The organism is Pseudomonas sp. W4I3 (assembly GCF_030816195.1).
GTDB lineage: Bacteria > Pseudomonadota > Gammaproteobacteria > Pseudomonadales > Pseudomonadaceae > Aquipseudomonas.
In genome coordinates, this window is record NZ_JAUSXS010000001.1 from 5,173,124 (window position 1) to 5,403,809 (window position 230,686).

The window sequence follows — 230,686 nt, forward strand, 5'->3', positions numbered from 1 at the left end:
CTTTGCGCCCGCCCATTTGCGCGGTCTGCACCACGAAGCTGACGAGGTCGCGCACCTGGTCGACCTTGATCGCTTTGTCTGCTTCTTCAGGTTCCAGCAGATAGTTGTCGGGGTGGCTGCCAGCCTTCAGCAGCAGGCAGGATTTGCATTCGCCGCACGCATCCAGATTGACCGGGCGCTGGCATAACAAGCTCGCCATCAAGCGCTCAGCCAGAGCGCGCTTGCCGATGCCTATCGGGCCATGCAGCAAATAGGCGTGGGCGTGCTGGGCACGGCCGGCCAGTTGCTGCCAGAGGCCGTCCTGCCACGGGTAGGCTTCAGCCACGGGCGCGCTCCAGAAGGGTGGGCAGCAGCGCATCGATGGCTTGTTGCACCTGAGCCAGCGGCTGGGCCGCGTCGAGCAGGTAGTAGCGCGCAGGCTCCGCCTTGGCACGCTCGAGGAACGCGCTGCGCACGGCGTCGAAGAAACCCTGGCCTTCCAGCTCGAAACGATCCAGGCGGCCGCGGGCGCTGGCGCGGGCCATCCCCACTTCCACCGGCAGGTCGAACAGCAGAGTCAGATCAGGACGCAGATCCGCCTGCACGAAGGTTTCCAGCGTCGCAATACGCTCCAGGCACAACCCACGGCCACCACCCTGGTAGGCGTAGGTGGAGTCAGTGAAACGGTCGCAGATCACCACGGCACCGCGTGCCAGGGCCGGTCGGATCACCTCGGCCAAATGCTGCGCACGGGCGGCGAATACCAGCAGCAGCTCGGTGTCCGGGTTCATCGGCTCGTCGCCCGGCGTCAGCAGTACCTCACGGATGCGCTCGGCCAGCGGCGTACCGCCGGGCTCGCGGGTCAACACCACTTCGACGCCCGCGGCACGCAGGCGCTCGGCCAGGTAATCGCGGTTGGTGCTTTTGCCGGCGCCTTCCGGGCCTTCCAGGGTTATAAACAAGCCAGTCACAGGCAGTCCTTAGTCAGAGTCATTGCGGGCTTTGCGGGGCGCTGGTGTCCGGCGTGGACTCTGCCGGTACGTCAACAGGTGGCACCGTGCCTTCCAGCGGTTTGGCTAACGGCGCCGGGCTGGAGCGGTAATCGGCGCGACGCTTGAGCTGGAATTCACGCACGGCGGCATTATGCGCATCCAGGTCGTCCGAGAAAATATGGCTGCCGTCGCCACGCGCAACAAAATACAGGCTGCTGCCCGGCACCGGGTTCAGCGCGGCATGAATCGCCTCGCGGCCGACCATGGCGATGGGGGTCGGCGGCAGGCCGGCGATCATGTAGGTGTTGTAGGGGTTGGCTTCCTTGAGATGGGCGCGGGTCAACTTGCCGTTGTAGCGCTCGCCCAGGCCATAGATCACCGTGGGATCGGTCTGCAGCATCATGCCCAGCTTCAGGCGACGCACAAACACGCCGGCAATTTGCCCGCGCTCTTCGGGCACACCGGTCTCTTTTTCTACCAGGGAGGCCATGATCAGGGCTTGATAAGGTTCGGTGTAAGGCGCATCAGCGGCGCGTTTGCTCCACTCCTGGGCCAGCACGTCATCGAGACGGTTGTAGGCTTTTTTCAGGAATTCGACATCGGTCATGCCCCGCACAAAGCGGTAGGTGTCGGGAAAGAACCGCCCTTCAGGGAACACACCAGGATGGCCGAGCTTGTCCATCACTTCGCTGTCACTGAGGCCCGCGAGGCTTTGCACGATCTTTTCATGCTTGGCCAGGGCCGAGCGCACCTGACGAAAATTCCACCCCTCCACCAGCGTCAGGCTGTATTGCACCACTTCCCCACGCTGCCACAGACCGATCAGGCCTTCGGCGGTCAGGCCAGGGGTCATGCGATATTCGCCGCTGTGCAATGGCTGGCCCTCGAGGTTGAAGCGCCAGTACAGACGCAGCCAGAAGGCACCGTCGAGCACACCATCAGCTTCCAGGCGATTGAAGGTGCCAGTGGGCGTTGCCCCTGCCGGCACATCGAGCAATTGCTCCTGGGTCAGATGCAACGGCTGTTTCAAGGCAGCGTTGTATTTCCAGGCAGAAAAGCCCAACACCAAAACCGCCGAGAACAGACCGATCAGCAGCAGTACAACCAATTTTCGTATCAACTCAAATATCCAATAGCGCGCGAACAATACCCTGCAGTTTACGGGTGAGCGGCCCAACCGACCAGCTCATCCCCGCGTACTCGCGTACCGGCCAGATGCCATAAACGCTGTTGCACACAAAGACTTCATCGGCTTGCTGCAATTGCTCAAGGCTGATGTCGGCCACGGCCAGCGGGATGCTCAGGACATCTGCCTGAGCGAGAATCTCGGCGCGCATCACGCCGGCAACGCCGCAACGCGTCAGATCAGCGGTTAGTAACAAGCCGTTGCGCACCAGGAACAGGTTGCTGAACACGCCTTCGATGACGCGACCGGACATATCCAGCATCAAGCCTTCGGCATGCTCGGCATCACGCCATTCGGCGCGGGCAATCACCTGCTCAAGACGATTGAGGTGCTTGAGCCCGGCCAGTAGCGGTTGTTCGGCCAAGCGCGTGGCGCACGCGAACAGGCGGATGCCGTCGGTGGCATGGGATTGGGGATAAGCGGCAGGCGGACTGCCCTGCAAGATACGGCGTAAAGCGGCATCGGGGTTGATGCCATAACCCCGCTGGCTGTCGCCACGGGTCAGAATCAACTTGAGCACGCCATCGCCAAGGGCGGCGGCATAGGCGAGCACCTCGCTACGCACCAGAGCGTGATCCCCCGCCAGTGCGAGGCGCCTGCAACCTTCCTGCAGACGCTGCAGGTGACGGTCAAGCAGCAGCGGCTGCCCAGCCTTGACCGCGATGGTTTCAAACACACCATCGCCGTACGCCAGGCCGCGATCTTTCAGGGGCACGCTGTCCGCTGGCTGACCGTCGACCCAGCTGTGCATCACTCGGCGAACCGGCGGAACACCAGCGAGCCGTTGGTGCCACCAAACCCGAACGAGTTGGAGATCACCACGTCAATCGGCATCGGTTGCGCTTCGTGCGGCACGAAGTTCAGGTCACACCCTTCGTCCGGCTCGTCAAGGTTGATGGTCGGCGGAGCGACCTGGTCCTTGATAGCCATCACGCTGAAGATCGCCTCGACCGCGCCCGCCGCACCCAGCAGATGGCCGGTCATGGACTTGGTGGAGCTGACCGCCAGCTTATAAGCGTGCTCGCCGAATACCGATTTGATGGCCTCGGCTTCCGCCAGGTCGCCGGTTGGCGTCGAAGTGCCATGGGCGTTGATGTACTGCACTTGGTCGGCGTTGACCTTCGCATCGCGCAGGGCGTTGGTGATGCAGCGCGCAGCACCCGCACCGTCGGCCGGTGGCGAGGTCATGTGGTAGGCGTCGCCGCTCATGCCAAACCCGATCAGCTCGGCATAGATGGTGGCGCCACGCGCCTTGGCGTGCTCCAGCTCTTCCAATACCAGGGCACCGGCACCGTCGGACAGCACGAAACCGTCACGGCCCTTGTCCCAGGGACGGCTGGCGCGGGTCGGCTCGTCGTTGCGGGTCGACAGCGCACGGGACGCGCCGAAGCCGCCCATACCCAGGCCGCAGGCGGCCATCTCGGCGCCACCGGCGATCATCACGTCGGCCTCATCGTAGGCGATGTTGCGCGCCGCCATGCCGATGCAGTGAGTGCCCGTGGTGCACGCCGTTGCGATGGCGTAGTTAGGCCCCTGTGCGCCCAAGTGGATGGACAGGAAACCGGAAATCATATTGATGATCGAGCCCGGCACGAAGAACGGTGAAATTCGACGGGGGCCGGAATCGTGCAGCGTGCGACTGGTTTCTTCGATATTGGTCAGACCACCAATGCCCGAACCCATGGCCACGCCGATACGGTCACGGTTGGCGTCGGTCACTTCAAGGCCGGCATTACGCACCGCCTGAAAACCGGCTGCCAGGCCGTACTGAATGAACAGGTCGAGCTTGCGGGATTCCTTGACCGAGAGATATTCCTCGACATTGAAGCCCTTTACCGAGCCGCCAAAACGGGTGGAATAGGCAGAAAGGTCCGTGTGTTCGATCAGACCAATACCACTGTGGCCAGCCAGAATGCCCTGCCAACTGCTTGGCACATCCGTGCCCAGAGGCGACAACATACCCATACCGGTGACTACGACGCGTCTACGCGACACAGCACTCTCCTTTTTCTAATGACGACACTTTGCTTCGCAGCGTACTTTTTCGTCACCGTTTAAAGAAAAAACCGCACGCCGTTACAGCAGTGCGGTTTTTCCCTTAAAGCAAGCGACGACTACAAACTATTACGCCTGGTGGGCAGTAACGTAGTCGATAGCAGCTTGAACAGTAGTGATTTTTTCAGCTTCTTCGTCCGGGATTTCGGTCTCGAATTCCTCTTCCAGAGCCATCACCAGCTCAACGGTGTCAAGGGAATCGGCACCCAGGTCTTCTACGAAGGAAGCAGAGTTGGTCACTTCTTCTTCTTTAACGCCCAGTTGCTCGGCAACGATTTTCTTGACGCGCTCTTCGATGGTGCTCATACCTTGTTTAACTCCTAATGGACAAATTCAGGCAGCTGGCCAGTGGGTAAGTGTATAGAAAGCCATTTCAGCTTTTCAACCGAAAGCTTTCACCCTGTACCCGCTCGGCCACCTGCCTATAAATTAAGTTGCAGCTTTATAACGGATTTTAGACAGCTCGTATGACATATTTTTGAAGCGATCCGTCACAATTTAACTCATGTACATCCCGCCGTTCACTGGGATTGTAGCCCCAGTCACGTATGCCGCACCGTCGGATGCCAGGAAAGTGACCACGTTCGCGATCTCTTGAGCCTGACCCAGACGGCCCAGCGGAATCTGCGTCAGCAAGGCTTCACGCTGCGCTTCCGGCAGTTCGCGAGTCATATCGGTATCGATGAACCCTGGGGCCACCGAGTTTACCGTAATCGACCGCGAACCGACTTCACGCGCCAGCGCACGACTGAAACCTTCCAAGCCGGCCTTGGCCGAAGCGTAGTTTACTTGGCCTGCGTTGCCCATGGCACCCACTACGGAGCCAATATTGATAATTCGACCCCAACGGGCCTTGGTCATGCCGCGCAAAACACCCTTGGACAGGCGAAACAGACTGTTCAGGTTGGTATCGACCACGTCGTACCACTCGTCGTCTTTCATGCGCATCATCAGGTTATCGCGGGTGATACCGGCGTTGTTCACCAGAATCGCCGGCGCACCGAACTGAGCGGTGATCTCGGCGAGTACGGCCGCTACGGACTCATCGCTGGTCACATTCAGCTCAAGACCAGTGCCCTGCACGCCGTTTTCCTTCAGGGTCGCGGCGATACGCTCGGCGCCCGAGGCGGAAGTGGCGGTGCCGATCACGACGGCGCCCTGACGGCCCAGTTCCAGGGCGATGGCCTGACCAATGCCACGGCTTGCGCCGGTAACCAGTGCAACTTTACCTTGCAGACTCATGCAGGCTTCTCCTAATTTCGGGGGGCTCAGGCCAGTGCCGCGCGAGCGGCAGCGAAGGCTTCAGGGGTATTGAGGTTGGCGGTCGACACGCCATCGGCGCAGCGCTTGTTCAGGCCGGCCAGGACTTTGCCCGGACCGCATTCGACCAGCTCGATGGCGCCATTGGCGGCCAGAGTCTGCACCGATTCAACCCAACGTACCGGCTTGTAGAGTTGCTCCAGCAGGTCGCGCTTGAGGGTGTCCAGGTCAGGGGCAACCGCCGCGCTGACGTTCTGCACCAGCGGGATCTGCGGCGCCTGCCAGTTGATGGCGGCGATAGACTCGGCAAAACGCTCGGCGGCCGGGCGCATCAGTTCGCAGTGCGACGGCACGCTCACCGGCAACGGCAGCGCACGCTTGGCGCCACGGGCCTTGCAGCCTTCAATGGCACGCTCGACCGCCGCCTTGGCGCCCGCGATGACCACCTGGCCCGGCGAGTTGAAGTTCACGGCGCTGACCACTTCGCCCTGTGCCGCTTCGGCGCACGCTTGGATCACCACGTTATCGTCCAGACCCAGAATGGCAGCCATACCGCCCTGCCCGGCCGGAACGGCCTCCTGCATCAACTGACCACGACGCTCGACCAGCTTGACCGCTTCACCGAGGGTCAGGCTGCCCGCTGCGACCAGTGCGCTGTATTCGCCCAGGCTGTGACCGGCGACGAATGCCGGGCGCGCGCCGCCTTCGGCCAGCCACAAGCGCCACAGGGCGATTGAAGCGGTCAGAATGGCGGGCTGGGTTTTATCGGTTTGATTGAGTTGCTCTTCCGGCCCCTGCTGGGTCAAGGCCCACAGGTCGTAACCCAGGGCATCGGAAGCTTCCTTGAAGGTATCCAGGACCAGCGGGTATTGCGCGCCCAGCTCGGCCAACATGCCGAGGGACTGCGAACCCTGCCCTGGAAAGACGAATGCGAGGGATGTAGACATGTAACAAGCCCCTAATGATCTGGTCGTCAAAAATGGTCACTCCTACGGTGGGAGCGCACGAAACTGACAGATTGGATGGTCAATTGAACTGGCCGGTCACATTTAAGCACTCCCGGACCAATTCGCCTAAGGCAACAGGTCCTCCAGACGACCGTGCAAGCGCTGCGGCAGGTTCTCCTGGATCTCGATCAGGGCCCGCGCAATCGCGCTTTGAAAGCCTTCCACGCCCGCCGAGCCATGGCTTTTTACCACAATGCCCTGCAAGCCCAGAAAACTTGCGCCATTATGCCGCGCCGGGGCCAGGTCGGCCTGCAGGCGGCGCATCAACGGCAGCGCCAGCGCGCCGACCAGGCGCGACGCCATGTTCTGCTTGAACAGTGCTTCGATGCGCGTGGCAATCATGGTCGCCAAGCCTTCGCTGGATTTGAGCAGGATATTGCCGACGAACCCGTCGCACACCACGACATCCGCTTCGCCACGGTACAAACCGTCACCTTCGACAAAGCCGATGTAGTTCAAGCCTGGCGCGCCTTGCAGCAAGGTGGCCGCCAGCTTGACCTGCTGATTGCCCTTGATGTCTTCGGTACCGATGTTCAACAGCGCCACCCGCGGGCGGACCACGCCGAGCGCTTCGGCGGCCACCGACCCCATCACAGCGAACTGCAACAGGTGCTCGGCACTGCAATCGACGTTTGCGCCCAGGTCCAGCAACTGGCAATAACCTTTCTGCGTCGGAATCGCGGCCACCATGGCGGGCCGATCAATGCCCGGCAGTGTCTTGAGCACATGCCGCGACAAAGCCATCAGCGCGCCAGTATTGCCTGCACTGACACAGGCCTGCACCTTGCCGTCGCGCAGCAACTCCAACGCCACCCGCATGGACGAGTCGGGCTTGCCGCGCAGGGCCGCCGCCGGCTTTTCATCCATGGTGATGGTTTCGCTGGCCGCTGTAACAGTCAGGCGCGCGCGATCCACCGCCGGATGGCTGGCAATCAGTTCTTCAAGAAGGGAGGCTTGACCGACGAGGGTCAGGTGCAGCGAGGGGGTTGCAGACAGGCTGGCAATGCAGGCCTGAACAATGCTGCGGGGACCGAAGTCCCCGCCCATTGCGTCAATCGCGATGACTTGAGCAGACAAGTGATTACTCGTCAGCGCCCTTGTCGATCACTTTACGGCCACGGTATACGCCTTCTGGCGATACGTGGTGACGCAGGTGAACTTCACCGGTGGTCTTTTCCACGGACAGGGTGCTTGCCTCGAGAGCGTCGTGCGAACGGCGCATGTCACGGGCGGAGCGGGATTTTTTGTTCTGCTGAACAGCCATAATTGATTAACTCCTAAACGTTTGGGTCACGCTTTAACTGCGCCAATACACTGAACGGGTTGGACCGCGTTACCTCGTCCTCGCTCGGTTCGGGCTCGTCATCGAGGCCCGCCGGCTGCTGGCATTCTTCCGGATGATGAGCAGGCACAATGGGCAAGGCGAGCAAAAGCTCCTCCTCGATCAGTGCATGCAGATCCAAAGGATCTTCGCCCAGTTCCAGCACGTCATAACCTTTCGGCAACGACTGGGTATTCGCACCCTCCTTCACCACAGCATAACTGCACTCGCTATGGATCGGCAGGGTGACCAGCTCAAGACAACGCTGGCAAACCATTTTGACTTCGGTGTCGATAACGCTGTGGATCACCACAGATTTACGTTCATCTCGTTCAAAAACGAATTTAGCCTGGACCGTACCGACAGTGTCGGAAAGCGGGTCGCAGAGTCTCTCCAAATCGGCCAGCAGCAACTCACCTTGAAGGGAGGTGCCACGATCAGCCAATTTGCGCGGGTCAACGTGAGGTGGAATCGGGTCATTCAACATAGGCGCAGCATTATAGGGATGCACCCAGCCATGTCAAAGGAAATTCAGCCCTGTGCGTCAGCCGGTCACGCCGCTAGAATCTGCGACTGTCCTGAGGAGACGTATATGCTGCCTTTATTACTGGCATCCAGCTCGGTTTATCGCCGGCAATTGCTGAGCCGCCTGCATCTGCCATTCACCTGCAGCTCGCCGGATATCGACGAAAGTCACCGCCCGGATGAATCCGCCGTGGCGCTGGTCAAGCGCCTGGCAGAACAGAAAGCCCGCGCACTGGCCGGCAACTATCCAGGGTACTTGATCATCGGCTCCGACCAGGTCGCAGCGCTCGAGGGCCGGATCATCGGCAAACCCCACACTTTCGAGAACGCCCGCGCGCAACTGCTGGCGGCGAGTGGCAAGCGGGTCAGCTTCCTCACCGGCCTGGCACTGCTCAACAGCCAGACCGGGCACTGCCAGGTCGACTGCATACCCTTTACCGTGCACATGCGCGAGCTGGATGCAGAACGCATCGAGCGTTACCTGCGCACCGAACAGCCGTACGACTGCGCGGGCAGTTTCAAGGCTGAGGGATTGGGCGTGAGCCTGTTCCAGAGCACCGAAGGGCCGGATGCCACCAGCCTTGTGGGCCTGCCGCTGATCCGCCTGGTGGACATGCTGCTGACTGAGGGTGTGCAAATTCCCTGAGCCCGTCGCAAAACCCAATGTGGGAGGGGGCTTGCCCCCGATAGCAGTGGATCAGCCAGCTTATCTGTGACTGACACACCGCCATCGGGAGCAAGCCCCCTCCCACATTTGGATCTGCACCCGGCTTGAGGTATCAGCGCAGGGTTGGGCCTTGGAAGCCCATGTACAAGGCTAATTTCTCCGCCACGCTGGCGCCGAGCTTCTTGGAGAAGCGGTCAAACGGCGATTCTTCGACGGTGAAATCCACCAGCTCTTTCTCGCCGACCACGTCTCGCGCCACTGAGCTGGCACTGCCCAGGCCGTCGATCAGGCCCAGCGGCAACGCCTGCTCGCCCGACCACACGAGTCCGGAGAACAGCTCCGGATGCTCCTTGTCTTTCAACCGATCGCCACGGCCCTGCTTGACGCTGGCAATGAACTGACGATGGGTGGTGTCGAGCACGCCCTGCCAGAACTGGGTTTCATCGGCCTTTTGCGGCTGGAACGGATCGAGGAATGCCTTATGCTCGCCGGACGTGTAGGTGCGACGCTCCACACCCAATTTCTCCATGGTGCCGACAAAGCCGTAGCCGGCCGCCGTCACGCCAATGGAGCCCACCAGGCTGGCCTTGTCCGCGTAGATCTGGTCGGCGGCGCTGGCAATGTAATAGGCACCCGAAGCCCCCAGATCCGAAATCACCGCATAAAGCTTGGTATCAGGATGCAGGGCGCGCAGACGACGAATCTCGTCATACACATAACCAGACTGCACTGGGCTGCCGCCCGGGCTATTGATGCGCAGGATCACCGCCTTGACTTTGGAATCTTCGAACGCGGCACGCAAGCTGCTGACAATATTGTCGGCGCTGGCGGGTTCCTTGTCGGCAATCACACCGCGCACTTCGATCAGTGCGGTGTAGTGGCTGCCACGGGTGGCGCTTTTTTCCATATCCATCAGCGGGCTGAACAACGCCAGCATGCCCAGCAGGTAAACAAAGGTCAGCAGCTTGAAGAAAATCCCCCAACGCCGCGAGCGACGCTGCTCCTGCACGCTGGCCAGCAAGGTCTTTTCCAGCAACTTCCAGCTCTTGTCGTCACTGCTATCGACCTTTTCAGGCGCTTTCCACTCGTCACTCATGCCATTAACCCCAGCAAAACTTATTGAGCCCGACCGAGCCAGGCCTGCAGTTCAGAAAAATGATTGATCGTCAGCCTGGGCTCATATTGCTGCAAGGCTTCGGCCGCCTGGGCGCCGTAACTGACGGCCACGCTGTCCATGCCAGCGTTGCGCGCCATCATCAGGTCGAAGGACGCATCCCCCACCATCAATGCCTGGCGCGGCGCTACACCGCAGTGAGCCAGGATCTGCTCCAGCATCAGAGGGTGAGGCTTGCTGGCGGTTTCATCCGCGGCACGGGTAATGTCGAAATAATCGTCCCAGCCATGCGCCTTGAGCACCCGGTCCAGCCCACGCCGGGCCTTGCCGGTGGCTACGGCGAGGTAATAGCCCTGGTCACGGAACGCCTCCAGGGATTGCCTCACACCGTCGAACAACGGCGAAGGCTCAGCTTCAAGGGCGATGTAGTGGTCCGCATAGTGCTGCCGAAACGCGATCAGTTGCGGGTCATCGATCTGCGGGTACAGGGTGCGGATGGCCTCAGGCAAGCCGAGGCCGATGATGCTCTTGACCGCCAGGTCACTGCACAGCTCGAAGCCGGAGCGGGTCGAGGCCATGTGCATCGATTCGACAATCCGCCCGATAGAGTTGGCCAGCGTCCCGTCCCAGTCGAAAATCAGCAGCTTGTAATCAAGGTGCGACACTCAAACGCTCCACGGTCTTGGCCCACATCTCATCGACTGGCGCCTGCAGCTTCAGCTCACCGCCATCGGGCAACGGCACGGTCAGCATGTAGGCGTGCAGGAACAGACGCTTGCCGCCCAGATCGCGGATTTCCTTGGAAAAATCTTCATCACCGTATTTGGTGTCACCGGCGATGCAGTGACCGGCATGCCGGGTGTGCACGCGAATCTGGTGGGTACGCCCAGTCACCGGCTTGGCTTCGACCATGGTGGCGAAGTCACCGAAGCGGCGCAGGACCTTGAACAGGGTCAGGGCTTCTTTACCCTCCTCATCGACCTCCACCATGCGTTCGCCGGAGCGCAGGTTGCTCTTCTGCAACGGCGCGCGAACGCTCTTGATGGAGCTGGCCCAGTTGCCACGCACCAGCGCCATGTAGCGCTTGTCCACACCGTCGCCACGCAGAGCGGTGTGCAGGTGGCGCAGCATGCTGCGTTTCTTGGCGATCATCAGCAGGCCGGAGGTGTCGCGGTCCAGTCGATGGACCAACTCGAGCTCCTTGGCATCCGGGCGCAATTGACGGAAGGCTTCGATCACACCGAAAGTCAAGCCGCTGCCGCCATGAACGGCGATGCCGCAAGGCTTGTTGATCACGATCAGCTTGTTGTCTTCAAAGACAATTGAGGCTTCCAGGCGCTGCAGCAGTCCCTGGGCCAGCGGCACCGGCTCGTCGCGCTCAGGCACGCGCACTGGCGGCACCCGGACGATATCGCCCGCCTGCAACTTGTACTCGGGCTTGATCCGGCCCTTGTTCACGCGCACTTCGCCTTTGCGCAAGATGCGGTAAATCAAGGTCTTGGGCACGCCTTTGAGCCTGGCCAGGAGAAAATTATCGATGCGTTGGCCGGCATATTCCGGCGAGACCTCGAGCAACTGGACGCTGGGGGTCTGGGGGGCGGTAGTCGTCATGGCGGCGATGATAACAATTTTTTATGGAATTGAAGCACTTAATCATTGCTGCTATAGTCGCGAACGCCGCCAAAAGCGGCCTGGACAGAGGACTTGCGGCAAACTGCCGGCCCTGACCATCGCAATTCATCAGGACGCGAGGCCGTCCTACGGGGTGTTCGCCACCTTGGAAGGCTTGGGATTGTAACAAGCGCAGGTGACATGAGGCCTGAAGCGAGTGCGCAAAGCAGAGTGAATACTCGCCTTGCGCGCCGATATTTACGGCCAGTTCACAAAGTGCAGTCAGTTTTGAGCCAGACCATGGCGAATGCTTCGGAAACAACGCCTGTTAAGAGCTGAGTGAGAGCGCAACCGCCCACACCTAGTCTTGTTTAGCCATGAGCGTGGACTCCCCATTGGAGAACACGGTAAATGCCAACCCGCTGCGGATTCTGCGCGCGGCAGCACCCGAATTATCAGGGATACGTGTAGGGTGGAGATGCACAACCGTCGGACCGTGTAGCACTAGGCTTATATTTAGACGCTTCATCTCGTCCACAGTCGCCGGTTGATTCCTCCTCCTGACCTTAGCTTTTGTTGAAGTGGTGCCTTTGTCACCGCCGCTAACAAGCAGGACGCGTCCGTCGCGATACCCGCCCAATTGGCAGGTTTTGCTGGACACTGGAGTGGCCAACCACTCTTGACGCACCTGACACCGACCGTGAGAAGTCGTGTGTGCCGAACGCCGTTTCCGGCAGCCCGGAAACCGACGGTACAACATGAAAAGAATGCTGATTAACGCAACTCAACCCGAAGAGTTGCGTGTTGCACTGGTAGATGGCCAACGCCTCTACGACCTGGACATCGAATCCGGTGCGCGCGAGCAAAAGAAAGCCAACATCTATAAAGGCCGTATTACTCGCATCGAACCAAGCCTTGAGGCTGCCTTTGTCGATTTCGGCTCCGAGCGCCACGGCTTCCTGCCCCTCAAAGAAATCTCCCGCGAATACTTCAAGAAAGCCCCCGAAGGCCGCGTGAACATCAAGGACGTCCTGAGCGAAGGCCAGGAAGTCATCGTTCAGGTCGAGAAAGAAGAACGTGGCAACAAGGGCGCCGCCCTGACCACCTTCATCAGCCTGGCTGGCCGTTACCTGGTGCTGATGCCGAACAACCCGCGTGCCGGCGGCATTTCCCGTCGCATCGAAGGCGAAGAGCGCAACGAACTGCGTGAAGCGCTGAACGGCCTGATCGCACCGGCCGACATGGGCCTGATCGTGCGCACTGCAGGCTTAGGCCGCAGCAGCGAAGAAATGCAGTGGGACCTCGACTACCTGCTGCAACTGTGGACCGCCATCAAAGAAGCCTCCCTGGATCGTTCCGCGCCGTTCCTGATCTACCAGGAAAGCAACGTGATCATCCGCGCCATCCGTGACTACCTGCGCCAGGACATCGGCGAAGTGCTGATCGACAGCGTTGAAGCCCAGGACGAAGCCCTGACCTTCATCCGCCAGGTAATGCCGCAGTACGCCAGCAAGATCAAGCTGTACGAAGACAGCGTTCCGCTGTTCAACCGCTTCCAGATCGAAAGCCAGATCGAGACCGCTTTCCAGCGCGTGGTCGAACTGCCTTCCGGCGGCTCCATCGTGATTGACCCGACCGAAGCCCTGGTGTCCATCGACATCAACTCGGCGCGCGCCACGAAAGGCAGCGACATCGAAGAAACCGCCCTGCAGACCAACCTGGAAGCGGCTGAAGAAATCGCCCGCCAGCTGCGCCTGCGTGACATCGGCGGCCTGATCGTGATCGACTTCATCGACATGACCCCTGCCAAGAACCAGCGCGCCGTGGAAGAGAAAGTCCGCGAATGCCTGGAAGCCGACCGTGCCCGCGTGCAAGTCGGCCGCATCTCGCGCTTCGGCCTGCTGGAAATGTCCCGTCAGCGCCTGCGTCCATCCCTGGGCGAGAGCAGCGGCATCGTCTGCCCGCGTTGCAACGGCACCGGCATCATCCGTGACGTTGAATCGCTGTCCCTGGCGATCCTGCGCCTGATCGAAGAAGAAGCCCTGAAAGACCGCACCGCCGAAGTTCGCGCACAAGTGCCGATCCCGGTGGCCGCCTTCCTGCTCAACGAAAAACGCAACTCGATCACCAAGATCGAACTGCGCACCCGTGCCCGTATCGTCATCCTGCCGAACGATCACCTCGAGACGCCGCACTTCGAAGTGCAGCGCCTGCGCGATGATAGCCCTGAAGCCCACAGCGGCCAGTCCAGCTACGAAATCGCCGCGGCGGCTGCCGAAGTCGAAGAAGTCCAGCCAGCCGCTGCGACCCGCACCCTGGTCCGCCAGGAAGCCGCCGTAAAGACCGCGCCGGCCCGCGCCAACGCACCGGTGCCGACCGAAGTTGCCGCTCCGGTTGCCGCGCCGGCCGCCATGCCTGAGCCAAGCCTGTTCAAAGGCCTGGTGAAATCGCTGGTCAGCCTGTTCGCCACCAAGGAAGAGCCGGTCGCTCCGGTTGTGGTTGAAAAAACCACCACCGAACGCCCTGCGCGCAACGAAGAGCGTCGCAACGGTCGTCAGCAGAGCCGTAACCGCAACGGTCGTCGCGACGAAGAGCGCAAGCCGCGCGAAGAACGTGCCCCGCGTGAAGAACGCGCGCCACGCGAAGAACGTGCTCCTCGCGAAGCCCGTGAAGAAACACCGACCGTAGCCCGTGAAGAACGCGCACCTCGCGAAGAGCGTGCACCGCGTACTCCACGCGCCCCGCGTGAAGATCGCAAGCCGCGTGGCGAGCGTGAAGAGCGTGTGCGTGAACTGCGCGAGCCGTTGGACGCCGCACCTGCCGTGGCCGCAGCCGCAGCCGCTACCACCGAAGAACGCCCGGCTCGCCAGCCGCGTGAAGAACGCGCGCCACGTGAGGAGCGTCAACCACGTGCCCCGCGTGAAGAGCGTCAACCGCGCGCCGAGCAAGCCGCTGCCGTCAGTGAAGAAGAAGAAGAAGTGCTGACCGGCGAAGAGCAACTGCAGGACGACGGTCAGGACAACGCCGAAGGCGATCGTCCACGCCGCCGTTCCCGTGGTCAGCGTCGTCGTAGCAACCGTCGCGAGCGTCAACGTGATGCCAACGGCAACGTGATCGAAGGCTCGGAAGAAGCCGGCGAGAACGCAGAAGCTGGCAACAACGAACCGACCGGCGACGAACTGGCCGCCGGCCTGGCCGTGACTGCCGCCGTGGCCAGCACGGTCATCAGCGCACCGGCTGAAGCCCAGGCTCATGAGCAGGCTGAGCGCGCTACCGCTGCTGTCGAGGAAACCGCCGCAGTAGAAGCGCCTGTCGCCGAAACAGCAGTGATTGAAGCGCCAGTGGTAGAAGCACCCGTGGTCGAAGCCACTACCCCGATCGAAACCCCAGTGGTTCCGGAAGTGGAAGTGGCACCGGTACGCGACGCTCAACCGGAAACCGCACCGGTTGCCGTTGAGCCTGCTCCGGTCATCGAGCCTGAGCCAGTGGTTGAAGCAGTCGTCGAAGCTCCGGCTGCCGAAGAAGCTGCCCCGGCCGTGCGTGAAGTTCGCGAAGAACAGACCGCCTTCCAGTGGACCGCCGAACCTGCCGCCCCGGTTGAAGCGCCTGCGCCTGCTCCGGTAGTCGAAGAAGCGCCGGCTCCGGTTGCCGAAGTCGCGGTTGAAGAAGCTGCCCCAGTGGTTGAGCCAACGCCGGTCGTGGAACCTGCGCCAGTGGTTGAAGCCCCTGTGGTCGCCGAAGAAGCTGCCCCAGTGGTCGAAGCCGCACCGGCAAGCGCACTGACCGAGAACGGCCGCGCGCCGAACGATCCACGTGAAGTGCGTCGTCGTCGCAAGGAAGCCGAGGCTGCCGCCGCCGCGGCAGTGGAGCACAAGGCCCTGGAAGCAGAGCACGAGCCTAAACCCCTCGTCTGATTCCATCAGCCATTAAAAAGCCCCGCCTGAGTGATCAGGCGGGGCTTTTTTATGGCCAATAGTCACAAGCAACGATGCTTCACTGTAGGAGCGAGCTTGCTCGCGAAAAACGTCCAGGCAACGCGTTCATTCTGGATTAACGCGAGCGCCCTGAGTTCTTCGCGAGCAAGCTCGCTCGCTCCTACAAAAAGCCATGGCAAGCCCTTCCTATCTTTCAGTGCGCATTGAAATTCAAGCGTTGTGGCACGTCCACATCCCAGAGAACGCCGCCATCCTCCAGCGGCACTTCACTCACCGAAGCACACGCAAACAGTCGTTTTGCACCGCGATCCCCGGTCAGCGCCATCAAATCTTCGCCCAACGCACGGTCAAAGGCCACGGGATGCCCATACTCACCCGCCTGCACCGGCACGCTGATGCCACCCGCCTCCAGCGCATCGATCACCCGCTCGATGCTGGTGGATCGAATAAACGGCATGTCTCCGAGCACCACCAACCACCCCTGGGCAGAACCACTGGCCGCAACCGCCGCTGCAATACTGTCGCCCATGCCGGCCGACTGCAGCAGCAAGACCTTGCAACCATATGCCTGAGCCAACCGAATGACGGGGTCACGATCCGGCGAGGTCACCACCCAGCGCTCCGTCACGCTGGCTGGCAGATTCACCAATACCTGCTCGATCACCGGCCGCGTCACGCCGTCCAGGCCGACGCACTCCGCCAGCAATTTATCCCGGTCCGCACCGGCCTCGGCGCGAAAGCGACTGCCCTGCCCCGCCGCCAGCACGATCGCCGTGATGGTCACTCGGCAATCACTGGCAGCGGCTTCTGCTGCAAAGGCACCACGCCGTTCTTGATCGCGACGATTTCCGCCATGAGCGACAGCGCGATTTCCGCCGGCGTATGGCTGCCGATGTGCAAGCCGATCGGCCCATGCAAGCGCGCGATCGCATCCGCCGACAACCCCAGCGCGGCCAGGTTTTCCCGGCGTTTCTGCGTGTTGACCCGCGATCCCAGTGCGCCAATGTAGAACGCGCTGGAATTCAACGCGGTGAGCAACGCCATGTCATCCAGGCGTGGGTCGTGGGTCAGGCAGACGATCGCCGTGCGTTCGTCGGTCTGGATATTGAGCACCGCTTCATCGGGCATGCCCGGCACGAAGCGGCCGTGCTGTTCCTCCCAACCATAGACAAACTCTTCACGCGGGTCGCAGATCAGCACTTCGAAGTCGAGCAGGCGCGCCATTTCCGCTACGTAGCGCGACAGCTGCCCAGCGCCGATCAACAGCAGGCGCCAGCGCGGCCCGTAAATCGCGCGCAGGCGTTGCTCGTCAAAGGTCACCCCATCGGTCTTGCTCGCGGCAGTCAGGGTCACTTTGCCAGTGGCCAGGTTCAGCTCCCGCGCAACGATCTGATGATCCTCGCAGCGCGCCAGCAATTGCTCGACCCACTCCCAGTCATCCACCCGCTCTTCGGTCAGGCGCAGGGTGCCGCCGCAGGGCAGGCCGAAACGCGCCGCCTCATCGCGGGTGACGCCGTAAGTCACCAATTGCACGGGCGGGCCGTCGTCGGGCAAGCGGCCATCCTGCAAGCGTGCGATCAAGTCATCTTCGATGCAGCCGCCGGATACCGAGCCTATCACCACCCCATCGCCGCGTAAGGCCAGCATCGCCCCCGGTGGGCGCGGCGCGCTGCCCCAGGTCTGCACCACGCTGTACAGAATCACGCGTTGCCCGGCGCGGCGCCATTGGAGCACGCTGCGCAAGACATTCAGGTCCACACTGTCCATCAGGCCTTCGCCTCCTGCCAACCCTGCAACTGATAGCGTACCGGCAGGCTACGGATACGTTGGCCGGTCGCCGCGAAGATCGCATTGCACAACGCCGGCGCAATCGGCGGTACGCCGGGTTCACCGACACCGCCGAGCGGCACTTCGCCTGCCGGCGTCACCAGGTGTACGGCGATTTCTTTGGGCGCCAGGGACATGCGCGCCACTTCGTACATATGGAAATTGTCTTGCTGGACCTTGCCGTCCTTGAAACTGATCTCGCCCAGCACCGCATTACCCAAGCCCATGACACACGCGCCCTCGAACTGCGAGCGGATGCGTTCCGGGTTGATCTGCGGGCCGCAGTCCACGGCGATATCGGCCTTGTGCACGATCAGCGTACCGTCATCTTTGACTTCCACCTCGATCACCGCCGCCACGTAGGTGACGAAGCTGTAGTGCACCGCCAGCCCCAAGCCACGCCCCTTGGGCAGCTTGCGCCCCCAGCCGGCGGCCTTGGCGGCGGTTTCCAGTACGCCACGCAGGCGTGCGGTGTCGATCGGGTAGCGCTCTGGGGATTCGCCGTAGTTCCACTCGTCGCTCAGGGTTTTCGGATCAATCTGACGGTCCGGGCCGAGCAGTTTGATCTGGTACTGCAACGGGTCCTGACCGGCCTTGTGCGCCAGCTCATCAACGAAACTCTGAATGGCGAAACCATGGGGAATGTTCGATACAGAACGGTACCACCCCACGCGCGTATGCGCCGACGCTTCAGGGTTTTCCAGACGCACGTTGGGAATGGCGTAGGCCATGTTGGTAAAGCCCATGCCCAGCTCGAACGCCGCTTCGTGATTCATGCCCGGTGCGAACAGCGCCGTGATGCTCGGCGCGACCGTACGGTGCAGCCAGGCGGCAGGCAGGCCGTCTTTGTTCAGGCCGGCCTTGAGGTATTCGGCGGACACGGTATGAAAATAGGAATTGTGGATGTCGTCTTCACGGGTCCACTGCACGCGCACGGCTTTGCCCGGAAACTGCTTGGCCAGTACGGCGGCTTCGATGACGAAATCCGGCTTGGACTTGCGCCCGAAACCGCCGCCCAGCAAGGTCACGTTCACCGTCACGCTATCGAAGGGCACACCCAGGCGCTCGGCAATGCGTTCGCGAGTAACTTGCGGAGCCTGGCTCGGCGCCCAGGCTTCGCACTGGCCCTTGTCGAAACGGGCGACCGCGACCATCGGCTCCATCGGCGACTGCGCCAGGTGCGGCAGGTAGTAGGCCGCCTCCAAGGTGCTGTCCGCCTCGCCCATGGCCTGGTCGAGGGTACCGGTGTTACGCACCACTTTACCGGGCTGCCGGGCAGCGGTTTCCAGTTCCTTGCGGTAATCCACCGAGTTGTAGCCGGCGTTGACGCCGTCGTCCCACACGATCTTCAGCGCGTCGCGCCCCTTGATCGCCGCCCAGGTATTGCTGGCCACCACGGCCACGCCACCCAGGGGCTGGAATTCGGACGGGATCGGCCGGCTTTCGATTTCCAGCACCTTGATCACGCCCGGGACTTTCAGCGCCGCACTGGCATCGAAGGATTTGACCTTGCCGCCATACACCTGCGGCCGTGCAATGGTGGCGTAGAGCATGCCGTCGAAATGCACGTCGGCCCCGTAGACGGCGCTGCCGTTGACGATATCGACGCCATCGATGGCCTTGACGCCTTCTTTGCCGATATAGCGAAACTCCGTCGGCGGCTTGAGGCGCAGGCTGTCACGTGCGGGTACGGCCAGCGCGCCGGCAGCGGTGGCCAACTCGCCATAGCCCAGCTCACGACCGCTCGGTTGGTGAATTACCTTGTGCAATTGCGCACGGCACTCGCTGACCGGGACCTTCCACTGCTCGGCAGCGGCCTGTTCCAGCATCGCCCGCACGCTGGCGCCGCAACGCCGCATCGGCTCATACCAATGACGCATGCTGCGCGAGCCGTCGGTGTCCTGGTTGCCATAACGCACCTCATCACCCGGCGCTTGCTGGACCTTCACCTTGGCCCAATCGGCTTCCAGCTCATCGGCTACCACCAGGCTAAGACTGGTGCGCACGCCCTGCCCCATCTCCGAACGGTTGCACATCACAGTCACCGTGCCGTCGGTGGCAATGCTGACGTAGACTTTGGGGTCGTCGATCAGCCCATTGGGCATCGCATCGCCGCCGTACGGTTTGACCGCATCGGCAGCGAACGCATCAGGCAAGCCCCAGCTGGCGGCGATGACCAGCGCACCGGTGGCGCCCGCACCTTTGAGAAAGCCGCGACGACTGAGGTTAGCGAGCACGAAATCGGCGGGTAACCGGCTCATGCCTTGGCTCCCAGGTGAGTGGCTGCCTGGCGGATCGCGGTCTTGATTCGGTTGTAGGTGCCGCAACGGCAAATGTTGCCGACCATGGCCTCCTCAATCTGTTCGTCACTGGGATTGGGGTTGGTTTTGAGCAGCGCGGTGGCCGACATGATCTGCCCACCCTGGCAGTAACCGCACTGGGCCACGGCGGTGTCCAGCCAGGCTTGCTGTACCACCTGGCCGACAGGATCGGTGTGCAGGTTGTCGATGGTGCTGATCGCCTGGCCTTTGACCGAGCCGATCGGGGTGATGCAACTGCGCGCGGGCGAACCGTCGATATGGATCGTGCAGGCACCGCACAGGCCCATGCCGCAACCGAACTTGGTGCCGTTGTAGCCCGCCACATCGCGGATCGCCCACAGCAGCGGCATATCCTCGGTGACGTCCAGTCGATGGTCTTGACCGTTAAGTTTCAGGGTAATCATGGGCACGCCCGCCTGTTCATTGCATAGTTAGGGGCGAGCAATCTGTTGCAAGAGGTCACGCGGTTCGGTGCGCACAGATTGGCTCAGGCTGAGGAGGCTCTCTTGTGAAGACAGGTCTTCACCGGGCCCTTGGTGGATCAATTACTTAATGTAAACCAAAAAGCTCGAAAGTCAGCGGGCAGAAACGCAAACGCCCCGAACAGGTCGGGGCGTTTGCGGATAACTGAGCGGCGCAGGTTCACGCCATCAGTGGCTTACTTGACCACAGGTGCAGGGCCTTCGGCCACGCCCAGGTCATCTTCCGGGCGGGTGTCGGAGATACCGGTACCGCCGGACGCCAGTTCGCTTTGCAGCTTGTCGGTGTCCAGTTCGTTGACCCACTTGGCCACAACGATGGTGGCAACGGCGTTACCCACCAGGTTGGTCAGCGCACGGGCTTCGGACATGAAGCGGTCGATGCCCAGGATCAGCGCCAGGCCGGCAACCGGCAGGTGGCCTACGGCCGACAGGGTGGCAGCCAGTACGATGAAACCACTGCCCGTCACACCCGCAGCGCCTTTGGAGGACAACAGCAGCACCAGCAGCAGAGTGATCTGGTGGGTGATGTCCATATGGGTGTCGGTCGCCTGGGCGATGAACACGGCCGCCATGGTCAGGTAGATCGACGTACCGTCCAGGTTGAACGAGTAGCCGGTTGGGATCACCAGACCGACCACGGATTTCTTCGCGCCCAGACGCTCCATCTTGATCAGCATGCGTGGCAGTGCGGACTCGGAAGACGACGTGCCGAGAACGATCAGCAGCTCTTCACGGATGTAGCGGATCAGCTTGACCACGCTGAAACCGTGGGCGCGGCAGATGGCGCCCAGCACCACCAGCACGAACAGCACGCACGTGATGTAGAAGCAGATCATCAACTGGCCCAACTGCACCAGCGAACCCACACCGTAGGCGCCGATGGTGAACGCCATGGCGCCCAGGGCACCGATTGGCGCGAGCTTCATGATCATGTTGATGATGTTGAACATCACGTGGGCGAAACGATCGATGAAGTCCAGCACCGGCTTGCCGTAGGCACCCAGGCGATGCAGGGCGAAACCGAAGATCACCGAGAACATCAGCACTTGCAGGATGTCGCCGTTGGCGAAGGCGCCGACGATGGTGTTAGGAATCACGTTGAGGATAAAGCCGACGATGCTCTGGTCTTTACCGGCAGTCACGTAGGCAGCGACTTTGGAAGCGTCCAGGGTTGCCACGTCGATGTGCATGCCAGCGCCCGGCTGCACAACGTTGACCACGACCAGGCCAATCAGCAGGGCGATGGTGGAAACGATTTCGAAATACAGCAGCGCGTAGCCGCCGGTTTTGCCGACCGATTTCATGCTTTGCATGCCAGCGATGCCGCTGACCACGGTGCAGAAGATAATCGGGGCGATGACCATTTTGATCAGCTTGATAAAGCCGTCACCCAGTGGCTTGAGGGCCACGCCGGTCTCTGGGTAGAAGTGACCGAGCAAGATACCGATAACGATTGCAACGATCACCTGGAAATACAGGGATTTGTAGATTGGCTGACGAGTCGTCATTGCAAAATTCCTCAATCGTCCCGTGTGGCAAATATCCGCCATTGCCCACGACACTTGAATTGCGAACCCTCCTGCACTGGAGGGATTTGTTGTTTGCGAGACCTGCAAAAACACGTCTGCGCTGTAATCCTTATCGCAAACGTCGTGCCACTTTGCTTTAAATACGCTGAAGGCCTTTAGACATCAGGCCCGAAGGTTTCCAGAGCCCGTCTCAGACCGCGGACAAGGTGGCGGTTTTCCGCCGAGCAGTCCAATCGCATCCTGGAATTTGGCGGATATCCGCCTTGTCGCTTCGCAGGGTGATGACTACCATCGGCCATTCCATGGATGAGGCCCTGTCATGCGTGAACGCACCATTGCCAGTCATTTCGCCCGCGCCGCCCTGGGCGGCGCGCGTCAAGCCGGTTACGACTACTGCGGCCTGCTGCAGCAGGCGGGCATCACCCCCGAATTGCTGAACGAACCCCGTGCGCGTATTGCTCCGGAGCAATTTACCCGGTTGCTGCAAATGCTCTGGCTGGCGCTGGATGACGAATACCTGGGCTTCGCCGACGGACCGAGCAAGCGCGGCACCTTCGCCATGATGTGTCATGCGCTGATCCATTGCCGCACGCTGGAGAAGGCGCTGGAACGCGGCTTATTATTTTATAGCCTATTCCCACACGGGCCGCGCTGGCAGCTGACAAGAGAAGACGACATGGTTCGATTGAGCCTGGACGACGCGACCTTGTGGGACCCGGACCACTTTCTCAGTGAATGCCTGCTGGTGATCTGGCATCGCCTGGGCAGTTGGTTGATCGGCCAGCGTATCCGGCTGCATCAGGTCACCTTCAGCTATTCGATGCCGACCCACGCCAGCGAATATGACCTGTTATTTCCCTGCCCCCTCATATTCGGCGCACCGAACAGCAGCCTGGTATTCCCCGCCCGCTACCTGAGCCTGCCGCTGTTGCAGGACGAACGCACCCTCAAGCACTTTCTCGAGCGCTCCCCCGCCGACCTGCTATCACGGCCGGACGAAGGCGACAGCTTGAGCAGCCAGTTGCGCCGCCTGCTGAGCCGCGACCACACACCCTGGCCGGACCTGGAAGCCGTCGCCCAGCATTTGCATATCAGCCCACAGACCCTGCGCCGGCATTTGCGTGAGGAAGGCACCAGTTTTCAGGCGTTGAAGGATGAGTTACGACGCGACATCGCCATTTATCACTTGGGGCGAGCGGACTTGTCGTTGCAGGAAATTGCAGAACAGCTGGGGTTTTCCGAGCCGTCGGCGTTTCATCGGGCGTTCAAGAAGTGGACGGGGCTGACGCCTGGGGCTTATCGGGCGCAAGAGAGTTAGAAGGGTGTTGCCGGTGAGGGCCTCATCGGGGGCAAGCCCCCTCCCACATTTGACTGGGTTCACACAGCGTGAATTGTGAATAATTTTAAAGTGTGGGAGGGGGCTTGCTCCCGATAGGGCCAGCCCAGCCACTACCGATCAAACGGCCGGAAAATGAATCTTGAACGCCGCGCCGCCCAGTTCCGAATCACCCAAGGTCAATTGCGCGTGATAGCTCTCTATGATGTCCTTGACCACCGCCAGCCCGATCCCCTGCCCCGGGTGCTGGCGGTCGAGCCGCTCGCCCCGCTGCAGAATCCGCGCGCGCTGGTCCGGTGGAACACCGGGGCCGTCGTCCTCGATACACAGCTCAGTGCCTTCAAGGTTCTCAACCAGGCTGATGCGCACCTCGCTCAGGCATAGGCGATAGGCGTTTTCCAACAGGTTACCGAGCATCTCGAGCAGGGCGCCTTTCTCGATGGGCACGTCGCACCCGTCCGGCAGTTCAAAGGTCACCGTGACGCGCTTGTCCCGGTAAACCTTGCCCAGCGTGTCGCACAGGCTTTGCAGCACCGGTTCCAGGCGTACCTGGTGGCGTACCAGGCCGCTCTTGCGCAGGCTGGCACGCTGCAATTGATAGCCGATCTGCTGGCTCATACGCTCGATCTGCGATTGCAGCACTCGCGCCTGACTGAGCTCTTCAGGGCGCTGGGCCATGTCTTCGCTCACACCCTGCAGCACCGCCAGCGGGGTTTTCAGGCTATGGGCCAGGTCATCCAGAGAGTCACGGTAGCGCGCCCGCTGCTCGCGCTCGCTGTGCAGCAAACGGTTGAGGGAGCCGGTGAGGCGCAGCAGTTCGCGCGGATGCTCTTCGCTGAGGCTCTCGCGGGTGCCGCCTTCGATCTGGTCCAGTTCCTGGCTCAGGCGCCGCAGGGCCTGCAGGCCCCAGGTCAGGCCAAGCCACAACAGCGTCAACAGCACCAGCAACGCCGCGCCGAACCCCAGGTAGAGATTCTCGCGCAGGCCTTCGAGGGTCAGCTGGTATTCGCGCACCGGCTGCAAGGCGACGATGCTGAAGGCCGCACTCTTGCCGCCCAGCAGCCGGACCTCGACGTCGTAGACGAAAAATTCCTGGCCGTTGGCTTCGCGAATGCGCGCAAATTCGTTGCCGCGCCCATCGTAGCGCGGCTTGTAGTTGATGTTTTCTTCTTGGGTAGCCCGCGAGCGCCACACCAGGTGGCCTTCGCGGTCGTAGATATAGCCGAGCAGGCGGCTGTCGGTCAGGTTGAAACGTTCATCGGGCAACTGCGCCGGCATCAGCAGCCGGTTGTTTTCCACGCGTGCCGCGGAGATCAGGGTGGTGACATCCGACGCCAGGCGCTGCTCGATGGAATCCTGCAACGCCAGGCTGAACGCCCCCTGCATGGCGGGCAACAAACCCAGCATGAACAGCACCGCCAGGGTGGCGGCGGCCAGCATCAGGCGCACGCGTAGCGAGCGAATCAACGGCAGCGCTCATTGAACAGGTAGCCCAGGCCGCGCACGGTGTCGATCGGCTTGAACCCGGCCGGGCCTTCCAGCTTGCGGCGCAGGCGACCGACCAGCACTTCGATGACGTTTGGATCGCGCTCGTCGTCGTCAGGATAGAGTTGCTCCATCAAGCGGTCCTTGGCCACCACCTGCTGATGATGGCGCATCAGGTATTCGAGGATCCGGTACTCGTAGGCGGTCAGCGCCAGCGGCTGTTCATCCAGCGATGCTTGCTTGCGGTTGAGGTCCAGCAGCAGCGGCCCGGCGACGATGGTGGACTGGGTAAAGCCACTGGAGCGGCGCAGCAAGGCGTTCATCCGCGCCTCCAGCTCTTCGAACTGGAACGGCTTGACCACGTAGTCGTCGGCTCCGGCAGCCAGGCCTTCGACTTTGTCCTGCCAGTTGCCGCGGGCGGTCAGGATCAGGATCGGAAAGGTCTTGGCCTGGGTGCGCAGTTGCCGGATCAGGTCCAGGCCCCCCATGCCGGGCAGGCCCAGGTCGACGATCGCCAGGTCATGGTTGAATTGGCCGGTCTGGTACAGGGCTTCCTCGGCATTGGCCACGGCCTCGACGACGTGCCCGCTGTCGGTCAGGCGGGTAAACAGGTGATGACGCAACAGCGCCTCATCTTCCACCACCAGCAATTTCATAAGGCTCTCCAAGGCAATTCAACAGTCCGAGCGAGGGATATCATAGCGGCCCAGCAGGTCTTGCGGGCGCAGTTTAATGCCATTGTAGTGGCCCGACACAGACGCGTAACCGCTGCGGTAGCCCGGTTGAGGGGCCGCGGCGTCCAGGGACTGGCCCCACGGCGCGGCCTGCACACTCACCTCTTCGAAGCTGACGCGGTGGATCAGGTTGCTGGGTTTGCGGGTCTTCTCGCGGTCAAATGCGGCAAAGGTGCTATCGCTGGCTTGCGCGCCGGCGGTGGCACTGAGCATGGTCAACGCCAACATCAGCTTCTTGATCGCAGTCATGGTCGTTACCTCGTACGCGTTTAGGCTGTGACGCTCACACTACGCAAACGCCCCTGAACTCCCCCTGAACAGGCTCTGAACCCAGGCTGAACCGCGACGGGCTATGCACTGGCGCGCCAACTCGGCAGAATGTCGCGCATGACGTCCCTACCCGCCTGTTGCACCCCATTCGATGCCCATTGGCCGCTGCCGGCTCCGTTGCCGGGCACGGTGTTCTTGAGCACGCAATTCGATCCGAACTTATTGAACCCCGGCGACTTCCAGCGCAGCGCCGTGCCGCCGCCCGCGAGCATTCAGCGCTCGGTGGCCAAGCGCCAGGCGGAGTTCCTCGCCGGCCGCTTGTGCGCCCGCGAAGCGCTGCAACGCCTCGACCATCTGGACTGCATCCCGGCCATCGGTGACGACCGCGCGCCGGTCTGGCCTGGGCACATCAGTGGCTCCATTACTCACAGCAACGGGCACGCCGCGGCGATTGTCGGGCATAAGGCGCAGTGGCGCGGTCTCGGAATGGACCTGGAAAACCTACTGACGCTGGAGCGGGCGGAACGCCTGGCCGGGGAGATTCTGACGCCGGATGAATTGCAACGAATGGCCACCGTGCCGCGAGAGCAGACTGCTCTGCTGGTGACGTTGACGTTTTCGGCCAAGGAGAGTTTGTTCAAGGCGCTCTACCCGATCGTGCAGAAGCGCTTTTACTTTGAGCATGCTGAGCTGGTGGAGTGGACCGAAGCCGGGCATGTACGGCTGAGGTTGCTGACCGAGTTGTCGGCTGAGTGGTGTCATGGCAAAGAGCTGGTTGGGCAGTTTGCGGTGGAGGGAGACCAGTTGTTGAGTCTGGTGGCTATCGGCGCTTGATCGACCGCTATCGGGAGCAAGCCCCCTCCCACAGGGGAACGCATTTCAAATGTGGGAGGGGGCTTGCCCCCGATGGCGATATCAGCCTTTCTCCTGGTCCCTGGGCCAACTCAGGCTGAAACACGCCCCGCCCAGGTTGTTGCTCTTGCTGATCAACGCCCGCCCGCCATGCCAATGGATAATCCGCCGCACGATCGACAAGCCCAAGCCATGCCCGCCCGAGGCGCGGGTGCGGCTGTCGTCCAGGCGCAGGAACGGCGTGAAGATACGCTCCCAGGCGCTCTGCGGCACGCCGGGGCCATCGTCTTCCACGTCGATACGGCAACGCACCTGCCCGACCTGATAACTGATCAGCACCTGGCCCTTGGCGTGGCGCATGGCATTGGTGACCAGGTTCTGCAGCGCGCGATGCAGGTAACGTGGCTCGGCATCGACCCAGGCGTCCTCCCAATCGGCCGATGACAAGCAGATACCCCGGGTCACGCTGACCTGCGGGCGCAGTGGCGATAATTCGCCGATCACCTGATCGAGCAACGCATCGAGGTCCACACGCTGGAAGTCCAACGCCGGCGCGCCCTGCTCCAGGCGCGCATAAGTGAGCATCTCGTCCACCAGGCCATCCAGGTCCTGGATATCGCCGTCCATGCCCTCCAGGTATTTGCGCCGCGCCTCGGGCGTGGTGGCGTCGCCGATCATCTCCAGGCCGAAGCGCAGGCGCGCGACCGGCGTGCGCAGCTCGTGGGACACCGCCCGCACCAGCTCGCGCTGAATCGCCAGCAATTGTTGCAAATGCTCGGCCATGCCGTTGAACGCTGCCGCCAGCCGCCCCACCGAATCGGCGCCACGGGCCGGTACGCGAACCTCCAGGTTGCCCTTGGCGATGCGCGTGGCCGCTGCCTCCAACCCCTTGAGCCGGCGCTCAAGCTGACGCACCAACAGGTAGACGATCAGACCGATCAGGGTCAGGCCTATCAGCGTGATCAGGATCAGCCATTGCGCGGGGTACGGGTTCATTTGGTACAGCGGACCGATCTCCAGCACCCATGGCGTACCGACCATGCCGGCAAACACGCGGATCGAGTCGCCGCCCTTGCCCAGGGCCATCACCGTATCGCCTTCCGCGACGCGACGGCGCTGGTCCTCGTCCATGTCGGCCTGATCGAGGGTCATCAGGTGCATTTCGAAACCAAAGCCCTTCGCGTGCTTGAGCTCAGCCAAACGTTGCGGTTGTTCGGCCACCGGAAATCGCACCAGTTCGTCGGCCAGCAAGTAGATAGTGGCGCGGGCCAGTTGCTCGCTGATCTGCTGCACTTCGCCCGTGAGCACCAGTTGTTCCTTTTCGCTGACCAGACGCAGCACTCGCGCGGCATGGGGGCCTGTCTGTTCCACCAGGACCTGGCCACGTTGCAGGCGCTTGCGCTGGCTCAGGTCCAACTGTGCGTCGGTGAAGGTGCGCAATTGCAGCGGAATGCCCAGCAATCGCTCCCACACCGCCAGGGCGCGCTGGCGCTCGATGGCGCTCATGGGCTGCAGATTGTCGCCCATCAGCGCGAAAGTGCCGTGGGCCAGGCGCTCGCGGTATTGGCCGCTGCGCACATCGTTGAGCAGGTGCAGCGCCAGCACCCCCAGCAGTGCGACCAGGACCAGCGCGGCGCACATGCCACCGTAGATGCGCAGAAAGATTGAATTCACAGCGGCATATCGGCGGCGGCTTCGGGAACGAACAGGTAGCCTTTGCTGCGGATGGTCTTGATCAGGCGGGGGTGGATCGGGTCATCGCCGATCTTTGGCCTGATACGTGAGATGCGCACATCAATCGAGCGATCCTGGCCGTCGTAGCCAACGCCGCGCAAGGCAATGAAGATTTCTTCGCGGGACAGGATGCGTCCAGCGTTCGCCACCAGCAGCCACAGCAGGTCGAATTCGGCACTGGTCAGTTCGATGCCACTTTCATGCAACCAGGCTTCGCGCAAGGCGCTGTCCACCACCAGCGGGCCGAACTGCAGGCGGCGCTGGTTTTCCACCATCACCGGTAACACCGGCTCGCTGCGCCGCAGCAGGGCCTGGATACGCGCCAGCAACAAGCGCGGGCGCACGGGTTTGCATACGTAGTCGTCGGCGCCCATGTCCAGGCCCAGTACCTGGTCCATGTCATCGGTACGCGCCGTCAGCATCAGGATCACGCCATCATAGCGTTCGCGCACCTTGCGGCAGATGCTCAGGCCGTCTTCGCCCGGCAGCATCAGGTCGAGAATCACCAGGTCCGGTTGCTCGGCGATGATGCGCGCGGCTGCCAGGGCACCGTCGTTCTCCACCGACACCCGCAGGCCGTTGCTCTCCAGGTATTCGCGGGTCAACTCGGCCAGCCGCTGGTCATCCTCGACGATCAATACCTGCCAGGCTTCCTGCTGCATGCGTGGTCCTCATTGTTATAAGAAGTGCTTCTGTCGGACACGGCTTGAATGTGTACAGACTTTTGATCTTCGCCACGCACACCCTGCTTGTCATGTCTGGAGGGCATAACGAAGCCCGATTGTAGCCATGCCGGGGGCCTCAAACACAAGCCGGGAAATCCATTCGGTAATGGCGTTTTTTTGTGATAGGGTTCGCGCCCTTCGAAAAGGGGCACGTTGTTTTGAGCCCGAAATATTTAATGACAAACGGCGCAATCCAGCAGCAGTGCGGCCTACACGCTGATTCCACCTTTCTTACACATTTTACCCACAGCGTTATCCACAGGTTACTGCGTTGCCAACCCCTCCAAAACGCATTATCTTGTACCTCGGCGTCGGAGAAGACCCTACATGTGGGGTTTTTGAAGAAAACGCTCAACCACACAAGTGGCTCGAAATTCAAGCGCTTTATTACTAGGCGCTGCGTGGAACCAACAGATTTTCAGTAGACCAAACCGCTCACGCGGATGGCAGCTGTTTCCCATCCCGATATGGAAAACGGTACGGGTGTTGCAGGAAGAGCCTGACACTCGCAATCAAATATAGAACGTGGAGACAACCCCCCATGCAAACCGACACAACTCGCGAGAACCCGCAGGGCTCCGTGCCGCAGGCCGCCGATTCGAATATGGATCTGTCCGCCACTGCACCTGGCCAACTGCGCGTGATCAAGCGTAACGGTACTGTCGTTCCTTACACCGATGACAAAATCACCGTCGCTATCACCAAAGCGTTTCTTGCAGTTGAAGGCGGCAACGCTGCCGCCTCGTCGCGCATCCACGACACCGTCGCACGCCTGACCGAACAAGTGACCGCGACCTTCAAGCGTCGCATGCCGTCGGGCGGCACGATCCACATCGAAGAAATCCAGGACCAGGTCGAACTGGCCCTGATGCGTGCCGGCGAGCAGAAAGTTGCCCGCGACTACGTGATCTACCGCGACTCGCGCGCCAAGGAACGTGCCGTACACGCACCGTCCGCCGAAGCCGTGCAAGCCCATCCGTCGATCCGCATCACCCTGGCCGATGGCAGCTTTGCGCCGCTGGACCTGGGCCGACTGAACACCATCATCACCGAGGCCTGCGAAGGCCTGGAAGAAGTTGATGGTGACCTGATCCAGCGCGAAACCCTGAAGAACCTCTACGACGGCGTGGCCCTGACCGACGTCAATACCGCCCTGGTGATGACCGCCCGTACCCTGGTTGAACGCGAGCCGAACTACTCGTTCGTGACCGCGCGCCTGCTGATGGACACCCTGCGCGCCGAAGGCCTGGGTTTCCTGGGCGTGGCCGACAGCGCCACCCACCACGAGATGGCTGACCTGTACGCCAAGGCGCTGCCTGCCTACATCACCAAGGGTATCGAATTCGAATTGCTGAACCCGATCCTGGCCACCTTCGACCTGGAAAAACTCGGCAAGGCCATCAACCACGAGCGCGACCAGCAGTTCACCTATCTGGGGCTGCAAACCCTGTACGACCGTTACTTCATCCACAAGGACGGTATCCGCTTCGAACTGCCGCAGGTGTTCTTCATGCGCGTGGCCATGGGCCTGGCGATCGAAGAGAAGCATAAAGAAGACCGTGCCATCGAGTTCTACAACCTGTTGTCGTCCTTCGACTACATGTCGTCGACCCCGACCCTGTTCAACGCCGGCACCCTGCGTCCACAGCTGTCGAGCTGCTACCTGACCACCGTGCCGGATGACCTGTCGGGCATCTACCACGCGATCCACGACAACGCCATGTTGTCCAAATTCGCCGGCGGCCTGGGCAACGACTGGACGCCTGTGCGTGCACTGGGTTCGTACATCAAGGGCACCAACGGTAAATCTCAGGGCGTCGTACCGTTCCTGAAGGTGGTGAACGACACCGCCGTCGCCGTCAACCAGGGTGGCAAGCGCAAAGGCGCTGTGTGTGCCTACCTGGAAACCTGGCACATGGACATCGAAGAGTTCATCGAGCTGCGCAAGAACACCGGTGATGATCGTCGTCGTACCCACGACATGAACACGGCCAACTGGATCCCTGACCTGTTCATGAAGCGTGTCTTCGATGACGGCCAGTGGACCCTGTTCTCGCCATCCGAAGTCCCGGACCTGCACGACCTGACCGGCAAGGCCTTCGAAGAGCGCTACGAGTACTACGAAGCCCTGGCTCAGTACCCTGGCAAGATCAAGCTGTTCAAGACCATTCAGGCCAAAGACTTGTGGCGCAAAATGCTGTCGATGCTGTTTGAAACCGGCCACCCATGGCTGACGTTCAAAGACCCCTGCAACCTGCGCAGCCCGCAGCAGCACGTTGGCGTGGTCCACAGCTCGAACCTGTGCACCGAGATCACCTTGAACACCAACAAGGACGAGATCGCCGTTTGCAACCTGGGCTCGATCAACCTGCCGAACCACATCGTCAACGGCAAGCTCGACACCGCCAAGTTGGAACGCACCGTCAACACCGCCGTACGCATGCTCGATAACGTGATCGACATCAACTACTACTCGGTGCCACAGGCGCAGAACTCCAACTTCAAGCACCGTCCGGTTGGCTTGGGCATCATGGGCTTCCAGGACGCGCTGTACCTGCAGCACATTCCTTACGGTTCCGATGCGGCCGTCGAGTTCGCCGACAAGTCCATGGAAGCGGTCAGCTACTACGCGATCCAGGCTTCCTGCGACCTGGCCGACGAGCGCGGCGCCTACGAGACATTCCAGGGTTCGCTGTGGTCCAAGGGCATCCTGCCGCTGGATTCGCAACAGATCCTGATCGAAGCCCGTGGCCAGAAGTACATCGACGTTGACCTGAACGAAACCCTGGACTGGGCGCCGGTACGTGCCCGTGTGCAGAAAGGTATTCGTAACTCCAACATCATGGCCATCGCACCGACCGCGACCATCGCCAACATCACCGGCGTATCGCAGTCGATCGAACCGACCTACCAGAACCTGTATGTGAAATCGAACCTGTCGGGCGAATTCACCGTGATCAACCCGTACCTGGTTCGTGACCTGAAAGCCCGTGGCCTGTGGGACTCGGTGATGATCAACGACCTCAAGTACTACGACGGTTCGGTGCAGCAGATCGAGCGCATCCCGCAAGAACTCAAAGAGCTCTACGCGACGGCGTTCGAAGTGGACACCAAGTGGATCGTTGACGCCGCCAGCCGTCGTCAGAAGTGGATCGACCAGGCTCAGTCCCTGAACCTCTACATTGCCGGCGCTTCGGGCAAGAAACTCGACGTGACCTACCGCATGGCTTGGTACCGTGGCCTGAAAACCACCTATTACCTCCGTGCCCTGGCCGCGACCAGCACCGAGAAGTCGACCATCAACACCGGTAAGCTCAACGCTGTTTCCAGCGGCAACCACGGTGATGACTCGGTACTCGCTGCGCCAGCCGGCCCGGCGCCAGTGCCGAAGGCCTGTGCGATTGACGAGCCGGATTGCGAAGCTTGCCAATAAGCTGAAGAGGTTCCGGGCTTGTATAGCCGGAACCGAAAAACCCCTGATAGACCCAGGCCGCAGTTGGGTGTATCAGGGGTTTTCTTTTGCCTGGCAGAAAACCAGCCTGTCGCTAGACCAGGACGGTTGCTATGCCCGAATTGGGCACACCACCACGCTGCCCCCACAACTCGACGCGGCCGTTGATCACAGCCATCGAGTGACCGCCGTATTCCACTGTACCGACGTTGCTGCTTCTCAAGTCGGCATCCGTCGCCGACCTGTAAAGCCCCCTCAGCCCCAAGCGATCCAGGCCTTCGCGGGAAACCTCTCCATCGTTGAGGCTGTTCATCGCTGCCATGAAACTGCGCCCTGCCGTGCCATCATTGTTTTCCATCTGGGCCCGCTTGGCACTCGCGGCATACATGAAATTGGCATCGGTCATCATCGCGGGGTCGTCGCCCTTGAAACGGGCGTGTGTGGCCGCCTCCCTCACCTCATCCTTGGTCAAAGACAGCTTGAAACCATCTCGCATGGTCACGTCATAACCTGCGCCCGTTTCCTTGACCGTCCTGAAGACATCCGTAGGTTTCTGGCCGTAGCGCATCATGGCGGCTTTTATGGCAGAAACGGTGACGCAATTGCCGTCAGGTCCCTGGCTGAAACCGCTCCATATATTGTCGGGCTTTTTCCCGGGATTACTGGTATCAGGCCTGTAGTTGAAATGTTTCGAGCCTTCGGTAATCGGCTTGTTGCTCATGGATTCACGGGGACCGAAATCCGCCGGGTTTACCCTGCTGCCGCGGCCACCTCCGCCACCTCTTGGCGATGGCGAGACAGGCGGAGCTATCTCATCGTCGGGAAACCACTCTTTCAGCAGTTGTTTTAAAAGCTCAAGGAATTGCCCAGAAGCGTCTTCTCTCAGCGTGTTAAGGATCGCCTTGAATTTCTCGTCTCCCAATTTCTCACGCAGCGCATTCAACTTGTCGCGCGCACCTTGAACCGCCTGCGTCTTGCCCGACTGCTTTGCCTCCAGCATGTCATTGAGCAAGGTTTTTACCGCTGCCTTGTCGGCATCTGGCGCGACCGGTATTGATTCAATTCGCGCCACGCCTGGCACAAATCCGGCACGTCTTGTATCGGACGCGAAAACCTCTGAACCCCACATACCCCGCCCTCATGATTGATGAACCTACCAGGCTCTGGTCCGATCAGTGGCAAGACGGGGGCGCCGCGTTCCTTCCTCTGGCGGTTAACGAGTAATCCGATGTGCCTGAGGCAACTTTCCTACACCCACAAAAAAGCCCCTCTTACGAGGGGCTTCCTGTGCAGCGCTGACGCATCAGGTCATCTGAATGATGGTCTGCATGATGGTGCTCTGGGTGGAAATCGTTTTGGCGTTCGCCTGGTAGTTGCTCTGGGCCTTGATCAGGTCCACCAACTCATTGGTCAGGTTGACGTTGGAGTTTTCCAGCGAGTTAGCCACGATCGAACCCAGGGTGCCGGCTTGCGGTGTGTCGTAACCAGGCTGACCCGACGCGAAGGTCTCTTTCCAGGTGGTGCTGCCGGCGGGCTGCAGGCCCTGTTCGTTGTTGAAGCTGGCCAGCGAAATCTGGCCGATGGCCTTGCTCTGCTGGTTGCTGAACGTGGCGAACAGCACGCCGCTGCCGTCGATCTTCAGGCCGGTGATCTGGCCGGTGGCATAGCCATCGGTAACCGGAGGGTTACGGTAGGTGGCCGAATTGTATTGGGTAATGTTGGCCATGTTGACGGCAATCCCCGTCGGGTTGGCATCCGCGCCGTTGGCCTTCCACACACCGTCAGTCACAGTGCCCGGTACCCAGCCTGTCACGGTGAGTGTCTTATCGGATACGCCACCGGTGACTACGCTGGTGAGCTTGCCGGCACCATCGAAGGTCAATGCCGAGGCGACAGGCGGGGTCGACGGGGTGCCTGTCGGTGCCGAGCCATCAGGATTGCGGCCGTCGATCAAGGTATAGGCATTCCATTTGTTGCCGTCGGTTTTCACCAGGTACTGCACCATTGGGTGCGCGTTGCCCTGGGAGTCGTACAAGGTTGTGCTGTATTGAGTGGTGAAGGTGTCGGTCTTGGTAGGATCGAACGGCTTGGCCGTTTGGTCGATCACCGGCTCCGAGGAGTTCAGGTTACTGGTGGAGTCGACCTTGGTGGACGCCTTGGGCGGCAGGTTAGTCAGGTTCAGTTGCAGGTCAGTGAGACCGCCCTTGATGATCTTGCCGTCATCATCCGCAGCGTAACCTTGCAGGCGCGAGGTACCGGTGTTGTTGGTGATGTAGCCGTCTTTGTCGGCACGGAAAGCACCGCTGCGGGTGTATTCCAGTGAACCGTCGCTGCCCTTCTGGACGAAGAAGCCACCGCCCTGGATCGCCATGTCCAAGGTTCCGCCGCTGCCGTTAACGTCACCTTGGGTGAATTGCTGGGACACCGCCGCCAGGTTCACGCCGTTACCGATGCTGTTCTGGCCGGTGCCCAGCTTGGACGCTGCGTAGATATCCGCGAACTCCGCACGAGACGACTTGAAGCCAGTGGTCGCGACGTTGGCGATGTTGTTGCCGGTCACGTCCAGTTGTTTGTTGGCCGCATAGAGGCCGCTAAGGCCGATATTAAAAGACATGTTTCTCTCCCTCTGCCGTATTTAGCCGGCTCTATGTACCGATAGTCTGGATTTGCGACAGCTTGACGCTGCCCATGCCGCCTGCAAGGTTCAGCAGCATTTCGCCGCCGGTCTTGCTCAGCGTTACGCTGGTCACCGTTGCCGGCAGCGAAGTGCTGAGGGCAACCGCGTCACCCTTGTCGTTCTTGGTGGAGGCCGCGAAGGTGTAAGTGCCGGCTGGGGCGACCTCACCCTTGTCGTTCTTGCCATCCCAGATGAAGTCCGAAGTGCCCGCCCCCTGGGCGCCCATATCAAGGGTGCGCACCACGTTGCCGTCTTTGTCGGTGATCTTGATCGAGACGTTGCCCGTCGCCGCCGTCACCGCCACCGAACCGGTCATGCTCTTGCTGGTATCGACCAGCGCCTTGTCGGTCTGGGTGATGATCGAACGTCCCACCAACGATGAAGCCTGCAGCGCCTGGGAAGAGCTGAAGTTGCTCGAGATGTTATTCACCGAGTCGTTCAGGGTGTTGATGCCTTCCAGGCTGCTGAACTGTGCCAGCTGGGCCACGAACGCACCGTTGTCCTGTGGCGACAGTGGATTCTGGTTCTTCAGCTGGGTCACCAGCAATTGCAGGAATGCATCCTTGCCCAACGCCTGGTTGCCGGTCGCTGCGCTGGAAACACTTCCTACATTATTTGAAGCGTCCTGAACCTTTGAGTTGAACAGGTTCTGGACGGCCGTATTGTTCGATGTATCAACGATGGCCATTATTTGGCGCCCCTTATCACTGACCCAGGGTCAGGACCTTCTGCATCATGGTTTTGGCGGTGTTCATCATTTCCGCGTTGGTCTGGAACGAGCGGCTGGCGGAAATCATGTCGGCCATTTCCTCGACCACGTTGACGTTGGGGTAGTAGACGTAACCCTTTTCGTTCGCGGCCGGATGGTTGGGTTCGTAGCGTGCTTCGAGGTTGCTCTGGTCTTCGACCACACCCAGCACCTGCACGCCTTGGCCGGCGGCATCCTGGTTCTGGAACAGCGAATCACTGCCGCCGCTCTGGCCGCCCTGGAACATGGTGGCGAACACCGGGTGGCGGGCGCGGTAAGTCTGGTCAATGCTCGAAGACACGGTCTCGGCGTTGGCGATGTTACTGGCGACGGTGTTCAAACGCGTGGTCTGCGCGCTCATGCCACTGCCGGCAATATTGAAAACACTGGACAGGGACATGGCTTATTCTCCACGCAGGGCTGACATCAGCCCTTTGAATTTGCTGTTGAGCAGGGTAAAGCTGGCCTGGAAATTCACCGAGTTTTCGGCGTAGTTCGATTGTTCCAGTTGAGCATCGACGGTGTTCTGGTCGATCGACGGCTGCATCGGCGTGCGATACAGCAGCGACTCGTCACCACTGCCAAGGCCTTGTGCTTCGATATGACGGCTGTTGGTCATGTTCAAGGCGAAGGTGCCGTTCTTGGTTTTGTCCTGCTGCGCGGCGAGCACGGCGGAGAAGTCCAGATCCCGAGCTTTGTAGTTCGGGGTGTCGGCGTTGGCAATGTTGTTGGCCAGGACTTCGGCACGCTGGGCGCGGAAGCCCAGGGCTTGTTCGTGGATACCGAGCGCTTTATCGAAGCTGATGCTCATGGCGGAAACCTTTAGGCTGACCTGCTGTTCGTTAACAGGGCTATAGCAAGGTGCATGCCAATGTTCGGGAGCCCCGTATATCTGGGGCTTGCGGGGAGGAGGCTTGCGGCAATGCCAGAAAAGCGGCAAGCCGTTTCCGCCTGGCGCCAGTAAAGCGGCAATGGGGAGTTGCCGCTTTCTTCGATTTCGCCGCAGATAAAAATGTGGGAGGGGGCAAGCCCCCTCCCACATTTTGACTGCGTGCTGCTTATTTGGCCTGGTAGATGATCCCGGGACTGCACTGCACCATCTGAAAGTGATCAGGCAGGCCGTTCAGTGCTTCGGAAGCACCGAGGAACAAATAGCCGCCACGCTTGAGCGTGCCATGGATACGCAACAGGATGTCTTTTTTCACTTCGGCCGAGAAATAAATCAGCACGTTGCGGCAGAACACCATGTCGAACTTGCCCAGGCTGGCGTAGCTGTCGAGCAGGTTGAACGAGCGGAACTCCACGCGATTCTTGATCGGCGCCTTGATCGCCCAACGCCCTGCCCCTTTGGGGTCAAAGTAGCGTTGCAGCCGCTCCTGGGACAAACCACGCCCCAGCGCCAGGCTGTCGTACTCACCGGTCTTGCAGTTGGTGAGCATGGTGCCCGACAAGTCCGTCGCCACAATTTGCGCGCCGGCTTTCAACTGACCCATGTTGGTCCGTTCGAATTCGTCGATGGACATCGAGATCGAATACGGTTCCTGCCCCGACGAGCATGCGGCCGACCAGATACGCAGGCGCTGGCCCGGGCTGGCCTTGATGGCTTCCGGCAGCACTTTGTTCTTGAGCACCTCGAAAGGGTAGGTATCGCGAAACCACAGGGTTTCGTTGGTGGTCATGGCATCGACCACCATCTCCTTGAGCCCACTGCGCGGCTGCCCCTGGATCCGCTGGACCAACTCACCCAGGGACTTTATGCCCTGCTGTTCCATCAGCTTGTTGAGACGGCTGGATACCAGGTATTGCTTGTTTTCACCGAGCAATATGCCACAGGCCTTTTCCAGGAAGACCCGGAACTGTTCGAAATCCAAATTACCCGTAGACAATGATACCGCCTCTTAAATCGTGTGACCGCCAGGAGGGAAAATCCCCCTAGCCGTGATCTGCTGCCTTGATCCGGTCGACTACCCGGGATGCGAGGTCATCAGGCCGGAATTTAGCCAGGAAGTCATCTGCACCGACCTTCTTGACCATTGCCTGATTGAATACCCCCGACAACGAAGTATGCAGGATGATATGTAATTTTTGCATGCGTGGATCGCTGCGTATCTCAGCCGTGAGGGTGTAGCCGTCCATTTCCGGCATCTCGATGTCGGAAATCATCATCAGGAATTCTTCTTCCGGCTTCTTGCCTTCATCCACCAACTTGCGCAGGTAATCCAAGGCCTGGCGCCCGTCATTGAGGGCAACTACGTCGACGCCGACTGTTTGCAGGCAACGCGTGACCTGCTTGCGAGCGACAGAGGAGTCGTCCACGGTCAACACACGCAGGGACACCGCTTTGTGGGCCGTCTCGGCATCCACCACGCCGACCGAAATGGTCTCCGAGGTCGGCGCCACTTCGGCGAGGATTTTCTCCACGTCGATGATTTCCACCAACTGGTTGTCGACTCGCGTCACGGCCGTCAGGTAGTGATCGCGCCCGGTGCCCTTGGGCGGCGGATGAATCTCTTCCCAGTTCATATTGACGATGCGTTCCACCGAGCGCACCAGGAACCCTTGGGTCTTGGTGTTGTACTCGGTAATGATGACGAACGGGCTCTGACGGTCCTGCAAACCAGAGGAGCCAGTGGCCATTGCCAAGTCAAGAATCGGAATGGTCGCGCCACGGATATTGGCGACGCCGCACACCACCGGACTGGATTTAGGCATGATCGTCAGCTTCGGACACTGCAACACTTCACGCACTTTAAACACGTTGATGCCGTACAGCTGCTTGCCGTCCAGGCGGAAAAGCAACAACTCCAGGCGATTCTGCCCTACCAGCTGTGTGCGCTGGTTTACTGAATCCATTACACCTGCCATGCCCAGACTCCTAAATCCCAGAGGTACGATGCGTACCCAACACTAAACGGCACGAGCTTTGCTAAGTTTTGCTATTTGATTGGCTATGGATATTAAAATGACAGTTTCCCGCCGCCCCCGCCGCCCAAAGTACCGCAGACTGCTCTGCGCCGCGATGGCGCTGCTTGTCTGGGGCGTGGGCGTCGCGGCTCGCGCCGATAACGTCACCCTGCCTGATCTCCTTATCGGCGTCACCCAGGGCTTTCTTGAGTTCACTGTAGAAGATTATCTGGCGACCACACAGACACCAGGGCGCTATGAGATCCAGGTCAACCAGTTGGACCCGCGCCTTCGCATGCCCATGTGTGACAAGGAATTGACAGCCACCCTGGAAAGCCCCGCCCAGCCCATCGGCCGCGTAACCGTTAAAGTACGCTGCGAAGGCGCGTCCCCGTGGACGGTGTTCGTGCCGGCCCAGGTCAAATTGTTTCGCGACGTTGTTGTGGTTGCGCGACCATTGAAGCGCACCGGGATTATTGGCTATGACGATGTTGCTTTGCGTGAGCGGGATATCAGCTTGATCAATCAGGGTTACCTTACCTCCCTGGACCAGGCGATCGGGCAGCGGCTTACCCGACCAATGGTCACCGATCAGGTCATCACGCTGGTTCATCTGGAGCAGGCTGAAGTGATTCGCAAGGGTGACCAGGTGGTAATTTCCGCCAGCAGCGGCGGGCTGAACGTAAAAATGCCGGGGGAAGCGCTGTCCAATGGGGGAATGAGCGAACAGATTCGAGTGAAGAACCTCAACTCGAACCGCGTGATCAAGGCGCGGGTGACGGCGCCGGGCCAAGTGGAGGTGGCGCTATAGATGACTGGAATCAGTTGCCCGCTTTTCCTACACTGTGGGTTGGATGCCGAGCCTTGCGAGTTAATTGTCACTCGCGGCTAAAGTTTGTCCGGGTATGGCCGAAAACATGGCAAGCGTCCAAATACCCAGAGGTTTTTTATCATGGTCATTGATTTCAATCGTTTGAACAGCACCCAGCCCTTACCGGGCACCACGCGCACCAACGGTGCCAAGGAAAGCGTAGAAGCCAAGTCTCAGCCCGTGAAAGCAGAGCAGGCAAGCGCGAGCCCGAGTGGGGAATCGGTACACCTGAGCAATGAGGCTCAACAATTGCAAAAGGTCACTGACTCGCTGCGCGATCAACCGATCGTCAATAAGGCCCGTGTGGCCGAATTGAAACAGGCAATCGCCGATGGTACTTATACCGTCGACAGCAACCGTGTAGCCAGCAAGCTGCTTAACTTCGAAGCCGAGCGCTAGGCAAAGGCCTGCGCTGGGCTTCTGGACGCTTAACACCCAAGGCCAGCCATGCACCACGACGAACATTTGCTTCAACTGATCATTGATGATCTGGCGCCGACGCAACAATTGCTCGAGCTGCTTAAAGAAGAGTCCCTGGCCCTGTATGGCCGGGATATGCCTTTGCTCGAAGAAATACTGGCGCGCAAACAGTCGCTGATTGTGCTGCTCGAGCAGCACGGCAAGAAGCGCAGCGAGATTCTGATCAGCCTGGGCTTGCCCGCCGATCACGACGGCCTGGCACAGCTGGCGAGCCATTCCTCGGTCGGCGAACAGTTACTGACGCAAAGCAAAGCGCTCAATCAGTTGCTCGCCCAGTGCCAGGAAGCCAACCTGCTCAACGGCCAGTCGATCCAGCTTCAGCAAGCCACCACCGCCAACCAGTTACGTATTCTTCATGGCGGCGAGCCCCCGGCGCTCTATAACGCCCAAGGTTCCACTTCACGCCTGGTCAAGCCAAGTACCCGCAGCCAAGCCTGACGCCGGTTTACAGCGCGACCTATCCAAGGTGCGCTACATACTGGCAAAATGCCGGTTCTTGCGTGTAGTCGTATTTTGCCTGGAGATGGAACAACCGTGTTCAACGCCCCTAATGCGGAAGATGCACCGCAGCCACCAAAGGTCCTCACCACACCTCTGGAAATCGCCAGCACTCTGCGAATGCTCCAAGAAAGCCATGATCCGCTGATCATCACTTTCCACGAACGCAGCCAGCGCTTCCAAAGTTATCTTGTGGACATCGATCGGGACAGCAAGACGCTGACCCTGGACGAGATGATTCCGCGTGATGGTGAGCGCTACCTGGAAAATGGCGAGCCCTTCCGCATCGAGGGTTTCCATGATGGGGTGCGGGTTGCCTGGGACAGTAACGGCACACTGAGCATCAGCGAAAAAGATGGGCACCGTATCTACACTGGCAGCATGCCCGGCGAGGTGGTCTACCATCAGCGTCGTAATGCGTTCCGCGCTGCACTTAAGCTGGCGCAGCTGGTGAATATTGAACTGGGTGGCGAAAAACTCAAGGCACCGGTCAGCGGCAAGCTGCTGGACATCTCGGCCACCGGGTGCAAATTGCGCTTTGAAGGGGACATTTCCGAACGCCTGCAGCTGGGCCAGGTGTATGACCGCTTTATCGCCGCGCTGCCGTTCGGCAGCATGACCACCTCTGTCGAGCTGCGCTATCTGCATTTCGAAGACAGGATCAACACAACCTTCGCGGGTGTGCGCTTCCATAACATGAGCGGCTTGGTGCAGCGCCAAGTGGAGCGTTTTGTGTATCAACTGCAGCGCGAAGCTCGACGCTTCGACAAGGATGACGACCTGTAAGCCTTGAAACGCGGATGAAAAAAAACGGGCAGATCCTGAGGGGATCTGCCCGTTTTTTCGTTCAGGGGCGCGCCCTGCTCAGGTCATGGGGATGTTCGTCCGGGTCTATCGGCTCTGAGGGAGCCTGCGCAGCCGGCTCCTGAACCGCTGGTTCAGGCTCAGGATCGGGATCAGGATCAGGAACCGTGTCCTGCATCTGTTCCTGTACCACCTGTTCATCCACCCGCGGATCCAGTGCAGCCACCAACGGCGAACTGGACATGCTGTCTGGCATGGCCACGTGGTGCAGCGGTGCGTCGTCGACTTGATGCAGGTTAGTCACGGCCTTCGGCCGAATGCGCCATACCAGGATCAACGCACATAGACTGAAGAATGCGTACAGCATCTGGCTGCCGAACAGCTTCATCATCACGCCCGCCAAAAGCGGCCCAATACTGGCACCCACTCCGTAAGTCACCAGCAACATAGCGGTCAGCGATACCCTGCGATCACCTTCCACATGGTCGTTGGAAAAAGCCACCGCCAGCGGATAAAGACAAAACTGCACGAGTGAACACAGAAACCCTGCCACGAACAGTACTTCCAAAGGCACATTGGTCATGATCGCCAAGGGCAACGCCGCCACCGCCAGGCAACAGGCAAAGCAGCGAATCAGCAGTGCGCGGTCATAACGGTCCGACAACCACCCCAACGGCCACTGCACGAGCAGTCCAGCGAAAATACAGGAACCCATGAACAGACCAACCTGCTCGGTCGTCAGCCCCTGCTGGGACGCGTAGAGAGGCGCCAAGCCGTAGAACGAGCCGACGATCAGACCAGCCCCCAACACAGTGCTGAGAGACTGTGGCACACGCTTGATAAAGAAACGCGGCTCCATTGGCGCCGGGTGTAATGGCGCCGGGTGAATACGTCGGGTCATTGCTACCGGTACCAGGCACAGGGCAAAGCACAGCGCGACCAGCATCAACAGTTCAAGGCCCAAGTGGGGATGCATGACCAATATCAACTGGCCCAGCACCAAGCCGAGGTAGGAGGCGATCATATAGCCGCTGAACACGACCCCTCGCTGCTTGGCGTCCGCTTGCTCGTTAAGCCAGCTTTCGATAACCATGTACTGGCACATCATACCCAGGCCAACGATTATCCGCAGTACGATCCAGGCCGGCAGCCAATCGATCAAGCCGTGCCCCAACACAGCCGCGCCGACGATCCCGGCGCAAGTAGCGTAAGCACGTATATGCCCGACACGGGCAATCAAACGGTGGCCAATCTTGCCACCCAGCACCAGGCCAAAGTAGTTGGCCGCCATCAGCGCACCGACCCACAGGCTGTCGACGTGGTCGGCCGCCAGGCGCAAGGCCAGATAAGTACTGAGCAGGCCGGAGCCGATCAGCATCATCAAAGAAGCGAAATAAAGGGCTCGAAAAGATTTCCAGATCTGGCGCATCGGCGTTCCGAGCGGCTCCTTGCAGTGAGGGGACAGGGCTATCGGAATGATAGTCCGCAGTGGTCAGGTCCGGACAGGCGGCATGAGCCATTGCCGGGATTATTTTGCTTAACAGCTCAGACGCTGCATTCGTGCCTGCGAGGTACATAGAATCCGAGATAAATAGGCAGCGCACCACCTGTGAACCTTGAACATCCGCAAGGTTCGACTGGTCTTTGGATATCGGCGCTAAAAAGCCTGAATAGAGCGATCCACAGCATGCTGAGCATGTCCGGCACTGTCGCGCCAGCAGGGGTGATTTTCGCGGATACGCTCGCGTCTGCCGGGGGGTGAGGTTTTCGACCGCCCAAAACAAAACCCCTGTCTGCGTGAGCAAACAGGGGTTCTGGAATTTAATCTTGACGATGACCTACTCTCACATGGGGAAACCCCACACTACCATCGGCGATGCATCGTTTCACTACTGAGTTCGGGATGGGATCAGGTGGTTCCAATGCTCTATGGTCGTCAAGAAATTCGGGTACTGAGTCGTGGCCAGCTGGCCTCGCTTCAGCAAATTGGGTATGTAATAGAATTTGGTGTTTTGTGAGCGTCGAACTTTCGGTTCATCTCGTCTTCACACACCGCAATCTGGTCTCTCTCGAGTCGCAAATTGCTTGGGTGTTATATGGTCAAGCCTCACGGGCAATTAGTATTGGTTAGCTCAACGCCTCACAGCGCTTACACACCCAACCTATCAACGTCGTAGTCTTCGACGGCCCTTCAGGGAACTCAAGGTTCCAGTGAGATCTCATCTTGAGGCTAGTTTCCCGCTTAGATGCTTTCAGCGGTTATCTATTCCGAACATAGCTACCCGGCAATGCCACTGGCGTGACAACCGGAACACCAGAGGTTCGTCCACTCCGGTCCTCTCGTACTAGGAGCAGCCCCTCTCAAATCTCAAACGTCCACGGCAGATAGGGACCGAACTGTCTCACGACGTTCTAAACCCAGCTCGCGTACCACTTTAAATGGCGAACAGCCATACCCTTGGGACCGGCTTCAGCCCCAGGATGTGATGAGCCGACATCGAGGTGCCAAACACCGCCGTCGATATGAACTCTTGGGCGGTATCAGCCTGTTATCCCCGGAGTACCTTTTATCCGTTGAGCGATGGCCCTTCCATACAGAACCACCGGATCACTAAGACCTACTTTCGTACCTGCTCGACGTGTCTGTCTCGCAGTCAAGCGCGCTTTTGCCTTTATACTCTACGACCGATTTCCGACCGGTCTGAGCGCACCTTCGTACTCCTCCGTTACTCTTTAGGAGGAGACCGCCCCAGTCAAACTACCCACCATACACTGTCCTCGATCCGGATAACGGACCTGAGTTAGAACCTCAAAGTTGCCAGGGTGGTATTTCAAGGTTGGCTCCACGCAGACTGGCGTCCACGCTTCAAAGCCTCCCACCTATCCTACACAAGCAAATTCAAAGTCCAGTGCAAAGCTATAGTAAAGGTTCACGGGGTCTTTCCGTCTAGCCGCGGATACACTGCATCTTCACAGCGATTTCAATTTCACTGAGTCTCGGGTGGAGACAGCGCCGCCATCGTTACGCCATTCGTGCAGGTCGGAACTTACCCGACAAGGAATTTCGCTACCTTAGGACCGTTATAGTTACGGCCGCCGTTTACCGGGGCTTCGATCAAGAGCTTCGCGTTAGCTAACCCCATCAATTAACCTTCCGGCACCGGGCAGGCGTCACACCCTATACGTCCACTTTCGTGTTTGCAGAGTGCTGTGTTTTTAATAAACAGTCGCAGCGGCCTGGTATCTTCGACCGGCATGAGCTTACGGAGCAAGTCCTTCACCCTCACCGGCGCACCTTCTCCCGAAGTTACGGTGCCATTTTGCCTAGTTCCTTCACCCGAGTTCTCTCAAGCGCCTTGGTATTCTCTACCCAACCACCTGTGTCGGTTTGGGGTACGGTTCCTGGTTACCTGAAGCTTAGAAGCTTTTCTTGGAAGCATGGCATCAACCACTTCGTCATCTAAAAGATGATCTCGTCATCAGCTCTCGGCCTTAGAATCCCGGATTTACCTAAGATTCCAGCCTACCACCTTAAACTTGGACAACCAACGCCAAGCTGGCCTAGCCTTCTCCGTCCCTCCATCGCAATAACCAGAAGTACAGGAATATTAACCTGTTTTCCATCGACTACGCTTTTCAGCCTCGCCTTAGGGACCGACTAACCCTGCGTCGATTAACGTTGCGCAGGAAACCTTGGTCTTTCGGCGTGGGTGTTTTTCACACCCATTGTCGTTACTCATGTCAGCATTCGCACTTCTGATACCTCCAGCAAGCTTCTCAACTCACCTTCACAGGCTTACAGAACGCTCCTCTACCGCATCACTTACGTGATACCCGTAGCTTCGGTGTATGGTTTGAGCCCCGTTACATCTTCCGCGCAGGCCGACTCGACTAGTGAGCTATTACGCTTTCTTTAAAGGGTGGCTGCTTCTAAGCCAACCTCCTAGCTGTCTAAGCCTTCCCACATCGTTTCCCACTTAACCATAACTTTGGGACCTTAGCTGACGGTCTGGGTTGTTTCCCTTTTCACGACGGACGTTAGCACCCGCCGTGTGTCTCCCATGCTCGGCACTTGTAGGTATTCGGAGTTTGCATCGGTTTGGTAAGTCGGGATGACCCCCTAGCCGAAACAGTGCTCTACCCCCTACAGTGATACATGAGGCGCTACCTAAATAGCTTTCGAGGAGAACCAGCTATCTCCGAGCTTGATTAGCCTTTCACTCCGATCCACAGGTCATCCGCTAACTTTTCAACGGTAGTCGGTTCGGTCCTCCAGTTAGTGTTACCCAACCTTCAACCTGCCCATGGATAGATCGCCCGGTTTCGGGTCTATTCCCAGCGACTAGACGCCCTATTAAGACTCGCTTTCGCTACGCCTCCCCTATTCGGTTAAGCTCGCCACTGAAAATAAGTCGCTGACCCATTATACAAAAGGTACGCAGTCACCCAACAAAGTGGGCTCCCACTGCTTGTACGCATACGGTTTCAGGATCTATTTCACTCCCCTCTCCGGGGTTCTTTTCGCCTTTCCCTCACGGTACTAGTTCACTATCGGTCAGTCAGTAGTATTTAGCCTTGGAGGATGGTCCCCCCATATTCAGACAAAGTTTCTCGTGCTCCGTCCTACTCGATTTCATGACTAAGAGATTTTCGCGTACAGGGCTATCACCCACTATGGCCGCACTTTCCAGAGCGTTCCGCTAATCTCAAAGCCACTTAAGGGCTAGTCCCCGTTCGCTCGCCACTACTAAGGGAATCTCGGTTGATTTCTTTTCCTCAGGGTACTTAGATGTTTCAGTTCCCCTGGTTCGCTCCATACACCTATGTATTCAGTGTAAGGTAACCATCTTATGATGGCTGGGTTCCCCCATTCAGACATCTCCGGATCAAAGTCTGTTTGCCGACTCCCCGAAGCTTTTCGCAGGCTACCACGTCTTTCATCGCCTCTGACTGCCAAGGCATCCACCGTATGCGCTTCTTCACTTGACCATATAACCCCAAGCAATCTGGTTATACTGTGAAGACAACATTCGCCGAAAATTCGAATTTCTCAGTTAAGAGAACTCACAAATTTTACCTTAGCCTGATCCGTTACCAGTGAAAGTAACGTTCAGTCTATCTTTCTATCACATACCCAAATTTTTAAAGAACGAACTAGTCAAAGACTAGAAATCAACATTCACCATCACAACAATGGAATGCTCATTTCTAAGCTTTATACCGACAGAAGCAGTAGTGGTGGAGCCAAACGGGATCGAACCGTTGACCTCCTGCGTGCAAGGCAGGCGCTCTCCCAGCTGAGCTATGGCCCCGTATTTCTACAGGCGTTTCCCACACAAAATTGGTGGGTCTGGGCAGATTCGAACTGCCGACCTCACCCTTATCAGGGGTGCGCTCTAACCAACTGAGCTACAGACCCAATTTCGAGCTGCTAAGGCCGACCTCACCCCGCTCTTTACCACAAAGCATGGGGTGCGCTCTAACCAACTAAGCTACAACCCTTTAGGCTGCTTCTTTCGTCTTCTTCAATGAATCAAGCAATTCGTGTGGGAACTTATGGAGCAGCTGATGTCGTCGATTAAGGAGGTGATCCAGCCGCAGGTTCCCCTACGGCTACCTTGTTACGACTTCACCCCAGTCATGAATCACACCGTGGTAACCGTCCTCCCGAAGGTTAGACTAGCTACTTCTGGTGCAACCCACTCCCATGGTGTGACGGGCGGTGTGTACAAGGCCCGGGAACGTATTCACCGCGACATTCTGATTCGCGATTACTAGCGATTCCGACTTCACGCAGTCGAGTTGCAGACTGCGATCCGGACTACGATCGGTTTTGTGGGATTAGCTCCACCTCGCGGCTTGGCAACCCTCTGTACCGACCATTGTAGCACGTGTGTAGCCCAGGCCGTAAGGGCCATGATGACTTGACGTCATCCCCACCTTCCTCCGGTTTGTCACCGGCAGTCTCCTTAGAGTGCCCACCATTACGTGCTGGTAACTAAGGACAAGGGTTGCGCTCGTTACGGGACTTAACCCAACATCTCACGACACGAGCTGACGACAGCCATGCAGCACCTGTCTCAATGTTCCCGAAGGCACCAATCTATCTCTAGAAAGTTCATTGGATGTCAAGGCCTGGTAAGGTTCTTCGCGTTGCTTCGAATTAAACCACATGCTCCACCGCTTGTGCGGGCCCCCGTCAATTCATTTGAGTTTTAACCTTGCGGCCGTACTCCCCAGGCGGTCAACTTAATGCGTTAGCTGCGCCACTAAGAGCTCAAGGCTCCCAACGGCTAGTTGACATCGTTTACGGCGTGGACTACCAGGGTATCTAATCCTGTTTGCTCCCCACGCTTTCGCACCTCAGTGTCAGTGTTGGTCCAGGTGGTCGCCTTCGCCACTGGTGTTCCTTCCTATATCTACGCATTTCACCGCTACACAGGAAATTCCACCACCCTCTACCACACTCTAGTCAGTCAGTTTTGAATGCAGTTCCCAGGTTGAGCCCGGGGATTTCACATCCAACTTAACAAACCACCTACGCGCGCTTTACGCCCAGTAATTCCGATTAACGCTTGCACCCTCTGTATTACCGCGGCTGCTGGCACAGAGTTAGCCGGTGCTTATTCTGTCGGTAACGTCAAAACAATCACGTATTAGGTAACTGCCCTTCCTCCCAACTTAAAGTGCTTTACAATCCGAAGACCTTCTTCACACACGCGGCATGGCTGGATCAGGCTTTCGCCCATTGTCCAATATTCCCCACTGCTGCCTCCCGTAGGAGTCTGGACCGTGTCTCAGTTCCAGTGTGACTGATCATCCTCTCAGACCAGTTACGGATCGTCGCCTTGGTGAGCCATTACCTCACCAACTAGCTAATCCGACCTAGGCTCATCTGATAGCGCAAGGCCCGAAGGTCCCCTGCTTTCTCCCGTAGGACGTATGCGGTATTAGCGTCCGTTTCCGAACGTTATCCCCCACTACCAGGCAGATTCCTAGGCATTACTCACCCGTCCGCCGCTCTCAAGAGAAGCAAGCTTCTCTCTACCGCTCGACTTGCATGTGTTAGGCCTGCCGCCAGCGTTCAATCTGAGCCATGATCAAACTCTTCAGTTCAAACATCTTTGGGTTTTTAAGAAACCCTAAACTTGGCTCAGCAATCGTTGGTTACATCTTTGATTTCTCGCGGAGTAACTTGTGATGCTGATAATCTTGTTGACTATCAGTCTGACTCCACAAGCACCCACACGAATTGCTTGATTCAGTTGTTAAAGAGCGGTTGGTTAAGACCTTTCGTCTCAACCGAGGCGCGCATTCTACAGCAGCCTCATTTGCTGTCAAGTGGTTATTTTCAGAAGTTTTCGAAGAATTCTTCAACAACTTCAACCACTTGCGCTTGCGATCTCTCGTAAGCGGGAGGCGAATTCTACAGCTTTCAACTAGAGCGTCAAGCCCCCGAATCAAAAACTTTTGAATTCCCTTCAGTCTCGCTGGCTTTCTATATAGATAGAAGAAACAGCGACCCAACCCCGACGGTCCGACTGCCCGCAGGCTGATGAACGACCCCCGTCTATTGAGAGCCATTGGCGGGTAAAGGAAGCGAAGATTTTTGATATCGGCGAACGCCAACAACATACAGCTGATGAAATGGTGTCCCAGGGCCGGTTCGAACGGCCAACCTTCCCCTTAGGAGGGGGATGCTCTATCCAATTGAGCTACTGGGACAAGTCGCAATCGATAAGCCTGGGGCTTAACGACGGACGGCGTGCATGTTAACGGCCAAGGTCGTCTTTGTCATGTCATCCCTTGGCTTTTTGATCGTAGGCCAATCCTTGTAAGCACCGAGTGCACTTGGCTCATTAAACGTAAACGCTTCCTGCCGCCGTGCAAATTGCACTACCCCAAACTGCCATCATTGCAAATTGCACTGAAAACCACCCTTTAAAATCACGTAACCCATTGAATATACTGATTTAATCAGTTGGCACGCCACCTGCAATATTTCTCCTACAAACCAACCTGGCCAAGGCACACGGAGAAGACGACTATGAACAGCGCCCTACTACTCGGCCTCAACGCAATGGCACTGGCCGCGCTGGCAACTTTTCATTTCGCACCGACGAATTCCTCGGACAGCGCCGAGATCGCTCAAGCCGTGCCCCACCATCTGCAGCAACGCCCGCAGCTGGCAGTGATGACAGGCGACCCTAAATCTCCTATCCGTCTAACCCAAGGCACCCAAGCCACCCCAACCTCCGAACATTGGGTTTTCTGAGAGCGCTATTCATGTCCAAACCTGCATGGGGTTTTCTATGCCTGACGATCGCGACCGCCCTAATGGGCCTGAGCAACGACGTGCAAGACGGCCGACCCGTGGCATTCATCGCCAGCGCTGTATTCGGATGCCTGCTGATCCTGACGCTTGTTGTGGGCAGGCGGATAAAATTCGATCCAGTGTTGCGCTAAGCTCCTTACCCCCGCCCCGCCCCCGCCCCTACCTTATGTCGCCTCGTGCTAGTAAATCAGCAAACTGCCACTACCCTTATACGTGAGGGCAAAAGGCCATGTTGCTCAGGGCGTGCGCTCTTCAACCAGACTTTGGGATAAGGCTTGCGCGAGGATCAGGAATATGCGATCCCACGCGAAAATTTTTCCAACCAGTCCGCAAAAATGCAAATCAGTGCTGGCATAAAGCCTTTAGGCGGTTCAATATTTGTCACAGAATTGACGCCAAGGAAATGTCAAATCTGAGGCATGATGCGGCCTCTTTGCAATTCGGGTTGAACTTTGGTCGTGAGTCTTGTCTTAACACTCATCTTGCGGCCAATTCCAGAAACCGCTCCCCTGAACTAACCGGTTAAATATATGCGCCCATTGAAACAGGCAATTTATTCCAGCCGTACGGCTGACAAGTTCGTCGTACGTCTGCCAGACGGAATGCGTGAACGCATTGCCGAGGTGGCTCGCAATCATCATCGCAGCATGAACTCCGAAATCATCGCCCGCCTGGAACAGAGCCTTATTCAGGAAGGTGCCTTGGGTGAAGAGTTGAGCATGCGCCTGGACAGCCCAGAGCTGTCACTGCATGAACGCGAACTGCTGCAGCGTTTTCGGCAGCTTTCCCACCGCCAGCAAAATGCTCTCGTCTCGCTTATCGCGCACGACGTAGAGGCGGCCGCAGAAGCCAATTGATTTACACTTGAAAGCCGAAGCCAGCCATGTGCTGGCTTTTTTTTGCGTGGGATTTGAGTAGGGAAGCAAAGCGAGGGCAGATTTGCCCTCGCATGACAGGTCAGAGCAGGAAGATTGTAGCCAAGCCCAGGAAGATGAAGAAGCCGCCACTGTCAGTCATGGCTGTAATCATCACGCTGGCACCCATCGCAGGGTCGCGCCCCAGACGCGCCAGGGTCATGGGAATCAAAACCCCCATCAAGGCGGCCAGAAGCAAATTCAGAGTCATGGCGGCGGTCATCACCACACCCAGCGACCAGCTGCCATATAGCAAGTAAGCCACCACCCCTATTACGCCGCCCCACACCAGGCCATTGATGAGGCCCACCGCCAACTCCTTGCGCAGCAGACGTGAAGAGTTGGCGGTGCTGACCTGGTCCAGCGCCATGGCACGCACAATCATCGTGATGGTCTGGTTACCGGAATTACCGCCGATGCCAGCCACAATCGGCATCAACGCCGCCAGAGCGACCAGCTTTTCGATGGAGCCCTCAAACAGCCCGATCACCCGGGACGCGATAAACGCGGTAATCAGATTGACGGCCAGCCAGGCCCAGCGGTTATGCAGCGAACGCCAGACCGACGCAAAAATATCTTCCTCTTCACGCAAACCCGCCATGTTGAGGACTTCGGTTTCACTCTCTTCGCGAATCAGATCGACGATTTCATCAATCGTCAGTCGACCAATCAGCTTGCCGTTCTTGTCGACTACCGGGGCAGAGATCAAGTCGTAACGTTCGAAAGCCTGGGCCGCATCGTAGGCATCTTCATCCGGGTGAAAGCTCACCGTATCGCTGGCCATCAGGTCAGCAACTTTCTTCTCCGGGTCATTTACCAGCAGGCGCTTGATGGGCAATACGCCCTTGAGGATGCCTTCGTAGTCGACGACGAACAGCTTGTCGGTATGGCCCGGCAGCTCTTTGAGCCGGCGCAGGTAGCGCAGCACCACTTCCAGGCTGACGTCTTCACGGATGGTGACCATCTCGAAGTCCATCAGCGCGCCGACCTGATCGTCATCGTAAGACAGTGCTGAACGCACACGCTCACGCTGCTGAGTGTCCAACGCCTCCATCAGCTCATGAACAACATCGCGCGGTAATTCGGGAGCCAGGTCAGCCAGCTCGTCCGCATCCATCTCCTTGGCCGCAGCCAGGAGTTCATGATCGTCCATGTCGGCGATCAGGGTTTCACGGACCGAATCAGATACTTCGAGGAGAATGTCGCCGTCGCGATCAGCCTTGACCAACTGCCAGAGCGTCAGTCGATCATCCAGCGGCAAGGCTTCGAGAATATAAGCAACGTCGGCGGAGTGCAGGTCATCGAGTTTACGTTGCAACTCGACGAGGTTTTGCCGATGAACCAGGTTTTCGACGCGGTCGTGGTGCGGACCTTCCTGGCGGTGCGTGAGGTCTTCGACCACACGCTGGCGCTGCAGTAGCTCGATAACTTGAGCCAGACGATCCTGCAGGCTTTCTTGTGTTTTCTTTACTTCTACTTCGGTCATAGGCGAACTCCACTCCCAGCAGCGGAGCGCGCCGGAAGGATCAATCAGTCAATTCATGATTGGTAAAGCGGGGTACTGAGTAACTACTGGGTAAGTCCATGGAGGCATTCCACAAGCCCCGGCGGGGCTGACCGGCGCATGATACACCGCTCGGCCACTTTTAACGTCAAAAAACTGGAAAGAACAAGCGCTTGCAAACCAAAGCTGAGTATTGGCTGCATCTATGAACTGCGACGACGCAGTCAGAAGGGAAAACACATGGAAAATAGAAAAAGGCACACGCCAGGATAAAACCTACACAAACCCCAGACGGCAAAAAGCCCGCACTTGGCGGGCTTTTTGTTTGTATGGTGCACTCGACAGGATTCGAACCTGTGACCGCTCGGTTCGTAGCCGAGTACTCTATCCAGCTGAGCTACGAGTGCAGATTGTGTTTTTAGACCAGATCACAACTGGTTGAAGCCGAGACACCTGCATTGCTGCAACTGACTCTTAAATGGTGCACTCGACAGGATTCGAACCTGTGACCGCTCGGTTCGTAGCCGAGTACTCTATCCAGCTGAGCTACGAGTGCATTTGTTGCCGCGCATTATAGGCCGTTCAATCTCTATGTAAAGCTATTTTTTCGAGTATTTTCAACAACTTACCGAAAAAACCAGATTGCAACGTACTAAGCAAATAATGGCGGAGAACGGGGGATTCGAACCCCCGACACCCTTTTGAGGTGTACTCCCTTAGCAGGGGAGCGCCTTCGGCCACTCGGCCAGCTCTCCGCAACACGGGGCGTATATTAACCACGTTCTTCCCCGTTTGCAAACATAAAAAACGATAAAAATTAAAGGCTTGGTTCTTCGTCCTTCTCTTTCTTGATCCGCAGGTAGATTTCCTCGCGATGGACCGCTACCTCTTTCGGAGCGTTAACCCCGATACGCACTTGATTGCCTTTAACGCCAAGCACCGTCACGGTGATTTCGCCATCACCGATAATCAGGCTTTCTGCGCAACGACGAGTCAGAATCAACATACCTTTCACCTCACGCAATTCAGTTCAGGAACAACAGTCTGCAAAAAAAAGGCATTCGACCTACAACCAAAAGGCCGCAGCCCTACCGCCTAAGTATTGTCGAGCCCACGCAAAAGAACATGCACTCAACAAAAAAATGAAAGGCGCGGTAAACCGCGCCTTCCTGGCATCGCCTCACTCGCCCTGTCGGGCCGGAGCGTCCAGCTCAAAAGCGGTATGCAGCGCGCGCACAGCCAGTTCCAGGTACTTCTCTTCAATCACCACCGAGACCTTGATTTCCGATGTGGAGATCATCTGGATGTTGATGCTTTCCTTGGCCAGCGCCTCGAACATGCGACTGGCAACACCCGCGTGAGAGCGCATGCCCACACCCACAATCGATACCTTGGCAATCTTGGTATCACCCACCACTTCACGGGCGCCGATCTCGCTGGCAGTGTTCTGCAGGATACGCTCGGCCGCATCGTACTCGTTGCGGTGCACGGTGAAGGTGAAATCGGTGGTGTTATCGTGCGAAACGTTCTGCACGATCATGTCGACTTCGATGTTCGCGCCGCTGATAGGACCGAGGATCTTGAAGGCCACACCCGGGGTGTCTGGCACGCCACGGATCGTCAGCTTGGCTTCATCGCGATTGAAAGCGATGCCGGAAATGATCGGCTGTTCCATGGATTCCTCTTCATCAATAGTAATGAGGGTGCCCGGACCCTCTTTGAAGCTGTGCAATACGCGCAGCGGAACGTTGTACTTGCCGGCGAACTCCACCGCGCGGATTTGCAGCACCTTGGAACCGAGGCTGGCCATTTCCAGCATCTCCTCAAAGGTGATCTTGTCCAGGCGCTGGGCCACGGACACGACGCGCGGGTCGGTGGTGTAGACGCCATCCACATCGGTATAGATCTGGCATTCGTCAGCCTTGAGAGCCGCTGCCAGCGCCACGCCAGTGGTGTCCGAACCACCACGACCCAGGGTGGTGATGTTGCCCTGCTCGTCCACCCCCTGAAAACCTGCTACCACTACCACGCGACCAGCCTTCAGATCAGTACGAATCTTCTGATCGTCGATCTGCAGGATGCGCGCCTTGGTATGTGCGCTGTCGGTAAGGATGCGCACCTGACTGCCAGTGTAGGACACCGCCGGCACACCACGCTTGTTCAGGGCCATGGCCAGCAGCGCAATCGTCACCTGCTCACCGGTGGACACAATCACATCCAGCTCACGCGGGAGCGGTTGTTGATCACCGCTGATGGCCTTGGCCAGGTCGATCAGGCGATTGGTCTCGCCGCTCATGGCCGACAGCACCACCACCAGGTCGTCGCCGGCATCACGGAACTTCTTAACCTTGTCAGCGACCTGCTCGATTCTTTCGACAGAACCGACCGAGGTGCCTCCGAATTTCTGTACGATCAAAGCCATTTCTAAGCCGCCTCAGCCCGTAAAGGGGCGCCCAATAAACGAATCTTCCAGCAACCGAGCGAGCCCATGACTAGACCATGGGCTCATTAACAGCGCCTTAAATACCTGCCTCGACAAACGGCACGGTCAAGGCCAGGGCCGCATCCAGGGCGCCGGCGTCAACACCACCGCCTTGCGCCATGTCCGGACGACCACCGCCCTTGCCGCCCACTGCCGCAGCGGCTTGCTTCATCAAATCACCGGCTTTGAGTTGGCCAGTCAGGTCCTTGGTTACACCCGCAACCAGAACGACCTTATCCTCATGGACACTGCCGAGCAGGATCACTGCGCGGCCGAGCTTGTTCTTCAACTGATCGACCAAGGCCAGCAACGCCTTGCCGTCCTGACCGTCCAGGCGCGCCGCCAGGACTTTTACGTCCTTGACGTCAACCGCCGAGGCCGACAGGTCGTCGCCCGCCGCACTGGCTGCCTTGGCTTGCAACTGCTCCAGCTGTTTCTCCAGCGCGCGGTTGCGCTCGAGGACGGCGGACAGCTTGTCGATCAGATTGTCACGGCTGCCCTTGACCAGGCCGGCCGCTTCCTTGAGTTGTTCTTCGGCTGCGTTGAGGTAGGCCAGCGCAGCAGCACCAGTCACCGCCTCGATACGACGCACGCCCGAGGCCACACCGCCTTCGCTGATGATTTTCAACAGGCCGATGTCACCGGTACGGTTGGCATGGATACCCCCACACAGTTCCACCGAGAAACTGCCGCCCATGCTCAGTACGCGCACTTCGTCGCCGTACTTCTCGCCAAACAGCGCCATAGCGCCCTTGTTCCGGGCGGTTTCGATATCCGTTTCCTCGGTTTCAACCGGGGTGTTCTTGCGGATTTCAGCGTTGACGATGTCTTCCAACGCCTTGATCTGCTCAGGCTTGATCGCTTCAAAATGGCTGAAGTCGAAACGCAGGCGCTGGCTGTCGACCAGCGAGCCCTTCTGCTGGACATGCTCGCCCAGCACTTGACGCAAGGCAGCGTGCAGCAAGTGAGTGGCCGAATGGTTCAGCGCGGTTGCATGCCGTACATCGGCATCAACTTGAGTGTCGACTGGCGCACCGACGACCAGGTTGCCCAACACCAACACACCGTGGTGCAGGAAAGCACCACCGGTCTTGGTGGTATCGCGCACGTCGAAACGGCCGGACGTCGAACTGAGGAAGCCACAGTCACCGATCTGGCCACCGGACTCAGCGTAGAACGGCGTCTGGTCCAGGACCACCACCGCTTCATCGCCCTCGTTCAGCACATCGACCGACTTGCCGTCTTTATAAATGGCCACGATCTTGGCCGAGCCGGCGGTAGCCTTGTAGCCGATGAACTCGGTGGGCACATCAACCTTGACCAGGGTGTTGTAGTCCAGGCCAAACGAACTGGCGGATCGCGCACGCACGCGCTGGGCCTCCATTTCACGCTCAAAACCGGCCTCATCGATGGTCAGCTCGCGCTCACGGGCGATGTCGGCGGTCAGGTCCATCGGGAAACCGTAGGTGTCGTAGAGCTTGAACACCACATCGCCCGGCACCACGGTACCTTTGAGTTCGGCCAGGTCCTGCTCGAGAATTTTCAGGCCGTGCTCCAGGGTTTTGGAAAATTGCTCTTCCTCGGCCTTGAGTACGCGCTCGATATTGGCTTGTTGCTGCTTCAGTTCCGGGAAGGCATCGCCCATCTCGGCAACCAGCGCCGCCACGATCTTGTAGAAAAAGCTGCCGGTAGCGCCCAGCTTGTTGCCGTGACGGCAGGCGCGACGGATGATGCGGCGCAGCACATAGCCACGGCCTTCGTTTGACGGCAGCACACCATCGGCAATCAGGAAACCGCAGGAACGGATGTGGTCCGATACGACCTTGAGCGAAGACTGGCCTTCGTTGGAGCAGCCAATGGCCGCAGCCGATGCACTCAGCAGATTGGTGAACAGGTCGATCTCATAGTTGGAATGCACGTGCTGCATGACCGCACTGATGCGCTCCAGGCCCATGCCGGTGTCCACCGACGGGGCCGGCAACGGGTGCAACACACCATCAGCGGTGCGGTTGAACTGCATGAACACGTTGTTCCAGATTTCGATGTAGCGGTCGCCGTCTTCATCCGGCGAGCCCGGCGGGCCACCCCAGATGTCGGCACCGTGATCGTAGAAAATCTCGGTGCAGGGGCCGCACGGGCCGGTATCGCCCATGGTCCAGAAGTTATCGGAGGCGTACGGCGCACCTTTGTTGTCGCCGATGCGAATCATGCGCTCGGCGGGCACGCCGATTTGCTGGGTCCAGATGTCGTACGCTTCGTCGTCCGTCGCGTAGACGGTGACCCAGAGTTTTTCCTTGGGCAGCTTCAGCACGCCGGTCAGAAAGGTCCAGGCGAAGGTGATCGCATCTTTCTTGAAATAATCGCCAAAACTGAAGTTACCCAGCATTTCGAAGAAGGTGTGGTGACGCGCGGTGTAACCCACGTTTTCCAGGTCGCTGTTCTTGCCGCCGGCGCGGACGCACTTCTGACTGCTGGTCGCGCGGGTGTAGGCGCGCTTTTCCTGGCCCAGGAAACAGTCCTTGAACTGGTTCATCCCCGCGTTAGTGAACAGCAGGGTGGGGTCGTTGCCTGGGATCAAGGAGCTTGAGGCTACACGGGTGTGGCCTTGCTCTTCGAAGAAGCGAAGGAAGGCTTCACGGATTTCTGCGCTTTTCATTAGGTTCTTCCACGGAGGCTGCGGCCAAAGGCCAGTGCGCAACATCATTAGACGAAGCGACGGCAAAGGGCCGCATTATATCGGCCCTTTGCCGGTGGTACAGCGTGTTTATGTGATAGAAACAGTCAATTAGACGGTCTGCGCTGTCATTTCTGCGAAAAGGCGACGAATGCCTGCACGACTTGCTCGATCTGCGCCCGGCTGACATCCAGGTGCGTGACCATGCGCAGACGCGGCGCGGCACTCAACTTGATCCCGCGCTCAGCGGCAAATGCCTTCAAAGCCTGCGCCCGGTCACCGACCTGCACATACACCATGTTGGTCTGTACCGGGTCCACCGTGTAGCCGGCCTTGCGCAGCTCATCCCCCAGCCACTGGGCATTGGCGTGGTCGTCGGCCAGGCGCTGCACCTGGTGATCCAGCGCATACAGGCCTGCCGCCGCGAGTGAGCCGGCCTGGCGCATGCCGCCGCCAACCATCTTGCGCAGGCGTCGGGCCTTGGCGATCAGCGCCGTGGAACCGCACAGCACCGAACCGACCGGCGCACCCAAGCCTTTGGACAGGCACACCGATACCGAGTCGAAATGCCGGGCAATCTCGCGTGCCTCTACGCCCAGCTTGACCGCTGCGTTGTACAGCCGCGCGCCATCCAGATGCAGCGCCAGGCCATGCTCACGGGTAAACGCACGCGCCTTGGCCAGATACTCCAACGGCAGCACCTTGCCCTGCATGGTGTTTTCCAGCGCCAACAAGCGCGTGCGGGCGAAGTGGAAGTCGTCGGGTTTGATCGCCGCCAGCACGTGGTCAAGGTCCAGGGACCCGTCGGGTTGCACTTCCAGTGGCTGCGGCTGGATCGAACCCAGCACGGCCGCCCCGCCTCCTTCGTATTTATAGGTGTGGGCCTGTTGCCCGACGATGTACTCCTCGCCGCGTTCACAGTGGGCCATCAACGCAAGCAGGTTGCTCATGGTACCGGTGGGCACGAACAGAGCAGCCGCAAAGCCCAGGCGCTCAGCGAGCACGGCCTCCAGTTTGTTGACGCTGGGGTCTTCACCGTAGACGTCATCACCACTGACGGCGCTGGCCATCGCGTCACGCATAGCGGGGGTGGGTTGAGTCACGGTGTCGCTGCGCAGGTCGATCACAGACATGGAACAGGCCTCTAAAGGGTGATGTGGGTTGGTTTTATGAATGATTACTGCGGGCAACGCTACGTAATATCAAGCCCCACGTCGTTTCAATCGAATACCCACCAAACAAACCGATATAGCTTATCGATACGGCAACCGTGCAGTTTTTGAAAAAGCATGATAAAAACTCTCCGCCGCCAGGGTTCTGGTGGCAACGTTCTCAGGGCGGGGTGTAATTCCCCACCGGCGGTAATTGCGCGCAATGTGCATAGCCCGCGAGCGCTTGGCGCCTCGAACTGCTCAGGCAGGACGGCGACAAGGTCAGCAGACCCGGTGTGATCCCGGGGCCGACGGTCATAGTCCGGATGAAGAGAGAACGGGATTGGCACCTAAGGGCCACATGCCTGCTTGGGCATGCGTACCCTTAAATCCCATTCGATTCATAACGCCCTGTTTTTTTCTTAAACAGGAGTCAGAACATGCAACCCACCGCAATCGACAGCAAAAGCAAAAACCACCACGGCGAGCGCGTCGCGTTTATCCAGGCCTGCTGGCACAAGGATATTGTCGACCAGTCGCGCAAAGGCTTCCTTGCCGAAATGATCGCCCAGGGCTACCAGGAATCGGATATCGATTTCTTCGAAGTCGGCGGTGCCTTTGAAATGCCCCTGCACGCCAAGCTGCTGGCCAAGACCGGCCGTTACGCCGGGATCGTCGCCGCGGCGCTGGTGGTGGATGGCGGGATCTACCGTCACGAATTCGTCGCGCAATCGGTAGTCAGCGGCCTGATGCAAGTACAGCTGGAAACCGAAGTGCCGGTGTTCTCGGTGTCCCTGACCCCTCACCACTTCCACGGGGGCAGCGAACACACCACCTTCTTCTACGAGCACTTCGTGCACAAAGGCCAGGAAGCGGCACGTACTTGCGCTGACACGCTGCACAAAGTCCGCGCGATCCGCCGCAGCGAGCCACGTGCCGTAGCGGTATAAGCAACACCGCAAAAACAATGTGGGAGGGGGCTTGCTCCCGATAACAGTGTGTCAGTCAGCTCATCTGTAACTGATACACCGCCATCGGGAGCAAGCCCCCTCCCACATTTGCATCTATGCCAGGCCAGCATCCGTGGTCGGCACAATCAATATTCCAGCGCGCAGACCATTCTTGACCTTCGGATTGGGGAAGATGATGCGTGCGCCCTCTTCCTCGATCACCCAACGGGTCTTGGCCACGTCTTCGGCCAGCAGATAGCCTTTTTCCAACTCGGAAAAGTTTTCCACGTCCGCCGGCAGGTGCATCAGGAAGGCGTCGCTGTGCTTGATCACTTCCCGCGCAACGGCGAACAGTTTCATGCCGTCGAGGCTATCAGTCTGGGGCTCAGTGCCTTCGATGATCTGCTTGAGGCGGGTTTCCAGACGCGATACATCCACGCCCTGGTTCTGCCCGAATGGCCGCGCCTTGCCCAGTTCCAGCGTAAAGGCTTCGGCCTCCAACTGCTCATAGGTAAACGCAGTAAAGGTGACCGATGTCTTGTTCTGCAACAGCACCGCGTCCATACCCGCAGCGCGCAGGCGCTCCAGCTCACGGCGCGAATGCTGACGCCCGTCTTTCCAGGGATACAGCGCGAACTGCTCGATCTTCGAGCCGCGAATGGCCGTGTGCAGGTCGTAATGCAGGCGCGAACGGCCAGGCTGGCTGAAAAAGCTGCGGGCCAATTGTTCAAGCTCGGCGGCGCGCATGGCTTCGGGGCCGATATTGCTTTCGTGGCGACCGTTGAACAGCCGGTTGACGTCCAGTTCCAGGTAACGCTCACCGCGACGCATGGCCTCGGGGTTGCCGAACAGGAACAGAATACGGGTGCGGGGTTTGATCTCCCCACGTGCGATGCCATGTAACAGACGGTCGAGCAATTCGATCGGCGCGGTTTCGTTGCCATGGACGCCGGACGACAGCAGCAGGTCGGTGCCGTTGTCCCGAGCTTCAGGAGGACGCACCTCGAGCGCGCCTTCACTGAGCCAGCGCATCTGCACGCCGTCGACAGTCAGTTGAATTTTTTGCGCCGGTTCGCGACCGGCGAGCGTCAGTTCAAGCAGTTTGCCGAGGGCGAGCATAAGCAGCTTCCTTAGTGGTTGCAGCCTGGGCCATGAACGTGATCGTCGTCGTCACCTTCAACGTCGGCCGGTTCCATTTCCAGCTGCAGGCTCATCAGGTTGGTCGCCAATGGGCGCATCAGCAGGTTGGCGTACTCGGCGTCGCCCTCCTCCACATCCACGCCGATCAACAGCTGGCCGCGGCCGTCGTGCTGGATCCAGATCTCCTTGCCCTGCCAGACCACGGCAACGCGGGTGCAGGACGTTTCCAGCTGGGTGCCGTCGGTGTCTTCAAGGATCAGCTTCAGGGTGTCGGTCATAAATAAAATATCTCAGCCATAGGGCGTTAATTGATCTGGAAAGGATAAACCGAGCCCAGTTTAAGGATTTGCGTCAGTTCATCCAGTGCCGTCCGGCACTCAAGCAGCAGTTGCGGGTCAGCCAGGTCGCTTTCGCGCAGGCTGTCGCGGTAGTGCTTGTTGACCCAATCGGTCAGGGTCTCGTACAGCGGCGCGGTCATGATAACGCCTGGATTCACCGCCGCCAGTTCAGTTTCGTTCAATGCCACACGCAGACGCAGGCAGGCCGGGCCGCCGCCGTTTTGCATGCTCTGCTTGAGGTCGAAGACTTTTATTTCGCGGATCAACCCGCCGGAAGCGGTGAGCTGTTGCAGGTACTGCCAGACGCGCTCGTTGGCGCGGCATTCTTCTGGCACGATCAGCAGCATCGAGCCGTCAGGGCGTGTCAGCAACTGGCTGTTGAACAAGTAGGAGCGCACCGCGTCCTCGACACTGACCTGGGCACGCGGCACGCAGACCGACTGGAAGTTGCCGCCCAACTTACCCAGTTTGCCTTGCAACTCGGCAAGCATCTGTTCGGTATTGAGGAACGCGTCCTCGTGATAAAACAGCACTTCGCCATTGCCCACCGCGATCACGTCGTTGTGGAACACACCGGCATCAATCACCGCAGGGTTCTGCTGGGCGTAAACCACGCCGTCATCCCTCAGGCCGTGCAGACGCGCAACCGCCTGGGACGCCTCGAGGGTCTGGCGCGCCGGGTATTTCTGCGGGGCCGGGTAACGGGCGTCGAACGCACTGCGACCGAACACAAAGAACTCCACGCCCGCCTCGCCGTAGTCACGGCAAAAACGCGTGTGGTTCGCCGCGCCTTCATCACCGAACTGCGCCACCGCCGGTAATGCAGCGTGATGAGCGAAGTGCTGCTGATCGGCGAACATCGCCCCCAGCACGCGGCTGGTGGTCGGGTGTTCGATGCTGCGGTGATACTTGCAGTTGAGGTTGGCAGCGGTGAAGTGCACGCGGCCATCGGCCGTATCGGCGCTGGGGCTGACGGTGGCGGCGTTGGCCACCCACATGCTCGACGCCGAGCAGCTCGCCACCAGCAACGGCATGGCCTGCTTGGCCGCCTGTTGAATGACCTGAGCGTCGGTGCCACTGAAACCCAGGGTGCGCAAGGCGGCTACGTCCGGACGTTCCTGGGGCGCAAGCACGCCTTGCACAAAGCCGATGTCCATCAGCGCTTTCATTTTCTGCAGGCCCTGCAACGCCGCTTCCTTGGGATTGGAATGTTGCTGGCTGTTGCTCTGGGACGCGACGTTGCCGAAGGACAAACCGCCGTAGTTATGGGTCGGCCCCACTAGACCGTCAAAATTGACTTCACAGGATTTCATCGGCGAGGCTCCACGAACATCTGTTTTTATAAGCAATCTTCAACACACCACATTCAGGCCAGCGTAACGCCTGGGGTCAGCACTGAAGGAACCACCAGGCTGGGTGTCTCCAGCGACGCCACCGGATACGCACAATAATCCGCCGCGTAATAGGCACTGGCGCGGTGATTGCCCGAAGCCCCTACCCCGCCGAACGGCGCGGTGCTGGCGGCGCCGGTCAGCTGCTTGTTCCAGTTGACGATGCCGGCGCGGCTTTCCAGCCAGAACTGCTGGTAACGCGCCTCGGAATCGGAGAGCAAACCCGCGGCCAAGCCGTACTGGGTGTTGTTGGCCTCGGTAATGGCCGCCGCAAAATCAGCGTAGCGAATCACCTGCAACAACGGGCCGAACAGCTCTTCGTCCTCGCGCTCGGTCACCGCCGTCACGTCGATGATGCCCGGCGTCAGCAAGGCGGCCTGATCCCGGGGCTGGGTCATTTCCAGCAGCGCGACGGCGCCGTTGGCCAACATCAGTTCCTGGGCGTCCATCAGGGCTTTGGCCGCCGCCAGGGAAATCACCGAGCCCATGAACGGCGCTGGCTGCTGGTCGAACGCACCGACTTCAATTGTTGCACTGACCGCCACCAGACGCGCCAGCAATGCATCACCCCAGGCGCCTTCCGGCACCAAGAGGCGACGGGCGCAGGTGCAGCGCTGGCCGGCGGAAATAAAGGCCGACTGGATGATGGTGTACACCGCCGCATCCACGTCGGCCACTTCGTCCACCACCAGCGGGTTGTTGCCACCCATTTCCAGGGCCAGGATCTTGTCCGGGCGCCCGGAGAACTGTTGATGCAGATGGTTGCCGGTGCGGCTGGAGCCGGTGAAGAACAGACCGTCGATGCCGGGGTTGGCCGCCAATGCGATACCGGTTTCCCGCGCACCTTGCAGCAGGTTCAGGACGCCCGCCGGCAAGCCCGCTTCGATCCAGCACTGCACGGTCAGCTCGGCAACTTTCGGCGTGAGCTCGCTCGGTTTGAACAGTACGGTGTTACCCGCCAGCAACGCCGGGACGATATGCCCGTTCGGCAAGTGACCGGGGAAGTTGTAAGGGCCGAACACCGCCACCACACCGTGGGGCTTGTGACGCAACACAGCGGTGGCATCGCCCAGGGGGCCGCTCTTCTCGCCGGTACGTTCGCGGTAGCTTTGCACCGAGATCGCGATCTTGTTGGCCATGCTGGTGACTTCGGTGGCCGATTCCCACAGTGGCTTACCGGTTTCCTCGCCGATGCAGCGGGCGATTTCATCGGCGCGGCTTTTCAGGGTACTGGCGAAGGTTTCCAGCACGCTGATGCGTTCTTCCAGCGAACGCCGCGCCCAGCCCGGAAATGCCTGACGTGCAGCCTGCACGGCGGACTCGACCTGCTCGGCCGTCGCACCGTTGCCGCTCCACAGCACTTGCTGGGTCACCGGGTTACGCGACTCAAACAGTTCACCCTGGCCGGCCAGCCAGCTACCTGCGATATACAACGAATTCATTATTTCGACTCCCGGGCTGCGGACAACGGTACGGCGCGCACTTGATCACCCACCACCAGTTGCAGGCGTTTGGCGGTCTGAGGATCGACCACCAACGTGCCCGCCGCCAGGCGAGCCGGTGCGGCGGTGATGCGGCAGTCTTCGCGTTTGCGGTTATGGATCAGGAACGGCGTGGCGTCGTCCCCCGGCGTGCCGATGGCCAGCACCAGCGACTGGCTGTCGCGCACCGCACGGATTTTGCTGGTTTCACATTCCACCGCCGGGCCCGCGTCGAAAATATCCACGTAGCCCTGGTAGCTGAAGCCTTCGCTCTTGAGCATGCTCAGTGCCGGTTCGGTATCCGGATGGACCTTGCCGATCACGTTGCGCGCGTCTTCGGAAAGAAAGCAGCTGTACAGCGGAAACTTGGGCATCAGCTCAGCGATAAATGCCTTGTTGCCCACACCGGTGAGGTAGTCGGCCTGGCTGAATTCCATCTTGAAGAAGTGCCGGCCCAGGCTCTCCCAGAACGGCGAGCGCCCCGCTTCGTTGGACACGCCGCGCATCTCGGCGATGATCTTGTTGCCGAACAGCTGCGGGAATTCAGCGATGAACAGCATGCGTGCCTTGGCCAGCATGCGGCCGTTGAGGCCGTTGCGGTAATCGGCGTGCAGGAACAACGAACACAGCTCGGAGTTGCCGGTGAGGTCGTTGGCCAAAAACAGCGTCGGGATTTCGCGGTAGATGTTCAGCTCCTGGGAGGCGCTGACCGTCAGGCCGACCCGGAAGTTGTACCACGGCTCGCGCAGGCCGACGGCGCCGGCAATGGCCGAGATGCCCACCACGCGGCCTTCGTCGTTTTCCAGCACGAACAGGTAGTCGGCATCGCCGCGCCCGGCTTCGCCGCGAAAGGTTTTTTCAGCCCAGCCCACGCGGTGGGTCAGGCGCTCTTCGTTGGCCGGCAAAGTGGTGAGGCCGGTGCCGGTGCTGCGCGCCAGATCAATCAGGGCCGGTAAATCGCTGCTGCGTACGGGACGAACGATCATGCTATCTCCTCGAACGGGCCGCTTTGCAGCCACCCGCGAAACTCTGTTTTATACCGGCTCTCACACTGCAACGAGACGCACACTTGCGCCTTCGCCGACGCCCAGGGCTTCGGCAGCCGCCAGGTCCAGGGTTACCGGTTTGCCGGGCGCATAGTCCAGTTCCAGCATCACCGCACGGTAATCCTGCAACTGTGCGTTGCTCACCAGGTACTGGCGGCCCACACCCTTGACCATCTCGCCGATCTTCACCGGCACCACGCGGCTCTGGGCGATCGAACGAATGCCGGAAACCCGCGCATGCAGGGTTGGGCCGCCGTCGAAGATGTCGATGTAGTGGTCGGTCTCGAAGCCTTCGCGCATCAGGATGTCGAAGGTAATCTGCGCCCTCGGGTGCACCTGGCCCATGGCTTCCTGGGCTTCATCCGGCAGCAGCGGCACGTAGATCGGGTAATGCGGCATCAGCTCGGCGAGAAAGGTGCGACTTTTCAGCCCGCACAGACGCTCGGCGGCGGCATAGTTGAGGTCGAAGAAGTTGCGGCCGATGGCGTCCCAGAAAGGCGAATCACCGTTCTCGTCGCTGTAGCCGACGATCTCGGTCACCACTGAATCGGCAAAGCGCTCAGGGTGGCTGGCAACGAACAGCAGGCGGCCACGGGAATTAAGTTCCGACCACGGCGAACCGACCAGATCCGGCACCACGTAGAAGCTGGTGAGCAGGCTGTTGCCGGTAAGGTCGTGGCACTGAGAAAGCACGTGGATCTTGTTGTGGATCTTCAGCTCGCGGGAAGCGTGCACGAAGGTCTCGTTACGAAAACTGTAGAAAGGTTCGGAGTAACCGGCCGAAGCGACGATGGCCGAGCAGCCGGCGAGCTTGCCGGTATCGGTGTCTTCGAGCACGAAGAAATAGCTTTCTTCCCCGTTGAAACTTACCTCGGCCGCGAAAGACGCTTCGCTGGCGGCGATCTTGTCGCTCAGGCGTTCCACATCATCGGGCAAGGAGGTGACACCAATCGGGCTGTCCGCAGCCAGACGCTGTACCTCGCCCAGATCAGCCATTTGCGCGGGGCGCATCACCAGCATGGGTGTCACTCCTTAACTCTAAAACTCATTGGGGAAAATTACCGGACACATCTGGAACAACCATATTCCAATGTGGGAGGGGGCTTGCCCCCGATAGCGGTGTATCAGTCACCGGATATATCAACTGACAGACTGCTATCGGGGGCAAGCCCCCTCCCACATTTTTGACCCAGTCCAGCCGGCAGAAGGTGTAGTTATCAGGCTTGCGTCAGCGCTTTTACCGCACGTTCGAAGCGGTCCAGGCCTTCCTTGATGTCGGCCTCTTCCACCACCAGACTCGGGGCGAAACGCACCACATCGGGGCCGGCTTGCAGGATCATCAGGTTTTCTTTCTCGGCCGCATTGAACACGTCCTTGGCCTTGCCTTTGAACGCATCGCTCAACACGCAACCGATCAGCAGGCCCAAGCCACGCACCTCGGTGAAGATGCCGTACTGCTTGCCGATCTGCTCCAGCCGCGCCTTGAACAGCGCGTGCTTGGCATTCACGCCGGCCAGCACTTGCGGGGTGTTGATCACGTCGATCACCGCTTCAGCCACTGCGCACGCCAGCGGGTTGCCGCCGTAAGTGGTGCCGTGGGTGCCGACCACCAAGTGCTTGGCCAGGTCTTCACGGGTGAGCATCGCGGCAATCGGGAACCCGCCGCCCAGGCTCTTGGCGCTGGTGAGGATGTCCGGCACCACGCCGTAGTGCTGGTAAGCGAACAGGTGGCCACTGCGGCCCATGCCGGTTTGCACTTCGTCGAACACCAGCAGCGCGTCATTGGCGTCGCACAGCTCGCGGGCACCTTGCAGGTAAGCCAGCTCGGCCGGCAGTACGCCGCCTTCGCCCTGAATCGGCTCCAGCACCACGGCGCAGGTCTTGTCCGACACGGCGGCTTTCAGCGCGGCCAGGTCGTTGTAAGGCACATGGGTGATGCCGGTGATTTTAGGCCCGAAACCGTCAGAGTACTTGGACTGGCCACCGACGTTCACGGTGAACAGCGTACGGCCGTGGAAGCTGTTCAGCGCGGCGATGATCTCGTACTTCTCGCTGCCAAAGCGATCGAACGCAACGCGACGGGCCAGCTTGAAGGCGGCCTCGTTGGCTTCGGCGCCGGAGTTGCAGAAGAACACACGCTCGGCAAAGGTGGCGTCGATCAGCTTGTGCGCCAGGCGCAACGCCGGCTCGTTGGTGAACACGTTGGAGACATGCCACAGCTTGTTGGCCTGCTCGGTCAGTGCGCCGACCAGCGCCGGGTGGGCGTGGCCCAGCACGTTGACCGCGATGCCGCCGGCAAAGTCGATCAGCTCGCGGCCGGCCTGGTCCCACACGCGCGAACCTTCGCCACGCACAGGGATAAACGCGGCAGGTGCATAGTTAGGCACCATCACCTGGTCGAAATCGGCACGTTGCACCGGGGCTTGCTCAACGGACATCGGAGTCTCCTGAAGAGGAACGCCTGCCTGGAACTGGCGGGCGATGCAGGGATTGTAAGGACAGTTTTCAGAGCGGCCTTGCCGCCAAGCGACAACTTCTTATAGCGCCAACCCGCGTTTTACGCGGGTTTACGCCAATGCGACAAATAGCGTCGCAATGGCGCAGTTTAAACCGATAGCGAAGATTTGCAGCAGGCCCGCGAACATATCAATGGCAATAGCTCGACGTGCGCAACGTATGCACCTCATCCCGAGCCCGGGATTTTGATTTGCTGGGGCGTCCTTATCCAAGAGCCTACCCGATGCCAATCTCCCAAGCGCCCGAACACTACACCCCGCTCATCAACCCGCTTCCCGACTGGTTGGGCCGGGCCTCATCCGCCCGGCGCGAGGCGTTGAAACGCAACGCAACCCTACTGCCCAACCGGATCAAAACCGCAACGGCGCCGCAGCATGAGCATTTGCAGACGCTGATTGACGGTTACATGACGGCGCAAAACAGCATCGACCAACGGCTCGAGAAGCTCCAAGACGCCAAGGCATTCGCCGAGCCGATCCTCAAGGACGCCATGAAAGCCCGCTTCGGCCAGGACCTGGATGTCAGGTCCACGTTCTTGCGTCTTTATATACCTGTCACGCCAGCGTTCTTTGCGATCAACACAGGCGCCCGAGTCTGGACAGTCTCGCTGCTGGACGCCGCCTTGCACAATTTCGAAGCACGAGAAACCGAGGCCACCGCCTTTGAGGCCGACTCGACTTTTATCACCCAACCCAACACTGCGGGCCATTTCGAGACCTTGCCACTGTTCACCGCCAGCATCGGCATCCCCGCTTTCACCCAGTTGTGCCGTGACCTGGATATTGGTGGCCTCTATAAAGCCTACCTGGAAGACAACCTCGGCGTTACCAACCCGCTCGTCGCGGGGATCTTGCCACTCAAAATCAAAGCCAGCCAGGAAGGCGCGTTGCGGGTCGCGCTGCAATTGGCGCGAATGAACGGTGATATCAGCGAGGACTACTGGCGCCTGATCGACGGCTGGCTCGACGGCCTTCAAGGTCTGCGGCTGGATGGCCAGCCCCTGCTGTTCCACGACTTCTCGATGATGTCGGCATCGCTGCCAGGCATTCTGGTGTTCGCCCCCAACCTTGAAAACGCCAGAAAGAGCGTCAGGGTTGTGGCCTACGTGCCGGACGACCCTGAACACCCCATCAAGGAATATGCATCGACCGACGACATGATGCTCGAATTGACGCGCCAGTTGCGCATGCCCGACTACCAGCGTTTTTTCAGTCGCTTCGTGGCCCATGAAGAGCGCGGCTACTTCTTTTCTGACCTCGGTCGACGCCTGTCCAAAGTAACCTGGCATCAAGCCGAGAAAGGCAGCGCTCTACCCACCTGGCGTGACACGCCTATTGATCGGCCAGATTTGCAATTTCGCGCAACGCCGATTACCGGCGATTTCTGGCCGCACCTCTACACCCGAAAACTCAACCGAATACTCAACGATGCCCGCGTCATCGCCGTCCCTACCGCCACGGTCGATCGTAACGCGCGGTGGGCGATCTGGGACTCGTTCGTCAAAGTGGTTTCATCGATTTTTGAGGTCGCCCTGTTCGTGGTGGCGCCGTTCGTGCCCTTTCTGGGCGAAATGCTGATGGCCTATATGGCGTATCAGATGCTCAACGAAGTGTTCGAAGGGGTCATCGAATGGGCCGAGGGCCAGACCACAGAAGCTGCCGAGCACTTGTGGGAGGCGCTTGAGTCGCTGATCCAAATGGGTGCATTCGGGGCGGGTAGCTCCATCGCCTTGGCCGAACTGCCCAACGTGCTGCCCGCTAAAGTATTGACGTTTATCGATCAATTTAAGCCGGTCAAGCTGCCCAACGGCAAAACGCTGTATTGGAAGCCCGATCTGGAGCGCTACAAACACCCGCCACCCGAAAACGGCCTGCGCACCGATCGGTTGGGCCTGGTTAAACACAACGGCAAACACCTGCTGCCCATCGACCAGGCGCATTTTTCAGTCAGCAAGTCACCCCTGCCGGGGCGCTACCAGATCGAGCACCCCACCCGGCCCGACGCCTACCAACCGACAGTTTTTCACAATGACGATGGCGCCTGGCACACCGAGCTTGAACAACCCTTGACGTGGGACGACGACAAAACGCTGCAACGGCTTGGACACCGCGTCGAGGGGTTCTCGATGGCCGAGCGCGATCAGATCCTCAGCGTCAGCGGTTCATCGGTAAATGCCCTACGCAAGATGCACGTAAACCACGAGCCGATGCCCCCATTGTTGGCTGACAGCATCACTCGCTTCCAAATCGACCACGACCTGCAGCGCTTTATTGATCAGTTGTCCAGCCCTCAATCCAGTCGATATTTGAAGGCAGATCCGTTGCTGCAACTGCAAGTGCTGCAGCGCGAGCGCCTCTGGCCACAGACCCGGCGGCTGCAGTTTGTCGGTGAACGCGGCGAGGTGCTATGGCAGTCCACCGCCGATGTTTCACTTCCCGTGACGGTGATCAAGCGCCATCGCCTGACTGGCGGTGACGTGCTCAAGAGCGTGTTGCAGGCACTCACAGAAAGCCAGATCAAGACCCTGATCGGCGAGGAGTTCGCCGTCACCCAGACCCTTGAAGCGCGGACCGGTCTGCTGCGCTCCAAACTGGTGCTTTTGGCCAAAGAGCACAGGCCCGCACTATTTGATGAGCGTTACCAGACACTTGAAAAAATCGATAACCCCTTGCAACGGCAACTCGCTGACCATGTGCCACAACTGCCCAGCAGCCTCACCCGTGAGCTGCTTGAGACAGCCACCGGTGAACAGTGGCTGGAAATCGGCCAGGGCCGCTGGCCGCAAGAGCAGCAGGAGCTGGCCGCCCACGCCGACCAGGAACTGCGCATCAGCCGTGCCTATGAAGGGCTGGAGCTGGACTCGGTGCGCAACCCGGAAACCGACACACTGGCCTTGCACAGCCTGACGCGCCTCTCGGGCTGGTCCAGGGACCTGCGTCTGGAAATCCATGATCAGACGTTTGGCGCAACGCTGCTCGACAGCTGCGGGCCTGTCGACGCACCGGTGAAGAAGGTACTGGTTCGAAAAGCGGTCGGCACGTACCAGCCCTATGACGGCGAGGGTCTCGAGCTGTACTCCCCCACCGATTTCTACACCAGCGTGCTGCAGGCCTTGCCGGACACCGAGCGACAGGCTGTGGGTATTCATATCGGTGAGGGTGCGAAACTCAAGCAGGCAATTCGGGATAACCCGCTGCCGCGAGATGACCTGCGGTTAGCGGTCGCCCAAGGCCCGGTCAAGCAGCCCGCCGTCGATACCTTGCGCCTGCTGGGCATGGACGGCTACCGGCGAGTCGCGCAGCAAGTACCGCCCACATTGGAGCAGCGCATCCGGGAAATTTACCCAAGCGTCTCTAACACGCAAATAGACAGGCTCGTCCAACAGCTGCAAAACCATCCCGATGGGCCGCTCGCGGAACTGGGCCGGCTGCGCGGCGAATATACGCGCCTGCGCGACGACCTGGCCTACTGGACAACCACCACCCCAAACATCGACCCCGCCAACGGCCTCGCACTGGCACCCGCCGACTATCTGGCCGCGCGTCACAACCGCGCCCTGTTCGCCCAGCGCGTAGAGCGCTGTTGGCGTCGCGAACCCAGCGGCACACACCTGCAAACGCTGAGCTTTCTGGAGCCGATACTGGGCGACCTTCCAGAGCTCAGCGCCGACTTCAGTCATGTGTCCGCCCTGGAACTCAACGGCAGCCCTGGCAGCCGTGGCGCCGAGCATTTCCTGCACCGGTTCGGCCAACTGGTGCGCCTTGACCTGCGCAACTTCCCCCTTCAAACGCTGCCGCAAGCCATCGCGTCAATGCCACGGTTGCGGCAACTAAGACTGCGCAATTGCACGCTGACGCTCACGCCAGCCGGCCAGGCGATACTGACTTCGATGACCCGTCTGACCACCCTGGACCTGGGGGGCAATCCGCTGGGGCTGGTCCCGGATGTTGAGCTGATGCACACGCTCACCCATCTGCAACTTGAAAAGACCGGCCTTTCAGAATTGCCCAATGGGGCGCTGCACCATCCGCGCCTGCGCAGCATTGACCTGAGCAACAATCAGTTCACTGAGCTGCCCAATGCCGTATTCCATCTCAGCTCCACTGATGCGCAAAGGCTGAATTTTGCGCAGAACCCCCTCACCGCGGCCGCCCGCGAGCGCATCAAGGCTTACTACACAGAGAAAAATTTCTACTTTGGGGTCCTGCCGGACCCCGCGGATATCGGCCGCGTGCGCACACTGTTTCCGGCGCTTGATCAACTCCAGGCAAGTTGGCTGATTTATGAGTTGCCAGGCACATTGCTCCTGGGACGGGTCCAGGTGACGCAATGGGAAAACGAAATAGGCCAGCTGACCTCGCAACTGTCGCGCTGGGCCAGGCAACTGCCGGCGCTCAATCCCTTGAACGGCGAGGCCTATACCGCTGCGGAGCAATTGGCGGAACTGACGGCGCGGGACGCATTTTCCACACAACTGGAAAACCTCTGGCGCGCTCGCGGGGTAACACAACCGTTTGCCTGGGCGGACAGCTTCGTGTCACACCCAAGGTTCATGGGCGACCTGCCGGAGCTGACGGTAAACTTTGAACATGTGACCAGCCTGACATTGTTCGGCAGCCGCACGGTCCGTGCAGCCGCACTTTTCTTCCAACGATTCCCACGTTTGCGCAGTCTGCAATTGGACAATTTCACTCTGGAGCAACTGCCGCAAACCCTCAGCCATCTGCCGCAACTGACCACACTCACGTTGAACCAGTGTGGCGTGGCGATTACCGAACAGTTCCAGGCCCGCTTGGCATCCCTGCACAACCTCGCATCACTGGCGCTGCCTAACAACCCGCTGGGCATCGCTCCCGACGTTGTCACTTTGCCACGCTTGGAAAAACTGGATCTTTCCAACACCAGCCTCTTCCAGGCACCCGCCGGCCTGGCAAGCCACCCACGCCTGAAAACGGTCATTGTCAGCAATAACCAGATCACCAGCCTGCCCGAAGAGCTGTTCGACCTGCCTGCGCAAACAAGCCAAGGCTACGATTTTTCAGGCAATCCACTCACGGCCAGCACCCGAGAACAGATCAAGACGTACTCCCGCGATACCGGGCAAGACTTCGGGGTGGCGGCGGACCCTGCGGACATCGAAGCCACTCAAATCTTGTTTCCGAGCCTGGACATGGAAGAAGCCAGTGACGTCTTCTACGCCTTGCCGGGATCCCTGGAGCAGAGCCGCAGCCAGCTCAGGCACTGGAAAGCCGAGACCCACCTGCTGAGCGAGACGCTGGCGACCTGGAGAGCCGATATTCCCGAATACCATCCGGTCACCGGGGCAAGCCTGACCGTCGCACAAAGGGTGGGGGAATACGCGATCAGAAACACCTTCGCCGAACAGTTGATCGCGCTGTGGCGTGCCCGCAATCCTGAGATGCCAAGGCAAAGAGCAAGGAGCCTGCTGACCACCGCTTACTTCACGGGAGACCTGCCCACGCTGTCAGTGGATTTCAGCCATATTTTCACCCTGGCGCTGCAAGGCAACCCCGGACTGCGCTCGGTCTCGACCTTTCTCGATGCGTTTAGCGGCTTGAAACACCTGGGTGTACAAAACACCCTGCTCCGTCAGATTCCACCGGCGATTACGCGCATGCGTTCACTGGAAAGCCTGAACCTGAACCTATGCGCCATTAGCCTTACATCCCCCGGCCAATCTGAGCTCCTCGCGCTGCCTCAGCTCGAGCTGCTGAACCTGAGTAACAATCCATTGGGGGTCGCGCCGGATATCAGTGCCCTGCCGGCACTAAAACGCCTGTTCTTGCCGAATACCGGCATTTCGGCACTACCCGACAGCCTGGCCAACAACCCAACCCTTGAAATCGCCCTGTTCAATAACAACCAGATCAGCGAACTGCCGGACAGCCTGTTCAATTCCGCGGATCGAGACCTGAGCGGCTTCAACTTCGCCGACAATCCACTTTCACTGGCCAGCCGCGAGAAAGTGAAAGCCTTATTTGCGCGCACCCGGCAGAACCTTGGCGTGCCGATGCCACAGGCCGATATCCAACGCGCCATCAACCTGTTCCCCTCACTCACCGAGCAGCATGCCAACACGCTGCTGTATCAGCTTCCCGGCACGCTCACGGAAGGACAAGCCCAGCTCACACGCTGGGAGACCGAACTGCGAACGCTATCCAGCGACCTGGAGCAATGGAGCACCGCCCTGCCTGAACAGAACCCGGCCACCGGCCAGCCGTTCAGCGCCAGTGAAAGAAGCGAGCAACTCAATGCCAGGCGGGAGTTTCGTGACAATCTGGAACACTTCTGGCGCAGCCGCAGCGAAGACAACCCGCTCGCCAGGCCCAACGAGCTGTCACTGAGCCTGCCGCCTATCGGCGACATGCCCGCGTTGAATGCGGATTTCAGTTTCCTGTTAGCACTGGTATTGCACAGTAACCGTCGTGTACAGATAAACGATCAGTTCCTCAAGTGCTTCACCGGCTTGGATATCCTCGACATGCATAACGTTGCGCTGGATCGGCTGCCCAATGCGCTCACCGAAATGCCCGGCCTTGAGCACCTGACGATCAACGATTGTGGCGTTGTGCTGGATGCCGAAAACCACAGCGTCCTTGCCTCGCTGCACAACCTCTTGAGCCTTGACCTGCGCCGCAATCCGCTGGGACGCACCCCCGACATCCAAGGCCTGCCCTATCTCACCTACCTCGACCTTTCCGAGGCCGACCTTACCGTCGTTCCCGCCAGCCTGGCGCGTCACGACAAGCTGGAAGTCGCCTTGTTCAACAACAACCGGATCAGTGAGCTACCCCGCGAGCTGTTCGACCTGCCCCCGCAAGTCGCTAAAAACTTCGTCTTTGACAATAACCCCCTGAGTGCCTTAACGCGCGAACGGATCAGAACCTACTATCGAAACACAGGGCAAAACTTTAGCGTACTGGCAGAGCCGCAAGACCTCGCCAGAGTGCGGACGCTGCATCCCAGCCTGGACGAGGTGACAGCCAGCACCTACTTCTATGACCTGCCTGGAACCATCGCCGAAGGCCGAATCGCTCTGACGCGAGAGGAGGCCGAACTCAGCGACTTGACCCGCGATCTCGTCCAATGGGCGAGCGCAATCCCCGATGACCCGCTTACCGGGCAGCCACTGGGCGCAGCAGAACGCAACACACAGGAAACCTACCGCGAAGTGTTCAAAGAAGAGCTGCTGACGGCGTGGCGTAAACGGCCTGTCGAAGGCTCGAATGTCGCCGACTTCGACCTGGCGTGGAACCTGCCGTTGCTGGGAGAGCTACCGACACTCGGGGAAAAACTTGAGCATGTACTCAGACTGATCCTGATCAACAACAGCCCCACCGCCCCCAGGCTTGGACGCTTCCTGGAGGCACTCCCCAACCTGCGCAGCCTGACCATTGAACGGTACGACCTGGGCGATCTGCCGCAAGCGATTTTCCGAATGAGCCAGCTCGATGAGTTGAACCTGCCGCAGTGCAATGTCCGCCTGACACCTGACACCGTCGCCAAACTCGGTGATATGACGCAGCTCAAGGTACTGAACCTGCAGAACAACACGTTGGGCATCACGCCCGACCTGCGGAACCTGCGCAATCTCAAAAGCCTGAACCTGTCCAGTACGGCAATTGCGCAAATCCCGGAGGGTGTGCTGGATAATTACCAGTGGCAAAACGTCTACTTGGTCGGCAACCGGATCACTGAAATGCCCGACGCCCTGATGCAAGTCCCAGCTGCAGTCGGCGCGCGCTACAACCTGGGCAACAATATGTTCTCGGAGCAAAGCCTGGACACCATACGGGCGTATTACCGTGCAACTCGCCAAACCCTGGGCGTACCGGGCATTGAAAACGCGCCGGGGGCGCCGACGGAGCCTGTCGAGGATTGACGACGCCGGCTCAGCCGCGCTCGGACGGCACCGACGACAGCTCGAACGGGCTGCTGCTGCGCCGCTGGTTGCGGTCTTCACGCGGGGTGGCGCCGAAAAAGTTGCGGTAGGCGCTGGAGAAGTGCGGCCCCGAGGAGAAGCCGCAGGACAGGCCGATCTGGATGATCGACTTGCTGGTTTGCATCAGCATCTGGCGCGCCTTGTTCAGGCGCAGTTCCAGGTAGTACTGGCTGGGGACACGGTTGAGGTACTGCTTGAAAATGCGCTCCAGCTGTCGTCGCGATACGCACACGTGCTGGGCGATTTCGTCGGTGGTCAGGGGCTCTTCGATATTGGCTTCCATCAGCAGCACCGCCTGGGTCAGCTTCGGATGGCTGGACCCCAGGCGGTTCTGCAGCGGAATGCGTTGGCGCTCGCCGCCTTCGCGGATGCGCTCCACCACCAATTCTTCGGAAACGGCGCCGGCCAGTTCGGCGCCATGGTCACGGGCCAGTACCGCCAGCAGCAGGTCGAGTACCGACATGCCGCCGCAGGCGGTCAGGCGATCACGGTCCCAGTCGAACAGGTGGCTGGTGGCGATGACCTTGGGGAAACGCTCGGCAAAATCGTCCTGCCAGCGCCAATGCACGGCGGCGCGGTAGCCATCGAGCAGGCCAAGCTGAGCCAAGGGATAGACACCGGCCGACAGGCCACCGATTACACAGCCTGCCCGTACCAGTTGTTTGAGCGCGCTGCTGAGCTGGGACGCGATAACGGTCGGCGGTTCATCGGCCAGCAGGAACAGCTTCTGGAAACCTTCCAGCTTGCCGGCCCACGGCTCGCCCGGCAGTTGCCACGCACCTTCGGTCGCAGGCTCGGCAAGCAAGAACGACAGTTCATAAACCACGTCCGGATGCACCCGCTGAGCAACGCGCAAGGCCTCCTCAGCCAGCGCAAGCGTGAGTGCTTTTGTGCTGGGCCAAATCAGGAAACCAATTTTATGGGCGGTCATGGAGTGCTATCCGAAGCGAGTAACGGTAATGAAGACAAAGGCCAATGCTAGCCGGTAAACGAACACAAATCTCAAAAACGATGTAGATCCCAATGTGGGAGGGGGGCTTGCTCCCGATAGCGGTGGATCAGTCAGCAAATGTGTATCTGATATACCGCTATCGGGAGCAAGCCCCCTCCCACATGAGCAGCATCCCCAGGAAGTGGTTATTTCAAACTGCCGGACAGGAACTGCTGCAACCGTTCCGATTGCGGGTTGACCAGCACTTCCCGCGGGTTGCCGCGCTCTTCGACGATGCCTTTGTGCAGAAACACCAACTGGTTCGACACTTCACGGGCAAAGCCCATTTCGTGGGTGACCACCACCATGGTGCGGCCTTCCTGGGCCAGGTCCTGCATCACCTTGAGCACTTCGCCGACCAGTTCCGGGTCCAGCGCCGAGGTGGGTTCGTCGAACAGCATCACCTCCGGCTCCATTGCCAGCGCACGGGCAATGGCCACGCGCTGCTGCTCGCCGCCGGACATGTGGCCGGGGAACGCATCCTTGCGATGACCCACGCCGACCTTGGCCAGGTAGTGCTCGGCCTTTTCACGGGCTTCTTTCTTCGACACGCCGAGTACATGCACCGGCGCTTCCATCACGTTTTCAATCGCGGTCATGTGCGACCACAGGTTGAAATGCTGGAATACCATGGACAGGCGCGAACGCATGCGCTGCAGCTGCTTGGGGTCGGCGGCCTTCATGGCGCCGTCCTTGTTCGCCACCAGTTTCAGCTCTTCGTTATTGAGCAGAATCTTGCCGGCATGGGGTTGCTCGAGCAGGTTGATGCAGCGCAAAAAGGTACTTTTGCCTGAACCGCTGGAACCGATGATGCTGATCACATCACCGGCCGCGGCGGCCAGGGACACGCCTTTGAGCACTTCATGACTGCCATAGCGTTTATGCAGGTCTTGGACTTCAAGCTTATACATGCGGTCGGTTCTCACAAAAACAGGTGGTCAGTCGTTGAGCAAGCGCCCGTGACGCAGCGCATCGCGCCCCGCCACCTTGGCCAGCCAGAAACCCGCTTGGGCATAACGTAGCCGTTCAACGGCAAACAACACCCCCGAGGTGCCCGCGCAAATAATGCTGACGCGGTCGGTCAAGGGGTCAATCACTTCAAAAATCGGTTCGCCGGTTTCAACCCAGTCACCGGCCTTACGCAGGTAACTGATCACCCCGGCGTGGGGCGCGAACAGCAACTCGGTGCCTTCAAAGGGCATGCCTTCACAGGGTTCGTGTTGCGGCGCGGGCCACTCGCCTGTAATCAGGCCTTGTTCAGCGAGGAACGCCAGGATGCCCTCGGCGTGGAAGATCGCCTCGTCGCGGCCGGTGTCGGCCTGGCCGCCCAGCTCCAGGGTAGTGGCCAAACACGCCAGCGGAATCTGCGCCTCGGGGAACGCGCGCGACAAACGCAGCCAGGGCAGCGAACACGCCTCGTCAAACGAACTGCCACCGGAATCTTCCGCCAGCAGGCCGACTTTCACATTCAGATGCGCCGACAGCGAACGCCACTGCGGCCAGTGCTGGGGCAGCGCGTACATGTGCAGCGCGGCTTCGGCGTCGCAATGCAGGTCGAGGACGATATCGGCGGTGCAGGCGTGGCTCAGCAACACCCGCTGCATGCCTTGCAGTTGGCTGCTCGGCGCGGGCAAGGCGTTGAGCGCATCGCTCATGGCCTGGCGGATCAGGCGCACATTGGCGTGCGGGTCATCGCCCAGCTTGCCTTGCAGGCGCTCGGCGACCGGCTCGCTCAACTCAACGAAATCGCGATTGAAATTCTTGCCGCTGCCAATCTCGAAGCGCCCCTGGTGGCTGCCTTGCAGCAGTTGGCCCAGGCCCATCGGGTTGGCCACCGGCACCAGCTCGATCACGCCGTTGAGCGCACCCTGGCGTTCCAGTTCAGCAAGGCGTTTCTTCAACTCCCAGGCGGCGCGCATGCCAGGCAACTCATCGGCGTGCAGGCTGGCCTGGATATAGGCCTTGCGCTCGCCACCGCCGAAACGAAACACGCTCAGTTGGCGCTCGCAACCCAGGTGGCCCCAAGGCAACAGGTGATCGATACGTTCCATATCAATGCTTCCGTGGAGCCAGGTAGCTCAGCCAGCGGCGCTCGGCCAATTTGAACAGGCGCACCAGGATGAACGTCAGGCACAGGTAGAACACACCGGCGGTGATATAGGCTTCGAACGGCAGGTAATACTGGGCGTTCACCGTGCGCGCGGCACCGGTGATGTCGATCAGGGTAACGATGGAGGCCAGGCTGGTGGTCTGCAGCATCATGATCACTTCGTTGCTGTACTGCGGCAGCGCGCGGCGCAGGGCCGACGGCAACAGGATGCGGCGGTACAGCTTGTAGCGCGACATGCCCATGGCCTTGGCCGCTTCGATCTCGCCATTGGGCGTGGCCTTGAGGCTGCCGGCGATGATCTCGGCGGTATAGGCGCTGGTGTTGATTGCAAATGCCAGGCACGCACAGAACGTGGCGCTGGACAGCAGCGGCCAGAGGAAGCTTTCACGCACGGCCTCGAACTGCGCCAGCCCGTAGTAGATCAGGAACAGCTGCACCAGCATCGGCGTGCCGCGAATCACATAGGTGTAGAGCCAGGCCACACCGTTGACGATCGGCTGCTTGGACACGCGCATCAAGCCCAGGGGCAAGGCGGCGAGCAGGCCGAAGAACAGCGAGATGGCGAGCAGTTTCAGGGTGGTCAGCAAGCCGCCAAGGTACAGCGGCATGGCCTCCCAGATGACGTTGTAGTCGAAGATCATAGATCAGCCGCCCTTACGCCTACCGAGTAGCGCTTCTCAAGATAGCGCAGGGCCAGCAACGACACGCTGGTGATCACCAGGTACATCGCCGCCACTGCGAGGAAGAAGGTAAAAGGCTCGCGGGTGGCGTCGGCCGCCTGCTTGGCCTTGAACATCATGTCTTGCAGGCCCACCACTGAAATCAGCGCGGTGGCCTTGGTGAGCACCAGCCAGTTATTGGTAAAACCGGGGATCGCCAGCCGAATCATCTGCGGCACCATCACCCGGAAAAATACCTGAAAGCTGCTCATGCCATACGCCAGGCCGGCCTCGGCCTGGCCCTTGGGAATGGCCATGAAGGCGCCGCGGAAAGTTTCCGACAGGTACGCGCCAAAGATGAAACCCAGGGTGCCGATACCGGCGGCCAAGGGGTTCAAGTCAATATAGTCGTCAAAGCCGAGCATCGGCGCGACGCGGTTAAGCAAGTCCTGGCCGCCGTAGAAGATCAACAGGATCAGCACCAGGTCGGGGATCCCGCGGATCACCGTGGAGTACAAGTCACCCAGCCAGGCCAACCAGCGCACCGGCGACAGGCGTAACGCGACCCCGATCAGACCCAGAACAATGGCCAAGGCCATGGACGACAAGGCGAGCTGAAGCGTCAACCATGCGCCATCGAGGATGACGGCCCCGTAGCCTTTCAACATGATTCAGGTCCTCGAAAAGGGGGATGAAAAAATGGCGCAAACTTCAGAGTGTTCTGTTGCTTGCGCCATTTCGGACAGACAGCTGCGACTATTTACTTGGCGTCAGCGCCGTAAATATCGAAGTCGAAGTACTTGTCCTGGATCTTCTTGTACTCACCGTTGGCACGGATCGCAGCGATAGCCGCGTTGATACGCTCCAGGTTTTCCTTGTCGCCCTTGCGAACCGCGATGCCTACGCCGTCGCCGAAGTATTTGACGTCGGTGAACGCAGGACCGGTGAACGCGTAGCCTTTGCCGGCGTCAGTCTTCAGGAAACCGTCCTGCAGCAGGGTGGCGTCGGCCACGGTGCCGTCAAGGCGACCAGCTTCCACGTCCAGGTAGATTTCGTTCTGGGTGCCGTAAGGAACGATAGTGGCGCCCTTCGGAGCCAGGACTTCCTTGGCGAAGCGGTCATGGATCGAACCGCGCTGCACGCCGATCTTCTTGCCCTTCAATTCATCCAGGCTGTCGCTGACGGCAGTGCCTTCCTTCATCACCAGGCGAGCTGGGGTCAGGTAGTAGCGGGTGGTGAAGTCCACCGACTTCTTGCGGTCTTCGGTGATGGACATCGAGGACAGGATGGCGTCGATCTTGCGCACTTTCAGTGCCGGGATCAGGCCGTCGAATTCCTGCTCGACCCACGTGCACTTCACGTCCATCTGTTTGCACAGCGCGTTGCCGATGTCGTAGTCAAAACCGACGATGCTGCCATCCGGCGCCTTGGAGGCAAACGGAGGGTAGGCTGCTTCGATACCAATTTTCAGTGGCTTGCCTTCGGCGAAAGCCTGCATGGACAGCACGGACAGCGCCAGGGCGCCCAACAGCACGAGTTTCTTCATCTTGGGACTCCATCGGTATAGGGCAAAACAGCAGTATGAGCCATGGCCCACGATGCGGCGAAGGTGAAACCGAATAGCGGTGCAGCGTCCTGCGCCAGTGAGTGCCAGCGACGACGAGCGAGTGATCGGCATTCTAACGACAGGCTGGAAGCCGATATTTCCTCAATGCGACAACAATTTACAGAAGCACCGAGAAAGCGGTTCCAGCACATTGACAGCCTCTGAATTTTGTGCAGAGACAAAAGATATTAAACCAGTTGATACTGCAAATAGCGGGCCTATTATTCGCAAACCCTTCTAGCACGGCAAGTGTGGCGTTTAATCTTATTTCCCAGAGGGTCTGGAATGGGGTTTTTCGGGGCATTGCCGTAGCACATTGCCTCAGGTTTGGGCCGAGGGTTACACATTCAGGCGTGACGGTAACATTCAGAAACGTCCTACGCGATAAACCGATATTTATTGATCTGAAATGCGCATCAAGTGTGGGAGGGGGCAAGCCAGCGAAAGAGGTTCACTGTAGGAGCGAGCTTGCTCGCGAAAAACGCCCAGGCAACGCGTTCATCCTGGATAAACGCAGTGGCCCTGAGTTCTTCGCGAGCAAGCTCGCTCCTACGAAAAGCCTGAACTGACTGGCATTAAGGCAAGCCCCCTCCCACATAGGGTCGTCAGTGTTTTTGAGAGATCACAAAAAAGCCCCACCCGGCTGACACCGGATAGGGCTTTGTCCTACCAAACCCGCCTTACGCGACGTTCATGGTCTTGTGCGTCTCGATCAGATGCGCCACCACCCCTGGGTCGGCCAGGGTGGAGATATCGCCCAGCCCGTCATACTCAGCCGTGGCAATCTTGCGCAGAATCCGCCGCATGATTTTACCCGAGCGCGTCTTCGGCAAGCCCGGCGCCCACTGGATCACGTCCGGCGAGGCAATCGGGCCGATTTCCTTGCGCACCCAGTTCTTCAGTTCCAGGCGCAGCGCTTCGCTCGGCTCTTCGCCATTCTTGAGGGTGACATACACATAGATGCCCTGGCCCTTGATGTCATGCGGCACACCGACCACCGCCGCTTCCGCGACTTTGGGGTGCGCCACCATGGCGCTTTCGATCTCGGCCGTGCCCATGCGGTGGCCGGACACGTTCAACACGTCATCCACCCGCCCGGTGATCCAGTAGTAGCCGTCCTCGTCACGCCGCGCACCGTCGCCGGTGAAGTACATGCCGCGGAAGGTCTTGAAGTAGGTGTCCACAAAACGATCATGGTCGCCGTACAGCGTACGCGCCTGGCCCGGCCACGAATCGAGGATCACCAGGTTGCCCTCGGCGACGCCTTCGATCAGGTTGCCGAGGTTGTCCACCAGCGCCGGCACCACACCGAAGAACGGCCGTGCCGCCGAACCCGGCTTGAGCGCATGAGCGCCCGGCAATGGGCTCATCATGTTGCCGCCGGTTTCGGTCTGCCACCAGGTATCAACAATCGGGCAACGGGATTGGCCGACATTCTTGTAGTACCAGTCCCAGGCTTCCGGGTTGATCGGTTCGCCCACCGAACCGAGCAGGCGCAGGCTGCTGCCATCGGCGCCTTCGCAGGCGGCGGTGCCCGAAGCCATCATGGCGCGGATCGCAGTCGGTGCGGTGTAGAGAATATTGACCTTGTGCTTGTCGACGATCTTCGCCACCCGAGTGATGTCCGGGTAGTTCGGCACGCCTTCGAACAGCACGGTGGTCGCGCCGTTCGACAGCGGGCCGTAGACAATATAGGTATGGCCGGTGACCCAGCCCACGTCCGCGGTGCACCAGTAGATTTCGCCTGGGCGGTAGTCGAACACGCGCTCGTGGGTCAGGCCCGCATACAGCAGGTAGCCGCCGGTGGTGTGCTGCACGCCCTTGGGCTTGCCGGTGGAACCGGAGGTGTAGAGGATAAACAGCGCTTCTTCAGCGCCCATCTCTTTGGGCGCACACACGGTGCCCGCCACCTTCATCAGGTCTTCGTACCAGATGTCGCGATGCTGGTTCCACTTGATCGCGCCATTGGTGCGCTTGCACACGATAACCTTCTGGATGCTGCTGGTTTCCGGGTTGGTCAGCGCATCGTCGACGTTGGCCTTCAGCGGAATTTTCTTACCGGCGCGGATGCCTTCGTCAGCAGTGATCACCACCTTCGACTTACAGTCGATGATGCGACCTGCCAGGGCTTCAGGCGAGAAACCGCCGAACACCACCGAGTGAATCGCACCGATGCGGGTACAGGCCAGCATGGCGACCACGGCTTCGGGGATCATCGGCATATAGATAGTCACCACGTCGCCGCGATGCACATCCTGGCCGCGCAGGGCGTTGGCGAACTTGCAGACTTCTTCATGCAGCTCGCGGTAGGTGATGTTGCGGCTCTCGGCAGGGTCATCGCCCTCCCAGATGATCGCGATCTGGTCGCCGCGCTCGGCGAGGTGACGGTCCAGGCAGTTGTAGGAAACGTTCAGGGTGCCATCGGCGAACCACTTGATGTCGACATGGTGATCGTCGAACGAGGTCTGCTTCACCGTGGTGAAAGGCTTGATCCAGTCAAGACGCTTGGCTTGCTCGCGCCAGAAACCATCGGGGTTGACCACCGACTGCTGGTACATCGCCTTGTAGGTCGCCTCGTCGGTCAGCGTGTTGGCTGCTACTTCGGGGCGAACGGGGTACAGGGAAGCCGCACTCATCTTTCTTACCTCGGTGACAATAGTTGTTGTTGTATGGCCCCTGTTGTAGCCGGGGTGGGCCTATAGAACCATTCGACGATGGTAGTAACAAGACCCTACAAACTGCCCAGCTATACCCGTTTGCCGCTCTGGCCCGCGCCCTGCGGCGCGCTGCGAGTTTCTGAAAATTCCTTCACCGAGGGATTGTTACAAAAACCGCCAAAAGTGTTTATCAAAACCACGGGTATATGAATATAACTCACAGGCTTAGAATCAACGCCGTCAACACGACACCGAGATTAACAACGCAACAGCCCCCACGAAGGCAACGTTAATCCGAACTTCCCAACTCTTAAGTTACACACGCGGCCTCACAAGGGCCCCGTGACCCCTTTCGCCCTGAAGAAGGTAAATAGAGAAATGAAAGCGTTATTAGTTTTGGCCCTCAGCAGCCTGTGCGCCACCGCCGCCCTTGCCGACGAAGCCCCGACCGAACTGGCCGGCCAGAACGCCCCCATCGTTGAAGACTATACCTACAGCACCCACTTGGACGTCGCAAAAGTCCTGTCCATGAGCAACATCCCGGAAGTATGCGAAGTTGTACCGGCCAAGATGGAATATGAAGATTCCCAAGGCCAACGTCATATTCTTAATTACCATGTAATGGGTAACGGCTGCTCTAACGGCTGATTACCAAGTTAGTGGATTCTTACTCGCCGCAAGAAATCGTTCTTGCGGCAAAGAGCCAGCTTTAAATCCAGCGCAAAACGCCAGCGCCCTCCCCCCGCAAAAAACATCCCACCGCCCGTCAAAAAATTCCTACCCCGCCAACCCCCTGTAAACCCGCACCCTGGCCTAAATCACAGGCTTTTTGTCCGCTCGCCGGGACAATCCGCCACAACACAAAGCTGATTTTTTCCCTATAATGCGCGGGTAAATCGGGCCTGCAATATCCCTTTACACAGGGACGAAGAGCCAGACCTGAGGCCTCCGCAGGAGCAAGCCCCTACCGCTCCGCACCTCAAGCCTCATGCAGAACCCGTAACCCAATTGCGTTTAATGCCTGCGCTAGCTGCTGCAACAAACGATTCCTTAAGATCCACCGCGGCCTCAGGGCCGTGTGAACACCCAACCATCCGGTTTCACACGGGCACCTTTGAGCCCTCACGCAGGAGACGACACGTCATGCTGAGCTGGGACGAATTCGACAAAGAAGAAGAAGGCGAAGTAGCCACCAAAGGCGCCAACGCCGGCCACGCCACCGAAGCCAACATGGACCGCCTCGACGGTGCCGGCGCCGCCGCCGCCGTTGAAGCCCGCGCCGTCACCGCCAACGACTCCGCCGCCATCGTGCGCGCCAAGGCCGCCCTGGACAAACTCGACGTCGCCGAAGGCCTCGCCGAGCTCGAAGGCGCCTCCGCCCGCGTCGCCGTTGACGAAAAGCGCATGATCAACTGCCGCGCCGACCTCAACCAACTCGTGCCTTTCAAGTACGACTGGGCCTGGCAGAAATACCTCGACGGCTGCGCCAACCACTGGATGCCGCAAGAGGTCAACATGACCGCCGACATCGCCCTGTGGAAAAACCCCGAAGGCCTGACCGACGACGAACGCCGCATCGTCATGCGCAACCTCGGCTTCTTCTCCACCGCCGACTCGCTGGTTGCCAACAACCTGGTGCTGGCCGTGTACCGCCTGATCACCAACCCGGAGTGCCGCCAGTACATCCTGCGCCAGGCCTTCGAAGAAGCGATCCACACCCACGCCTACCAGTACTGCATCGAATCGCTGGCCATGGATGAAGGCGAAATCTTCAACATGTACCACGAGATTCCATCGGTCGCGAAGAAAGCCGCCTGGGGCCTGAAATACACCCGTTCGATCTCCGATCCGAAGTTCGAAACCGGCACCGTCGACACCGACAAGGAACTGCTGCGCAACCTGGTCGCCTACTACTGCGTGCTGGAAGGCATCTTCTTTTATTGCGGCTTCACCCAGATCCTGTCCATGGGCCGCCGCAACAAAATGACCGGCGTGGCCGAGCAGTTCCAGTACATCCTGCGCGACGAGTCGATGCACCTGAACTTCGGTATCGACGTGATCAACCAGATCAAGATCGAAAACCCACACCTGTGGGATGCCGAGATGAAAGAAGAAGCGACCCAGATGATCCTGCAAGGGACCCAGCTGGAAATCGAATACGCTCGCGACACCATGCCGCGCGGCGTATTGGGCATGAACGCGGCGATGATGGAGGATTACCTCAAGTTCATCGCTAACCGTCGCCTGTCGCAGATTGGCTTGAAGGAAGAGTATCCAGGCACGACTAACCCGTTCCCTTGGATGAGCGAGATCATGGACTTGAAGAAAGAGAAGAACTTCTTCGAGACCCGTGTGATTGAATATCAGACGGGTGGGGCGTTGAGCTGGGATTGATTACGGAGAAAAATTGCATTTAGCTAATGCTGATCAATGAGGTTGGTAAGCCCTGAATATCAGGGCTTACTTACCCTAAGTCAAAAGACTTTAAGTCCCCCTTCCGCCACTCAAAATAGCATTCAGCCGAAGCAATTCACTCTCAAGAAAGTCATTTCGCTCCGCTAACTTAGAATTTTCATCTAGTAGAAATTTTTTTGATGGCTTTTTAGGATCGTGATACACACCCAGATCAAAAACCAACTCCACCTCATCTTTGTAAGGCATTAAAGGCTGGTATAGTTGGTAAAAAGCTCGCCCCACCGCCCCCCTAAAGAGCTCGAGTTCTGGACGCCTTGATCCCGCTGATAAAATATGGTCAGTAGCAATCCCAGGATAGGGGTCTATATAAACAATTTTCTTTAGCCCAAGCTGGTATGCTTTTTTTGCACAAAGTTCGCACGGGCTAGCTGTAGTGAACAATACTCCGCCCGCAAGTCTTTGACCTCCATGCTTAGATATTTGCATAAATGCGTTTTCTTCAGCATGTAAAGATCGAGTATGAACTTGGTTTTTCTCACCTTCTATCTCATTTTGTATCCCCTTAAAACAGTAAGATAGATTCCTATCCCCCTGCCCACTTTTGGCGATTATTTTAGAAAACTTATTACTCAACGCAGCTCTAAACTTAGGATCTTTTTGCTCGTAATCACTGTAGTCATCTTTATTCAACCCTAGCAATAAGTCCTCTGCGCTTCTCAATATGCAGGGTGTTTGCCCCTGAGGCGTGCTGTTCCAACCAACTGATTTAATACTATAAAATTCATCTGTTACAACCGCCCCAACCTGTCTAGATATACAACCAGAATTTTGCTTTGCCGTATACGCTATCTGCATACAGTTCTCTAAAGACGTAGGCATTATAATCCCCGGCCTAGTCATCAGCGTTACATACCAAGCCAACTGACTCACCAAATCATTGTGATTAAACTCACTGCCTTTGGAGTTATGAACGTGCACATCAGAATTTTCTATGCATTCCTGCATATTTTGCGCAATGAATCTCTCTGCTCCTGAGAGCTTACTGGGATATTCTTTAGCGTCTATTTCAGCAATCACTTCAATTGAAAATTTTCGAAACTCTCGCAGACTACGACGTCTCTCAACATCTGTCGTATTAATAGAGAACAAATAAAAATTCGCATATCTGCGCTTTAGAAAGAATGCCTCGTAAGGGCTCCTAATCGCATCAATCACGATACGACAAGGCAAACCATCCAATTTCGTTTTAGCTCGAACAACCTTAATAATAAAATTAATATGCTTAGGAAAGTTAAATATTTCCTCAGCAAAAAAATTCGACTCATCAGCCCGCGCTGACGCCCTTATATTATCCCCAGTTTTTTGGTAGAGCCGAGTAAAATTTGCGCCACCTAAAACAACCCTCAACTTATCAGTTATTATCGGCAACTCTTTCAGGTAAAGATCAAACCAATCTAATACATGGTTTGGAGCAAGCGCCCCATAGGTCAAATTAAGCTTGACCACCTTCTTTCTTACTGCATGAAAAACCTTGGAGGCCGCAATTATGTCTTGCCTAGAAAAATCGGGGAAAAATCTCGCTAGATAACTGCTAAACGCACGAACTGGAAGAATAGATAAGTGATATGTAATAACACAACTTACCTCAACCCTGTAAAATGGCTGCCAGCCGCTTCCGTCAATATATCTTTTTATGATCCTATGTTTCTTCAATTCGTTGGCCGTTAACCCCTCATAACCTTCAGCAGGGACGTTTATCTCACCAGAAGATAGTATTTTAGCTGCGGTAGTGCATCCGGAACCTGTACGACCAGTCAAGCCAATTATAAGAAAATTCTTCGTCTCTTTATAAATATTATCAATTGCTGACGCAGTAATACTTTCCATAGATTCCTCGTAACACAGCATCCGTTAAAAACATAATCCGAAAAAGTGGCAAATGGCCGCTAGATCATAGATCAGGTATTGCAAGACTGCGCAGAAAAACAGGAAATTTCTTACTTATTCGCGCTCCCTGGGGAGTTGATTGGAGTCCTTGTATACAGCTAGCCTCATCTCAGGTGCCTAAGAAACGCCCAACGTAGAAGCAACCCTCAATGCACAGTCAGCAATCCGTCGGGACCTCAGCTCCTGCGGAACTCATACTGCGTTGAGGCGAGCCCGTCGGAATTTCTTTAATCCGCGCTCTACGTTGGGCTCAAGCCCTGCCATAAAACACGTAGAGGTCATAGAAATGCGTAGCCAATATTTGCTCGAGTCACCTGCCACCGAGAGGGTAGTAATACATGATTCATTCATTGCCACCGTCTTCACTCGTCATACTCATCTGCTACATGCCCTTCTTTTAGAAGGGCCAGCCTTGGTTTTGCGCTCGCGACCTTGGGCGCTTGATGGGCTGGTATTTAGATGGGCGAACGACTCGCAAGCTCGGTGAAGACCAACGAAAAACCTTGAAACTGCTGTTCCACGGTCAGCCGGAAGAAATGTTGATGATTAGCGAATCCGGCGCCTATGCGTTGCTGATCTATCACTACGTACCGGGAAACCGCCTATTACTTAACCGGCTGACTCATGAAGTTGTTCCGACATTGCGTGACCAGCGCCAGACACGATCAATGGAACGGCCGTTGTTGAGCATGCTGGATTGGCCAGAGATGTCGTTGAACCTGCTGCATTGGCAGGATGAGGGTTGGATACGTCTTCGAGACATGCCTTATGTTTTGGTAAATCGAACCTATCGGAGAGAGCTAGGAAAGGCGCCGTGGTGGCGTAAGCTCGCACAACCTTTCCGTATCAAGCAGCGAATTTGTTGACCAGCGCGACTGTCGACTCCTACCCACCTGTAGGAAATTTCGTAGACGCCATAATGGCTACTCAGTATCGTCCGAGGGTTTTCTACCCTCGGCGACTGTATGGATACGCAAAAAGGTAATACTGGATGGAGCGACGAGGAGCTTGAAGCTTCCGTCGATACTTATCTCAAAATTTTGAAGCAGGAGGAAACTGGTCAGCCGTACAAAAAGTCAATCGAACACGAGCTTTTACGTGCCGGTGCGCTGTCCGCTAGGTCCTCAGCGTCAGTCGACTATCGCATGCGCAATATTTCCGCCGTATTCGAGACGCTGAATCAGAAACCGATTGCTGGTTACACAGCTGCAAATAATGTGGGCTCTAGAATCGTCTCTCGTATCGTCCGAATACTTGCGCAACGAGGCGTCGTTGAATCTCAAGACAACGCCCCAACGTTTGATGAAGAGTTACTCGAGCGGCGTGCAGTGAAGCTTCAAAGCAAACCTATCAAGACCAAACCCGAAGGCATCACTACGCCGCAACAAGTCAGTACCTCCAGCACGTCTTACGTACGCGATCCGGAAGTGCGGGCTTGGGTACGTCAGCGGGCAGCAGGTGTTTGTGAGGGCTGTGGCCTACATGCACCGTTCACGCTAGACAACGGTCAGCCATTTCTTGAAGTACATCACGTCAAGCACCTGGCCCAGAAGGGTTCGGATCGCATCACCAATGCTGTAGCCTTGTGCCCCAATTGCCATCAGCGTTGTCACCGTTCCAGTGATCGGGACGCTTTCACCGAAGGGCTTTACGCCAACATCGGCAGATTGGCACGGGAGTAGACTCCTGCTGTCACACCTGATGCACGTTTAAAACTATTAGACAGGACCGAGGCCAACCGTGAACCCAGACATGCTCGAAGCCGGCCCCGTAGACGCCAAAGTACTTTCCGTCTTTGACTTCGACGGCACCCTCACCCACCACGACAGTTTCGTGCCCTTCCTCAAGTTTGCCTTTGGCCCTGGCGCGTTCTATGGCCGGATGGTGAAGCTGGCCGTGCCTGGGTTGCGCTTTTTGCTGCAGCAGATCAGCCGGGATGAGTTGAAGGCGCAGTTGATCCGCACCTTTATGACCGGGGTGGAAAAAGCGTGGGTGCAGCAGAAGGCCGAGGAGTATTGCCAGCGCAATTGGGCGCGCTTGATGCGCCCGGCGGGCGTGTTGTCGGTGGAGCAGGAGTTGGGTTCGGGGGCGGTGGTGACGCTGTGTTCGGCGTCGCCGGCGCTGGTGCTGCAGCCGTTTGCCGATCGGCTGGGGATCAAGTTGATTGGGACTGAGCTTGAGGTGGTCGACGGGGTGTTGACCGGCAAGCTCACCGGGAATAACTGCCGGTGCGAGAACAAGGTGCTGCGGCTTGAGGCGGTGTATGGGGACCTGGGGGAGTATCGGCTGCGGGCCTGGGGCGATACGCGCGGGGATCGGGAGTTATTGGCGGCGGCGCAGGATGCGCATTTTCGGCACTTTCATGCGAAGAAGAAAAGGCGGGCTCGGTTGCAGCGGTGATGCGGGGCATTGGGATCGGGGAACACCGAGTCGATCCCATCGCTGCCTCGCTGGGGCTCGAGAGCCCCCCCAAATTGATCTGCGCCAAGCGCGATAGCGCGTCCGACGGCAGTCTCGATCACTCGTCGCCGCTATCCGAATCTCGTTCTTCAAACGCAGATCGCACTGCTTCCACAACCCGTTCGGCCAAGGGAGCGACGTCCAGCTGCGGATAGGCTTTCTTCAATTTCCCCGATACCTGCCAGCCATTTTCCTTTAGAGAGCGAATGACGCGGTTTGCGTCCTGGTCCGGCATTTCCAGCACCTCTTTGAGCCGCTTCTGGGCGCGCTGAAAAATGACCAACAAGCGCGCTTCATCAGCCATTTCTGTACGAACCGTATGCGCCACAACCTGCGCCGTATAAAGGACATGCTCAGTCAAATCGGGATAGCGCCACGCAAATTGCGCGTCCTCGTAATCGTCGAAGACCAGGTTGCTGCGAGTGCCATCCTCGTAGACCGTAAGTTCGCCAAACCGATAGGACGCGGCGTAGCGTTGCATGAATGGGCGCGAAAACATCTCAAGCGTCCGATCATAACGCGCCCGGAAATCAATCGAACTGGTGATCGTGGCTGATACCGGCAGGATCACGCCATCAGGCACCGCCTTATCTCGGATCAAGGTATCGTTGATCAGAAAGCGATGGATCCGACCATTACCGTCCCGCATGGGGTGGATATACACAAAAGCGAAAGCGATTGCCGCTGCCCGGGCCAACGGCTCGGCTCCCCGCGTGGCCAACTCAAATGTTTTCAAGCCCTCGAGCAATTGCGTCAGCCCCTCAAATGGCGGCGCAATGTAATGCACAATGTCCTCGCGCATCGTCGCCTGCCCCACGAAGATTGGCGAGCGGCGCAAGCCCAACCCGAGTGCTTCCTCACCCAAGATTCCGGCTTGCAACCTGTGCAGGGCTTCGCTGCTCAACGGATCCTCGATATGGCCACAGTACTTGGCGATTACATGGGCAAACCGCTGGATCCTGTCGGTTTTGTCTGCCTCTCTCTCGATCAGAAAGCTGGCACGCGACTCTTTGAACGTCAGCCAGCTGGCCGTACGCATCAGCATATCGGGGCCAAAGGATTGGTTCAGCTCGAGCAGTGCCGCGCTCAGATCAAACTGCAGCGCCTCTTGCACGGCTTCGGTACGACGGACCAAGGGGCAGAACGCTGGCACACCCGGAAGGTTATCGTTAATGCGCCAGCGCCGTATCCGTAATGGCTCAACGCGGGTCAGGTAATGCTGGGCCGAAACAGCATCGACATAGCCGCCATTAACGACATCGGGCACATCAAGATGCCGTCCGGTCAGCCACTCGTAAAGGAATCCGGTACGGCGGGCATATTGACCAAAGGGCGTTTTTCGGCACCAGGCTTCGACTGGCTCAGGGCCAGCGGCGGCAAACAGGCGTGCGAGGAATTCGAGGTGGATTTCTTCGTACTTGAGTCCAAACTCGAAATGGCCTGCAAAGTCGTCTGACGGTTGGTAGCTGGCAGGATACTTGCGTTCAACCCGTCCATTGCTCTCGTGGCTCATGCGGGTCGTGCCAATGACCGATTCGACGCGTAGAGGCTGCGCAAGCGCGATACGGTAGCGGTCCGCGAGCACCCTGAAACCTACTTGCATTGTCGAATCCCCTAACGAGAACTAAAAAACGATAACTATTGGAGGATATTAGGCGAAAACGTTAATTTTGCGTTCACGAAAAGCTAATACGCACCCAAATTTGTTAATAAATCCAATTTTTCGATAAAAACGCTAACGAAGCTGGAGATGCGATACGGGTTTATGGGTTCAACAGGAAACCGAGTCGATCCCTTCGGAGCCTCGCTAAAGCTCGACACCTCCCACATTTGATCTTTGGCGGGGCTTAGAGCGGCGTCTTTAGGTTTACGCCCAGGGCGGTGGCGAAGGCTTTTACCATCGGGCTTCTTGGGGCGTTGTGGCGCAGGATCAGGTTGAACGCGGTGTTCAGGTGCACGTGCTCCGGGCACAGTGCGCGCAGGCGCCCTTCCCTTACCAGCGGCGCGGCGTAGTGTTCCGGCAGAAAGCCCAGGAAGCGGCCGGTGAGGATCAGGATAGCGACGGCTTCAACCTGGGAGGCTGAGGCGGACTGGCTGTCGTAGTGGACGAAGTTCGGCTTGTCGCGGTGGATCGCGTAGCGATGGTTGACCACTTCGTATCGGCGCAATACCTGCGGAGTGATGTCGTTCGCATTGAACAGCGGATGTCCTACGGCGCAGTAGGCGTGGGCCTTTTCTTCGTAAAGGGGGAAGTAGTCGAACTCCTCGCGGCGTTGGTAGACGGGGACGATGCCGACGATCAAGCGACCTTCCACCACGCCGCGTTCAACTTCGTCCAACTGCGAGGCATACAGGCGCAATCTTACTTTGGGTGACTGGCTATGTAAGTTGCCTAGCGCGGTGATCAGCGGGGAATTAACGTCGGAGACGGTGTTATCAATAACCCCCACACTAAGGTCACCAATAAGCTCATTCTGCGCCGAACTAAGCTTGTCGCGAAAACTGTCCACCGAGGTAAATAGCTCGATGGACGCTTGATACACCAACTTGCCTTCTTCGGTCAGCGCGAAGCCTTCCCGGCCGCGGGTGCACAGGCGCATGCCGATGCGAATTTCCAGGTCGGAGATCTGCTTGCTGATGGCCGCCAGGCCCACATTCAGTTCGTTTTGCGCCGCACTGAAACCGCCGGCTTCGACCACGGCCATGAATACCCGCAGCAATTTGAAGTCCAGCCCGCTCAGTTGCAGCGGTGGCCGGGTGCCGGGTTTTGGCGGCAGGTTTCCAGAAGTGGAAAGTGGGGTTTCCATAATGCGCGTTGACCTCTAGTGCCATATTCAACAGGCTTGAACCCAATCCTTGAACATAGCCAGGCGGCGATAATGAACATAAACATCCGCCCTTGGCAACCTTGAATACGGCGCGTCAGACGCCGGTTCTGGCGCGTTGAAATTTTGCTGTTACTGCCTCCGACTCTTCTAAAAACAAGCGTGAGGAATACCCATGTCCCAGCCCACCGACCGCCTTTGGGGTGCTCGTTTCAAGACCGGTCCGTCTGCGGCGCTGGCCGCGTTGTCGCGTTGCCCTGAGCGCTACTTCCGCCTCACGCCCTACGACCTCGCCGGCTCTCGAGCCCATGCCCGTGAACTGCAGCGCGCCGGTTTGCTGGATGAGTCCGAGACGTTACGCACGCTGGAAGCGCTGGACCGTATCGGTGAGGATTTCGCCGCCGGACGCCTGCATCCAACCCTGGATGACGAAGACGTACACACCTTTATCGAACGCGTATTGACCGAGCGCCTGGGCGCCCTGGGCGGCAAGTTGCGCGCCGGGCGCTCGCGCAATGACCAGACGGCCAATGACCTGCGCCTGTTCCTGCGCGACCATGCGCGCACCATCACCACTGAGGTGTTGGGTTTGCAGCAGGCGTTGGTGGAACAGGCCGAGCAGCATATCGAGAGCATCTGCCCGGGCTTTACCCATCTGCAACAGGCGCAACCCATCGTGTTCGCCCATCATTTGCTCGCCCACGCCCAGTCGATGCTGCGCGATGTGCAGCGCCTGGTGGATTGGGATGCGCGTACGGCGTTGTCGCCACTGGGCGCCGCAGCGATGGCCGGTTCGGCGATTGCGCGTCAGCCGCAGCATTCGGCCAAGGAAATGGGCTACACCGGGCCGTGCGAAAACTCTATCGATGCCGTCGCCAGCCGTGACCATGTGGCGGAGTTCCTGTTCGTGGCAGGGATGCTCGGCGTGAATATTTCACGGCTGTCCGAGGAATTTTGCCTGTGGTCATCGCGGCAATTTCGCTGGGTGGTGCTGGACGATGCCTACGCCACCGGCAGTTCGATCATGCCGCAGAAGAAGAATCCGGACATTGCCGAACTGGCGCGGGGCAAGGCTGGGCGCTTGATCGGCAACCTGACCGGGTTGATGTCCACGCTCAAGTCGTTGCCGCTGTCGTACAACCGCGATTTGAGCGAAGACAAACACAGCGTGCTGGACAGTGTGGATACCTTACTGCTGGTGCTGCCGGCGATGGCCGGGATGGTGGCGACCATGCGGGTGCAGGTGGATGAGCTGCGGCGTCAGGCGCCGATGGGGTTCACCTTGGCGACCGAGGTGGCGGATTGGTTGGCCACGCGGGGCGTGCCGTTCAAGGAGGCACACGAGATTACCGGTGCGCTGGTACAGGCCTGTGAGAAGCATGAGATCGAGTTGTGGGAAGCCTCGCCGGCGATGTTGGCGCAGGTGGATGCTCGGTTGACGCCCGAGGTGCGCGACTGCCTGACTTTGGAAGCGGCGATTGCAGCGCGCAGTGGTTGGGGAGGTACTGCGCCGGAGCGGGTTCGGGAGCAGATTGGGCGGTTGAAGACCGCGTTGGCGGCTCAGCAGCGTTGGGCCGACAGTTACACCGGTTTCAGAATTTAAAGATCATTCCCACGCTCTGCGTGGGAATGATCAGCATCAAGAATAATTTTGGAGTAGCACCATGAATCAAACCCCGGCCGAGCGCTTGGAAGCCGAGCGCAAGTTGTCCGAGAACCAGTTCGATATCACGCAGTACGAGCATGTGCCGCGTCGCTATTACGGGCGGATGTTTTTTGCCACATTGATCGTGATTGTGTTGGCGGCGCTGTTGCGCGCCTTCGCCAATGGCCAGATCGAATGGTCCTACATCGGCCAGTTCCTCACGTCCGAGGCCATCCTTTGGGGCTTGGTGAATACCATCGTCATGTCGATCCTGGCGATGGCGCTGGGCGTGGTGATTGGGGTGATCACAGCGATCATGCGCATGTCGGCCAACCCGATCCTGCGCTACGTGGCAATCACCTACACCTGGCTGTTTCGTGGCACGCCGCTGATTTTGCAGTTGCTGCTGTGGTTCAACCTGGCGCTGATTTTCCCGGTGATCGCCATTCCCGGTCTGTTCAGCATCGACACCGTGGACCTGATGACGCCGTTCGTGGCCGCCCTGCTGGGCCTGAGTATCAACCAGGGCGCTTACACCGCCGAGGTGGTGCGTGCCGGCCTGTTGTCGGTGGACACCGGCCAGTACGAAGCCGCCAAGTCCATCGGCATGCCGAGCCTGCAAGCACTGCGTAGGATCATTCTTCCGCAGGCCATGCGCGTGATCATTCCGCCTGTGGGCAACGAGTTCATCAGCATGGTGAAAATGACCAGCCTGGCCAGCGTCATCCAGTACTCGGAGCTTTTGCACAACGCGCAAAACATCTACTACGCCAACGCCCGGGTGATGGAGCTGCTGATTGTGGCGGGCATCTGGTACCTGGCAGTGGTGACTGTTCTTTCATTTGGTCAAAGCCGCCTCGAGCGTCGCTTTGCCCGCGGCGCCGGCAAGCGTTCGTAAGTCTGGGTTGAGGAGATTTGCCCCATGAGAAGCATCGTCAAGGCCGTCAACCTGAACAAGTATTACGACCAGTATCACGCGCTACGTGACATCAATATCGAGGTCGAGCAAGGCGAGGTGATGTGCATCATCGGGCCGTCCGGCTCGGGTAAAAGCACCCTGCTGCGCTGCGTCAACCAGCTGGAAAAAATCGACAAGGGTGGCCTGTGGGTCGACGGCGAACTGGTGGGTTACCGCGTGGTCGGCAACAAGCTGCACGAGATGAATGAAGCGCAGATTGCCCGTCAGCGCCTGGCCACCGGCATGGTGTTTCAGCGCTTCAATTTGTTCCCGCACATGACCGTGTTGCAGAACATCATCGAAGGCCCGTGCCAGGTGCTCAAGCGCTCGCCCAAGGAGGCCATCGAAGACGCAGTGGAACTGCTGGCCCGCGTGGGTTTGGCGGACAAGCGCAATGCCTACCCGGTGGAATTGTCCGGCGGGCAACAGCAGCGCGTGGCGATCGCCCGTGCGCTGGCGATGCGCCCCAAGCTGATGTTGTTCGACGAACCCACGTCAGCCCTCGACCCGGAGCTGGTAGGAGAAGTGCTGTCGGTGATGCGCGATTTGGCCACCACCGGCATGACCATGATCGTGGTCACCCATGAATTGGGCTTCGCTCGCGAAGTGTCCAACCGCATGGTGTTTATGGATGCCGGCCAGATTGTGGAAGCCGGCAGCCCGGAAGAAATTCTAATAAGCCCACAAAACCCGCGTACCCAAAGCTTCATTTCTGCCGTTCGCACTTAACTAAAAAACTAACGAGAACGCCCCCATGAAAAACCTGTTTATCCCAACCTTGCTCGCGGGCCTGATGGCCTCCTCGTGTGTATTCGCGGCATTGCCGGCGGCGATCAAGAACAAGGGTGAAATCAGCGCGGCTATCGTGCCGAACTACCCACCGATGGACTTCAAGGACCCGGCCACCAACACGCTCACCGGCTTTGACTTCGACTTGGGCAACGCCTTGGCCGAACGCCTGGGGGTGAAAATCAAGTGGCAGGAAACCGGCTTCGAGCAAATGCTCAGCGGCTTGACCACCAAGCGCGTGGACATCGTGTTGTCGGGCATGACCGATACCGCCGAGCGCCAGAAGTCGGTGACCTTTATCGACTACTTCACCAGCGGCCCGCAGCTCTACACCTTGGCCAAGCGCGAAGAGATCAAGGAGTTGGCCGACTTGTGCGGTAAAAAGGTCGGTACCAGCCGCCGCACCACCTGGCCGTCGGAAATTGCCGCCTGGAGCAAGGAAAACTGCGAAGCAGCCGGTAAGCCTGCGATCGTAGTGATCGGTACCGAAGGTTCGGCCGATGCGCGGGCGCAGTTGCAGCAGAACCGTCTCGATGCGGCGATGCAGGGCAGTGAGACGATTCCCTATTTGATGTCGCTGGATAAAGGCAAATACAAGCCGGTGGGCCTGGCGATTTCCAAGCAGTTCACGGGGTTGGGGATCGAGAAAAGCAATACCGAGTTGGTTACTGCGATCAGTGAGGCGTTGCAGGGCATGATCGATGATGGGACCTACGGCAAGATTCTGAAGAAGTGGGACCTGGAGCAAGGTGCAGTGGAAAAAATCTCCATCAATGCCGGCCAGTGAACACAACCTGAAAATGTGGGAGGGGGCTTGCTCCCGATTGCGGTGTGTCAGGTACACATGCATTGGCTGATACGCCCTGATCGAGGGCCAGCCCCCTCCCACATTGGATCTGTGTTCACATGGGGATCCGTGTTCACAGGTGATCTGCAGGATCCTGGATAAATAACAAGGACGCTTTCCGCCCGTGGCCACCTACTCCCTGGTAATTCGCCGCCTGTTGATCTGCTCGGTGACCATCGTGGTCAGCCGGTCCATGACCAGCCCGCTGCTGGCGCTTTGGCTGAGCACTCGCCTGGGTCTGAACCAACAGGACATAGGCCTGCTGATGGGCGTTGCGGTGTTTATCGCTACATTGCTCGGCTTGTATGGCGGCTACATCATCGACCGCCTGGAAAAGCGCAAGCTGCTGATACTGGCCATGCTCTCCAGCTCCATTGGTTTTCTGTTACTGACGTTTGCCAGCAACCTCTACCTCACCACGCTGACCCTGGTGATTACCGAAGCCGCATCGGCGCTGTTCCTGATCGGCTCCAAGGCGATCATCAGCGAAAACCTGCCGGTGGGCGAACGTGCCAAAGTGTTTTCCCTGCGCTACACCCTGACCAACGTCGGCTACGCCACTGGCCCCATGCTTGGCGTGGTGATCGCCGGCCAGTTGCCCTGGGCACCGTTCCTGATCGCCAGCGCCATTGCCTTTGGCAGCCTGTTCCTGATGGTCGGCATTGCGCCGACCGCACAGGACGCCCGTCATAAACCCCAGAGCTTTTTCAGCACCCTGCAGACCTTGCGCAGCGACCGCACGCTGATCCTGTTCACCAGCGGCAGCTTGTTGAGCACCATTGTCCACGGGCGCTACACCCTGTATCTGTCGCAGTTTTTGCTGGTGGCCTACAAACCCGCCGAGGCCTTGAAGATTCTGTCTGCGGTGCTGGCCTGCAACGCCACCACGGTGATTTTAATGCAGTACCAGATCGGCCGTTTTCTCAAGCGTGAGCAACTGCGCTACTGGATCGTGCTGGGCACCTTGTTGTTCATCTGCGGTTTGATTGGCTTCAGCCTGGCCGGCAGCCTGGTCACCTGGTGCTTGGCGATGTTCGTGTTCACCTTGGGCGAGATGATCATCTACCCTGCCGAGTTCCTGTTTATCGACACCATCGCCCCCGATGCATTACGCGGCAGTTACTACGGCGCGCAGAACCTGGCGGCATTCGGCGGGGCGATGAGCCCGGTGATCTGCGGTTACTTGCTGATCAATGCCGCGCCGTCCAGCATGTTCTACGTGCTGGCGGGGTTGACCGCAGCCGGAGGAACCCTGTGTTTCCTGAGTGGACGACGGGTTGCAAGTTCTTGCTGATATTTGCGCAGGTTCTCGCTATTAATAGCCAAACCTCTCACGGACCCGAGCCCCATGAAATTCGATACGGCCTACAGCCTGAGTCTCGATGACAAGCTGTCAATCTATGACGTACGAGACCTGAATTTCGACGAAACCGACGACTTCGACTCCGACAAGGAGCGTTTTCTGTGCCCCAACGATGCGTGCCGTGCAGCGTTCGATTCGGACAATACGCTGAGCACGTTCAACGCGAAAAACGTCAACTACCAGCGCACGCCGCATTTCAAGAACAAGACCAGCACCCAGCATATCGTTGGTTGCCGCTACGCCAGCACGCACAAGGGCACGACCGGCGAAAGTGATGACGAACGCGAGGAAAATTTCCCGTCGGAATTTGTACTCACACGGCGTCAATACGAGCGCAAGCCCCCCCTGGCAGGCACCGCGAACGTGGCCGTGCCAGAACCAACCAAAGCCCCTGCCAATCGCGCCTCCTCCACCCGAAGCAACGTTGAAACCACCCCGGACAAAACCAGCGTATTCGCCCACCCGGTGGAATGTTACGTGTCGAATATCGACGACAAGGACAAGCTCAAATCAATGCCGTTGAAAATCGGCGAGCACACCGCGACGTACTGGACGTTCTTCAAGAAAATCGAATACCTGCAGGACAACAAGGGCCTGATCTACTGGGGCAGGATCAAAGCCATCAAGGACTACACCAACAGCTTTCGCATCGACTTCGAAAAGAAGGTATGGCTCGATAAAAAGCCCTACTCCGTCAACGTCTACCTGAGCAAAAAACTGCTCGAGAACTACCGAAAGCGCACGACTTTTCTGGAGCAGATCAAGGCCGCGGCAGGTAGCGAACGGCCGTTATACTGCTTTTTCTATGGGGTGACGCCGCAGCTCACGCAAGTACCAAGCAAGAAGAACCCCGAGCAGACGTTCGGGGTATTCAGCGCGAATATTGAAAACCTGGACCATCTGATCATTCGCGAGGCGCCAGGCATGGAGTAAGCGCAAGCTTAAAAAACACCACCCACTGCCATGAATTGATGAGCGGTACAAACAGCTGTATAAAAACACAGTATAGTTGTTGCTCCCCTGTCGAACCTGGAGAAATCCCATGTCCTCCCTGGCAATGAGCTCTTTCGTAGAACAGCAGATCGTCCTTCATCAATTCACCGCCAAACACTGCGCCCAGGCCCGCGTCATGCTGGGCTGGAGCCGCGAAGAACTGTCCCGCCAGGCTGGCGTTCCGGTGCAAGCCATCCAGCAGTTGGAGAGCCACGGCGAGGTGAGTGATGAAACGCGATTGGCCTTGGCGTTTTGCCTGGAAGCGCAGGGGTTGGTGTTTTTCCCCGGGTTTGCGCCGGGATGGGGGATGAGCAAACGCCGCCTCCGACACCGCATCGGTTGAACCAGCGGCGCCCGGCATTATTGCTCGGTTGCTCGGCTCGCCCGCTGCATCGGTTGATTCATCAGCCCCTCAACCCAATGGTGCGTAGTGTCCAGCCTGTTGGCCGGGCGATCCAGGCACCCTCTCTGGGGATGGGCGTACAGAAGCAAGCTCTGCTGCACGCCCTTGAACAGAGGTTCGATTATATTCAGGCGCTGCCTGCCGAAACCCCATCGGCATCAGGCGGTAGCACAGGCGCGGGTGTAAAGGGGGTTCCAGACAGGAATGCAGGCTCTTTAATCGCTTTTGTCGCTTGCTCATAAACATAGGCAGCCGACAACAACGTGGCCTCGCTGTTAGCCGCCCCGTAAAGGTAAAGCGCCGTTGGCATTCCCTCATCATCCATGCCAGAGGGAATGGACATGCCTGGGTAACCTGCCGCAGCGCTGAAGTAATAGTTGTTTGATCGGAAGTTCGACACCATGGCGTCGAGATTGTGTTCTTCCATCGGGTCATCGATGGTTTTCTGGAACACCGGGATGATGGCCTCCCAGAGCTTATCGCGCTGGTCCTGAGTCGTCTCCAGGCCGCTGATAAGTTCCAGCATGTTCTGGTCAGGCTCACCGGGCTTCTGGTGGCGCTTATTGAAATCAATCAGCTCCAAAAGCGAGTTGACCGGCAAACCTTCGCGACCGGCAAGATACTCTTCCAGCCGGTGCTTGACGTCTGAAAACAACGCCTCGTTGTAGTCGGAGTAGGTTTGCTCAGGGACGCCCTGTTCGAGCGTACCCAAAGGCACCAGGATCGCACCTTGAGACTTCAATACCTCAAGCGCGTCCGCGTAATGCTTGCTGTCTGCCCGTTTCGCCGGGTCTCTGGCTTCCTGCACGGACAATTCAGGCACAGGCGTATAGCCAATTCGCTTGCCCTTCAAGGCATCGGCCCGCAGGCCCACGGTGTAAAGCCTGGTCTGCGACATGGCATTGAGCGCTTCTGCCGCATCGCAGACATTGCGCGTGAACGTGCCAATGGTATCCATGCGTGAACTGGTCATGACCCCCTCGGTACTTAGCAGGCCTAGGGAGGTTTTCAAGCCAAAAACACCGTTGAAGCCGGCTGGGGCGATGACCGATCCGCTGGTTTCCACGCCTAACGCCAGCGGCACATGCCCTTGGGCAACTGCCACGGCGGAACCCGAACTGGATCCTGCGACCACGCCTCCCAGGCGATGCGGATTCAGGGTCTGGCCCCCTCGGGAGCTCCAGCCATCCACCGGTGATGCAGAGCGAAAGTTGGACAATTCGCTCATGTTGGTTTTACCGACCACCACCACCCCTGCCTTCAGCAGGTTTTCGACGACCTTGGCATTTTTAGTCGCGGACTTGCCCACCATCGCCCTGGAACCCGCACTTGTCTGCATACGGTCCTTGGTCTCAAACACATCCTTGAGCGCGATCGGGACGCCGTGCAGATACCCGCGCACACCATCGCCTTCCTTACGTTCCACATCTCGCGCCCTGGCTTCTCCAAGCGCATCTGGATTGGTCTCTATGAACGCGTTGCCGCCCTGCAGCCCACGATCGATATTGGCTATTTGTCTGAAGACATCCTTCACCAGCCCTTCTGACGTGACCCCGTCGCCACTGGCCATCTCTCCTGCCATTTGACACGCACCCTTGAAACCCTGCGGCGGATTTGAAAGCGCTTGGAACAAGCCTGTCGCCCACCCACCTGCCGAAAATGGTCCGATCATAAAATTCCCCCGTCACTGACTTAATGAGCACTATCGGCCGATAGCCCGACACCAGTCTAGGAGGTCGTTCTGCCGGCTCTATGCAGGCTAATCCGGCTATCGGGCATGATCATTCCGTACTCGTTGTAGGCGCGCCAGGGGACACCAACTGACGATAAGTTCGCAGCAGAACCTTCACGCGATCAGCCGCCCAGCGGGCGCCGTAGAACCAGAGCCTGGTGCCGTCGTCCAGTACCTGGCAGGCGCTGGGGTATCCACTTCTGCAGGCGGCATGAAACGCCGCACTCGGATCGCCTGACACCAAGGCATCCAAGCGATGGCCGGCCACGAGTTCATCGATAAGAGTGCCGGATTCGAGAGGGTCGTCCGTGCGCTGCGCGTCCACTGCCACCCATTGCACCCCCGCGTCGCGCAGAATGATGAAAGCTCGGTGCAGGTTTTCGCTTTGGTCCGTGAGTTCGATATGACCACCGCCTACATAGCGGCTGGCGTAGCCGATGCGCCACCCAGCCAGCACCGCTGCGGTACTCAAAGCGCTATTGTTCTGCACCAGAGGCACCTCGACCATCAACGGCTCAGTGGGGTCGACACCGCTGACGGCGATCAGTGATAAAGCGGGGTCTCGCGTGGGCCTGATCATCGGTGCCAGGGCATTGTAGCCAGGGATGAGCACCGTCCCCTCAACGCGTCCGGCACCAAAGACGATAGCACTGGGGCTTGCGCTATCGGTTCGCCCTTGGGTTGAAGAGGCAGGTTCGAGGTAATCCGCTGGCGAGGTGGGCAGCGGCGCCGAGAGGCAGGGAATTCCCGATCGCCATAGTTTCTTGCAGTCGTCGCTCATTACACCCTATCCCCCGGAATTAACTTTCCGAGGGATCATCGCACTCCCGCCTGACGTTTGTCGCAGAGCTGAAACACGCTGAAAACACCTTTTCCCACAGGCAATTTACTTAGCCTGCTGCCTGTTCTCTCACCTCATGAGCCTCTACTTCCAGCCACCACGCACGCCCTCGTTCGGGCTGGTTGAGCCTGAACGCCTGCCCCATCGCCGGTGTGGTAATCGACACATTGCGCTCCCAGGCCAGCGCCATGATGCGGTCGAACGGCTCGTGCCAGGCGTGGAACGCCAAGTCGAACGTGCCGTTGTGAATCGGCAGCAGCCAGCGGCCCTTGAGGTCGATATGCGCCTGCAATGTCTGCTCCGGCTGCATATGGACGTGAGGCCAGTCCACGTTGTAGGCCCCGGTTTCCATCAGGGTCAGGTCAAACGGCCCGTATTGCTCGCCGATCCGCTTGAAACCGTCGAAATACCCCGTGTCGCCGCTGAAAAAAATCCGCCGCGCGTCATCGATCATTACCCAGGAACACCAGAGGGTCTGGTTGCTGTCAAACAGGCCACGCCCGGAAAAATGCTGCGCCGGCGTGGCGACAAAACGAATGCCATCGACTTCAGTGCCCTGCCACCAATCCAGTTGCCGCACCTTGTCGGCGTCTACGCCCCATCTGACCAGCGTGTCTCCCACCCCTAAAGGCGTCAGAAAGTACCGCGTCTTGTCGGCCAATTGGGTGACAGCCTTTCGGTCAAGGTGGTCGTAGTGATTGTGGGAAAGGATCACCGCTTCCAACGGCGGCAACTCTTCAAGGCTGATCGGGGGTTGGTGGAAACGCTTGGGGCCAGCCCAACTGAAAGGCGAGGCGCGCTCGGCGAACACCGGGTCGGTGATCCAGAATTTACCGCGCATTTTCAACAGCACCGTTGAATGGCCCAGACGGAACACACTGTGGTCAGGGGCTGCCAGCAACTGCTCGCGGGTCAGGGGTTGTACCGGAATGTTGCCCACAGGCCTCGTGGTGCGCGGCTTGTTGAACGCCATGTTCCAGAAGATGCGCAGGGTCTTGCCAAAGCCGCCGTGGGGCACCGGCGCGTCGTTATTGAAATGCCCCTGATCACGCTCGACCGGCTTGAGCGCAGTGGGTGTCGGGTCAACAGGGGTTGAAATCGTGGCCATTACAGAGTGACTCCTACGTCCGCTCAAAAATTACACTGCACAGTGTAGTTTCTACATTGCAACAAAACCCTTACCAAGTAAACTACCGAGTGTAATTTCATTTTCGAGCCGACCGCCCTCCATGAATGCCTCCCCACGCCTCACCGACCGTAAACGCGACGCCATCGTGGCGGCGGCCATCGCCGAATTTCGGGAGAATGGCTTTGAGGTCACCAGCATGGACAAGATCGCCGCCACGGCCGGCGTTTCCAAGCGCACGGTCTATAACCACTTTCCCAGTAAAGAAGAGCTGTTCGCCGAAATCCTGCACCAGTTGTGGGCCAGCAGCGTCGCGCAACTGGATGTGGCGTACAGCAGCGAGCAGCCACTGCGCGATCAACTGCGCCGGTTGCTGGAAGCGAAAATGAAGATGATGTCGGACGCCAATTTTCTCGACCTGGCGCGCGTGGCCATTGCCGCTACCATTCATTCCCCGGAACGCGCCCAAGACATGGTCAACCGCCTGAGCGAGCGCGAAGAAGGCTTTACCCTGTGGGTTCGCGCAGCCCAGGAAGACGGCCGTCTGCGCTGCGGCGACCCCGCGTTCGCCGCTCACCAGATCCAGAGTATGCTCAAGGCGTTCGCGTTCTGGCCGCAGATTACCCTTGGCCAACCCACCCTCGATGCAACGTCCCAGGCCCACGTGATCGAATCGGCGATCGACCTGTTCCTCGCGGGCTATGAGGTCGGTCCCCGCCTCCCCCAGTAAACGTTTGTTGAATAAACGACATTCCAAGTCGTTTTACGCTTACTCGCCGGCTTTTCTGCACAAATGGCTTGGAAGGACAGTGATTATTGCGGTGGGAATAATCGACAATATTGATTCGCCTTATCCGATCAACGGTTAACTCGCTGACGCACGCTGGTGTATCTGCAAAAAAAGAGCTGCCCCAGGACACTATGGAAAACAGACGAGGCAAGGGACTTTCATTTGCCAAGCGTATCTACAAGCCAAGGATTATCGGACTGGGTGTCGGCTGCATCAGCCTGATGGGCGCGATGTACCCCTTGTCATTGCCCGGTTGGGTATGGGCGTTGCTGTTATTCAATGGCTATGCCTGGGCGCATGTGGCCTACCTGCTGTCAACGCGTTCTTCCTTTCCTTATCAGGCCGAACAACGCAATTTTCTGTATGACTCGTTGTTCGGCGGTTTCTGGGCCGCAGCCACTCAATTCACCCCCCTGACAGCGGTGACCATTCTGTCGATGATCGCGATGAACAACGTCGCGGCCGGCGGCCGGCGCTTGTTCCTGCGCGGGCTGCTGGCTCAGGCGGTCGGTGTGGGGGTGGCTTGGACGCTGTTCGGCATTCGGTTCAACCCAGACGTGGACCTGCTTGAGGTCTACACCTGCCTGCCAATGTTGATGCTCTACCCGATGGTGATCGGCATGGCCTGTTATGAACTGGCGATCAAACTGTCGGAACATAAGCGCGCCCTCAGCGCCCTGAGTCGCATCGACAGCCTGACAGGGCTGCTCAACCATGGCTCGTGGAAAGACCTGCTGAGCCTTGAGTTTCATCAGCGTCAGCAACAACAAGGCGTCGCCACCATCGCCCTGATCGATATCGATCACTTCAAGCGCATCAACGACACACACGGGCACATTGTCGGGGATACGGTGCTGCGCCAGCTAAGCCTGGAACTGCGCCGGCATCTGCGGGAAAGCGACCTGGTCGGACGCTACGGTGGCGATGAGTTCTGCGTGATCCTTGCGCAAATGCAATCGGAAAAGGCGGCGAAAATCATGGAGCGCCTGCGCGAAACGCTCGGTAACTACCGCCATCCGCAGATTCCCGAATTACGCATAAGCCTGAGCATAGGCCTGGCAGGTTTCAAACCTGCCTTCAGCGATGCCGCGACCTGGCTCAATGCCGCGGATCGCGCGCTGTATGTGGCCAAACGCAACGGCCGCAACCAGGTGGTCACCAGCGAAGACACCCTCACGCATTCGACCCGAGTCGTCCTACAACTTCCCGTCTGAATCTTCTGCTGTCAGCCTGCCGCGATAGCATAATGCCGCCATTGGTCGCCTCCACCAAAATCAACCTCCCCAGAGGCGAACTTCTTGGTGACCCAATCACTCTGAAGCCGTTGTTCCACCCTCTGTCAGCACAAGGAAGCTGACAATGAGCAAGTCAACCGTGAGGCCCAGGTGCCCTACGGGGTCAGGCGCATTTACATGGATCCCTCATACGCATGCCTGCTCGAGCTCACGACCATGCTATTCAACGGCCACAAAAAAACCATCACCGCTCTACAACACGCGAATGCGCAACAGGCCAGCCTGCTGGAGGCGATCGAGCGATCGATGGCGGTTATCGAATTCGACCCGCAAGGCACTGTGCTGCGCGCCAATGACAACTTCTTCAAGACCATGGGCTACCGCGCCGAACAGGTCCTGGGCCAGTCCCACCGGATGTTCTGCACCCCGGCGTTCGCTCGCAGCGCCGACTACAACCAGTTGTGGACGCACTTGCGCAACGGCCAATTCCAGTCCGGCACGTTTGAACGGGTGAGCAGCACCGGTCAGTCGGTGTGGCTGGAAGCCAGTTACAACCCGGTACGCGATGAAGCCGGCCGCGTAATCAAAGTGGTGAAGTACGCCATGGACGTGACGCCGCGCCTGCAAGCCGAAAGCGAAGCCAACGCCAAGCTGCAAGCCATCGACCGCGCCATGGCGATGATCGAATTCAATCTGGATGGCACCATCATCACCGCCAACGCCAACTTCCTGCAGCGCATGGGCTACAGCCTGGCGCAGATCCAGGGCAAGCATCACCGGCTGTTCTGCACGCCTGAACTGGCCAACAGCGCAGCCTACAGCGAATTCTGGAAACGCCTGAACCAGGGCGAACTGTTCAGTGGCCAGTTCGAACGGGTGGATAAGCACGGCAACACACTGTGGCTCGAGGCCAACTACAACCCGGTGTACGACGCCAGCGGGCGCCTGTGCAAAGTGGTGAAGTTCGCCTCGGACGTCACGGCCCGTGTGCAACAGCATGCGGCCGACGCGCACAGCGCTGCGCAGGCGTACCACCTGTCGCTGAACACCCAGGACATGGCCGAAAAAGGCGCCGAAGTGATTCAGAAAACGGCCACCGGCATGCGCGACATTGCCGTCGACATTGACGCTTCTTCGCAACTGATCGCTAAATTGGGCGAGCGCTCGCAACAGATCACCACCATCGTCAACACCATTCGCGGCATCGCCGACCAGACCAACCTGCTGGCCCTCAACGCCGCCATCGAAGCGGCCCGCGCGGGCGAACAGGGCCGTGGGTTTGCCGTGGTCGCCGATGAGGTACGCCAATTGGCGGCGCGTACCAGCGGCTCCACTGCCGAAATTTCCGGCATGATCGCCATGATCCAGGACGAAACCCGCCAGGCCATCGACAGCATGGACGCCACCCGCGACCGCGCAGCTCAGGGCGTGGAGCTGGCCAACCAGGCCGGTACTGTGATTCTGCAGATTCGTGAAGGCACCAGCGAGGCGGTGCAGGCCGTGAGCGCGTTCGCCAATGAGCGGGGCAACCGCTGACCGCTTCTTCATGTGCCTCTCAGAGGGCTCGGTCTATAGTGCGTGATGTGCCCCACGCCACCGACTCGAGCCTGCCATGACCTCAGAAAAACCTGACCCAACCCCGGTCGACCACCTGCGCTTTCACCGAAGCCACGCTCACCTGGCGCCGACCTTTGGCAACGATACCTTTGCCCTCAAGGCCGAAGCCTTTGCGCGCTTCTTTGGCACGCCAGCCTTCCTAGGTGCGCAAACTGCCATTGTGGTGCTGTGGGTGGTATTGAATATCACCGGCATCACCCACTTCGACGTTTACCCGTTCATCCTGCTCAACCTGGCCTTCAGCCTGCAGTCCGCTTACGCCGCGCCGCTGATCCTGCTGGCCCAGACGCGCCAGGCCGCGCGCGACAAAGCCCAGTCCGACGCCGACGCGCAGCACCGCGAAGCCCTGGCCACCGCCAACACCGCCCGCCAGGCCCAGGCCGCACAGACCACCAAACAGCTGTTGGAGCTGCTGGAGCAAAACACGCGGCTGACGGAAATGACCAAACAGTTGACCGAACGTATCGAAACCCTGACCTGTGAAATGCATGAGCACTTTGTGCGCAAAACCTAACTGCGCAGCCAGCGCACATGTCGCCCCAGCTCATCAAACAGCGTCACCACCGAACGCAACGCCACGACAGTCCGGGCGCGTCAACAGCCACAGCGCCGTGTCGTGCCCTGCCAATGCAGGGCCCAGCGGTTGCAGGCCATCCCCGATCAGAAAGTCCGGCAACGCCGCCACCCCCAGCCCGGCGCGTACCAGTTCGGTCACCGACTGCATGCTGTTGCAGCGATAACTGGGCCGTACGCCCGGCAGATGCTCACGGCGCCAGGCCACTGTGGGGTGATCGGGCAAAAAATCGTCTGGTGCGATCCAGGCCAGGTCGCCCAGCTCACGGCCTGCATGCTCGCGGGCATAGTCGGCACTGGCGCAGACCTGATACGTCACCGTCCCCAGGCAACGCCCGACAAGATGCTCCGGCGGCTTGCGGGTCAGGCGCAGGGCGATGTCCGCATCGCGACGGCTGAGATTGGCGAAATCGTTGGAGGTACTCAGTTCCAGGATCAACGCCGGATACGCCGCCATGAACCTGGCCAGGGCCGGCAGCAGCAGACCTTGCAGCACCGAGTCGGTACAGGTCAGGCGCACCGTGCCGCTGATCACTTCACCGCCCTGCTCCACACCGATGCGCGCAGCCTCCAGGGCCTGTTCGGCACGCTCGGCCTGCTGGGCCAAGTGGTTGGCCAAACCAGTGGGCAGATAGCCGGCGCGGCTTTTTTCAAACAGCGTTTGACCAAGGGCCGCTTCTAAGCGCCGCACTGCCCGGAATACCGTGGACACATCCACCCGCAGCAGCCCCGCCGCCCGCGCCAGGGTGCCGCCGCGAACCAGGGCGAGGATCAGGGACAGGTCGGGGTAGTCGACTTGATAGTGCGCGGCTGCATTGAACATGTGGGAAAACGCCAATATTGATTGCGTAGGCGCCAATCTATAGTGCCCATCAGGACACCACAAGCCATGGGATGCACACGATGAATAACGCCCCGCTGCACCTCGCTCTGATCGGCGATTACAACCCTGACGTGATTGCGCACCAGGCCATCCCCGTGGCGCTGCAACAAGCGGCCCGAGTCCTGAACGTGAGCGTCAACGCGCAGTGGCTGGACACCGACACCATCACCTCAACGGCCTCGCTGCACGGGTTCGACGGTTTCTGGTGCGTGCCCGCCAGCCCTTACCGCGACATCGACGGCGCACTGCGGGCCATTCGGTTTGCCCGCGAACAGCGGCGGCCTTTCCTCGGCACCTGCGGTGGTTTTCAACACGCGGTGCTGGAATATGCCCGCAACGTGCTCGGCTGGGCAGATGCCGAACACGGCGAGTTGGCACCGGGTGCTCGGCGCGCCGTCATCACCCCCTTGAGTTGTGCGTTGGTAGAAGCAAGCGACGCCATACGCCTGGCGCCTTACACCCGTATCGCTGACGCCTATGGCAGCCTGGCTATCCACGAAGGCTATCATTGCCGCTACGGCATGAACCCCGGGTTCGCTCACGCCCTGCTCGAAGGAGAACTGATCGCCAGCGGCCATGATGCTGCGGGCGACCTTCGCGCGATGGAGCTGCTGAACCACCCGTTTTTCGTCGCCACCCTGTTCCAACCCGAGCGCGCTGCCCTCAAAGGCACCACGCCACCGCTGGCCCTTGCCCTGCTCAAGGCGTGTCAGGAGGCCTCGGCATGATCGCCCAGACTCCGGCTGCGCCCTATTACGCGGTGATCTTCAGCTCACTGCGCACCGATGGCGACCCAGGCTATGGCCCGGCCGCCACGCGCATGCTGGAACTGGCGCGTGAACAGCCGGGGTTTCTCGGCGTGGAGTCAGCGCGGGAAGATGGCCTGGGGATCACCGTGTCCTACTGGAGCAGCGAAGCGGCGATCCTCGCCTGGAAACAACAGGCCGAGCATCGCCAGGTGCGCGAGAAAGGGCGCGCCCTCTGGTACTCGGCGTTTCATACCCGCGTGTGCAAGGTGGAGCGGGCCTATGCCTTCCACGCGGGATGATGGCCATTGCCAGCAAACCTGCGCGCTTAACTGACCAGACTGCGCAACGCACTGATCTGTGGGATTTCGACCCGACGCATGTACACCCGCAGCGGTTCGCTGATGTTGATGCGCTCATCAATATTCTGGTCCAGCAGCAATTGAATGCGCGCACGCGACAGGATCATGGTGTGGTCGGCAGCCGGTACCCAGACGAATTCAGCGGTGGGAATGATGCCGTCATCGGCCACGTCCATGCCGAAGGCATCTTCGCTGAAACGCACGATGTACTGGCCCGTCTTGCGGTTCAGGCCAACAAAACCGTGGAGTTGGTCGGCGGCCTGGCAGATAAGCTCGGAAGTGATGCGCATGGTAAACCTCACTGAAAAGTCCCACAGGGACTGGAAAGATGGTTTACACGCGTGGCAGAAAATACCGTCCTCTAACGGGGCGGCTTCGGCTAAGGGTACTGCAACGCATCACAAAAAAACTCACAAAATTGGCGCGTGCGCACGTTAATGTCGGTTTGGTGATAGCGCCTTTCGCAATCAATTGTTAAAAAGGACACCTTCTCAAAGTTACCTCCACGAAAGGACTTCGCATATGCCTGTCACGTTAACCAACGGCCCGGTGCCCGCGACCATAGGGAGTGCCTTGCTGCTGGCACTGATGCTCGGCATTGCCCCGGCACAGGCTGCCGACCCGATCAGCCCGGCAGAACTGGCGACAAACGAAGGCATCCCCTACCCTGCCGTGATCGCCCACCGTGGCGCCTCCTATGACGCTCCCGAATCCACCGCCGCCGCTTACAAGGTTGCGCGCGACCTGGGCGCCGACTACCTGGAACTGGACCTGCAGCGCAGCAAGGACGGCGTGCTGTTCGCCCTGCATGACAACAACCTGCAACGCACCACCGACGTGGCGACCAAGTTCCCCGAGCGTAAAGACGCGCCGGCCAACGAGTTCACCTGGAAAGAGCTGCAAAGCCTCGACGCCGGCAGTTGGTTCAACGCCGCCTACCCGGACCGCGCACGCCCCGGTTTCGTCGGCCTGAAAATCCAGAGCCTGGACGACATCATCAAGATCGCCGAAGGCAATCCGCAGCACAAACCCGGCCTGTACATCGAGACCAAGGAGCCCAAGCAATTCCCGGGCATCGAGGCCGACCTGAAAAACAAGCTGCTGGACAAAGGCTGGCTGAGTTCCGCCGGCTCCAAGTTGGGTAAGAGCAACACCGGTGTCGGCCAGGGCAAGGGCCGCGTGGTGCTGCAGACCTTCGAGGTGGCCAGCCTGAAGGAACTGCAGAAAGAAATGCCCAACACACCGAAGATCCTGCTGTTGTGGGTCGGTGAAGGCAGCATTGAGCCGAAGTCCAAAGTGACCTTCGCCGAGTCTGGCGAGCCAACCAAAGCCGCCTATTACGCCAAGCAGGAACCAAAAGACCCGGCCGAGTTCGAAAAATGGGTCGACCAGGCCAAGAGCCTCGGCGCCATCGGCACCGGCCCTTCGGCCGAGCTGACCGACCATGGCGACCAGAGCTACACCGACCTGGTCAAACCTGAAATGAATAAGCTGACACACGACAAGGGCTTGCTGGTGCACGTGTACACCGTCGATGAACCCGTCGACTTCGACAAAGTGATGAAAGCCGGCGTCGATGGCATTTTCACCAACCGCGCGGCCGAACTGCTGAAGTTCTACAAGCGCTGGCCGTCGTCCAGCGTGCAGGACCTGTTGAGCGACCATAAGTACTGAGTCGTTTGTGTCAGTAAGCCATTAAGCGTGAGTTAAGTTGCGCCGGTTAATCTGGCGCCACTTAAACAGCTCAACCAAAAGGACACACACCATGAAAACCTTGACCGCTCTGTTCGCTGCCACCGCCCTGACCTTGACTGCAGGTTTGGCACAGGCTGATGTTCGTCCGGATCAGATTGAAGGCCTGATCAAATCCGGTGACGTGATGGCGTTTGAAAAACTCAACGCTACCGCCCTCGCCAAGCATACCGGCGGCACCATCAACGATACCGAACTGGATCACGAAGCCGGCAAGCTGGTCTACGAAGTAGATCTGACCGACGCCACCGGCAAGAAGTGGGACGTGAAGCTCGATGCCAAAACAGGCGCGGTACTGGAAGACAAGCAAGACACCTGAGTTAACTTAAAAAACGCGCCACCTTCGGGTGGCGCGTTTTTTTATGGGCGCTCGCCAAACCGTCACATAACCGTCATCCCGCCTTGCAATTATTTGCGCATGCGAACCTGTGAAACTTCCTGCAGGCGCTTTCTTGCGAGCTTCCATGAACCACAGCATCGATCACGCCCACCAGGATTCGGATCTGTTTGGCCTGCTTTACGGTTTCCGCTTTCTGCCCGGCGAAAAAGCTGAGCAGATTGATTCGGCCACGGCGCTCAAGGCGCTGCAACAGCCCACGGATCCAGAAGAGTTTCTCTGGCTGCACTTGAGCCTGGCTCACGCCGCGTGTGAACGCTGGATGCAGGCGCACCTGGAATTGCCCGAGGAATTTTTCGAAGCCTTGCACGAAGGCTCGCGCTCAACGCGCATCGAGCATGTCGATTCGGCCCTGCTGGCGGTGGTCAACGACGTGGTGTTCAACTTCAGCAGCCTGGTGTCGTCGGATATTTCCACGTTGTGGGTGTGCGCGCGCAGTCGCTTGCTGATCAGTGCGCGCCTGCAACCGCTGCACTCGGTGGATAAATTGCGCTCGTCGGTCAAAGCCGGTGAGCGCTTTCGCTCGCCGCTGGAATTGCTGGTGCATTTGCTGCGCGACCAGGGCGAAGTGCTGACGCAGATCGTGCGCAAGACCAGCCTCAGTGTCGACCAGATCGAAGACCAGTTGCTGTCCTCGCGCCTGTCCACCAACCGCGCCGAACTCGGTGCCGCGCGCCGCGTGCTGGTGCGGTTGCAACGCCTGCTGGCGCTGGAACCCGGCTCACTGTTGCGCCTGCTCAACCGGCCGCCGCAATGGTTGCAAAAGGAAGACGTGAAGGAGTTGCGCAAATCCACCGAAGAGTTCGCCCTGATCATCAACGACCTGACGGCCCTGGGCGAGCGCATCAAGTTGCTGCAGGAAGAGATCGCCGCCAACCTCAACGAACAGAGCAACCGCACGCTGTTCACCCTCACGGTGGTGACGGTGCTGGCGCTGCCGATCAACATCATCGCCGGCTTTTTCGGCATGAACGTCGGCGGCGTGCCACTTGCAACCGACCCGGAAGGGTTCTGGATCCTGGTGGCGTTGGTGGCGACGTTCACGTTGATCGCAGGGCGCTGGGCGTTCAGGAAACGCACGGATTATTGAGATTCAACCTACAGGAACGAGTGTGCTCGCGGATGCGGTGGGCCAACTGACACATGCGCGCCCGAACTGACGCTATCGCAGGCAAGCCAGCTCCCACATTGGAATGCATTCCCCTGTGGGAGTCGGGCTTGCGCGCGATGAGCATAGGTATCTACACAACTTTGTAGCAGCCTACGGTAACCACGATGCGAAGCGAGCCGCTCTTGATCTTGCTCTTGATCTTAGGCGCCCCGTTAAACCACGCTGGCCGGAATTCGACAGTGATTTGGGGGGTAAACCGGCAGGGATGCCGGTTTAGCCGCCCCGCGCCATGGATGGCGCGTGGCGGCGGCCCCCCAAATCAATGTCGGATTACGGGCACACCGAGCCTAGGCGAGGTGCCGAGTGGTGGGGCGGGAGCCCTTTTGGTTACTTTTGGGGCTCTTTTCCAAAAGTGACCCGCCGTAAGGGCGGAACCCTAAGCCGCCGTTACCGCAGCAACGGATATGTACGCGCTCTGATCCAACATCATTGTCGACTGTCAGGCCGCCATTGGGAGCAAGTCGAACCGTCGCACCGCCCCTCCCACAGTTGGATCGCGCGGCATCAATCAGATAGCTATAGGCCGCCAGGTCGCCACGGGAGCAAGCTCCCTCGCCACAGGTTCAGGGCTACGCCAAAGTTGTGTAGATACCTATGCCGCGATGAGGCCCGCACGGCCAAAAACAGTTTCAAGGCTTGCGCCGTCTGCGGGGGTGAAGATCGTTCCCACGCTCCCGCGTGGGAATTGAGCCCGTGACGCTCTGCGTCACCCGTGCGCAGTGTTGGCGGGACGCGGAGCGTCCGGGGAGGCATTCCCACGCAGCCAGCCAGTGTCTAATAGACCAGCGGCACACACGTCTGCCTAAACACTGACCTGCCGCAGCATCTCTGTAACATTCTGCAATGATCATGGGAAACATCCTCCCCACACTGGATGCTCCGGCATGGCCACCCCCTCCCTGACCGCCTCTCCCCACATCTCACCTACAGCCCCCAAACCCCGGCTGGACACCAAGCCCGGTCTGGTGACGGTGATCCTGTTCTTCGCCGTACTCGCCATGGGCCTGTTGTTCACCGCCTACAGTTTGATGCACGACATGCACGAACTGGGCACGGTGGTCACCACCTGGACGCCGTTCCTGCTGCTGGGCGTGGCACTGTTGATCGCTTTGGGCTTCGAGTTCGTCAACGGCTTTCATGACACCGCCAACGCAGTCGCCACGGTGATCTACACCAACTCGTTGCCGCCGCATTTCGCGGTGGTGTGGTCGGGCTTTTTCAATTTTCTCGGCGTGCTGCTCTCCAGCGGTGCAGTGGCGTTCGGCATCATTGCCCTGCTGCCGGTCGAGCTGATCCTGCAGGTGGGTTCATCGGCCGGATTCGCCATGATCTTTGCCCTGCTGATCGCCGCGATCCTGTGGAACCTGGGTACCTGGTGGCTGGGTTTGCCGGCGTCGTCGTCGCACACGCTGATCGGCTCGATCATCGGTGTCGGCGTCGCTAACGCCTTGATGCATGGCCGCGACGGCACCAGCGGTGTGGATTGGAGCCAGGCGGCCAAAATCGGTTACGCGTTGCTGTTGTCACCGCTGATCGGCTTCGCGTTTGCCGCTTTGCTGTTGCTGGCCCTGCGCGCCTTCGTGAAAAACCGCGCGCTGTATAAAGCGCCCAAGGGCGATACCCCGCCGCCATGGTGGATTCGCGGCATGCTGATTGTCACCTGCACCGGTGTGTCGTTCGCCCACGGCTCCAACGATGGGCAAAAAGGCATGGGCCTGATCATGCTGATCCTGGTGGGCACCCTGCCCATGGCCTATGCACTGAACCGCACCATGCCCGCCGACCAGTCGCTGCAATTTGCCGCCGTCGCCGAGGTAACCCAGGCCGCGTTGGTGAAGGCCGCACCGCAGCCTGCACCTGCCGACTCCCGTGCCACCTTGTCGACCTACGTGCGCACCAAGGAAGCCACACCGGAACTGGTGCCCGCCCTTGCCGCCATCACCGGCCATATCGGCAGCGAAGTCAAAAGCTATGGCTCCCTCGCTGCGGTACCGGCTGAGGCGGTGGGCAACGTGCGTAACGACATGTACCTGACCAGCGAAACCATTCGCCTGATGGACAAGGGCAAGGTCGGCCAGTTCGACGCCGACACCCAGGGCAAGCTGCAGCTGTTCAAGCAACAGATCGACAACGCCACGCGCTTTATCCCGCTGTGGGTCAAGATCGCCGTGGCCATCGCGCTCGGGCTGGGGACCATGGTTGGCTGGAAACGCATCGTGGTCACGGTGGGTGAAAAGATCGGCAAGACCCACCTGACCTACGCCCAAGGCGCGTCGGCCGAAACCGTGGCGATGCTGACCATCGGCGCGGCCGACATGTTCGGCTTGCCGGTGTCGACCACCCACGTGCTGTCATCCGGTGTGGCCGGCACCATGGTGGCCAATGGCGGTGGTTTGCAGATGCGCACCATCCGCAATTTGCTGATGGCGTGGGTGCTGACGTTGCCGGCGGCGATTGTGTTGTCGGGTAGCTTGTACTGGCTGTTCACCCAATTGTTCTGACACCACAGATGTGATGTGGGAGCCAGCTCCCACATCGGTTTTGCCATGTGTCAGCCGCCAAAAAGTGCCGCCATCGCCTTGAGCCGCTTCTTGTACACCCGCCGCGCCTCCAGCGCTTGCTCCAGGGTGACCGCGACAAACCCCGCCCGCTGGTTCGGCTGCATCTGCCCGATCAAGTCAAGGTCGGCGCTGATCACGGTGCCGATCATTGCATAGCCGCCGCCCGACACCGCATCGCGATGCAACACAATCGGTTCCAACCCGGCCGGCACCTGGATCGAGCCGATGGGGTAGCAGCTGTCGACGATGTTCGAAGGGTCTGAGCCTGCGCCAAATGGTTGTTCCCGTGGCTGGAAACTCAAGGCGCTGCCGCCCTTGAAGCGATAGCCGATGCGGTCGGCCTCCGAGCCCACGGTCCATGGCTCGGCGAAAAAACTGCTTTTTGCCGCTGCCGTCAGCCGCTCGTAATACAGCCCCGGCACCACGCGCAAGGTCACATCGCCGCCGACCGATTGGCGCAAGGCCATCGGCAGGCTGTTGCCCGCCCGGCCCTTGCCGCTGGCTTCGCCGACCGGCAGTTCATCGCCTTCCACCAGGCGCCGCCCATGAAACCCGCCCAGCGCGCCAAGGGTGTAAGTGGAGCGGCTGCCCAGCACCAGCGGCACATCGATGCCACCGGCCACCGCCAGGTAAGTACGTGCGCCGGCCTTGGGAAATTCGAACCGTAGCACTTGCCCGGCGCGCACCTGGAATGCGGTGTCCTGGTGCACCACCTCACCGTCCAGGCGCGGCGACATCAGCGCGCCGCAGAGCGCCACCAGGCCATCGCGCTGGAACTGCAACTGCGGGCCGATCAAGGTGCATTCCAGCCCCGCCGCGCCGATCGGGTTACCCACCAGATGGTTGGCCGCGCTCAAGGCGTACTGATCCAACGCGCCCGATGGCGGAATGCCCAGGTGGTAGTAGCCTTCACGGCCAAGGTCCTGCACCGAAGTGGCCAGGCCGGGTTTGAGGACCTTGATCATGCCAGCGCCTCCTGCAGGGTTTTCGGATAACCGGTGGGGTCGGCGAGAAATGCATCGAGGGAAAATTCCACCGGGCGGATGCGCAAGTCGAAACGTCCTGCATCCACTTCGGCCACCGCCTGGTCATAGGCGTCACGGTCAATGGGCTTGAACTGAACGATATCGCCGGGACGGAAGAACACCATGTGGTCCTTGAGGTAGGCCAGTTGCTGCGCCGGGTCGTAGATCGGCGCCGGGGTCACGCCGAACATCTGGTAACCACCGGCGCCGCGTACCGAATAGATGCAACCGAAACAGCCGCCGTGGCCGAGGGTCAGTTTTGGCGTATCAGTGCGCGGGCGCAGGTATTTGGGCACCTGCAACTGCCGCTCGCGCTCGACCATCTGGAACATGAACGGCAGGCCGGCGACGAAACCGACCATCGACACAAACCACGGCGCGCCACTGTGGGCGGCGACAAAGGCGTCGACGTCCGCCAGGCCGTTGATCCGCGCGGCGTACTCCAGGTCGGTGCCACTCGGGTCCTGGTGCCGGTCGCGAAAACGCATCAGGGTTTCGTGGGTCCAGGGGTCGTTGTACAACACCGGAATCTCGATGATGCGTGTGTGCAGGGTGCGCTCAGCCACGGCCAGGCCTTCGGCGCCTTGCACCGCGTCGAGCAGCACGTGGGGCGCGATGCGGTCCGGGTCGAAACGGATCTGGAACGACGCATTGGCCAGGCACACGTCCAGCACACCCTCCAGCGCCAGGCGTTCTACCGCGCGGGTTACGGCCATGCCCTTGAAAAAAGCCTGCAGGGACATGCTCTCGCTGACCTCGGCAAACAGGTGCTCATCACCGCCAAAGCTGTAGCGGATCGGGGAAGATTCAGCCATGTCTGTTCCTCTTGGAATCATTGTAGAAAGGCAGGCAAAAAATCAGTCAAACCCGGCGTCTGTGCACCGGTGTCATTCAGCGTGGCGTTCGCACGGCGATCCCCGCCTGGTCGAGCGCCTCGCGCGTGGCTTCCACCAGTTCCAGCGCGCCGGGGGTATCGCTGTGCAGGCAGATGGAATCGAATTCGATAAGCAAGTCTTCCCCTTCGACGGTACGCACCCGCCCGGTCTGACAGGCCCGCAGGACACGTGCCGCAACAGTGGCCGGATCGAGTGCGCGTACCTTGCGGGTAAATACGATGGAACCGGAGAGATCGTACTCACGGTCAGCGTAAAACTCGCGCACCACCGGTTGCCCCAGTTCCCGCGCAACCTGCCAGATCACCGAGTTGGGCATGCAGTACAGCAACAACGTGGGCTCGACAATCTGCAGGTTTTCCACCAGCCGCCGCGCGGCTTCTTCGTCCCGCGCCAGGTGCATGTACAGCGCGCCATGGGGCTTGATGTGTTGCAGCGTCACTCCCTGCGCGCGAGCGATTTCGCGCAAGGCGCCAAGCTGGTAGAGGATGTCGTCCACCAGCTCCTGGGCCGACGCGTTGATATGCCGGCGACCGAAGCCGACCAGGTCACGAAACCCCGGATGCGCGCCGATGCCAACGCCTAATTGCCTGGCGCGTTCGACGGTGCGGCGCATGGTGCCGGGGTCGCCGGCGTGAAAGCCGGTGGCGATATTGGCCGAGCTGATGTAGGCCATCAGTTCGCTGTCGACGCCATCGCCGATGGTCCAGGGACCGAAGCCCTCGCCCATGTCCGAGTTGAAATCCACTGCCTGCATCGAGGTCGCTCCGCAAAGGTTCGTGGCGTCGAAAGTAGGCTGCACCTTGACCCCTTGGGAAGATCTATTATCAGATGGGTCGCCTTCTGAAAATCAGATACCCGTGTGGTGCCTGCGCCCAGACCCGATCGTCCCAAAGCGGCATTCCCACGCGGAACGATCAACCTCACTGTGGAGAACTGCATGTCCCTCACCCTGCGCCAGGTTCGCTACTTTGTCGCCACCGCCGAGATCGGCCAGATCTCACAGGCGGCGATTCACCTGAACATCTCGCAATCGGCGGTGACCACCGCGATCAAGGAACTCGAAGCCATGCTCGGCGCGCAGTTGTTCGTGCGCTCGGCCCAGGGCATGAGCCTGACCGACGCCGGGCGGCACTTTCTCAACCGTGCCTACGTGATCGTGCGCAGCGTCGACGACGCGCTGAACAGCCCGATGCCGGACTACCGCGCCAGCGGCGTGCTGCGCGTGGCGGCCAGCTACACGGTGCTGGGATATTTCCTGCCGCACCATCAACAGCGCATGGAACACTGGCACCCGGACGTGACCATCGAGGTGTTCGAACAGGAACGCCAGGCCATCGAGCACGGCCTGCTCAAGGGCCAGTTCGACATGGCCGTGGTGCTGACCGCCAACCTGACGCACCCGGATATCGTCTCCGAAATCCTGTTCAACTCCGAACGCCGCCTGTGGCTGCCCAGCCACCACCCCCTGTGCGATCAGCCGGCGGTGAGCCTCGCCGATGTGGCGCGGGAACCGTACATTTTTCTCACCGTCGACGAGGCCGAACAAAGCGCCATGCGCTACTGGGAACAGGCCGGGCAAACGCCCACCGTGCGCCTGCGCACCAGCTCGGTGGAAGCGGTGCGCAGCATGGTGGCCAATGGCAGCGGCGTGGCGATCCTTTCCGACTTGGTGTACCGCCCCTGGTCGCTGGAAGGCAAGCGCATCGAAACCGTGAGCGTGACCGACAAGGTCACCCCCATGAGCGTCGGCCTGGCCTGGCACCGCGAGCGGGCGTTCACCCCGGCGATGCAGGCCTTCCGCGATTACTTCCACGGTGCGTTCCTCGCACCGCAACAGCTGTCGGCCCGCCGTTAAAGCTGGGCCTGCAAGGTCATGGCAAGCCAGTCCATGAACACCCGCACCCGCAGCGGCAAGTGCCGCTGTCCGGCGTACAGCAGCGACACATCCAGCGCCGGCGCCGGGTACTCGGGCAGCACCGCCAGCAATTCGCCATTGGCCAGTTGCTCACGAATCCCCAGGGCCGGCATTTGCGCCAGGCCGAACCCACCGAGGCACGCAGCCTTGTAGGCGTCGGTGCTGTTGACCGTGACCCGCCCGGCCATCGGCACGCGGTGCACCTTATTGCCCTGTTGGTACTCGAACCCCGGCGAGCGCGCGCCCAGCGGCCGCACGTAATGCACCAGCCGATGCTCGGCGAGGTCCGCCAGCGTGTGCGGCACGCCATGCCGTTGCACGTACGCGGGGCTTACACAGTTGAGCATCGGCATGCTGCACAGCAGGCGCGCCACCACCGATTGGTCCGGCTGGGCACCGACGCGCAACACGCAATCGAAGCCTTCGGCCAGCAGGTCGACCTGGCGGTCGGTGCTGCTGATTTCCAGTTCGATCAGCGGGTGCAGGTCCATGAACTGCGGCAGGCGCGGCAGGATCAATTCGCGGGCCATGACATTCGGCATGTCCACGCGAATCCGTCCGGCCAATTGCGCCTCATCCTGGCGAAACAGCCCTTCCAGTTCCTCCATGTGGGCCAGCAGGTCCTTGCTCCGTTCGTACAGCACCCGCCCGTCCTGCGTCGCCTGGACCTTGCGCGTGGTGCGCTGCAACAGGCGCGTGCCGAGCAGTTCTTCCAGCGCCTGCACATGCTCGGAGACGGTGGAGCGCGGCAGGCCGAGCCGCTCGCCCGCCTGGGTGAAACTCGACAGTTCGCTGACGCGCACGAAGGTGCGCAGCAGCTCAAGTTTGTTCATGGGATTGTTCGCCTTATCCGGCCAGTGATTCCGGTATCGCTCTGTTTATCACGTTATGAGCGGACAAATACACTCAGTCCCACATTCACTCACCTGCTCAGAGGACTCCACCATGACCCGTAAAATCGCACTGATCACCGGCGCCAGCCGCGGCCTGGGCAAAAGCGCGGCGCTGCATCTGGCCGCTCAGGGCGTCGACGTCATCGGCACCTACCACAGCAAGGCCGATGAGGCTCAGGCCTTAGTGGGGCAAATCGAACAACTGGGCGGCCGTGCTGCCATGTTGCAACTGGATGTAGGCCAGAGCGCGACGTTCGCGGGCTTCGTCAGTGAAGTTACCGACGTGCTCAAGGATGTTTTCGCACAGGATCACTTTGATTTTCTGATCAACAACGCCGGTATCGGCCTTCACGCAAGCTTTGCAGAAACCACCGAAACCCAGTTCGACCAACTGGTGGCGATCCAATTCAAAGGGCCGTTTTTTCTGACACAGAAGCTGTTGCCGTTGATTCGCGACGGCGGCCGCATTCTCAATGTGTCCAGCGGGCTGGCGCGCTTCAGCCTGCCGGGCTACGCAGCCTACGCGGCCATGAAAGGCGCAATGGAAGTGCTGACCCGCTACCAAGCCAAGGAACTGGGCGCGCGCGGCATCAGCGTCAATATCCTCGCCCCTGGCGCGATTGAAACCGACTTCGGCGGCGGTGCGGTACGCGACAACGCCAACCTCAATGCCATGGTCGCCAACAACACCGCCCTGGGCCGCGCAGGCTTGCCTGACGATATTGGCGGGGCCATTGCGCTGCTGCTGGCCGATGGCAGCAAATGGATCACCGGTCAGCGGATCGAGGCGTCAGGCGGGATGTTTTTGTAAGGATTTTCTCCCGCACCACGTCGTACCCCCAGTGGTACACGTAGGTGTAGGGCAGGAAGAACAGCAGCACGCCGATGTCGAGGATGAATGCGTCGAGCAGGCTGATGTTCAGCCACGCGGCAATCAACGGCACGGCGACGATAATCAGCCCGCCTTCGAACATCAACGCGTGCAGCACCCGTGTCGATGCGCCACCGGACAGTTGCAGGCGTACTTTGAGGCGGTCGAACAGGCTGTTGAAAATGACGTTCCAGGTCAGCGCCAGAATGCTGATACCCAGGGTTACCGCGCCCATTTCCAGGGCTGGCCGGCCAGTGATCCACATCAGCAGCGGGGTGCAGATCAGCAACGCCAGGCCTTCGAAACCCAGGGCTTGCAGAACACGTTCAGTAATCGACTTGGTGGGGTGCATGACCCGGCTCCTTGAATGACGACAGTTGCCATAATTACCCCTTGAGCCGATACTTCATAACCAATAACCATCGATCAAAGCGATAGATATGGCCTCCCATGAAGTGCTGCAGGCGTTTGTACAGGCCGCCACCCAAGGCTCGTTTTCCGCGGCGGCGCGCAAGCTGGGCAAGAGCCAGTCCACCATCAGCGCAGCGGTGGCGAGCCTGGAGATTGACCTGGACGTGGTGTTGTTCGACCGCAGCAGCCGTAAACCGACGCTGACCCCGGCCGGCCAGGTGTTGTTGCAGCGTGCCGAGCAGGTGCTGGAGGCCAGCAGCCGGCTGGAGCTGGCGGCGAGCCAGCTGGCCCAGGGGCTGGAGCCAAGGTTGAGTATCGCCATGTCCGATACCTACCAGTCCGACCGCTTCGAGATCGCCCTCAGCGCCTTTGAACAACGCTACCCGGACCTTGAGTTGGAGTGCCTGATCGCCGAATGCGAAGACCTCATCGCCTTGGTGCAAAGCGGCCGGGCGCATATTGCGTTCATCGAGCAGCAGGAGATTTACCCGCCCGACCTGACATTTTCCAGCGTTGAAGAACGCACGGAGATCGCCCTGTTCGTCTCGCCCAGGCACCCGTTGGCGAGCCTGGGCGAGGTGCACCCGCACACGCTGCAGCTACACCGGGAGTTGCGCTTGGCGAGCATCATCAACCCCAATGAAACCCGCAGCACACAGCGTGTCTGGTCAGCGCCGAGCTACCTGATGTTGATGGAAATGGCGCAATTGGGCTTCGGTTGGGCACCGATTCCGCGCTGGCTGGTGGAGCGTTTTGGCGGCGGGCAACTGGTCGAACTCAAGGTTCGCAGTTGGCCTCGCTCGGTCGCGGTGGATGCGCTCTGGTCGCGGCAAAATCCGCCGGGGCCGGCGGGCAGTTGGTTACTGGGCAAGATGCTTGAGTGACTCATTGCTCGTTGGATTTGAGCTGCGCCAGGCGTTTTTCCAGAAAGCGCTGCTCAGGGGTTTGCCGGGTCAAGGCCAGTGCCCGCGCATAGGCCGTGCGCGCCTCATCGACCCGTCCCAGCTGTCGGCAAAATTCGCCTCGCGCCGAATGCGCCAGGTGGTAATCCTGCAGCTCACCGCGCTGCAGAATGCCGTCCACCAGCGCCAGCCCCGCCAACGGCCCCTGTCCCATCGCCACAGCCACTGCCCGGTTCAGTTCGATCACCGGCGACGGCACTGCCCTGAGCAACACATCGTAGAGCCCGACGATCTGCGGCCAGTCGGTTGCCTGTGCACTCGGCGCTTCGGCGTGTACCGCGGCAATCGCCGCCTGCAGGCAATACGCTCCGAAGCGCGGTGTCGTCAGCGCCTGCTCCACCAATGTGCAGCCTTCAGCAATCAAGGACGCGTCCCACAAAGAACGGTCCTGTTCATCCAGCAGCACCAATTCACCGCCCGCCGAGGTGCGTGCCGGCCGACGCGCCTCATGCAGCAGCATCAACGCCAGCAAGCCCATGACTTCCGGCTCCGGCAGCAGCTCCATCAACAAACGGCCCAGGCGAATCGCTTCGTGGGTCAAGTCCTGGCGCGTAAGGTCGGTGCCGATGGAGGCCGAATAGCCCTCGTTGAACACCAGGTAGATCACACGCAACACGCTGTCGAGACGCTCGGGCAGCTCGGCCAGGGACGGCACTTGATAGGGAATCTTTGCGTCGCGAATCTTGTGTTTGGCGCGCACGATGCGTTGCGCGATGGTGGTGGGGGTGGCGAGAAATGCTCGGGCAATTTCTTCGGTGCTGAGGTCGCAGATTTCGCGCAAGGTCAGCGCTGTCTGCGCATCAGGCGCCAGGGCCGGGTGGCAGCAGGTGAAGATCAGGCGCAGGCGATCGTCTTCCACCTCTTCAGCGCTCCAGTCAGCCGCTTCCAGCGCATCGGCCTGCTCCTGCAGCAACGGAGTAAACCGCGCCTGACGGCGCAAACGGTCAATGGCCTTGAAGCGCCCGGCGGACACCAGCCAGGCCCGTGGGTTGACTGGTATTCCGTCGAGCGGCCAACGTTGCACCGCCACAAAAAACGCCTCGTGCAGGGCCTCCTCGGCCAGGTCGAAATCCCCCAGCAGGCGAATCAGCGTCGCGAGTACGCGGCGTGATTCGCTGCGGTAAAGGGCCTCGACCTGGCGGTTGAGGGTCATCGCGGCAGGTTCAATTCACGCACTGGGCGCACTTCCACACTGCCGACCCGCGCGGCAGGAATGCCGCCGGCCACCCAAATGGCGTCGTTCAAGTCCTTGGCCTCGATCAGATAAAACCCGGCAAGCTGTTCCTTGGTTTCGGCAAAAGGCCCGTCCGTGATCGAAAGCTTGCCGTTGCGCATGCGCACCGTGGTGGCGGTGCTCACCGACTCCAGCGGTTCGGCGGCCAGCATTCGGCCGCTTTCCTGTATCGCCTGCGCATAAGCGAAACACTCAGTATCAGCCGGGCTGTCGGGCGAGGTGTGCAACACCTGTTCGTTGCTGTAGATCAGGCACAGGTATTTCATGGCGTTCTCCGGTGTCGGATGACTGACTATAGTTCGCCGCGATCAAGGTTTCAGGTCGAACAGCGCAGTGCCGCTTTGCATATCGAAAGGTGCCGACCAGTGTTCATGCACCACCTTCCAGTCACCCTCGATACGCTGATAACCGGCAGTGACGCGCATCCAGCAGGCCTTCACCTCGCCATCCGGCCCGGCGCCGCCACAATGGGCCAGCCAATGGGCAAACGCGCTCTCCTGCGCCTCGACGATGTGCAGCTCATGGAATTCGAAAATTCCGGGGCCGGGGCAGTGTTCCATGCAGGCCTCCCAGTGCGCGCGATAGGCGGCCTTGCCTTTGAATTGCAGGGCGGTTACGGCGTCGAACGAGACGATATCGTCGGCGTAAAAGCTGACAATTTTGTCGATATCACGGCTGACGACGGCGTGCCTCCATTGCTCGATCAGGCTGTTGATTGCAGTGCTCATGGCGATGACTCCTTGGGGTGGAAAACTCGGAAGACACCCTTAGTCGAACGCGCCTCAGGCAAATCGACAGCCCGCACTAAAATAATTTCGCCTCTCGCAAAAACGCTAGAATCCGCTCCTCTTTGTAGGATTTCGGATGTGCAGCACATGGAAACCCGCCTCGTTCCCTATGAGACGCTGAACGCTTTGCAAAAACAGCAGCTCGACGGCCTGCAAGTCAATCCAGAACAACTGGCGTATTCCGGTGATATCTATTGCGCGCTGAACAGCCTGCTGGTCAATCCCAACCCCGACGCTATCAAAGGCTTTGCCCTGCTGGCCGACGAAGTTCCCGTGGCCTTCCTGCTGCTCAAACGCCCGCCTTGCCTGCCGCACTGGGCCCACGAGGACAGCGCGACGCTGCATGCGCTGCAAGTCGACCGCCGCGCCCAGGGCCAGGGCTTCGGCAAAGCCTGCCTGCAAGCCTTGCCTGCCGCAGCGCGCCAGGTGTGGCCACAGATCAAGGCGCTCGAATTGTCGGTGGACGCTGAAAACACGCTGGCGATGGGGCTGTATTTGAAGCAGGGCTGGGTGGACAATGGCGAAGCGTACAAGGGCCGGATCGGGCATGAACGGCGGTTGAGCTGGGTGTTTAACTAACGTGCGCAAGATGCTGACAACTTAGGTACAACCAGGAATTTTCTACCGCCTCCCCTACGAGCGCGGGGCAAACGTGGATAACGGTATTCATCGATTCGGCTCCGCGTCTACTGTCGACTCTCACAGCTACTCAAACTGAACCTGGCGGTTTCTACTGTGGGCCCACGTTGTCGCTTGTGAAAATGTGACAAGCAGGTGCGCGCCCTCTTTTAATTTGCAAGGAGCACACCCATGAGTATTCCTTCCATTCACTCAGTAGAAAATACCGCCGGCAGCCCGGACTTGTCCTTTGGTAACACCACACCCAAAACGGGCGAAGTGTTCTTCAACCAGGTCTATGGCATATCTCGAGCACACCCTGACGGTTCCACCCTCACCGCAGGAAACCTCTGGATCGAAGGGGCAACGTATATCGGGCTCACTAAACACAAGCAGGATGGGGCGCTCGATACCGACTATGGGCTTTCCCTGAGCTATGTGCCGAGCGGCACTGTTTTTCTCGGCACACTGAGACTTCAATCTGATGCGAAGCCGGTGCTACTTGGCTCACTCAGCTTCGACTACACCGCATTCATTTCCCGCTTCGACGATAAGGGCGCGCTGGATCCTGATTTTGGCCGCGCCGGAACGGTGACCTTGAACAAACGGTTTGATATAGGCCGCCTTACACGAAGTGACTTGGCTGTGCTACCTAACGGCAACATTCTTGCCATGTTTAACGACATCACAAGCAGCTACATCTTCCAGCTCGACAGCGACGGCGAGCAAATCAACTTCGGACAGACCGGCCCCATTGAGCTGCCGGGTATCTTTCTCAACGCCCTGCTGCCTACTCCTGAAGGTTTCATCGTCGCCGGCTCACGCGCCAGAAAAGCATTCGTCATGGGCTATCTGCACGACGGCACCGCAAACCCGAGCTTCGGCGATCAGGGATTGGTCACGCTGCCATTCACCGACGAGGAAAACAAACAGGCCACTGCGCTGGCCCAGGCGATAAACGGCGACATTGCGATAGTGGGGAACAGTTACTACACCCCACAGGAAATCAATTTCATCACCCGCTTAAAAGCCAACGGCGAACCCGACTTACAATTTAATAATGGCATCCCCCGGATCACTGACGTGAAGTTGGGTGCCTACGTCAGCTTGGTCGTCCAGGCAGACGGCAAAATAGTCGCGATGGCCCGTGACGAGGGGCGAGGGCATATCGTCAATCTGATTCGGCACACCTTGGCCGGCCAATGGGATGTGGGATTCGGAGTGGACGGGGTCGCACTGGCCTATAGAGGCTCGCCTGCAAACACCAATTACGTGACAACACTGGAATTGGTACAGCCCGACGAAAAATTGCAAAGCAGCGGGTATCTGGGTTCAAGTTCATCGATCATCACTCGCACGCTAAGCCGATAGCCCGCAAGGGCAGGGTTACGTCAGTGCCCCTGCCCCTTGATGCTGTGTCAGCTTTGCGCAACCGGTAGCCAGATCTCCACCGTCCCGGTGCCCTTGCGTCCATCAAAATCAGCGCTATAGCGCTCGAAATCCGCCCCCACCACTTTGTAGCCTGACTGCGGCAACCATTCGAACATGATGCGCTCGTAGGTTTGCGCAAGGTCATGCACCGGCCCGTAATGTGCGAATACGGCATAGTTGAGCGGTGGAATTTCGATACATTCGAAATTGCTCGGAACATCGCTTCTGGTCGGGACTTCAACCCCGGCCAGGTAGTCGAATTCGCCGTGATGGGCATTGTGGCACACGCCGTAGGTCACGCCGCCCACGCGTTTTTTAATGTCCTTGGTACAGCTGTCGAACAGCTCCCACAGCTTTGGAATATCACCCACCGTGGCCTTGGAATAACGTCCCTGGACGCCTGCGATCACCAAGGCCTTGCCAGCTTCCATGCGTGGCTCCAGCGGTTGTCTTGTCTGCTGATCCATACGAACAGTCTCCTTCTTATGAGGGAACAAACCCGCATCGAGTATAGGGGCATATTCGCAACGCACTCCATGTAGAAATTTTTCGTACGCATCTGGACAACTTGCCATCATCGACCGTATTGTCTGCCGCAGGCCACCGCAGTGGCCGACGTCGCTCGGACGGTTCCGGGCGCTTACGTACCTCGAGGCAACAATGGCAGACCAAGGTTCGCCGCGCCGCTTTGCGCGCATAGATCGACTTCCCCCCTACGTTTTCAATATCACTGCCGAGCTGAAGATGGCTGCGCGTCGGCGCGGCGAAGACATCATCGACTTGAGCATGGGTAACCCCGACGGCGCCACGCCACCGCACATCGTGGAGAAAATGGTCACCGTCGCACAGCGCGAGGACACCCACGGCTACTCCACCTCCAGAGGTATTCCGCGTCTGCGCCGGGCGATTTCGCGCTGGTACAAGGACCGCTACGAAGTGGACATCGACCCCGAGTCGGAAGCCATTGTCACCATCGGCTCCAAGGAAGGCCTGGCGCATTTGATGCTCGCCACCCTGGACCAGGGCGACACGGTGCTGGTGCCCAACCCCAGCTACCCGATTCATATCTACGGTGCGGTGATTGCCGGTGCCCAAGTGCGCTCCGTGCCGCTGGTGCCTGGTGTGGATTTTTTCGCCGAGCTGGAGCGGGCCATTCGTGGCTCGATCCCCAAGCCGAAAATGATGATCCTGGGCTTTCCGTCCAACCCCACCGCGCAGTGCGTGGAACTGGACTTCTTCGAACGCGTGATCGCCCTGGCCAAGCAATACGACGTGCTGGTGGTGCATGACCTGGCCTATGCCGACATCGTCTACGACGGCTGGAAAGCCCCATCGATCATGCAGGTGCCCGGGGCCAAGGACATCGCGGTGGAGTTTTTCACCCTGTCCAAGAGTTACAACATGGCCGGCTGGCGTATCGGTTTCATGGTGGGCAACCCGGAACTGGTCAACGCTCTGGCGCGGATCAAGAGTTACCACGACTACGGCACCTTCACCCCGCTGCAAGTCGCCGCCATTGCTGCATTGGAAGGCGACCAGCAGTGCGTGAAAGACATCGCCGAGCAGTACCGCCAGCGCCGCAACGTACTGGTCAAGGGCCTGCATGAACTGGGCTGGATGGTGGAGAATCCAAAGGCGTCGATGTACGTCTGGGCCAAGATTCCCGAGCAGTATGCAGCCCTGGGCTCGCTGGAATTTGCCAAGAAACTGCTGCTGGAAGCCAAAGTGTGCGTGTCGCCAGGTATCGGCTTTGGGGAGTATGGGGATGACCATGTGCGCTTCGCACTGATCGAAAACCAGGACCGGATTCGCCAGGCGGTGCGGGGCATTCGCGGCATGTTCCGCGCGGATGGGCTGGCAGCAAAAACCGGCGCCTAACCCGGACAAAATGTGGAGGGGGCTTGCTCCCGATAGCGGTGGGTCAGTCACCAGATGCAGTGACTGACACCCTGCTATCGGGAGCAAGCCCCCTCCCACACTTGATTGGGTTCCCAGCTTTGTTGGGTGGTGTGGCTTACACCACCAGCGACAGCAACATGATGAAGATCAGTGCCCGACTCGGCCAAAAATGTGGGAGGGGGCTTGCTCCCGATAGCGGTGGGTCAGTCACCAGATGCAGTGACTGACACTCTGCTATCGGGAGCAAGCCCCCTCCCACACTTGATTGGGTTCCCAGCTTTGTTGGGTGGTGTGGCTTATACCACCAGCGACAGCAACATGATGAAGATCAGCGCCCGACTCGGTCAAAAATGTGGGAGGGGGCTTGCTCCCGATAGCGGTGGGTCAGTCACCAGATGCAGTGACTGACACCCTGCTATCGGGAGCAAGCCCCCTCCTACACTTGATTGGGTTCCCAGCTTTGTTGGGTGGTGTGGCTTATACCACCAGCGACAGCAACATGATGAAAATCAGTGCCCGACTCGGTCAGAAATGTGGGAGGGGGCTTGCTCCCGATAGCGGTGGGTCAGTCACCAGATGCAGTGACTGACACTCTGCTATCGGGAGCAAGCCCCCTCCCACACTTGATTGGGTTCCCAGCTTTGTTGGGTGGTATGGCTTATACCACCAGCGACAGCAACATGATGAAGATCAGCGCCACCACCGACAGGATGGTCTCCATCGCGGTCCAGGTCTTGAACGTCTCGGCCACGGTCATGTTGAAATACTGCTTCACCAGCCAGAACCCCGCATCGTTGACGTGAGACAGGATCAACGAACCCGCCCCCGTCGCCAGCACCAGCAGCTCGCGGTTAACCCCTGGGATCATGCCCACCACCGGCACAACGATGCCCGCGCCGGTAATGGTCGCCACGGTTGCCGAACCTGTGGCCACGCGAATTACCGCCGCCACCAGCCATGCCAGCAGGATCGGGTTGATCTGCGCGTTCACCGCCATATGGCCGATCACGTCGCCCACACCGCTGGTCACCAGCATCTGCTTGAAGCCGCCACCGGCACCGATGATCAGGATGATCGCAGCGGTGGGCGCAAGGCTGGCGTCGAGCAGTTTGAGGATCTGCTTGGAATGGATGCCCTGGCGATGGCCAAAGGTGTACAGCGATAGCAGCAGCGCCAGCAACAGGGCGGTGATCGGGTGACCGATCATGTCCATCCAGTTGCGCACCACGTTGCCTTCGGCAAAGGCGATGTCGGCGAAGGTTTTGAGCAGCATCAGGAACACCGGCAGCAGCACGGTCACCAAGGTGATGGCAAAGCTTGGCAGCGATTTGTTATCGGTCTCGCGGGCCAGTTGATCCACCAGTTCCTGGGACGGATTACCCGGAATGTACTTGGCGATAAAGGTACCGAAGATCGGGCCGGCGATGATGGCGGTCGGCAGCGCGACGATCAGGCCATACAGAATGGTCTTGCCGATGTCCGCGCCAAACACGCCGATGGCCAGCAGCGGGCCCGGGTGTGGCGGCACCAGGCCGTGCACCGCCGAGAGGCCGGCGAGCAGCGGGATGCCGATCTTGATCAGCGACACGCCGGTGCGGCGCGCGACGATGAACACCAGCGGGATCAGCAATACAAAGCCGATCTCGAAGAACAGCGGGATGCCCACCAGGAACGCGGCGAACATCATGGCCCACTGGACCTTTTCCTTGCCGAAGGCGCGGATCAAGGTCTGGGCGATCTGATCGGCACCGCCGGATTCGGCCATCATCTTGCCGAGCATGGTACCCAGCGCGAGGATGATGCCGACAAAGCCGAGCACCCCGCCGAAGCCGTCCTGGAACGCCTTGATGATCTTGTCCACGGGCATGCCCGAGGTCAGGCCGAGGAAGCCGGCCGCGATGATCAGTGCAATGAACGGGTGCACCTTGAACTTGGTGATCAGAACGATCAACCCGATGATAGTGACTACTGCGTCTAGCAGCAGGTAGGACTCGTGGGACATGCCAAACATGGGGGGTCTCTCCTGTTTGTTGTTGTTATTAAAGCGGGTGTTGAACTTCCTGCCGGGGATAGCGCTATCTTTCCGGCAAAAAATTAATGAGTTGGTTCAAAGCCGTGCTTGCGCCACCAGGTATCGGTCTGCGCGGCCAGGTCCTCGACGCTGTCTTCGCTGGCGTTGAGGGCCAGGGTCAGCGGCTCGCCCTTGGGCGATTCAAGGGTGGCGAACTGGCTGTCAATGAGGCTTGCCGGCATGAAGTGGCCGGGGCGATGGGACACACGGTCGGCGGCCACTTCACGGGTCAGCTCCAGAAACACGAAGCCAAGGCCCGGCGCGGCTTCGCGCAGGTGGTCGCGGTATTTCTTTTTCAGCGAGGAACAGGTCAGCACCGGATGCTCACCGGCCTTGAGCGAACGGCGCAGTTCATCGCAGAGGATGTCGAGCCAGCCGGCGCGGTCGTCGTCGTTGAGGGGGTGGCCGGCGCTCATCTTTTCGATGTTCGCGGCGGGGTGAAAGCTGTCGCCTTCAATGGCAGTGGCACCGTTCAGGCGGCACAGGGCCTCGCTGACGCTGGACTTGCCACAGCCGGAAACACCCATGATGACCAGGGCGGTAACAGGTTGACTCATGAAACACCTCAGGACGCAGATAGCGCTACCTTTGCACGCTGTAAGGCTAGTGCAAAAACAGGCTTTTCCCGCGCCGTCTTGTCTTTTTTTATGGAGTGACGCGTGCATCCGCTCCAACGGTTTTGAACAGGATCAGGCAACCCTTCATTCAACAATTTGCAGCCCTTCGGAGACAGCGCTACCTTAGTGCCTCGATTTTTGTTTGGCAAGCCGCCTGATGACCTCCAAGAACGATAAAAATACCCGCACCACGGGCCGCCCCACCCTGAACGAAGTCGCCCGCCTGGCCGGCGTCAGCCCAATCACCGCCTCCCGCGCCTTGCGCGGTATCAGTACCGTCGCCGCCGAACTGGTGGAAAAAGTGCAGCACGCCGCCGCCGAACTCAGCTACGTGGTCAACCCCGCCGCCCGCGCGCTGGCTTCGGCCCAGAGCCATTCCGTGGTGGTGCTGGTGCCGTCCTTATCCAACCTGCTGTTTATCGAAACGCTGGAAGCTATCCACCAGGTACTGCGCCCCAAGGGCTTTGAAGTGCTGATCGGCAATTCCCATTATTCGCGCGACGAAGAAGAGAACCTGCTGCGCAACTACATGGCCTACCAACCCCGCGGATTGCTGCTGACCGGGTTCGATCGCACCGAAAGCGCGCGACGGATGGTCGAGGTCAGCAACGTGCCGTGCGTGTACATGATGGACCTGGACCCCAATGCCGGCGTGAACTGCGTGGGCTTCTCGCAACTGGCCGCCGGTGAAACGGCAGCCGCGCACCTGCTGTCCCGTGGGCGCAAGCGCCTGGCCTATATCGGCGCGCAGTTGGATCAGCGCACGTTGCTGCGGGGTGAGGGCTTCCGCCGCGCCTTGCAACAGGCCGGCCTGTACGACCCGGCGCTGGAGTTGCTGACACCGCGCCCCTCCTCCGTTGGCCTGGGTGGCGAACTGTTTTTGCAATTGCTCGCCGCCCATCCGGATGTGGATGCGATTTTCTTCGGCAACGACGACCTGGCCCAGGGCGCACTGCTCGAAGCCCTGCGCCACGGCATCAACGTGCCAGAGCGCGTGGCCGTGCTCGGTTTCAACGACCTGCCCGCCTCCTCGTTCATGGTGCCGCGCCTGAGCAGCATCAGCACACCGCGCGAAGCCATCGGCCGGCGTGCGGCGGAGCATTTGTTGACGATCATGGCCGGCAACAAGATCGCCAAGCCGGTGGTGGATATGGGGTTTGAGTTGCAGGTGCGCGAGAGTACTTGAAGGCCCGCGCTCAGTCGCGAAATGTGGGAGGGGGCTTGCCCCCGATGGCCATAGGTATCTACACAACTTTGGCGTAGCCCTGAACCTGTGGCGAGGGAGCTTGCTGCCGTGGCGACCTGGCGGCCTATAGCTATCTGATTGATGCCGCGCGATCCAAATGTGGGAGGGGCGGTGCGACGGTTCGACTTGCTCCCGATGGCGGCCTGACAGCCGACCAGGATGTTGGATCAGAGCGCGTACATATCCGTTGCTGCGGTAACGGCGGCTTGGGGTTCCGCCCTTACGGCGGGTCACTTTGGAAAAGCCCCAAAGTAACCAAAGGGCGTTTGCCCCACCACTCGGCACCTCGCTCACGCTCGGTGTGCCCGTAATCCGACAGTGATTTGGGGGGTCGCCGCCACGCGCCATCCATGGCGCGGGGCGGCTAAACCGGCATCCCTGCCGGTTTACCCCCCAAATCACTGTCGAATTGCGGCCAGCGTGGTTTAACGGGGCGCCTAAAATCAAGATCAAGAGCGGCTCGCTTCGCATCGTGGTTACCGTAGGCTGCTACAAAGTTGTGTAGATACCTATGCCCCGATGGCGGTGGGTCAGCAACAGATAGACTGCCTGACTCACCGCTATCAAGAGCAAGCCCCCTCCCACATTTTTTGACTCTACCCACTTGGCCCCTGCTAGATTAACCACTCTCCACTGCCAGGGAAGCACCATGGGACACTCACTGAAAATCTTGGGCCGCGCCTCCTCGATCAACGTACGAAAAGTACTCTGGACCTGCCAGGAGCTGGGCATCGACTATGTGCGTGAAGACTGGGGCATCGGCTTCAAGCCCACCCAATCTGCCGAATTTCTTGCCTTGAACCCCAATGCCCAGGTGCCGGTGCTGATCGATGATCACGGCGTGCTGTGGGAGTCCAACACCATCTGCCGCTACCTCGTCGGCCTCTATCAACGCACCGATCTGCTGCCTTTCGACCCCGCGCCACGGGCCCGCGTGGAGCAATGGATCGACTGGCAAGCGGTCGAGCTCAACCGGGCCTGGGGCGACGCGTTCACCGCGCTGGTGCGTAACAATCCCGACGGCCTGGACGCGACACAGATTGCCGCCGCTGTGCAGCGCTGGAACACCGTGATGGGCATTCTGGAACAACAGCTGGCCAAGACCGGCGCTTACGTAGCGGGCGACGAATTTACCCTCGCCGACATCCTGATCGGACTCTCGGTGCATCGCTGGCAGGTCACGCCCATGCAGCGTCCGCCCTACCCGGCCATTGCCGCCTACTATCAGCGGCTCGCCCAGCACGCCGGCTTCAGGGCCTTCGCGCTTGATGGTCACAATTAAACAAAGGAACGACACAGTGAACGGAATCCACGTACTCCTCACCGGCGCCTGCGGCCGCATCGGCAAGACGTTTTTCGAGGCCTCGAAAGACCGCTATCGCTTTACCCTCACCGACCGCATCACACCGGATTTCGACCTGGGTGAACACCGTTTCGTACACGCCGACCTCAGCGATAAATCCAGCCTTGCTGCTCTGCTCGATGGCATCGACGTGATCGTGCACCTGTCAGGCATCCCCCACGCCGACGCAACGTTCGACGAACTGTTGCCCGACAATATTCTGGCCACCACCTACCTGTTCGAAGCCGCCGTGGCCGCCGGCGTGCGGCGCCTGATATTTGCCAGCAGCGCGCAAACCATCGAGGGCTACCCGGTGGACCGCCAGATCACGCCCGGAATGCCCGTGCTCCCCGCCAACCTGTATGGCGCAAGCAAATGCTACGGCGAGGCGTTGTGCGGTTATTACGCCGCCAAGACGCCGCTGTCGACCATCGCCCTGCGCATCGGCGCCTTTGAGTTTCCTGAAAACCACGGCCTGACCAACGCCCGCGACCTCAGCGCCTGGCTCAGTCCCCGTGATGCCGTGCAACTGCTGCAGCGCGCGGTAGAGGCCGAGGGCGTGAAACACTTGATCGCCCATGGCATTTCCAATAACCGTTTCAAGCGACTGGACCTGAGCGAAACCACGCGCGTGCTGGGCTATCAACCCGTGGATGATGCGTTCCAGACATTTGAAATCCCCCTGACTTACTGAGTGCTCCGGCCATGCCCTCCTTCTCTGCCACAGACGGCATCGACCCCACCCGCGCCGCCCACATCAGCGCGCGCATCGACCGCCTGCCCGCCGTCGCCAGCATCTGGCGGCTGGTGGCGCTGCTGTCGATCGGCGGTTTTTTCGAGCTGTATGACCTGTTCCAGACGGCCTATATCAGCCCGGGCCTGATCAGCGATGGAATCTTCCACACGGGCAGCGAGGGCGTGTTCGGCTTTTCCGACCAGGCCGCGTTCGCCTCGGCCACCTTTCTTGGCCTGTTTCTCGGCGCCAGCCTGCTCAGCCCCATCGCTGACCGTTTCGGGCGTCGGGCAATCTTCACCTTTGCGCTGATCTGGTACACCGTCGCCACCGTGTTGATGGGCATCCAGACCTCCGCACTGGGCATTATCTGCATGCGCTTTCTGGTAGGCATCGGGCTCGGGATCGAGCTGGTGACGATCGACGCGTATCTGTCGGAACTGGTGCCCAAGCGCATGCGTAGTTCGGCGTTTGCCTTTGCGTTTTTTATCCAGTTTCTATCGGTGCCGGCGGTGGCGCTGATGTCATGGTGGCTGGTGCCCCAGGCGCCGTTCGGGATTTCCGGTTGGCGCTGGGTGGTGCTCAGCAGTGCGGTGTTTGCGCTGTTTATCTGGCAACTGCGCAAGCGGCTGCCGGAGTCACCGCGCTGGCTCGCCCAGAAAGGTCGTTTCGAAGAAGCCGGCACGATCCTGGATCGCCTGGAGGCACGCTGCCTGAAGGATCACGGCAAACCGCTGGATGAACCGCAACCCGAGGCCGTCAGCGTGCAGGGCAGCGGCCGTTTCGCCGATATCTGGCAACCGCCCTACCGGCGCCGCGCCTTGATGCTGATTGTGTTCCACGTGTTCCAGGCCATTGGTTTCTTCGGCTTCGGCAACTGGCTGCCGGCGTTGCTCTCGGGCCAGGGTGTCAGCGTGACCCATAGCCTGCTCTACGCCTTTATCATCACCCTCGCCTACCCGCTGGGCCCGTTGCTGTTCGTGAAGGTCGCCAACCGTTTTGAAAACAAATGGCAGATCGTCGGCTCGGCCATGGGTGCAGTGATCTTCGGCAGCCTGTTCGCCCTGCAAACCACGGCGCTGGGGCTGATCTTCTGTGGGGTGATGATCACCTTCTGCAACGCCTGGCTGAGCTTCAGCTATCACTCGTATCAGAGCGAATTGTTCCCCACCAATATCCGTGCGCGGGCGGTGGGGTTCTGCTACTCGTTCAGCCGCCTGTCGACGGTATTCAGCAGCCTGCTGATCGGTTTTATCCTCGAGCACCTGGGCACGCCGGGCGTGCTGGCGTTTATCGCCAGCAGCATGTTGATCGTGATGATCACCATCAGTTGGTTCGGGCCGCGCACGCGCAACCTGGCGCTGGAGAATATCGCCCACTGACGGGCAACGGTGGGCCGTCGACGGCGTATGGACTGCCGCGACGGTCTATCAAAGCGGGGCCAATCCGCTATTGCAGTTGCAACGTCGAATTGAACTGACTGATCGCATCCACCACATGCCGTGACCCTTCCTGAATCTCCAGGATCACCTGCCCCGCCTCGTTCGCTAATTCCACGCCCAGCCCTGTGCGGCTCAAGCTCGATTGCATGCTCGACACCGCGCTCAGCGACAGGTCGTGGTTCTTGCGCACCACGTCGACAATCTCCACCGTGGCCTGGCTGGTGCGTGCCGCGAGGCTGCGCACTTCGTCGGCCACCACCGCAAAGCCACGGCCATGCTCACCGGCACGCGCTGCTTCAATCGCGGCGTTGAGCGCAAGCATATTGGTCTGCTCGGCAATGCCGCGGATGGTCTGCACGATGGCGCCGATGATGTCCGATTGTTTGCTCACCGCGTCGATGCTTTGCGCGGCCTGGTTCAGATCATCGGACATGGCCTGGATGGTTTGCACCGTTTGCTGCACCACCTGCGAGCCCTTGCGCGCACAGGCGTCGTTTTGTACCGAGGTGGCGTGGGCCGAGTCAGCGGCGGTGCGCAACGTGGTGACCTGATCGGTGATGTCGCTGGCGAACTTGACCACTTTGTACAAGCGCCCGTTGGTATCGAAGATCGGGTTGTAGGACGCCTCCAGAAACAGGGTCTTGCCGTATTTGTCTTTGCGTTCGAAGCGGTGCGAGTGATATTCGCCGCGATTGAGCGAGGCCCAGAACGCCTTGTACGTTGGGGACTCCACGTCGCTGCGATGGCAAAACAGACTGTGGTGCTGGCCGATGATCTCCTCGCGCGAATACTTCACGGTGCGCAGGAAGTTGTCGTTGGCGTTGAGAATCTGGCCTTGAGGGGTGAATTCGATCACCGCCATGGAACGCCCGATGGCGTCGATCAGGCTTTGGTTCTCGTGTTCATGGTGGACGCGCGCGGAGATATCCGAGGCGACCTTGATCACGCTTTGTACGTGCTGGTCGCTATCGAGCACCGGCATATAGCTGGCCTCCAGCCAGACTTCCTCGCCGCGCTTGTTAAGCCGCATGAACGTGCCGCTGAGCGACTCGCCCCGCGCCAGGTCGCGCCACAAGTTGGCGTAGGCTTCGGTGTGGGTATAGGCCTCGTCGCAAAACAGGCGGTGATGCTTGCCGCGTATCTCCTCGACGTTGTACCCCATGGTTTTGCAGAAATTGTCGTTGGCGTCGAGGATCATGCCATGGCTGTCGAACTCAATCATCGCCATGGAACGGCTGATGGCGGCGAGCTTGGCATTGGATTCGGTGAGGGCCGACGAAAAACGTTCGAGTTGTTGCAGGTCGGATTTGTGGTGGAGGTTGAACATGGTCAGATCACCCTTGAGTCCCGGCACCTGGACGGCGCATTCCATTCTTCAATTGCATGGTGCTGGCAAACTTTTCATGGCACATAACCATTCGAATGTTTATACGCCAAGCATCGTTAACGGTTGCGGGTGAGCATAGACAGGGCTTGGCGCTATGCAAGGCTACTACTCAGCCAGCATTGCCAACAAGGCGAGGGCCGCGGCGCAAGGCGCTCGGGTGGGTGAGCCGACCAAGGCGAACTCGCGATGGATCGGCACGCTCAGGGGCAGCACATGCAAGCCCTGGCGCTGGACAGGCAGGGTCATTTCCGGCACCAGGGTCACGCCGACGCCTTCGCGCACCAGGCTGAAAGCGCTGCTCCACTCACGCACTTGCACGCGCACATCGCGCATCACCAGCCCGGCGTCGCCCCCCAGGCTGCGGGCGTTGACGGTGCAGCCACCGGTGGCGAGCACGAAGGGCTGCTCCAGCAACTGCGCCAGAGTCACCGTGGCCTGCTGCGCCAACTCATGCCGGGCCGGGACCACCGCCAGCCAGGTGTCCCGTCCCAGTAGGGTGGCGTTGCGCTCGGTGCCGGGGTTGAGCACCACGCCCAAGTCGATCAGGTCGGCGTCGAGCAACGCATTCACTTCACTGTCGGTGACTTCAAGGGTGGTCACCTCAATACCCGGATACAGCTGCGCAAACCGCTGCAGTCTGGGGCTCAGAAACTTCGCCAGCACCTGAGGAAAACATGCGACGCGCAGGCTTCCACGCAGCGCGGGCCTGGCTTCTTCCACGCGGCAGCGTATCGCCTGCAACGCGCCGAGCATCACCCGGGCCTGTTCGAGCACACTCACCCCCAAGGCGGTGGGCAAGGTCCTGCGCGGCTCGCGGGTAAACAGTTGTGCCCCCAGCGTGGCCTCCATGGACGCCATGGCCTGGCTGGCGGCGGACTGGGTCATGCCCACCCGCTCGGCGGCGGCGGTGATGCTGCCGTGATCGGCCACCGCCACCAGCAAACGCCAATGCATCAGGTTCATCATGGCAGTAGCTGTCCTTATGGATGAGGTGTGAAGGATTAATTTTACTCACGGTGTCACGCCCGCGAGACTGGCGCAAATCCTACAGAGAGGGTCTCCATGAAACTGTACTTTTCACCCAATGCCTGCTCGCTCGCCCCCCATATCGTCCTGCTGGAACTGGCCTTGCCTTTCGAGCTGATACGCGTGGACAACCAGGCCAAGACCACGGCCGATGGAAAGGACTTCCTGCAGATCAACCCCAAGGGTTACGTGGCGGCACTGCAACTGGACAACGGCCAGGTGCTGACCGAAGCCAGCGCGATCCTGCAATACCTCGCCGACCTGCAGCCCGATGCCCATCTGGCCCCGGCCAACGGCAGCTGGGAGCGCGTGCGCTTGCAGGAATGGCTGAATTTCATCGCTACCGAGATGCATGGCGGGCTCGCCGTGTTTTTCAACCCTGCGATACAGGGAGAGGTGCGGGCGATGTTCCTGACCACGTTGTTCAAACGTTTTGCGGTGCTGGTGCGGACGCTGGAGCAGCAGGACTACTTGCTGGGCGCGCGGTATTCGGTCGCGGATGCGTATCTGTTTGTGGTGCTGCGTTGGGCGGCGGTTCATGGGATTGAGCTGACGCAGTGGCCTGCATTGGTGGCGTTTGAGCAACGGATGGGCGAGCGGCCTGCCGTCATTGCGGCGTTGGCAGCGGAAAACCCATGAGCTGACCGCTGATCAAGCGCTGGCGAGGAAGCGGCTCCCTCGCCACAGGGCTTATGGTCCCTTGAACACAACTTGCTGCACATCGATCTTTTTCGGGATCAAGGCATTGGCGAAAAACAGGTCGGCGGTGCGTTGCTGGTTGGCGATGTCGATCGCTTGCAGCGGGCGGATCGGCTCGGGCGAGCGGTGCTCGAAGTAGCGCTTGACCACGGCCGGTGGCAGGCCCAGGGTCTTGGCCATCAGCGCGATGCTGTCTTCGGGTTGGTCGAGGGACAGACGCTGCGCCTTGGCGAGGGTATGCAGAATCGCGGCAATCGCCTGGGGGTTTTGCCTGGCGAACGCGCTGCTGGCCACAAAGAAACTGCCGGCTGGGTTGAGGCCTTCGCCGGTGCCCAGCACGCGCGCGGCACCGTCGACCACAGCGGCTGAGTAGTAAGGGTCCCATATCACCCAGGCGTCCACCTTGCCCTGCTCGAACGCAGCGCGCCCGTCGGAAGGCGACAGGTACACCACGTTCACGTCCTTCCACTGCAAGCCGGCACGCAACAGGCTCTTGAGGAATAGATTATGCGAACTGGAGCCCTTGAGCAGCGCCACGCGCTTGCCCTTGAGTTCAGCCACGCTCTGGATCGCGCTGGTGTTGGGCACGAGGATAGCTTCGGCCTGGCCTTCATTGGGCTCGACGGCGATGTACTGCAGCTCGATACCGGCGGCCTGGGCGAAAATCGGCGGGATGTCGCCGATATTGCCGATGTCCAGGCTGCCCGCGTTCAACGCCTCGATCAGCGGCGGGCCACCGAGGAATTCGGTCCACTGCACCTGAGTGCCGGGCAGCGCCGCTTCGAAGAGCTTGTGCTCACGGGCAAGCACCATGCTCACCGAGCTTTTCTGATAGCCGATGCGCAGCGTGGGAGGATCGGCGGCCTGCACGTTAGCGGCGACAAGCGAAAGAAAGGCGAGAGCAATCATCTTCAGGTGTTTGAGTGTTTTCATGTAAAGCCTCGTGGTGAATGCAGGCGGCGCAGCGCCTGCGCCGAATAGTCGCTGACCGAGCGCTGGGAAATGCCCAGCTCGGTGGCAATTTGCGGGTAGGTCAAACCATTGAGTCGCGAGAGCAGGAAGGTGGCCTTGACCTTGGCCGGCCAGCCGTCGAGCAACCGGTCGATGGCCTGCAAGGTTTCCAGCTGCTGGACCAGCGCGTCGGGGGATGACGTGCAACTGGCGTCGTCGTGATCCAGGTCGTCCAGGTAAGCGCGCTCCAGGTCGCGGCGGCGCCACAGCTGGTACATCAGGCGCTGGGCGATGGTGGTGAGCAAGGCGCGGGGCTGGCGGATCGGCTCCGCGTCGGGTGAACGCAGAAGCTGGACAAAGGCGTCGGCAGCGATGTCTTCGGCGTGTGCGCGGGAATCGAGGTGGCGGTGCAAACGGCTGCACAGCCAAGCGTAATGACTGTGGAACAATCCGCCCACGTAGTCGCTGTGAAGAGTATCGGCGCCGGACATAGTGGCTCCATCTGAGTAGGTTGCACGGTATGTCCGGTGTTCCGGTGGAGCGATCCTAACAAGCGCTCTTATTCTTTAATAATATTTAAAAGTCATCTCTATATAACTTTATACAAGGACAGGGTAGCCGCTGTCTTCGGCCTGCTGCTGGTAATCGAGCAGTACGCGGTAGTCGTCCTCGCTAGCCGACAGCACGGCTTGCAAGCCCAGCGTTTCACCCACCTGCGGCAGATCGCGCAGCGCAAGGTTCATCGCTTCGCGAATCTGCTCCAGGCGCTCATCGCTCAAACTCCGAGGGCCGATATAGGGCAATGTCGGGCTCGGCGCGCTGCGGCTGACGATGCGCAGCCCAGCCACTTCGACGGGCGCGAAACGGGCCAGGTAATCGAACGTGACGCTGTCGATGGCGGCCAGGTCGGCGCGGCCTTCGCGCAGCCAGCGCAAGCTTTCACGGTGGGCGCCGCTGATACCGACACTGGCGAAGAAACGACCCTCCCGCTGCAACGGTGCCACGCGCTCGCGCAGCAAGTTCATGCCGCTGTTGGAATCGTGACCGTTGATCACCGCGCGGCTGTCGTAGAACTGTTGCAGGCAGGTGCGCGGGTTGTCCTCGCGGGTCAAGAGCAGGCTGCAATGCACGCCATCGCTACTATGGGGCAGTTCGTAGCGCGGGCGGCCAATCACCCGGACCTGGCCGCGCAGTTGGGTCATCAACGGGTAGCCGCAGGTTTGGGCGACCAGCAGTTCGGGGGCCAGCCACAGGCTGTGCAGGTCCAGGTGGTCGGCGCGGCGACGCGTCAGCCCCAATCGTTCAAAGATGCGTTCCAGCCACTGCTGGCTGGACTTGCGCACCTGTTCCGGTGCGACATACATCAGCAACTCGGCGTAGTGATCACTCATGCTCGCTTCTCATGCAAAGGGATGCCGGGGACTGTCGATGGCCTTGACGCCGTAGCGCCCCATGAACTGGCCATAACCCTGCACGACGAAACCGCCGCTGCGCGCCACCCACTGTGCACGCCGCGCACGGTACACCGTGGGCAACACGTACCACGGCAGCCTCGGCAAGTCGTGGTGCACCAGGTGCAAATTGTTGTTGAGGAACAGCCAGCTCCATGGCCATGACGCTTCGTTGAGTACGGTGCGTTGTTCCGGCTGCGGGTGCGGTCGATGTTCGTAGTAGGAGCGGATCGACGCCAGGGACAACGCCGGCACGGTGACCAACAATACGTAATGCCACACCGGGAGTGCGCTGGCGTGGGCGATAAAACCCAGCATCAGGCAGGTGACGGCGCCATGGGCCAGCCACATTGGCCATGCGTGCGGCAGGCGTTGCCACTCATGACGAGCCAATCGGCTGATCGCCAGCGGTGCCGCCAGCACGAGGCGGCCCAGCAGGGTCTTGGTCAACCAATGCACGCCACGCTCGAATACTGAGCTGCGGTCCCACTGCTGCTGGTTGAGGTAGCGACTTTCCGGGTCAATGCCCGGCAGGGTCAGGTCCTCGTCGTTGTGGTGCAGCAGGTGGCTGTCTCGATACAGGGTGTAGGGATACCACACGGCAAACGGCGCGTAGCCGAGCAATTTGTTCAGCCGCAGGGAGCGAGTGGGATGGCCGTGGAGCAATTCGTGTTGCAGTGACAACCACAAGGTCACCAGCGGGATCAGCAACAGCGTGCTCAGCCACACGCCGAGCCAGTGGCTGGCGAAGATCACCGCAAACCAACCGGCGTAGACGCCGATCAGCAGCAGCCAGGTCGGCCATTCGGTGCGCACGGTGAACCCTTGGCACAGGGCGTCGATTTCGCGGCGGTGGGTCGTATCCAGATAGTTGGCCATCAGATGCTCAGAGCAAGTGTTTATCACTCTGTGCAACCACGCACGAAAATCTTGCAGAACCTTTGGTGCTGAGCTTAGAAGCAAAGGCTGCAACGGCTACACTGCCCGCCTCGCCCCTTGATTGGTTTGAACATGCACATCGAACTGCTGGCAGCGCCGCTATGGCCGCTGCTGAACAAGTTTTACCGCAGCCACAATTCGTCGATGAAGGCGCTCAAGGGCGGGCAACTGTGGGTGGCAAGGGACACGGACATCGTTGCCGGGTTGTGCCTGACACCCGTGGTCGGTGGGCAGTGGCTGACGGGCGTGTTCGTCGACCCGGCCTATCGCGGCCAGGGGCTGGCAGCGCGGTTGATCCACCAGGCCGTGGCGCAGGTGGACGGCACGGTATGGCTGCTGTGCCACCCAGACCTTGAACCGCTGTACCAGCGCATGGGTTTTTCTCAAGACACCGTGCTGCCGCAGTCGCTCAGCGAACGACTGGTGCGCTACAAGCGCAACAAACCGATGATTGCGATGGGCTTGAATGCCCTGGATGAGGGATAACCACTGCGGGGGCGATCAAGAAGCAGCACAAGCGAGAAGTCATCTGTGGCGAGGGAGCTTGCTCGCGCTGGACTGCGCAGCAGGCCCATTGTTTGGGGCCGCTTCGCGCCCCAGCGCGAGCAAGCTCCCTCGCCACAGGTACGGTGTTCGCCGGGGTTGCTTCGAGGGGTTATTCGTCAGCCGTTGGGTCCATGTCGGGGAACATAACGTCGATAAACCCGAACTTGCTGAAGTCGGTAATCCGCGACGGGTACAAGCGGCCAATCAGGTGATCGCATTCATGCTGCACCACCCGCGCATGGAAGCCGTCGGCGAAGCGTACGATCGGCTCACCCTTGGGGTCGAAACCTTCGTAGCGGATCTGCTGATAACGGTTCACGGCGCCACGCAGGCCGGGGACAGACAGGCAGCCCTCATATCCCTCTTCCAGTATCGGGCTGAGCGGCGTGATCAACGGGTTGATCAGGATGGTCTGCGGCACCGGTGGTGCGTCGGGGTAGCGTTCGCTGGCCTCGAAACCAAAGATCACCAGTTGCAGATCCACGCCGATCTGCGGCGCGGCCAGGCCGACACCGCCCACGTGCTCCATGGTCTGGAACATGTCATCGATCAGTTGCCACAGTTCGGGGCTGTCGAACATTTCCGGCGGCACTGGCGGGGCAATGCGCAGCAGACGTTCATCGCCCATTTTCAGGATTTCACGGATCATTGATCGGGCTCGATGATAGGTTTGGAATGGTCCCGGCCCAGGCCTGAGACATGTTGTTTTTCGCCGGCATGGCCCGGTTCGCCGATTTCCTTCTCACCGGGGTCCTTGCCTTCGGCGGACATGTGTTCGATCACAGCATTCATCTCCGCGCCGAGCAACAGCACCGCGGCGGAGATATAGAAATACAGCAGCAGGACGATGATCGCACCGATACTGCCATACATGGCGTTGTAGTCGGCGAATGTCTTGACGTAGTAGCCAAAACCGAGGGAAGCGACGATCCACACCACCACTGCCAATACGGAACCTGGGGTAATGAAGCGAAACTCCTGCTCGACGTCGGGCATCACGTAGTACATGAGGGCCACGGCAAACATCAGCAGGATCACGATCAGCGGCCAGCGCAGGATGGTCCACAGCGTGACGACGAACTCCTGCATGCCGATCTGCCCCGCCAGCCATTCCATCACCTGCGGGCCGAGCACCATCAGCGCGGCGGCGGCCAGCAGCATGCCGGCAATGCCGATGGTGTAGAATATCGACAGCGGGAACCGCTTCCAGATCGGGCGCCCTTCCACCACGTCATAGGCCGCGTTCATCGCGCTCATCATCAGGCGCACGCCGGCGGATGCGGTCCACAGGGCGATCACGATACCCACCGACAGCAGCCCACCCTTGGATTGCTGCAATTGGTCGATCACCGGGTTGACCTGCTCCAGCGCCTGGGGCGGCAGCACCAACTCCGACTGCAGGCGCAGCCAGGTGAAGAAGTCCGGCAGATGCAGGAAACCGATCAGCGCAATCAGGAACAGCAGAAAGGGAAACAGCGAGAACAGCATCTGGTAGGCCAATGCGGACGCGTAGGTCGGCATCTCGTCATCGACGAATTCGGTGACAGTGCGCACCAGCACCTTGTGCAGCTTGAGACCATCAAGTACCGGAAAAATCATAGCGTCTCCTTTCGCCGCAAAAAGGTTGAGTTCGCGGGCGACTCAGGGGCCGTTTTCTACATCAAAGTAGCCCATTTGGCGACTTTGAAACAATTTCCAAACTTTAGTTGCAGCAGCGGATACAAAAACGGCCATCCGTGGATGGCCGTCGGGCTGCTGGGGGTCAGCCAGCCGAACCGTGTTACTCGGTCGCTTTTTTCACCGCGTCCTTGGTCTTGCCCACTGCCTGCTGTGCTTCACCTTTCTTTTCCTGGATCACACCTTCAGCACGCAGTTTGTCGTTATCTGTAACCTTGCCCACACCTTGTTTGATGTTACCGACTGCTTCGTTAGCCAGGCCTTTTGCCTTATCGGAAGTGCTGCCCATGGTATTACTCCTGATAACAATCAATTGGTTTTTGGTCACTACGTAGCGGTTGACTCGAAGCGAAGCGCCAGAGTTTCAATTATTTCAGCGGACATTTCATCGAAAGGGGCAGGTTTGCCTTTATGTTTTGCGGCCAACCCACGAGAATGCCCGGCAGATTCAGGCTCGAACGCTGAATAACAGATCCCGTAGGAAGGTTATGAAACTCAATAAAGCACAGGCCATCGCCCGCAGAAACCAGGAACTGGGCGGTGCCGTACTCGGCGTCAACAACTGCCATTTCACCGACCTGGACCCCAAACGCAACATCTGGTGGTTCGACCTGCCAGTGGTGCGGATTGGCGTGGGCCAGTACGAGTGGATCCACCTGTTGATGCACAACGCCGAGACCGACCAGTTGCTGCACCTGAAGGTGCCAACCGTGTTCCTGCGTGAAAACCTCGAAGGGCTGGTGGTGCGCAATGCCGGCAAGCGCAAGCCGGAAATCACCCTGGAACTGAGCGCCGACAAGGACTCGTTCCTCAAGGACGTGCGCCCTGCCGGTGCGGGAATCAGCTTCGCATCGTTTGCGGTATAAACCTTTGAGCGGTTATTGAGGCTCAAGCAAACACGTCGATCGCCGCTTGCTCATACAGCCAACGCACCACTGCCTGCACATGCTCATCGCCGGCCTGTTTCGACAATGCCTGCGCCAAAGTGAACGGCGTCGTGCCCTGCAATGCATGGATCAGAACGCGCACGGCCGGCAATGACTGACTACGCAACATGGCGCCGCCCGCAAACAGCAGCCCCGTGTCCTCATTCAACGCCAGCAAATACAGTGGGCTGTCGGCGCGTGCCTGAATCAGGCGTTGCCAGCATTCGGATCCGCCGGAACGCCCCAATGAGCGATCGCGAATAACACCGTTGGCCGACAGCTTGAGCAACATCTGGATTTTGCTGTTGTCCCGGCATGCCATAGCGTTCGCTGTAGCCGTGGGTAAATGCGCGCAACTTCGTAGCGACGGTGCTGGAATGCTTCAGGCAGTAATCGCGAGTGAAGGTGATGCCTTCGGCGTCATTCACGGCGGCGGAGAGACTGACGAAGTGCTCCCAGAAAGCCGCCGGTATCGTTGGGGTATTTTTCGCATCAAACAGTTGGGCACGGGACGTGGCAGTCATCGTTGTTCACCTTCAATCCGGGAAAGCATCAGGGTAGAAATCCTTGTAGATGTTCTTGATCTGCTCATCGCCCATCCCCAATACCCGCACCAATACCGCGCTGAACATGCAGGGGATGGCTGCAAGGATGATAAGCAGGCCAAGAGCGACCATGGCGTAGCTCACACCCAGCGTTTCGGAAAAGGCGCCCCCTACCAGCGCGCCGAAGGGAATCACCATTCCAGACACAAACGAAGTCGCCGACCCGATGCGGTTGCGGTAGCTGTCAGGTGTGGCCAGCATGCGCACGGTGGACGTATTGACGGTCACCATGACCAGACCGATGCCGCCGACAAGCAGCAAGGGCACCGTCACGCCGGCGAACCCTAGGGGCCGGGCATGTAAGAATTGGCTGAAAAGCCCGCACCCCACCATCGCCAGCCCCACCAGGAGAAAACCGGCGAACACGACCCTCGGCCGACCCCAACGGAGATTGGCGCGCTTGACCAGAAACAGACTGCCGGCCAACAAGCCCACCGCGAAGGCGCCCTCGGTGACGGCAATCAGCCACAAGTCCCCGGGAAACTGGCGGTTGATCAATACCGGAAACAACACGGCAAACAGGGGGTACAGCGAAAAGTTGACGATGAACGCCAGCAGGCTCAGGTTCCATTCGGGCTTGACCCGGTAAAGCGCGGTGAACCCTTCGCGGGTGCGTGTGTACCACGTCGCCAGGTACGACAACTGTTGCGCACCCGGTATGTGGCCTCTGGCAGGCGCCCTGACCAGTACAATCAGCGCCAGGGCCACGATCACTGCCAATGCATTCAGCCAGAGCGTACCCAATACGCCCAGCGGCCCCAGCAAGATCCCAGCCGCCAGCGGCCCCATCAGCGCGGACGACGAACCGACGATACTTCTCAGGCGCACTGCATCACTGACCCTGTGCGGGGCAACCAATACCGAGGCTAAGCTCATCTGAATCGGATCGCGAATACCGATGGCAACCCCGGAAATCGCCAGGCAGCTGGCGATCAGCCAGGGCAGGTAAAGATCCAGGGTGCCCAACGTTGCCAACGCCAGCGTCGTGGCAGCGCTGATGGTATAGCAGCCAACCAGCAAGCGATGCCGATCATACTGGTCGCCCAGCCAGCCAAACACCGCGCGTGACAGCACGTCCGCCAGGGTGGCAACTGCGACGAAGCCTGCGAAGGCAAGCGGGTCAGCGGTTTTTCCCAGTACCCACCAGGCGATTGCGAACTGACCACAGCGCGTCCCCACAGCGTTGAGAAACGCGGCCAGCTGAATCAAGTAAAAATCGCGTCCCAGCCCGCCCAGTGACGGATTGCTCATCGCCCCACCTCGGCATGGCGCAGGCGCGCCCGGCAACCGGCAGCGAGATAGGCGTCCAGGCCCCCGGTCAAACTGCGGCAGCGCTCGCTACCGACAACGGCGCTGATCGCATGCAAGGCTTTCAAACTGCGTACGCCGCTTTTGCAATAGATCACGGTATCGATGGGCGCAAGCCCTTGGGCAAGGTGTTGTGGCAGCTCGCTCAAGGGCATATTGACCCCGCCCAGGGAGATCGCCAGATGCTCATACCCATCCCGCACATCTATCAATTGCAGCGCCGCATCGCTGAGCAGCCGCTGCTCCAGCGCCTGGGCGCAGATCGCGTATTGCGCGCCAACGGCCACCGCGCAGCTGGCTTCGATGGCTTGTGGCTGGCGGATAAGCGGGCATTCGCCACTGAGCGGGTTGTTGGCGCGAGGGCGAATCGACACCTGGCGCAACTGCAGGCTCAAAGCGTCGAATAGCATCAATCGATTGACATACCGATATGCCCGACGCCTGCGGCAGCCAGATACATCAGGCCGGGCAACCCAGCCCGCCGGCACCCACCACCCTACTCGAAGATTCGAATAGCACGCGCTGCATTACTTGCCGGCGTCTTCAATATCGGCAGAGATATTGTTATTGGATTCGTGAATAACAAACCCGGCGCGCATTTGCCCTTCGTCATTCAGAATATCGGCAAAAGCTTCTACAGCAGAGGCGTCAAGTGCGAATGTTTCGTTAGTTGCGTTATTCATGATGTTCTCCTTGAATAGTTGAATGCCGTTATCGGCTATCGCCGCTACAGGGATATGACGCGGGATAATTCCACTGCGGCAGTGTGTTACCCCTGAAACAGCAAGAAGAGTTTTAGAGCAGTGCACGACCACGCTCAACTACAAGATTTGGTAGTCACCGGCGGCTAAATTTTTGATGACAGCCACTTTACCCAGTGGCTGCAGGGGATTAACCGATGTGCTTGAACGTCCGCCGATCGACAAATTTAGCTTATTTTTCATGATCAGCACTGGAAAGTGGCGATGTGCAATCAATGCAAATCGACAGCGCAAAAAAAACCCGTACTTCAATAAGTACGGGTTTTTTAGTAAACGGCGATCACATTATTTTTTCAGGCCAAGCTTCTTGAGTTCTTCATCACGCAATTCACGCCGCAGGATCTTGCCCACGTTGGTGGTCGGCAATGCATCGCGGAACTCAATGGCCTTCGGCACCTTGTAACCGGTAACGTTGGCGCGCATGTGTTCCATCACCTGTTCCTTGGTCAGCGTGGCCCCAGGCTTGACCACAATGAACAGCTTGATGTGCTCACCGGACTTTTCATCCGGCACGCCGATGGCCGCACACTGCAGCACGCCCGGCAGGCCTGCCAGCACGTCTTCGAGCTCGTTGGGGTAAACGTTGAAACCGGAGACCAGAATCATGTCCTTTTTGCGATCCACGATGCGCATGTAGCCATCGGGCTGGATGATCGCGATGTCACCGGTCTTCAGCCAGCCTTCGCTGTCGAGCATCTCGTCGGTAGCGTCCTGACGCTGCCAGTAGCCCTTCATGACCTGGGGGCCCTTCACGCACAGCTCGCCGGTTTCGCCCAGCGGCAGCTCGGTGCCATCGTCGGCAATCACTTTACACACGGTGGAGGGCACCGGAATGCCAATGGTGCCGATCTGGATATGCTGGATCGGGTTGACCGTGGCCACCGGGCTGGTTTCGGTCATGCCGTAACCCTCGCAGATGCCACAACCGGTCACGGCCTTCCAACGCTCGGCTGCCGCCAGTTGCAGCGCCATGCCGCCTGACAGGGTGACCTTCAGCGCGGAGAAGTCCAGCTTGCGGAACGCTTCGTTGTTGCACAGCGCCACGAACAGGGTGTTGAGGCCAACAAAGCCGCTGAACTTCCACTTCGAGAGTTCCTTGACCATCGCCGGCAGGTCGCGCGGGTTACTGATCAGGATGTTGTGGTTGCCGATCAGCATCATCGCCATGCAATGAAAGGTAAACGCATAGATGTGATACAGCGGCAGCGGCGTGATCAGGATTTCGCAACCTTCATTGAGGTTGGAGCCCATCAGCGCCTTGCATTGCAGCATGTTGGCGACCAGGTTGCGATGGGTGAGCATCGCGCCCTTGGCCACGCCGGTGGTGCCGCCGGTGTATTGCAGCACCGCCACATCGCCACTGGTGGGGTTGGCATCGCTGACCGGCTGGCCGTGCCCCTTGGCCAGCACGTCGTTGAACTTGATCGCTTGCGGCAAGTGATACGCCGGGACCATTTTCTTCACGTACTTGATCACGCTGTTGATCAACAGGCGTTTGAACGGCGACAGCAGGTCGGCCACTTCGGTCACGATCACGTGCTTGACGGCGGTCTTGGGCACGACTTTTTCCGCCAGGTGCGCCATGTTGGCCAGGCAAACCAGGGCCTTGGCCCCGGAGTCATTGAATTGATGTTCCATTTCCCGCGCGGTGTACAGCGGGTTGGTATTGACCACAATCAGCCCGGCACGGATGGCACCGAACACGGCGACCGGGTACTGCAGGACGTTGGGCAGTTGCACGGCGATCCGGTCGCCAGGCTTCAGGTCGGTGTGCTGCTGCAGGTAGGCGGCGAAGGCACCGGACAATTCGTACAGTTCACCGTAGGTGATGGTCTTGCCCAGGTTGCTGAAAGCCGGTTTGTTGGCGAAGCGCTGGCAGGACTGCTTCAGTACCGCCTGAATATTCGGATACTCGTCCGGATTGATTTGTGCAGCAATCCCGGCGGGGTACTTATCCTTCCAAAAGTCTTCGTTCATGGAAGCCCACTCCTCAGCGACGCGAATTCATCATCGCATTTGATGCGATTATTATTGGTGTATGTTTTTTTAGGTGAATCTGGCGCTTTAAAGCAGGCCTAGACGTCACAAAGCGCGCCGAGAGTAGCAGCTTTGCCAAGGGCCGCCTAGAGCCAAACGAGGGCCCTACAGTCATTATCACGACTGTCCTACAATAATTGGTCACACTTTAAACGTAGCCAAAATAACCCACTGGAAGGCTCTGGAATGGGGATTTGCAGGCCATACAACACAATGTGGGAGGGGGCTTGCCCCCGATAGCGGTGGGCCAGTCACCGAAAATGTGACTGACGCTCCACAATCGGGGGCAAGCCCCCTCCCACAGTTGCTGGCTATTTCACTTCAAGCGATGTCGCGCAGCTCCCGCCGCAGAATTTTGCCCACCGGCGTCATCGGCAACGACTCACGCAGCACAATATGCTTGGGCACTTTGTAGCCCGTGAAGTTGGTCTTGCAGTAGGCCTTCAATTCCTCAAGGCTCACCCCTTCGGCCCGCGCAACCACAAACAGCTTCACTGCCTCCCCCGTGCGCTCGTCCGGCACGCCGATCACTGCGCAGTTGGCCACGGCCGGGTGGGCCATTACCACGTCTTCGATTTCGTTGGGGTACACGTTGAAGCCCGAAACGATGATCAGGTCTTTCTTGCGATCGACGATGCGCACGAAGCCATCGTCGTCGATCACTGCGATGTCGCCGGTCTTCAACCAACCCTCGGCGTCCAGCGCCTCGGCCGTGGCCGCCGGTTGCTGCCAATAGCCCTTCATCACTTGCGGGCCCTTGATGCACAGTTCGCCGCGCTCGCCCAACGGCAACTCGACGCCTTCGTCGTCGATGACTTTCATGGCCGTGGCCGGCACCGGAATACCCACCGTACCTAGCCGGGATTTGTTGCCATAGGGGTTGGTGCTGGCCACCGGCGAGGTTTCGGTCAAGCCGTAGCCCTCGCCGATCGTACAGCCGGTGATTTGCTGCCAGCGCTCAGCGGTGGCCTTGATCAGCGCGGTGCCACCGGAGTTGGTGAGCTTGAGGTGGGAGAAGTCCAGGTTCTTGAACTCGGGATGGTCCATCAGCGCTACAAATAACGTGTTGAGCCCCAGCAGCCCGGTGAAACGCCACTTCTTCAGCTCCTTGATGAACCCGCCGATGTCCCGTGGGTTGGTGATCAGCACGTTGTGGTTGCCGGATACCATCATGCACATGCAGTTCGCGGTGAATGCATAGATGTGGTACAGCGGCAGCGGCGCAATCATCACTTCCTGGCCTTCCTTGATCAGCGGATGGCCGTCGTCCCCGACTTGCGACATGCACGCCCGCGCCTGCTGCATGTTCGCCACCAGGTTGCCGTGGGTGAGCATCGCGCCCTTGGCCAGGCCAGTAGTGCCACCGGTGTATTGCAGCACGGCGATATCATCGAGGCTTACCGGATGTCGCGTCACCCCCAGGCCAGCCCCCATGCGCAAGGCGCGCTTGAACGACACCGCACGCGGCAGGTGGTAGGCCGGGACCATTTTCTTCACTTTGTCGACGACGGTGTTGACCAGCCAGCCTTTGGCGGCGGGCAGGAAGTCGCCCATTTTGGCTTCGATCAGGTAGTCGATCTCGGTGTCGGTACACACTTCCTGCACCCGCGAGCCGAACAGATTGAGGTACACCAGCGCACGCACGCCGGCGTCCTTGAACTGATGACGCATTTCACGCGGGGTGTACAGCGGGTTGGTATTGACCACGATCAGCCCGGCGCGCAGTGCACCAAAAACGGCAATCGGGTAATGCAGCACGTTGGGCATCTGTACCGCGATGCGCTCGCCGGGCTTGAGGTCGGTGTGCTGCTGCAGGTAACCGGCGAACGCCGCACTCTGGCGCTCCAGCTCGGCGTAAGTCAGGGTAACGCCCATGTTGCTGAACGCCGGACGGTCGGCAAAGGCCTTGCAGGAACGCTCGAAGACTTCGACCACCGAATGATAGCTGGTGAGGTCGATGACATTGGGCACGCCCGCCGCGCGTTTGTCATTCCAAAAATCAGGTTGCATTATTCTTGTCCTCTTTACCTGAGTATGTCCGGCCGCTTTTCCATACAGCTATAAAGAGCGGAGCTTTGAGGACGTTAGCAGTAATGGCCAAACAGGCAAATACGCTGAACTGTGTCATTGATTGTATGAATCTTGTTGCTAAGGCGTAGGCAGATACCCCTCCCTGCGACAGATGAGCTATACACTGCAACGACCCCGAGCAAAGGAAGCGCCATGAACCACACCACTTTCTGGCTGACCGCGAACGACCGCAGCCGGCTGTACGTCAGTCAATGGATGCCCGATGACGCACCCAAGGCCGTGGTGATGCTTGCCCACGGCATGGCCGAGCACAGTGATCGTTATGGGCGTCTGGCACAGGCGTTGTGCGAAGCCGGCTACGGTGTGTATGCGCTGGACCAACGCGGGCATGGCCGTAACCGCCGACGAAGGCACCTTGGGGCTGTATGCCGAAAAGGATGGCTGGAACAAAGTGGTGGGCGACCTGGCCAGCCTCAACCAGCACATCGGCCAGCAGCAACCGGGGCTGCCGATTATTTTGCTGGGCCACAGCATGGGCAGCTATATCGCCCAGGCTTTTCTGCTGCACCACAGCGCCAGCCTGCAGGGGGCAATACTCAGCGGTTCGAATTTCCAGCCGGTGGCGCTGTATCGCGCAGCGCGGGTGATCGCGCGTATCGAACGCGCTCGCCAAGGCTTGCGCGGGCGCAGCGCGTTGATCGACTTTTTGTCGTTCGGCTCATTCAACAAAGCCTTCAAACCCAATCGCACCGCCTTCGACTGGCTCAGCCGCGATCCCGTTGAAGTCGACAAGTACGTCAACGATCCGCTTTGCGGGTTTCGCTGCACCAACCAACTGTGGATCGACCTGCTCGGCGGCTTGCAGCACATCAGCAAAGTGTCCAACCTCGCGCAGATCGATCCGGGGCTGCCGATGCTGGTAATCGGCGGCGAATGTGATCCGGTGAGTGAAGGCAAGCGTCTCAAAAACCTGGCCCACGCCCTGCGCGAGGCCGGCTGCCGGAACGTGCAATTGACGCTCTACCCGCAGGCGCGCCATGAAGTGTTCAATGAAACCAACCGCGACGACGTCACCGCGGATGTAGTGACGTGGCTCGAGCAAGCCCTGACAGTGCGCAGACCTACCCGCTGCGAATAAATTTCCGTTTAAAATCAGCCTATTAAATTACCGATTAGCCACAGGATGCACGCTTAGATGACCCAGGTAACCAACACCCCCTACGAGGCCCTTGAAGTCGGCCAGACCGCGAGTTTCAGCAAGACAGTGGAAGAGCGCGATATCCAGTTGTTCGCCGCCATGTCCGGCGATCACAACCCGGTGCATCTGGATGCCGAGTACGCCAAGGCGACCATGTTCAAGGAGCGTATCGCCCATGGCATGTTCAGCGGTGCGCTGATCAGCGCGGCGGTAGCCTGTGAATTGCCTGGCCCGGGCACGATTTATATCGGCCAGCAGATGAGCTTTCAAAAGCCGGTCAAAATCGGCGACACCCTGACCGTGCGCCTGGAAATTCTGGAAAAACTGCCCAAGTTCCGTGTGCGTATTGCCACGCGCGTGTTCAACCAGCGCGATGAGCTGGTGGTGGACGGTGAGGCCGAAATCCTGGCGCCGCGCAAGCAGCAAGTCGTGACGCTGACTGAATTGCCGCCCATCAGCATCGGCTAATATTGGCGCAATACAAATGTGGGAGGGGGCTTGCCCCCGATAGCGATCTTCCAGTCAGTGAATTTATCGACTGATTGACCGCTATCGGGAGCAAGCCCCCTCCCACATTTTTTTACAGCATTTGCAACTCAGGGCTTACGACTGAGCGCGAGCCTGGTTACGCAGGGCTTTAACCTGGTCGTGGTTGCGCTGCACGCCGTGGAACTGGCGTTCAACCAGGTCACGAATGCCCAGCAGGTTGTGCTGGTTGATCTTCTCGATCGCTTCCTTGTAAGCCTTCAGTGCGTGGTCTTCACCGCGCTCGGCTTCGTTCAGCACCGATTCTTCGTCCTTGCCGGTCACCATCGACTTCACGTCAACCCAACCACGGTGCATAGCACCGGCCACGCTGCCGGATTCTTTCGGCTCGCCACCCAGGGCACGCACGGCGGTTTGCAATTCAGCGGCGGCGGTGGCGCAATCGGCGGAACGCTTAACGAACAAGGCTTTGAGCTCTGGGTGCTTGATGTCTTCAGCACATTCCTTGAAACCCTTTTGGCCGTCAATGCTGGTTTCGATCAGGTCGTTCAGAACGGAGATGGATTCTTTATTGATGTCAGTCATTTTTCAATTCCTTATGTGGGTTGAGGAAGGTTGCCTTAATGATTGCAGTGCTCGTGCCAGGTTTTGAAAAATAACTTAATCGTTTCATTTCAATAACTTACGAATTATTGAACCATCTGTATGTACGTTATTTGCATGATCTGTCATTTGGCCTTCGTGCAGAATGCCTGTATTTTCCAGGCATCGAACCAAACGCTTGAAGCCCATGAACCCCGAAAAACTCGAATTGCTGATCACGCGCCAAATGCCCTTCGGTAAATACAAGGGACGGATCATCGCCGACCTGCCCGGCCCTTACCTGAACTGGTTTGCCCGCGAAGGCTTTCCCCACGGAGAACTGGGCGGTTTGCTGGCCCTGATGCAGGAAATCGACCACAACGGCCTGGCCGAATTGCTCGAACCGCTACGCGTAAAACACGGTAAACCCGCCCCTCGCCATTAATTAAGAGCCGCCCCATGCCAAGGAATGCAGACAACGAACTCCACTGGCAGGCCATTGCCCAGCGCTATGAGCTGGAGCCTGGCCCGATCAATCTGGAAAACGGTTACTTCGGGCGCATGAGCCGGGCCGTCCAGGCGCAGTACCTGGAACACGTTGCGTTTATCAACCGCAGCAACTCGGTGTATGTACGCCAGCGTTTCGAGCAAGGGGAAAATCTGGAGATTCGCCGTGAACTGGCTGCTTTGATTGATGCCGACCCCGAGTCGGTGGCCTTCACCCGCAACGCCACCGAAGCCTTGCAGTCGTTGATCCGCAACTACAACCGCCTGCAACCGGGCGATCAGGTGCTGATCAGTGATCTGGAGTACGACACGGTCAAAGGCGCGATGCGTTGGCTGGCCGGCGTGCGCGGGGTGGAAGTTGTCGAAATTACCCACACTCACCCAGCCAGTTTCGACAGTTTGGTGCAGACTTATCTCGATGCCTTCATTCGATACCCGTGCTTGAAGCTGATGGCGCTGACCCATGTCACCCATCGCACCGGCCTGGTGATGCCCGTGGCGGCAATCGCCAGGGCGGCGCGTGAACACGGTGTCGACGTGATCCTTGATGGCGCCCACGCCCTGGGCCAGATCGATTTCAACCTCACCGAACTGGGCATTCAGTTCGCCGGCTTCAACTTGCACAAGTGGATTGGCGCGCCGCTGACCCTGGGCTTTCTCTATATCGCTCCGGAGCGCTTGACCGATATTGACCCTGACATGGGTGAGTTTCACTACCCCGCCTCTGATGTGCGTGCGCGAACGTCCTACAGCACACCCAACTTTCCGGCACTGATGAGCCTGCCCCTGGTGTTTGAAGAGCATCGGCAATTGGGGGGGACGGCGGCCAAGGGCGCGCGGGTCAACTATCTGCGGGATCTTTGGGTGAGCCAGGTGCGGCCGCTACCGCGGATTGAAGTGCTGACGTCGGATGATCCGCGACTGTATTGCGGGATCACGGCGTTCAAGTTCATTGGGCGCGATCAGCAGATGATGGTCGACCGGTTGCTCAAGGAGTATGACGTGTTTACCACGACCCGCTCAGGGGCGGCATTTGGCACTTGTATTCGGGTGACGCCGGGGTTGGTGACAACAGCTAAGGACATCAATGTGCTGGTGCATGCGATTACCCAGCTCAACACAGATTGAAATGTGGGAGGGGGCTTGCTCCCGATGGCGGTGTAGCAGTCACCCATGTATTGACTGAACCACTGTTATCGGGAGCAAGCCCCCTCCCACATTGGTTTTGCGGAGTTCTCGAGGTTTCCACAGGCAAAAAAAAGCGGTCCGCCGACCAAGCGCACCGCAAAAATGCCGTTAAGCACAGCAACAACGATTCGGTAAATCAGATCAGTCCAGCAGCGCCAACGCCTCGGCGGTGACTTCCTGGATTCGCGCCCAGTCGCCGTTCTTGATCCACTCAGGATCAAGCATCCAGCTACCGCCGACGCACATCACGTTTTTCAACGCCATGTAGCTTTTGATGTTGGCCGGGCCGACGCCACCGGTCGGGCAGAATTTCACTTCGCCGAACGGACCACCCAAGGCCTTGATCGCCGCCACGCCGCCACTGACTTCGGCCGGGAACAGCTTGAAGCGGCGATAGCCCAGGCCATAGCCTTCCATGATGCCGGAAGCATTGCTGATGCCAGGCAGCAGCGGGATCGGGCTGTGCACCGAGGCTTCCAGCAAGTCGCGGGTAATGCCTGGGGTGACGATGAATTGCGAACCGGCCACTTCAGCGGCTTCAAGCATGTGACGGTCCAGCACGGTGCCAGCACCGGTGCACAGTTCAGGGCGCTGCTCGCGTAGCACCTGAATGGCCTTGAGGCCGAACTCGGAACGCAGGGTCACTTCCAGGGCGGTCAGGCCGCCGGCGGCCAGGGCATCGGCCAGCGGCAGGATGTCCTGTTCACGAGCGATGGTGATCACCGGCAAAATCCGCGCCTTGGCGCAGAGGCTGTCGATCAAGGCAACTTTATCCGCCATGGACACGGTCGGTTGAGGGCTTTTCATAGCGGCTGATCCTTGGCTCATGGGCACCAGTAAATCTCTAAAGTAGGTTGCAAAAACGCGCGAATCGGCATGGCAGCGATATCGTCACTGGCCAGGGCCGCGCTCAAGGTGGTCAATTTCGAACTGCCGCCGAAATCGACAGCACGGTGTAGTGGGCCGTAGCCAGTAGCGCGCGACTCATGGTCAGGCGCTGGTGCGGCACGGTCGGCGCCAGCATGGGCCAGCAACGGCGGGTACCGTCGGCCTGCAACGCTTGCGCAAGGTTCGGGCTGTTGGGAAACAGCGAGGCGGTGTGACCGTCATCGCCCATGCCCAGCACCAGCACATCAATCGCCGGCAGCTCGGCCAGCAGGCGATCAGCCTGCTCGGCCGCGTCTTCGAGGTTGGCCGCGGCGCTGTACAGACTCAAGAACTTCGCCTTGGCCGCCGGCCCTTGCAGCAAGTGCTGCTTCAACAAGCCGGCATTGCTGTCGGCGTGCTCCACCGGCACCCAACGCTCGTCGGCCAGGGTGACCGTGACCTTGGACCAGTCCAGGGCCTGCCTGGCCAGGTTCTGGAAAAACGCCACGGGGCTGCGGCCACCGGACACCACCAGGGTCGCCTCGCCACGGGCGCTGATAGCCGCGCGCAGTTGTTCGGCCACGTCATTGGCCAGACCGTCCGCCAACAGCACGGGCGTGCGGTACTCATGGGCGGTGACGCCCTGAGGCAGTTTCAATTCAGATATCGCCATACCACGACCTCCCATCCCGCGTGATCAGTGCAATCGAGCTCATCGGCCCCCAGGAACCCGCCGCATACGGCTTGGGCGCATCACCGGATTTTTTCCACCCGGCGATCAACTGGTCACACCACTTCCACGCGGCTTCGATTTCATCTTTGCGAACAAACAGGTTCTGATTGCCGCGCATCACTTCCAGCAACAGCCGCTCGTAGGCATCGGGAATCCGTGCGCTGCGATAGGTGTCGGAAAAATTCAGTTGCAACGGGCCGCTGCGCAGTTGCATGCCCTTGTCCAGGCCCTGCTCCTTGGTCATCACGCGCAAGGAAATACCTTCGTCCGGCTGCAGGCGGATGATCAACTTGTTGCTGATCTGCAAGCGCTGTTCGGGGGCGAAGATATAGTGGGACGGTTCCTTGAAGTGGATGACGATCTGCGACAGCTTTTGCGGCATGCGTTTGCCGGTACGCAGGTAGAACGGCACCCCGGCCCAACGCCAGTTACGGATATCGGCACGCAGGGCGACGAAGGTCTCGGTGTCGCTCTGGGTGTTTGAGTTCTCTTCTTCCAGGTACCCCGGCACGGCTTTACCGGCGCTGTAGCCGGCGATGTACTGGCCGCGCACCACCTGGGTGGTCAGGCCTTCCGGGCTGATCGGCGCCAGGGCCTTGAGCACCTTGACCTTCTCGTCACGGATGCTGTCGGCGGACAGGTCGGCCGGCGGGTCCATCGCAATCAGGCACAGCAACTGCAACAAGTGGTTCTGGATCATGTCGCGCAGTTGGCCAGCCTTGTCGAAGTAACCCCAACGGCCCTCGATGCCCACCTGCTCGGCGACGGTGATTTCCACGTGGGAAATGTAGTGCTGGTTCCATTGGGTTTCGAACAGGCTGTTGGCGAACCGCAACGCAATGAGGTTCTGGACGGTCTCTTTGCCCAGGTAGTGGTCGATGCGGTAGGTGCGGTTTTCCGGGAAAAACTGCGCAACGGCGTCGTTGACCTTGCGTGAGGATTCCAAGTCCGAACCAATCGGCTTTTCCAGCACGACGCGGGTGTTTTCCGCCAGGCCGACCTTGGACAGGTTTTCACAGATCGCGCCATACACGGCGGCCGGGGTGGCGAAGTAGGCGATGAGACGCTGCTCGCTGCCAACTTTTTCGGCAAGGCCGACATAGTCGTCAGCCTTCATGAAGTCGACGTGCACATACGCCAGGCGCGCGAGGAAACGCTGGGCCACGGCTTCGTCGAGCTCTTTGCCGACGTATTTGCGCAGTTCTTTTTCGATATGGGCCAGGTGCTGCTGCTCGGACCCGGCTTCGCGGGCCAGCGCCAGGATGCGCGTGTCTTCGTGCAGGAGGCCGGCGCCATCAAGCTGATAGAGGGCAGGAAATAACTTGCGCAGCGCCAGATCACCCAAGGCGCCAAACAGGGCAAAGGTGCAGGGTTCTACGGTTATCGAAGGCATGATGTTTGTTCTTTTATCAAGTTAAGCTACAAATACCTTTTTTCAAGGCATCACTCAAGGAAAAATGTAGTAATAACCACAACATTTTCCGCAAAAACGCATTGCGAGTGGTGGTGTTCAGCTACCCTCAGTAGGATAGGCCACCGCGAAACGCCACTCATCGATTGGTTACCGCCTTTTTATTGGCATCGTCGCCCGAAGGAAAGACTGAATGGACCGCGTGCGAAATCTTCTGGAACAGATCCGGAACCGCCTCGAAGAATTGAACAAGGCCGAACGCAAGGTCGCCGAAGTGATCCTGCTCAACCCGCAGCAGGCCACCCGCTTCTCGATCGCTGCCCTCGCCCAAGCCGCCTCGGTCAGTGAACCGACGGTCAACCGTTTCTGCCGTTCGTTCGGCGTCAGCGGTTACCCTGAACTTAAATTGCAGTTGGCGCAAAGTCTGGCCAGTGGCGCAGCGTATGTCAGCCGCGCCGTGGAAGCCGATGATAACCCTGAGGCCTACACGCAGAAGATCTTTGGCAGCGCCATTGCGTCGCTGGACAGCGCCTGCCAGGCCCTCGACCCTGCGCTGATCAGCAAGGCCGTGGATCTGTTGATCCAGGCGCGGCAGATCCACTTCTTCGGCCTGGGAGCCTCGGCCCCGGTGGCCATGGACGCGCTGCACAAGTTCTTCCGCTTCAACCTGGCGGTCACCGCTCACGCCGACGTACTGATGCAGCGCATGATCGCCTCGGTGGCGCACACCGGTGAATTGTTCGTGATCATTTCCTACACCGGGCGCACCCGTGAGTTGGTGGAAGTGGCGCGTATCGCGCGGGAAAACGGCGCGTCGGTGCTGGGCGTAACGGCCGAGAACTCGCCGCTGGCCAAGGCCAGTACGGTGAGCCTGAATATTCCACTGCCGGAAGACACTGACATCTACATGCCGATGACCTCGCGGATCATTCAGCTGACGGTGCTGGATGTGCTGGCGACCGGCATGACACTGCGCCGTGGGGTGGACTTCCAACCGCACTTGCGCAAGATCAAAGAGAGCTTGAACGACAGCCGGTATCCGGTGGGGGATGAGTTCAACTGAGCCAGTGTGCTTGTGTGTTGGATGTACTGGCCTCATCGAGGGCAAGCCCCCGATGAGGCCCTCAGCCACACCGCTAGACCCCAGCCCGGGCCTGCAGGCTCAGGTGCGCCCTCTCCCCCGGCGCCAGGCTCGCCCCGGCCATCGCCGACTCGACGCACACAAAACCCGCCGCCTCGTTGAAGCTCACGCCCAGTAACGGCCGGCTACCGGGATGCCACACCACGGTATCGGCGCTGTCGCCCGTGTCGATGCACAGTTCACGCTGCCAGGCGTGATCCTTGAGGTGCAGTTCTCCCTCATGCTGGAACACCCGCTGGCACCCGCCATCCACACGCAGTTCACCTTCCTGCTGGCAAGCCTGACGGTTGAGCTGGTCATAACCTTGCGCTCCGTCTAGCCCAGACAGCGCTACCTCGTCAACGTGACCAATACGCCAGTAGGCGTGCAAAGCATGGCTCAACTGGCACGGCAGCTCATCCTGATGCTCGGTGCTCAGGCGCAGCTCGAGGGTTTCACCCAACTGCGCGTGCAGGTCCACCTGCCAGTCGCACAACTGCAGTTGCCAGTGCAGGCGCACGCCATCGTCGTCGGTGCTGCTGTCGAGCAGCTTCCAGTCGATCAAGCGCGCCCAGCCATGGGACGGCCAGGCGTTTTCGCTGGGGTGACGGCCATACCACGGCCAGCACACCGGAACACCCCCACGGATGGCACCGACTTGCGGCCATTTGGCCGCGCACCACAACCAGGGTTTCTGGCCGGTGGGCTGAAAATGCAGCAACTGCGCGCCCTGGCGACTGAACACCGCCTGGCACAGCGGATGGTCGATCACCAACACATCGCGCATCTGAAAGCGCTCCCAGGCGAACACCGGACGCTCGCGCAAGGATTTGAAAAAACGTTGCAGCGGTTGCTCATGCATGTGCCACGGTCCTGAATATCACAGTGCCACCCAAAAAAAAGCGGATAGCCATGGCTACCCGCAAAATGCGCACAGAGAGAAGGAGCTTATCGCAACAGCGTTAGAACGTAGACTGAATTTTCAGGCCCGCTACCAGCGCGTTGTCGACTTTGTCCACGCCACCAGGCTGGACAACGTATTGCAGGTTAGGACGCACGGTCAGCCAGTTGGTGACGTGGAAACCGTAGTTGAGTTCGACGTTGTACTCGGTCTCACGAATCGGCGTGTAGAGCGAGTTGTCGTAGTCGTTCACACCGTTGGCAACGTTGAGCAGCTCGGAGTTCTTCTTCACGTCATCGTTGACGTGCAGACGAGCGACACCAATGCCGACGTCATCTTTTGGACGCGCGTCGAATGGGCCTTTGTACACCAGCATCAAGGACTGGTAGTTGTCGACCAGGTTGGTTTCCTTGTCGTGGAAGGTCGCGTTGGCGGCAATGTTCAGACCACGGGTAGCGTCGCCGTTATGCGTGGTGAGTTGCTGTTGCGCAACGAACCAGTAGCCTTTCTTGCTGCTGCGGGTACGGTAGGCGGCGCCAGTGGTAGCGGCATCGTTACCGTTGATGTCTTCACGCACGTCAGACGCGTCGGCGGCGCTTTTGTAGTAACCCACACGGTATTCGCCCGGCAGGTTATTAACTTTCGGCGACCAGACCAATTCCACCGGGATCACGGTGCCTTTGGTACCGCTGCCGCTGAGCTTGAAGCCGTTGCCGTGCTCCAGTTGCGACGGGTTCTGGTTGTAGGCACCGATCTGTGCATACAGCTCAGGCGTGATGTTGTACTTCACGCGGATAGCCGCCTGGCTGACGGGCCAGTTGTACCAGGTGTTTACGTAGTTACCCACCTGGGAGCCGCAGAACGACAGGTTCTGGAAGTCGCACGGGAAGGTGTTGAAGTCTTCGCCTTCACCGAAGTAGCCGAGCTTCACGTCCAACTTGTTGTCGAACATCTGGTGCTGAATCCAGAACTGGGTCAGGCGCACCATGTGGCCACGGCCATACACTTCCTGGGATGAGCTCAGGGTGCCGGCACGCGGGTCGCCAATACGGTCATTGGAGATGTTCTGGCCATTACGGTTGGTGAACTGGATCTTGGCCTGGGTGTTATCCCAGCCCCACAGCTTTTGCAGGTCCAGTGCCACGCCCAGACCGAACTGGTCGGAGTAACGACCGGTCTTGTCATCGTTGTAGCCACCGTGGGCGTTGTAGCCCATTTCCCCAACGTAGTCGGCCTTGATGTCGATACCTTGCTCGATCAGCTTGGTACGCTCGCCGCCCCAATCGCCGGTCATCCACTTGGAATCGGCGCTGAACGCATCGGCCGCCATCGCATTGGCGGACAATACAAGGGCTGCTGCCGCTGACAGTTGGCAGAGCAGCCGGGTGTTGTTGTGTTGCTTTTTCATCCCTACATCCTCGTCTTTATTGTTATTAAACTGTTTTTATCTAACGCGGGTTACATTTTTTTAATCAAAACAACAACTTAAATCCTAATCAAATCCCTGTAGGAGCGAGCTTGCTCGCGAAAACCCGAGAGCGCCACTCTCAACCAGGAGCGCTGCGCCATCGTTAACGACCTTCGCGAGCAAGCTCGCTCCTACAGATGCTTCAACGGCCTTTGAACTGGGCCACATTGTCGGCATGCCCCTGTGCCGGCAATGAAGCGGCGCTACCCAATCGCTCACCGGTCTTGGCATCGAACAGCAATACCTTGGCCGGGTCGAACTGCAGGGTCAGGGTCTCGCCAACCTGCGGTGCCACGTCCGGCGCCAAACGGCAGCAGACCTTGGTGTCGTTGAGCTGCACGAACACCAGGGTGTCCGGGCCGGTCGGCTCGGTCACCTGGACTTCGGCACGAATGCTCGAAGAACCGTTGCCCTCGCCCACCGCCAGCACGATCTGCTCCGGGCGCAGGCCCAGGATCACATCGCGGTCTTCCAACCCAGCGTCATTCATGCTCAGCGGCAGCTCGCAACGGGCCTGGCCGCTGTCGAGCAGCGCTACCAGGCGACCGTCCTTGCGTTGCAGGCGCAAAGGTACGAAGTTCATGGGAGGTGAACCGATAAAGCTTGCCACAAACAAGTTGGCCGGGTCGTTGTAAATTTCTTTCGGCGTACCAAATTGTTGGATGATGCCGTCCTTCATCACCGCCACTTTGTCACCCAGGGTCATCGCTTCGATCTGGTCGTGGGTCACGTAGACGGTGGTGGTTTTCAGGCGCTGGTGCATCAGCTTCATTTCGGTGCGCATCTCGACGCGCAGCTTGGCGTCGAGGTTCGACAGCGGTTCGTCGAACAGGTAGATCTTCGGCCGACGCGCCAATGCCCGGCCCATGGCCACGCGCTGTTGCTGGCCGCCAGAGAGCTGGCCCGGCTTGCGATTGAGCAGGTGCTCGATCTGCAGCAGCTTGGCCACGCGCGCCACTTCGGCGTCGATGTCGGCCTGGGGCATCTTGCGGATCTTCAGGCCGAACTCAATGTTCTCGCGCACGCTCATGGTCGGGTACAGCGCGTAGGACTGGAACACCATGGCGATGTCACGGTCCTTGGGGCTCATGCCGCTCACGTCCTGATCACCGATCATGATCGCGCCGCCGGAGATGGTCTCAAGGCCGGCGATGCAGTTCATCAACGTGGACTTGCCGCAACCCGAAGGGCCGACCAGGATCAGGAATTCGCCTTCCTTGATCGACAGTTCGATGTTCTTCAAGGTGTCGGGCAGGCCGGCGCCATAGGTCTTGTTTACATTGCGAAGTTCAAGCGTAGCCATGATTACCCCTTGACCGCGCCGGCCGTGAGGCCGCGCACGAAATACTTGCCTGCGATCACATAGACCAGCAGGGTCGGCAGCCCGGCGATCATCGCCGCCGCCATATCCACGTTATATTCCTTGGCCCCGGTGCTGGTGTTGACCAGGTTGTTCAGCGCCACCGTGATGGGCTGGGAGTCACCGCTGGAGAACACCACACCGAACAGGAAGTCGTTCCAGATCTGAGTGAACTGCCAGATCAGGCAGACCATGATGATCGGCGTCGACATCGGCAGAATGATCTGGCGGAAGATGGTGAAGAAACCGGCACCGTCCAGGCGGGCCGCCTTGATCAGCGCATCCGGAATGCTTACGTAGTAGTTACGGAAGAACAGCGTGGTGAACGCCAGGCCGTAGACCACATGCACGAAGACCAGGCCGGTGGTGGTGCTGGCCAGGCCCATCTTGCCGAGGGTGAACGACGCTGGCAGCAGCACGGTCTGGAACGGCAGGAAGCAGCCGAACAGCAACAGGCCGAAGAACAACTGCGAACCGCGAAAGCGCCAGAACGACAGCACGTAGCCGTTCAACGCGCCGATGGCCGTGGAGATCAGCACAGCCGGCACGGTGATCTTGAGCGAGTTCCAGAAGTAACCGTCCACGGTGGCCCAGGCCTTGACCCAGCCAATGCCGCTGAACACGGTCGGCCAGCTCAGCAGGTTGCCGTTGCTGATGTCTTCCGGGGTCTTGAAGCTGGTGAGCAGCATCACCACCAGCGGCACCAGGTACAGCAGCACCGCAAGGATCAGCACCGCGTAGATCGCGATGCGACTCAGGCTGATGGCAGGTTTGGCGGCGAGACTAGTCATTGCGCTTGGTCCTCAGCTCGGAATACAGGTACGGCACGATGATCGCGAGGATCGCACCGAGCATCAGGATTGCACTGGCCGAGCCCATGCCCATCTGGCCGCGGCTGAAGGTGAACGAATACATGAACATCGCCGGCAAGTCGGACGAATAGCCCGGGCCGCCTGCGGTCATCGCCGCCACCAGGTCGAAGCTCTTGATCGCAATGTGCGCCAGGATCATCACCGCACTGAAGAACACCGGACGCAGGCTTGGCAGCACCACGCTCCAGTAGATGCGCGGCAGGCTCGCGCCGTCGATCTGCGCGGCGCGGATGATCGACTGATCGACACCGCGCAGGCCCGCCAGGAACATCGCCATGATAAAGCCCGAGGCTTGCCACACGGCGGCGATCACCAGGCAGTAGACCACGCGATCGGGGTCGATCAGCCAGTCGAGACGGAAGCCTTCCCAGCCCCAATCACGCAATAATTTGTCCAGGCCCATGCCCGGGTTGAGCAGCCATTTCCACGCCGTACCGGTGACGATCATCGAGAGCGCCATCGGGTACAGGTAAATGGTACGAATGAAACCTTCGCGGCGGATTTTCTGGTCGAGGAAAATCGCCAGCATCACGCCGATCACCAGGGTAATCCCAATGAACATCCCGCCGAACACGGCCAGGTTTTTGCTCGCGACCCACCAGCGATCGTTGTCGAACAAGCGCTCGTATTGCGCCAGGCCAGCCCACTTGTAGCTGGGCAGGAACGTGGAGGTGGTGAACGACAGCACGAACGTCCACAGGATGTAGCCATAAAAGCCCACCAGCACGATGAACATGCTCGGCGCCAGCACCAGTTTAGGGAGCCAGCGCTGCAGTGCATCGAACGGCGAGGCCTTGCTGAACACAGCAACAGAACTCATGGGAAAATCCAATAGAAGAAGGGAGGCGGCCACAAGCTACGAGCTGCAAGCGGCAAGACAGCGGCGCCCCTGCTTGCAGCTTGTAGCTTGCAACTTACAGCTTATTTAGCCGACTTGATCGCAGCGCCAAGTTTCTTGGCAGTGTCGGCCGGGTCGGCTTTCGGATCGTTCATGTAGTTGGTGACCACGTCAAAGAACGCACCTTGTACCGCCAGGGTGGTGGCCATGTTGTGCGCCATGCTTGGCTGCAGGCCGCCGGTCTTGGCATCGGCCAGGAAATCCTTGGCGGCGGTCTGGGCGCACGAGTCGAAGCCGTACGAATCCATTTTGTTCAGCATGTCGTTACGCACAGGGATCGAACCCTTGTTGATGCTGAAGACTTTCTGGAAGTTTTCACCCAGCACGACTTTGGCGATGTCCTGCTGGCCAGCAGCAGTGCCTTTGTCTTTCTGCTTGAACACCGCCAGGGAGTCGATGTTGTAGGTAAAGGCTTTGTCGGTGCCCGGGAAGGCTACGCACTCGTAGTCCTTGCCGGCGACTTTCTTGGCGGCGGTCCATTCGGACTTGGCCCAGTCACCCATGATCTGCATGCCGGCCTTGCCGTTGATGACTTTACCGGCTTCCAGGTTCCAGTCCTGGCCTTTGCCGTCAACGTCCATATAGGTCGCGACTTTCTTAAGCTCAGTCAGGGCCTTGACCATTTCCGGGCCGGTCAGGGCGGCGTTATCCAGGTCGACCAGTGCTTTCTTGTAGCCATCAGCACCCATCACCGAGAGCACCACCGCTTCGAACACGGTGCTGTCCTGCCAAGGCTGGCCGCCGTGAGCGAGGGCAATGAAGCCCGCCGCTTTGAGCTTGTCGCCGGCAGCGTAGAATTCTTCGAGGGTGGTTGGGTTCTTGGTGATGCCGGCTTTCTTGAAGACTTCCGGGTTGATCCAGAGCCAGTTCACGCGGTGGATGTTGACCGGCACGGCAACGTAGTCACCGTCGTACTTCACGGTGTCGGAGACTTTCTTGTCGAGCAGGGAATCCCACTTTTCTTCTTTGGCGACGTCCTTGAGCACGTCGGTGTCGAGCAGGCCGGTGGACGCCCATTCCTGGATGTCGGGGCCTTTGATCTGGGCAACGCCTGGCGGGTTACCGGCGACCGCGCGGCTTTTCAGCACGGTCATGGCCGTGGCGCCACCGCCACCTGCGACCGCACCGTCTTTCCAGGTGAAGCCGTCTTTCTCAACTTGGGCCTTCAGGACATCCACAGCCGCCTTTTCACCGCCGGAGGTCCACCAATGCACCACTTCAACCGTACCTTTGGAGTCGGCTGCAAATGCACTGAGGGGGAACAACGAGGCAATGGAAATAGCAACGGCGAGGCGATTAATCGCGTTCATCTGAGTACCTTTTCTTGTTGTTATGCATGCAAGTCTAGAGCTTGCGCTGCACGGAGTTTAAACAGGGATTTTCCAGGCGCAGGTAACAAAGGGACGTACAAATGTCACCACTTGGTGACATAACGCCCGCTGCCCAATGCACTGGCCAGGCTGGGTGCCAAGGGTAATGCAGGCAGCACTACGGCTTGCCAGGCATGGTACAGGTCCGGCTTGCCACCCCAGATCTTGCTGCTGGGTTGGTTGTGCGGGCTGAGTTCATGGTGCCAACTGCCATGGAGTCGGTCGATAAAATGGGTTTCGCAAAATTCCCAGAACCGCCGATACCAGATTTCGTAATGTAGCTCCCCGGTACGCTTGAGCAGCGCCTGGGCGGCGGCGCTGGCTTCGGCATGGGTCCAGTGCAGGCGTTCGCGCACCACCGGACGCTGGTTCCAATCCAGGGTGTAGACAATGCCCGGCGCACCATCCACCGCCCAGGCATAGTCACAGGCACTGGCAAACAGCCCTTGGGCGTCGGTCACCAACCAGTCCGGCGTGAGCAGTCCGGCTTGCAGGCGCGCAGCTTCCAGGTGCAGTACCAGCCGCGCCCATTCAAAGCCATGGCCGGGGGTGATGCCATAGGGACGGAAGCCGTCGGCGGGGTTGTCTTCGTTGTAACCGAGCAACGGGTGCCATTGGGCGTCGAAGTGCTCGATCACCATGAAGCGGTTACTGGCGGCATGGGTATGGATGACACGCTCGACGATACGCAACGCGCGGTCCAGCCAGCGTGTGTCACCCGTGACATCGGCCAGGGCGAGGAACGCTTCGGTGGCGTGCATGTTGCTGTTGGCGCCGCGGTAGGCTTCAACGCTGCTCCAATCCTGTGCGAAGGATTCGAGCATCACGCCCTCCTCCTCACTCCAGAAGAACTGGTCGATGATATGGATCGCATCGTTGAGCAGGGTTTGCGCGCCGGGCGCGCCGGCCACCAACGCCGAGCTGGCGGCCAGGGCAACGAACGCATGCAGGTAAGCAGCCTTGCCGGTGTTGCCATCGATGGCCTCGGGCGCGGCGAACCAGCCACCGTGTTCGCTATCGTGCAACGGGCCACTCAGGGCAGCGACGCCGTGCGCGACCAAGTCGGCATAACCGGGCAAGCCCATGGCGTGGGCCATGGCGAAGCTGTGGGTCATGCGGGCAGTGTTCATGGTTTCAGCGTGGGCGTCGGTCGGCAGTTGACCTCGATCATCCAGGTTGCCGAAGCCGTGCGGCACGCGGGAAGCCTTGGCAAACGAGAGCAGGCGCTGGCCTTCGGCCGCGAGCCAGGCGTGATGAGCAGGTGCGTTCAGCCAACTGCTGGCAGGCAGTGGTTGCATGGTCATGGGTGGCCCTTGTTATTTTTTGTGGGTGACCGGAGTCTAAACAAGGGCATGGAAGCGGCAAGTAACGAAGGCGAAGATAAATGTCACCAGATGGTGACATTTTATCGTTTTATGTCATTGACCCGGCGTAGCAGCCGCCGGCGCATTGAGACGTTGATTCAGGTTCTGCACCTGACTCTGCAACGTGGTGATATTGCGCGTGGTCTGGATGCGGAACACGTCGAACTCTTTATTGGTTGGCGCATCCGCGTTGGCGGGCTGGTTTTCCTGTGCGCTCTTGAGCACCAGCAGATCCTGCTCGATTCGAGCGATGGCCGCCGTCGGATTGCCCTGTTTTTTCAACGCCGCCACATCCTCAGCCAGGCCCTTGGTCTCACCCTGCGCCGCCTTGAGTGTGGCGACCGCATCGGTCAGCGCCTGCACCTGGCCCTGCAATTTGGCATTCGCATTCGTCAGCTCGGTGGTGCTGGCGCTCATCTGGGCCAGACGCTGGTCCAGTTCGGTGGCTTGGCCGGCCACGCCGACTTGTTGCTTGCCCTGCTCGAGCAACTGGGTTTTCAACTGCTCGATCTGCAGTTTCAGCGCTTCGCTGCCGTTGTTCACGTTGGCTTCGCTGGCCACGAACTTGCCGGAAATATCCTGCAGCCGCCCCGCCGCTTCTTCGCTGATACGCGCAAAGCTTTCCTGGGTGGCGACCAGTTGCTGGCCCATCAGGGAAATCTGCTGGAAGCTCCACCAGGCGAGGCCGGCAAAGGCGATCAGCAGCGCGCCGACCAAGGCCCATAGCGGGCCGGTGTTGGCCTTTTTCACCTTGACCACGGGCGTGGTCCGCGAGCGCACTGAAGTGGCGGCTGTCGGCACGAAATCATCATCGTCCTCAAGATCGGCCCGCAGGCTGGGAACGTTGTCGAAATCGTCTTTAGCATCGTTACGCATGAATCTACCCTGAATCAATGAGATGGCCCGTTGAGAAGCCGAGCGTCGGAAGTATAAACGGTGCCCCCGGCGCATGGATCGACCTGCAACCCGCCATTGGGTTGCGGATGTGTTGCTGGTTATGAACTCATGGGTGGCCCGAATGCTGCGCTTTCCACCACGAGCAGAACTCGTCGAGGGCGCTCCACAGGCTGACCTTGGGATCGTAATCGAGATAATGCCGTGCCCGGCTGATGTCGAGGGTGAAATCTTTGTTCATCACCTGCATGCCCAGGCGCGACAACGACGGCTCCGGCCGCCCTGGCCACATCGCGCAGAACGCCTCGTTCATTGCCGCCACGCTGTAGGACAAGCCATAGGAGCGATAGCGAGTGACCTGCGGCAGGTCCATTTGTCGCATCACGTAGTTGACCACATCCCACACCGGCACCGGCGTGCCATTGCTGATGTTGTAGGCCTTGCCCAACGCCGACCCAGGTGCCAGCAGGCTGCTGAGCAGCGCCTCGTTAAGGTTGTGCACGCTGGTGAAGTCGACCTTGTTGAGGCCATCACCGACGATGGCCAAGCGGTTCTTGCGTTGCATCTTCAACAGACGCGGGAAAATGCTCATGTCACCGGCACCGGTGACGAAACGCGGGCGCAGGGCGAGCACTTCCAGGCCGAACTCCTGGGCCCCGAACACCTTCTGCTCGGCCAGGTACTTGGTTGCCGCATACGGATGCTTGAAGCGCTTGGGCACCTGCTCTTCGGTCAGCCCCAGGTGATCGCGCCCATCGAAGTAGATGGAGGGCGACGACAGATGCACCAACCGCCCGACCCGCTGCTTGAGGCACGCTTCGACTACGTTTTCGGTGACCAGCACGTTGCCTTGATGAAAATCCTGATACTTGCCCCACAGCCCCACGGCTCCAGCGCAATGCACCACGGCCTCGACATCACGGCACAGGTCGCGCACCAGGTCGGCATCGTTCAGATCACCCTGGATAAACTCGGCACCACGGCGCACCAGGTGTTCCACACCTTCGGCGCGTCGCCCGTTGACCCGCACGTCCAGGCCCTGCTCCAGGGCGAAACGCGCAAAGCGCCCGCCGATGAAGCCGCTTGCGCCGGTGACCAGAATTTTCATGGTGTCTCCTACGGATACAGCTGCAAGCTTCAAGTTTTCAGCTGCAAGTTAAATACGGTCCGCAAGCTATTCTCTTGCCGCTTGCAGCTTGACGCTCGTTACTGCTGATAGGGCACCAACCATTGCCCACAGACGTGCGCCAGATGCTCGGTCAACAGGCCCAACAGTTGCCCGCCACTGCGCCAATGATGCCAGTACAACGGCACGTCGATGGGCTTATCTGGCAGCAATTCGACTAACAGGCCGCTCTGCAACTGGTCGCGCACCTGCAATTCGGGCACCAGGCCCCAGCCCAGGCCGGCTTCCGTCAGGCGGATAAAGCCTTCGGACGACGGGCATAAATGGTGCTCGAACCCACCGTTGACCCCGAGCAAAGCCAGGTACCGGTGTTGCAGGAAATCGTCCGGCCCGAACACCAGCGCCGGCGTACTGGCCAACTGATCAGCCTTCACGCCGTCAGGAAAGTGCCGCGCCATGAAAGCAGGGCTGGCCAATGCACGGTAACGCATGGCGCCAAGCGCCAGGCTGCGGGCGCCGGCAACCGGGCGCTCGCTGGCGCAGATACAGGCGGCCACTTCACCGGCGCGCATGCGTTTGAGGCCCACGGTCTGGTCCTCCACCACCAGGTCCAGCAGCAAATGCTGCTCGCCACAGAAATCGCTGACCGCCAGCGCCCACCAAGTGGCGAGGCTGTCGGCATTCAGCGCGATGCGTAGGCGCTCGGGCATGCCCTCTTCGTCCAACGCGGGCACCTGGCTCTGCAGGTCGCGTTCCAGCAAACGCACCTGTTGCACATGGTTGAGCAAGCGCCGACCGATATCGGTGGGGGTCGGCGGCGTCGCCCGGACCAATACCGGTTGGCCGACACGCGCCTCCAGCAGCTTGATGCGCTGGGACACCGCCGACTGCGAAAGCCCCAGCACTTGAGCACCGCGTTCGAAGCCGGCCTGTTCCACCACCGCCGCCAGGGCAGAGAGCAATTTATAGTCGAACATCAGTTTCTCTAATGAGCGATCAGTAAGATTGATTTTTCTTATACCGTGCGCACCCAGAGAATAGCCAGCATCGCTTCTCTCTTTATAAGGAACCTCCCATGGCTGGCGAAACCGCTCTGGCAACCCTGTTGCGCAGCATGAGCCCGCAACTCAATGACGGCGATTACGTGTTCTGCACCCTGCCCGATCACCGCATCCCGGCCGGTTGCGAGGTGATCGGCAGCTTTCGCGAGCACGAAGGCTTGACGCTGATCCTGGAACGCCAGCACGCCGAACAGGCCGGCCTGGCCTTTGACTACGTGGCGGCCTGGATCACCTTGAATGTGCATTCGGCCCTCGAAGCGGTCGGCCTGACCGCCGCGTTCGCCAGCGCGCTGGGCAAGGCCGGCATCAGTTGCAACGTGATCGCCGGCTATTACCACGATCACCTGTTCGTCGGCCGCGCGGATGCCGAACGCGCCATGAATGTGCTACGCCAACTGGCAGCGGACGCGGAGTAAACCCTATGTGGCAAAGCTATCTGAATGGCCTGTTGGTGTCCCTCGGCCTGATTATGGCGATCGGCAGCCAAAACGCTTTCGTCCTGGCACAGAGCCTGCGCCGTGAACATCACCTGCCGGTGGCCGCGTTGTGCGTGGTGTGTGATGCGTTGCTGGTGGCGGCCGGCGTATTCGGCCTGGCGACAGTCCTGGCGCAAAGCCCGCTGCTGCTGGGCGTTGCGCGCTGGGGCGGCGCGGCTTTTCTGTTGTGGTACGGCACGCTGGCGTTGCGTCGTGCGTTTTCGAAACAGAGTCTGGAGCAAGGCGCCAACCTCAAGGTGCGCTCATTACGCGCGGTGCTGCTCAGCGCCCTGGCGGTGACGCTGCTCAACCCCCACGTCTATCTGGACACGGTGTTGCTGATCGGCTCACTGGGCGCGCAGCAGGCCGAACCGGGTGCGTATGTAGCGGGCGCCGCCAGCGCTTCGTTGCTGTGGTTTTCCACGCTGGCGCTCGGCGCGGCCTGGCTGGCGCCGTGGCTGGCACGCCCGGCGACCTGGCGCCTGCTGGACCTGTTGGTGGCGGCGATGATGTTCAGCGTGGCCTACCAGTTAATCAGTGCGCCATGAACTTATTCCAAAAGGCTCTGGAACCTCTATCCCACACAGTTGTTGCGTGGTTTTGCCGCACCCCCGGTGCTATGATCCCGAACTTGCGCCGCAAAGAGTACAGACTCGCCGGCGCTTGTTTGGCCGCCCGTGATCGGCCTTGCGCTCACCGCAACTGACCTGATTAGGAGAATCATCATGGCTTTCGAATTGCCGCCGCTGCCCTACGCACACGATGCCCTGCAGCCGCACATCTCCAAGGAAACCCTGGAGTATCACCACGACAAGCACCACAACACCTATGTCGTGAACCTGAACAACCTGGTGCCAGGCACCGAGTTCGAAGGCAAGACCCTGGAAGAAATCGTCAAGTCTTCTTCGGGCGGTATCTTCAACAACGCCGCTCAGGTCTGGAACCACACGTTCTACTGGAACTGCCTGGCGCCAAACGCCGGCGGCCAACCAACCGGCGCATTGGCTGAAGCCATCAACGCTGCGTTCGGTTCGTTCGACAAGTTCAAGGAAGAGTTCAGCAAGACGTCCATCGGCACCTTCGGTTCCGGCTGGGGCTGGCTGGTTAAAAAAGCTGACGGTTCCCTGGCCCTGGCCAGCACCATCGGCGCAGGCAACCCGCTGACCAACGGCGACACCCCGCTGCTGACCTGCGATGTCTGGGAACACGCCTACTACATCGACTACCGCAACGTGCGTCCCAAGTATGTAGAAGCGTTCTGGAACCTGGTTAACTGGAAGTTCGTGGCTGAGCAGTTCGAAGGCAAGACCTTCACTGCGTAAGTAACGTTTGCATTAGAAAGAGCCCGGCGATTGCCGGGCTTTTTTTTGGTCGATGGAACCGAGTGGGCGTCACCGGCCACCCAGGCAGCAGAGGAATTCGCCTCTGGAACCTGTCGGAGAAATAACCATGTCTATTGGAGCACTCGCAGTACTGCCCGTGATCAGTGAAGTGGCCAAAGCCGCCGGTGATATCACCAAGTCGGTCGCACCACTCGTCAAACCCTTCACCGATGTGCTGGCCAAATCCTTGGGCAATGCCCTGGAATCGCAAAACAAAACCGTGGACTTTTCCAGCGCCCAAGAGACTCACAAGCGCCAAGTGAACTACGCGACAGTCTGATCGCGGTCTCCTCGACCAAGCAGGCGGACGCAAATCCGCCTCGCCCTGCCTTGTCCTGCCCGAACAAACCCGCACTTGTCCCAATGTTCCTTTGACTGCCATCACCAGATTGCCAATACTCATGGCATATTGAAGGCCACCCGCATGAGACAAGGAATGCCCCTTTGAAGCTGGAACTCAAAAACAGCTTGTCGGTGAAGTTGCTACGGGTCGTCTTGCTCTCGGCGTTGATCGTGGGCGTGGCATTGAGCGTGGCGCAGATCGTTTTCGATGCCTACAAGACGCGCCAGGCCGTAGCCGGCGACGCGCAACGTATCCTCGACATGTTCCGTGACCCCTCGACCCAGGCCGTCTATAGCCTGGACCGCGAAATGGGCATGCAGGTGATCGAAGGCCTGTTTCAGGATGACGCCGTGCGCGTGGCGTCCATCGGCCATCCCAACGAAACCATGCTGGCGGAAAAAAGCCGCCCGTTGCAGCCATCCTCCAGCCGCTGGCTGACCGACCTGATTCTTGGAAAGGAACGCACCTTCACCACTCCGCTGGTCGGCAAGGGCCCGTACAGCGAGTATTACGGCGACCTGAGCATAACCCTGGACACCGCCACTTACGGCGAAGGTTTTCTTGTCAGCTCGGTGATCATTTTTATTTCCGGCGTGTTGCGCGCCCTGGCCATGGGCCTGGTGCTGTACCTGGTGTATCACTGGCTGCTGACTAAACCGCTGTCGCGGATCATTGAGCACCTGACCTCGATCAACCCGGACCGGCCCAGCGAGCACAAGATCCCGCAGATCAAGGGGCATGAGCGCAACGAGTTGGGCCTGTGGATAAACACCGCCAACCAGTTGCTCGAATCCATCGAACGCAATACTCACCTGCGCCACGAGGCCGAATCCAGCCTGTTGCGCATGGCTCAGTATGACTTTCTTACCGGCCTGCCCAACCGCCAGAAATTGCAGGAGCAGCTGGACAGGATCCTGACCGATGCCGGCCGTCGCCAGCGCCGTGTCGCGGTGTTGTGCGTGGGCCTGGATGATTTCAAGAGCGTCAACGAACAGTTCACCTACCAGAACGGTGACAAGCTGCTGCTGGCCCTGGCCGATCGCTTGCGCGCCCACAGCGGGCGCCTCGGCGCGCTCGCCCGCCTGGGTGGCGACCAGTTCGCCCTGGTACAGGCCGATATCGACCAGCCCTACGAAGCCGCCGAGCTGGCGCAAAGTATCCTGGATGACTTGGAAGCAGAGTTTTCCCTCGACCAGGACCAGATCCGCCTGCGCGCTACCATCGGCATCACCTTGTTCCCGGAAGACGGCGACAGTACGGAGAAATTGCTGCAAAAAGCCGAACAGACCATGACCCTGGCCAAAAGCCGCTCGCGCAACCGCTATCAGTTCTATATCGCCAGCGTCGACAGCGAAATACGTCGGCGCCGTGAACTGGAGAAAGACCTGCGCGATGCCTTGAGCCGCGACCAGTTTCACCTGGTGTACCAACCGCAGATCAGTTATCGCGACCACCGCGTGGTCGGTGTAGAGGCGTTGATTCGCTGGCAGCACCCGGAGCACGGCCTGGTTCCGCCGGACCTGTTCATCCCGCTGGCGGAACAGAACGGCACCATCATTGCCATCGGCGAATGGGTACTGGATCAGGCGTGCCGCCAACTGCGCGAATGGCATGACCTGGGCTTTACCGAGCTGCGCATGGCGGTGAACCTGTCCACCGTGCAGCTGCACCACACCGAGCTGCCGCGAGTGGTCAACAACCTGATGCAGATTTACCGCCTGCCCCCGCGCAGCCTGGAACTGGAAGTCACCGAAACGGGCCTGATGGAAGACATCAGCACCGCCGCCCAACACCTGCTGAGCCTGCGCCGTTCGGGGGCGTTGATCGCCATCGATGACTTCGGCACCGGGTATTCATCCCTCAGTTACTTGAAAAGCCTGCCGCTGGACAAGATCAAGATCGACAAGAGCTTCGTCCAGGACCTGCTGGACGATGACGATGATGCGACCATCGTGCGGGCCATCATCCAACTGGGCAAAAGCCTGGGCATGCAGGTGATTGCCGAAGGCGTGGAGACTGCCGAGCAGGAGGCGTACATCATTTCCGAAGGTTGCCATGAAGGCCAGGGCTACCACTACAGCAAACCGCTGCAGGCCCGCGAGTTGGCGGCTTTTCTGAAGCAATCGGAACGTGATAACGCGGCGATTCTTTGACCGGTCACATCGATACCAAATATTTCCCGCGTATAAGCCTTTACACAAAATGCAAATCTTTCGCATTATGTCGCAGTTTTTGCGCCCGCGCGCGCGCCCTATCAACAACCGAAGCAGGATGTTCGCCATGATTCGTATGCCCCTGGCCACCGCCAGTCTGCTGGCCATTGCTATTTCTCTCGCCGGCTGCGGCGAAGGTAAAGACAAGGCCGCCGCGCCTCAGGCGCCGGCCGCTGCCAGCACCACCGCTCCTGCGGCCGCCACGCCTGCGGGCCAGGTCGACGAGGCTGCCGCCAAGGCCGTGGTCGCGCATTACGCAGACATGGTGTTTGCCGTGTACAGCGACGCCGAGTCCACCGCAAAAACCCTGCAAAGCGCCATCGACACCTTCCTCGCCAACCCGAACGCCGACACGCTCAAGGCGGCCCGTACCGCCTGGGTCGCTGCACGCGTCCCTTACTTGCAGAGTGAAGTGTTCCGCTTCGGCAACACCATCATCGACGACTGGGAAGGCCAGGTGAACGCCTGGCCCCTGGACGAAGGGTTGATCGACTACGTCGACAAATCCTACGAACACGCCCTGGGCAACCCCGGCGCCAACGCCAACATCATCGCCAACAACGAAATCCAGGTTGGCGAAGACAAGGTCGACGTCAAGGAAATCACCCCGGAAAAACTCGCCAGCCTCAATGAGCTGGGCGGTTCCGAAGCGAACGTCGCCACCGGCTATCACGCCATCGAATTCCTGCTCTGGGGCCAGGACCTCAACGGTACCGGCCCAGGCGCCGGCAACCGTCCGGCCTCGGACTACATGACCGGCGACGGTGCAACCGGCGGTCACAACGAGCGTCGTCGTACCTACCTGCGCGCGGTGACCCAACTGCTGGTGAGCGACCTGCAGGAAATGGTCGGCAACTGGAAGCCCAACGTCGAAGACAACTACCGCGCCACCCTCGAGTCGGAACCGGCTACCGACGGCCTGCGCAAAATGCTGTTCGGCATGGGCAGCCTGTCCCTTGGCGAGCTGGCTGGCGAACGCATGAAGGTGTCCCTGGAGGCCAACTCGCCGGAAGACGAGCAGGACTGCTTCAGTGACAACACGCACAACTCGCACTTCTACGACGCCAAGGGCATCCGCAACGTCTACCTGGGCGAGTACACCCGCGTTGACGGCAACAAGCTGACCGGTCCGAGCCTGTCGTCCCTGGTCGCAAAAGCTGACCCGGCTGCCGATACAGCCCTCAAGGCTGACCTGGCGGCAACTGAAGCCAAGATCCAGGTGATGGTTGACCACGCAGCCAAGGGCGAGCACTACGACCAGTTGATCGCAGCCGGTAACGATGCCGGCAACCAGATCGTCCGTGACGCCATCGCTGCGCTGGTCAAGCAGACCGGCTCGATCGAAGCCGCCGCGGGCAAGCTGGGCATCAGCGACCTGAACCCGGACAGCGCTGATCACGAGTTCTGATCCAGGCTGAGTTGAAAGAGGCGACCTTCGGGTCGCCTTTTTCATGCGCCATCCCTACCACCACACACCCATGTGGGAGGGGGCTTGCCCCCGATAGCGGTGTGTCAGCAAAGATGTATTTGCCGACCCGGCGCCATCGGGAGCAAGCCCCCTCCCACATTTGCTCCATGCCTGTTGCCAAGCTCACCGGTTTACATGCCCTGCACCGCAGGTAGAATGGCGCCTCTGCCCAATCTCCAGAGCGAACTTCATGGCGTTGCCGACCCTGCGCATCATCGGTTTCATCATCGGCATCTTCCTGATCACGCTTGCGATCGCCATGGTCGTGCCCATGGCCACACTGGTGATCTTCGAACGCACCAGCGACCTGCCCTCGTTCCTGTGGGCCAGCATGATTACCTTTGTCGCCGGCCTGGCGCTGATCATTCCCGGTCGCCCCGAACACGTGCACCTGCGCCCGCGGGACATGTACCTGCTTACCGTGACAAGCTGGGTGGTGGTGTGCGTCTTCGCGGCGCTGCCGTTCCTGCTCACGCAGCACATCAGTTACACCGACTCGTTTTTTGAAAGCATGTCCGGCATCACGGCCACCGGGTCCACCGTGTTGAGCGGGCTGGACAGCATGTCGCCGGGCATCCTCATGTGGCGCTCGCTGTTGCACTGGCTCGGCGGCATCGGCTTCATCGGCATGGCGGTGGCGATCCTGCCCCTGCTGCGCATCGGTGGCATGCGCCTGTTCCAGACCGAATCGTCGGACCGTTCAGAAAAGGTCATGCCGCGCTCGCATATGGTTGCGCGGCTGATCGTTGCGGCGTATGTGGGCATCACCATCCTCGGCAGCCTGGCGTTCTGGTGGGCCGGGATGGGGCTGTTCGATGCGATCAACCACGCCATGTCGGCGATTTCCACCGGCGGGTTTTCCACCTCCGATGAATCCTTGGCGCACTGGAAGCAACCGGCGGTGCATTGGGTGGCGGTGGTGGTGATGATCCTCGGCAGCTTGCCGTTCACCCTCTACGTGGCGACCTTGCGCGGCAACCGTCGGGCGTTGATCAAGGACCAGCAGGTGCAGGGTTTGCTCGGCTTGCTGGTGGTGACCTGGCTGGTGCTGGGCACCTGGTATTGGTGGACCACCAACCTGCACTGGCTGGACGCCCTGCGCCATGTGGCACTGAACGTCACCTCGGTGGTGACTACTACAGGTTTCGCGCTGGGGGACTACAGCCTCTGGGGTAACTTCTCACTGATGCTGTTCTTCTACCTGGGCTTTATCGGTGGCTGTTCCGGCTCGACCGCCGGCGGGATCAAGATCTTCCGCTTCCAGGTCGCCTATATCCTGCTCAAGGCCAACCTTAACCAATTGATTCACCCGCGCGCGGTGATCAAACAGAAGTACAACGGCCATCGTCTCGACGAAGAAATCGTACGGTCGATCCTGACCTTTTCGTTTTTCTTCGCCATCACCATCTGCGCCATCGCGCTGGCCCTGTCGCTGCTGGGCCTGGACTGGATGACCGCGCTGACCGGCGCGGCCAGCACCGTGTCCGGCGTGGGCCCGGGCCTGGGTGAAACCATCGGCCCGGCCGGCAACTTCGCCAGCCTGCCGGATGCCGCCAAGTGGATTCTGTCGCTGGGCATGCTGCTGGGGCGGCTGGAGATCATTACGGTGTTTGTGCTCTGTATTCCGGCGTTCTGGCGTCACTGACGCTCGACTGCAGCAGCCGCGTCCGGTATTCGCCGGGCGTGGCGTCGAACCAACGGCGGAACGCGCGAAAGAAGTTGCTGGGGTCGGCAAACCCCAACAGGTAGGCGATTTCCAGCAAGGTCATGCTCGGCTGCGCCAGGTACTGCTCGGCCAGCTCTCGGCGGGTGTCATCGAGCAGCGCCTGGAAGCTGGTGCCCTCCTCCTGCAAACGCCGCTGCAAGGTACGCTGAGACAGATGCAGCGTCTGCGCCACCACTTCGCGCTTGGGTTCGCCCTGGGGCAGCAGGCGACAGAGCACTTGCCGTGCGTTATGGGTCACGCGGCTTTCGGAAAAGCGCGCCAGGTATTCACCGGCAAAACGATCATGCAACAGCGCCATGGCTTCATTGGCCGTGGGCAGCGGTGCATCCATGTCAGCCTGCTGGAAAATCAACGCGTCATACGCCGCGTTGAATTCCAGCGGCGCGTGGAAGACCTGTTTGTAGGGCGTCAAACCCGCCGGCTGATCGCCCTGCAGCAGTACTTTATGCGGTTGCAGGGTGCGCCCGGTGAGCCAGCCGCACAGCGCCAACGCACTCGCCAGGGAGGCTTCGGCGCTTTGTCGGGTGGGCGGCAGGTGATCGCCGTGCACCGTCAGAATCAGCGCATAGCCCTCGGGTAACAAGCGGAAGCTCAAGTCGGCGCTTTCGGCGATGATGCGCTGGTAACGCACCAGGCGCCTGAAACCTTCGGCCAGGGTGTTGCTGGACATCAAGGCATAACCGGCCACGTGGAACGATGCGGGCCGCACCACCTTTCCCATGTTCAGGCCAATGGCCGGGTTGCCCGACAACTCCACCGCACGCTGCCACAAACGGGTCATGGCGTCTTGCGCAAAACGTGCGTCCGGATCACTGAGGGCGGCGTAGTCCAGTCCCAGTTGCTTGAACAGGGCCTGGCAATCCAGGCCGTCCATTTCCAGGGCCTTGACTATCCCCATCGCCCAGCTTGCAGAAGTTGTTCGTTCGCTCATGGCGTCTTCTTGAATAAAGCGGGCCGAAATGGCAGCCAGGAAGGCAAGGATACTAAAGTGGCATCTATTGTCACTGGCTGCCAGCACCGATCACTCTAGACTCAAACAAGCTCCCCGCCGAGCGTCTGTCAGGCGGCACAACAATCAGAGGGCTTGCTACCGTGGAAAACCTCAAGCGGTTCAACAGCTTCGCCGAGTTTTACCCGTATTACCTGACCGAGCACGGCAACAGCACGTGCCGGCGTCTGCACTTTATCGGCACCACGCTGGTGATCGGCATTCTGGCGTATGCCATTGGCCGGGGCTCGCTGGGCCTGTTGCTGGCCGTGCCGATTGCCGGCTACAGCTTTGCCTGGATTGGGCATTTTTTCTATGAAAAGAATCGCCCGGCGACCTTTCAACACCCGTTCTATAGCCTGCTCGGTGATTTCGTGATGTACCGCGACATGATCCTGGGCAAGGTGCCCTTCTAACGCGCAGGATGAAAATCCGTACATCCATCGCGATAAAAGTCTATTTGTCATTTAGGGTGCTGTATCCTGCCAAGGCTTTTTGAAAGCGCGCAATCACCTGCGATTGACAACAGACCTTGCGAGGAGCGACGACGATGCACGAGATACCTAATCTCCCCTTCCCAAGCCTGCACCCTACAGAGCAGCCAACACCGCAACAGGCCAGCCCAAAGCAGCCTGAGGCCAAACAAGCCAAACCAGTCGACAGCAAACGCCAGGACTGACGCCGTACCAGACCGTGTGGAAAGCGCACATTCAAGCGCTTTCCACACTGCCTGAACCCTGAGGTACCCACCATGACCGACACACTCCCCGATGCCCCGGACGCCGCCGTCCTCGATGCCGCCTTGCAGATGATCGAGGTGTGGAACCGCCTCAGCGCGGACAAGCAAGCCACGCTGCTCCAGCGTTTCGGCACCCAGGAAAACGCCCTGGCCGCCTTGGTGACCACCCAGTTACTGACCCCTGCCCAAACCTGAAACCTGCTTGATCTGAGGTTTTTGCGTTTCGCGCCCCTGCACCGAGCAAAGCATCGGTATCATTAGCAGCCTATCTTTACCTGCTGCGACAGTGGACCTCTCCTATGCCAGATACCCAGCGCCCCATGGCGGTCACGCTGCAAGTCGTTTCCATCGTGCTATTCACCTTTATCGGTTACCTGAATATCGGCATTCCGCTGGCCGTATTGCCCGGCTATGTGCACAGCCAGCTGGGGTACGGCGCGGTGATCGCCGGCCTGGTGATCAGCGTGCAGTACCTGGCCACCCTGCTGAGTCGCCCGTATGCGGGCAAGATCATCGATAACCTGGGCAGCAAGCGTGCCGTGCTGATTGGCTTGGCGGGGTGTGGCTTAAGCGGTGTGTTCATGCTGCTCGCGGCGTGGTTTTCAAGCCTGCCGGCCTTGAGCCTTGCCAGCCTACTGATCGGTCGTCTGGTATTGGGCGCAGTGCTGAAAGCCTGGTGGGCTCGGGCGCCATCGGTTGGGGCATTGGCCGGGTCGGGGCGCAGAACACCGCCAAGGTCATCTCCTGGAACGGGATCGCCAGCTATGGCGCCTTGGCGGTCGGTGCGCCGCTGGGCGTATTACTGGTAAGAAATTTCGGACTATGGAGCATGGGCGTCAGCATCCTCCTACTCGCGGCAATCGGCCTGTTGCTGGCCTGGAACAAGGTCGCCGCGCCAATCGTAACCGGGGTGCGCCTGCCCTTCATGAACGTGCTGGGCCGAGTCTTGCCGCACGGTTGCGCGCTGGCGCTGGGCTCTATCGGCTTTGGCACCATCGCAACCTTCATTACCTTGTATTACACCACCCAGCATTGGGAGAACGCGGTATGGGCACTGAGCCTGTTCGGCGCCAGCTTTATCGGTGCACGCCTGCTGTTTGGTAATTTGATCAACCGGATCGGCGGCTTTCGCGTGGCAATTGCCTGCCTGTCGGTGGAGGTGCTTGGCCTGCTGTTGCTGTGGCTGGCGCCGGATGCGCGGCTGGCGCTGGCCGGCGCGGCATTGAGTGGATTCGGGTTTTCCCTGGTATTTCCCGCATTGGGCGTGGAAGCGGTCAACCTGGTGCCCGCCTCCAGTCGTGGTGCGGCAGTGGGCGCTTATTCGCTGTTCATCGACCTGTCGCTGGGTATCACCGGGCCATTGGCCGGGGCCGTGGCGGCAGGCTTCGGCTTTGCCTCGATCTTCCTGTTCGCTGCCCTCGCTGCCTGCGGTGGCTTGCTGCTGAGCCTGTACCTCTACCGCCAGGCGCCCAAGGCACGCGAAGCCCGCGACGCCTAGAAGTCGACCTTACCGCGCCCAGCCTTGATGCTGCCGCGCTTAGTCTTGGATTCCAGGCGGCGTTTCTTCGAGCCCAGGGTGGGCTTGGTCGGACGGCGTTTCTTCTCGACCTTGGTGGCGCTGAGGATCAACTCCACCAGGCGCTCAAGGGCATCGGCGCGATTCTGTTCCTGGGTGCGGTATTGCTGGGCCTTGAGCACCAGCACGCCGTCGCTGGTGATGCGGCTGTCGCGTAACGCCAACAGCCGCTCCTTGTAAAACTCCGGCAGCGACGACGCCGGAATGTCAAAACGCAGGTGCACCGCGCTGGACACCTTGTTGACGTTCTGCCCACCGGCGCCCTGGGCGCGAATGGCGGTCAGCTCGATTTCAGCGTCGGGCAGGTGCACGTTGTTGGAAATTACCAGCATTGGAACAGGTCCGTGATTCAGGCCGATCAGCATACGCCACACGTTCCGCCAGTCCAAAAAAACCCGGCGATACGCCGGGCTCTTTATTCAGGGTTAACGAGGTTACTCAAGTACCGTCTGTGGCCTGACCAAGGCGGCTTGTGCCTTACGTTTGTTTTTCAACCAGTAACACACAGCCATAAACGCCACCCACACCGGGATCGCATACACCGACACCTGGATCCCCGGAATCATCAGCATGATCACCAGGATAAACACCACGAACGCCAGGCAGATGCAGTTCCCGTACGGATACCACAGCGCCTTGAACAACGGCACCTGGCCGGTACGGTTCATGTGCTGGCGGAACTTGATATGGGAGAAGCTGATCATTGCCCAGTTGATCACCAACGTGGCGACCACCAGCGACATCAGCAACTCCAGCGCATGCTGCGGGATGAAGTAGTTCATCAACACCGCCACCAGCGTGACAGCCGCGGACGCCAGAATCGAGCGCACCGGTACTCCGCGCTTGTCGATCTTCGCCAGAGCCTTGGGCGCATCGCCCTGCTCGGCCATGCCCAGCAGCATACGGCTGTTGCAGTAGGTGCCACTGTTGTACACCGACAATGCGGCGGTCAGTACGACGAAGTTGAGGATATGCGCAGCGGTGTTGCTACCCAGCATCGAAAACACCTGCACGAACGGGCTGCCGCTGTAAGCATCGCCCGACGCGTTGAGGGTGGCCAGCAGGCTGTCCCACGGCGTCAACGACAACAGCACCACCAAGGCGCCGATGTAGAAAATCAGGATGCGGTAGATCACCTGATTGATCGCCTTGGGGATCACGGTGCGCGGCTGGTCCGCTTCGGCCGCGGTAAAACCGAGCATTTCCAGGCCGCCGAAGGAGAACATGATGATCGCCATGGCCATCACCAATCCGCCGACGCCATGGGGGAAGAAGCCGCCATGGTCCCACAGGTTGCTCACCGAGGCTTGCGGGCCACCGCTGCCACTCACCAGCAGGTAGCTGCCCAGGGCAATCATGCCGACGATGGCGACTACCTTGATGATTGCGAACCAGAACTCGGCTTCACCGAAGACTTTGACGTTGGCCAGGTTGATCAGGTTGATCAGCACGAAGAACGCGGCCGCCGAAACCCAGGTCGGGATTTCCGGCCACCAGTAGTGCACGTACTTGCCGACCGCGGTCAGCTCGGACATCCCCACCAGGATGTACAGGATCCAGCAGTTCCAGCCCGACAGGAAACCGGGCGAAACCGCCCCAGTACTTGTGGGCAAAATGGCTGAAGGAACCGGCGACCGGCTCTTCGACGATCATTTCGCCGAGCTGGCGCATGATCATGAAGGCGATAAAGCCGCAGATGGCATAGCCCAGGATCATCGATGGGCCGGCGGACTTGAGTACCCCGGCCGAGCCGAGAAACAGACCGGTGCCGATGGCGCCGCCCAGGGCGATCAACTGGATATGCCGATTTTTCAGGCCGCGTTTCAGCTCGCCTGAAGAAGAATGGGGTCCACTCATGAAAAGGGTCTCACGCAAGGTTTGAAGAGGTTGAATGCAGGTTGCTGCCTTGAATTACCGACTCAAGCAGCGCCGCTCAAACCCCAGCGCAGGCACCAGGAGTACAGCGTCTTTATAGCGGTCATGCGTCACCTGTTTGTTTTTATCTGTGACGAAATCGAACCCGTCTGGCTCGTGGCCGGGCGGAGTGATCAGGGCGGATAAACCCTGAGGTCTTGGCCTTTGCGTGGGTACGCAAGAGGCGTCACAGTAAAACGCGGCGCATTGTACACCGCTCGACAGCTTCGGCACGCACCACCATCGTGCACGCGACAATCTGTCAGGTATTCCTTACAGAAGATTCGGCCCCAACAATCACAGACCAGCCGCGTAAACCTAACGTTACAGACCGGAAAATAGACTTTACAGTCAGGCTCGGATGACGGTTTACGGAAAATTGGCGGTCAGCCCGGCCTGAAGAATCGGTTCAGCCAATCTGCTGTTTTGCCTGGATAAAAAACAACGTCAAAAAAACAGAAGAAAAAATCCAAATGAAACCGTTTCAATAAATATTTTGCATTTTGAAACATCCTCTCCTAGGTTCTCTGCACTTGCTGGCGAAGCCCGCTGGCAAGCCGTTCTCAAACACCGTCCTCTAGGAGATACACCATGCAAGCACTGGAAAAAGACCTGGAAACCGAACTGCAACTCGACGATTGGTTTGAAGCACCGACCCATGAGGCCGCCGTTGAAATGATGCAAGCCGATGCCGTCGTGCCATTTGGCACCGCGATGTGGCCGTTCTAACACCCCCGCAGGCATTCGGCAGGTGCTGTGCACGGCACCTGCCCCCTTACCCAAGGCATCGAAGGACACCCGTCATGGACAAGGCCCGCGCCGTCGAACATTTTCTCTACTACCTCGCCCACCACCCGGCCCTGAACGGATTGAACCGCCCTACCGTGCTGCTGGGCCACACCGAACGTTACGACGCCATCGCCCAGGCAATCACCCAGGGCAGTGCCGCCCGTTTCAATTTCCAGGTGCAGCGCCTGGACCTGAGCGCCAGCGAATCCCTGGCCCAGGCCATCGAAGCCTGCGACCTGTACCTGTTCCTTTACGATTCCTCCACCCTGCCCAACCCGCGTGCCGAAGGCCCGGACTTTATCCGTGCGCTGCAGGGCGTGATGGCCGAACACTGGAAAAAGTCGCTATTGTTCAAGGACTACGGCGATTATTTCTACGACACCTTCAGCGTCGAACCGCAGCGCATTGCCGACCTCAACGCGACGCTGATCCGACGCATGTCCGAGGCCAATGTGCTGAGCTTCACCGACAAGCACGGCTCACGCCTTGAAGCCCCCATGAGCAGCATCAAAAAGTGGACCAATATCAACGGCGTCGGCAACCACGACCTGGCGCCCGGCGAGATCGCCACCCACAGCGAAGCCATCAACGGGCAAGTGCGATTTGTCGGCACGTTTCTCAGCACTATCCCCTTTGCACGCAAATACGGCGTGCTGGAGTCGCCGCTGGAACTGTGGATCGAGAATTCCACCATCTGCAGCGTGGCCAGCGACGTGCCGGGGCTGGCGGATGACTTCAACAAGTACCTCAATGCCAACCCGTCCAACCGCCGCGTGGAGGAACTGGGGATTGGGACCAATGAAGGCGTGAAGGATCTGTACGCGCGCAATGCCGGCTTTGAAGAGCGCCATTGCGGGCTGCACCTGGGCCTGGGCGGCGGGCAGAAAGGCAGTCATCACCTGGATCTGATTTTTGCCAGCGGGATATTGGCGCTGGATGACAAACCGGTGTTCGATGGCACGTTTGCTTTTTGAGCTCCTATTTCGAATCAAATGAGGTTCAAAATGTGGGAGGGGGCTTGCCCCCTCCCACAGGTGACTGCATTTCAATTTCAGACCGCAAAAAAAAACGCCAACCCGAAGGTTGGCGTTTTTTGTGCAGCGCTTAAAACATCACTGCGGCTTCTTGCGACCAAAACCAGGACGCTGACCGGAACCGGCCGGCGCGCCACGGCGCTTGGACGGCTCGTCAGCCACCAGTTTCGGGCCAGGGCGCTTGTTGGCCGCCGGCTTGGCTGGACGCTTGGTGCTGGCGTTGTCGGCGGGGCGATCTGCTTCACCACGGTTGCTGCGGCCACCCGTCGGGGCTGGACGCGGCGTGCGTGGCGCGCGGTCACCTTCCTGACGCGATGGCGCGGTGGGGCGACGCTCACCTTCGATCTGCGGCTCACGGGAGATGCGACCGCCAGTGGCCGGGGCATTCAACGCCGGGCGCAGGGTGCGGGCAACACGCTCGGTGCGCGCCACAGGACGCGACGACTTGCGCTGCATACGCTCGAGCTTGTCCTTGCTCTTGGCGTTCATCTGCGGCATCGCCACCGGCGTCAGGCCGACTTCGGCACTGAGGATGTCGACTTCGTACTGGCTCATTTCGCGCCAGCGGCCCATCGGCAGGTCGGAGTTCAGGAACACCGGGCCGAAACGCACGCGCTTGAGGCGGCTGACCACCAGACCCTGGGATTCCCACAGGCGACGCACTTCACGGTTACGGCCTTCCATCACCACGCAGTGGTACCAGTGGTTGAACCCTTCGCCACCCGGCGCCTGCTTGATGTCGGTGAACTTGGCCGGGCCGTCTTCGAGCACCACGCCAGCCTTGAGGCGTTCGATCATTTCGTCGTCGACTTCACCGCGTACACGCACAGCGTACTCACGGTCCATCTCGTAGGACGGGTGCATCAGGCGGTTGGCCAATTCACCGTCGGTGGTGAACATCAGCAAGCCGGTGGTGTTGATGTCGAGGCGACCGATGTTGATCCAGCGGCCTTCTTTTGGCTTGGGCATCTTGTCGAACACGGTCGGACGGCCTTCCGGGTCGTCACGGGTGCAGATCTCGCCATCGGGCTTGTTGTACATGATCACGCGGCGTACCGACTCGGCCGCCTCTTCACGCTTGATGACCTTGCCATCGATGGTGATAGCGTCATGCAGGTCGACGCGCTGGCCGAGGGTGGCCTCGACGCCGTTGACCTTGATGCGCTTCTGGGTGATCCAGGCTTCGACGTCGCGGCGCGAGCCCACGCCGATACGCGCCAGCACCTTTTGCAGTTTTTCACCTGCTGGGCCGATTTCCTGGCTGTCGTTCTGGTCTTTGTCGTTCATCTTAAGCACCTCCCGGTGGGTCGATTCAGGCGTGGCCTGAAGAATGTTGAAAGCGGGGCCTTGGCCGAAGAGGTCGGCGAAGGGTCGCGAATCATACGCGCATGCCGCGCGTTGCGCATCAGAGACTAGTCGATCCAGGCGCAATCATTTGCTTTTCCGCCGACCGGTGGCGCCCAGGGCCAGCAGGCGCAACTCGGCTTCGGCCAGCACCGTGCGTTTGTCGGCCTTGTCGAGTTTCTTCCAGGCGCGGATTTCGCGCTTGCTGCGGCCACAGCCGACGCAGATGTCGTCGTTGAATTTGCAGATGCTGATGCAGGGATCTTTGGTGGAGCTCATATTTTCTCCCAGGCGATGCAAATCCAATGTGGGAGGGGGCTTGCTCCCGATAGCGGTGGGTCAGCCAACCTATGCATCCACTGACCCATCTCCATCGGGGGCAAGCCCCCTCCCACACTGGATTGCCTCAGTCTTCGAGTTGGCGGCGTTCGGCTTCTATGGCTTCGGCCAGCGCCCTGGCTTCGTCTTCCTCATCACTCAACGGTGGTTGTTCGAGGGCGGCGACCGCGGCCAGGAGTTTTTCTCGAGCGTCGGCAACGCCGAGGATGTCTTCTTCGAGTTCAGGCTCAACCTCAACGTTCACCTGGGTTTCAGGCTCAGCCGCGCCGTCACGCAGCAAGTCGTCAAAGTCGGTCTTGATGCCCTGCTCCATATCGTCCAGTTCCAGCAGCAAGGTGTGGAAACTGGTTTCGTCTTTTGGCTCCTCCGGCTCGGCGCTGGCGTCGGCCAGTTCCTGCAGGCTTGCCGGGACCGGTGCGTCGTCGAAATCCAGAACGGGCTCGGCTTCCATCTCGCGCAGTTCGGCCAGGGGTGGCAAGTCGTCGAGGTTTTTCAGGTTGAAGTGGTCGAGGAACACCTTGGTGGTGGCGAACATTGCCGGTTTGCCGGGCACATCACGGTAGCCGACGATGCGGATCCACTCGCGTTCCAGCAGGGTCTTGACGATATGGCTGTTGACCGCCACGCCACGCACGTCTTCGATCTCGCCTCGGGTGATCGGCTGACGATAGGCAATCAACGCCATGGTCTCCAGCATCGCCCGTGAATAACGCTGCGGGCGCTCTTCCCACAAGCGCCCCACCCACGGAGAAAACTTCTCGCGGATCTGCAGGCGATAACCGGAGGCCACCTCGCGCAGTTCAAAGGCGCGCCCCTCGCAGGACTTGCGCAGGATCTCCAGCGCTTTCTTGAACACAGGCGGTTCGGGGCGTTCGGCCTCTTCAAAGAGTTCGAACAGGCGCTCCAGGGATTGCGGCTTGCCCGAGGCCAGGAGAAAGGCTTCCAGCAAGGGCGCCAGTTCGCGGGGTTCAGTCAGATTCATCGATTCAGCTCGTTATTCGGCTCGCGCCCGCACGTGGATAGCCGCAAACGGCTCATTCTGGACCAGCTCAACCAAGGACTCCTTGACCAGCTCCAGAATCGCCATGAAGGTCACCACCACGCCCAGGCGCCCTTCTTCTGCGGTGAACAGCTCGACAAACGGCACAAAGCCACCGCCCTTGAGGCGCTCCAGCACATCGCTCATGCGCTCGCGGGTGGACAGCGCTTCGCGGCTGACCTGGTGGCTTTCGAACATGTCGCCACGGCGCAATACCTCGGCCATGGACATCAGCAATTCTTCCAGGCTCACGTCGGGCAGCAGTTTGCGCGCGCGGGCCTCCGGGGCATCCAGCTTGGGCACCACCACATCGCGGCCGACACGGCTCAAACCGTCGATGCCTTCGGCGGCGGCCTTGAAGCGCTCGTATTCCTGCAAGCGACGGATCAGCTCGGCGCGCGGGTCGTCTTCTTCGGCCTCAACCGTCTCCGAGCGCGGCAGCAGCATGCGCGACTTGATCTCGGCGAGCATGGCGGCCATCACCAGGTATTCGGCGGCCAGTTCCAGGCGCACCGATTGCATCAACTCCACATAGCCCATGTACTGCCGGGTGATTTCCGCCACGGGTATGTCGAGGATGTTGATGTTCTGTTTGCGAATCAGGTACAGCAGCAAGTCCAGCGGGCCTTCGAAGGCTTCAAGGAACACCTCCAAAGCGTCCGGCGGGATGTACAGGTCCAGGGGCATTTCCATGACCGCCTGGCCGTAGACCATGGCAAAGGGCAGTTCCTGCTGGGCTCCCGCCTGGGGGTCGACGGTTTCCACGACCGACATTCAGGCCTCGACCATGAACGGGGTCGGGTCGCCGCAGCCCACACGCACCACTTCCGGCTCGCCATCGGCCAGGTTGATCACAGTAGAGGCTTTGTTGCCGCCGTAGCCGCCGTCGATGATCAAGTCGACGTGTTTTTCCAGCAGGCGGCGCATTTCGTAAGGGTCATACAGCGGCTCGGTCTCGCCGGGCAGGATCAACGACACGCTCATCAGCGGCTCGCCCAGTTCAGCCAGCAGCGCCAGGGCAATCGGGTGTTCCGGCACGCGCAGGCCGATGGTGCGCTTTTTCGGGTGCAGCAACAGGCGCGGCACTTCGCGGGTGGCGTTGAGAATGAAGGTGTACGGCCCTGGCGTGTGCGCCTTGAGCAAGCGGAAGGTGCCGGTGTCGACCTTGGCAAACAGCCCGAGCTGGGACAAGTCGCTGCAGATCAGCGCAAAGTTGTGCTTGTCGTCCAGTTGGCGTAGGCGTCTTACCCGCTCGACCGCGCCCTTGTCGCCGATCTGGCAACCGATGGCGTAGGACGAATCAGTTGGATAGATCACCACGCCGCCGGCGCGAATAATCTCCACGGCCTGTTTGATCAGGCGTGCCTGGGGGTTTTCCGGATGAATCTGGAAGAATTGACTCACGTGTTCTACCTGTTCAGACGGTGGCAATAATGGGGTCATGCTTGAATCGCCCCCACAACAGCGGCAGGTCTTCCGGGACCTGGCGATACTCGCCGATCTCGGACCAGCCGCCTGGGCCATGAAAATCACTGCCGGCACTGACCAGCAGACCAAATTCGCGGGCAAGGATCGCCAGGCTGCCGACCTGTTCGGCGGGCTGATGCCCGTTGACCACTTCGATCGCGTGGCCGCCCGCTCCAATATAGTCGCTGATCAGCTTGCGGCGCTTGCTGCGGGTGAAATCGTAATGCCAGGGATGCGCCAGGCTGACCCAGGCCCCGGCGGCCCGCAAGGTCGCGACGGTGTCCTCCAGGGTCGGCCAATGTTGCTTCACATCGCCCAACTTGCCCGCGCCCAACCATTTGCGGAAGGCTTCGGCGCGGTCTTTGACGAACCCTTCGCGCACCATCCAGTCGGCAAAATGCGGACGGGCCGGTGCATTGCCGCTGTCACCCAGCGCCTGCTGGATAGCCCGCGCGCCCTCGAGGGCGCCAGGCATGCCTTTGAGGCCGAGCTTGCGGCTTATTTCTTCGGACCGCAGCCAGCGCCCATCGTGCAATTGGGCGATGGCGGCCACCAAGGAGGGGGCGTTCTGCTCGAAACCGTAGCCGAGCACATGAATGGTGGCGCCGCCCCAGGTGCAGGACAATTCCACGCCGTTGACCAACTGCATACCCAACGCATGGGCCGCCGCGCGGGCCTCATCGAGGCCTTCGAGGGTATCGTGGTCGGTCAGCGACAGGACTCGCACGCCTTTTTCAAACGCCCGCGCAACCAGTACCGCGGGCGCCAGGGCGCCGTCGGAGGCCGTGCTGTGGCAGTGCAAATCAACATTCACGGGGGTGTGTAACCTCAAGTCAGCTGGCGCTATCGCAACCAAGGATGTTTGTTATTATGCCGCCACATCCAGCTTCTGGCTCTTACTGTGAAACAATTCATCGACTTCATCCCGCTGTTGCTGTTTTTCATCGTTACCAAACTCGACCCCAGGGTCATCGATATCGCCGGTCACCCACTGTCGTTCGGAGGCATCTACAGCGCCACCGCCGTACTGATCGTCAGCTCGATCGTGGTCTACGGCGCCATCTTCATCTCCCAGCGAAAACTGGAAAAAAGCCAATGGCTGACCCTCGTCGCCTGCCTGGTGTTCGGTGGCCTGACCCTGGCTTTCCACAGCGAAACCTTCCTCAAATGGAAAGCCCCGGTGGTCAACTGGCTGTTCGCCCTGGTCTTCATCGGCAGCCACTTCATTGGTGATCGCCTGCTGATCAAACGGATCATGGGCCACGCGCTGACCTTGCCGGAGCCCATCTGGCTACGCTTGAACGTGGCCTGGATCGTGTTTTTCATCTTCTGCGGTGCGGCCAACCTGTTCGTGGCCTTTACCTTTCAGGAATACTGGGTCGACTTCAAGGTGTTCGGCAGCCTGGCCATGACCCTGCTGTTCCTGGTCGGCCAAGGTATCTACCTGTCGCGCCACCTGCATGACACTGCTGCTACCACGCCGAAAACCGAGGACTGACATGCTCTACGCCATCATTGCCACCGACGTCGCCCACTCGCTGGAAAAACGCCTGAGCGTGCGCCCGGCCCACGTCGAGCGCCTCAAGCAGCTGCAAACCGAAGGCCGCATCGTCCTGGCCGGCCCGCACCCGGCCGTCGACAGCAACGAGCCGGGCGAAGCGGGTTTCACCGGCAGCCTGATCGTTGCCGAGTTCGCCTCCCTGGCCGATGCACAGGCGTGGGCCAAGGCTGATCCGTATGTGGCGGCGGGCGTCTACGCGGGTGTCGTGGTCAAGCCGTTCAAGCAAGTCCTGCCTTGAGCCCGGTCGCGCCGAACCAAAACGGTTCGGCGCGATCCCAATGGCTCATTATTCCCGGTAACCTGCCGACAACGTTCTGAATATTCGTGTGGAATCAGGAGTTCCGATGCGCTTACGTCAGTTGTGTCTGTTGGCCGTGTTAACGATCGGGGCGACCGCCCACGCTGAAGAGACCTCCAATGGCGGCAGCTCCACGCCGCTGTCCTTGAGTGCCGGCAGCCAGATCACCGAATTGCAGCAACGCTTGAAAGAAAGCGAAGGGCTGCGCGAAGAACTGAGCAAGCAGCTGCAAAGCGCGCAAGCTACCCGCGAAAGCGCGCAACTGAGTCGCTTGCGCCAGGAGAACCAACGCCTGGCCCAGCAACTCAAAGAGACACAAGACGGCGCGTTGACCCGATGGCTGACCGAGCAGCAGCAATGGTTTGTCACCGGCGCGGCCGTCGCACTGATCGCCTTGCTGTGCGGCATCTTCGCCAGCGGGGGGCACCGTCGTCGTCGACAATGGCTAAATTGAGTGAGTCATGAGCGAGCTGTTACTGATAGATGATGACCAGGAGCTCTGTGAGCTGCTGACCAGTTGGCTGAGCCAGGAAGGTTTCCAGGTGCGCGCCTGCCACGACGGTTCCAGCGCCCGCAAGGCCCTGGCCGAAGCCGCTCCGGCGGCGGTGGTGCTTGACGTGATGCTGCCCGACGGCAGCGGCCTGGAGTTGCTCAAGCAATTGCGCAACGACCACCCGGAGTTGCCGGTGCTGATGCTGTCGGCCCGCGGCGAACCGCTGGACCGCATCCTCGGCTTGGAGCTGGGCGCTGACGATTACCTGGCCAAGCCTTGCGATCCGCGCGAACTCACCGCGCGCTTGCGTGCCGTGCTGCGCCGCAGCCATCCGGCAGCCGTGTCGAGCCAGCTGGAGCTGGGCGACCTGTGCTTCAGCCCGGTGCGCGGCGTGGTCAGCATCGACGAACAGGAGTTCACCCTCACCGTCTCCGAAAGCCGCCTGCTCGAAGCCTTGCTGCGTCAGCCCGGCGAACCGCTGGATAAACAGGAGCTGGCGCAGATCGCCCTGGGCCGCAAGTTGACCCTGTACGATCGCAGCCTGGACATGCACGTGAGCAACCTGCGCAAAAAGATCGGCCCACACCCGGACGGCCGTCCGCGGATCGTGGCGCTGCGCAGCCGCGGTTACTATTACAGCCTGTAAGCTGTAGAGCGAGCTTGCTCGCGAAGAACCTGAGAACACCGCGTTCATCCAGGCAGCCCGCGTTATCGTTGACGTCTTTCGCGAGCAAGCTCGCTCCTACAGGGTTTTGTCAGTTCCTGGCAGAACTCTCTTTACCCAAGCTTTACGCTCACCTGACCGCCGCTGACCTTGATCTGAGTAACCTACTCACATCCGGACTCACCGGAATAGAGACAGGAGAATCACCATGCGCAAGACCCTTATCGCTTTGATGTTCGCCGCTGCACTGCCTACCGTCGCCATGGCCGCCATGCCCGAAGGTCCAGGCCCGATGGGCGGCCCTGAAGGCCATATGATGGGTGGCCCGGGCCACGGTGAACACGGTCCGCGTGGTAAAGGTGGCCCATTCAGCCAACTGGACTTGAGCAAGGAACAACGCGAGCAGATCCGCAAGCTGATGGGTGACCAATGGCACGCTCGCAAGGACCTGACCCAGAAGTACCTGGCCAAGCTGCCCGCAGCCGACCAGAAAGCCATGCAGGACGAGATCGCCGCCGGCAAGCAGAAAACCCAGGCCGACATCCGCGCCGTGCTCAAACCCGACCAGCAGAAGAAGTTCGACGATATCGTCAAGCAGCAAGAGCAGCGCCGTGCCGAATGGAAGGAATTCCAGGCCTGGAAAGCGCAACAGCCGCAAAAAGCGCAATAATACCCTTGCGTTAATGCTCCCAGCCCAGTGGCCCCCGCCGCTGGGCTTTTCCTATTTGAGGGTTTCCTGTGCGTTCATTGTTCTGGCGCATCCTGGCGAGTTTCTGGCTGGCCATCGCCCTGGTTGCCGGGCTGTCGATACTGCTTGGGCATATGTTGAACCAGGACGCCTGGATTCTCAGCCGCCACCCCGGCCTCAACAACCTGGCGCAAGAGTGGACGCAACTCTACGAAGCCCAGGGCGAGGACGCGGCTCAGGAGCTGCTGCAGCAACGCAAGCGCCAGTACCACATTGACGTGCAAGTGTTGAACGAAGGCGGCGAGCCGGTGGTGCGCGGCACCTTCCCGCGCCGCGCCGCCGCCTTCGAAGCCCGGCAGAACGACAGCCAGGACGGTCACCTGCCCTGGCGGCGCCTGACCGCCGAATACACCAGTGAAAAAACCGGCGACACCTACCTGCTGATCTACCGCATTCCCCATCCCGAACTCGACGCCTGGCACCGCAGCAGCCTGTTGTGGCCGTTCAGCGCCCTGGCCATTGCCTTGGTGGTGCTCACGCTGTTCAGCCTGCTGGTGACATTGTCCATCACCCGTCCGCTGAGCCGACTGCGAGGCGCGGTACATGACCTGGGCCAGGCCACCTACCAGCAGAACAGCCTGGCGCAATTGGCCAACCGCCGCGATGAATTCGGCGTGCTGGCCACCGACTTCAACCGCATGGGCGCACGCCTGCAAAGCCTGATCGCCAGCCAGCGTCAGCTGTTGCGCGACGTTTCCCACGAACTGCGCTCACCCCTGGCCCGCTTGCGTATCGCCCTGGCCCTGGCCGAACGTGCCAGCCCCGAAGAGCGGCAAAAACTGTGGCCGCGCCTGACCCGTGAATGCGACCGCCTGGAAGCCTTGATCAGCGAAATTCTGGTACTGGCCCGGGTGGATGCCGACAACGCCAGCGCCGAAGAGGTTGACCTCAACCCCCTGCTCAAGACCCTGCAAAAGGACGCTCAGCTCAGCGCACCGGAGCAGGTGGTGCAGCTGTCGGCCGAGCACGACCTGCGTCTCAAAGGCTGGCCGACCATGATCGAGCGCGCTGTGGACAATCTGCTGCGCAATGCCCAGCGCTTCAACCCGGCCGAGCAACCGATCGAGCTGAACGCACAACGGCGCGGCGAGCGCATCCTGATCAGCGTGCGCGATCACGGCCCCGGTGTTGAAAGCGAGCACCTGAGCCAACTGGGCGAGCCGTTCTACCGCGCACCCGGCCAGACCGCGCAAGGTCACGGCCTGGGCCTGGCGATCGCACGTCGCGCCGCCGAACGCCATGGCGGCCAGTTGATCCTGGCCAATCATCCTGACGGCGGTTTTATCGCCAGTATCGAACTGCCCCTGATGCCTGGGGTTGCCACACCGGCCTGATGTTCTTCGATAGTGGCCCTTCTCTTACGGAGGGCCTTTGATGACTGACCTGCTGACTCCCATCCAAGCCGCACTCAATCTTGCGCAAACACCCCTGAGCCTGAGCGAGTCCGGCGCCCTGCCCTCTGCCTTCGCCGTGACTGACCTGGCCGCCGCCAGCATCGGCGCCGCCGGCCAATGGCACGCCTTTGCAATGGGATCTGCCGGCAGGAGAATTGGGGTCGCACCAGCCGCAGTGGTGACTTCTAGAACACCATCGGGGGCAAGCCCCCTCCCACACTTTCAAGGTATTCACAGTTCAAAATGTGGGAGGGGGCTTGCCCCCGATGAGTCCCGCACAGGCTGACCTCACAACGACAACACGCCGCTATACAGCCCATAGGCCGCTAAACCAGCCCCGGCAACCACGCAGCCGAAAATGCCTTTTTCCACAGCAGTAAACAAGGGCAGGCCCTGCTCGCGCTTGGCCTGGGCGAACAGGATCACCCCAGGCGCATACAGCAGCGCCGACAGCAGCAGGTATTTCAGGCCGCCCGCATACAGCAGCCACACGGCGTAAGCCAGGGCAATCAGGCCGATCAGCAAATCCTTCGTGCGCCGACCCTGGGCGCCCTCATAGGTTTCGCCGCGCCCGCTCAACAGCACCGCATAGGCCGCCGACCACAGGTACGGCACCAGAATCATCGAGGATGCCAGGTAGATCAGGGTGGTGTAGGTGCTAGCGGAAAACAGCGTGATCACCAGGAATACCTGGATCATCAGGTTGGTCAGCCACAGCGCGTTGACCGGCACCTGATTGGCATTTTCCTTCTTCAGGAACGCCGGCATGGTCTTGTCCTGGGCGGTCGCGTACAGGATTTCCGCACACAGCAACGCCCACGACAACAGCGCCCCCAGCAGCGAAACCGCCAGGCCGATGCTGATCAAGATCGCGCCCCACGGCCCGACGATATGTTCCAGCACCCCGGCCAGGGACGGGTTTTGCAATTGCGCCAGTTCCGGCTGGCTCATGATGCCCAGGGACAGCACATTCACCAGCACCAGCAGGGCCAGCACGCCGAGAAAACCGATCACAGTGGCCCGGCCTACGTCCGCGCGCTTCTCGGCCCGCGCCGAGTAAACGCTGGCGCCTTCGATACCGATAAACACAAACACCGTGACCAGCATCATGTGACGCACTTGCTCCGTCACACTGCCTATTTGCGGGTTGCCCAAGCCCCAGATATCGCGGCTGAAGATGTCCGCCTTGAACGCCACGGCGGCAATCACGATAAACATCAGCAGCGGCACAATCTTCGCCACGGTGGTGACCTGGTTGATGAAGGCCGCCTCCTTGATTCCACGCATCACCAGAAAATGCACAGCCCACAACAATAGCGACGCACAGCCGATCGCCAGCGGCGTGTTGCCCTGGCCGAACACCGGAAAGAAGTAGCCCAGGGTACTGAACAGCAATACGAAGTAACCGACATTGCCCATCCACGCACTGATCCAGTAACCCCAGGCGGAAGAGAAACCCATGTAGTCGCCGAACCCGGCCTTGGCGTAGGCATACACGCCGGAGTCCAGCTCGGGCTTGCGGTTGGCCAGGGTCTGGAACACAAAGGCCAGGGCCAGCATGCCCACCGCCGTGATACCCCAACCGATCAGCACCGCGCCAGCGCCCGCGCGTGCGGCCATGTTCTGTGGCAAGGAGAAGATCCCGCCGCCGATCATCGAACCCACCACCAGGGCGATCAGGGCACTGAGCCTAAGTTTCTGTGCTGGGTGGGGCATCGGGACTCCTCGCGATAAATTTTTTAGCTGACACCTGTGCACTCAACTAATTCATTAAATCAGTGTAGCGCTTCATAACATAAGGGCATGTAAACACAGGAAGTTTAGGCTTATTTAGAATTTAAATAAGAGCCCCATACGGCCATCGTCAAACTTCGATTAAAAAGTTTGCACATTCACGAATACGAACTAGCTTCATACATCCATGCCTCAACCAAATCATTAATCAGAAAGACGCAAGCGCTCTGCAAAGCGCTTCTTCGAGATTTTTATCGCCCGCGAAATATCCACCCTAAGTCGTTAATTCACAATGGAATGTGCCAATGAAGTGATCTGAGTCAGCTGTTTGATTAGCGCACAGAATTATTCTGTGGTCTCTCTCTCCTGCATTGGAGTCACTCAATGTCTGATTCTCCCGGAAAACTTAGGCTTGGCGCGCTGGTTGCGCTCGTCGTGGGTTCGATGATTGGCGGTGGGATCTTCTCATTGCCGCAAAACATGGCCGCCAGTGCCGACGTAGGCGCAGTGTTGATTGGCTGGCTGATTACCGCCATCGGCATGTTGACGCTGGCCTTCGTGTTCCAGACCCTGGCCAACCGCAAGCCGGACCTCGACGGCGGTGTCTACGCCTACGCCAAGGCCGGGTTCGGCGACTACATGGGTTTCTCTTCCGCCTGGGGTTACTGGATCAGTGCCTGGCTGGGCAACGTCGGTTACTTCGTGCTGCTGTTCAGCACCCTCGGTTACTTTTTCCCGATCTTTGGCGAAGGCAATACCCCGGCTGCAGTGATTGGCGCGTCGGTGTTGCTGTGGGCCGTGCACTTTCTGGTGCTGCGCGGGATCAAGGAAGCGGCGTTCATCAACCTGGTGACCACGGTCGCCAAGGTGGTGCCACTGGTGCTGTTCGTGTTGATCGCCCTGTTCGCGTTCAAGCTGGACATCTTCACCGCTGACATCTGGGGCGTGAAAAACCCCGAGCTGGGCAGCGTGATGAACCAGGTGCGCAACATGATGCTGGTCACCGTGTGGGTGTTCATCGGCATCGAAGGCGCGAGCATCTTCTCGTCCCGTGCCGAAAAACGCTCCGACGTGGGCAAGGCCACCGTGATCGGCTTTATCACCGTGCTGCTGTTCCTGATGCTGGTGAACGTGCTGTCCTTAGGGATCATGACCCAGCCGGAACTGGCCAAGCTGCAGAACCCGTCGATGGCCGCCGTGCTGGAGCATGTGGTGGGCCACTGGGGTGCGGTGCTGATCAGCGTCGGCTTGATCATCTCGCTGCTGGGGGCGTTGCTGTCGTGGGTACTGCTGTGCGCGGAGATCATGTTCGCCGCCGCCAAGGACCACACCATGCCGGAGTTCCTGCGCAAGGAGAACGCCAACCACGTACCGGTCAACGCCCTCTGGCTGACCAACGCGATGGTGCAACTGTTCCTGGTGATCACGCTGTTTTCCGCCAGCACCTACCTGTCGCTGATCTACCTCGCCACCTCGATGATCCTGGTGCCTTACCTGTGGTCAGCGGCTTATGCGCTGCTGCTGGCGGTGCGCGGCGAGACTTACGAAAACGCCCTCAAAGAGCGCCGCAAAGACCTGTTCATCGGCGCCATCGCACTGATCTACGCGATCTGGCTGCTCTACGCCGGCGGCACCAAATACCTGCTGCTCTCCGCCCTGCTCTACGCCCCCGGCGCGATCCTGTTCGCCAAGGCCAAGCGTGAACTGGGCAAACCGATATTCACCAACGTCGAGAAGCTGATTTTCGCCGCAGTGATCATTGGCGCCCTGGTGGCTGCCTATGGCCTGTATGACGGCTTCCTGACTCTGTAACTCGTGTTCACTGGAGGATCTGAAATGACCACGGAAAAAGTGAAGTACGGCGTTCATTCCGAAGCCGGCAAACTGCGCAAAGTCATGGTGTGCTCCCCAGGCCTGGCCCACCAGCGGCTGACCCCCAACAACTGCGACGAGCTGCTGTTCGATGACGTGCTCTGGGTTGCACAGGCCAAGCGCGACCATTTCGACTTCGTCACCAAGATGCGCGAGCGGGACATTGATGTGCTGGAAATGCACAACCTGCTGACCGATATCGTCGCCATCCCCGAAGCGCTGGACTGGATTCTGCAGCGCAAGATCACCGCCAATACCGTCGGCCTGGGCCTGGTCGAAGAAGTCGGTTCATGGCTGCGCAGCCTGGAGCCGCGCAAGATTACCGAGTTCCTGATCGGCGGCGTATCGGCCGAAGACTTGCCGAGCAGCTTCGGTGGCAAAACCATCGAGATGTTCCGCGACTTTCTCGGCCATGCCAGTTTCATTCTGCCGCCGCTGCCCAATACCCAGTTCACCCGCGACACCACCTGTTGGATCTACGGCGGCGTGACGCTCAACCCGATGTACTGGCCGGCGCGCCGCCAGGAAACCCTGCTGACCAGCGCCATCTACAAGTTCCACCCCGAGTTCACCAACGCGGACTTCCAGATCTGGTACGGCGATCCCGACCAGGACCACGGCGCCGCCACGCTGGAAGGCGGCGACGTGATGCCGATCGGCAACGGCGTGGTGTTGATCGGCATGGGCGAGCGTTCGTCGCACCAGGCCATCGGTCAACTGGCGCGCAACCTGTTCAAAAACAAAGCGGTGGAACGCGTGATCGTTGCCGGCCTGCCCAAATCCCGAGCGGCGATGCACTTGGACACTGTGTTCAGCTTCTGCGACCGCGACCTGGTCACCGTCTTCCCCGAAGTGGTCAACCAGATCGTGCCCTTCACCCTGCGCCCTGACGAGAGCAAGCCCCACGGTATCGATATCCAACGGGAGACCACCAACTTCCTCGAAACCGTTGCTGCAGCACTCAACCTCAAGGCCCTGCGCGTGGTCGAGACCGGCGGCAACAGCTTCGCCGCCGAACGCGAGCAATGGGACGACGGCAACAACGTGGTGGCCGTGGAACCGGGCGTGGTGATCGGCTACGACCGCAACACCTACACCAACACCCTGCTGCGCAAGGCGGGGGTGGAAGTCATCACCATCAGCGCCGGTGAACTCGGCCGAGGCCGTGGCGGCGGCCACTGCATGACCTGCCCGATCATCCGCGACCCAATCGACTATTAAGGAGAACGCTCATGGCTTTCAATATGCACAACCGCAGCCTGCTGTCGCTGATGCACCACACCACCCGCGAGCTGCACTACCTGCTGGACTTGTCCCGCGACCTCAAGCGCGCCAAATACACCGGCACCGAGCGTGCGCACCTCAAAGGCAAGAACATCGCGCTGATCTTCGAAAAAACTTCGACCCGCACCCGCTGCGCGTTCGAAGTGGCAGCCCACGACCAGGGCGCGCACGTTACCTACATCGACCCGGTGTCGTCGCAGATCGGCCATAAGGAAAGCATGAAGGACACCGCCCGCGTACTTGGCCGCATGTTCGACGCCATCGAGTACCGGGGCTTTGAGCAGGAGATCGTCGAAGAGCTGGCCAAGTTCGCCGGCGTGCCGGTGTTCAACGGCCTCACCGCCGAATTCCACCCCACACAAATGATCGCCGACACCCTGACCATGCGCGAGCACAGCGACAAGCCGCTGCATGACATCAGCTACGCCTACCTTGGGGATGCGCGCTACAACATGGGCAACTCGTTGCTGATGATCGGCGCCAAGCTCGGCATGGACGTGCGCATCGGCGCGCCGAAAGCCCTGTGGCCCCACGAGGATTTCATCAAACAGTGCCAGGCGTTCGCAGAAGAAAGCGGCGCACGCATCACCATCACCGAAGACCCGGCCGAGGCGGTCAAGGGCGTGGACTTCATCCACACCGATATCTGGGTGTCCATGGGCGAACCGGTAGAAGCGTGGGACGAGCGCATCGAGCAACTGCTGCCCTACCAGGTCAACACCAAGATGATGAAAGCCTCGGGTAACCCACGCGTGAAGTTCATGCACTGCCTGCCGGCGTTCCACAACAGCGAGACCAAGATCGGTAAGGACATCGCCGCACGCTATCCGCACTTGGCCAATGGCGTGGAAGTCACCGAAGACGTCTTCGAATCGCCGTCCAACATTGCCTTTGAGCAGGCGGAAAACCGCATGCACACCATCAAGGCGATTCTGGTGTCGGCGCTGGCGGATATCTAACTTTTGACGGCTGGAACACAGTCAATGTGGGAGGGGGCTTGCTCCCGATAGCAGTGGCTCAGCTACAGGTCAGTTGGCTGACACACCGCCATCGGGAGCAAGCCCCCTCCCACATTGGGCCTGGTGTTCACACATCTAGAAGGATTGCATTATGCGTATCGTCGTAGCCCTGGGCGGCAACGCCCTCCTGCGCCGTGGTGAACCCATGACGGCCGACAACCAGCGCGCCAACATCCGCATCGCCACCGAACAGATCGCCAAGATCCATGCCGGCAACGAGCTGGTGATCGCCCACGGCAATGGCCCGCAGGTCGGTCTGCTGTCGCTGCAGGCCGCCGCCTACACCAGCGTGTCGCCTTACCCGCTGGACGTACTCGGTGCCGAGACCGAAGGCATGATCGGTTACATCATCGAACAGGAACTGGGTAACCTGCTGGACTTCGAAGTGCCCTTCGCCACCCTGCTCACCCAGGTCGAAGTAGATGCCAAGGACCCGGCCTTCCAAAACCCCACCAAGCCGATCGGCCCGGTATACACCCAGGCCGAAGCAGAAAAGCTTGCCGCTGAAAAAGGCTGGGCCATCGCCCCCGATGGCGACAAATATCGCCGCGTCGTCGCAAGCCCGCGGCCCAAGCGCATTTTTGAGATACGCCCGATCAAATGGCTGCTGGAGAAAAAGGCCATTGTGATCTGCGCCGGTGGCGGCGGCATTCCGACGATGTATGGCGACGACGGCAAGCTGCACGGCATCGAAGCGGTGATCGACAAGGACCTCTGCTCGTCGCTGCTGGCCGCGCAACTGGACGCCGACCTGCTGGTGATCGCCACCGACGTCAATGCAGCCTTCATCGACTTCGGCAAGCCCACCCAGAAGGCCATCGGCCAGGCTCACCCCGACGCCATGGAACAACTCGGCTTCGCCGCCGGCTCCATGGGCCCCAAGGTGCAGGCCGCCTGCGAGTTCGCTCGCCAGACTGGCAAAACCGCGGTGATCGGTTCACTCTCCGACATCGAAGCCATCGTCCAAGGCAGCGCCGGCACGCGCATCAGCACGGCGACACCTGGCATCACCTATTTGTGAAGTAGAGGAGATTTGCCTATGGCTACCTTTGAACCGGGACACTTGCACGTCGAACGTCACGCACTCAATGAGCAGGATTACAGCTACAACCTGTGCATCGACTATGAAGTCAGCCAGGACCCCAAGGAAGGCAAGGGCATGTTGTTCAAACTGCACGGTTCGGTGCAGGGCAAGGACCTCAAGGAAGAGTTTTTCCTGCCCAAGGACCAGGCATTCGACTTTGCGCGGCATGCGATGAACATCGCGCAGAAATATGGCATGCCGAAAATGGCCGTGTTGAATGGTTCGATGCACAAGCAGTACGACTTGATGTTTGAGGATGTGCGGCATCAGTTGGACGTGAAATCAGGCGACCCGATCAAGCCCGAACACCTGGTATGAACCGGTTGAACTGACTCAACACTGTTCAACATGTGGGAGGGGGCTTGCTCCCGATAGCGGTGTGTCAGCCATAGATTTATCAGCTGATTCGCCGCCATCGGGGGCAAGCCTCCTCCCACATTTTGATCTCCTCCAGCTCCAAGGCATACTGGCTCCCCTCCGCACTCCAGAATCAATATCCGCCCCATGCGTATCCACGTCAGCTTCATCGACCGCGTCGGCATTACCCAGGAAGTCCTGGCCTTGCTCGGTGGGCGTAATCTCAACCTGGATGCGGTGGAGATGGTGCCGCCCAACGTCTATATCGACGCGCCGACCCTGAGCGCCGAGGTGCTCGAAGAACTGCGCGATGCGTTGTTCAGCGTGCAGGGCGTGCAGGCGGTGACCGTGGTCGACATCCTTCCCGGTCAACGCCGCCACCTGCAACTCGACGCCCTGCTGGCGGCCATGACCGACCCGGTACTGGCCCTGGACAGCGCGGGCAAGATCCTGCTGGCCAACCCGGCGCTGATCGCGCTGTACGGGCGCGAACCCGCCGGGGAAAGCATCGCCGAACTGTTCAACGACCCCGGGCTGCTGGAGACCTTGCTGGAGCATGGCTTCCGCCTGCCGTTGCGCGAAATCAGCGTGAATGGCCAGACCCTGTTGCTGGACGCCACGCCGATTACCGATGCCGGCGCTCTGCTCACACCCTCTATCAGCCCAACCGCATCGGCGAGCAATTGTCGGCGCTGCACCATGACCATGCCGAAGGGTTCGACGCGCTGCTGGGCGAATCCCCGGTGATCCGCACCTTGAAGGCACGGGCGCAACGCGTGGCCGCGCTGGATGCACCGCTGTTGATCCAGGGCGAGACGGGCACCGGCAAAGAGTTGGTGGCGCGTGCCTGTCATGCGATCAGCGCACGCCACAGTGCGCCGTTTCTGGCATTGAACTGCGCTGCGTTGCCGGAAAACCTCGCCGAAAGCGAGTTGTTCGGCTACGCGCCCGGGGCCTTTACCGGCGCCCAGCGCGGCGGCAAGCCGGGGCTGATGGAGCTGGCCAACCAAGGCACGGTGTTTCTCGATGAAATCGGCGAGATGTCGCCCTACCTGCAGGCCAAGTTGCTGCGCTTTTTGAATGACGGCAGCTTTCGCCGGGTGGGCGGCGACCGCGAAGTGAAGGTCAATGTGCGCATCCTCAGCGCCACCCACCGCGACCTGGAAAAAATGGTCAGCGAAGGCACCTTTCGCGAAGACCTGTTCTACCGCCTCAATGTACTCAACGTTGAAGTGCCGCCGTTGCGCGAGCGCGGCCAGGACATCCTCTTGCTGGCCCGCTACTTCATGCAGCAGGCCTGCGCACAGATCCAGCGCCCGGTGTGCCGCCTGGCGCCGGGAACCTACCCGGCACTGCTGGGCAACCGCTGGCCGGGCAATGTGCGCCAACTGCAGAACGTGATCTTCCGCGCCGCCGCCATTTGCGAAAGCAGCCTGGTGGACATCGGCGACCTGGATATCGCCGGCACCTCCGTGGCCCGCCAAAGCGACGGCGAAGTCGACAGCCTGGAACAAGCGGTGGAAGACTTCGAGCGCGGCCTGCTGGAAACGCTCTATACCCGCTACCCCTCGACACGCCAACTGGCCAGCCGGCTGCAGACCTCGCACACCGCTATCGCACACCGATTGCGCAAGTACGGCATACCCAACAAACCCTGATTCCAGTTGGAATACAAACCAATGTGGGAGGGGGCTTGCTCCCGATAGCGGTGTATCAGCTGCCTGTCTGTAACTGATCCTCCGCCATCGGGAGCAAGCCCCCTCCCACATTCGCTATGCATTCCAGGTTTGGTCCAGGAACGACATCCACTGTACTGAAAGCGCTACAGTGGAACGATATCGCTACAGCCCTGTTTTTTGCGCGCCATGCAAGGCTTTGATCCACATAGGCTTTTTTTCGCAGGCTCGACTGTAGCGAAATCGCTACACCGTCAGCGCATAAGCTCAGAACCCATTTCGTTAAGTGATTGTTTTTTAATGACTTAATGACATTGGCCGCAATATTGCTAAGCAACTCCCATCATTCCAATCCCGTCCACCAGACGAATCTGGCCCCGAGGAGTTTCCATGAGCGAGTTGCGTTTCACTGAAGATCACGAATGGCTGCGCGCCGAAGCCGATGGCAGCGTCACCGTGGGTATCACCGCTTTCGCGCAGAATGCGCTGGGTGACGTGGTTTTCGTGCAACTGCCCGAGTTGCAGGCCTACGAGAAAGGCGCTGAAGCCTCCACCGTGGAATCGGTAAAAGCCGCCAGTGGCGTGTACATGCCATTGGACGGTGAAGTCCTCGAAGTGAACGACAAACTCGATGCCAGCCCGGAGCTGGTCAACGACGACCCGATGGGCGAAGGCTGGTTCTTCCGCTTTAAACCGGCTGATGCCGGGGCGGTCGCTAAACTGCTGGATCAGGATGCGTACGACCGTCTGATCAAAGCCAACGCCGAAGCCTGAGGAGCGTGCCATGACCGTTAATCTGACCACCGCCAACGAATTCATCGCCCGCCACATCGGCCCGCGCCAGGAAGACGAGCAGCAGATGCTCGCAAGCCTGGGCTTCGATTCCCTGGAAGCCTTGAGCGCCAGCGTCATCCCGGAAAGCATCAAGGGCACCAGCGTGCTCGGCCTGGAAGACGGCCTGAGCGAAGCCGAGGCCCTGGCCAAGATCAAGGCCATCGCCAGCCAGAACCAACTGTTCAAGACCTATATCGGCCAGGGTTACTACAACTGCCATACGCCGTCGCCAATCCTGCGCAACCTCCTGGAAAACCCGGCCTGGTACACCGCCTACACCCCGTACCAGCCAGAGATTTCCCAGGGCCGCCTGGAAGCGCTGCTGAACTTCCAGACCCTGATCAGCGACCTCACCGGCCTGCCGATCGCCAACGCCTCCCTGCTCGACGAAGCCACCGCCGCCGCCGAAGCCATGACCTTCTGCAAACGCCTGAGCAAGAACAAAGGCAGCCATGCGTTCTTCGCCTCGGTGCACAGCCACCCGCAAACCCTCGACGTACTGCGCACCCGTGCCGAGCCACTGGGCATCGACGTGGTGGTGGGCGATGAGCGCGAACTGACCGACGTCAGCGCCTTCTTCGGCGCCCTGCTGCAATACCCGGCCAGCAACGGCGATGTGTTCGATTACCGAGAGCTGACCGAACGCTTCCACGCCGCCAACGCGCTGGTCGCCGTCGCCGCCGACCTGCTGGCCCTGACCCTGCTGACCCCGCCGGGCGAGTTCGGCGCCGACGTGGCCATCGGCAGCGCGCAACGCTTTGGCGTGCCACTGGGCTTTGGCGGCCCGCACGCGGCGTACTTCTCCACCAAGGATGCGTTCAAGCGCGACATGCCAGGCCGTCTGGTCGGTGTCTCGGTGGACCGCTTCGGCAAGCCGGCCCTGCGCCTGGCCATGCAGACCCGCGAGCAACATATCCGTCGCGAGAAGGCCACCAGCAACATCTGCACCGCCCAAGTGCTGCTGGCCAACATCGCCAGCATGTACGCCGTGTACCACGGCCCCAAAGGCCTGACCCAGATTGCCCAGCGTATTCACCAGCTGACCGCGATCCTGGCCAAGGGCCTGACCGCCCTGGGCTTGAAGGTCGAACAGGCACACTTCTTCGACACCCTCACGCTCAACACCGGCGCCAACACCGCCGCCGTGCACGACAAGGCCCGTGCCCAGCGCATCAACCTGCGCGTGGTGGACGCCGAGCGTGTCGGCCTGTCGGTTGACGAAACCACGACCCAGGCTGATATCCAGGCCTTGTGGGCGATTTTCGCCGACGGCAAGGCGCTGCCAGCCTTCACCGCGACCGACAGCACCCTGCCGGCCGCCCTGCTGCGCCAGTCGCCGATCCTCAGCCACCCGGTGTTCAACCGCTATCACTCGGAAACCGAGCTGATGCGCTACCTGCGCAAGCTGGCCGACAAGGACCTGGCGCTGGACCGCACCATGATTCCGCTGGGCTCGTGCACCATGAAGCTCAACGCCGCCAGCGAAATGATCCCGGTGACCTGGGCCGAATTCGGCGCCCTGCACCCCTTCGCCCCGGCCGAACAAAGCGCCGGCTACCTGCAACTGACCTCGGAGCTGGAAGCCATGCTCTGCGCGGCCACCGGCTACGACGCGATCTCCCTGCAGCCGAACGCCGGTTCCCAGGGTGAATACGCCGGCCTGCTGGCCATCCGTGCCTATCACCAGAGCCGTGGCGAAGCGCGTCGCGACATCTGCCTGATCCCGTCGTCGGCCCACGGCACCAACCCGGCGACCGCCAACATGGCCGGCATGCGCGTGGTGGTCACCGCCTGCGACGCACGGGGCAACGTCGACATCGACGACCTGCGCGCCAAGGCCGTCGAGCATCGCGAGCACCTTGCCGCGCTGATGATCACCTACCCGTCCACCCATGGTGTGTTCGAGGAAGGCATCCGCGAAATCTGCGCGGTCATCCACGACAACGGCGGCCAGGTGTACATCGACGGCGCGAACATGAACGCAATGGTCGGCCTTTGCGCGCCGGGCAAGTTCGGCGGCGACGTGTCCCACCTGAACCTGCACAAAACCTTCTGCATCCCCCACGGCGGTGGCGGCCCGGGCGTTGGCCCGATTGGCGTCAAGTCCCACCTCACGCCGTTCCTGCCGGGCCATGCGGCCATGGAACGCAAGGAAGGTGCCGTATGCGCGGCACCATTCGGCAGCGCGAGCATCCTGCCGATCACCTGGATGTACATCAGCATGATGGGCGGCGCGGGCCTCAAGCGCGCCTCGCAATTGGCGATCCTGAACGCCAACTACATTTCCCGTCGCCTGGAAGAGCACTACCCCGTGCTGTACACCGGCAGCAACGGCCTGGTGGCGCACGAGTGCATCCTCGACCTGCGCCCGTTGAAGGACAGCAGCGGCATCAGCGTGGACGACGTGGCCAAGCGCCTGATCGACTTCGGCTTCCATGCGCCGACCATGTCGTTCCCGGTGGCCGGCACCTTGATGATCGAGCCGACCGAAAGTGAATCCAAGGAAGAACTGGACCGCTTCTGCGACGCCATGATCGCCATTCGCGAAGAGATTCGCGCGGTGGAAAACGGCACGCTGGACAAGGACGACAACCCGCTCAAGAACGCTCCGCATACCGCTGCGGAACTGGTGGGCGAATGGAGCCACCCTTACAGCCGCGAGCAGGCGGTGTACCCGGTTGCTTCGCTGATCGAAGGCAAGTACTGGCCACCGGTTGGCCGGGTCGACAACGTGTTTGGCGATCGCAACCTGGTGTGTGCGTGCCCGTCGATCGAAAGCTACGCGTAACCCGATTGGCTGAATGGGATCAAAATGTGGGAGGGGGCTTGCCCCCGATGACGGAGTGTCAGTCAACAAATATGTTGAATGTACAACCGCCATCGGGAGCAAGCCCCCTCCCACACTGATCGAGTACACCCGATACATAATAAGAAACCGGAGAACAACCATGTCCCTTAGCGTGTTCGACCTGTTCAAAATCGGCATCGGCCCCTCCAGTTCCCACACCGTCGGCCCGATGCGCGCCGCCGCTCGCTTCGTCGAGGGGCTCAAGCGTGACGACCTGCTGAGCACCACCCACAGCATCAGGGTGGAACTCTACGGTTCGCTGGGCGCCACCGGCAAAGGCCACGGCAGCGACAAAGCCGTGCTGCTGGGCCTGGAAGGCGAACACCCGGACACCGTGAATACCGAAACCGTGGCCGCGCGCCTTGCGCAGATGCGCAGTGACGGTCGCCTCAATCTGCTCGGCGAACACAGCATTGCGTTCAACGAGAAAGAACACCTGGCGATGATTCGCAAACCCCTCGCCTACCATCCCAACGGCATGATCTTTCGCGCCTTCGATGCCGCCGGTATCCAAGTGCGCAGCCGCGAGTATTACTCGGTCGGCGGTGGTTTCGTGGTGGATGAAGACGCGGCCGGCGCCGACCGGATTGTCGAGGACGCCACCCCACTGACCTTTCCGTTCAAGCACGCCAAAGACTTGCTCGGCCACTGCGCCACCTACGGGCTGTCCATCAGCCAGGTCATGCTGACCAATGAAAGCGCGTGGCGCCCGGAAGCGGAAACCCGCGCCGGCCTGCTGAAAATCTGGCAAGTCATGCAGGATTGCGTGGACGCCGGTTGTCGCAATGAAGGCATCCTGCCCGGTGGCCTGAAGGTCAAGCGTCGCGCCGCCGCGCTGCATCGGCAACTGTGCAAGCACCCCGAGTCGGCCCTGCGCGACCCGTTGTCGGTGCTCGACTGGGTCAACCTCTATGCGCTGGCGGTCAACGAAGAAAACGCCAACGGCGGGCGCGTGGTCACCGCGCCCACTAACGGTGCGGCCGGGATCATCCCCGCTGTGCTGCATTACTACATGCGCTTTATCCCCGGCGCGAACGAAGACGGCGTGGTGCGCTTTCTGCTCACCGCTGCCGCCATCGGCATTCTGTACAAGGAAAACGCTTCGATTTCCGGCGCTGAGGTCGGGTGCCAGGGCGAGGTCGGCGTGGCCTGTTCGATGGCCGCCGGCGCACTTTGCGAGGTGCTGGGCGGCAGCGTGTCACAAGTGGAAAACGCTGCCGAGATCGGCATGGAGCACAACCTCGGCCTGACCTGCGACCCGATTGGCGGGCTGGTGCAGGTGCCCTGCATCGAGCGCAATGCGATGGGCTCGGTCAAGGCGATCAACGCCGTGCGCATGGCCTTGCGCGGCGATGGGCAGCACTTTGTGTCCCTCGACAAAGTGATCCGCACCATGCGCCAGACCGGCGCCGATATGAAGAGCAAATACAAGGAAACCGCCCGCGGCGGTTTGGCCGTCAACATTATCGAGTGCTGACGCCTAACCGCGCGCCGGCACGTTTTTCAGGAGCTGAACATGTCCACCGAAACCCTGTTGAAAACCCCATTGCACGCCCTGCACCTCGAACTGGGCGCGCGCATGGTGCCCTTCGCCGGCTACGACATGCCGGTGCAGTACCCGCTCGGTGTAATGAAGGAACACTTGCACACCCGTGAACAGGCCGGGTTGTTCGATGTATCACACATGGGCCAGATCCGCCTGACCGGCGCCAATGCCGCCAAGGCCCTGGAAACCCTGGTGCCGGTCGACATCATTGACCTGCCGGTGGGCATGCAGCGCTACGCGATGTTCACCAATGACCAGGGCGGCATTCTCGACGACCTGATGGTGGCCAACCTGGGCAACGACGAACTGTTCCTGGTGGTCAATGCCGCCTGCAAGGATCAGGACCTGGCCCATTTGCGCGCGCACATCGGTGAGCAGTGCAGCATCGAGCCGCTGTTCGAAGAACGCGCACTGCTGGCCCTGCAAGGCCCGGCGGCGGTGAAGGTGTTGGCGCGCCTGGCACCTGAAGTGACCAAGATGACCTTCATGCAGTTCGCCTCCCTGCGCCTGCTGGATGTGGACTGCTACGTCAGCCGCTCCGGCTACACCGGTGAGGACGGTTTTGAAATCTCCGTACCGGCTGGAAATGCCGAAAGCCTGGCCCGCAGCCTGCTGGCCGAGGCCGAAGTACAGGCGATCGGCCTGGGCGCTCGCGACTCCCTGCGCCTGGAAGCCGGCCTGTGCCTGTATGGCCACGACATGAACACCGACACCACGCCGATTGAAGCCAGCCTGTTGTGGGCGATTTCCAAGGCCCGGCGTGCCGATGGCGCGCGAGCCGGCGGCTTCCCGGGCGCCGACCGGATTTTCACCCAACAGCAAGCCGGCGTGAGCCGCAAGCGCGTTGGTCTGCTGCCGCAGGAACGCACCCCGGTGCGCGAAGGCGCGGAAATTGTCGATGAGCACGGTACGGTCATCGGCAGCGTGTGCAGCGGAGGCTTTGGCCCAACCCTGGGCGGGCCGCTGGCGATGGGCTACCTGGACAGTGCGTTTGTCGCACTGGATACCGAAGTTGCTGCGCTGGTGCGTGGGAAAAAAGTGCCATTACGTGTAAGTAAAATGCCATTCGTGCCGCAACGTTACTTCCGCGGCTGATTGACCGTTTCCATAAGTAACGCGGTTGCGTTACGTGCACTAAACTGTAACGCAACCGCCATATAACAGTGCACGCCTCATAGTCACTGTTAGTGAAATACGCCTATAACAAGTGATCGAGACTATCGAATAAGGCCGTTCACAATACTTCAAAGAAGTTCCGTCAGCCCGAGCAAACACGGGCTTTTTGGCGGGGCTTGTTTTTGTCATATTAGTTGGCGTAGAGTTTGCCCACTGTGTTTGCATGGGTCGCTTGGAACCTGGACCTGGGCAGTAGCTGAAGTAGTAATGCTACAACCCGTTCGACGTCTCTTACTTTCCTGCAACCCAGCCCAGTGCTCTTTCATGTGAAAGGGGCTGTCATTAATTTTTAGCGTCAAAGGAAAGAAGAAAATGGCTGATCGTCAGAGCGGTACCGTCAAGTGGTTCAACGACGAAAAAGGGTTTGGTTTTATCACGCCGGAAAGCGGTCCGGATCTGTTCGTGCATTTCCGCGCTATTCAGGGCAACGGCTTCAAGAGCCTGAAAGAAGGCCAGAAAGTGACCTTCGTTGCTGTGCAAGGCCAGAAAGGCATGCAGGCTGACGAAGTACACGCAGAAGGCTGATCCTTACTGCGACAAAAAGCCCCTGATATGACATCAGGGGCTTTTTTATGCCCGCTATTCCGTAAACTGCAGTTTTTGTCCAGAGAGCCCTGCCATGTCCAAACCCCTGCTAAGTCCCCAAGGCGAATTTCCCGCCGTTGGCCTGGGTCGTCGCCTGGCAGCGATGTTCTATGATTTCCTTTTATGCACCGCGCTGCTGATCGTCACCGCGTTTATCTATAAGTTGATCTGGATCGCCTTCGTCGGCGAAGCGAAGATGCGCACGCTCACCGAATCCGGCGCGCTGGACGGTGATCCGCTGCTGTCGACTATTCTGTTGTTCGTGCTGTTTGGGTTCTTCGCCAAGTTCTGGACCCATTCCGGGCAGACCCTGGGTATGCAGGTGTGGGGCGTACGCGTGCAAAACGCCGACGGCTCGCGCATCAGCCTGTGGCAGGCGCTGTTGCGCTTTGTGGTGTCGATCGCGTCGTGGCTGTGCGTGGGGCTGGGGTTTATCTGGTCGCTGTTCGATAAGCACAAGCGCAGCTGGCATGACATCTATTCGGACACGCAGTTGGTGCGGATCCCAAAGCAGAAGAAATAATCCCCTGCCCAGTGAAGATCAAAATGTGGGAGGGGGCTTGCTCCCGATAGCGGTGTGACAGTCACCCGATACATTGACTGATCCACCGCTATCGGGAGCAAGCCCCCTCCCACATGTTTTACCCAGCCAGTCTCAGGTCAGGCGTTGCCGGCCAGCTTGAGACGTGCAGCCTGGGTGAAGTCCAGCATGCGCTTGAGCGGGCGTACCGCATGCGGGATTACCGACGGCTCGACGAAGATCTCATTACTGCCCTCGCGCAAGCATTGCAACGTGCGCTCCAGGGTATTCATCGCCATCCACGGGCAGTGCGCGCAACTGCGGCACGCGGCGCCGTTGCCCGCGGTCGGCGCTTCGATAAAGACTTTGTCCGGGCACAGCTGCTGCATCTTGTAGAAGATGCCGCGGTCGGTGGCGACGATGAAGGTCTTGTTCGGCAAGCGCTGCGCAGCGGCAATCAGCTGGCTGGTGGAGCCCACGGCGTCCGCCAGTTCGATCACCGAGGTCGGCGACTCCGGGTGCACCAGGATCGCAGCGTCCGGGTACAGCGCCTTCATGTCTTCCAACTGCTTGGACTTGAACTCTTCGTGGACGATGCAGGCACCGTCCCACAGCAACATGTCGGCACCGGTCTGGCGCTGGATGTAAGTGCCCAAGTGTTTGTCCGGGCCCCAGATAATCGTCTCGCCGTTATCCATCAGGCTTTCGACGATCTCCAGTGCGCAACTGGACGTCACCACCCAGTCGGCACGGGCTTTGACCGCCGCCGAGGTGTTGGCGTAGACCACCACGGTACGCTCGGGATGCTGGTCACAGAACGCGGAGAACTCATCCACCGGGCAACCCAGATCCAGGGAGCAGGTGGCTTCCAGGGTCGGCATCAGGACGCGTTTTTCAGGGGTGAGGATTTTTGCGGTTTCGCCCATGAACCGCACCCCCGCCACCAGCACGGTCTTGGCCGGGTGAGCGGCGCCGAAGCGCGCCATTTCCAGGGAGTCGGAAACGCAGCCGCCGGTTTCTTCGGCCAGGGCCTGAATCACCGGGTCGCAGTAGAAGTGGGCGACCAGCACCGCGTCCTGCGCTTTGAGCTCGGCGGCGATGGCGGCGCGCAAGCTCGCTTCCTCATCGGCGCTCAGGGCCTTGGGCTGCTTGGCGTCGAGGTGGGCTTGAACCAGTAGGCGTTCGGAGATATGCGTCATGTTCGCAAGACCTGCAGGCGCAGTAGCGCGAAAATCGAGTGTACCACCGGCTCTGGAGCCCTTCGGGCGCCGCCGGACGAAGTGTGTGTATTCATCAAGCACGGGTAACGGTGAGGCTGCGCAAGGCTACAGAATATCGAATCGATTCAAAAGCCTAATCTGGCAGTGCGAGGGCATTTTGCGGGGGGATGACGGCGGGGTTGGAGCCCCCGCGAAGACCTTCCATAGAAAGGTGTTCGCGGGGCTGTGCAACGGGGTGCGTCAGGCGAACAGCTTCTGCACGTTGCTCATCGCATCCTCGGCGAACCCTTGCAGGAATGCCTCGAACGCCGGCACGTCTTCCGGGCCACCGGTATAAGGCTGGCCAATGATGGTCCAGGTTGCCAGGCTTTGATTGGCGCCCTGCGGCACCACTTCCATGACGGCCCACAGGTTGCCGATATTCAGCGACGTGTAAATCAGCGACCAGGTCATGGTCATGCCTTCGTTGTCATGACTGTTGAGTTGCTCGATCACCACGTTGCCGTCCTTGAACAGCTTCTTGCGCACCGAGCGAACGCCCTCCCCTGTCATCTCAATGTGCGACAACGCCGGAATAAACTTCGCGAAACCGGAAAAGTCACCGACGATATTCCACACACTGCGCGCATCGCCATTGACGGTGACGCTGGCAACCACAGGGTTGCCCACGGGGTTGCGCACCAGGGTATCGGGTTCAAAATGTTGCATGAGACAGCTCCTTTTTTTGCTCAGATGAAATCGATTTGCTTGAGGTAGTCGCAGCCTTTTTGCAGCAGCGCACTGTTCTTGGCCGGGTAGTCTTCACCCATGCTACGGATGCCTGAGAGCGCATTGCGGTACTCGATCATCGAGATATCGCCAATGTCTTCCTCAAACCCATTGAGGTAAAAGCCAACGACACCGAACAACGCGTTGTCACTGTCGATCGCCGACAAGCGCTGCTGCCATTGTGTCACCGGGACCATCTGGAAATCGTGACCAGCGGCGCGAAACGCCTCCAGGTAATGCGTCCAGCTCAAGGGCAGCGGGTTGTGCAGGTTGAAGACCGCCTTGGCGCGGTTATGCCGGCTGGCGTGGAAGGCAATGAACCGAGCAAGGAAGTCCACCGGCATCAGGTCGAAGTTCAGCGCCAGCTCAGGCACTTCCTTAAGCTGCAATGAGCCTTTGAGCATCAGCATCAACCGGTTCTGATGCGGTTGGCACACACCGGTACGCGTATTGAAGGCAATGTTGCCCGGACGATACAGGTTGACCCATACACCCGACTCACTGGCGTTCCACAAGATGCGCTCGGCCACCCATTTGGACAGGTTGTAGCCATTGCGGATGTAGATCGGCGGCGTGAACGCCGGCGGTTCTTCCAACACGCGCCCCTGCTCATCCACCGTGCTGGAGGCGGACAAGGTGGAAATGAAATTGAACACCTTCTTGCTGCGCCCTTCACACAACTGCAGGCATTCCAGTACGGGCGTGACGTTGTCCTTGACCAGCGACTCGTAGTCGAGCACGTGGTTGACGTTGGCCGCGTTGTAGATCAACACGCCGTATTCACGGTCCAGCCATTCGTAATCCGCTTGCGACAGCCCCAGCCGAGGCTGGCTGATATCTGCCGCCAACACCTTTACCCGACTCAGGTCCAGGTGTTCGAGACGGTTCTGAATCAACGCCTGTTCGAAACGCTGCTGGGCACTCATCCCCGCCGATTCGCGCACCAGGCATGCCACTTCAGTGCTGCCCAGCTCCAGCAGCGCCTCAACGATATGCACACCCAGAAACCCGTTGGAACCGGTGACGATAACCTTGTGCAGGTTGCCCAGGCGGCTGATCGGCAACACGTCCAGCTCAGGCCTGAGCATCGCGTCACGCAATGCCTGGGGGCTGACCGTGGCGGTGGCCTCGACGTCCTGGTCGATCAGATTGGCGAGGTTGATCAGGGTAGGTTGTTCAATAAAACGGTTGATCGACACGCCCTTGCCGAACGTCTCGCGAATGCCCATCAGCATTTGCGACAGCAGGATCGAGTGGCCGCCGAGGTTGAAGAAGCTGTCATCCACGGAGATGTCGGCGCCGGGCATGTCGAGCAGTGTCGACCACAGCCCGAGCAGGCTTTCCTGGGTAGGGTTCTGCGGTGCCTGACGTGGTCCCTGGGTTTTGTAATTGACGGGTAGATTCTTCAGGGCCGTGCGGTCGACTTTACCGTTGGCCGTGGCCGGCAGGCGTTCCAGCAGGCAGTAAGCGCTGGGGCGCATGTAATCGGGCAAATGCGTGAGCGCGTAGGCCTGCAGCTGTTCGCTGGCGGCGTGACCGTCACCGCCCTGGGGCTGGGAGAAAAACGCCAGGATGCGCCGCTGTTGATCGATCACGACCGCCAACTGACGAAACAACTGGCTCGATTGCAGCAAGTGTTCGATTTCTTCCGGCTCGACACGAAAACCACGAATCTTTACCTGGTTATCCAGGCGCCCGATGATCTGGATGCCGTCTTGGGTCCAGCGCGCCAGATCCCCGGTGCGGTACAACCGCAACAGCTGGCCATCGGGCAATTCATGCAGGCGGTACCGTTCGGCCGTCATTTGCACGGCGTCCAGATAACCCAGGCCCACCCCCGGCCCGGCGATGTGGATCTCACCACTGCCACTTTGCCCTACCGGCAAGCCGTCTTCGTCGAGCAGGTAGATCGCGGTATTGGCGATCGGCACGCCGAGGTTGCGATTATTGTCGCCGGGCTGGAAGGTGCGGCATGTGGCAAGTACGGTCGTTTCCGTGGGCCCATAAATGTTATGCAGTTGGCAGTGGTCCACCAGTTGCTCGATGACATGGGGCTCGCACACATCCCCGCCCGTCACCAGATGGCGCATGCCGTACAGCGATTCGAGCGGGAGAATGCTGAGCAAGGCCGGTGGCAGGAAGGCGTGAGTCACCTGCTCCTGCTCAATCAGCTCGGCCAGCGCCACAGGGTCGCGGCGCTGGTCCTCGGTGGGTACGATCAACTCGGCGCCCTGGATCAGCGTCGGGAAAATGTCGAGCAGCGAGGCATCGAAGTTGATGGTGGAAAACTGCAAGGCGCGGCTGTCACGGTCCAGTTCCACGTAGCGGGCATACCACGCGCAGAAGTGACTCAGGTTGTCGACCGTCAGCAATACGCCCTTGGGTTGACCGGTGGTGCCCGAGGTGTAGATCGCTACACAGGGTGCCGCCCCTGCCAGCGGCACGCGCAGCAGGCTCTGATCTGGCGCGAGGGCCACGCGGCTGTAACCTTTGGCGCCATGGTGGAAGAAATCCAGATGGCCGATGTCCAGGGTCGTCAGGCCCGGGAGCGGGTTGCTGGCTTCGGTGTCCTGGATCAGCAAGCTGGCGTTGGCATGTTTGAGGATCGCGCCACGACGCTCCGCCGGATGGTTCGGGTCCAGGGGCAGGTACACGGCGCCACAGCCGATCACCGCCAGGATCGCGGCATACAGCGCCGTGCCCTTGGGCAACGAGATGCCGACCACGGTCAGCCCCCCGGCCTGCGCTTGCAGCAAAGGCTGCAGACGTTCCTGAATCGCCACGCTGTAGGCGTGCAGTTGAGCGTAGGACATGCCGTGCCCGTCGACTTTCAAGGCACTGCGCTCGGCGTTGGCCAGCAGGCTGTCGGCCAGACGCTGTACGAAGGGTTGCCGGGCTTCCTGCAGCACCCCGATGTTGGCAGTGGCATTGTGACGATGCTGCCAGGCCAGCCGATCCAGCGCGATCAGGCTCAACAGGCTGTCGGCAGACTTCACCGGCTCACGCGGCGCCTCGAGATAGTCGGCGCTGCGCGAGTAGCGGCCAATGTGCACACTGGCCAACTCGACCATTTGCGCGATGGCTTCCTGCGCCCGGTCGGCCCCGTTGCCGGACGCGTCGGCGCCGACTTCACGGCGCCCCAGCGTCATCCAATCACCCTCCCCCGCGCACCAAAGGCACTCAAGTTGCAAGGGCGCGAACACATCGGCGGCATCGTCGGACCGCATCCGCAAAGACAGACGGTGACCTGTCGGATAGTCAGGGAACCGTGTCGTGCTGGCGTCATCGATCAACAGGTCCGGCGCCGCCAACCGGCGCAGCTCATTGGCGTTATCAGTGGGCAACAGATGCGTCGTGTGCCCCATCTGCTCCAGCTCTTGCGTCAGGCAGGCGAGCGCATGGCTGCGCCCGCACAGAACGATATCAAGATGTCTCATTGAAGTTCTCCTCTAGCGCAGATAATCGGCGAGCGCTTCCTGCATGCAGGGAGCGTCGAGCATGGCGCTGTGTTTGAAGAATCGAACGATGTTGCCCACCAGCGGATGCGTCGGCGTGATCGGAAAACTCATGCCTTCGACTTCCTCACGCAACGCCGCCTTGACGGAGACGCTCACCGGCAACTGCTCGATCAAGGCAAAATCGAACCCCTGCTGGATCTCGTTGGTCAGGTACTCGGCGAGGAACACCGGCATGATCGCGGCCAGCGAGCGCTTGTCTTCCTCGCTCGCGGTGCGCCAATAAATGCGTGTCAAGTTGGCCCAGAAGCCGGAGTGCCTTCCCTCGTCCGCCAAGTGGTCTGCCATCAACCCCTTGACCGACGCTTTCACCGAGTCGTCCCGGGCAAATGCCGCAACATCGTTGGTCAGGGTGTTTTCGGCAATCGCAACGCAGATCAGCTCCACAGCCGCTTTAAGGTGCTCGGGCGCCATTGCCAGTGCCTTGGGAATCGAACGGCTGAGTTCGATTTCCGCGGGCAAGTTAATGGGTTCGATCCCGGTCAGTTCGATGGTCTGTTGCATGTAGTCCATCGCCACCAGCGCGTGGTAGTCCTCGTCGACCACCACGGTCATCGCGTCATACCGACAGGCAAACGGGAAGCGGATGGCGAAGTTGTCCTTCGCAATACTTCGGGCCGTTTTATCGACGATTTCCGTTTCGAAAATCACCACGTCGTTAATGAACTTGTACAAACTCTGAACGAGCACGAAGTGCTGCAAGTGAGCACACTCGCGAATAAACGTTGCACCCATCACCAGCGGTTGGCGACTGATCGGGAATATTAACTTTCCATCATCTTCCAATCGACGCCTTGGCCGCGTACGAATCGTCGCCCGCTCCTCCCAAGACTCGGAAAATGATTGATATTCTTCAGCTCTCATGAATCGTTCCCTTTGTTCATGATGGTCAGTAATAGTGCACTTCAAACAACAGGCAACCGTCTTTTGAATTGAACGGCCCGTGCTCGGTGTGCGCTGCCCTGAAGAAGTAACCGCCATCACGGTAGGTTTTCTCGGGACGCTCTTTACTGGCTAACTCTGTCTGGTCGCCTTCAATCAAATACACTTCTTCGTGATAATCATGTGTATAGATTTCACGGGTGCCGCCGCCCGGATGGAAGCGCACCAGTCGCGTGCGAATCCCGGTTTTAGTGACAGGGTCCAAGGTGTCCTTGAATACCGTCAGGGTGATACCGCGCTCGGATGTCACCTCGACCCATTGGGCCTGGTCAGCTTCAATGACTTCTACGTTCATGCCACGCACTCACTGACATTTTCGCGCATGGCCACGCGCAAGTTGTCCCACAGCGCCAGGCGACTTTGCACCGCAGCGATGGCCGACTCATAGACTTCTTCCTGGCGCTGGGCATCACCGTTGACCAGCCGCGCGAGCAGGCTTTCGGCGGCCGGGCCGTGATCTTCGGAGTCGACTTCAATATGGCGTTGCAGGTAGTAGCGGAACGTCGGTGCGTCGTCGGCAGTGATGTCCCAGTCATCGAGAATGCGTTGGAACATCTCTGGAATGACGCTCTCACGCCCATGCAGAAACGCGGCGGCGACACTGTGCGTCGACGCATTGATTGCAGTTTCGATGGTATCGGTCACAAAGGCGGAAGCCGCCAGGCCTGCGTCGCAACGGCTCAAGGCGGTCTGCAGATCGACCCCTTCACGCATCAGTTTGACGAAGAATTCGATCTTGTCGGTGCTGGCGCCAACTTCACGCATGGCATGCAGATAGAGTTCGAAGTGGCTGTAGTGACCGCCCTGCAGGTTTTGGTCAGACTCTTCGCCGAGGATGATTTCGTTGATCAGGTGAGCGGCCGCCGGGTCCAGTGGAGGCAGCCATGGCAGGCGAGTACAGGTCAGGTCCTGTTGCAGGCGCTTGGCCAGGGACATGAAATCCCACACGGCAAAGACATGGGTTTCCATAAAGGCGCGCAAGACAGGCAATGAATTGATTTCAGCAAATATCCGATGATTGCCCAGTTCCGTTTTCTTTGCATTCAATAGCGACTTTTTATCTTCCATGATGCTCTCCTTATCAGGCTTAGTTGCGCCCCGGCGACTCGACATATACCCACTTGCCTTATTTCAGGCATGAGCAGGCTTATCTCGCCATTACCGGCCAGCACGCGATACATTTCAATTAGATTACAGGGTGATACTTCGTTGGCCCGAGAGGTCAGCCGCCGAAGCAAGACGAAACTTAGAGGAAGTTCATTATGATCAGCAAGTGTTTTCTTGAAAAATAATACAAATTATTTCCAAACTACAAAACACACAACAACAGAAGCCCGATCAAAGTTATGAGCATCAACTTTGTCGGGCGATAGTTTACCTACTCGCACATCGCGAGCATTCGCAAACTTCATGTCATTGCTAAGTTAGCAATCAACTAAACCGTCAACAGGCCATTCGCCTTTTTACCATTCAAGTTCCCTCTTGTTCGTTCAGAAGAGCCGCGCGTCACTTGCCGGCTGTGTGCATTCAATTCTTGGCTTGCTGACGTAAGGCCAATGCCGCCACACCGCACAGGATCAAGGCGACACAGGACACGTAGAACGCATCGCTGTAGGCCATCAAGTAGGCCTCGCGACGCACGGTGTGCATCAGGCCCTCAAGGACTTGCTGCTGGGCGGGCAACAGTTGGTTGAAAACGAATTCTTCGCTGTCCGCCATGCCCGCGCGCAGGCGCTCCTGGAATGACGGGGAAAACAGAGTGATCGATTCGCCGACACGCTCGGAATGAAAGCGCTCGCGCATGGCGACGATCTGCGTCAGCCCGGCGGTGCCCACGGCCCCACCCAGGTTGCGCAGCATGGAAAACAACGCCGAAGCGGAACCGGCTTCATCCTTGGCCAGCCCCGACACGGCCAGCACTGACAGCGCCACCATGATCAACGGCTGCCCGATACCCCTTACCACGGTGGACGGGATGATCACGTTGGCGGCGCTGTCCACGTCCAGGTGCGCGCCGAGATAGCAGCCCAAGGCCATGATGAAAAAGCCGCTGGCCACCATCAGCTTGGGGTTGAGCCACTTCATCAGGCGCGGCATGAACGGTGCCAGTACCAGTTGCACCATGCCGTAGGCAATCAGGCTGATCCCGATTTCCCGGGCGTTGTAGCCCTGCAATTGGGACAGGTAATTGGGCACCAGAAACACCAGGCCGAACGTGGCCGCGCCAAAAATGAACATCGCCGCGCTCGCCACGCCGAAGTTGTAGCTTTTGAGCAGGCGCAGGTTGATGAACGAGCGGCTGCCGTACAGTTGCGACAGCACGAAGTACACCAGGGCGACGCCGGCGGCCAGTGACATCCACACGATGAAATCGGAGCCGAACCAGTCCTTGCGCCCGCCTTCTTCGAGCACGATCTGTAATCCGCCCAGGCCGACGATCATGGCCAGGATGCCGCCCCAGTCGCCGCGTTTGAGCAGGCTCAATTGCATGGGTTTGGCATCGATGGACCACGCCACCGCCAGCAGCAGGAGAATGCCGGGGGCCAGTTGCAGGTAGAAGATCCAGCGCCAGGAATAGGCATCGGTCAGCCAGCCGCCGATGGATGGCCCGGCGGCCTGGGCCACGCTGTTCGATAGCGCAAACAGGGCCATGCCCATGGCGATCTTGCTCGGCGGCAGCTCAGTGATGATCAGTTGAAACGACAACGGAATCAGTACCGCGCCGGCGGCGCCCTGGATCACCCGAATGATGATCATCACTTCCAGGTTGGGTGCCCAGGAGCAGGCAATCGAAGCCACCAGAAACACAAACGAGCCCACCAGCATCACGCGGCGCAGCGAGAACACCTGCACCAGCCAGGCGGTCAGCGGGATCATGACGATTTCCGCGACCAGGTACGCCGTGGAGATCCACGAACCTTCTTCGAAGGTCGCCCCCAGCGAGCCTTCGATTTCAGGCAACGCGGCGCTGGTGACGTGCACGTTCATGCCGGCCATGAAGCAGCCGAACAGCCCGCCGATCACGGCCACCCAGGCACGAAAGGAGACGGTTTTCTCGCCAGCCTCAGTCATGCGTGGCGCCCTGGGCAGTGGGGCGGGTATCCACCGTGGTAATCACCGACATGCCCGGCAGGATGGGGCCGCCGTCATCGTGCTGATCAATCACGATCTTCACCGGAAAACGCTGCACGATCTTGGTGAAGTTGCCGGTGGCATTGTCCGACGGCAGCAGCGCGAACACCGCCCCCGAGCCGGGCGAGAAGCTCACCACATGGCCCTTGAGCTTGCGTCCCGAATAGCTGTCGACGCTGATGTCCACCGCTTGCCCGGCGCGCATGTCGCGCAATTGGGTTTCCTTGTAGTTGGCCACCACGTAGGCCTGCTGCAAGGGCACCACCGCCAGCAGCGGCAGCCCCGGCGCGACGTACTGGCGGGTGCGCACCTTGCGCTGCCCCACCACGCCGTCGATCGGCGAGCGGATCAAGGTGTCTTCCAGCGCATGGTCCGCCAGTTTCAACTGAGCCTCGGCCTGGCCGCGCCGGGCTATCTGCTGCTGCAGCGAGGCATCGGCCAATTGGCGTCGGGTAATGGCGACGTTCAGGCGGGTCTCCTGCTGGCGCTGCATCGCCCGGGCAATTTCCACCGCGGCGCTGGCCTGGGTGTAGCTGGCGGCCGCGCTTTCCAAACGTTGGGCGCTGGCGGCATGCTCGCGCACCAAGCCTTCATAGCGACGCTGATCCAGGCTGGCGCGGCGCAACTCCGCGCCCACGCTGCGGGTATGCGCCTCAGCCTGGGCCACACCGGCCTTTTGCTGGGCGATCAGGCTGTCGGTGACTTGCAGGTTGGCTTGCTGGGCAGCGATCGAGGCGTGCACTTCGGCCAACTCCGCACGGGCCTGGGCCAAGCGCGCCTGGTAATCGCGGTCCTCGATGCGCACCAGCACATCGCCTGCCTTGACGGGCTGGTCGTCCTCCACCAGCACCTGGGCCACGTACCCGGACACCCGTGGACTGATGGGAATCCAGTCGGCACGCACGTAGGCGTCGTCGGTCTGTTCCAGGTAGCGCCCAACCGTCATCCAATACACACCAAACGCCACCGCAGCGATCAATAACGCCGCACCACCGAGCAGAATCAGGTTGCGTTTGCGGCGTTGCTTGCGGGCGTGCATGAGTTGTTCGAGCACATGCTCCTGCTCATCCTGCACAGTGGTTTTTTCATCAACAGCGATATTCATGGCTGGGTACCGGAAAAAGTGACGGAGGCGTGGGTGAGCGCAGCAGCAGGGGTGGGGGTGGACTGCCAGCCGCCGCCCAGGGCGCTAAACAGACTGATCTGGCGTTGCAGCAACTGGCCGTCGGCATCGGCTTGAGTGGCTTGCAGGCGGATCAGCTCACGCTCGCTGTCGAGCACGTCGAGAAAGTCGATGGAGCCGGCTTCGTAGTTGAACTGCGCCAGCTTGTAGGCGTGCCGACTGCTCTCCAGGGCCTGACTCAAGGCCGCGTGGCGTTGGCGCTCGCCGTCGTACAACGCCAGGGCCTGGCGCACATCCTTGAGGGCCTTGAGCACGCTGGCCTCGAACTGCGCGACCTCCACCTGCTCAAGCGCGCGAGCCTGGTTGACCCGTGCGCGGTTGGCACGCCAGTTGGGGAATTGCCAGGTAATCAGCGGGCCAATGCCGAACATCACCGCGCTGCTGTCTCCCAGTTCATGGGGTTTGTTGGCCGAGGAGGACACAGATGCACCAAAGGTCACCTTCGGGTACAGGTCGGCCTGGACAATATCCACTTGCAACGTGGCCGCTTGCAGCGCTCGCTCGGCCCGGCGGATATCCGGGCGGCGCGCCAGCAATTGCCAGCCATCGCCCACCGGCAGCGCGCCAGTAAGTTGCGGCACCACTTCGCATGTCGCAGCGCCCGAGCCCTGTTCCAGATCAGCCACGCCCGTGAGCATCGCCAGCTCGTACAACGCGACCTGGCGGCGCGCCTCCAACATGGGCAGCAAGGCCAGGGTTTCGCCCTGCAGGGCCTGCATGCGGCTGTATTCAAGATCGGTCACCACACCGGCCTGACGCTGGCGATCGGTCAGTGCCAGGCTGTGTCCGACCACCTCCAGCGAATGGCGCTGCACCTTGGCGCGCGCGCCCAGGGCGCAGGCATTCACGTAGGCACGGGTGGTTTGCGCGGCGACCGTGATGCGCAGCAGGTCTTCGGCATCCTGAGCCGCCGCCGCCTGCACCTGCGCCCGTTCGATGCTGCGCTGCACCTGGCCCCACACATCCACCTGATAAGCCAGTTCGAAGCCAGGATTGAAGGCCCACTGCGATGGCGCGTGGCTGTCGGTGGCCTTGGCCAGGGTCTGATCGTCGGCAGTCTTGCCGTAGACCGCGCCCACGGACGCTTGAGTGGACGGCCAGCGCTCGGCGTCGGCTTGCATGATTGCGGCCAGCATCGACTGCACATGAGCCTGTGCCGCCGCCAGGTCGCGGTTGTGCGCCAGCGCTTGCTGCACCAGGGCGTCGAGTTTGGGATCGTTGTACAACTGCCACCAACGGTCGGGTAAGGCCTGGGCCGATACACCTTGCGGCAAGCGGCTCAACGCATCGATGCGCTGGGGGTGCGGTTGCGCCGGCGCATGGGCCACCCACGAGGAACACCCCGCCAACCAGACGACGGCCACGCCCAGGAGCGAAAGACGGCTGTGCCACATGGAAAAAGAAGGCGAACCCATCGCAGAAATCCAGAGTGCTAAGTAGAGACGCAGGTTAAGAGAGCACCGCGCTGCGCATCTCCCGAGTTCCAGACAACCATCGTTTCGATTGGGACAACCTGCGCGCGCACGCTCGATCTTGAGCGCTCGCCGACCAGACGCACGCACGCATGGCCCTGCGCGAAGGCAGGCCATGTCCAGTAGGAAACGTGTGAGCGCGAGGCCCGATCAGACCAGCCGGCAGTTGCTGGGGGTGTAGCCCATGGTGCGTTTGAACATTGCGGTGAACGCGCTCGGGCTCTGGTAGCCATGCTCGAGCGCCACTTCCAGAATGGACACGCCACACGCCAGGCGCTGCATGCTGAGCAGCAGCCGCGTGCGCTTACGCCACTCGCCATAACTCATGCCCAATTCTTTCTGAAACAACCGAGCCAGGGTGCGCGAACTCATATTGAGTTGCACCGCCCAGCTCTCCAGTTTCGACTCCTGGGATGGGTTGTCGATAAAGTCGGCGCACAGCGACTTGAGCCGCGGTTCGTCGGGAATCGGCACATGTGCCAAAACCCTCTGTGCCCGGTCGAGTTCGGAGAAGATCAGATCAACGATCTGCACATGACGCACCACCGCCGGCTCGCTGTCCGGCGTTTCGGACGCTGCGATGATCAGCTCACGCAGCAGTGGCGACACGCGGATGACGTGGCATTCCTCGGTCAAGGCACGGTGCGCGCCGGGGGTGATCAGCAAGGTGCGCATGCGCACCTCGCCTGTCATGCGGATCTGGTGCTCCTGCCCCGACGGCACCCACAGCGCGTGCCCGGAAGGCACCACCCAGGTGGTGCCGACGACCGATACCAGCATCACACCGTTGATGGCGTAGACCAGTTGGCCTTCGTCATGTCGATGCGAGGCAACGATGTCGCCATGACCGTAGTTACCGGTAAGCGCCGCCAATGCGGTATGCGCATTCATCTCAGGAAGGCACCGCGGCACTCACCACGCTGAGCAGGCCCAGGCGCGATGCGCGGTTGACGGCACTCGTCACCGCCTTGAGGGACGCCAGCAAGATGCTGCCATCGCGGGCGGCACCGAACAGCAACTGGTTGTTCACGCGGATTTCCACATAGGCCAATGCCTCAGCCTGGGCACCGTCGCGGGTAGCATGTTCGTGGTAGTCGGCGATGTCGAAGTGGATGCCGCGTTGCGCGAATGCATCGACCAGCGCCGCCAGCGGACCATTACCTTCGCCGCTCAGTTCGAGGGGGCGCTCGCCGCCTGTCAGCGTGCCTTCCAGATACGTCACGTTGCCTTCGCTGACCAGTTTGGGCTGCAGCAAGGTGTAAGGCTTGCCTTGATCCAGGTAGTGGCGGGTAAAGCAGGCCAGGATCATCTCGCCACTGACTTCCTGGCCCGACGCATCGGCTTCCTGCTGGACCAGGCTGCTGAATTCCATCTGCAAACGGCGCGGCATCACAATGCCGTGCTGCTCCAGCAGATACGCCACGCCACCTTTGCCCGACTGGCTGTTGACGCGAATCACCGCCTCATAGCTGCGTCCCATGTCGGCAGGGTCAATCGGCAAGTAAGGAACTTCCCACAGCCCATTGGGATTGGCTTGGCGGGCAGCAAAACCTTTTTTGATCGCGTCCTGGTGCGACCCGGAAAACGCGGTGAACACCAACTCCCCTGCGTAAGGATGGCGCGGGTGCGTGGGCAGTTGGTTGCAGAATTCGACTTCGCGCTGCACATGGATGATGTCCGAGAAATCCAGTTGCGGGTCGATGCCGCTGGTGTAGAGGTTCATTGCCAGTGTCAGAATGTCCACGTTGCCGGTTCGCTCGCCGTTACCGAACAACGTGCCCTCGACACGCTCGGCTCCGGCCAGGCACGCCTGCTCGGCGGTCGCGACCCCAGTACCCCGATCGTTATGCGGGTGGACACTGATGACCACGCTGTCGCGCCGGCTGAAGTGCCGGCAAAACCATTCGATCTGATCCGCGAAGACATTGGCCGTAGAGACTTCCACGGTGGTCGGCAAATTCAGGATCATCTTGTTCGAAGGGGACGGTCCGAAAGCATCCGTCACCGCTTCGCAAACCTGCAGCGCAAAGTCCAACTCAGTGAAACAGAAGGTTTCCGGGGAATACTGGAACGTCCATTGGGTATCTGGATTGTTGTCCATGTGACGCTTGATCTCGCGCGTTGCCTGGGTGGCAATGTCGATGCAGCCGGCCTGGTCGACACCGAACACCACCTCTCGAAATACCGGCGCGGTGGCGTTGTACACATGCACGATGGCTCGCGGGGCGCCTTTCAGGGCTTCAAACGTGCGCTCGATCAAATGGCTGCGCGCTTGCGTCATTACTTGGATAGTCACATCGTCGGGAATCGCGCCACTGTCGATCAACTCACGCACGTAATCGAAATCGGTCTGCGACGCGGCGGGAAAGCCCACCTCGATCTCCTTGAAGCCCACCTTGACCAGCAACTCGAAGAAGCGGCGCTTGCGCTCGGCATTCATGGGTTCGATCAAAGCCTGGTTGCCATCACGCATATCGACACTGCACCAGGTCGGCGCTGCAGCCTGCACGATGCTGGGCCATTGGCGGTCAGGCAGATCCACGGTGGTGAAATGGCGGTATTTGCTGGAAGGGTCCTTGAGCATCATGTCGCTTCTCCTTTTTAGAATTGATCGTCGACGTCGCGTGCAGGTTGCCTGAACGCTTCACGACATTGGATCCAATACTAAACGCAGAGAGCTTGACATGAATTGCGCATTTGGGTCGATAAAATGAAAAAAATTATATAAAAAACCAAATATCGGTCGAATATTGGTTAATATTTTTAACCTTGGTATTTTAATGGCAATAAAAAATCGATAAGCCGCGTTGATTCAGCTCATCCAGCTGCGATGAGAAGGGGCAATAAGGGGGTTATTCAGGAGGGGAAACGCGATTGCCGTCTGGCCGCCCACTTCGCAGGGCAGTTAGCTAATGTCCAAGCCAATTGCCAATCGCCGAATGATAGGCAAAAAAAAACCCGGAAATCCTCACTTGCGTGGGCCTTCCGGATTTTCTAAACCGCCAAATATGGTGGGTCGTGTGGGATTCGAACCTACGACCAATTGGTTAAAAGCCAACTGCTCTACCAACTGAGCTAACGACCCGCTGTGTGGTGGCGCGTATAATACTGATTTCTAAGGATTATTCAACACCTTATTTGAAAATAATTCAGAATTTGTACGCAGGGCCCTTAATTCGGTGGGGTTGAGCATCCCGCGCCACTGTCTGATCAGTCCTATCAGCGCCCTGGCTCGTCGTTCCACAGGTATTTGTGCAACTGCAATTGCAGGCGTACCGGCAGGTTGTCCGCAACGATCCAGTCCGCCAACTCACGGGCGTTCAGGTCGTGATGGCTTGGAGAGAACAGCACCTCGCCCGCCCTTCGCTCCAAACCATACTGGATCAGCTTGGAGGATGCCCAGTCATAATCTTCGCGCGAACAGATGACGAACTTGACCTGATCGTTGGCCGTCAGCAAGTCGATGTTCTCATAGCGGTTGCGGTGGGCTTCCTTGGAGTCGGGGGTCTTGAGGTCGACCACCCGGCTCACACGCGGGTCTACCGCAGAGATGTCCAGGGCGCCGCTGGTTTCCAGCGAGACCTCGTAGCCGGCGTCGCACAGTTGCTTGAGCAAGGGGATGGCATTGGGTTGCGCCAACGGCTCGCCGCCCGTCACACAGACGTAGCGCGGCCGGTAGCCGGCAACCTGCTCCAGAATGTCTTCAAGGGTACGCACGGTGCCGCCGCTGAAGGCATAAGCGCTGTCGCAATATTGGCAACGCAAGGGGCAGCCGGTGAGCCGTACAAATACGGTAGGCAGCCCTGCTGTGCGCGTTTCACCCTGTAACGAGTAAAAAACTTCGGTAATACGTAGTGTGTCTTGCATAGTCGCCACGGGCGTAACAGCTAAACAGGCTGTCCGCCTCCGTCAGGCACTTCAGGGGATTGCGCCAACGCGTCAACCCCAGGAAGCGTGTTTCATAAAAGGGCGTGGATTCTAACGAAAAAACCCGCGCCAGGCGCGGGTTTCTTCTAAACGGGCTGCATGGCTTACAAGCGTTGCAGATCCCGCTGGGCCAACTGCGCAGCAGAAGTACCCGGATACTGAGCAACTACCTGCTGCAGAATGCCTTTGACCTTGTCGGTATGACCCAGTCGGCGTTCTACGTCAGCGAGCTTGTACAGCGAGTCCGGTACCTTGGCGTGCTTGGGATACAGCTGGCTGACCTTGGCGAAAGCCTGGCCTGCCCCCTGCAGATCACCCTTTGCCAGGTTGACCTCACCCAACCAGTATTGGGCGTTGCCCGCGTACTGACTGTTGGGGTACTTGCGCAGGAATGCGGTGAAGGCCTGGCTGGCCTTATCGAAGTCCTTGGCCTTGATCAGGTCGAAGGCTGCATCGTAATACAGTTTTTCCTTCGCCGGATCACCCGGTTCACTGCTGGCAGCCGGCGCCTGGCTCGCTGCCGCGGCCCCCGCTGCTGCGCCACCGGCGGCGGCACTGGGTGCGCCACCGGCAGAAGAATTATCAGGAGTAGCGGCAGGTGCAACACCGGCTCCAATACGTCGATCAAGATCCTGGTAACGCTCCAGGCCTTCTTGCTTAAGCTGGTTCACTTGATTCTGCAGAACTTCAATGGCGCCTTGTTGCTGGGCCAATTGATCCTGCATGCGTTGCAGCTGGTTGAACAGTTCGCCCTGTGCCGAAGGCGCGGCCGTAGCCGCCCCCCCAGCATAGGCGCCGTTCGTGCCATAACCCGCTGGCGGATAACTGCTGCCGCTATTGTTATAGCCAGAGTTGTTATCCGTTACAGGAACCGCAGCCCACACCGAAAGCGGTGCGAGGCTGAGAGCCAATACAGTTAGAGCACGACGGCACGTTCGCATGACGAATTACTTACGCAGTTCGACGCGACGGTTCTGAGCCCACGACTGTTCGTCGTTGCCAGTTGCAACTGGACGCTCTTTACCGTAGGAAACCAGTTCCAGTTGGCCTGGAGCAACACCTTGCAGTACCAGGTAGCGCTGAACGGCTTTCGCACGACGCTCGCCCAGTGCCATGTTGTACTCACGAGTACCACGGGCGTCAGTGTTACCTTCCAGAACAACGCGAGCGCCGTTAGCTTTCAGGTCCTTGGCGTGAACGTCCAGAGCGCGCATGGCTTCTGGCTTCAGGTCCGAACTGTCGTATTCGAAGTAGAAAGTGGTGATCGCGCGCAGAGCAGCTTCTTCGCTCAGGGAGCCGTCAACTGCACCAGTGTTAGCGCCGTAACCAGCGTTTGGATCAACAGCTGCGCCTTCACCGGCATTGTCGCCGCCTTTAGAGGAGCAACCAACGGCTACGGACAGAGCCAGAGCCAGAGCAGCAAACTTACCAAACTTCAGCATTTCCATCGTGAAACTCCTAATGAACCCCAGTGTGTTAAGTACTTCTTTTTGTAGCGCCGCGTCAGTTCAGGTAAGGGGACCAGGATGGTTCTCTGACTTCGCCTTGTGCGGTAGGAAGCGGGAGCCTTACGCGTCCATTAATGGACACGAGCATCAAGACTCCCCGGCCCTGCTGGCGGGTGGCGTAGATTACCATGGTGCCGTTGGGCGCAACAGTGGCTGACTCATCAAGGTTGGTATCTGTAAGGATTTTTACGGTTCCGCGCTGCAAATCCTGGGCCGCAACCCGGAAATTAGTGAAACCATCCTGACGGTGAATCATCACCAACGTCTTTTCATCGGCCGAAAGCTTGGGGTTGGCGTTGTAGTTACCGATAAAGGTCACACGTTCCGCACCGCCACCACCCACGCTGGCTTTATAGATTTGTGGCTTGCCGCCTCGGTCGGAGGTGAAGTAGATGGTCGAGCCATCCTTACCCCAGAACGGTTCGGTGTTGATGCCCGGGCCGCTGGTCACGCGAGTGAGTTGGCGCGACGCCATGTTCATCACGTAGATGTCCGGGTTACCGTCTTTGGACAACACGAATGCCAGGCGCGAACCATCCGGCGACCAGGCTGGCGCACCGTTGAGGCCTTCGAAGTTGGTGATCTGCTCACGACGGCCGGTATCGATGTGCTGGACGAAGATACG

201 protein-coding genes, 7 tRNA genes, 3 rRNA genes, 10 pseudogenes and 1 riboswitch (2 of these 222 cut by a window edge) are annotated in these 230,686 nt (G+C 59.8%); of the genes and pseudogenes, 85 read left to right on the forward strand and 136 right to left on the reverse strand.

The window, feature by feature from the left end; genetic code table 11:
• From QF045_RS23490 to QF045_RS23540, 11 genes are all read right to left on the reverse strand, one after another.
• Positions 1-325: the 5' end (the start) of a DNA polymerase III subunit delta' gene (locus QF045_RS23490; protein ID WP_306494258.1), read on the reverse strand. It extends 665 nt beyond the left edge of the window; the window shows 325 of its 990 coding nt (coding positions 1-325); it begins with the start codon at positions 323-325; its stop codon lies off the left edge, out of view.
• Positions 318-950 carry a dTMP kinase gene (gene tmk / locus QF045_RS23495; RefSeq protein WP_306494259.1) on the reverse strand — a complete coding sequence of 211 codons (633 nt, stop codon included), beginning with the start codon at positions 948-950 and terminating at the stop codon, positions 318-320. The genes QF045_RS23490 and tmk overlap by 8 nt, the downstream gene beginning before the upstream one ends.
• A gap of 19 nt (positions 951-969) precedes the next feature.
• Positions 970-2,091: an endolytic transglycosylase MltG gene (gene mltG, locus QF045_RS23500; RefSeq protein WP_306494260.1), complete on the reverse strand. Its 1,122-nt coding sequence runs from the start codon at positions 2,089-2,091 to the stop codon at positions 970-972.
• Between the two features lies 1 nt (position 2,092).
• Positions 2,093-2,908 (reverse strand): aminodeoxychorismate lyase, encoded by an 816-nt coding sequence (pabC, locus tag QF045_RS23505; protein WP_306494261.1) that lies wholly within the window; start codon positions 2,906-2,908, stop codon positions 2,093-2,095.
• Positions 2,908-4,152 (reverse strand): beta-ketoacyl-ACP synthase II, encoded by a 1,245-nt coding sequence (fabF, locus tag QF045_RS23510; protein WP_124387809.1) that lies wholly within the window; start codon positions 4,150-4,152, stop codon positions 2,908-2,910. The genes pabC and fabF overlap by 1 nt, the downstream gene beginning before the upstream one ends.
• A gap of 129 nt (positions 4,153-4,281) precedes the next feature.
• Positions 4,282-4,518, reverse strand: a complete 237-nt coding sequence (gene acpP, locus QF045_RS23515; RefSeq protein ID WP_016973676.1) for an acyl carrier protein — start codon at positions 4,516-4,518, stop codon at positions 4,282-4,284.
• A gap of 192 nt (positions 4,519-4,710) precedes the next feature.
• Positions 4,711-5,454, reverse strand: coding sequence for a 3-oxoacyl-ACP reductase FabG (gene fabG / locus QF045_RS23520; protein WP_005790544.1), 744 nt, complete (start codon positions 5,452-5,454; stop codon positions 4,711-4,713).
• Between the two features lie 26 nt (positions 5,455-5,480).
• Entirely contained in the window at positions 5,481-6,419 is a 939-nt protein-coding gene (gene fabD, locus QF045_RS23525; RefSeq protein WP_306494262.1) for an ACP S-malonyltransferase, read from the reverse strand.
• Positions 6,420-6,545: 126 nt separating this feature from the next.
• A complete protein-coding gene (plsX, locus tag QF045_RS23530; RefSeq protein ID WP_306494263.1) occupies positions 6,546-7,556 on the reverse strand; it encodes a phosphate acyltransferase PlsX in 1,011 nt (336 codons plus the stop codon).
• Between the two features lie 4 nt (positions 7,557-7,560).
• On the reverse strand, positions 7,561-7,743 hold the full coding sequence (rpmF, locus tag QF045_RS23535; RefSeq protein ID WP_003179396.1) for a 50S ribosomal protein L32: 183 nt from the start codon (positions 7,741-7,743) through the stop codon (positions 7,561-7,563).
• A gap of 13 nt (positions 7,744-7,756) precedes the next feature.
• Positions 7,757-8,287, reverse strand: a complete 531-nt coding sequence (locus QF045_RS23540) for a YceD family protein (protein ID WP_306494264.1) — start codon at positions 8,285-8,287, stop codon at positions 7,757-7,759.
• Positions 8,288-8,392: 105 nt separating this feature from the next.
• Between QF045_RS23540 and QF045_RS23545 the strand changes: the two genes are divergently transcribed.
• Complete coding sequence (locus QF045_RS23545; RefSeq protein WP_306494265.1) at positions 8,393-8,971, forward strand: nucleoside triphosphate pyrophosphatase; 579 nt, start codon at positions 8,393-8,395, stop codon at positions 8,969-8,971.
• Positions 8,972-9,104: 133 nt separating this feature from the next.
• On the opposite strand, the gene QF045_RS23550 is transcribed toward QF045_RS23545, so the two are convergent.
• The 3 genes from QF045_RS23550 to rluC are packed head-to-tail and all read right to left on the reverse strand — an operon-like array spanning position 9,105 to position 11,717.
• Positions 9,105-10,088, reverse strand: a complete 984-nt coding sequence (locus QF045_RS23550) for a S49 family peptidase (RefSeq protein ID WP_306494266.1) — start codon at positions 10,086-10,088, stop codon at positions 9,105-9,107.
• A 20-nt stretch (positions 10,089-10,108) separates the two neighbouring features.
• Positions 10,109-10,771 (reverse strand): HAD-IA family hydrolase, encoded by a 663-nt coding sequence (locus tag QF045_RS23555; protein ID WP_306494267.1) that lies wholly within the window; start codon positions 10,769-10,771, stop codon positions 10,109-10,111.
• Positions 10,758-11,717 carry a 23S rRNA pseudouridine(955/2504/2580) synthase RluC gene (rluC, locus tag QF045_RS23560; protein ID WP_306494268.1) on the reverse strand — a complete coding sequence of 320 codons (960 nt, stop codon included), beginning with the start codon at positions 11,715-11,717 and terminating at the stop codon, positions 10,758-10,760. Before rluC ends, QF045_RS23555 begins: the two co-directional genes overlap by 14 nt.
• A 767-nt stretch (positions 11,718-12,484) precedes the next feature.
• Here rluC and rne point away from each other — a divergent pair.
• A complete protein-coding gene (rne, locus tag QF045_RS23565; RefSeq protein WP_306494269.1) occupies positions 12,485-15,631 on the forward strand; it encodes a ribonuclease E in 3,147 nt (1,048 codons plus the stop codon).
• Between the two features lie 214 nt (positions 15,632-15,845).
• Here rne and QF045_RS23570 read toward each other — a convergent pair whose 3' ends face one another.
• From QF045_RS23570 to QF045_RS23590, 5 genes are all read right to left on the reverse strand, one after another.
• Positions 15,846-16,436 carry a nucleotidyltransferase family protein gene (locus QF045_RS23570; RefSeq protein WP_306494270.1) on the reverse strand — a complete coding sequence of 197 codons (591 nt, stop codon included), beginning with the start codon at positions 16,434-16,436 and terminating at the stop codon, positions 15,846-15,848.
• A complete protein-coding gene (locus tag QF045_RS23575; RefSeq protein WP_306494271.1) occupies positions 16,433-17,419 on the reverse strand; it encodes an XdhC family protein in 987 nt (328 codons plus the stop codon). The genes QF045_RS23570 and QF045_RS23575 overlap by 4 nt, the downstream gene beginning before the upstream one ends.
• The gene (locus QF045_RS23580) at positions 17,419-19,740 is read right to left on the reverse strand and encodes a xanthine dehydrogenase family protein molybdopterin-binding subunit (protein ID WP_306494272.1); all 2,322 of its coding nucleotides are present in this window, start codon (positions 19,738-19,740) and stop codon (positions 17,419-17,421) included. The genes QF045_RS23575 and QF045_RS23580 overlap by 1 nt, the downstream gene beginning before the upstream one ends.
• The gene (locus tag QF045_RS23585; protein WP_306494273.1) at positions 19,737-20,204 is read right to left on the reverse strand and encodes a (2Fe-2S)-binding protein; all 468 of its coding nucleotides are present in this window, start codon (positions 20,202-20,204) and stop codon (positions 19,737-19,739) included. Before QF045_RS23585 ends, QF045_RS23580 begins: the two co-directional genes overlap by 4 nt.
• A gap of 254 nt (positions 20,205-20,458) precedes the next feature.
• Positions 20,459-21,790, reverse strand: coding sequence for a dicarboxylate/amino acid:cation symporter (locus tag QF045_RS23590; RefSeq protein WP_306494274.1), 1,332 nt, complete (start codon positions 21,788-21,790; stop codon positions 20,459-20,461).
• A gap of 340 nt (positions 21,791-22,130) precedes the next feature.
• On the opposite strand from QF045_RS23590, the gene QF045_RS23595 reads away from it, so the two are divergent.
• On the forward strand, positions 22,131-23,129 hold the full coding sequence (locus QF045_RS23595; RefSeq protein ID WP_306494275.1) for an AraC family transcriptional regulator: 999 nt from the start codon (positions 22,131-22,133) through the stop codon (positions 23,127-23,129).
• A 138-nt stretch (positions 23,130-23,267) separates the two neighbouring features.
• On the opposite strand, the gene QF045_RS23600 is transcribed toward QF045_RS23595, so the two are convergent.
• Genes QF045_RS23600 through QF045_RS23610 form a run of 3 tightly spaced genes read right to left on the reverse strand, consistent with a single transcriptional unit; the run spans position 23,268 to position 25,615 of the window.
• Positions 23,268-24,614, reverse strand: coding sequence for an ATP-binding protein (locus QF045_RS23600; RefSeq protein ID WP_306494276.1), 1,347 nt, complete (start codon positions 24,612-24,614; stop codon positions 23,268-23,270).
• Positions 24,611-25,288, reverse strand: coding sequence for a response regulator (locus QF045_RS23605; RefSeq protein ID WP_306494277.1), 678 nt, complete (start codon positions 25,286-25,288; stop codon positions 24,611-24,613). Before QF045_RS23605 ends, QF045_RS23600 begins: the two co-directional genes overlap by 4 nt.
• Before the next feature lie 18 nt (positions 25,289-25,306).
• Positions 25,307-25,615 (reverse strand): hypothetical protein, encoded by a 309-nt coding sequence (locus QF045_RS23610; RefSeq protein WP_306494278.1) that lies wholly within the window; start codon positions 25,613-25,615, stop codon positions 25,307-25,309.
• A 138-nt stretch (positions 25,616-25,753) separates the two neighbouring features.
• Between QF045_RS23610 and QF045_RS23615 the strand changes: the two genes are divergently transcribed.
• Entirely contained in the window at positions 25,754-26,470 is a 717-nt protein-coding gene (locus tag QF045_RS23615) for a 4'-phosphopantetheinyl transferase (RefSeq protein ID WP_306494279.1), read from the forward strand.
• Between the two features lie 81 nt (positions 26,471-26,551).
• On the opposite strand, the gene QF045_RS23620 is transcribed toward QF045_RS23615, so the two are convergent.
• Together QF045_RS23620 and QF045_RS23625 are read right to left on the reverse strand one after the other, a co-directional pair.
• Positions 26,552-28,162 (reverse strand): ATP-binding protein, encoded by a 1,611-nt coding sequence (locus QF045_RS23620; RefSeq protein ID WP_306494280.1) that lies wholly within the window; start codon positions 28,160-28,162, stop codon positions 26,552-26,554.
• Positions 28,159-28,884 carry a response regulator gene (locus QF045_RS23625; protein WP_306494281.1) on the reverse strand — a complete coding sequence of 242 codons (726 nt, stop codon included), beginning with the start codon at positions 28,882-28,884 and terminating at the stop codon, positions 28,159-28,161. The genes QF045_RS23620 and QF045_RS23625 overlap by 4 nt, the downstream gene beginning before the upstream one ends.
• A 604-nt stretch (positions 28,885-29,488) precedes the next feature.
• Here QF045_RS23625 and QF045_RS23630 point away from each other — a divergent pair.
• On the forward strand, positions 29,489-32,380 hold the full coding sequence (locus tag QF045_RS23630) for a ribonucleoside-diphosphate reductase subunit alpha (protein ID WP_306494282.1): 2,892 nt from the start codon (positions 29,489-29,491) through the stop codon (positions 32,378-32,380).
• 112 nt (positions 32,381-32,492) lie between these two features.
• On the opposite strand, the gene QF045_RS23635 is transcribed toward QF045_RS23630, so the two are convergent.
• The 7 genes from QF045_RS23635 to QF045_RS23665 form a co-directional block, all read right to left on the reverse strand.
• A complete protein-coding gene (locus tag QF045_RS23635; RefSeq protein ID WP_306494952.1) occupies positions 32,493-33,398 on the reverse strand; it encodes a hypothetical protein in 906 nt (301 codons plus the stop codon).
• Positions 33,399-33,701: 303 nt separating this feature from the next.
• Positions 33,702-35,012, reverse strand: a complete 1,311-nt coding sequence (flgE, locus tag QF045_RS23640; RefSeq protein WP_306494283.1) for a flagellar hook protein FlgE — start codon at positions 35,010-35,012, stop codon at positions 33,702-33,704.
• Positions 35,013-35,043: 31 nt separating this feature from the next.
• Complete coding sequence (flgD, locus tag QF045_RS23645) at positions 35,044-35,763, reverse strand: flagellar hook assembly protein FlgD (protein ID WP_306494284.1); 720 nt, start codon at positions 35,761-35,763, stop codon at positions 35,044-35,046.
• A gap of 16 nt (positions 35,764-35,779) precedes the next feature.
• Positions 35,780-36,223 (reverse strand): flagellar basal body rod protein FlgC, encoded by a 444-nt coding sequence (flgC, locus tag QF045_RS23650; protein ID WP_024076985.1) that lies wholly within the window; start codon positions 36,221-36,223, stop codon positions 35,780-35,782.
• 3 nt (positions 36,224-36,226) lie between these two features.
• Positions 36,227-36,634, reverse strand: a complete 408-nt coding sequence (gene flgB, locus QF045_RS23655; protein WP_306494285.1) for a flagellar basal body rod protein FlgB — start codon at positions 36,632-36,634, stop codon at positions 36,227-36,229.
• A gap of 247 nt (positions 36,635-36,881) precedes the next feature.
• Complete coding sequence (cheR, locus tag QF045_RS23660; protein ID WP_014719581.1) at positions 36,882-37,709, reverse strand: protein-glutamate O-methyltransferase CheR; 828 nt, start codon at positions 37,707-37,709, stop codon at positions 36,882-36,884.
• 46 nt (positions 37,710-37,755) lie between these two features.
• Positions 37,756-38,688 carry a chemotaxis protein CheV gene (locus QF045_RS23665; RefSeq protein WP_124387831.1) on the reverse strand — a complete coding sequence of 311 codons (933 nt, stop codon included), beginning with the start codon at positions 38,686-38,688 and terminating at the stop codon, positions 37,756-37,758.
• A gap of 85 nt (positions 38,689-38,773) precedes the next feature.
• Here QF045_RS23665 and flgA point away from each other — a divergent pair, with 85 nt between their 5' ends.
• The 4 genes from flgA (at position 38,774) to QF045_RS23685 (ending at position 41,362) form a co-directional block, all read left to right on the forward strand.
• A complete protein-coding gene (flgA, locus tag QF045_RS23670) occupies positions 38,774-39,538 on the forward strand; it encodes a flagellar basal body P-ring formation chaperone FlgA (RefSeq protein WP_306494286.1) in 765 nt (254 codons plus the stop codon).
• Between the two features lie 141 nt (positions 39,539-39,679).
• Positions 39,680-39,997: a flagellar biosynthesis anti-sigma factor FlgM gene (gene flgM, locus QF045_RS23675; protein WP_306494287.1), complete on the forward strand. Its 318-nt coding sequence runs from the start codon at positions 39,680-39,682 to the stop codon at positions 39,995-39,997.
• 48 nt (positions 39,998-40,045) lie between these two features.
• Complete coding sequence (locus QF045_RS23680; protein ID WP_306494288.1) at positions 40,046-40,516, forward strand: flagella synthesis protein FlgN; 471 nt, start codon at positions 40,046-40,048, stop codon at positions 40,514-40,516.
• A gap of 96 nt (positions 40,517-40,612) precedes the next feature.
• Positions 40,613-41,362, forward strand: coding sequence for a flagellar brake protein (locus tag QF045_RS23685; RefSeq protein ID WP_306494289.1), 750 nt, complete (start codon positions 40,613-40,615; stop codon positions 41,360-41,362).
• 61 nt (positions 41,363-41,423) lie between these two features.
• Here QF045_RS23685 and QF045_RS23690 read toward each other — a convergent pair whose 3' ends face one another.
• From QF045_RS23690 to QF045_RS23720, 7 genes are all read right to left on the reverse strand, one after another.
• Positions 41,424-42,809 carry an MFS transporter gene (locus QF045_RS23690; RefSeq protein WP_306494290.1) on the reverse strand — a complete coding sequence of 462 codons (1,386 nt, stop codon included), beginning with the start codon at positions 42,807-42,809 and terminating at the stop codon, positions 41,424-41,426.
• Positions 42,810-43,205: 396 nt separating this feature from the next.
• A 5S ribosomal RNA gene (gene rrf / locus QF045_RS23695) occupies positions 43,206-43,321 on the reverse strand.
• A gap of 155 nt (positions 43,322-43,476) precedes the next feature.
• Positions 43,477-46,369: ribosomal RNA gene (locus QF045_RS23700) — 23S ribosomal RNA — on the reverse strand.
• A gap of 247 nt (positions 46,370-46,616) precedes the next feature.
• Positions 46,617-46,692 (reverse strand) — tRNA-Ala (locus QF045_RS23705).
• A 30-nt stretch (positions 46,693-46,722) separates the two neighbouring features.
• A tRNA-Ile gene (locus tag QF045_RS23710) sits at positions 46,723-46,799 on the reverse strand.
• A 160-nt stretch (positions 46,800-46,959) separates the two neighbouring features.
• A 16S ribosomal RNA gene (locus QF045_RS23715) occupies positions 46,960-48,496 on the reverse strand.
• The 16S, 23S and 5S rRNA genes sit together here with 2 tRNA genes alongside, the layout of an rRNA operon.
• Positions 48,497-49,028: 532 nt before the next feature.
• Positions 49,029-49,105 (reverse strand) — tRNA-Arg (locus QF045_RS23720).
• A 322-nt stretch (positions 49,106-49,427) separates the two neighbouring features.
• Here QF045_RS23720 and QF045_RS23725 point away from each other — a divergent pair.
• The 3 genes from QF045_RS23725 to QF045_RS23735 all read left to right on the forward strand — a co-directional run bounded on the left by QF045_RS23725 (position 49,428) and on the right by QF045_RS23735 (position 50,572).
• A complete protein-coding gene (locus QF045_RS23725; RefSeq protein ID WP_306494291.1) occupies positions 49,428-49,655 on the forward strand; it encodes a hypothetical protein in 228 nt (75 codons plus the stop codon).
• An 11-nt stretch (positions 49,656-49,666) separates the two neighbouring features.
• On the forward strand, positions 49,667-49,846 hold the full coding sequence (locus tag QF045_RS23730; protein WP_306494292.1) for a PA3371 family protein: 180 nt from the start codon (positions 49,667-49,669) through the stop codon (positions 49,844-49,846).
• 399 nt (positions 49,847-50,245) lie between these two features.
• Positions 50,246-50,572 (forward strand): Arc family DNA-binding protein, encoded by a 327-nt coding sequence (locus tag QF045_RS23735; protein ID WP_003193592.1) that lies wholly within the window; start codon positions 50,246-50,248, stop codon positions 50,570-50,572.
• Between the two features lie 100 nt (positions 50,573-50,672).
• On the opposite strand, the gene mgtE is transcribed toward QF045_RS23735, so the two are convergent.
• The 8 genes from mgtE to ltaE form a co-directional block, all read right to left on the reverse strand.
• The gene (mgtE, locus tag QF045_RS23740) at positions 50,673-52,115 is read right to left on the reverse strand and encodes a magnesium transporter (RefSeq protein WP_306494293.1); all 1,443 of its coding nucleotides are present in this window, start codon (positions 52,113-52,115) and stop codon (positions 50,673-50,675) included.
• Positions 52,116-52,463: 348 nt separating this feature from the next.
• Positions 52,464-52,540: transfer RNA gene (locus tag QF045_RS23745), tRNA-Arg, on the reverse strand.
• Between the two features lie 72 nt (positions 52,541-52,612).
• Positions 52,613-52,689, reverse strand: a tRNA-Arg gene (locus QF045_RS23750).
• A gap of 108 nt (positions 52,690-52,797) precedes the next feature.
• A tRNA-Ser gene (locus tag QF045_RS23755) sits at positions 52,798-52,888 on the reverse strand.
• 62 nt (positions 52,889-52,950) lie between these two features.
• A complete protein-coding gene (gene csrA, locus QF045_RS23760) occupies positions 52,951-53,139 on the reverse strand; it encodes a carbon storage regulator CsrA (RefSeq protein WP_003175645.1) in 189 nt (62 codons plus the stop codon).
• 174 nt (positions 53,140-53,313) lie between these two features.
• The gene (locus QF045_RS23765) at positions 53,314-54,555 is read right to left on the reverse strand and encodes an aspartate kinase (protein ID WP_056861669.1); all 1,242 of its coding nucleotides are present in this window, start codon (positions 54,553-54,555) and stop codon (positions 53,314-53,316) included.
• Between the two features lie 97 nt (positions 54,556-54,652).
• The gene (gene alaS, locus QF045_RS23770) at positions 54,653-57,271 is read right to left on the reverse strand and encodes an alanine--tRNA ligase (protein ID WP_306494294.1); all 2,619 of its coding nucleotides are present in this window, start codon (positions 57,269-57,271) and stop codon (positions 54,653-54,655) included.
• A gap of 146 nt (positions 57,272-57,417) precedes the next feature.
• Complete coding sequence (gene ltaE / locus QF045_RS23775; RefSeq protein WP_306494295.1) at positions 57,418-58,422, reverse strand: low-specificity L-threonine aldolase; 1,005 nt, start codon at positions 58,420-58,422, stop codon at positions 57,418-57,420.
• 191 nt (positions 58,423-58,613) lie between these two features.
• Positions 58,614-58,783: riboswitch (FMN riboswitch) on the forward strand.
• 97 nt (positions 58,784-58,880) lie between these two features.
• Between ltaE and QF045_RS23780 the strand changes: the two genes are divergently transcribed.
• Entirely contained in the window at positions 58,881-59,390 is a 510-nt protein-coding gene (locus QF045_RS23780) for a 6,7-dimethyl-8-ribityllumazine synthase (protein ID WP_057723717.1), read from the forward strand.
• 114 nt (positions 59,391-59,504) lie between these two features.
• On the opposite strand, the gene astE is transcribed toward QF045_RS23780, so the two are convergent.
• The 7 genes from astE to QF045_RS23815 form a co-directional block, all read right to left on the reverse strand.
• On the reverse strand, positions 59,505-60,509 hold the full coding sequence (astE, locus tag QF045_RS23785; protein WP_306494296.1) for a succinylglutamate desuccinylase: 1,005 nt from the start codon (positions 60,507-60,509) through the stop codon (positions 59,505-59,507).
• 11 nt (positions 60,510-60,520) lie between these two features.
• A complete protein-coding gene (locus QF045_RS23790) occupies positions 60,521-60,808 on the reverse strand; it encodes a hypothetical protein (protein ID WP_003175651.1) in 288 nt (95 codons plus the stop codon).
• A gap of 26 nt (positions 60,809-60,834) precedes the next feature.
• Positions 60,835-62,181, reverse strand: a complete 1,347-nt coding sequence (gene astB / locus QF045_RS23795) for an N-succinylarginine dihydrolase (protein WP_306494297.1) — start codon at positions 62,179-62,181, stop codon at positions 60,835-60,837.
• A 53-nt stretch (positions 62,182-62,234) separates the two neighbouring features.
• On the reverse strand, positions 62,235-63,704 hold the full coding sequence (astD, locus tag QF045_RS23800; protein ID WP_306494953.1) for a succinylglutamate-semialdehyde dehydrogenase: 1,470 nt from the start codon (positions 63,702-63,704) through the stop codon (positions 62,235-62,237).
• Entirely contained in the window at positions 63,701-64,726 is a 1,026-nt protein-coding gene (gene astA / locus QF045_RS23805) for an arginine N-succinyltransferase (RefSeq protein ID WP_124387846.1), read from the reverse strand. The genes astD and astA overlap by 4 nt, the downstream gene beginning before the upstream one ends.
• Positions 64,727-64,786: 60 nt before the next feature.
• Positions 64,787-65,806, reverse strand: a complete 1,020-nt coding sequence (aruF, locus tag QF045_RS23810; protein ID WP_306494298.1) for an arginine/ornithine succinyltransferase subunit alpha — start codon at positions 65,804-65,806, stop codon at positions 64,787-64,789.
• Between the two features lie 197 nt (positions 65,807-66,003).
• Positions 66,004-67,224, reverse strand: a complete 1,221-nt coding sequence (locus QF045_RS23815; RefSeq protein WP_306494299.1) for an aspartate aminotransferase family protein — start codon at positions 67,222-67,224, stop codon at positions 66,004-66,006.
• A gap of 302 nt (positions 67,225-67,526) precedes the next feature.
• Here QF045_RS23815 and QF045_RS23820 point away from each other — a divergent pair, with 302 nt between their 5' ends.
• Entirely contained in the window at positions 67,527-75,206 is a 7,680-nt protein-coding gene (locus QF045_RS23820) for a dermonecrotic toxin domain-containing protein (protein ID WP_306494300.1), read from the forward strand.
• A gap of 10 nt (positions 75,207-75,216) precedes the next feature.
• Here QF045_RS23820 and argR read toward each other — a convergent pair whose 3' ends face one another.
• The 7 genes from argR to acs form a co-directional block, all read right to left on the reverse strand.
• Positions 75,217-76,197 (reverse strand): transcriptional regulator ArgR, encoded by a 981-nt coding sequence (argR, locus tag QF045_RS23825; protein ID WP_124371611.1) that lies wholly within the window; start codon positions 76,195-76,197, stop codon positions 75,217-75,219.
• Positions 76,198-76,403: 206 nt separating this feature from the next.
• On the reverse strand, positions 76,404-77,168 hold the full coding sequence (locus tag QF045_RS23830; protein ID WP_010208310.1) for an ABC transporter ATP-binding protein: 765 nt from the start codon (positions 77,166-77,168) through the stop codon (positions 76,404-76,406).
• A 27-nt stretch (positions 77,169-77,195) separates the two neighbouring features.
• The gene (locus QF045_RS23835; protein ID WP_306494301.1) at positions 77,196-78,308 is read right to left on the reverse strand and encodes a succinylglutamate desuccinylase/aspartoacylase family protein; all 1,113 of its coding nucleotides are present in this window, start codon (positions 78,306-78,308) and stop codon (positions 77,196-77,198) included.
• Between the two features lies 1 nt (position 78,309).
• Positions 78,310-79,008: an ABC transporter permease gene (locus tag QF045_RS23840; RefSeq protein WP_034119440.1), complete on the reverse strand. Its 699-nt coding sequence runs from the start codon at positions 79,006-79,008 to the stop codon at positions 78,310-78,312.
• A complete protein-coding gene (locus tag QF045_RS23845) occupies positions 79,005-79,694 on the reverse strand; it encodes an ABC transporter permease (RefSeq protein WP_078738713.1) in 690 nt (229 codons plus the stop codon). The genes QF045_RS23840 and QF045_RS23845 overlap by 4 nt, the downstream gene beginning before the upstream one ends.
• Positions 79,695-79,786: 92 nt before the next feature.
• A complete protein-coding gene (locus QF045_RS23850) occupies positions 79,787-80,572 on the reverse strand; it encodes an ABC transporter substrate-binding protein (protein ID WP_124420657.1) in 786 nt (261 codons plus the stop codon).
• Positions 80,573-81,312: 740 nt separating this feature from the next.
• Positions 81,313-83,268, reverse strand: coding sequence for an acetate--CoA ligase (acs, locus tag QF045_RS23855; protein WP_306494302.1), 1,956 nt, complete (start codon positions 83,266-83,268; stop codon positions 81,313-81,315).
• A gap of 399 nt (positions 83,269-83,667) precedes the next feature.
• Here acs and QF045_RS23860 point away from each other — a divergent pair, with 399 nt between their 5' ends.
• Positions 83,668-83,937 (forward strand): DUF2790 domain-containing protein, encoded by a 270-nt coding sequence (locus tag QF045_RS23860; RefSeq protein WP_306494303.1) that lies wholly within the window; start codon positions 83,668-83,670, stop codon positions 83,935-83,937.
• 495 nt (positions 83,938-84,432) lie between these two features.
• Positions 84,433-85,683 (forward strand): ribonucleotide-diphosphate reductase subunit beta, encoded by a 1,251-nt coding sequence (locus tag QF045_RS23865; protein WP_306494304.1) that lies wholly within the window; start codon positions 84,433-84,435, stop codon positions 85,681-85,683.
• 90 nt (positions 85,684-85,773) lie between these two features.
• Here the strand turns inward: QF045_RS23865 and QF045_RS23870 are convergent, their stop codons facing one another.
• Positions 85,774-87,591, reverse strand: a complete 1,818-nt coding sequence (locus QF045_RS23870) for a deaminase (protein WP_306494305.1) — start codon at positions 87,589-87,591, stop codon at positions 85,774-85,776.
• Positions 87,592-87,937: 346 nt separating this feature from the next.
• Between QF045_RS23870 and QF045_RS23875 the strand changes: the two are divergent.
• The 3 genes and pseudogenes from QF045_RS23875 (at position 87,938) to QF045_RS23885 (ending at position 90,051) form a co-directional block, all read left to right on the forward strand.
• Positions 87,938-88,517, forward strand: a pseudogene (locus tag QF045_RS23875) (Bro-N domain-containing protein).
• A gap of 99 nt (positions 88,518-88,616) precedes the next feature.
• Positions 88,617-89,333 carry an HNH endonuclease gene (locus tag QF045_RS23880; RefSeq protein ID WP_306494306.1) on the forward strand — a complete coding sequence of 239 codons (717 nt, stop codon included), beginning with the start codon at positions 88,617-88,619 and terminating at the stop codon, positions 89,331-89,333.
• Between the two features lie 70 nt (positions 89,334-89,403).
• Positions 89,404-90,051 carry an HAD-IB family hydrolase gene (locus QF045_RS23885; RefSeq protein ID WP_306494307.1) on the forward strand — a complete coding sequence of 216 codons (648 nt, stop codon included), beginning with the start codon at positions 89,404-89,406 and terminating at the stop codon, positions 90,049-90,051.
• A gap of 118 nt (positions 90,052-90,169) precedes the next feature.
• On the opposite strand, the gene QF045_RS23890 is transcribed toward QF045_RS23885, so the two are convergent.
• Together QF045_RS23890 and QF045_RS23895 are read right to left on the reverse strand one after the other, a co-directional pair.
• Positions 90,170-91,714, reverse strand: a complete 1,545-nt coding sequence (locus tag QF045_RS23890; RefSeq protein WP_306494308.1) for a Fic family protein — start codon at positions 91,712-91,714, stop codon at positions 90,170-90,172.
• Between the two features lie 244 nt (positions 91,715-91,958).
• A complete protein-coding gene (locus QF045_RS23895; RefSeq protein WP_306494309.1) occupies positions 91,959-92,918 on the reverse strand; it encodes a LysR family transcriptional regulator in 960 nt (319 codons plus the stop codon).
• A gap of 193 nt (positions 92,919-93,111) precedes the next feature.
• On the opposite strand from QF045_RS23895, the gene argH reads away from it, so the two are divergent.
• From argH to QF045_RS23930, 7 genes and pseudogenes are all read left to right on the forward strand, one after another.
• Positions 93,112-94,539: an argininosuccinate lyase gene (gene argH, locus QF045_RS23900; protein WP_306494310.1), complete on the forward strand. Its 1,428-nt coding sequence runs from the start codon at positions 93,112-93,114 to the stop codon at positions 94,537-94,539.
• A gap of 61 nt (positions 94,540-94,600) precedes the next feature.
• On the forward strand, positions 94,601-95,479 hold the full coding sequence (locus QF045_RS23905; protein ID WP_016979819.1) for an amino acid ABC transporter permease: 879 nt from the start codon (positions 94,601-94,603) through the stop codon (positions 95,477-95,479).
• A 24-nt stretch (positions 95,480-95,503) separates the two neighbouring features.
• Positions 95,504-96,268, forward strand: coding sequence for an amino acid ABC transporter ATP-binding protein (locus QF045_RS23910; RefSeq protein WP_124387857.1), 765 nt, complete (start codon positions 95,504-95,506; stop codon positions 96,266-96,268).
• 25 nt (positions 96,269-96,293) lie between these two features.
• Entirely contained in the window at positions 96,294-97,115 is an 822-nt protein-coding gene (locus QF045_RS23915; RefSeq protein WP_306494311.1) for an ABC transporter substrate-binding protein, read from the forward strand.
• Between the two features lie 184 nt (positions 97,116-97,299).
• Positions 97,300-98,469 carry an MFS transporter gene (locus QF045_RS23920; protein WP_306494312.1) on the forward strand — a complete coding sequence of 390 codons (1,170 nt, stop codon included), beginning with the start codon at positions 97,300-97,302 and terminating at the stop codon, positions 98,467-98,469.
• Positions 98,470-98,523: 54 nt separating this feature from the next.
• Positions 98,524-99,471, forward strand: coding sequence for a hypothetical protein (locus tag QF045_RS23925; protein WP_306494313.1), 948 nt, complete (start codon positions 98,524-98,526; stop codon positions 99,469-99,471).
• Between the two features lie 109 nt (positions 99,472-99,580).
• Positions 99,581-99,962, forward strand: a pseudogene (locus QF045_RS23930) (helix-turn-helix domain-containing protein).
• 99 nt (positions 99,963-100,061) lie between these two features.
• On the opposite strand, the gene QF045_RS23935 reads toward QF045_RS23930, so the two are convergent.
• From QF045_RS23935 to QF045_RS23945, 3 genes are all read right to left on the reverse strand, one after another.
• A complete protein-coding gene (locus QF045_RS23935; RefSeq protein WP_306494314.1) occupies positions 100,062-101,606 on the reverse strand; it encodes an amidase family protein in 1,545 nt (514 codons plus the stop codon).
• Positions 101,607-101,715: 109 nt separating this feature from the next.
• Entirely contained in the window at positions 101,716-102,279 is a 564-nt protein-coding gene (locus QF045_RS23940) for a hypothetical protein (RefSeq protein ID WP_306494315.1), read from the reverse strand.
• A gap of 277 nt (positions 102,280-102,556) precedes the next feature.
• Positions 102,557-103,615 carry an MBL fold metallo-hydrolase gene (locus QF045_RS23945; RefSeq protein ID WP_306494316.1) on the reverse strand — a complete coding sequence of 353 codons (1,059 nt, stop codon included), beginning with the start codon at positions 103,613-103,615 and terminating at the stop codon, positions 102,557-102,559.
• 121 nt (positions 103,616-103,736) lie between these two features.
• On the opposite strand from QF045_RS23945, the gene QF045_RS23950 reads away from it, so the two are divergent.
• The 4 genes from QF045_RS23950 to QF045_RS23965 all read left to right on the forward strand — a co-directional run bounded on the left by QF045_RS23950 (position 103,737) and on the right by QF045_RS23965 (position 107,789).
• Complete coding sequence (locus QF045_RS23950) at positions 103,737-104,363, forward strand: TetR/AcrR family transcriptional regulator (RefSeq protein WP_306494317.1); 627 nt, start codon at positions 103,737-103,739, stop codon at positions 104,361-104,363.
• A gap of 191 nt (positions 104,364-104,554) precedes the next feature.
• Positions 104,555-105,637: a diguanylate cyclase gene (locus tag QF045_RS23955; protein WP_306494318.1), complete on the forward strand. Its 1,083-nt coding sequence runs from the start codon at positions 104,555-104,557 to the stop codon at positions 105,635-105,637.
• Positions 105,638-105,874: 237 nt separating this feature from the next.
• A complete protein-coding gene (locus QF045_RS23960; protein WP_306494954.1) occupies positions 105,875-107,194 on the forward strand; it encodes a PAS domain-containing methyl-accepting chemotaxis protein in 1,320 nt (439 codons plus the stop codon).
• A gap of 76 nt (positions 107,195-107,270) precedes the next feature.
• A complete protein-coding gene (locus QF045_RS23965) occupies positions 107,271-107,789 on the forward strand; it encodes a DUF1003 domain-containing protein (protein ID WP_124387866.1) in 519 nt (172 codons plus the stop codon).
• On the opposite strand, the pseudogene QF045_RS23970 reads toward QF045_RS23965, so the two are convergent.
• Positions 107,786-108,671, reverse strand: a pseudogene (locus QF045_RS23970) (LysR family transcriptional regulator). The gene QF045_RS23965 and the pseudogene QF045_RS23970 overlap by 4 nt on opposite strands.
• An 80-nt stretch (positions 108,672-108,751) precedes the next feature.
• Between QF045_RS23970 and QF045_RS23975 the strand changes: the two are divergent.
• Together QF045_RS23975 and QF045_RS23980 are read left to right on the forward strand one after the other, a co-directional pair.
• On the forward strand, positions 108,752-109,459 hold the full coding sequence (locus QF045_RS23975; RefSeq protein ID WP_306494319.1) for a CTP synthase: 708 nt from the start codon (positions 108,752-108,754) through the stop codon (positions 109,457-109,459).
• Positions 109,456-109,779 carry an antibiotic biosynthesis monooxygenase gene (locus tag QF045_RS23980; RefSeq protein ID WP_306494320.1) on the forward strand — a complete coding sequence of 108 codons (324 nt, stop codon included), beginning with the start codon at positions 109,456-109,458 and terminating at the stop codon, positions 109,777-109,779. The genes QF045_RS23975 and QF045_RS23980 overlap by 4 nt, the downstream gene beginning before the upstream one ends.
• A 26-nt stretch (positions 109,780-109,805) precedes the next feature.
• Here the strand turns inward: QF045_RS23980 and QF045_RS23985 are convergent, their stop codons facing one another.
• On the reverse strand, positions 109,806-110,129 hold the full coding sequence (locus tag QF045_RS23985; protein ID WP_306494321.1) for a DUF2025 family protein: 324 nt from the start codon (positions 110,127-110,129) through the stop codon (positions 109,806-109,808).
• Between the two features lie 232 nt (positions 110,130-110,361).
• Here QF045_RS23985 and QF045_RS23990 point away from each other — a divergent pair, with 232 nt between their 5' ends.
• The 4 genes from QF045_RS23990 to QF045_RS24005 all read left to right on the forward strand — a co-directional run bounded on the left by QF045_RS23990 (position 110,362) and on the right by QF045_RS24005 (position 115,660).
• Positions 110,362-111,513 (forward strand): glycerophosphodiester phosphodiesterase family protein, encoded by a 1,152-nt coding sequence (locus tag QF045_RS23990; protein ID WP_306494322.1) that lies wholly within the window; start codon positions 110,362-110,364, stop codon positions 111,511-111,513.
• Positions 111,514-111,604: 91 nt separating this feature from the next.
• Positions 111,605-111,910, forward strand: a complete 306-nt coding sequence (locus QF045_RS23995) for a PepSY domain-containing protein (protein WP_306494323.1) — start codon at positions 111,605-111,607, stop codon at positions 111,908-111,910.
• A gap of 145 nt (positions 111,911-112,055) precedes the next feature.
• Positions 112,056-113,078: a transporter gene (locus QF045_RS24000; RefSeq protein ID WP_306494324.1), complete on the forward strand. Its 1,023-nt coding sequence runs from the start codon at positions 112,056-112,058 to the stop codon at positions 113,076-113,078.
• 965 nt (positions 113,079-114,043) lie between these two features.
• Positions 114,044-115,660 (forward strand): inorganic phosphate transporter, encoded by a 1,617-nt coding sequence (locus QF045_RS24005; protein WP_306494325.1) that lies wholly within the window; start codon positions 114,044-114,046, stop codon positions 115,658-115,660.
• 50 nt (positions 115,661-115,710) lie between these two features.
• Here the strand turns inward: QF045_RS24005 and QF045_RS24010 are convergent, their stop codons facing one another.
• The 3 genes from QF045_RS24010 to QF045_RS24020 form a co-directional block, all read right to left on the reverse strand.
• Complete coding sequence (locus tag QF045_RS24010; protein ID WP_306494326.1) at positions 115,711-116,685, reverse strand: biotin-dependent carboxyltransferase family protein; 975 nt, start codon at positions 116,683-116,685, stop codon at positions 115,711-115,713.
• Entirely contained in the window at positions 116,682-117,560 is an 879-nt protein-coding gene (locus QF045_RS24015) for an allophanate hydrolase subunit 1 (protein ID WP_306494327.1), read from the reverse strand. Before QF045_RS24015 ends, QF045_RS24010 begins: the two co-directional genes overlap by 4 nt.
• 76 nt (positions 117,561-117,636) lie before the next feature.
• Positions 117,637-118,395 (reverse strand): 5-oxoprolinase subunit PxpA, encoded by a 759-nt coding sequence (locus QF045_RS24020; RefSeq protein WP_306494328.1) that lies wholly within the window; start codon positions 118,393-118,395, stop codon positions 117,637-117,639.
• A gap of 183 nt (positions 118,396-118,578) precedes the next feature.
• On the opposite strand from QF045_RS24020, the gene QF045_RS24025 reads away from it, so the two are divergent.
• A complete protein-coding gene (locus QF045_RS24025; RefSeq protein WP_306494329.1) occupies positions 118,579-119,496 on the forward strand; it encodes a LysR family transcriptional regulator in 918 nt (305 codons plus the stop codon).
• Here QF045_RS24025 and QF045_RS24030 read toward each other — a convergent pair.
• The gene (locus QF045_RS24030) at positions 119,493-120,389 is read right to left on the reverse strand and encodes a LysR family transcriptional regulator (protein ID WP_306494330.1); all 897 of its coding nucleotides are present in this window, start codon (positions 120,387-120,389) and stop codon (positions 119,493-119,495) included. The two genes, QF045_RS24025 and QF045_RS24030, sit on opposite strands and share 4 nt — an antisense overlap.
• 112 nt (positions 120,390-120,501) lie before the next feature.
• Between QF045_RS24030 and QF045_RS24035 the strand changes: the two genes are divergently transcribed.
• On the forward strand, positions 120,502-121,260 hold the full coding sequence (locus QF045_RS24035) for an SDR family NAD(P)-dependent oxidoreductase (RefSeq protein WP_306494331.1): 759 nt from the start codon (positions 120,502-120,504) through the stop codon (positions 121,258-121,260).
• Here the strand turns inward: QF045_RS24035 and QF045_RS24040 are convergent.
• Entirely contained in the window at positions 121,217-121,672 is a 456-nt protein-coding gene (locus tag QF045_RS24040) for a multidrug/biocide efflux PACE transporter (RefSeq protein WP_306494332.1), read from the reverse strand. The genes QF045_RS24035 and QF045_RS24040 overlap by 44 nt on opposite strands.
• 88 nt (positions 121,673-121,760) lie before the next feature.
• Here QF045_RS24040 and QF045_RS24045 point away from each other — a divergent pair, with 88 nt between their 5' ends.
• Entirely contained in the window at positions 121,761-122,615 is an 855-nt protein-coding gene (locus QF045_RS24045) for a LysR family transcriptional regulator (RefSeq protein WP_306494333.1), read from the forward strand.
• A gap of 1 nt (position 122,616) precedes the next feature.
• Here QF045_RS24045 and QF045_RS24050 read toward each other — a convergent pair whose 3' ends face one another.
• Genes QF045_RS24050 through QF045_RS24060 form a run of 3 tightly spaced genes read right to left on the reverse strand, consistent with a single transcriptional unit; the run spans position 122,617 to position 124,655 of the window.
• The gene (locus QF045_RS24050; protein ID WP_306494334.1) at positions 122,617-123,846 is read right to left on the reverse strand and encodes an RNA polymerase sigma factor; all 1,230 of its coding nucleotides are present in this window, start codon (positions 123,844-123,846) and stop codon (positions 122,617-122,619) included.
• Positions 123,843-124,193 (reverse strand): YciI family protein, encoded by a 351-nt coding sequence (locus QF045_RS24055; RefSeq protein WP_306494335.1) that lies wholly within the window; start codon positions 124,191-124,193, stop codon positions 123,843-123,845. The genes QF045_RS24050 and QF045_RS24055 overlap by 4 nt, the downstream gene beginning before the upstream one ends.
• A 42-nt stretch (positions 124,194-124,235) precedes the next feature.
• Positions 124,236-124,655 carry a nuclear transport factor 2 family protein gene (locus QF045_RS24060; protein WP_306494336.1) on the reverse strand — a complete coding sequence of 140 codons (420 nt, stop codon included), beginning with the start codon at positions 124,653-124,655 and terminating at the stop codon, positions 124,236-124,238.
• A 147-nt stretch (positions 124,656-124,802) separates the two neighbouring features.
• Here QF045_RS24060 and QF045_RS24065 point away from each other — a divergent pair, with 147 nt between their 5' ends.
• Positions 124,803-125,294 (forward strand): N-acetyltransferase, encoded by a 492-nt coding sequence (locus QF045_RS24065; RefSeq protein ID WP_306494337.1) that lies wholly within the window; start codon positions 124,803-124,805, stop codon positions 125,292-125,294.
• A gap of 231 nt (positions 125,295-125,525) precedes the next feature.
• Positions 125,526-126,704, forward strand: a complete 1,179-nt coding sequence (locus QF045_RS24070) for a hypothetical protein (RefSeq protein ID WP_306494338.1) — start codon at positions 125,526-125,528, stop codon at positions 126,702-126,704.
• A gap of 47 nt (positions 126,705-126,751) precedes the next feature.
• On the opposite strand, the gene QF045_RS24075 is transcribed toward QF045_RS24070, so the two are convergent.
• Positions 126,752-127,231, reverse strand: coding sequence for a GyrI-like domain-containing protein (locus QF045_RS24075; RefSeq protein ID WP_306494339.1), 480 nt, complete (start codon positions 127,229-127,231; stop codon positions 126,752-126,754).
• Between the two features lie 193 nt (positions 127,232-127,424).
• Between QF045_RS24075 and alaC the strand changes: the two genes are divergently transcribed.
• Positions 127,425-128,642, forward strand: coding sequence for an alanine transaminase (gene alaC / locus QF045_RS24080; protein WP_306494340.1), 1,218 nt, complete (start codon positions 127,425-127,427; stop codon positions 128,640-128,642).
• A 679-nt stretch (positions 128,643-129,321) separates the two neighbouring features.
• Here the strand turns inward: alaC and QF045_RS24085 are convergent.
• Complete coding sequence (locus tag QF045_RS24085) at positions 129,322-130,674, reverse strand: GntP family permease (RefSeq protein WP_306494341.1); 1,353 nt, start codon at positions 130,672-130,674, stop codon at positions 129,322-129,324.
• 83 nt (positions 130,675-130,757) lie between these two features.
• Positions 130,758-131,291: a gluconokinase gene (locus QF045_RS24090; RefSeq protein ID WP_306494342.1), complete on the reverse strand. Its 534-nt coding sequence runs from the start codon at positions 131,289-131,291 to the stop codon at positions 130,758-130,760.
• Positions 131,292-131,505: 214 nt separating this feature from the next.
• Here QF045_RS24090 and QF045_RS24095 point away from each other — a divergent pair, with 214 nt between their 5' ends.
• From QF045_RS24095 to QF045_RS24110, 4 genes are all read left to right on the forward strand, one after another.
• Entirely contained in the window at positions 131,506-132,537 is a 1,032-nt protein-coding gene (locus tag QF045_RS24095; RefSeq protein ID WP_306494955.1) for a LacI family DNA-binding transcriptional regulator, read from the forward strand.
• A 709-nt stretch (positions 132,538-133,246) separates the two neighbouring features.
• Positions 133,247-133,879 (forward strand): glutathione S-transferase family protein, encoded by a 633-nt coding sequence (locus QF045_RS24100; RefSeq protein ID WP_306494343.1) that lies wholly within the window; start codon positions 133,247-133,249, stop codon positions 133,877-133,879.
• Between the two features lie 16 nt (positions 133,880-133,895).
• On the forward strand, positions 133,896-134,633 hold the full coding sequence (locus tag QF045_RS24105; protein WP_306494344.1) for an NAD(P)-dependent oxidoreductase: 738 nt from the start codon (positions 133,896-133,898) through the stop codon (positions 134,631-134,633).
• A gap of 11 nt (positions 134,634-134,644) precedes the next feature.
• Positions 134,645-136,054: an MFS transporter gene (locus QF045_RS24110; RefSeq protein ID WP_306494345.1), complete on the forward strand. Its 1,410-nt coding sequence runs from the start codon at positions 134,645-134,647 to the stop codon at positions 136,052-136,054.
• A 67-nt stretch (positions 136,055-136,121) separates the two neighbouring features.
• Here the strand turns inward: QF045_RS24110 and QF045_RS27830 are convergent, their stop codons facing one another.
• From QF045_RS27830 to QF045_RS24120, 3 genes and pseudogenes are all read right to left on the reverse strand, one after another.
• The gene (locus QF045_RS27830; RefSeq protein WP_373424495.1) at positions 136,122-136,547 is read right to left on the reverse strand and encodes a methyl-accepting chemotaxis protein; all 426 of its coding nucleotides are present in this window, start codon (positions 136,545-136,547) and stop codon (positions 136,122-136,124) included.
• A 165-nt stretch (positions 136,548-136,712) separates the two neighbouring features.
• A pseudogene (locus QF045_RS27835) lies at positions 136,713-137,486 on the reverse strand (PAS domain-containing protein); the annotation flags it as partial.
• A gap of 120 nt (positions 137,487-137,606) precedes the next feature.
• The gene (locus tag QF045_RS24120; protein ID WP_306494347.1) at positions 137,607-138,467 is read right to left on the reverse strand and encodes a LysR family transcriptional regulator; all 861 of its coding nucleotides are present in this window, start codon (positions 138,465-138,467) and stop codon (positions 137,607-137,609) included.
• Between the two features lie 96 nt (positions 138,468-138,563).
• Here QF045_RS24120 and gstA point away from each other — a divergent pair, with 96 nt between their 5' ends.
• Positions 138,564-139,166 (forward strand): glutathione transferase GstA, encoded by a 603-nt coding sequence (gene gstA, locus QF045_RS24125; RefSeq protein WP_306494348.1) that lies wholly within the window; start codon positions 138,564-138,566, stop codon positions 139,164-139,166.
• 51 nt (positions 139,167-139,217) lie between these two features.
• On the opposite strand, the gene QF045_RS24130 is transcribed toward gstA, so the two are convergent.
• The 4 genes from QF045_RS24130 to QF045_RS24145 all read right to left on the reverse strand — a co-directional run bounded on the left by QF045_RS24130 (position 139,218) and on the right by QF045_RS24145 (position 142,507).
• Positions 139,218-140,159, reverse strand: coding sequence for an aliphatic sulfonate ABC transporter substrate-binding protein (locus QF045_RS24130; RefSeq protein WP_306494349.1), 942 nt, complete (start codon positions 140,157-140,159; stop codon positions 139,218-139,220).
• Positions 140,156-140,668, reverse strand: a complete 513-nt coding sequence (locus tag QF045_RS24135; RefSeq protein ID WP_306494350.1) for a sigma-70 family RNA polymerase sigma factor — start codon at positions 140,666-140,668, stop codon at positions 140,156-140,158. The genes QF045_RS24130 and QF045_RS24135 overlap by 4 nt, the downstream gene beginning before the upstream one ends.
• A 108-nt stretch (positions 140,669-140,776) precedes the next feature.
• Positions 140,777-141,568 (reverse strand): phosphate/phosphite/phosphonate ABC transporter substrate-binding protein, encoded by a 792-nt coding sequence (locus QF045_RS24140; RefSeq protein ID WP_306494351.1) that lies wholly within the window; start codon positions 141,566-141,568, stop codon positions 140,777-140,779.
• A 9-nt stretch (positions 141,569-141,577) separates the two neighbouring features.
• Positions 141,578-142,507, reverse strand: a complete 930-nt coding sequence (locus QF045_RS24145; RefSeq protein ID WP_306494352.1) for a fatty acid desaturase — start codon at positions 142,505-142,507, stop codon at positions 141,578-141,580.
• 132 nt (positions 142,508-142,639) lie between these two features.
• Here QF045_RS24145 and QF045_RS24150 point away from each other — a divergent pair, with 132 nt between their 5' ends.
• Positions 142,640-143,053 carry a GNAT family N-acetyltransferase gene (locus QF045_RS24150; protein WP_306494353.1) on the forward strand — a complete coding sequence of 138 codons (414 nt, stop codon included), beginning with the start codon at positions 142,640-142,642 and terminating at the stop codon, positions 143,051-143,053.
• A gap of 169 nt (positions 143,054-143,222) precedes the next feature.
• On the opposite strand, the gene def is transcribed toward QF045_RS24150, so the two are convergent.
• From def to QF045_RS24165, 3 genes are all read right to left on the reverse strand, one after another.
• On the reverse strand, positions 143,223-143,762 hold the full coding sequence (def, locus tag QF045_RS24155; RefSeq protein WP_306494354.1) for a peptide deformylase: 540 nt from the start codon (positions 143,760-143,762) through the stop codon (positions 143,223-143,225).
• Positions 143,759-144,712: a YihY/virulence factor BrkB family protein gene (locus QF045_RS24160; protein WP_124387906.1), complete on the reverse strand. Its 954-nt coding sequence runs from the start codon at positions 144,710-144,712 to the stop codon at positions 143,759-143,761. Before QF045_RS24160 ends, def begins: the two co-directional genes overlap by 4 nt.
• Before the next feature lie 181 nt (positions 144,713-144,893).
• Complete coding sequence (locus QF045_RS24165) at positions 144,894-145,079, reverse strand: CsbD family protein (protein WP_306494355.1); 186 nt, start codon at positions 145,077-145,079, stop codon at positions 144,894-144,896.
• 199 nt (positions 145,080-145,278) lie between these two features.
• Here QF045_RS24165 and QF045_RS24170 point away from each other — a divergent pair, with 199 nt between their 5' ends.
• Positions 145,279-145,656 (forward strand): hypothetical protein, encoded by a 378-nt coding sequence (locus tag QF045_RS24170; protein ID WP_306494356.1) that lies wholly within the window; start codon positions 145,279-145,281, stop codon positions 145,654-145,656.
• A gap of 22 nt (positions 145,657-145,678) precedes the next feature.
• On the opposite strand, the gene QF045_RS24175 is transcribed toward QF045_RS24170, so the two are convergent.
• The 7 genes from QF045_RS24175 to fadD2 form a co-directional block, all read right to left on the reverse strand.
• Positions 145,679-145,846, reverse strand: coding sequence for a hypothetical protein (locus QF045_RS24175; protein WP_306494357.1), 168 nt, complete (start codon positions 145,844-145,846; stop codon positions 145,679-145,681).
• 31 nt (positions 145,847-145,877) lie between these two features.
• Positions 145,878-146,240: a hypothetical protein gene (locus QF045_RS24180; RefSeq protein WP_306494358.1), complete on the reverse strand. Its 363-nt coding sequence runs from the start codon at positions 146,238-146,240 to the stop codon at positions 145,878-145,880.
• Positions 146,241-146,252: 12 nt separating this feature from the next.
• Positions 146,253-147,572, reverse strand: a complete 1,320-nt coding sequence (locus QF045_RS24185; protein ID WP_306494359.1) for an MFS transporter — start codon at positions 147,570-147,572, stop codon at positions 146,253-146,255.
• Entirely contained in the window at positions 147,569-148,039 is a 471-nt protein-coding gene (locus QF045_RS24190; protein WP_306494360.1) for a rhodanese-like domain-containing protein, read from the reverse strand. The genes QF045_RS24185 and QF045_RS24190 overlap by 4 nt, the downstream gene beginning before the upstream one ends.
• Before the next feature lie 117 nt (positions 148,040-148,156).
• Complete coding sequence (locus QF045_RS24195) at positions 148,157-148,312, reverse strand: hypothetical protein (protein ID WP_164484914.1); 156 nt, start codon at positions 148,310-148,312, stop codon at positions 148,157-148,159.
• 363 nt (positions 148,313-148,675) lie between these two features.
• The gene (fadD1, locus tag QF045_RS24200; protein WP_306494361.1) at positions 148,676-150,367 is read right to left on the reverse strand and encodes a long-chain-fatty-acid--CoA ligase FadD1; all 1,692 of its coding nucleotides are present in this window, start codon (positions 150,365-150,367) and stop codon (positions 148,676-148,678) included.
• Between the two features lie 381 nt (positions 150,368-150,748).
• Positions 150,749-152,437: a long-chain-fatty-acid--CoA ligase FadD2 gene (gene fadD2, locus QF045_RS24205; protein WP_306494362.1), complete on the reverse strand. Its 1,689-nt coding sequence runs from the start codon at positions 152,435-152,437 to the stop codon at positions 150,749-150,751.
• Positions 152,438-152,650: 213 nt separating this feature from the next.
• Here fadD2 and QF045_RS24210 point away from each other — a divergent pair.
• A pseudogene (locus QF045_RS24210) lies at positions 152,651-153,596 on the forward strand (lysophospholipase).
• A 57-nt stretch (positions 153,597-153,653) separates the two neighbouring features.
• A complete protein-coding gene (locus QF045_RS24215; RefSeq protein ID WP_034115694.1) occupies positions 153,654-154,124 on the forward strand; it encodes a MaoC family dehydratase in 471 nt (156 codons plus the stop codon).
• A gap of 135 nt (positions 154,125-154,259) precedes the next feature.
• Here the strand turns inward: QF045_RS24215 and QF045_RS24220 are convergent, their stop codons facing one another.
• Positions 154,260-154,727 carry a PA2169 family four-helix-bundle protein gene (locus QF045_RS24220; RefSeq protein WP_306494363.1) on the reverse strand — a complete coding sequence of 156 codons (468 nt, stop codon included), beginning with the start codon at positions 154,725-154,727 and terminating at the stop codon, positions 154,260-154,262.
• A gap of 205 nt (positions 154,728-154,932) precedes the next feature.
• Here QF045_RS24220 and QF045_RS24225 point away from each other — a divergent pair, with 205 nt between their 5' ends.
• Both QF045_RS24225 and QF045_RS24230 read left to right on the forward strand, forming a co-directional pair.
• Positions 154,933-155,169 (forward strand): DUF3820 family protein, encoded by a 237-nt coding sequence (locus QF045_RS24225; RefSeq protein ID WP_065887770.1) that lies wholly within the window; start codon positions 154,933-154,935, stop codon positions 155,167-155,169.
• 14 nt (positions 155,170-155,183) lie between these two features.
• Positions 155,184-156,359: an aminotransferase class V-fold PLP-dependent enzyme gene (locus tag QF045_RS24230; protein WP_306494364.1), complete on the forward strand. Its 1,176-nt coding sequence runs from the start codon at positions 155,184-155,186 to the stop codon at positions 156,357-156,359.
• A 201-nt stretch (positions 156,360-156,560) separates the two neighbouring features.
• On the opposite strand, the gene QF045_RS24235 is transcribed toward QF045_RS24230, so the two are convergent.
• The 3 genes and pseudogenes from QF045_RS24235 to zwf form a co-directional block, all read right to left on the reverse strand.
• Entirely contained in the window at positions 156,561-157,226 is a 666-nt protein-coding gene (locus QF045_RS24235) for a bifunctional 4-hydroxy-2-oxoglutarate aldolase/2-dehydro-3-deoxy-phosphogluconate aldolase (protein WP_017735662.1), read from the reverse strand.
• Positions 157,227-157,243: 17 nt separating this feature from the next.
• A pseudogene (gene pgl, locus QF045_RS24240) lies at positions 157,244-157,959 on the reverse strand (6-phosphogluconolactonase).
• On the reverse strand, positions 157,946-159,412 hold the full coding sequence (zwf, locus tag QF045_RS24245; RefSeq protein ID WP_306494365.1) for a glucose-6-phosphate dehydrogenase: 1,467 nt from the start codon (positions 159,410-159,412) through the stop codon (positions 157,946-157,948). Before zwf ends, pgl begins: the two are co-directional and overlap by 14 nt.
• 220 nt (positions 159,413-159,632) lie before the next feature.
• On the opposite strand from zwf, the gene QF045_RS24250 reads away from it, so the two are divergent.
• On the forward strand, positions 159,633-160,493 hold the full coding sequence (locus QF045_RS24250) for a MurR/RpiR family transcriptional regulator (protein WP_169856377.1): 861 nt from the start codon (positions 159,633-159,635) through the stop codon (positions 160,491-160,493).
• Between the two features lie 73 nt (positions 160,494-160,566).
• Here QF045_RS24250 and QF045_RS24255 read toward each other — a convergent pair whose 3' ends face one another.
• The 10 genes from QF045_RS24255 to QF045_RS24300 all read right to left on the reverse strand — a co-directional run bounded on the left by QF045_RS24255 (position 160,567) and on the right by QF045_RS24300 (position 171,780).
• Positions 160,567-161,412 (reverse strand): D-hexose-6-phosphate mutarotase, encoded by an 846-nt coding sequence (locus QF045_RS24255; RefSeq protein ID WP_306494366.1) that lies wholly within the window; start codon positions 161,410-161,412, stop codon positions 160,567-160,569.
• Between the two features lie 100 nt (positions 161,413-161,512).
• On the reverse strand, positions 161,513-162,859 hold the full coding sequence (locus tag QF045_RS24260) for a carbohydrate porin (protein WP_306494367.1): 1,347 nt from the start codon (positions 162,857-162,859) through the stop codon (positions 161,513-161,515).
• A gap of 202 nt (positions 162,860-163,061) precedes the next feature.
• Positions 163,062-164,222 (reverse strand): ABC transporter ATP-binding protein, encoded by a 1,161-nt coding sequence (locus QF045_RS24265; RefSeq protein WP_306494368.1) that lies wholly within the window; start codon positions 164,220-164,222, stop codon positions 163,062-163,064.
• A 2-nt stretch (positions 164,223-164,224) separates the two neighbouring features.
• Complete coding sequence (locus QF045_RS24270; protein WP_124387920.1) at positions 164,225-165,070, reverse strand: carbohydrate ABC transporter permease; 846 nt, start codon at positions 165,068-165,070, stop codon at positions 164,225-164,227.
• Complete coding sequence (locus QF045_RS24275; protein WP_124387921.1) at positions 165,063-165,971, reverse strand: carbohydrate ABC transporter permease; 909 nt, start codon at positions 165,969-165,971, stop codon at positions 165,063-165,065. The genes QF045_RS24270 and QF045_RS24275 overlap by 8 nt, the downstream gene beginning before the upstream one ends.
• A 101-nt stretch (positions 165,972-166,072) precedes the next feature.
• A complete protein-coding gene (locus QF045_RS24280; protein ID WP_306494369.1) occupies positions 166,073-167,359 on the reverse strand; it encodes an ABC transporter substrate-binding protein in 1,287 nt (428 codons plus the stop codon).
• A 104-nt stretch (positions 167,360-167,463) separates the two neighbouring features.
• Positions 167,464-168,723, reverse strand: a complete 1,260-nt coding sequence (locus QF045_RS24285; protein WP_306494370.1) for an AGE family epimerase/isomerase — start codon at positions 168,721-168,723, stop codon at positions 167,464-167,466.
• A gap of 114 nt (positions 168,724-168,837) precedes the next feature.
• Positions 168,838-169,659 (reverse strand): ATPase, encoded by an 822-nt coding sequence (locus tag QF045_RS24290; RefSeq protein WP_306494371.1) that lies wholly within the window; start codon positions 169,657-169,659, stop codon positions 168,838-168,840.
• 127 nt (positions 169,660-169,786) lie between these two features.
• On the reverse strand, positions 169,787-170,785 hold the full coding sequence (locus QF045_RS24295; RefSeq protein WP_306494372.1) for an NAD(P)-dependent oxidoreductase: 999 nt from the start codon (positions 170,783-170,785) through the stop codon (positions 169,787-169,789).
• Positions 170,786-170,883: 98 nt separating this feature from the next.
• The gene (locus QF045_RS24300) at positions 170,884-171,780 is read right to left on the reverse strand and encodes a LysR family transcriptional regulator ArgP (RefSeq protein WP_306494373.1); all 897 of its coding nucleotides are present in this window, start codon (positions 171,778-171,780) and stop codon (positions 170,884-170,886) included.
• Between the two features lie 98 nt (positions 171,781-171,878).
• Between QF045_RS24300 and QF045_RS24305 the strand changes: the two genes are divergently transcribed.
• From QF045_RS24305 to QF045_RS24335, 7 genes are all read left to right on the forward strand, one after another.
• Positions 171,879-172,280 (forward strand): ACT domain-containing protein, encoded by a 402-nt coding sequence (locus tag QF045_RS24305; protein WP_306494374.1) that lies wholly within the window; start codon positions 171,879-171,881, stop codon positions 172,278-172,280.
• A 5-nt stretch (positions 172,281-172,285) separates the two neighbouring features.
• Entirely contained in the window at positions 172,286-172,888 is a 603-nt protein-coding gene (locus QF045_RS24310; protein WP_306494375.1) for a LysE/ArgO family amino acid transporter, read from the forward strand.
• A gap of 177 nt (positions 172,889-173,065) precedes the next feature.
• Positions 173,066-173,662: a superoxide dismutase gene (locus QF045_RS24315; protein ID WP_065949384.1), complete on the forward strand. Its 597-nt coding sequence runs from the start codon at positions 173,066-173,068 to the stop codon at positions 173,660-173,662.
• Between the two features lie 127 nt (positions 173,663-173,789).
• On the forward strand, positions 173,790-174,002 hold the full coding sequence (locus QF045_RS24320) for a hypothetical protein (RefSeq protein WP_306494376.1): 213 nt from the start codon (positions 173,790-173,792) through the stop codon (positions 174,000-174,002).
• Between the two features lie 164 nt (positions 174,003-174,166).
• Positions 174,167-176,218, forward strand: a complete 2,052-nt coding sequence (locus QF045_RS24325) for a bifunctional diguanylate cyclase/phosphodiesterase (protein WP_306494377.1) — start codon at positions 174,167-174,169, stop codon at positions 176,216-176,218.
• Positions 176,219-176,345: 127 nt separating this feature from the next.
• Complete coding sequence (locus QF045_RS24330; protein WP_306494378.1) at positions 176,346-177,686, forward strand: imelysin family protein; 1,341 nt, start codon at positions 176,346-176,348, stop codon at positions 177,684-177,686.
• Between the two features lie 250 nt (positions 177,687-177,936).
• Entirely contained in the window at positions 177,937-179,391 is a 1,455-nt protein-coding gene (locus QF045_RS24335) for a TrkH family potassium uptake protein (protein WP_306494379.1), read from the forward strand.
• On the opposite strand, the gene QF045_RS24340 is transcribed toward QF045_RS24335, so the two are convergent.
• On the reverse strand, positions 179,348-180,403 hold the full coding sequence (locus tag QF045_RS24340) for an AraC family transcriptional regulator (RefSeq protein WP_306494380.1): 1,056 nt from the start codon (positions 180,401-180,403) through the stop codon (positions 179,348-179,350). The two genes, QF045_RS24335 and QF045_RS24340, sit on opposite strands and share 44 nt — an antisense overlap.
• 161 nt (positions 180,404-180,564) lie before the next feature.
• Here QF045_RS24340 and QF045_RS24345 point away from each other — a divergent pair, with 161 nt between their 5' ends.
• The 3 genes and pseudogenes from QF045_RS24345 to QF045_RS24355 all read left to right on the forward strand — a co-directional run bounded on the left by QF045_RS24345 (position 180,565) and on the right by QF045_RS24355 (position 182,697).
• Positions 180,565-180,876, forward strand: coding sequence for a DUF962 domain-containing protein (locus tag QF045_RS24345; protein WP_124387934.1), 312 nt, complete (start codon positions 180,565-180,567; stop codon positions 180,874-180,876).
• 335 nt (positions 180,877-181,211) lie between these two features.
• Positions 181,212-181,394, forward strand: coding sequence for a hypothetical protein (locus QF045_RS24350; RefSeq protein WP_306494381.1), 183 nt, complete (start codon positions 181,212-181,214; stop codon positions 181,392-181,394).
• Positions 181,395-181,498: 104 nt separating this feature from the next.
• Positions 181,499-182,697, forward strand: a pseudogene (locus QF045_RS24355) (MFS transporter).
• Here the strand turns inward: QF045_RS24355 and arfB are convergent.
• Entirely contained in the window at positions 182,694-183,107 is a 414-nt protein-coding gene (arfB, locus tag QF045_RS24360) for an alternative ribosome rescue aminoacyl-tRNA hydrolase ArfB (RefSeq protein WP_017847165.1), read from the reverse strand. The pseudogene QF045_RS24355 and the gene arfB overlap by 4 nt on opposite strands.
• Before the next feature lie 102 nt (positions 183,108-183,209).
• A pseudogene (locus tag QF045_RS24365) lies at positions 183,210-184,632 on the reverse strand (amino acid permease).
• Positions 184,633-185,280: 648 nt separating this feature from the next.
• On the opposite strand from QF045_RS24365, the gene QF045_RS24370 reads away from it, so the two are divergent.
• Both QF045_RS24370 and QF045_RS24375 read left to right on the forward strand, forming a co-directional pair.
• The gene (locus QF045_RS24370; RefSeq protein WP_003237751.1) at positions 185,281-185,418 is read left to right on the forward strand and encodes a hypothetical protein; all 138 of its coding nucleotides are present in this window, start codon (positions 185,281-185,283) and stop codon (positions 185,416-185,418) included.
• A 74-nt stretch (positions 185,419-185,492) separates the two neighbouring features.
• A complete protein-coding gene (locus QF045_RS24375; protein WP_306494382.1) occupies positions 185,493-186,452 on the forward strand; it encodes a leucyl aminopeptidase in 960 nt (319 codons plus the stop codon).
• A gap of 138 nt (positions 186,453-186,590) precedes the next feature.
• On the opposite strand, the gene rluB is transcribed toward QF045_RS24375, so the two are convergent.
• The 6 genes from rluB to QF045_RS24405 all read right to left on the reverse strand — a co-directional run bounded on the left by rluB (position 186,591) and on the right by QF045_RS24405 (position 191,515).
• Positions 186,591-187,799 (reverse strand): 23S rRNA pseudouridine(2605) synthase RluB, encoded by a 1,209-nt coding sequence (gene rluB, locus QF045_RS24380; RefSeq protein WP_306494383.1) that lies wholly within the window; start codon positions 187,797-187,799, stop codon positions 186,591-186,593.
• Positions 187,800-187,943: 144 nt separating this feature from the next.
• Positions 187,944-188,135, reverse strand: coding sequence for a DUF1289 domain-containing protein (locus QF045_RS24385; protein WP_044267786.1), 192 nt, complete (start codon positions 188,133-188,135; stop codon positions 187,944-187,946).
• Positions 188,136-188,262: 127 nt separating this feature from the next.
• On the reverse strand, positions 188,263-189,177 hold the full coding sequence (gene scpB, locus QF045_RS24390; protein WP_306494384.1) for an SMC-Scp complex subunit ScpB: 915 nt from the start codon (positions 189,175-189,177) through the stop codon (positions 188,263-188,265).
• 12 nt (positions 189,178-189,189) lie between these two features.
• Entirely contained in the window at positions 189,190-189,888 is a 699-nt protein-coding gene (locus tag QF045_RS24395) for a ScpA family protein (protein ID WP_164365898.1), read from the reverse strand.
• A gap of 120 nt (positions 189,889-190,008) precedes the next feature.
• Complete coding sequence (locus QF045_RS24400; protein ID WP_034115727.1) at positions 190,009-190,638, reverse strand: L-threonylcarbamoyladenylate synthase; 630 nt, start codon at positions 190,636-190,638, stop codon at positions 190,009-190,011.
• A gap of 13 nt (positions 190,639-190,651) precedes the next feature.
• Positions 190,652-191,515, reverse strand: a complete 864-nt coding sequence (locus tag QF045_RS24405) for a PHP domain-containing protein (protein ID WP_306494385.1) — start codon at positions 191,513-191,515, stop codon at positions 190,652-190,654.
• Between the two features lie 87 nt (positions 191,516-191,602).
• Here QF045_RS24405 and QF045_RS24410 point away from each other — a divergent pair, with 87 nt between their 5' ends.
• The 7 genes and pseudogenes from QF045_RS24410 to QF045_RS24440 form a co-directional block, all read left to right on the forward strand.
• Entirely contained in the window at positions 191,603-192,199 is a 597-nt protein-coding gene (locus QF045_RS24410) for a septation protein A (protein WP_306494386.1), read from the forward strand.
• 1 nt (position 192,200) lies between these two features.
• A complete protein-coding gene (locus QF045_RS24415; RefSeq protein WP_306494387.1) occupies positions 192,201-192,500 on the forward strand; it encodes a YciI family protein in 300 nt (99 codons plus the stop codon).
• A 106-nt stretch (positions 192,501-192,606) separates the two neighbouring features.
• Complete coding sequence (locus QF045_RS24420) at positions 192,607-193,014, forward strand: translation initiation factor 2 (RefSeq protein ID WP_306494388.1); 408 nt, start codon at positions 192,607-192,609, stop codon at positions 193,012-193,014.
• Between the two features lie 7 nt (positions 193,015-193,021).
• On the forward strand, positions 193,022-193,699 hold the full coding sequence (locus QF045_RS24425) for a response regulator transcription factor (protein ID WP_306494389.1): 678 nt from the start codon (positions 193,022-193,024) through the stop codon (positions 193,697-193,699).
• Between the two features lie 226 nt (positions 193,700-193,925).
• Complete coding sequence (locus QF045_RS24430; RefSeq protein WP_306494390.1) at positions 193,926-194,387, forward strand: LTXXQ domain protein; 462 nt, start codon at positions 193,926-193,928, stop codon at positions 194,385-194,387.
• 68 nt (positions 194,388-194,455) lie between these two features.
• Positions 194,456-195,799: a HAMP domain-containing sensor histidine kinase gene (locus QF045_RS24435; RefSeq protein ID WP_306494391.1), complete on the forward strand. Its 1,344-nt coding sequence runs from the start codon at positions 194,456-194,458 to the stop codon at positions 195,797-195,799.
• A 40-nt stretch (positions 195,800-195,839) separates the two neighbouring features.
• Positions 195,840-195,977: pseudogene (locus QF045_RS24440) on the forward strand (acyl-CoA transferase); the annotation flags it as partial.
• 170 nt (positions 195,978-196,147) lie between these two features.
• On the opposite strand, the gene arcD (QF045_RS24445) reads toward QF045_RS24440, so the two are convergent.
• The gene (gene arcD / locus QF045_RS24445; RefSeq protein WP_306494392.1) at positions 196,148-197,575 is read right to left on the reverse strand and encodes an arginine-ornithine antiporter; all 1,428 of its coding nucleotides are present in this window, start codon (positions 197,573-197,575) and stop codon (positions 196,148-196,150) included.
• A gap of 402 nt (positions 197,576-197,977) precedes the next feature.
• Here arcD (QF045_RS24445) and arcD (QF045_RS24450) point away from each other — a divergent pair, with 402 nt between their 5' ends.
• From arcD (QF045_RS24450) to QF045_RS24505, 12 genes and pseudogenes are all read left to right on the forward strand, one after another.
• Positions 197,978-199,405 carry an arginine-ornithine antiporter gene (gene arcD, locus QF045_RS24450; protein WP_124387951.1) on the forward strand — a complete coding sequence of 476 codons (1,428 nt, stop codon included), beginning with the start codon at positions 197,978-197,980 and terminating at the stop codon, positions 199,403-199,405.
• 24 nt (positions 199,406-199,429) lie between these two features.
• Entirely contained in the window at positions 199,430-200,686 is a 1,257-nt protein-coding gene (arcA, locus tag QF045_RS24455) for an arginine deiminase (RefSeq protein ID WP_306494393.1), read from the forward strand.
• An 11-nt stretch (positions 200,687-200,697) separates the two neighbouring features.
• On the forward strand, positions 200,698-201,708 hold the full coding sequence (locus tag QF045_RS24460) for an ornithine carbamoyltransferase (RefSeq protein WP_306494394.1): 1,011 nt from the start codon (positions 200,698-200,700) through the stop codon (positions 201,706-201,708).
• 151 nt (positions 201,709-201,859) lie between these two features.
• The gene (arcC, locus tag QF045_RS24465; RefSeq protein ID WP_306494395.1) at positions 201,860-202,789 is read left to right on the forward strand and encodes a carbamate kinase; all 930 of its coding nucleotides are present in this window, start codon (positions 201,860-201,862) and stop codon (positions 202,787-202,789) included.
• A gap of 18 nt (positions 202,790-202,807) precedes the next feature.
• Positions 202,808-203,170 (forward strand): DUF5064 family protein, encoded by a 363-nt coding sequence (locus QF045_RS24470; RefSeq protein ID WP_306494396.1) that lies wholly within the window; start codon positions 202,808-202,810, stop codon positions 203,168-203,170.
• 186 nt (positions 203,171-203,356) lie between these two features.
• Positions 203,357-204,867, forward strand: a pseudogene (locus QF045_RS24475) (sigma-54-dependent transcriptional regulator).
• 408 nt (positions 204,868-205,275) lie between these two features.
• Positions 205,276-205,659, forward strand: coding sequence for a glycine cleavage system protein GcvH (gene gcvH, locus QF045_RS24480; RefSeq protein WP_306494397.1), 384 nt, complete (start codon positions 205,276-205,278; stop codon positions 205,657-205,659).
• Between the two features lie 10 nt (positions 205,660-205,669).
• Positions 205,670-208,507 carry an aminomethyl-transferring glycine dehydrogenase gene (gene gcvP, locus QF045_RS24485; protein WP_306494398.1) on the forward strand — a complete coding sequence of 946 codons (2,838 nt, stop codon included), beginning with the start codon at positions 205,670-205,672 and terminating at the stop codon, positions 208,505-208,507.
• 160 nt (positions 208,508-208,667) lie between these two features.
• Entirely contained in the window at positions 208,668-210,044 is a 1,377-nt protein-coding gene (locus tag QF045_RS24490; RefSeq protein ID WP_306494399.1) for an L-serine ammonia-lyase, read from the forward strand.
• A gap of 39 nt (positions 210,045-210,083) precedes the next feature.
• Positions 210,084-211,208, forward strand: coding sequence for a glycine cleavage system aminomethyltransferase GcvT (gene gcvT, locus QF045_RS24495; protein WP_306494400.1), 1,125 nt, complete (start codon positions 210,084-210,086; stop codon positions 211,206-211,208).
• A gap of 393 nt (positions 211,209-211,601) precedes the next feature.
• Entirely contained in the window at positions 211,602-211,814 is a 213-nt protein-coding gene (locus QF045_RS24500) for a cold-shock protein (RefSeq protein ID WP_049711759.1), read from the forward strand.
• Between the two features lie 94 nt (positions 211,815-211,908).
• The gene (locus tag QF045_RS24505; protein ID WP_306494401.1) at positions 211,909-212,397 is read left to right on the forward strand and encodes an RDD family protein; all 489 of its coding nucleotides are present in this window, start codon (positions 211,909-211,911) and stop codon (positions 212,395-212,397) included.
• Positions 212,398-212,534: 137 nt separating this feature from the next.
• Here QF045_RS24505 and nadA read toward each other — a convergent pair whose 3' ends face one another.
• The 16 genes from nadA to tolB form a co-directional block, all read right to left on the reverse strand.
• Positions 212,535-213,593, reverse strand: a complete 1,059-nt coding sequence (gene nadA / locus QF045_RS24510) for a quinolinate synthase NadA (protein WP_306494402.1) — start codon at positions 213,591-213,593, stop codon at positions 212,535-212,537.
• 261 nt (positions 213,594-213,854) lie between these two features.
• Positions 213,855-214,322 carry an SRPBCC family protein gene (locus QF045_RS24515; RefSeq protein WP_306494403.1) on the reverse strand — a complete coding sequence of 156 codons (468 nt, stop codon included), beginning with the start codon at positions 214,320-214,322 and terminating at the stop codon, positions 213,855-213,857.
• 20 nt (positions 214,323-214,342) lie between these two features.
• Positions 214,343-217,819, reverse strand: coding sequence for an amino acid adenylation domain-containing protein (locus tag QF045_RS24520; RefSeq protein ID WP_306494404.1), 3,477 nt, complete (start codon positions 217,817-217,819; stop codon positions 214,343-214,345).
• Positions 217,820-217,831: 12 nt separating this feature from the next.
• On the reverse strand, positions 217,832-218,761 hold the full coding sequence (locus QF045_RS24525; protein WP_306494405.1) for a diiron oxygenase: 930 nt from the start codon (positions 218,759-218,761) through the stop codon (positions 217,832-217,834).
• A 25-nt stretch (positions 218,762-218,786) separates the two neighbouring features.
• The gene (locus QF045_RS24530) at positions 218,787-219,134 is read right to left on the reverse strand and encodes a DUF4437 domain-containing protein (protein WP_306494406.1); all 348 of its coding nucleotides are present in this window, start codon (positions 219,132-219,134) and stop codon (positions 218,787-218,789) included.
• The gene (locus QF045_RS24535) at positions 219,131-219,907 is read right to left on the reverse strand and encodes a DUF3050 domain-containing protein (RefSeq protein ID WP_306494407.1); all 777 of its coding nucleotides are present in this window, start codon (positions 219,905-219,907) and stop codon (positions 219,131-219,133) included. The genes QF045_RS24530 and QF045_RS24535 overlap by 4 nt, the downstream gene beginning before the upstream one ends.
• A gap of 459 nt (positions 219,908-220,366) precedes the next feature.
• Complete coding sequence (locus QF045_RS24540; RefSeq protein WP_306494408.1) at positions 220,367-221,911, reverse strand: MDR family MFS transporter; 1,545 nt, start codon at positions 221,909-221,911, stop codon at positions 220,367-220,369.
• A complete protein-coding gene (locus tag QF045_RS24545) occupies positions 221,904-223,076 on the reverse strand; it encodes an HlyD family secretion protein (RefSeq protein ID WP_306494409.1) in 1,173 nt (390 codons plus the stop codon). The genes QF045_RS24540 and QF045_RS24545 overlap by 8 nt, the downstream gene beginning before the upstream one ends.
• Positions 223,073-224,569, reverse strand: coding sequence for a TolC family protein (locus QF045_RS24550; protein WP_306494410.1), 1,497 nt, complete (start codon positions 224,567-224,569; stop codon positions 223,073-223,075). The genes QF045_RS24545 and QF045_RS24550 overlap by 4 nt, the downstream gene beginning before the upstream one ends.
• A gap of 207 nt (positions 224,570-224,776) precedes the next feature.
• Positions 224,777-225,517 (reverse strand): helix-turn-helix domain-containing protein, encoded by a 741-nt coding sequence (locus tag QF045_RS24555; RefSeq protein WP_306494411.1) that lies wholly within the window; start codon positions 225,515-225,517, stop codon positions 224,777-224,779.
• A gap of 1 nt (position 225,518) precedes the next feature.
• Positions 225,519-227,213 carry a 2-isopropylmalate synthase gene (gene leuA, locus QF045_RS24560; protein ID WP_306494412.1) on the reverse strand — a complete coding sequence of 565 codons (1,695 nt, stop codon included), beginning with the start codon at positions 227,211-227,213 and terminating at the stop codon, positions 225,519-225,521.
• A gap of 422 nt (positions 227,214-227,635) precedes the next feature.
• Positions 227,636-227,711: transfer RNA gene (locus tag QF045_RS24565), tRNA-Lys, on the reverse strand.
• Positions 227,712-227,845: 134 nt separating this feature from the next.
• Positions 227,846-228,493 carry a 7-carboxy-7-deazaguanine synthase QueE gene (gene queE / locus QF045_RS24570; protein ID WP_306494413.1) on the reverse strand — a complete coding sequence of 216 codons (648 nt, stop codon included), beginning with the start codon at positions 228,491-228,493 and terminating at the stop codon, positions 227,846-227,848.
• A gap of 164 nt (positions 228,494-228,657) precedes the next feature.
• Complete coding sequence (gene ybgF / locus QF045_RS24575) at positions 228,658-229,494, reverse strand: tol-pal system protein YbgF (RefSeq protein WP_306494414.1); 837 nt, start codon at positions 229,492-229,494, stop codon at positions 228,658-228,660.
• A gap of 6 nt (positions 229,495-229,500) precedes the next feature.
• On the reverse strand, positions 229,501-230,001 hold the full coding sequence (gene pal / locus QF045_RS24580) for a peptidoglycan-associated lipoprotein Pal (protein ID WP_003193861.1): 501 nt from the start codon (positions 229,999-230,001) through the stop codon (positions 229,501-229,503).
• Between the two features lie 55 nt (positions 230,002-230,056).
• On the reverse strand, positions 230,057-230,686 hold the 3' end of the coding sequence (tolB, locus tag QF045_RS24585) for a Tol-Pal system beta propeller repeat protein TolB (RefSeq protein WP_057723839.1). The gene runs 651 nt beyond the window's last position; the window shows 630 of its 1,281 coding nt (coding positions 652-1,281); the start codon falls outside the window, past its right edge; the stop codon is at positions 230,057-230,059.

Excerpts from the sequence above, each read along its gene's own strand:
- pabC (WP_306494261.1), bottom strand. The coding sequence starts at position 2,908 with ATGCACAGCTGGGTCGACGGTCAGCCAGCGGACAGCGTGCCCCTGAAA.
- acpP (WP_016973676.1), bottom strand. The coding sequence starts at position 4,518 with ATGAGCACCATCGAAGAGCGCGTCAAGAAAATCGTTGCCGAGCAACTG.
- fabG (WP_005790544.1), bottom strand. The coding sequence starts at position 5,454 with ATGAGTCTGCAAGGTAAAGTTGCACTGGTTACCGGCGCAAGCCGTGGC.
- fabD (WP_306494262.1), bottom strand. The coding sequence starts at position 6,419 with ATGTCTACATCCCTCGCATTCGTCTTTCCAGGGCAGGGTTCGCAGTCC.
- rpmF (WP_003179396.1), bottom strand. The coding sequence starts at position 7,743 with ATGGCTGTTCAGCAGAACAAAAAATCCCGCTCCGCCCGTGACATGCGC.
- QF045_RS23540 (WP_306494264.1), bottom strand. The coding sequence starts at position 8,287 with ATGTTGAATGACCCGATTCCACCTCACGTTGACCCGCGCAAATTGGCT.
- QF045_RS23545 (WP_306494265.1), top strand. The coding sequence starts at position 8,393 with ATGCTGCCTTTATTACTGGCATCCAGCTCGGTTTATCGCCGGCAATTG.
- QF045_RS23550 (WP_306494266.1), bottom strand. The coding sequence starts at position 10,088 with ATGAGTGACGAGTGGAAAGCGCCTGAAAAGGTCGATAGCAGTGACGAC.
- rluC (WP_306494268.1), bottom strand. The coding sequence starts at position 11,717 with ATGACGACTACCGCCCCCCAGACCCCCAGCGTCCAGTTGCTCGAGGTC.
- rne (WP_306494269.1), top strand. The coding sequence starts at position 12,485 with ATGCTGATTAACGCAACTCAACCCGAAGAGTTGCGTGTTGCACTGGTA.
- QF045_RS23575 (WP_306494271.1), bottom strand. The coding sequence starts at position 17,419 with ATGGACAGTGTGGACCTGAATGTCTTGCGCAGCGTGCTCCAATGGCGC.
- QF045_RS23580 (WP_306494272.1), bottom strand. The coding sequence starts at position 19,740 with ATGAGCCGGTTACCCGCCGATTTCGTGCTCGCTAACCTCAGTCGTCGC.
- QF045_RS23585 (WP_306494273.1), bottom strand. The coding sequence starts at position 20,204 with ATGATTACCCTGAAACTTAACGGTCAAGACCATCGACTGGACGTCACC.
- QF045_RS23590 (WP_306494274.1), bottom strand. The coding sequence starts at position 21,790 with ATGACGACTCGTCAGCCAATCTACAAATCCCTGTATTTCCAGGTGATC.
- QF045_RS23595 (WP_306494275.1), top strand. The coding sequence starts at position 22,131 with ATGCGTGAACGCACCATTGCCAGTCATTTCGCCCGCGCCGCCCTGGGC.
- QF045_RS23605 (WP_306494277.1), bottom strand. The coding sequence starts at position 25,288 with ATGAAATTGCTGGTGGTGGAAGATGAGGCGCTGTTGCGTCATCACCTG.
- QF045_RS23610 (WP_306494278.1), bottom strand. The coding sequence starts at position 25,615 with ATGACTGCGATCAAGAAGCTGATGTTGGCGTTGACCATGCTCAGTGCC.
- QF045_RS23615 (WP_306494279.1), top strand. The coding sequence starts at position 25,754 with ATGACGTCCCTACCCGCCTGTTGCACCCCATTCGATGCCCATTGGCCG.
- QF045_RS23625 (WP_306494281.1), bottom strand. The coding sequence starts at position 28,884 with ATGCAGCAGGAAGCCTGGCAGGTATTGATCGTCGAGGATGACCAGCGG.
- QF045_RS23630 (WP_306494282.1), top strand. The coding sequence starts at position 29,489 with ATGCAAACCGACACAACTCGCGAGAACCCGCAGGGCTCCGTGCCGCAG.
- QF045_RS23635 (WP_306494952.1), bottom strand. The coding sequence starts at position 33,398 with ATGCTGGAGGCAAAGCAGTCGGGCAAGACGCAGGCGGTTCAAGGTGCG.
- flgE (WP_306494283.1), bottom strand. The coding sequence starts at position 35,012 with ATGTCTTTTAATATCGGCCTTAGCGGCCTCTATGCGGCCAACAAACAA.
- flgD (WP_306494284.1), bottom strand. The coding sequence starts at position 35,763 with ATGGCCATCGTTGATACATCGAACAATACGGCCGTCCAGAACCTGTTC.
- flgC (WP_024076985.1), bottom strand. The coding sequence starts at position 36,223 with ATGTCCCTGTCCAGTGTTTTCAATATTGCCGGCAGTGGCATGAGCGCG.
- flgB (WP_306494285.1), bottom strand. The coding sequence starts at position 36,634 with ATGAGCATCAGCTTCGATAAAGCGCTCGGTATCCACGAACAAGCCCTG.
- QF045_RS23665 (WP_124387831.1), bottom strand. The coding sequence starts at position 38,688 with ATGGCAGGTGTAATGGATTCAGTAAACCAGCGCACACAGCTGGTAGGG.
- flgA (WP_306494286.1), top strand. The coding sequence starts at position 38,774 with ATGGATATTAAAATGACAGTTTCCCGCCGCCCCCGCCGCCCAAAGTAC.
- flgM (WP_306494287.1), top strand. The coding sequence starts at position 39,680 with ATGGTCATTGATTTCAATCGTTTGAACAGCACCCAGCCCTTACCGGGC.
- QF045_RS23680 (WP_306494288.1), top strand. The coding sequence starts at position 40,046 with ATGCACCACGACGAACATTTGCTTCAACTGATCATTGATGATCTGGCG.
- QF045_RS23690 (WP_306494290.1), bottom strand. The coding sequence starts at position 42,809 with ATGCGCCAGATCTGGAAATCTTTTCGAGCCCTTTATTTCGCTTCTTTG.
- QF045_RS23725 (WP_306494291.1), top strand. The coding sequence starts at position 49,428 with ATGAACAGCGCCCTACTACTCGGCCTCAACGCAATGGCACTGGCCGCG.
- QF045_RS23730 (WP_306494292.1), top strand. The coding sequence starts at position 49,667 with ATGTCCAAACCTGCATGGGGTTTTCTATGCCTGACGATCGCGACCGCC.
- QF045_RS23735 (WP_003193592.1), top strand. The coding sequence starts at position 50,246 with ATGCGCCCATTGAAACAGGCAATTTATTCCAGCCGTACGGCTGACAAG.
- mgtE (WP_306494293.1), bottom strand. The coding sequence starts at position 52,115 with ATGACCGAAGTAGAAGTAAAGAAAACACAAGAAAGCCTGCAGGATCGT.
- csrA (WP_003175645.1), bottom strand. The coding sequence starts at position 53,139 with ATGTTGATTCTGACTCGTCGTTGCGCAGAAAGCCTGATTATCGGTGAT.
- QF045_RS23765 (WP_056861669.1), bottom strand. The coding sequence starts at position 54,555 with ATGGCTTTGATCGTACAGAAATTCGGAGGCACCTCGGTCGGTTCTGTC.
- alaS (WP_306494294.1), bottom strand. The coding sequence starts at position 57,271 with ATGAAAAGCGCAGAAATCCGTGAAGCCTTCCTTCGCTTCTTCGAAGAG.
- ltaE (WP_306494295.1), bottom strand. The coding sequence starts at position 58,422 with ATGTCTGTGATCGACCTGCGCAGCGACACCGTGACTCAACCCACCCCC.
- QF045_RS23780 (WP_057723717.1), top strand. The coding sequence starts at position 58,881 with ATGCAACCCACCGCAATCGACAGCAAAAGCAAAAACCACCACGGCGAG.
- astE (WP_306494296.1), bottom strand. The coding sequence starts at position 60,509 with ATGCTCGCCCTCGGCAAACTGCTTGAACTGACGCTCGCCGGTCGCGAA.
- QF045_RS23790 (WP_003175651.1), bottom strand. The coding sequence starts at position 60,808 with ATGACCGACACCCTGAAGCTGATCCTTGAAGACACCGACGGCACCCAG.
- astB (WP_306494297.1), bottom strand. The coding sequence starts at position 62,181 with ATGAAATCCTGTGAAGTCAATTTTGACGGTCTAGTGGGGCCGACCCAT.
- astA (WP_124387846.1), bottom strand. The coding sequence starts at position 64,726 with ATGATCGTTCGTCCCGTACGCAGCAGCGATTTACCGGCCCTGATTGAT.
- aruF (WP_306494298.1), bottom strand. The coding sequence starts at position 65,806 with ATGCTGGTGATGCGCCCCGCGCAAATGGCTGATCTGGGCGAGGTACAG.
- QF045_RS23815 (WP_306494299.1), bottom strand. The coding sequence starts at position 67,224 with ATGTCCGTTGAGCAAGCCCCGGTGCAACGTGCCGATTTCGACCAGGTG.
- QF045_RS23820 (WP_306494300.1), top strand. The coding sequence starts at position 67,527 with ATGCCAATCTCCCAAGCGCCCGAACACTACACCCCGCTCATCAACCCG.
- argR (WP_124371611.1), bottom strand. The coding sequence starts at position 76,197 with ATGACCGCCCATAAAATTGGTTTCCTGATTTGGCCCAGCACAAAAGCA.
- QF045_RS23830 (WP_010208310.1), bottom strand. The coding sequence starts at position 77,168 with ATGTATAAGCTTGAAGTCCAAGACCTGCATAAACGCTATGGCAGTCAT.
- QF045_RS23835 (WP_306494301.1), bottom strand. The coding sequence starts at position 78,308 with ATGGAACGTATCGATCACCTGTTGCCTTGGGGCCACCTGGGTTGCGAG.
- QF045_RS23840 (WP_034119440.1), bottom strand. The coding sequence starts at position 79,008 with ATGATCTTCGACTACAACGTCATCTGGGAGGCCATGCCGCTGTACCTT.
- QF045_RS23845 (WP_078738713.1), bottom strand. The coding sequence starts at position 79,694 with ATGTTGAAAGGCTACGGGGCCGTCATCCTCGATGGCGCATGGTTGACG.
- QF045_RS23850 (WP_124420657.1), bottom strand. The coding sequence starts at position 80,572 with ATGAAGAAACTCGTGCTGTTGGGCGCCCTGGCGCTGTCCGTGCTGTCC.
- acs (WP_306494302.1), bottom strand. The coding sequence starts at position 83,268 with ATGAGTGCGGCTTCCCTGTACCCCGTTCGCCCCGAAGTAGCAGCCAAC.
- QF045_RS23860 (WP_306494303.1), top strand. The coding sequence starts at position 83,668 with ATGAAAGCGTTATTAGTTTTGGCCCTCAGCAGCCTGTGCGCCACCGCC.
- QF045_RS23865 (WP_306494304.1), top strand. The coding sequence starts at position 84,433 with ATGCTGAGCTGGGACGAATTCGACAAAGAAGAAGAAGGCGAAGTAGCC.
- QF045_RS23870 (WP_306494305.1), bottom strand. The coding sequence starts at position 87,591 with ATGGAAAGTATTACTGCGTCAGCAATTGATAATATTTATAAAGAGACG.
- QF045_RS23880 (WP_306494306.1), top strand. The coding sequence starts at position 88,617 with ATGGATACGCAAAAAGGTAATACTGGATGGAGCGACGAGGAGCTTGAA.
- QF045_RS23885 (WP_306494307.1), top strand. The coding sequence starts at position 89,404 with ATGCTCGAAGCCGGCCCCGTAGACGCCAAAGTACTTTCCGTCTTTGAC.
- QF045_RS23890 (WP_306494308.1), bottom strand. The coding sequence starts at position 91,714 with ATGCAAGTAGGTTTCAGGGTGCTCGCGGACCGCTACCGTATCGCGCTT.
- QF045_RS23895 (WP_306494309.1), bottom strand. The coding sequence starts at position 92,918 with ATGGAAACCCCACTTTCCACTTCTGGAAACCTGCCGCCAAAACCCGGC.
- argH (WP_306494310.1), top strand. The coding sequence starts at position 93,112 with ATGTCCCAGCCCACCGACCGCCTTTGGGGTGCTCGTTTCAAGACCGGT.
- QF045_RS23905 (WP_016979819.1), top strand. The coding sequence starts at position 94,601 with ATGAATCAAACCCCGGCCGAGCGCTTGGAAGCCGAGCGCAAGTTGTCC.
- QF045_RS23910 (WP_124387857.1), top strand. The coding sequence starts at position 95,504 with ATGAGAAGCATCGTCAAGGCCGTCAACCTGAACAAGTATTACGACCAG.
- QF045_RS23915 (WP_306494311.1), top strand. The coding sequence starts at position 96,294 with ATGAAAAACCTGTTTATCCCAACCTTGCTCGCGGGCCTGATGGCCTCC.
- QF045_RS23925 (WP_306494313.1), top strand. The coding sequence starts at position 98,524 with ATGAAATTCGATACGGCCTACAGCCTGAGTCTCGATGACAAGCTGTCA.
- QF045_RS23935 (WP_306494314.1), bottom strand. The coding sequence starts at position 101,606 with ATGATCGGACCATTTTCGGCAGGTGGGTGGGCGACAGGCTTGTTCCAA.
- QF045_RS23945 (WP_306494316.1), bottom strand. The coding sequence starts at position 103,615 with ATGGCCACGATTTCAACCCCTGTTGACCCGACACCCACTGCGCTCAAG.
- QF045_RS23950 (WP_306494317.1), top strand. The coding sequence starts at position 103,737 with ATGAATGCCTCCCCACGCCTCACCGACCGTAAACGCGACGCCATCGTG.
- QF045_RS23955 (WP_306494318.1), top strand. The coding sequence starts at position 104,555 with ATGGAAAACAGACGAGGCAAGGGACTTTCATTTGCCAAGCGTATCTAC.
- QF045_RS23960 (WP_306494954.1), top strand. The coding sequence starts at position 105,875 with ATGCTATTCAACGGCCACAAAAAAACCATCACCGCTCTACAACACGCG.
- QF045_RS23965 (WP_124387866.1), top strand. The coding sequence starts at position 107,271 with ATGACCTCAGAAAAACCTGACCCAACCCCGGTCGACCACCTGCGCTTT.
- QF045_RS23975 (WP_306494319.1), top strand. The coding sequence starts at position 108,752 with ATGAATAACGCCCCGCTGCACCTCGCTCTGATCGGCGATTACAACCCT.
- QF045_RS23980 (WP_306494320.1), top strand. The coding sequence starts at position 109,456 with ATGATCGCCCAGACTCCGGCTGCGCCCTATTACGCGGTGATCTTCAGC.
- QF045_RS23985 (WP_306494321.1), bottom strand. The coding sequence starts at position 110,129 with ATGCGCATCACTTCCGAGCTTATCTGCCAGGCCGCCGACCAACTCCAC.
- QF045_RS23990 (WP_306494322.1), top strand. The coding sequence starts at position 110,362 with ATGCCTGTCACGTTAACCAACGGCCCGGTGCCCGCGACCATAGGGAGT.
- QF045_RS23995 (WP_306494323.1), top strand. The coding sequence starts at position 111,605 with ATGAAAACCTTGACCGCTCTGTTCGCTGCCACCGCCCTGACCTTGACT.
- QF045_RS24000 (WP_306494324.1), top strand. The coding sequence starts at position 112,056 with ATGAACCACAGCATCGATCACGCCCACCAGGATTCGGATCTGTTTGGC.
- QF045_RS24005 (WP_306494325.1), top strand. The coding sequence starts at position 114,044 with ATGGCCACCCCCTCCCTGACCGCCTCTCCCCACATCTCACCTACAGCC.
- QF045_RS24010 (WP_306494326.1), bottom strand. The coding sequence starts at position 116,685 with ATGATCAAGGTCCTCAAACCCGGCCTGGCCACTTCGGTGCAGGACCTT.
- QF045_RS24015 (WP_306494327.1), bottom strand. The coding sequence starts at position 117,560 with ATGGCTGAATCTTCCCCGATCCGCTACAGCTTTGGCGGTGATGAGCAC.
- QF045_RS24020 (WP_306494328.1), bottom strand. The coding sequence starts at position 118,395 with ATGCAGGCAGTGGATTTCAACTCGGACATGGGCGAGGGCTTCGGTCCC.
- QF045_RS24025 (WP_306494329.1), top strand. The coding sequence starts at position 118,579 with ATGTCCCTCACCCTGCGCCAGGTTCGCTACTTTGTCGCCACCGCCGAG.
- QF045_RS24030 (WP_306494330.1), bottom strand. The coding sequence starts at position 120,389 with ATGAACAAACTTGAGCTGCTGCGCACCTTCGTGCGCGTCAGCGAACTG.
- QF045_RS24035 (WP_306494331.1), top strand. The coding sequence starts at position 120,502 with ATGACCCGTAAAATCGCACTGATCACCGGCGCCAGCCGCGGCCTGGGC.
- QF045_RS24040 (WP_306494332.1), bottom strand. The coding sequence starts at position 121,672 with ATGCACCCCACCAAGTCGATTACTGAACGTGTTCTGCAAGCCCTGGGT.
- QF045_RS24045 (WP_306494333.1), top strand. The coding sequence starts at position 121,761 with ATGGCCTCCCATGAAGTGCTGCAGGCGTTTGTACAGGCCGCCACCCAA.
- QF045_RS24050 (WP_306494334.1), bottom strand. The coding sequence starts at position 123,846 with ATGACCCTCAACCGCCAGGTCGAGGCCCTTTACCGCAGCGAATCACGC.
- QF045_RS24055 (WP_306494335.1), bottom strand. The coding sequence starts at position 124,193 with ATGAAATACCTGTGCCTGATCTACAGCAACGAACAGGTGTTGCACACC.
- QF045_RS24060 (WP_306494336.1), bottom strand. The coding sequence starts at position 124,655 with ATGAGCACTGCAATCAACAGCCTGATCGAGCAATGGAGGCACGCCGTC.
- QF045_RS24065 (WP_306494337.1), top strand. The coding sequence starts at position 124,803 with ATGGAAACCCGCCTCGTTCCCTATGAGACGCTGAACGCTTTGCAAAAA.
- QF045_RS24070 (WP_306494338.1), top strand. The coding sequence starts at position 125,526 with ATGAGTATTCCTTCCATTCACTCAGTAGAAAATACCGCCGGCAGCCCG.
- QF045_RS24075 (WP_306494339.1), bottom strand. The coding sequence starts at position 127,231 with ATGGATCAGCAGACAAGACAACCGCTGGAGCCACGCATGGAAGCTGGC.
- alaC (WP_306494340.1), top strand. The coding sequence starts at position 127,425 with ATGGCAGACCAAGGTTCGCCGCGCCGCTTTGCGCGCATAGATCGACTT.
- QF045_RS24085 (WP_306494341.1), bottom strand. The coding sequence starts at position 130,674 with ATGTTTGGCATGTCCCACGAGTCCTACCTGCTGCTAGACGCAGTAGTC.
- QF045_RS24090 (WP_306494342.1), bottom strand. The coding sequence starts at position 131,291 with ATGAGTCAACCTGTTACCGCCCTGGTCATCATGGGTGTTTCCGGCTGT.
- QF045_RS24100 (WP_306494343.1), top strand. The coding sequence starts at position 133,247 with ATGGGACACTCACTGAAAATCTTGGGCCGCGCCTCCTCGATCAACGTA.
- QF045_RS24110 (WP_306494345.1), top strand. The coding sequence starts at position 134,645 with ATGCCCTCCTTCTCTGCCACAGACGGCATCGACCCCACCCGCGCCGCC.
- QF045_RS27830 (WP_373424495.1), bottom strand. The coding sequence starts at position 136,547 with ATGTCCGATGATCTGAACCAGGCCGCGCAAAGCATCGACGCGGTGAGC.
- QF045_RS24120 (WP_306494347.1), bottom strand. The coding sequence starts at position 138,467 with ATGATGAACCTGATGCATTGGCGTTTGCTGGTGGCGGTGGCCGATCAC.
- gstA (WP_306494348.1), top strand. The coding sequence starts at position 138,564 with ATGAAACTGTACTTTTCACCCAATGCCTGCTCGCTCGCCCCCCATATC.
- QF045_RS24130 (WP_306494349.1), bottom strand. The coding sequence starts at position 140,159 with ATGAAAACACTCAAACACCTGAAGATGATTGCTCTCGCCTTTCTTTCG.
- QF045_RS24135 (WP_306494350.1), bottom strand. The coding sequence starts at position 140,668 with ATGTCCGGCGCCGATACTCTTCACAGCGACTACGTGGGCGGATTGTTC.
- QF045_RS24140 (WP_306494351.1), bottom strand. The coding sequence starts at position 141,568 with ATGAGTGATCACTACGCCGAGTTGCTGATGTATGTCGCACCGGAACAG.
- QF045_RS24145 (WP_306494352.1), bottom strand. The coding sequence starts at position 142,507 with ATGGCCAACTATCTGGATACGACCCACCGCCGCGAAATCGACGCCCTG.
- QF045_RS24150 (WP_306494353.1), top strand. The coding sequence starts at position 142,640 with ATGCACATCGAACTGCTGGCAGCGCCGCTATGGCCGCTGCTGAACAAG.
- def (WP_306494354.1), bottom strand. The coding sequence starts at position 143,762 with ATGATCCGTGAAATCCTGAAAATGGGCGATGAACGTCTGCTGCGCATT.
- QF045_RS24160 (WP_124387906.1), bottom strand. The coding sequence starts at position 144,712 with ATGATTTTTCCGGTACTTGATGGTCTCAAGCTGCACAAGGTGCTGGTG.
- QF045_RS24165 (WP_306494355.1), bottom strand. The coding sequence starts at position 145,079 with ATGGGCAGCACTTCCGATAAGGCAAAAGGCCTGGCTAACGAAGCAGTC.
- QF045_RS24170 (WP_306494356.1), top strand. The coding sequence starts at position 145,279 with ATGAAACTCAATAAAGCACAGGCCATCGCCCGCAGAAACCAGGAACTG.
- QF045_RS24175 (WP_306494357.1), bottom strand. The coding sequence starts at position 145,846 with ATGTTGCGTAGTCAGTCATTGCCGGCCGTGCGCGTTCTGATCCATGCA.
- QF045_RS24180 (WP_306494358.1), bottom strand. The coding sequence starts at position 146,240 with ATGACTGCCACGTCCCGTGCCCAACTGTTTGATGCGAAAAATACCCCA.
- QF045_RS24185 (WP_306494359.1), bottom strand. The coding sequence starts at position 147,572 with ATGAGCAATCCGTCACTGGGCGGGCTGGGACGCGATTTTTACTTGATT.
- QF045_RS24190 (WP_306494360.1), bottom strand. The coding sequence starts at position 148,039 with ATGCTATTCGACGCTTTGAGCCTGCAGTTGCGCCAGGTGTCGATTCGC.
- QF045_RS24195 (WP_164484914.1), bottom strand. The coding sequence starts at position 148,312 with ATGAATAACGCAACTAACGAAACATTCGCACTTGACGCCTCTGCTGTA.
- fadD1 (WP_306494361.1), bottom strand. The coding sequence starts at position 150,367 with ATGAACGAAGACTTTTGGAAGGATAAGTACCCCGCCGGGATTGCTGCA.
- fadD2 (WP_306494362.1), bottom strand. The coding sequence starts at position 152,437 with ATGCAACCTGATTTTTGGAATGACAAACGCGCGGCGGGCGTGCCCAAT.
- QF045_RS24215 (WP_034115694.1), top strand. The coding sequence starts at position 153,654 with ATGACCCAGGTAACCAACACCCCCTACGAGGCCCTTGAAGTCGGCCAG.
- QF045_RS24220 (WP_306494363.1), bottom strand. The coding sequence starts at position 154,727 with ATGACTGACATCAATAAAGAATCCATCTCCGTTCTGAACGACCTGATC.
- QF045_RS24225 (WP_065887770.1), top strand. The coding sequence starts at position 154,933 with ATGAACCCCGAAAAACTCGAATTGCTGATCACGCGCCAAATGCCCTTC.
- QF045_RS24230 (WP_306494364.1), top strand. The coding sequence starts at position 155,184 with ATGCCAAGGAATGCAGACAACGAACTCCACTGGCAGGCCATTGCCCAG.
- QF045_RS24235 (WP_017735662.1), bottom strand. The coding sequence starts at position 157,226 with ATGAAAAGCCCTCAACCGACCGTGTCCATGGCGGATAAAGTTGCCTTG.
- zwf (WP_306494365.1), bottom strand. The coding sequence starts at position 159,412 with ATGCCTTCGATAACCGTAGAACCCTGCACCTTTGCCCTGTTTGGCGCC.
- QF045_RS24255 (WP_306494366.1), bottom strand. The coding sequence starts at position 161,412 with ATGCATGAGCAACCGCTGCAACGTTTTTTCAAATCCTTGCGCGAGCGT.
- QF045_RS24260 (WP_306494367.1), bottom strand. The coding sequence starts at position 162,859 with ATGAAAAAGCAACACAACAACACCCGGCTGCTCTGCCAACTGTCAGCG.
- QF045_RS24265 (WP_306494368.1), bottom strand. The coding sequence starts at position 164,222 with ATGGCTACGCTTGAACTTCGCAATGTAAACAAGACCTATGGCGCCGGC.
- QF045_RS24270 (WP_124387920.1), bottom strand. The coding sequence starts at position 165,070 with ATGACTAGTCTCGCCGCCAAACCTGCCATCAGCCTGAGTCGCATCGCG.
- QF045_RS24275 (WP_124387921.1), bottom strand. The coding sequence starts at position 165,971 with ATGAGTTCTGTTGCTGTGTTCAGCAAGGCCTCGCCGTTCGATGCACTG.
- QF045_RS24280 (WP_306494369.1), bottom strand. The coding sequence starts at position 167,359 with ATGAACGCGATTAATCGCCTCGCCGTTGCTATTTCCATTGCCTCGTTG.
- QF045_RS24285 (WP_306494370.1), bottom strand. The coding sequence starts at position 168,723 with ATGACCATGCAACCACTGCCTGCCAGCAGTTGGCTGAACGCACCTGCT.
- QF045_RS24290 (WP_306494371.1), bottom strand. The coding sequence starts at position 169,659 with ATGCGTAACGATGCTAAAGACGATTTCGACAACGTTCCCAGCCTGCGG.
- QF045_RS24295 (WP_306494372.1), bottom strand. The coding sequence starts at position 170,785 with ATGAAAATTCTGGTCACCGGCGCAAGCGGCTTCATCGGCGGGCGCTTT.
- QF045_RS24300 (WP_306494373.1), bottom strand. The coding sequence starts at position 171,780 with ATGTTCGACTATAAATTGCTCTCTGCCCTGGCGGCGGTGGTGGAACAG.
- QF045_RS24305 (WP_306494374.1), top strand. The coding sequence starts at position 171,879 with ATGGCTGGCGAAACCGCTCTGGCAACCCTGTTGCGCAGCATGAGCCCG.
- QF045_RS24310 (WP_306494375.1), top strand. The coding sequence starts at position 172,286 with ATGTGGCAAAGCTATCTGAATGGCCTGTTGGTGTCCCTCGGCCTGATT.
- QF045_RS24315 (WP_065949384.1), top strand. The coding sequence starts at position 173,066 with ATGGCTTTCGAATTGCCGCCGCTGCCCTACGCACACGATGCCCTGCAG.
- QF045_RS24320 (WP_306494376.1), top strand. The coding sequence starts at position 173,790 with ATGTCTATTGGAGCACTCGCAGTACTGCCCGTGATCAGTGAAGTGGCC.
- QF045_RS24330 (WP_306494378.1), top strand. The coding sequence starts at position 176,346 with ATGATTCGTATGCCCCTGGCCACCGCCAGTCTGCTGGCCATTGCTATT.
- QF045_RS24335 (WP_306494379.1), top strand. The coding sequence starts at position 177,937 with ATGGCGTTGCCGACCCTGCGCATCATCGGTTTCATCATCGGCATCTTC.
- QF045_RS24340 (WP_306494380.1), bottom strand. The coding sequence starts at position 180,403 with ATGAGCGAACGAACAACTTCTGCAAGCTGGGCGATGGGGATAGTCAAG.
- QF045_RS24350 (WP_306494381.1), top strand. The coding sequence starts at position 181,212 with ATGACCGACACACTCCCCGATGCCCCGGACGCCGCCGTCCTCGATGCC.
- arfB (WP_017847165.1), bottom strand. The coding sequence starts at position 183,107 with ATGCTGGTAATTTCCAACAACGTGCACCTGCCCGACGCTGAAATCGAG.
- QF045_RS24370 (WP_003237751.1), top strand. The coding sequence starts at position 185,281 with ATGCAAGCACTGGAAAAAGACCTGGAAACCGAACTGCAACTCGACGAT.
- QF045_RS24375 (WP_306494382.1), top strand. The coding sequence starts at position 185,493 with ATGGACAAGGCCCGCGCCGTCGAACATTTTCTCTACTACCTCGCCCAC.
- rluB (WP_306494383.1), bottom strand. The coding sequence starts at position 187,799 with ATGAACGACAAAGACCAGAACGACAGCCAGGAAATCGGCCCAGCAGGT.
- QF045_RS24385 (WP_044267786.1), bottom strand. The coding sequence starts at position 188,135 with ATGAGCTCCACCAAAGATCCCTGCATCAGCATCTGCAAATTCAACGAC.
- scpB (WP_306494384.1), bottom strand. The coding sequence starts at position 189,177 with ATGAATCTGACTGAACCCCGCGAACTGGCGCCCTTGCTGGAAGCCTTT.
- QF045_RS24415 (WP_306494387.1), top strand. The coding sequence starts at position 192,201 with ATGCTCTACGCCATCATTGCCACCGACGTCGCCCACTCGCTGGAAAAA.
- QF045_RS24420 (WP_306494388.1), top strand. The coding sequence starts at position 192,607 with ATGCGCTTACGTCAGTTGTGTCTGTTGGCCGTGTTAACGATCGGGGCG.
- QF045_RS24425 (WP_306494389.1), top strand. The coding sequence starts at position 193,022 with ATGAGCGAGCTGTTACTGATAGATGATGACCAGGAGCTCTGTGAGCTG.
- QF045_RS24430 (WP_306494390.1), top strand. The coding sequence starts at position 193,926 with ATGCGCAAGACCCTTATCGCTTTGATGTTCGCCGCTGCACTGCCTACC.
- arcD (WP_306494392.1), bottom strand. The coding sequence starts at position 197,575 with ATGCCCCACCCAGCACAGAAACTTAGGCTCAGTGCCCTGATCGCCCTG.
- arcD (WP_124387951.1), top strand. The coding sequence starts at position 197,978 with ATGTCTGATTCTCCCGGAAAACTTAGGCTTGGCGCGCTGGTTGCGCTC.
- arcA (WP_306494393.1), top strand. The coding sequence starts at position 199,430 with ATGACCACGGAAAAAGTGAAGTACGGCGTTCATTCCGAAGCCGGCAAA.
- QF045_RS24460 (WP_306494394.1), top strand. The coding sequence starts at position 200,698 with ATGGCTTTCAATATGCACAACCGCAGCCTGCTGTCGCTGATGCACCAC.
- arcC (WP_306494395.1), top strand. The coding sequence starts at position 201,860 with ATGCGTATCGTCGTAGCCCTGGGCGGCAACGCCCTCCTGCGCCGTGGT.
- QF045_RS24470 (WP_306494396.1), top strand. The coding sequence starts at position 202,808 with ATGGCTACCTTTGAACCGGGACACTTGCACGTCGAACGTCACGCACTC.
- gcvH (WP_306494397.1), top strand. The coding sequence starts at position 205,276 with ATGAGCGAGTTGCGTTTCACTGAAGATCACGAATGGCTGCGCGCCGAA.
- gcvP (WP_306494398.1), top strand. The coding sequence starts at position 205,670 with ATGACCGTTAATCTGACCACCGCCAACGAATTCATCGCCCGCCACATC.
- QF045_RS24490 (WP_306494399.1), top strand. The coding sequence starts at position 208,668 with ATGTCCCTTAGCGTGTTCGACCTGTTCAAAATCGGCATCGGCCCCTCC.
- gcvT (WP_306494400.1), top strand. The coding sequence starts at position 210,084 with ATGTCCACCGAAACCCTGTTGAAAACCCCATTGCACGCCCTGCACCTC.
- QF045_RS24500 (WP_049711759.1), top strand. The coding sequence starts at position 211,602 with ATGGCTGATCGTCAGAGCGGTACCGTCAAGTGGTTCAACGACGAAAAA.
- QF045_RS24505 (WP_306494401.1), top strand. The coding sequence starts at position 211,909 with ATGTCCAAACCCCTGCTAAGTCCCCAAGGCGAATTTCCCGCCGTTGGC.
- nadA (WP_306494402.1), bottom strand. The coding sequence starts at position 213,593 with ATGACGCATATCTCCGAACGCCTACTGGTTCAAGCCCACCTCGACGCC.
- QF045_RS24515 (WP_306494403.1), bottom strand. The coding sequence starts at position 214,322 with ATGCAACATTTTGAACCCGATACCCTGGTGCGCAACCCCGTGGGCAAC.
- QF045_RS24520 (WP_306494404.1), bottom strand. The coding sequence starts at position 217,819 with ATGAGACATCTTGATATCGTTCTGTGCGGGCGCAGCCATGCGCTCGCC.
- QF045_RS24525 (WP_306494405.1), bottom strand. The coding sequence starts at position 218,761 with ATGAGAGCTGAAGAATATCAATCATTTTCCGAGTCTTGGGAGGAGCGG.
- QF045_RS24530 (WP_306494406.1), bottom strand. The coding sequence starts at position 219,134 with ATGAACGTAGAAGTCATTGAAGCTGACCAGGCCCAATGGGTCGAGGTG.
- QF045_RS24535 (WP_306494407.1), bottom strand. The coding sequence starts at position 219,907 with ATGGAAGATAAAAAGTCGCTATTGAATGCAAAGAAAACGGAACTGGGC.
- QF045_RS24540 (WP_306494408.1), bottom strand. The coding sequence starts at position 221,911 with ATGACTGAGGCTGGCGAGAAAACCGTCTCCTTTCGTGCCTGGGTGGCC.
- QF045_RS24545 (WP_306494409.1), bottom strand. The coding sequence starts at position 223,076 with ATGAATATCGCTGTTGATGAAAAAACCACTGTGCAGGATGAGCAGGAG.
- QF045_RS24550 (WP_306494410.1), bottom strand. The coding sequence starts at position 224,569 with ATGGGTTCGCCTTCTTTTTCCATGTGGCACAGCCGTCTTTCGCTCCTG.
- QF045_RS24555 (WP_306494411.1), bottom strand. The coding sequence starts at position 225,517 with ATGAATGCGCATACCGCATTGGCGGCGCTTACCGGTAACTACGGTCAT.
- leuA (WP_306494412.1), bottom strand. The coding sequence starts at position 227,213 with ATGATGCTCAAGGACCCTTCCAGCAAATACCGCCATTTCACCACCGTG.
- queE (WP_306494413.1), bottom strand. The coding sequence starts at position 228,493 with ATGCAAGACACACTACGTATTACCGAAGTTTTTTACTCGTTACAGGGT.
- ybgF (WP_306494414.1), bottom strand. The coding sequence starts at position 229,494 with ATGCGAACGTGCCGTCGTGCTCTAACTGTATTGGCTCTCAGCCTCGCA.
- pal (WP_003193861.1), bottom strand. The coding sequence starts at position 230,001 with ATGGAAATGCTGAAGTTTGGTAAGTTTGCTGCTCTGGCTCTGGCTCTG.